The 225,101-nt window shown below is 59.3% G+C and carries 210 protein-coding genes, 6 tRNA genes and 11 pseudogenes (2 of these 227 only partly in view); 134 read left to right on the forward strand and 93 right to left on the reverse strand.

What is annotated here, in order from left to right; translation table 11 throughout:
* The 12 genes and pseudogenes from AYR47_RS15435 to AYR47_RS15485 form a co-directional block, all read left to right on the forward strand.
* On the forward strand, positions 1–467 hold the final stretch of the coding sequence (locus tag AYR47_RS15435; RefSeq protein ID WP_156487799.1) for a lipopolysaccharide biosynthesis protein. 823 nt of this gene lie to the left of the window's left edge; the window shows 467 of its 1,290 coding nt (coding positions 824–1,290); its start codon lies beyond the left edge, outside the window; its stop codon occupies positions 465–467.
* A gap of 17 nt (positions 468–484) precedes the next feature.
* Complete coding sequence (asnB, locus tag AYR47_RS15440; protein ID WP_061435779.1) at positions 485–2,371, forward strand: asparagine synthase (glutamine-hydrolyzing); 1,887 nt, start codon at positions 485–487, stop codon at positions 2,369–2,371.
* Between the two features lie 68 nt (positions 2,372–2,439).
* The gene (locus tag AYR47_RS15445) at positions 2,440–3,543 is read left to right on the forward strand and encodes a glycosyltransferase (RefSeq protein WP_082781502.1); all 1,104 of its coding nucleotides are present in this window, start codon (positions 2,440–2,442) and stop codon (positions 3,541–3,543) included.
* Positions 3,533–4,171 carry a PIG-L deacetylase family protein gene (locus AYR47_RS15450; RefSeq protein WP_061435782.1) on the forward strand — a complete coding sequence of 213 codons (639 nt, stop codon included), beginning with the start codon at positions 3,533–3,535 and terminating at the stop codon, positions 4,169–4,171. The genes AYR47_RS15445 and AYR47_RS15450 overlap by 11 nt, the downstream gene beginning before the upstream one ends.
* Entirely contained in the window at positions 4,156–5,028 is an 873-nt protein-coding gene (locus AYR47_RS32095; protein WP_082781503.1) for a UDP-3-O-(3-hydroxymyristoyl)glucosamine N-acyltransferase, read from the forward strand. The genes AYR47_RS15450 and AYR47_RS32095 overlap by 16 nt, the downstream gene beginning before the upstream one ends.
* 40 nt (positions 5,029–5,068) lie before the next feature.
* A complete protein-coding gene (locus tag AYR47_RS15460) occupies positions 5,069–5,875 on the forward strand; it encodes a glycosyltransferase family 2 protein (RefSeq protein WP_061435784.1) in 807 nt (268 codons plus the stop codon).
* A 45-nt stretch (positions 5,876–5,920) separates the two neighbouring features.
* Positions 5,921–6,325, forward strand: a complete 405-nt coding sequence (locus AYR47_RS15465) for a sugar 3,4-ketoisomerase (RefSeq protein WP_208603930.1) — start codon at positions 5,921–5,923, stop codon at positions 6,323–6,325.
* Positions 6,318–6,785, forward strand: a complete 468-nt coding sequence (locus AYR47_RS15470) for an acyltransferase (RefSeq protein ID WP_061435786.1) — start codon at positions 6,318–6,320, stop codon at positions 6,783–6,785. Before AYR47_RS15465 ends, AYR47_RS15470 begins: the two co-directional genes overlap by 8 nt.
* Positions 6,778–7,893 carry a DegT/DnrJ/EryC1/StrS family aminotransferase gene (locus AYR47_RS15475; protein ID WP_061435788.1) on the forward strand — a complete coding sequence of 372 codons (1,116 nt, stop codon included), beginning with the start codon at positions 6,778–6,780 and terminating at the stop codon, positions 7,891–7,893. The genes AYR47_RS15470 and AYR47_RS15475 overlap by 8 nt, the downstream gene beginning before the upstream one ends.
* Positions 7,894–7,907: 14 nt before the next feature.
* Positions 7,908–8,867, forward strand: coding sequence for an NAD-dependent epimerase/dehydratase family protein (locus AYR47_RS32100; RefSeq protein ID WP_082781504.1), 960 nt, complete (start codon positions 7,908–7,910; stop codon positions 8,865–8,867).
* Positions 8,868–8,923: 56 nt separating this feature from the next.
* Positions 8,924–9,940 carry an MraY family glycosyltransferase gene (locus tag AYR47_RS32105; RefSeq protein WP_082781505.1) on the forward strand — a complete coding sequence of 339 codons (1,017 nt, stop codon included), beginning with the start codon at positions 8,924–8,926 and terminating at the stop codon, positions 9,938–9,940.
* A gap of 86 nt (positions 9,941–10,026) precedes the next feature.
* Positions 10,027–12,034 (forward strand): annotated as a pseudogene (locus AYR47_RS15485) (polysaccharide biosynthesis protein).
* A gap of 401 nt (positions 12,035–12,435) precedes the next feature.
* Here AYR47_RS15485 and AYR47_RS32565 read toward each other — a convergent pair.
* The 7 genes from AYR47_RS32565 to AYR47_RS32570 form a co-directional block, all read right to left on the reverse strand.
* Entirely contained in the window at positions 12,436–12,738 is a 303-nt protein-coding gene (locus AYR47_RS32565) for a DMT family transporter (RefSeq protein WP_167351255.1), read from the reverse strand.
* A 68-nt stretch (positions 12,739–12,806) separates the two neighbouring features.
* Positions 12,807–13,550: a class I SAM-dependent methyltransferase gene (locus AYR47_RS15490; RefSeq protein WP_061435792.1), complete on the reverse strand. Its 744-nt coding sequence runs from the start codon at positions 13,548–13,550 to the stop codon at positions 12,807–12,809.
* A complete protein-coding gene (locus AYR47_RS15495) occupies positions 13,550–14,467 on the reverse strand; it encodes a class I SAM-dependent methyltransferase (RefSeq protein ID WP_061435794.1) in 918 nt (305 codons plus the stop codon). Before AYR47_RS15495 ends, AYR47_RS15490 begins: the two co-directional genes overlap by 1 nt.
* Positions 14,468–14,475: 8 nt before the next feature.
* Entirely contained in the window at positions 14,476–16,443 is a 1,968-nt protein-coding gene (locus AYR47_RS15500) for an NAD-dependent epimerase/dehydratase family protein (protein WP_061435797.1), read from the reverse strand.
* Positions 16,430–17,332 (reverse strand): transketolase family protein, encoded by a 903-nt coding sequence (locus AYR47_RS15505; RefSeq protein WP_061435799.1) that lies wholly within the window; start codon positions 17,330–17,332, stop codon positions 16,430–16,432. The genes AYR47_RS15500 and AYR47_RS15505 overlap by 14 nt, the downstream gene beginning before the upstream one ends.
* Positions 17,329–18,114, reverse strand: coding sequence for a transketolase (locus AYR47_RS32110; protein WP_082781506.1), 786 nt, complete (start codon positions 18,112–18,114; stop codon positions 17,329–17,331). Before AYR47_RS32110 ends, AYR47_RS15505 begins: the two co-directional genes overlap by 4 nt.
* A 76-nt stretch (positions 18,115–18,190) precedes the next feature.
* Positions 18,191–20,104 (reverse strand): hypothetical protein, encoded by a 1,914-nt coding sequence (locus AYR47_RS32570; protein WP_156487801.1) that lies wholly within the window; start codon positions 20,102–20,104, stop codon positions 18,191–18,193.
* A 292-nt stretch (positions 20,105–20,396) separates the two neighbouring features.
* On the opposite strand from AYR47_RS32570, the gene AYR47_RS15525 reads away from it, so the two are divergent.
* Positions 20,397–20,732: a ComEA family DNA-binding protein gene (locus tag AYR47_RS15525; RefSeq protein ID WP_061435807.1), complete on the forward strand. Its 336-nt coding sequence runs from the start codon at positions 20,397–20,399 to the stop codon at positions 20,730–20,732.
* 26 nt (positions 20,733–20,758) lie between these two features.
* Here the strand turns inward: AYR47_RS15525 and AYR47_RS15530 are convergent, their stop codons facing one another.
* Positions 20,759–21,340: a TetR/AcrR family transcriptional regulator gene (locus tag AYR47_RS15530; RefSeq protein ID WP_061435808.1), complete on the reverse strand. Its 582-nt coding sequence runs from the start codon at positions 21,338–21,340 to the stop codon at positions 20,759–20,761.
* Between the two features lie 120 nt (positions 21,341–21,460).
* Between AYR47_RS15530 and AYR47_RS15535 the strand changes: the two genes are divergently transcribed.
* Positions 21,461–22,105, forward strand: coding sequence for a GntR family transcriptional regulator (locus AYR47_RS15535; RefSeq protein ID WP_061435810.1), 645 nt, complete (start codon positions 21,461–21,463; stop codon positions 22,103–22,105).
* Positions 22,106–22,120: 15 nt separating this feature from the next.
* Entirely contained in the window at positions 22,121–22,969 is an 849-nt protein-coding gene (locus AYR47_RS15540; protein ID WP_061435811.1) for an urea carboxylase-associated family protein, read from the forward strand.
* Between the two features lie 8 nt (positions 22,970–22,977).
* On the opposite strand, the gene AYR47_RS32115 is transcribed toward AYR47_RS15540, so the two are convergent.
* Both AYR47_RS32115 and eat read right to left on the reverse strand, forming a co-directional pair.
* On the reverse strand, positions 22,978–23,145 hold the full coding sequence (locus AYR47_RS32115; protein ID WP_003172675.1) for a DUF2897 family protein: 168 nt from the start codon (positions 23,143–23,145) through the stop codon (positions 22,978–22,980).
* Between the two features lie 112 nt (positions 23,146–23,257).
* Positions 23,258–24,622, reverse strand: a complete 1,365-nt coding sequence (eat, locus tag AYR47_RS15545; protein ID WP_061435813.1) for an ethanolamine permease — start codon at positions 24,620–24,622, stop codon at positions 23,258–23,260.
* Positions 24,623–24,932: 310 nt separating this feature from the next.
* On the opposite strand from eat, the gene kdpF reads away from it, so the two are divergent.
* From kdpF to AYR47_RS15575, 6 genes are all read left to right on the forward strand, one after another.
* Positions 24,933–25,022: a K(+)-transporting ATPase subunit F gene (gene kdpF, locus AYR47_RS15550; protein ID WP_003218754.1), complete on the forward strand. Its 90-nt coding sequence runs from the start codon at positions 24,933–24,935 to the stop codon at positions 25,020–25,022.
* A 9-nt stretch (positions 25,023–25,031) separates the two neighbouring features.
* Complete coding sequence (kdpA, locus tag AYR47_RS15555; protein WP_061435815.1) at positions 25,032–26,726, forward strand: potassium-transporting ATPase subunit KdpA; 1,695 nt, start codon at positions 25,032–25,034, stop codon at positions 26,724–26,726.
* A 12-nt stretch (positions 26,727–26,738) separates the two neighbouring features.
* Complete coding sequence (kdpB, locus tag AYR47_RS15560; RefSeq protein ID WP_208603931.1) at positions 26,739–28,796, forward strand: potassium-transporting ATPase subunit KdpB; 2,058 nt, start codon at positions 26,739–26,741, stop codon at positions 28,794–28,796.
* Between the two features lie 64 nt (positions 28,797–28,860).
* A complete protein-coding gene (gene kdpC / locus AYR47_RS15565; protein WP_038844521.1) occupies positions 28,861–29,406 on the forward strand; it encodes a potassium-transporting ATPase subunit KdpC in 546 nt (181 codons plus the stop codon).
* Between the two features lie 30 nt (positions 29,407–29,436).
* Complete coding sequence (locus AYR47_RS15570) at positions 29,437–32,088, forward strand: sensor histidine kinase (protein WP_061435819.1); 2,652 nt, start codon at positions 29,437–29,439, stop codon at positions 32,086–32,088.
* Between the two features lie 37 nt (positions 32,089–32,125).
* Complete coding sequence (locus AYR47_RS15575) at positions 32,126–32,815, forward strand: response regulator (protein WP_010211910.1); 690 nt, start codon at positions 32,126–32,128, stop codon at positions 32,813–32,815.
* Between the two features lie 36 nt (positions 32,816–32,851).
* Here AYR47_RS15575 and AYR47_RS15580 read toward each other — a convergent pair whose 3' ends face one another.
* A complete protein-coding gene (locus tag AYR47_RS15580; protein ID WP_038844524.1) occupies positions 32,852–33,889 on the reverse strand; it encodes a patatin-like phospholipase family protein in 1,038 nt (345 codons plus the stop codon).
* 216 nt (positions 33,890–34,105) lie between these two features.
* Here AYR47_RS15580 and AYR47_RS15585 point away from each other — a divergent pair, with 216 nt between their 5' ends.
* The 3 genes from AYR47_RS15585 to AYR47_RS15595 all read left to right on the forward strand — a co-directional run bounded on the left by AYR47_RS15585 (position 34,106) and on the right by AYR47_RS15595 (position 36,078).
* The gene (locus tag AYR47_RS15585) at positions 34,106–34,384 is read left to right on the forward strand and encodes a hypothetical protein (RefSeq protein WP_003172685.1); all 279 of its coding nucleotides are present in this window, start codon (positions 34,106–34,108) and stop codon (positions 34,382–34,384) included.
* Between the two features lie 44 nt (positions 34,385–34,428).
* Positions 34,429–35,190, forward strand: a complete 762-nt coding sequence (locus AYR47_RS15590; RefSeq protein WP_061435820.1) for a CHAD domain-containing protein — start codon at positions 34,429–34,431, stop codon at positions 35,188–35,190.
* A 90-nt stretch (positions 35,191–35,280) separates the two neighbouring features.
* Positions 35,281–36,078, forward strand: a complete 798-nt coding sequence (locus tag AYR47_RS15595) for an acyl-CoA thioesterase (protein ID WP_061435822.1) — start codon at positions 35,281–35,283, stop codon at positions 36,076–36,078.
* Between the two features lie 2 nt (positions 36,079–36,080).
* Here AYR47_RS15595 and AYR47_RS15600 read toward each other — a convergent pair whose 3' ends face one another.
* From AYR47_RS15600 to AYR47_RS15620, 5 genes are all read right to left on the reverse strand, one after another.
* On the reverse strand, positions 36,081–36,443 hold the full coding sequence (locus AYR47_RS15600) for an Mpo1-like protein (protein WP_010211905.1): 363 nt from the start codon (positions 36,441–36,443) through the stop codon (positions 36,081–36,083).
* A 153-nt stretch (positions 36,444–36,596) separates the two neighbouring features.
* The gene (locus tag AYR47_RS15605) at positions 36,597–37,001 is read right to left on the reverse strand and encodes an Imm50 family immunity protein (protein ID WP_061435824.1); all 405 of its coding nucleotides are present in this window, start codon (positions 36,999–37,001) and stop codon (positions 36,597–36,599) included.
* The gene (locus AYR47_RS15610; protein ID WP_061435826.1) at positions 36,998–41,716 is read right to left on the reverse strand and encodes an RHS repeat-associated core domain-containing protein; all 4,719 of its coding nucleotides are present in this window, start codon (positions 41,714–41,716) and stop codon (positions 36,998–37,000) included. Before AYR47_RS15610 ends, AYR47_RS15605 begins: the two co-directional genes overlap by 4 nt.
* 195 nt (positions 41,717–41,911) lie before the next feature.
* The gene (locus AYR47_RS15615; protein ID WP_061435828.1) at positions 41,912–43,393 is read right to left on the reverse strand and encodes a methyl-accepting chemotaxis protein; all 1,482 of its coding nucleotides are present in this window, start codon (positions 43,391–43,393) and stop codon (positions 41,912–41,914) included.
* 96 nt (positions 43,394–43,489) lie between these two features.
* A complete protein-coding gene (locus AYR47_RS15620) occupies positions 43,490–44,296 on the reverse strand; it encodes a TatD family hydrolase (RefSeq protein ID WP_061435829.1) in 807 nt (268 codons plus the stop codon).
* Between the two features lie 237 nt (positions 44,297–44,533).
* On the opposite strand from AYR47_RS15620, the gene AYR47_RS15625 reads away from it, so the two are divergent.
* The 3 genes from AYR47_RS15625 (at position 44,534) to AYR47_RS15635 (ending at position 47,049) form a co-directional block, all read left to right on the forward strand.
* Positions 44,534–45,955 carry a transglycosylase SLT domain-containing protein gene (locus AYR47_RS15625; protein WP_061435830.1) on the forward strand — a complete coding sequence of 474 codons (1,422 nt, stop codon included), beginning with the start codon at positions 44,534–44,536 and terminating at the stop codon, positions 45,953–45,955.
* Between the two features lie 103 nt (positions 45,956–46,058).
* Positions 46,059–46,493, forward strand: a complete 435-nt coding sequence (locus tag AYR47_RS15630; protein ID WP_061435832.1) for a DoxX family protein — start codon at positions 46,059–46,061, stop codon at positions 46,491–46,493.
* Positions 46,494–46,740: 247 nt separating this feature from the next.
* On the forward strand, positions 46,741–47,049 hold the full coding sequence (locus tag AYR47_RS15635) for a hypothetical protein (protein WP_061435833.1): 309 nt from the start codon (positions 46,741–46,743) through the stop codon (positions 47,047–47,049).
* Positions 47,050–47,053: 4 nt separating this feature from the next.
* On the opposite strand, the gene AYR47_RS15640 is transcribed toward AYR47_RS15635, so the two are convergent.
* The 3 genes from AYR47_RS15640 to AYR47_RS15650 are packed head-to-tail and all read right to left on the reverse strand — an operon-like array spanning position 47,054 to position 50,448.
* Positions 47,054–48,784, reverse strand: a complete 1,731-nt coding sequence (locus tag AYR47_RS15640) for a Gldg family protein (RefSeq protein ID WP_061435835.1) — start codon at positions 48,782–48,784, stop codon at positions 47,054–47,056.
* 15 nt (positions 48,785–48,799) lie between these two features.
* Entirely contained in the window at positions 48,800–49,525 is a 726-nt protein-coding gene (locus AYR47_RS15645; protein WP_061435837.1) for an ABC transporter permease, read from the reverse strand.
* The gene (locus AYR47_RS15650; RefSeq protein ID WP_061435839.1) at positions 49,522–50,448 is read right to left on the reverse strand and encodes an ABC transporter ATP-binding protein; all 927 of its coding nucleotides are present in this window, start codon (positions 50,446–50,448) and stop codon (positions 49,522–49,524) included. The genes AYR47_RS15645 and AYR47_RS15650 overlap by 4 nt, the downstream gene beginning before the upstream one ends.
* Before the next feature lie 219 nt (positions 50,449–50,667).
* On the opposite strand from AYR47_RS15650, the gene AYR47_RS15655 reads away from it, so the two are divergent.
* Complete coding sequence (locus AYR47_RS15655) at positions 50,668–51,654, forward strand: hypothetical protein (protein WP_061435840.1); 987 nt, start codon at positions 50,668–50,670, stop codon at positions 51,652–51,654.
* Between the two features lie 113 nt (positions 51,655–51,767).
* Entirely contained in the window at positions 51,768–52,241 is a 474-nt protein-coding gene (greB, locus tag AYR47_RS15660) for a transcription elongation factor GreB (protein ID WP_061449429.1), read from the forward strand.
* A 45-nt stretch (positions 52,242–52,286) separates the two neighbouring features.
* Here the strand turns inward: greB and AYR47_RS15665 are convergent, their stop codons facing one another.
* Positions 52,287–54,797: an ABC transporter permease gene (locus AYR47_RS15665; protein WP_061435842.1), complete on the reverse strand. Its 2,511-nt coding sequence runs from the start codon at positions 54,795–54,797 to the stop codon at positions 52,287–52,289.
* Positions 54,797–55,480 (reverse strand): ABC transporter ATP-binding protein, encoded by a 684-nt coding sequence (locus AYR47_RS15670; RefSeq protein ID WP_061435844.1) that lies wholly within the window; start codon positions 55,478–55,480, stop codon positions 54,797–54,799. Before AYR47_RS15670 ends, AYR47_RS15665 begins: the two co-directional genes overlap by 1 nt.
* A 10-nt stretch (positions 55,481–55,490) precedes the next feature.
* On the opposite strand from AYR47_RS15670, the gene AYR47_RS15675 reads away from it, so the two are divergent.
* From AYR47_RS15675 to AYR47_RS15685, 3 genes are all read left to right on the forward strand, one after another.
* Entirely contained in the window at positions 55,491–56,096 is a 606-nt protein-coding gene (locus AYR47_RS15675) for an arylesterase (RefSeq protein ID WP_016975368.1), read from the forward strand.
* Between the two features lie 58 nt (positions 56,097–56,154).
* Positions 56,155–56,448 carry a hypothetical protein gene (locus tag AYR47_RS15680; RefSeq protein ID WP_010211879.1) on the forward strand — a complete coding sequence of 98 codons (294 nt, stop codon included), beginning with the start codon at positions 56,155–56,157 and terminating at the stop codon, positions 56,446–56,448.
* A gap of 73 nt (positions 56,449–56,521) precedes the next feature.
* Positions 56,522–57,490 carry a L,D-transpeptidase family protein gene (locus tag AYR47_RS15685; protein WP_033901459.1) on the forward strand — a complete coding sequence of 323 codons (969 nt, stop codon included), beginning with the start codon at positions 56,522–56,524 and terminating at the stop codon, positions 57,488–57,490.
* 122 nt (positions 57,491–57,612) lie between these two features.
* On the opposite strand, the gene oprI is transcribed toward AYR47_RS15685, so the two are convergent.
* Positions 57,613–57,864: an outer membrane lipoprotei OprI gene (gene oprI / locus AYR47_RS15690; RefSeq protein ID WP_003172710.1), complete on the reverse strand. Its 252-nt coding sequence runs from the start codon at positions 57,862–57,864 to the stop codon at positions 57,613–57,615.
* A gap of 613 nt (positions 57,865–58,477) precedes the next feature.
* Here oprI and AYR47_RS15695 point away from each other — a divergent pair.
* On the forward strand, positions 58,478–58,759 hold the full coding sequence (locus AYR47_RS15695) for a GNAT family N-acetyltransferase (protein ID WP_003189869.1): 282 nt from the start codon (positions 58,478–58,480) through the stop codon (positions 58,757–58,759).
* Positions 58,760–58,823: 64 nt separating this feature from the next.
* Here the strand turns inward: AYR47_RS15695 and AYR47_RS15700 are convergent, their stop codons facing one another.
* The gene (locus tag AYR47_RS15700) at positions 58,824–59,900 is read right to left on the reverse strand and encodes a 3-deoxy-7-phosphoheptulonate synthase (RefSeq protein ID WP_016975370.1); all 1,077 of its coding nucleotides are present in this window, start codon (positions 59,898–59,900) and stop codon (positions 58,824–58,826) included.
* 131 nt (positions 59,901–60,031) lie between these two features.
* The gene (locus AYR47_RS15705) at positions 60,032–60,466 is read right to left on the reverse strand and encodes a PilZ domain-containing protein (RefSeq protein WP_033901460.1); all 435 of its coding nucleotides are present in this window, start codon (positions 60,464–60,466) and stop codon (positions 60,032–60,034) included.
* On the opposite strand from AYR47_RS15705, the gene AYR47_RS15710 reads away from it, so the two are divergent.
* The 5 genes and pseudogenes from AYR47_RS15710 (at position 60,465) to cysB (ending at position 64,373) form a co-directional block, all read left to right on the forward strand.
* Positions 60,465–60,851, forward strand: a complete 387-nt coding sequence (locus AYR47_RS15710) for a thioredoxin (protein ID WP_033901461.1) — start codon at positions 60,465–60,467, stop codon at positions 60,849–60,851. The two genes, AYR47_RS15705 and AYR47_RS15710, sit on opposite strands and share 2 nt — an antisense overlap.
* Positions 60,848–61,802, forward strand: a pseudogene (locus tag AYR47_RS15715) (putative 2-dehydropantoate 2-reductase). Before AYR47_RS15710 ends, AYR47_RS15715 begins: the two are co-directional and overlap by 4 nt.
* A gap of 15 nt (positions 61,803–61,817) precedes the next feature.
* On the forward strand, positions 61,818–62,723 hold the full coding sequence (locus AYR47_RS15720) for a 5'-nucleotidase (protein WP_033901463.1): 906 nt from the start codon (positions 61,818–61,820) through the stop codon (positions 62,721–62,723).
* A gap of 71 nt (positions 62,724–62,794) precedes the next feature.
* Positions 62,795–63,295: a universal stress protein gene (locus tag AYR47_RS15725; RefSeq protein ID WP_033901464.1), complete on the forward strand. Its 501-nt coding sequence runs from the start codon at positions 62,795–62,797 to the stop codon at positions 63,293–63,295.
* Between the two features lie 103 nt (positions 63,296–63,398).
* Positions 63,399–64,373, forward strand: a complete 975-nt coding sequence (cysB, locus tag AYR47_RS15730) for an HTH-type transcriptional regulator CysB (protein WP_012722988.1) — start codon at positions 63,399–63,401, stop codon at positions 64,371–64,373.
* Between the two features lie 5 nt (positions 64,374–64,378).
* Here the strand turns inward: cysB and AYR47_RS15735 are convergent, their stop codons facing one another.
* Together AYR47_RS15735 and AYR47_RS15740 are read right to left on the reverse strand one after the other, a co-directional pair.
* On the reverse strand, positions 64,379–64,861 hold the full coding sequence (locus AYR47_RS15735) for a GreA/GreB family elongation factor (protein WP_033901465.1): 483 nt from the start codon (positions 64,859–64,861) through the stop codon (positions 64,379–64,381).
* A 6-nt stretch (positions 64,862–64,867) separates the two neighbouring features.
* Positions 64,868–65,236 carry a hypothetical protein gene (locus AYR47_RS15740; RefSeq protein WP_033901466.1) on the reverse strand — a complete coding sequence of 123 codons (369 nt, stop codon included), beginning with the start codon at positions 65,234–65,236 and terminating at the stop codon, positions 64,868–64,870.
* A gap of 132 nt (positions 65,237–65,368) precedes the next feature.
* Here AYR47_RS15740 and earP point away from each other — a divergent pair, with 132 nt between their 5' ends.
* Complete coding sequence (gene earP / locus AYR47_RS15745) at positions 65,369–66,502, forward strand: elongation factor P maturation arginine rhamnosyltransferase EarP (RefSeq protein WP_033901467.1); 1,134 nt, start codon at positions 65,369–65,371, stop codon at positions 66,500–66,502.
* A 49-nt stretch (positions 66,503–66,551) separates the two neighbouring features.
* The gene (locus AYR47_RS15750; protein WP_003172723.1) at positions 66,552–67,124 is read left to right on the forward strand and encodes an elongation factor P; all 573 of its coding nucleotides are present in this window, start codon (positions 66,552–66,554) and stop codon (positions 67,122–67,124) included.
* 64 nt (positions 67,125–67,188) lie between these two features.
* Here AYR47_RS15750 and AYR47_RS15755 read toward each other — a convergent pair whose 3' ends face one another.
* From AYR47_RS15755 to AYR47_RS15770, 4 genes are all read right to left on the reverse strand, one after another.
* Positions 67,189–68,205 carry an alpha/beta hydrolase gene (locus AYR47_RS15755; RefSeq protein WP_061435846.1) on the reverse strand — a complete coding sequence of 339 codons (1,017 nt, stop codon included), beginning with the start codon at positions 68,203–68,205 and terminating at the stop codon, positions 67,189–67,191.
* Positions 68,206–68,233: 28 nt separating this feature from the next.
* Positions 68,234–68,653 carry an organic hydroperoxide resistance protein gene (locus AYR47_RS15760; protein WP_010211852.1) on the reverse strand — a complete coding sequence of 140 codons (420 nt, stop codon included), beginning with the start codon at positions 68,651–68,653 and terminating at the stop codon, positions 68,234–68,236.
* Positions 68,654–68,826: 173 nt separating this feature from the next.
* The gene (locus AYR47_RS15765; protein ID WP_033901373.1) at positions 68,827–69,279 is read right to left on the reverse strand and encodes a MarR family winged helix-turn-helix transcriptional regulator; all 453 of its coding nucleotides are present in this window, start codon (positions 69,277–69,279) and stop codon (positions 68,827–68,829) included.
* 80 nt (positions 69,280–69,359) lie between these two features.
* Positions 69,360–70,310 (reverse strand): LysR family transcriptional regulator, encoded by a 951-nt coding sequence (locus tag AYR47_RS15770; RefSeq protein WP_033901374.1) that lies wholly within the window; start codon positions 70,308–70,310, stop codon positions 69,360–69,362.
* Between the two features lie 109 nt (positions 70,311–70,419).
* Here AYR47_RS15770 and AYR47_RS15775 point away from each other — a divergent pair, with 109 nt between their 5' ends.
* Positions 70,420–71,169: a sulfite exporter TauE/SafE family protein gene (locus AYR47_RS15775; protein ID WP_016975383.1), complete on the forward strand. Its 750-nt coding sequence runs from the start codon at positions 70,420–70,422 to the stop codon at positions 71,167–71,169.
* Here AYR47_RS15775 and AYR47_RS15780 read toward each other — a convergent pair.
* Positions 71,159–72,040 carry a LysR family transcriptional regulator gene (locus tag AYR47_RS15780; protein WP_033901375.1) on the reverse strand — a complete coding sequence of 294 codons (882 nt, stop codon included), beginning with the start codon at positions 72,038–72,040 and terminating at the stop codon, positions 71,159–71,161. The genes AYR47_RS15775 and AYR47_RS15780 overlap by 11 nt on opposite strands.
* 70 nt (positions 72,041–72,110) lie before the next feature.
* Here AYR47_RS15780 and AYR47_RS15785 point away from each other — a divergent pair, with 70 nt between their 5' ends.
* Both AYR47_RS15785 and AYR47_RS15790 read left to right on the forward strand, forming a co-directional pair.
* Positions 72,111–72,317, forward strand: coding sequence for a DUF1127 domain-containing protein (locus tag AYR47_RS15785; protein WP_033901376.1), 207 nt, complete (start codon positions 72,111–72,113; stop codon positions 72,315–72,317).
* Positions 72,318–72,362: 45 nt separating this feature from the next.
* Positions 72,363–73,583 carry a winged helix-turn-helix domain-containing protein gene (locus AYR47_RS15790; RefSeq protein WP_061435847.1) on the forward strand — a complete coding sequence of 407 codons (1,221 nt, stop codon included), beginning with the start codon at positions 72,363–72,365 and terminating at the stop codon, positions 73,581–73,583.
* Here AYR47_RS15790 and AYR47_RS15795 read toward each other — a convergent pair.
* On the reverse strand, positions 73,573–74,919 hold the full coding sequence (locus AYR47_RS15795; protein WP_016975387.1) for a class II 3-deoxy-7-phosphoheptulonate synthase: 1,347 nt from the start codon (positions 74,917–74,919) through the stop codon (positions 73,573–73,575). The genes AYR47_RS15790 and AYR47_RS15795 overlap by 11 nt on opposite strands.
* Positions 74,920–75,043: 124 nt before the next feature.
* Between AYR47_RS15795 and AYR47_RS15800 the strand changes: the two genes are divergently transcribed.
* Positions 75,044–75,799: a spermidine synthase gene (locus AYR47_RS15800; RefSeq protein ID WP_061435849.1), complete on the forward strand. Its 756-nt coding sequence runs from the start codon at positions 75,044–75,046 to the stop codon at positions 75,797–75,799.
* A gap of 1 nt (position 75,800) precedes the next feature.
* On the opposite strand, the gene AYR47_RS15805 is transcribed toward AYR47_RS15800, so the two are convergent.
* Positions 75,801–76,592: a crotonase/enoyl-CoA hydratase family protein gene (locus AYR47_RS15805; protein WP_061435850.1), complete on the reverse strand. Its 792-nt coding sequence runs from the start codon at positions 76,590–76,592 to the stop codon at positions 75,801–75,803.
* 423 nt (positions 76,593–77,015) lie between these two features.
* Here AYR47_RS15805 and AYR47_RS15810 point away from each other — a divergent pair, with 423 nt between their 5' ends.
* Positions 77,016–78,689: a DEAD/DEAH box helicase gene (locus AYR47_RS15810; protein ID WP_017734403.1), complete on the forward strand. Its 1,674-nt coding sequence runs from the start codon at positions 77,016–77,018 to the stop codon at positions 78,687–78,689.
* A 134-nt stretch (positions 78,690–78,823) separates the two neighbouring features.
* Here the strand turns inward: AYR47_RS15810 and AYR47_RS15815 are convergent, their stop codons facing one another.
* Complete coding sequence (locus AYR47_RS15815; RefSeq protein WP_061435852.1) at positions 78,824–79,591, reverse strand: DODA-type extradiol aromatic ring-opening family dioxygenase; 768 nt, start codon at positions 79,589–79,591, stop codon at positions 78,824–78,826.
* Positions 79,592–79,694: 103 nt separating this feature from the next.
* On the opposite strand from AYR47_RS15815, the gene AYR47_RS15820 reads away from it, so the two are divergent.
* The gene (locus tag AYR47_RS15820) at positions 79,695–80,351 is read left to right on the forward strand and encodes a thiopurine S-methyltransferase (protein WP_061435854.1); all 657 of its coding nucleotides are present in this window, start codon (positions 79,695–79,697) and stop codon (positions 80,349–80,351) included.
* Between the two features lie 56 nt (positions 80,352–80,407).
* Here the strand turns inward: AYR47_RS15820 and htpX are convergent, their stop codons facing one another.
* Both htpX and AYR47_RS15830 read right to left on the reverse strand, forming a co-directional pair.
* Entirely contained in the window at positions 80,408–81,295 is an 888-nt protein-coding gene (htpX, locus tag AYR47_RS15825; RefSeq protein ID WP_033901382.1) for a protease HtpX, read from the reverse strand.
* 303 nt (positions 81,296–81,598) lie between these two features.
* Complete coding sequence (locus AYR47_RS15830) at positions 81,599–82,810, reverse strand: pyridoxal phosphate-dependent aminotransferase (RefSeq protein WP_033901383.1); 1,212 nt, start codon at positions 82,808–82,810, stop codon at positions 81,599–81,601.
* Positions 82,811–83,012: 202 nt separating this feature from the next.
* Between AYR47_RS15830 and msrB the strand changes: the two genes are divergently transcribed.
* From msrB to AYR47_RS15845, 3 genes are all read left to right on the forward strand, one after another.
* Entirely contained in the window at positions 83,013–83,405 is a 393-nt protein-coding gene (gene msrB / locus AYR47_RS15835) for a peptide-methionine (R)-S-oxide reductase MsrB (protein ID WP_033901384.1), read from the forward strand.
* A gap of 128 nt (positions 83,406–83,533) precedes the next feature.
* Complete coding sequence (locus AYR47_RS15840) at positions 83,534–84,019, forward strand: glutathione peroxidase (RefSeq protein ID WP_033901385.1); 486 nt, start codon at positions 83,534–83,536, stop codon at positions 84,017–84,019.
* Entirely contained in the window at positions 84,016–84,495 is a 480-nt protein-coding gene (locus AYR47_RS15845) for a MarR family winged helix-turn-helix transcriptional regulator (protein WP_033901386.1), read from the forward strand. The genes AYR47_RS15840 and AYR47_RS15845 overlap by 4 nt, the downstream gene beginning before the upstream one ends.
* Here the strand turns inward: AYR47_RS15845 and AYR47_RS15850 are convergent.
* Complete coding sequence (locus AYR47_RS15850; RefSeq protein WP_061435856.1) at positions 84,449–86,758, reverse strand: hybrid sensor histidine kinase/response regulator; 2,310 nt, start codon at positions 86,756–86,758, stop codon at positions 84,449–84,451. The two genes, AYR47_RS15845 and AYR47_RS15850, sit on opposite strands and share 47 nt — an antisense overlap.
* A gap of 164 nt (positions 86,759–86,922) precedes the next feature.
* Here AYR47_RS15850 and AYR47_RS15855 point away from each other — a divergent pair, with 164 nt between their 5' ends.
* The gene (locus tag AYR47_RS15855) at positions 86,923–87,813 is read left to right on the forward strand and encodes an ATP-binding protein (protein ID WP_061435858.1); all 891 of its coding nucleotides are present in this window, start codon (positions 86,923–86,925) and stop codon (positions 87,811–87,813) included.
* Positions 87,810–88,292, forward strand: coding sequence for a GAF domain-containing protein (locus AYR47_RS15860; RefSeq protein ID WP_061435860.1), 483 nt, complete (start codon positions 87,810–87,812; stop codon positions 88,290–88,292). Before AYR47_RS15855 ends, AYR47_RS15860 begins: the two co-directional genes overlap by 4 nt.
* Positions 88,293–88,317: 25 nt before the next feature.
* On the opposite strand, the gene AYR47_RS15865 is transcribed toward AYR47_RS15860, so the two are convergent.
* From AYR47_RS15865 to AYR47_RS15900, 8 genes are all read right to left on the reverse strand, one after another.
* Entirely contained in the window at positions 88,318–91,953 is a 3,636-nt protein-coding gene (locus AYR47_RS15865; RefSeq protein ID WP_082781507.1) for a transporter substrate-binding domain-containing protein, read from the reverse strand.
* 8 nt (positions 91,954–91,961) lie between these two features.
* The gene (locus AYR47_RS15870) at positions 91,962–92,588 is read right to left on the reverse strand and encodes a response regulator transcription factor (protein WP_033901391.1); all 627 of its coding nucleotides are present in this window, start codon (positions 92,586–92,588) and stop codon (positions 91,962–91,964) included.
* Between the two features lie 248 nt (positions 92,589–92,836).
* Positions 92,837–93,238, reverse strand: coding sequence for a response regulator (locus AYR47_RS15875; protein WP_033901392.1), 402 nt, complete (start codon positions 93,236–93,238; stop codon positions 92,837–92,839).
* Positions 93,239–93,409: 171 nt separating this feature from the next.
* Positions 93,410–94,741, reverse strand: coding sequence for a deoxyguanosinetriphosphate triphosphohydrolase (locus AYR47_RS15880; RefSeq protein ID WP_033901394.1), 1,332 nt, complete (start codon positions 94,739–94,741; stop codon positions 93,410–93,412).
* 71 nt (positions 94,742–94,812) lie between these two features.
* On the reverse strand, positions 94,813–95,976 hold the full coding sequence (locus AYR47_RS15885) for an EAL domain-containing protein (RefSeq protein WP_033901395.1): 1,164 nt from the start codon (positions 95,974–95,976) through the stop codon (positions 94,813–94,815).
* A gap of 92 nt (positions 95,977–96,068) precedes the next feature.
* Entirely contained in the window at positions 96,069–96,410 is a 342-nt protein-coding gene (locus AYR47_RS15890; protein WP_033901396.1) for a hypothetical protein, read from the reverse strand.
* Positions 96,407–96,790, reverse strand: coding sequence for a phage holin family protein (locus AYR47_RS15895; protein ID WP_033901397.1), 384 nt, complete (start codon positions 96,788–96,790; stop codon positions 96,407–96,409). Before AYR47_RS15895 ends, AYR47_RS15890 begins: the two co-directional genes overlap by 4 nt.
* Before the next feature lie 2 nt (positions 96,791–96,792).
* Complete coding sequence (locus AYR47_RS15900) at positions 96,793–97,107, reverse strand: DUF883 family protein (protein WP_012723021.1); 315 nt, start codon at positions 97,105–97,107, stop codon at positions 96,793–96,795.
* Between the two features lie 341 nt (positions 97,108–97,448).
* On the opposite strand from AYR47_RS15900, the gene AYR47_RS15905 reads away from it, so the two are divergent.
* Positions 97,449–98,657, forward strand: coding sequence for an ammonium transporter (locus AYR47_RS15905; RefSeq protein WP_033901411.1), 1,209 nt, complete (start codon positions 97,449–97,451; stop codon positions 98,655–98,657).
* On the opposite strand, the gene AYR47_RS15910 is transcribed toward AYR47_RS15905, so the two are convergent.
* On the reverse strand, positions 98,644–100,368 hold the full coding sequence (locus AYR47_RS15910; protein WP_082781508.1) for a cation:proton antiporter: 1,725 nt from the start codon (positions 100,366–100,368) through the stop codon (positions 98,644–98,646). The two genes, AYR47_RS15905 and AYR47_RS15910, sit on opposite strands and share 14 nt — an antisense overlap.
* A gap of 147 nt (positions 100,369–100,515) precedes the next feature.
* On the opposite strand from AYR47_RS15910, the gene AYR47_RS15915 reads away from it, so the two are divergent.
* From AYR47_RS15915 to AYR47_RS15925, 3 genes are all read left to right on the forward strand, one after another.
* Positions 100,516–100,752, forward strand: a complete 237-nt coding sequence (locus tag AYR47_RS15915; protein WP_033901398.1) for a glutaredoxin family protein — start codon at positions 100,516–100,518, stop codon at positions 100,750–100,752.
* A 73-nt stretch (positions 100,753–100,825) separates the two neighbouring features.
* Entirely contained in the window at positions 100,826–101,161 is a 336-nt protein-coding gene (locus AYR47_RS15920; RefSeq protein ID WP_010565034.1) for a hypothetical protein, read from the forward strand.
* 73 nt (positions 101,162–101,234) lie between these two features.
* A complete protein-coding gene (locus AYR47_RS15925; protein ID WP_061449431.1) occupies positions 101,235–102,125 on the forward strand; it encodes a pseudouridine synthase in 891 nt (296 codons plus the stop codon).
* Positions 102,126–102,180: 55 nt separating this feature from the next.
* On the opposite strand, the gene AYR47_RS15930 is transcribed toward AYR47_RS15925, so the two are convergent.
* The gene (locus AYR47_RS15930; RefSeq protein ID WP_016978480.1) at positions 102,181–102,402 is read right to left on the reverse strand and encodes a YgdI/YgdR family lipoprotein; all 222 of its coding nucleotides are present in this window, start codon (positions 102,400–102,402) and stop codon (positions 102,181–102,183) included.
* A gap of 79 nt (positions 102,403–102,481) precedes the next feature.
* A complete protein-coding gene (gene mobA, locus AYR47_RS15935; RefSeq protein WP_061435863.1) occupies positions 102,482–103,084 on the reverse strand; it encodes a molybdenum cofactor guanylyltransferase MobA in 603 nt (200 codons plus the stop codon).
* 76 nt (positions 103,085–103,160) lie between these two features.
* Here mobA and moaB point away from each other — a divergent pair, with 76 nt between their 5' ends.
* The 3 genes from moaB (at position 103,161) to AYR47_RS15950 (ending at position 106,269) form a co-directional block, all read left to right on the forward strand.
* Positions 103,161–103,700 (forward strand): molybdenum cofactor biosynthesis protein B, encoded by a 540-nt coding sequence (gene moaB, locus AYR47_RS15940; protein WP_010211803.1) that lies wholly within the window; start codon positions 103,161–103,163, stop codon positions 103,698–103,700.
* Positions 103,684–104,910 (forward strand): molybdopterin molybdotransferase MoeA, encoded by a 1,227-nt coding sequence (locus AYR47_RS15945; RefSeq protein ID WP_061435865.1) that lies wholly within the window; start codon positions 103,684–103,686, stop codon positions 104,908–104,910. The genes moaB and AYR47_RS15945 overlap by 17 nt, the downstream gene beginning before the upstream one ends.
* A gap of 102 nt (positions 104,911–105,012) precedes the next feature.
* The gene (locus AYR47_RS15950) at positions 105,013–106,269 is read left to right on the forward strand and encodes a hypothetical protein (protein WP_156487802.1); all 1,257 of its coding nucleotides are present in this window, start codon (positions 105,013–105,015) and stop codon (positions 106,267–106,269) included.
* A 1-nt stretch (position 106,270) separates the two neighbouring features.
* On the opposite strand, the gene AYR47_RS15955 is transcribed toward AYR47_RS15950, so the two are convergent.
* A complete protein-coding gene (locus AYR47_RS15955; protein ID WP_033901402.1) occupies positions 106,271–106,600 on the reverse strand; it encodes an EscU/YscU/HrcU family type III secretion system export apparatus switch protein in 330 nt (109 codons plus the stop codon).
* A complete protein-coding gene (gene fliK, locus AYR47_RS15960; RefSeq protein WP_061435868.1) occupies positions 106,597–108,174 on the reverse strand; it encodes a flagellar hook-length control protein FliK in 1,578 nt (525 codons plus the stop codon). Before fliK ends, AYR47_RS15955 begins: the two co-directional genes overlap by 4 nt.
* 200 nt (positions 108,175–108,374) lie before the next feature.
* Between fliK and ccmA the strand changes: the two genes are divergently transcribed.
* From ccmA to AYR47_RS16010, 10 genes and pseudogenes are all read left to right on the forward strand, one after another.
* A complete protein-coding gene (ccmA, locus tag AYR47_RS15965; RefSeq protein WP_033901404.1) occupies positions 108,375–109,010 on the forward strand; it encodes a cytochrome c biogenesis heme-transporting ATPase CcmA in 636 nt (211 codons plus the stop codon).
* On the forward strand, positions 109,007–109,675 hold the full coding sequence (gene ccmB, locus AYR47_RS15970) for a heme exporter protein CcmB (protein ID WP_003189951.1): 669 nt from the start codon (positions 109,007–109,009) through the stop codon (positions 109,673–109,675). Before ccmA ends, ccmB begins: the two co-directional genes overlap by 4 nt.
* 83 nt (positions 109,676–109,758) lie before the next feature.
* Positions 109,759–110,514 carry a heme ABC transporter permease gene (locus AYR47_RS15975; protein WP_033901405.1) on the forward strand — a complete coding sequence of 252 codons (756 nt, stop codon included), beginning with the start codon at positions 109,759–109,761 and terminating at the stop codon, positions 110,512–110,514.
* Positions 110,511–110,687 (forward strand): heme exporter protein CcmD, encoded by a 177-nt coding sequence (gene ccmD / locus AYR47_RS15980; protein ID WP_061435869.1) that lies wholly within the window; start codon positions 110,511–110,513, stop codon positions 110,685–110,687. The genes AYR47_RS15975 and ccmD overlap by 4 nt, the downstream gene beginning before the upstream one ends.
* Positions 110,684–111,139 carry a cytochrome c maturation protein CcmE gene (ccmE, locus tag AYR47_RS15985; protein WP_028615684.1) on the forward strand — a complete coding sequence of 152 codons (456 nt, stop codon included), beginning with the start codon at positions 110,684–110,686 and terminating at the stop codon, positions 111,137–111,139. Before ccmD ends, ccmE begins: the two co-directional genes overlap by 4 nt.
* A gap of 3 nt (positions 111,140–111,142) precedes the next feature.
* Positions 111,143–113,125: pseudogene (locus AYR47_RS15990) on the forward strand (heme lyase CcmF/NrfE family subunit); the annotation flags it as partial.
* 3 nt (positions 113,126–113,128) lie between these two features.
* Entirely contained in the window at positions 113,129–113,665 is a 537-nt protein-coding gene (locus tag AYR47_RS33400) for a DsbE family thiol:disulfide interchange protein (protein ID WP_016978490.1), read from the forward strand.
* Positions 113,662–114,135 (forward strand): cytochrome c-type biogenesis protein, encoded by a 474-nt coding sequence (locus AYR47_RS16000; protein ID WP_017136200.1) that lies wholly within the window; start codon positions 113,662–113,664, stop codon positions 114,133–114,135. The genes AYR47_RS33400 and AYR47_RS16000 overlap by 4 nt, the downstream gene beginning before the upstream one ends.
* On the forward strand, positions 114,128–115,315 hold the full coding sequence (gene ccmI, locus AYR47_RS16005) for a c-type cytochrome biogenesis protein CcmI (RefSeq protein ID WP_061435871.1): 1,188 nt from the start codon (positions 114,128–114,130) through the stop codon (positions 115,313–115,315). The genes AYR47_RS16000 and ccmI overlap by 8 nt, the downstream gene beginning before the upstream one ends.
* Positions 115,316–115,330: 15 nt before the next feature.
* Positions 115,331–115,726: a hypothetical protein gene (locus tag AYR47_RS16010; protein WP_061435873.1), complete on the forward strand. Its 396-nt coding sequence runs from the start codon at positions 115,331–115,333 to the stop codon at positions 115,724–115,726.
* A 187-nt stretch (positions 115,727–115,913) separates the two neighbouring features.
* On the opposite strand, the gene AYR47_RS16015 is transcribed toward AYR47_RS16010, so the two are convergent.
* Positions 115,914–117,101 (reverse strand): MFS transporter, encoded by a 1,188-nt coding sequence (locus AYR47_RS16015; protein WP_061435875.1) that lies wholly within the window; start codon positions 117,099–117,101, stop codon positions 115,914–115,916.
* A gap of 127 nt (positions 117,102–117,228) precedes the next feature.
* Here AYR47_RS16015 and AYR47_RS16020 point away from each other — a divergent pair, with 127 nt between their 5' ends.
* Positions 117,229–118,113 (forward strand): LysR family transcriptional regulator, encoded by an 885-nt coding sequence (locus tag AYR47_RS16020; RefSeq protein WP_033901414.1) that lies wholly within the window; start codon positions 117,229–117,231, stop codon positions 118,111–118,113.
* Between the two features lie 32 nt (positions 118,114–118,145).
* Here AYR47_RS16020 and AYR47_RS16025 read toward each other — a convergent pair whose 3' ends face one another.
* The gene (locus tag AYR47_RS16025; protein ID WP_061435876.1) at positions 118,146–118,412 is read right to left on the reverse strand and encodes a DUF6124 family protein; all 267 of its coding nucleotides are present in this window, start codon (positions 118,410–118,412) and stop codon (positions 118,146–118,148) included.
* 348 nt (positions 118,413–118,760) lie between these two features.
* Here AYR47_RS16025 and AYR47_RS16030 point away from each other — a divergent pair, with 348 nt between their 5' ends.
* A complete protein-coding gene (locus tag AYR47_RS16030; RefSeq protein ID WP_061435878.1) occupies positions 118,761–119,342 on the forward strand; it encodes a histidine phosphatase family protein in 582 nt (193 codons plus the stop codon).
* Between the two features lie 151 nt (positions 119,343–119,493).
* On the opposite strand, the gene AYR47_RS16035 is transcribed toward AYR47_RS16030, so the two are convergent.
* A complete protein-coding gene (locus AYR47_RS16035) occupies positions 119,494–120,177 on the reverse strand; it encodes a DUF695 domain-containing protein (RefSeq protein ID WP_237142468.1) in 684 nt (227 codons plus the stop codon).
* Positions 120,178–120,421: 244 nt separating this feature from the next.
* On the opposite strand from AYR47_RS16035, the gene phnC reads away from it, so the two are divergent.
* The 13 genes from phnC to phnP all read left to right on the forward strand — a co-directional run bounded on the left by phnC (position 120,422) and on the right by phnP (position 130,887).
* The gene (gene phnC / locus AYR47_RS16040; protein WP_033897600.1) at positions 120,422–121,255 is read left to right on the forward strand and encodes a phosphonate ABC transporter ATP-binding protein; all 834 of its coding nucleotides are present in this window, start codon (positions 120,422–120,424) and stop codon (positions 121,253–121,255) included.
* Between the two features lie 32 nt (positions 121,256–121,287).
* Positions 121,288–122,289 (forward strand): phosphonate ABC transporter substrate-binding protein, encoded by a 1,002-nt coding sequence (gene phnD, locus AYR47_RS16045; RefSeq protein WP_033897601.1) that lies wholly within the window; start codon positions 121,288–121,290, stop codon positions 122,287–122,289.
* A gap of 161 nt (positions 122,290–122,450) precedes the next feature.
* Positions 122,451–123,233 (forward strand): phosphonate ABC transporter, permease protein PhnE, encoded by a 783-nt coding sequence (gene phnE / locus AYR47_RS16050; protein ID WP_033897602.1) that lies wholly within the window; start codon positions 122,451–122,453, stop codon positions 123,231–123,233.
* A gap of 36 nt (positions 123,234–123,269) precedes the next feature.
* Entirely contained in the window at positions 123,270–123,974 is a 705-nt protein-coding gene (gene phnF, locus AYR47_RS16055; RefSeq protein WP_167351257.1) for a phosphonate metabolism transcriptional regulator PhnF, read from the forward strand.
* Positions 123,975–123,985: 11 nt separating this feature from the next.
* Positions 123,986–124,423 (forward strand): phosphonate C-P lyase system protein PhnG, encoded by a 438-nt coding sequence (phnG, locus tag AYR47_RS16060; protein ID WP_061435880.1) that lies wholly within the window; start codon positions 123,986–123,988, stop codon positions 124,421–124,423.
* Complete coding sequence (gene phnH, locus AYR47_RS16065) at positions 124,423–125,013, forward strand: phosphonate C-P lyase system protein PhnH (protein WP_061435881.1); 591 nt, start codon at positions 124,423–124,425, stop codon at positions 125,011–125,013. Before phnG ends, phnH begins: the two co-directional genes overlap by 1 nt.
* On the forward strand, positions 125,013–126,089 hold the full coding sequence (locus AYR47_RS16070) for a carbon-phosphorus lyase complex subunit PhnI (protein ID WP_033897605.1): 1,077 nt from the start codon (positions 125,013–125,015) through the stop codon (positions 126,087–126,089). The genes phnH and AYR47_RS16070 overlap by 1 nt, the downstream gene beginning before the upstream one ends.
* The gene (locus tag AYR47_RS16075) at positions 126,082–126,924 is read left to right on the forward strand and encodes an alpha-D-ribose 1-methylphosphonate 5-phosphate C-P-lyase PhnJ (RefSeq protein WP_061435883.1); all 843 of its coding nucleotides are present in this window, start codon (positions 126,082–126,084) and stop codon (positions 126,922–126,924) included. Before AYR47_RS16070 ends, AYR47_RS16075 begins: the two co-directional genes overlap by 8 nt.
* Positions 126,921–127,721: a phosphonate C-P lyase system protein PhnK gene (phnK, locus tag AYR47_RS16080; protein ID WP_061435885.1), complete on the forward strand. Its 801-nt coding sequence runs from the start codon at positions 126,921–126,923 to the stop codon at positions 127,719–127,721. The genes AYR47_RS16075 and phnK overlap by 4 nt, the downstream gene beginning before the upstream one ends.
* Positions 127,718–128,440 carry a phosphonate C-P lyase system protein PhnL gene (gene phnL, locus AYR47_RS16085; RefSeq protein WP_061435886.1) on the forward strand — a complete coding sequence of 241 codons (723 nt, stop codon included), beginning with the start codon at positions 127,718–127,720 and terminating at the stop codon, positions 128,438–128,440. The genes phnK and phnL overlap by 4 nt, the downstream gene beginning before the upstream one ends.
* Complete coding sequence (locus tag AYR47_RS16090; RefSeq protein ID WP_061435888.1) at positions 128,430–129,575, forward strand: alpha-D-ribose 1-methylphosphonate 5-triphosphate diphosphatase; 1,146 nt, start codon at positions 128,430–128,432, stop codon at positions 129,573–129,575. Before phnL ends, AYR47_RS16090 begins: the two co-directional genes overlap by 11 nt.
* A complete protein-coding gene (gene phnN, locus AYR47_RS16095; protein WP_061435890.1) occupies positions 129,575–130,147 on the forward strand; it encodes a phosphonate metabolism protein/1,5-bisphosphokinase (PRPP-forming) PhnN in 573 nt (190 codons plus the stop codon). The genes AYR47_RS16090 and phnN overlap by 1 nt, the downstream gene beginning before the upstream one ends.
* Complete coding sequence (gene phnP, locus AYR47_RS16100; protein ID WP_033897611.1) at positions 130,138–130,887, forward strand: phosphonate metabolism protein PhnP; 750 nt, start codon at positions 130,138–130,140, stop codon at positions 130,885–130,887. The genes phnN and phnP overlap by 10 nt, the downstream gene beginning before the upstream one ends.
* Before the next feature lie 22 nt (positions 130,888–130,909).
* On the opposite strand, the gene AYR47_RS16105 is transcribed toward phnP, so the two are convergent.
* Positions 130,910–131,791 (reverse strand): LysR family transcriptional regulator, encoded by an 882-nt coding sequence (locus AYR47_RS16105; protein WP_061435892.1) that lies wholly within the window; start codon positions 131,789–131,791, stop codon positions 130,910–130,912.
* A 256-nt stretch (positions 131,792–132,047) separates the two neighbouring features.
* On the opposite strand from AYR47_RS16105, the gene AYR47_RS16110 reads away from it, so the two are divergent.
* Both AYR47_RS16110 and AYR47_RS16115 read left to right on the forward strand, forming a co-directional pair.
* Positions 132,048–132,452 carry a type II toxin-antitoxin system HicB family antitoxin gene (locus tag AYR47_RS16110; RefSeq protein WP_033897613.1) on the forward strand — a complete coding sequence of 135 codons (405 nt, stop codon included), beginning with the start codon at positions 132,048–132,050 and terminating at the stop codon, positions 132,450–132,452.
* A gap of 305 nt (positions 132,453–132,757) precedes the next feature.
* Positions 132,758–134,305: a M10 family metallopeptidase C-terminal domain-containing protein gene (locus AYR47_RS16115; RefSeq protein WP_061435894.1), complete on the forward strand. Its 1,548-nt coding sequence runs from the start codon at positions 132,758–132,760 to the stop codon at positions 134,303–134,305.
* 8 nt (positions 134,306–134,313) lie between these two features.
* Here the strand turns inward: AYR47_RS16115 and AYR47_RS16120 are convergent, their stop codons facing one another.
* The gene (locus AYR47_RS16120; protein ID WP_038845865.1) at positions 134,314–135,510 is read right to left on the reverse strand and encodes an MFS transporter; all 1,197 of its coding nucleotides are present in this window, start codon (positions 135,508–135,510) and stop codon (positions 134,314–134,316) included.
* Between the two features lie 171 nt (positions 135,511–135,681).
* Here AYR47_RS16120 and AYR47_RS16125 point away from each other — a divergent pair, with 171 nt between their 5' ends.
* Positions 135,682–136,296, forward strand: a complete 615-nt coding sequence (locus AYR47_RS16125) for a DUF5666 domain-containing protein (RefSeq protein ID WP_061435896.1) — start codon at positions 135,682–135,684, stop codon at positions 136,294–136,296.
* A gap of 129 nt (positions 136,297–136,425) precedes the next feature.
* On the opposite strand, the gene AYR47_RS16130 is transcribed toward AYR47_RS16125, so the two are convergent.
* The 8 genes and pseudogenes from AYR47_RS16130 to gcl all read right to left on the reverse strand — a co-directional run bounded on the left by AYR47_RS16130 (position 136,426) and on the right by gcl (position 145,749).
* Positions 136,426–137,430: a sulfate ABC transporter substrate-binding protein gene (locus AYR47_RS16130; RefSeq protein WP_033897617.1), complete on the reverse strand. Its 1,005-nt coding sequence runs from the start codon at positions 137,428–137,430 to the stop codon at positions 136,426–136,428.
* A 105-nt stretch (positions 137,431–137,535) separates the two neighbouring features.
* Positions 137,536–138,360 (reverse strand): ion transporter, encoded by an 825-nt coding sequence (locus tag AYR47_RS16135; RefSeq protein ID WP_061435897.1) that lies wholly within the window; start codon positions 138,358–138,360, stop codon positions 137,536–137,538.
* Positions 138,361–138,391: 31 nt separating this feature from the next.
* Positions 138,392–139,267 carry an urea transporter gene (locus AYR47_RS16140; protein ID WP_061435899.1) on the reverse strand — a complete coding sequence of 292 codons (876 nt, stop codon included), beginning with the start codon at positions 139,265–139,267 and terminating at the stop codon, positions 138,392–138,394.
* A 129-nt stretch (positions 139,268–139,396) separates the two neighbouring features.
* Positions 139,397–140,812, reverse strand: a complete 1,416-nt coding sequence (gene pyk / locus AYR47_RS16145; protein ID WP_038841586.1) for a pyruvate kinase — start codon at positions 140,810–140,812, stop codon at positions 139,397–139,399.
* Complete coding sequence (locus tag AYR47_RS16150) at positions 140,802–142,082, reverse strand: glycerate kinase type-2 family protein (protein ID WP_033897621.1); 1,281 nt, start codon at positions 142,080–142,082, stop codon at positions 140,802–140,804. The genes pyk and AYR47_RS16150 overlap by 11 nt, the downstream gene beginning before the upstream one ends.
* A 191-nt stretch (positions 142,083–142,273) precedes the next feature.
* On the reverse strand, positions 142,274–143,164 hold the full coding sequence (locus tag AYR47_RS16155) for a 2-hydroxy-3-oxopropionate reductase (RefSeq protein ID WP_033897622.1): 891 nt from the start codon (positions 143,162–143,164) through the stop codon (positions 142,274–142,276).
* A gap of 15 nt (positions 143,165–143,179) precedes the next feature.
* Positions 143,180–143,962, reverse strand: coding sequence for a hydroxypyruvate isomerase (gene hyi, locus AYR47_RS16160; protein WP_061435900.1), 783 nt, complete (start codon positions 143,960–143,962; stop codon positions 143,180–143,182).
* Positions 143,963–143,972: 10 nt separating this feature from the next.
* Positions 143,973–145,749: pseudogene (gcl, locus tag AYR47_RS16165) on the reverse strand (glyoxylate carboligase).
* Positions 145,750–146,005: 256 nt separating this feature from the next.
* Here gcl and AYR47_RS16170 point away from each other — a divergent pair.
* Positions 146,006–146,446, forward strand: a complete 441-nt coding sequence (locus tag AYR47_RS16170; RefSeq protein WP_033897625.1) for a GlcG/HbpS family heme-binding protein — start codon at positions 146,006–146,008, stop codon at positions 146,444–146,446.
* Positions 146,447–146,574: 128 nt separating this feature from the next.
* Here the strand turns inward: AYR47_RS16170 and AYR47_RS16175 are convergent, their stop codons facing one another.
* Positions 146,575–147,183 carry a TetR/AcrR family transcriptional regulator gene (locus AYR47_RS16175; RefSeq protein ID WP_061435902.1) on the reverse strand — a complete coding sequence of 203 codons (609 nt, stop codon included), beginning with the start codon at positions 147,181–147,183 and terminating at the stop codon, positions 146,575–146,577.
* 134 nt (positions 147,184–147,317) lie between these two features.
* Between AYR47_RS16175 and AYR47_RS16180 the strand changes: the two genes are divergently transcribed.
* Positions 147,318–148,232, forward strand: a complete 915-nt coding sequence (locus AYR47_RS16180; protein WP_033897627.1) for a DUF808 domain-containing protein — start codon at positions 147,318–147,320, stop codon at positions 148,230–148,232.
* A 44-nt stretch (positions 148,233–148,276) separates the two neighbouring features.
* On the opposite strand, the gene AYR47_RS16185 is transcribed toward AYR47_RS16180, so the two are convergent.
* The 3 genes and pseudogenes from AYR47_RS16185 to AYR47_RS16200 all read right to left on the reverse strand — a co-directional run bounded on the left by AYR47_RS16185 (position 148,277) and on the right by AYR47_RS16200 (position 151,681).
* A protein-coding gene (locus tag AYR47_RS16185) for an IS3 family transposase (RefSeq protein ID WP_167351249.1) occupies positions 148,277–149,499 on the reverse strand; the annotation gives its coding sequence in 2 pieces (ribosomal slippage) (positions 148,277–149,148 and positions 149,148–149,499; 1,224 coding nt in all).
* Positions 149,500–149,600: 101 nt separating this feature from the next.
* Positions 149,601–150,390: pseudogene (locus tag AYR47_RS16195) on the reverse strand (MlaA family lipoprotein).
* Positions 150,383–151,681 carry a serine/threonine protein kinase gene (locus AYR47_RS16200; RefSeq protein ID WP_033897629.1) on the reverse strand — a complete coding sequence of 433 codons (1,299 nt, stop codon included), beginning with the start codon at positions 151,679–151,681 and terminating at the stop codon, positions 150,383–150,385. The pseudogene AYR47_RS16195 and the gene AYR47_RS16200 overlap by 8 nt, the downstream one beginning before the upstream one ends.
* 236 nt (positions 151,682–151,917) lie before the next feature.
* Between AYR47_RS16200 and AYR47_RS16205 the strand changes: the two genes are divergently transcribed.
* The gene (locus AYR47_RS16205; protein ID WP_061435904.1) at positions 151,918–152,286 is read left to right on the forward strand and encodes a hypothetical protein; all 369 of its coding nucleotides are present in this window, start codon (positions 151,918–151,920) and stop codon (positions 152,284–152,286) included.
* A gap of 111 nt (positions 152,287–152,397) precedes the next feature.
* Here AYR47_RS16205 and AYR47_RS16210 read toward each other — a convergent pair whose 3' ends face one another.
* Positions 152,398–153,951, reverse strand: coding sequence for a glycoside hydrolase family 17 protein (locus AYR47_RS16210; RefSeq protein WP_061435905.1), 1,554 nt, complete (start codon positions 153,949–153,951; stop codon positions 152,398–152,400).
* A gap of 332 nt (positions 153,952–154,283) precedes the next feature.
* On the opposite strand from AYR47_RS16210, the gene AYR47_RS16215 reads away from it, so the two are divergent.
* The 3 genes from AYR47_RS16215 to AYR47_RS16225 all read left to right on the forward strand — a co-directional run bounded on the left by AYR47_RS16215 (position 154,284) and on the right by AYR47_RS16225 (position 157,319).
* A complete protein-coding gene (locus AYR47_RS16215; RefSeq protein ID WP_025857941.1) occupies positions 154,284–155,135 on the forward strand; it encodes a glycine betaine ABC transporter substrate-binding protein in 852 nt (283 codons plus the stop codon).
* A 217-nt stretch (positions 155,136–155,352) separates the two neighbouring features.
* Positions 155,353–155,664 carry a DUF485 domain-containing protein gene (locus AYR47_RS16220; protein ID WP_016972153.1) on the forward strand — a complete coding sequence of 104 codons (312 nt, stop codon included), beginning with the start codon at positions 155,353–155,355 and terminating at the stop codon, positions 155,662–155,664.
* On the forward strand, positions 155,661–157,319 hold the full coding sequence (locus AYR47_RS16225; protein WP_038850336.1) for a cation acetate symporter: 1,659 nt from the start codon (positions 155,661–155,663) through the stop codon (positions 157,317–157,319). The genes AYR47_RS16220 and AYR47_RS16225 overlap by 4 nt, the downstream gene beginning before the upstream one ends.
* 156 nt (positions 157,320–157,475) lie before the next feature.
* On the opposite strand, the gene gltA is transcribed toward AYR47_RS16225, so the two are convergent.
* On the reverse strand, positions 157,476–158,765 hold the full coding sequence (gltA, locus tag AYR47_RS16230) for a citrate synthase (RefSeq protein WP_003210575.1): 1,290 nt from the start codon (positions 158,763–158,765) through the stop codon (positions 157,476–157,478).
* Positions 158,766–159,128: 363 nt separating this feature from the next.
* Between gltA and sdhC the strand changes: the two genes are divergently transcribed.
* The 11 genes from sdhC to AYR47_RS16285 all read left to right on the forward strand — a co-directional run bounded on the left by sdhC (position 159,129) and on the right by AYR47_RS16285 (position 173,009).
* Positions 159,129–159,503 carry a succinate dehydrogenase, cytochrome b556 subunit gene (sdhC, locus tag AYR47_RS16235; RefSeq protein WP_016979564.1) on the forward strand — a complete coding sequence of 125 codons (375 nt, stop codon included), beginning with the start codon at positions 159,129–159,131 and terminating at the stop codon, positions 159,501–159,503.
* Positions 159,497–159,865: a succinate dehydrogenase, hydrophobic membrane anchor protein gene (sdhD, locus tag AYR47_RS16240; RefSeq protein WP_016974690.1), complete on the forward strand. Its 369-nt coding sequence runs from the start codon at positions 159,497–159,499 to the stop codon at positions 159,863–159,865. The genes sdhC and sdhD overlap by 7 nt, the downstream gene beginning before the upstream one ends.
* 3 nt (positions 159,866–159,868) lie before the next feature.
* Entirely contained in the window at positions 159,869–161,641 is a 1,773-nt protein-coding gene (sdhA, locus tag AYR47_RS16245; RefSeq protein WP_016979563.1) for a succinate dehydrogenase flavoprotein subunit, read from the forward strand.
* A gap of 11 nt (positions 161,642–161,652) precedes the next feature.
* Positions 161,653–162,357 carry a succinate dehydrogenase iron-sulfur subunit gene (locus AYR47_RS16250; RefSeq protein ID WP_003172807.1) on the forward strand — a complete coding sequence of 235 codons (705 nt, stop codon included), beginning with the start codon at positions 161,653–161,655 and terminating at the stop codon, positions 162,355–162,357.
* Positions 162,358–162,619: 262 nt separating this feature from the next.
* Positions 162,620–165,451: a 2-oxoglutarate dehydrogenase E1 component gene (locus AYR47_RS16255; RefSeq protein ID WP_016979562.1), complete on the forward strand. Its 2,832-nt coding sequence runs from the start codon at positions 162,620–162,622 to the stop codon at positions 165,449–165,451.
* Between the two features lie 44 nt (positions 165,452–165,495).
* A complete protein-coding gene (gene odhB, locus AYR47_RS16260; protein ID WP_016979561.1) occupies positions 165,496–166,716 on the forward strand; it encodes a 2-oxoglutarate dehydrogenase complex dihydrolipoyllysine-residue succinyltransferase in 1,221 nt (406 codons plus the stop codon).
* A 99-nt stretch (positions 166,717–166,815) separates the two neighbouring features.
* Complete coding sequence (gene lpdA / locus AYR47_RS16265; protein ID WP_033897632.1) at positions 166,816–168,252, forward strand: dihydrolipoyl dehydrogenase; 1,437 nt, start codon at positions 166,816–166,818, stop codon at positions 168,250–168,252.
* A 204-nt stretch (positions 168,253–168,456) separates the two neighbouring features.
* Positions 168,457–169,623, forward strand: a complete 1,167-nt coding sequence (sucC, locus tag AYR47_RS16270; protein WP_003210567.1) for an ADP-forming succinate--CoA ligase subunit beta — start codon at positions 168,457–168,459, stop codon at positions 169,621–169,623.
* On the forward strand, positions 169,623–170,504 hold the full coding sequence (sucD, locus tag AYR47_RS16275; protein ID WP_010166265.1) for a succinate--CoA ligase subunit alpha: 882 nt from the start codon (positions 169,623–169,625) through the stop codon (positions 170,502–170,504). Before sucC ends, sucD begins: the two co-directional genes overlap by 1 nt.
* 309 nt (positions 170,505–170,813) lie before the next feature.
* Positions 170,814–172,127, forward strand: a complete 1,314-nt coding sequence (brnQ, locus tag AYR47_RS16280) for a branched-chain amino acid transport system II carrier protein (protein ID WP_033897633.1) — start codon at positions 170,814–170,816, stop codon at positions 172,125–172,127.
* A gap of 144 nt (positions 172,128–172,271) precedes the next feature.
* Entirely contained in the window at positions 172,272–173,009 is a 738-nt protein-coding gene (locus tag AYR47_RS16285; RefSeq protein ID WP_033897634.1) for a DUF599 domain-containing protein, read from the forward strand.
* Between the two features lie 90 nt (positions 173,010–173,099).
* Here the strand turns inward: AYR47_RS16285 and AYR47_RS16290 are convergent, their stop codons facing one another.
* Positions 173,100–173,351: a hypothetical protein gene (locus AYR47_RS16290; RefSeq protein WP_010211724.1), complete on the reverse strand. Its 252-nt coding sequence runs from the start codon at positions 173,349–173,351 to the stop codon at positions 173,100–173,102.
* A 156-nt stretch (positions 173,352–173,507) separates the two neighbouring features.
* Between AYR47_RS16290 and AYR47_RS16295 the strand changes: the two genes are divergently transcribed.
* From AYR47_RS16295 to AYR47_RS16310, 4 genes and pseudogenes are all read left to right on the forward strand, one after another.
* A complete protein-coding gene (locus AYR47_RS16295; protein ID WP_033897635.1) occupies positions 173,508–173,984 on the forward strand; it encodes a PaaI family thioesterase in 477 nt (158 codons plus the stop codon).
* On the forward strand, positions 173,981–174,433 hold the full coding sequence (locus AYR47_RS16300) for a PaaI family thioesterase (protein WP_033897636.1): 453 nt from the start codon (positions 173,981–173,983) through the stop codon (positions 174,431–174,433). Before AYR47_RS16295 ends, AYR47_RS16300 begins: the two co-directional genes overlap by 4 nt.
* An 89-nt stretch (positions 174,434–174,522) precedes the next feature.
* Positions 174,523–176,428, forward strand: a pseudogene (gene htpG / locus AYR47_RS16305) (molecular chaperone HtpG).
* Positions 176,429–176,494: 66 nt separating this feature from the next.
* The gene (locus tag AYR47_RS16310) at positions 176,495–177,217 is read left to right on the forward strand and encodes a dienelactone hydrolase family protein (protein WP_061435907.1); all 723 of its coding nucleotides are present in this window, start codon (positions 176,495–176,497) and stop codon (positions 177,215–177,217) included.
* Between the two features lie 98 nt (positions 177,218–177,315).
* Here AYR47_RS16310 and AYR47_RS16315 read toward each other — a convergent pair whose 3' ends face one another.
* Positions 177,316–178,182 (reverse strand): pirin family protein, encoded by an 867-nt coding sequence (locus tag AYR47_RS16315; protein ID WP_061435909.1) that lies wholly within the window; start codon positions 178,180–178,182, stop codon positions 177,316–177,318.
* Positions 178,183–178,246: 64 nt separating this feature from the next.
* Complete coding sequence (locus AYR47_RS16320; RefSeq protein ID WP_033897639.1) at positions 178,247–178,663, reverse strand: OsmC family protein; 417 nt, start codon at positions 178,661–178,663, stop codon at positions 178,247–178,249.
* Between the two features lie 141 nt (positions 178,664–178,804).
* Here AYR47_RS16320 and AYR47_RS16325 point away from each other — a divergent pair, with 141 nt between their 5' ends.
* Positions 178,805–179,827 (forward strand): amidohydrolase family protein, encoded by a 1,023-nt coding sequence (locus AYR47_RS16325; protein WP_033897640.1) that lies wholly within the window; start codon positions 178,805–178,807, stop codon positions 179,825–179,827.
* Between the two features lie 95 nt (positions 179,828–179,922).
* A pseudogene (locus tag AYR47_RS33545) lies at positions 179,923–181,549 on the forward strand (methyl-accepting chemotaxis protein).
* 164 nt (positions 181,550–181,713) lie between these two features.
* Here the strand turns inward: AYR47_RS33545 and fabB are convergent.
* From fabB to AYR47_RS16355, 5 genes and pseudogenes are all read right to left on the reverse strand, one after another.
* Positions 181,714–182,935: pseudogene (gene fabB / locus AYR47_RS16335) on the reverse strand (beta-ketoacyl-ACP synthase I).
* An 11-nt stretch (positions 182,936–182,946) separates the two neighbouring features.
* Positions 182,947–183,462, reverse strand: coding sequence for a 3-hydroxyacyl-[acyl-carrier-protein] dehydratase FabA (gene fabA / locus AYR47_RS16340; RefSeq protein ID WP_010211704.1), 516 nt, complete (start codon positions 183,460–183,462; stop codon positions 182,947–182,949).
* A 249-nt stretch (positions 183,463–183,711) separates the two neighbouring features.
* Positions 183,712–185,614, reverse strand: a pseudogene (locus AYR47_RS16345) (ATP-binding protein).
* Positions 185,611–186,540, reverse strand: a complete 930-nt coding sequence (locus AYR47_RS16350) for an ABC transporter substrate-binding protein (protein ID WP_061435912.1) — start codon at positions 186,538–186,540, stop codon at positions 185,611–185,613. Before AYR47_RS16350 ends, AYR47_RS16345 begins: the two are co-directional and overlap by 4 nt.
* 1 nt (position 186,541) lies before the next feature.
* Complete coding sequence (locus AYR47_RS16355; protein ID WP_335340603.1) at positions 186,542–188,662, reverse strand: TonB-dependent receptor plug domain-containing protein; 2,121 nt, start codon at positions 188,660–188,662, stop codon at positions 186,542–186,544.
* A gap of 195 nt (positions 188,663–188,857) precedes the next feature.
* Between AYR47_RS16355 and AYR47_RS16360 the strand changes: the two genes are divergently transcribed.
* From AYR47_RS16360 to AYR47_RS16400, 9 genes are all read left to right on the forward strand, one after another.
* Positions 188,858–189,883: an NAD(P)H-dependent glycerol-3-phosphate dehydrogenase gene (locus AYR47_RS16360; protein WP_012723107.1), complete on the forward strand. Its 1,026-nt coding sequence runs from the start codon at positions 188,858–188,860 to the stop codon at positions 189,881–189,883.
* A gap of 10 nt (positions 189,884–189,893) precedes the next feature.
* Positions 189,894–190,241 carry a DUF4389 domain-containing protein gene (locus AYR47_RS16365; RefSeq protein ID WP_010211694.1) on the forward strand — a complete coding sequence of 116 codons (348 nt, stop codon included), beginning with the start codon at positions 189,894–189,896 and terminating at the stop codon, positions 190,239–190,241.
* The gene (gene sixA / locus AYR47_RS16370; RefSeq protein WP_033897647.1) at positions 190,238–190,687 is read left to right on the forward strand and encodes a phosphohistidine phosphatase SixA; all 450 of its coding nucleotides are present in this window, start codon (positions 190,238–190,240) and stop codon (positions 190,685–190,687) included. The genes AYR47_RS16365 and sixA overlap by 4 nt, the downstream gene beginning before the upstream one ends.
* Before the next feature lie 85 nt (positions 190,688–190,772).
* Positions 190,773–192,422 carry an AMP-binding protein gene (locus AYR47_RS16375; RefSeq protein WP_033897648.1) on the forward strand — a complete coding sequence of 550 codons (1,650 nt, stop codon included), beginning with the start codon at positions 190,773–190,775 and terminating at the stop codon, positions 192,420–192,422.
* A 31-nt stretch (positions 192,423–192,453) separates the two neighbouring features.
* A complete protein-coding gene (locus tag AYR47_RS16380; protein ID WP_033897649.1) occupies positions 192,454–192,897 on the forward strand; it encodes a hotdog fold thioesterase in 444 nt (147 codons plus the stop codon).
* A 97-nt stretch (positions 192,898–192,994) separates the two neighbouring features.
* On the forward strand, positions 192,995–193,798 hold the full coding sequence (locus AYR47_RS16385) for an alpha/beta fold hydrolase (protein WP_016979540.1): 804 nt from the start codon (positions 192,995–192,997) through the stop codon (positions 193,796–193,798).
* The gene (locus AYR47_RS16390; protein WP_061435913.1) at positions 193,795–194,649 is read left to right on the forward strand and encodes an alpha/beta hydrolase; all 855 of its coding nucleotides are present in this window, start codon (positions 193,795–193,797) and stop codon (positions 194,647–194,649) included. The genes AYR47_RS16385 and AYR47_RS16390 overlap by 4 nt, the downstream gene beginning before the upstream one ends.
* Positions 194,650–194,751: 102 nt before the next feature.
* Positions 194,752–195,570 carry a DUF4892 domain-containing protein gene (locus AYR47_RS16395; RefSeq protein ID WP_033897652.1) on the forward strand — a complete coding sequence of 273 codons (819 nt, stop codon included), beginning with the start codon at positions 194,752–194,754 and terminating at the stop codon, positions 195,568–195,570.
* 72 nt (positions 195,571–195,642) lie between these two features.
* Complete coding sequence (locus AYR47_RS16400) at positions 195,643–196,704, forward strand: AI-2E family transporter (RefSeq protein WP_033897653.1); 1,062 nt, start codon at positions 195,643–195,645, stop codon at positions 196,702–196,704.
* On the opposite strand, the gene AYR47_RS16405 is transcribed toward AYR47_RS16400, so the two are convergent.
* A complete protein-coding gene (locus tag AYR47_RS16405) occupies positions 196,701–197,735 on the reverse strand; it encodes a sensor histidine kinase (protein WP_033897654.1) in 1,035 nt (344 codons plus the stop codon). The two genes, AYR47_RS16400 and AYR47_RS16405, sit on opposite strands and share 4 nt — an antisense overlap.
* Positions 197,735–198,499 carry a response regulator gene (locus tag AYR47_RS16410; protein ID WP_033897703.1) on the reverse strand — a complete coding sequence of 255 codons (765 nt, stop codon included), beginning with the start codon at positions 198,497–198,499 and terminating at the stop codon, positions 197,735–197,737. The genes AYR47_RS16405 and AYR47_RS16410 overlap by 1 nt, the downstream gene beginning before the upstream one ends.
* A gap of 259 nt (positions 198,500–198,758) precedes the next feature.
* Between AYR47_RS16410 and pyrF the strand changes: the two genes are divergently transcribed.
* Positions 198,759–199,457 (forward strand): orotidine-5'-phosphate decarboxylase, encoded by a 699-nt coding sequence (gene pyrF / locus AYR47_RS16415; protein WP_010211681.1) that lies wholly within the window; start codon positions 198,759–198,761, stop codon positions 199,455–199,457.
* 69 nt (positions 199,458–199,526) lie between these two features.
* Here pyrF and AYR47_RS16420 read toward each other — a convergent pair whose 3' ends face one another.
* Complete coding sequence (locus tag AYR47_RS16420) at positions 199,527–200,534, reverse strand: NADP-dependent oxidoreductase (RefSeq protein ID WP_033897655.1); 1,008 nt, start codon at positions 200,532–200,534, stop codon at positions 199,527–199,529.
* A 229-nt stretch (positions 200,535–200,763) separates the two neighbouring features.
* Here AYR47_RS16420 and AYR47_RS16425 point away from each other — a divergent pair, with 229 nt between their 5' ends.
* From AYR47_RS16425 to AYR47_RS33420, 4 genes and pseudogenes are all read left to right on the forward strand, one after another.
* A complete protein-coding gene (locus AYR47_RS16425; protein ID WP_061435915.1) occupies positions 200,764–201,525 on the forward strand; it encodes an SDR family oxidoreductase in 762 nt (253 codons plus the stop codon).
* 204 nt (positions 201,526–201,729) lie between these two features.
* Positions 201,730–203,142, forward strand: a complete 1,413-nt coding sequence (locus AYR47_RS16430) for an aminotransferase-like domain-containing protein (protein WP_061435917.1) — start codon at positions 201,730–201,732, stop codon at positions 203,140–203,142.
* Positions 203,143–204,165: 1,023 nt separating this feature from the next.
* Positions 204,166–204,318: pseudogene (locus AYR47_RS33415) on the forward strand (HAMP domain-containing protein); the annotation flags it as partial.
* A gap of 201 nt (positions 204,319–204,519) precedes the next feature.
* On the forward strand, positions 204,520–205,224 hold the full coding sequence (locus AYR47_RS33420; RefSeq protein ID WP_420492066.1) for a methyl-accepting chemotaxis protein: 705 nt from the start codon (positions 204,520–204,522) through the stop codon (positions 205,222–205,224).
* 37 nt (positions 205,225–205,261) lie between these two features.
* Here the strand turns inward: AYR47_RS33420 and AYR47_RS16440 are convergent, their stop codons facing one another.
* Complete coding sequence (locus AYR47_RS16440) at positions 205,262–206,074, reverse strand: alpha/beta fold hydrolase (protein WP_033897659.1); 813 nt, start codon at positions 206,072–206,074, stop codon at positions 205,262–205,264.
* A 118-nt stretch (positions 206,075–206,192) separates the two neighbouring features.
* Positions 206,193–206,951 (reverse strand): hypothetical protein, encoded by a 759-nt coding sequence (locus AYR47_RS16445; protein ID WP_082461488.1) that lies wholly within the window; start codon positions 206,949–206,951, stop codon positions 206,193–206,195.
* A gap of 372 nt (positions 206,952–207,323) precedes the next feature.
* Between AYR47_RS16445 and AYR47_RS16450 the strand changes: the two genes are divergently transcribed.
* The 6 genes from AYR47_RS16450 to AYR47_RS16475 all read left to right on the forward strand — a co-directional run bounded on the left by AYR47_RS16450 (position 207,324) and on the right by AYR47_RS16475 (position 207,995).
* Positions 207,324–207,399 (forward strand) — tRNA-Glu (locus AYR47_RS16450).
* 3 nt (positions 207,400–207,402) lie between these two features.
* Positions 207,403–207,478: transfer RNA gene (locus tag AYR47_RS16455), tRNA-Gly, on the forward strand.
* 104 nt (positions 207,479–207,582) lie between these two features.
* Positions 207,583–207,658, forward strand: a tRNA-Glu gene (locus tag AYR47_RS16460).
* Positions 207,659–207,661: 3 nt separating this feature from the next.
* A tRNA-Gly gene (locus AYR47_RS16465) sits at positions 207,662–207,737 on the forward strand.
* A 103-nt stretch (positions 207,738–207,840) separates the two neighbouring features.
* Positions 207,841–207,916 (forward strand) — tRNA-Glu (locus tag AYR47_RS16470).
* Positions 207,917–207,919: 3 nt separating this feature from the next.
* Positions 207,920–207,995: transfer RNA gene (locus AYR47_RS16475), tRNA-Gly, on the forward strand.
* Between the two features lie 73 nt (positions 207,996–208,068).
* Here AYR47_RS16475 and AYR47_RS16480 read toward each other — a convergent pair.
* Positions 208,069–208,860 (reverse strand): response regulator transcription factor, encoded by a 792-nt coding sequence (locus tag AYR47_RS16480; protein WP_061435919.1) that lies wholly within the window; start codon positions 208,858–208,860, stop codon positions 208,069–208,071.
* 138 nt (positions 208,861–208,998) lie between these two features.
* Here AYR47_RS16480 and AYR47_RS16485 point away from each other — a divergent pair, with 138 nt between their 5' ends.
* Both AYR47_RS16485 and AYR47_RS16490 read left to right on the forward strand, forming a co-directional pair.
* Positions 208,999–210,102, forward strand: a complete 1,104-nt coding sequence (locus AYR47_RS16485) for a polyamine ABC transporter substrate-binding protein (protein WP_061435921.1) — start codon at positions 208,999–209,001, stop codon at positions 210,100–210,102.
* A 59-nt stretch (positions 210,103–210,161) separates the two neighbouring features.
* On the forward strand, positions 210,162–210,413 hold the full coding sequence (locus AYR47_RS16490; protein ID WP_016979527.1) for a hypothetical protein: 252 nt from the start codon (positions 210,162–210,164) through the stop codon (positions 210,411–210,413).
* Between the two features lie 11 nt (positions 210,414–210,424).
* Here AYR47_RS16490 and pdxR read toward each other — a convergent pair.
* Positions 210,425–211,931, reverse strand: a pseudogene (gene pdxR, locus AYR47_RS16495) (MocR-like pyridoxine biosynthesis transcription factor PdxR).
* Between the two features lie 77 nt (positions 211,932–212,008).
* Between pdxR and AYR47_RS16500 the strand changes: the two are divergent.
* Complete coding sequence (locus AYR47_RS16500; RefSeq protein WP_061435922.1) at positions 212,009–213,670, forward strand: M24 family metallopeptidase; 1,662 nt, start codon at positions 212,009–212,011, stop codon at positions 213,668–213,670.
* Between the two features lie 49 nt (positions 213,671–213,719).
* Here the strand turns inward: AYR47_RS16500 and AYR47_RS16505 are convergent, their stop codons facing one another.
* The 9 genes from AYR47_RS16505 to AYR47_RS16540 form a co-directional block, all read right to left on the reverse strand.
* Positions 213,720–214,724 carry an NAD(P)/FAD-dependent oxidoreductase gene (locus AYR47_RS16505; protein WP_061435925.1) on the reverse strand — a complete coding sequence of 335 codons (1,005 nt, stop codon included), beginning with the start codon at positions 214,722–214,724 and terminating at the stop codon, positions 213,720–213,722.
* Positions 214,711–214,944, reverse strand: a complete 234-nt coding sequence (locus AYR47_RS32975; protein WP_237142471.1) for a hypothetical protein — start codon at positions 214,942–214,944, stop codon at positions 214,711–214,713. Before AYR47_RS32975 ends, AYR47_RS16505 begins: the two co-directional genes overlap by 14 nt.
* Complete coding sequence (locus AYR47_RS16510) at positions 214,928–216,880, reverse strand: hypothetical protein (RefSeq protein WP_237142472.1); 1,953 nt, start codon at positions 216,878–216,880, stop codon at positions 214,928–214,930. The genes AYR47_RS32975 and AYR47_RS16510 overlap by 17 nt, the downstream gene beginning before the upstream one ends.
* Before the next feature lie 118 nt (positions 216,881–216,998).
* Positions 216,999–218,738 carry a dipeptidase gene (locus AYR47_RS16515; protein WP_061435927.1) on the reverse strand — a complete coding sequence of 580 codons (1,740 nt, stop codon included), beginning with the start codon at positions 218,736–218,738 and terminating at the stop codon, positions 216,999–217,001.
* 95 nt (positions 218,739–218,833) lie between these two features.
* A complete protein-coding gene (locus AYR47_RS16520) occupies positions 218,834–220,051 on the reverse strand; it encodes a phospholipase D-like domain-containing protein (RefSeq protein WP_061435929.1) in 1,218 nt (405 codons plus the stop codon).
* A 52-nt stretch (positions 220,052–220,103) separates the two neighbouring features.
* Positions 220,104–220,751 (reverse strand): MotA/TolQ/ExbB proton channel family protein, encoded by a 648-nt coding sequence (locus tag AYR47_RS16525; protein ID WP_028615752.1) that lies wholly within the window; start codon positions 220,749–220,751, stop codon positions 220,104–220,106.
* 17 nt (positions 220,752–220,768) lie between these two features.
* Positions 220,769–223,051: a TonB-dependent receptor gene (locus AYR47_RS16530; RefSeq protein WP_061435931.1), complete on the reverse strand. Its 2,283-nt coding sequence runs from the start codon at positions 223,049–223,051 to the stop codon at positions 220,769–220,771.
* Positions 223,052–223,075: 24 nt separating this feature from the next.
* Positions 223,076–223,804, reverse strand: a complete 729-nt coding sequence (locus tag AYR47_RS16535) for an energy transducer TonB family protein (protein WP_061435933.1) — start codon at positions 223,802–223,804, stop codon at positions 223,076–223,078.
* Between the two features lie 2 nt (positions 223,805–223,806).
* On the reverse strand, positions 223,807–224,214 hold the full coding sequence (locus AYR47_RS16540) for an ExbD/TolR family protein (protein WP_061435935.1): 408 nt from the start codon (positions 224,212–224,214) through the stop codon (positions 223,807–223,809).
* A gap of 190 nt (positions 224,215–224,404) precedes the next feature.
* Here AYR47_RS16540 and AYR47_RS16545 point away from each other — a divergent pair, with 190 nt between their 5' ends.
* Complete coding sequence (locus tag AYR47_RS16545; RefSeq protein WP_061435936.1) at positions 224,405–224,959, forward strand: GNAT family N-acetyltransferase; 555 nt, start codon at positions 224,405–224,407, stop codon at positions 224,957–224,959.
* Positions 224,956–225,101: the 5' end (the start) of an alkaline phosphatase D family protein gene (locus tag AYR47_RS16550; protein WP_061435938.1), read on the forward strand. Its footprint extends 1,429 nt past the window's final position; 146 of the gene's 1,575 nt are visible here — the first part of the coding sequence; the start codon lies at positions 224,956–224,958; its stop codon lies beyond the right edge, outside the window. Before AYR47_RS16545 ends, AYR47_RS16550 begins: the two co-directional genes overlap by 4 nt.

The following is a 225,101-nucleotide window of genomic DNA, read 5'->3' on the forward strand; positions in this document are numbered from 1 at the left end:
GCCAAGCGTTTGGACAAGTTCTGTTTGGAACGGTGAACGCCCAGAAAAGCGAGGGGAAATTTTATAGCACAACTCTCCGGGCCGTCATGCTTCTCGGTGGGCTGGCCGTTTTCCCTACCATCATATTTTTCTTTTATGCAAGTCCAATTTTCTCAGTAGTATTCGGAGATACCTGGACGCTCGCAGGCGATTACGCTAGCTGGATGATTGTGGGAGTGGCCTTTCAGTTTGTATACTCGCCACTCTCCATGACTTTACTTGCGACTGATGGTCAGAAAGTCAATTTGATGATTCACGTTGTGATGCTCACCTCCAAGATGGGGGTTTTAGCGGTCGGTAATAGTCTCGGCGACCCCTACATAACAATTGTCGGATTTTCGATTGTCAGTGCAGTGGGTTATTTCATTGCGATTTTTGTTGTCTTGAATCATGTGGCAAAAAATGCACATGTATTGAAGAGAAGCTAAATAATTTAGGGGCTGGTATGTGTGGTATCTCGGGTGGTTTTTGGAGGGTTGAAGGGGGCGATTTACGTCAAAGGTTAAACTTGTCTCTTTCGATGATGGCTCATAGAGGTCCTGATGATCACGGCGTCCAATTGCTGCATGGCGATAGTGGTGTTGTAGCCCTTGCGCATGCGCGCCTTTCGATTATCGATCTTTCTTCCGCTGGCCACCAGCCAATGACATCGAGCAACTCACGTTATTCCATGGTGTTCAACGGCGAGATATACAACTACCAGGAGTTGAGGAGAAACCTGGTCGACTGTGGATATGTATTTCATTCAGACTCAGATACTGAAGTGCTGCTGAACGCCTGGGCTGAATGGGGCGCTGCATGTTTACCCCGATTGGAAGGGATGTTTTCATTTGTAGTCTATGATAGTTTTCAACAGTGCGTGACGGCTGTTAGAGATGGGTTTGGAATAAAACCGCTTTTTTATGAGCTCAATGAAGGGCGATTTATCTTTGCGTCCGAGCAAGCAGCATTGTTAGCACTTAAATGTGAAAAAGCGAGACCCAATCTGCAACGTAGTTATGATTATCTTGTTCATGGTGATTATGACAGCAATGAACAAACATTTTTTGCGGGCATAAATCATCTTCTGCCGGGTCACATGCTTACGCTCTATACCGACCGGAGTGAGGTAGGCTCAGTAACTCGTTGGTGGGAGCCGTCCTTAATACAATCGTCAAGGCTGACATTTTCTCAAGCTGCGGAGGCACTTCGCGAACAGTTTTTGACAAATCTTCGTCTGCACCTCCGTAGTGATGTTGCAATTGGTGCTGCACTTTCTGGAGGTATCGATTCTTCTGCAGTCGTGTGCGGCATGCGTTATATCGAGCCGGATTTACCTATTAATACTTTTAGTTACATTGCAGAGGGTTCTGCAGTTTCAGAAGAATATTGGGTGGATAAGGTTAACGCATACGTGGGTGCCAAGGCTCATAAGATAACGGCTACTGGTGAGCAATTAATGGATGATCTGGACGCGATGATTCGTGTCCAAGGAGAGCCATTCGGTAGTACGAGCATTTATGCGCAGTATAGGGTTTTTCAACTTGCGAAGGCCTCTGGTGTCACTGTGACGTTGGACGGTCAAGGCGCGGACGAGTTACTTGCGGGCTATTCCGGGTATCCTGGTCACAGACTCATGAGTCTCTTGGAAGATAAAAAATATCTGCAGATGCACCAGTTCGCTAGAAATTGGTCAAAATGGCCCGGTAGAAGCTACTCACGGGCTTTGATGTACTTAGCTAAAGAACTCCTACCTGACAATGCATTCCGCACCGCACGAAAATTCCTGGGCAGAGATTTCGCACCCGATTGGTTGAACGCAGACATGCTGGCGTCAAGTGGTATTCATTTGAACGAGCAGAGAGCTGTTTTCAGTCCTGATTTTAAAGGTCGGCGTGTTATAGAGCAGTTAGGAAAATCACTTCAGAGCAGGGGATTACAAGAGCTTCTTCGTCATGGCGATAGAAACTCTATGAAGTTTTCGGTGGAGAGCCGAGTTCCTTTCCTTACGGTTCCGATGGCTAACTTGCTCTTGTCAGTGGACGAAAGTTACCTTATATCCGCCACGGGAGAAACAAAAAGTGTTTTTCGCGAAGCAATGCGTGGGATTGTTCCTGATGAGATTCTATCCCGTAGAGACAAGATAGGCTTTGCTACGCCTGAGAAAACGTGGCTTTTGGGAATGGCTCCCGTAATAAGAGAATGGCTGCAGGGCTCTGAGAAAATTCCATTTATAAATAGCAAGGAATTAATCTCTAGTTTTGATAATGTTGTCGCAGGTAGGGCTCCATTTAGTTGGCAAGTTTGGCGTTGGGTGAATTACGTGCGCTGGTATAATCAGAACAATTTATAACTGTTAGTTCGTTGTGACTGAGATCAAATTTTGAGTCGCATTTCGTAACCTAGACTAGGACCTTATGTATGTTCAAGGTGACACACCTAACGTCAGTTCATAATCGCTCTGATATAAGAATTTTTCACAAAGAGTGCATCTCTCTGAAGAGCGCCGGGTACGATGTCTCGTTGATCGTGGCCGATGGTCTGGGGTTTGCGACTGTCCATGGAGTCGAAATTCATGATGTCGGAGCTCCAGCTGGAAGAGTAGGACGAATGCTTAAGTCAACAAATTTGATTTACCAGAAAGCCGTTGCTCTGGATTCAGATTTGTACCACTTCCATGACCCAGAATTAATCCCGGTTGGCGTAAGGCTAAAGAAGCTTGGGAAAAAAGTAATATATGATATTCATGAAGATGTGCCCACACAGTTGCTTCATAAAAAATACATATATAAACCATTGCGTCCGATATTATCGGCATTATTTAAAACATATCAGCGCTTTGCATGCTCTCGGTTTGACGCGTTAATAGTTCCGCAGCCAACGATGGTTGTGAACTATGAAAAAATCGCTGGCACGGTATTGATTGAAAATTTCTCATTTGTAAACCTAGATCAGCCTGTCAAACTGAATCTTGACAATATTTGCATATTTCATGGTGGTGCGATCACTGTGGATCGTGGGCTGTTCAATATGCTGTCCCTTGCAGAGCAGCTTCGCAAAGACGACAAATTTTATCTGGCCGGAAAAATAGAACCTGGTCTTCTTGCTCAAGCCGAACAGCACCCGGGATGGGAAAAAATTACATACCTTGGTGTCATCCCTGTTGAGGAAGTTTCCAAGTATTATAGTATTTCTAATCTGGGGGTTATTCTGTATAACAACGTAGATCAGTATAATCTTTCTTACGCGATAAAGTTATTTGAGTATATGTCCTTTGGTATGCCTGTGTTGATGCCTGATTTTGGAGAGTGGGTTGGCTTCAATCAGGAGAATAATTGCGGTCTAAACGTCGAAGTAGATAATCAGCAATCAGTGGTCAAGGCATTGGATTTTATTCGAGATAATGCGTCCGTACATTTGGACATGGGACAGAACGGTTATGTGGCTGTTCGTGAAAAATATAATTGGGCTGTTGCGGAAGATAAGTTGATTAGTCTTTATAAGGAGCTACTGAGTGCTCAGTAAATTTAAAACAGTTTTCGTCTTAGCTCCCCATACCGATGATGGTGAATTGGGTGCGGGCGGCACAATAGCCAAACTAATTGAGCTTGGCGCAAATGTATATTATTTTGCGTTCTCTACTGCAGAAAAATCGGTGCCCTCGAATTTTCCATCAAATATATTAAAAACAGAAGTCATCCATGCGACGCGCAAACTAGGAATACCCGAAGCTAACGTGTTGATATATGACTATGAAGTAAGAAAACTGAACTATGCAAGGCAGGAGATTTTGGAGGACTTGATCGCCTTTAGACGAAACATTTTTCCGGATTTGGTATTGATGCCTTCGTTAAAGGATATTCACCAGGACCATTCAACCATCGCTCATGAGGGGCTGCGTGCTTTTAAAAACACTACGATTCTGGGGTATGAGCTAATCTGGAATAACTTGGAATTCAGCACTTCCAGTTTCGTAAAGCTAGAGTCGAGACACATTGCGGCGAAAGCAGAGGCATTGGCTGAATATAAGTCCCAAGCCGGCCGTGATTATGTGTCAAGAGACTTTATTTTTTCGTTGGCAAAAACACGTGGTGTTCAAATTGGCTCTGAGTACGCAGAGAGCTTTGAGGTGGTGAGATGGGTTATCAGTTAAATCATGCGGTTTCGTCGTACGAGCTTTCTAAGTACTTATCGCTTGAGATGGAGGGGCAGGACAGTGCAATTCTGAATATCGCTCCCTATTCGAGTCAAACAGAGGGCTCCCTGTCGTTCTCGAAAAACGCTCCTGAGGCGCAGGGACGAATAGTGATCGTTCCTGAGTCGGCCAAGGGCAAGGAAGGACCGACTGAGGGATGTTATCTCTATTCAAGCAATCCGCGTTTGGATTTTATACGAGCTTTGGATTACCTGGATCGTAACATAGGCTTCCAGACGTATTCGTTTGACTCGATTATCCACCCCTCTGCCTCTATAGGGCGCAATGTAGTCATTGACGAACAGGGCTGTATTATTGAGGAAGGAGTCGTCATTGAGCATAATGTAGTTATCGAGAAGGGATCGCGTATCGGTAAAAACTCTAGAATCCGAGTCGGCAGTTTGATAGGCGGTGACGGTTTTGGCTTTGAGAGGCTTGCGGACGGAACCCCCATTCGGTTTGTGCATTTGGGTGGAGTTGTCATCGGTGAGCATGTAGAAATTGGTGCCTTTAATGCGATTGTACGAGGCACATTAAGTGATACAACTATCGGAAATCATGTAAAAACAGATAACTTGGTGCACATCGCTCACAACTGCGAAATACGGGAAGGCGCGTTGATCATCGCGTGCGCTGAAATCAGTGGCGGTGTGACAGTTGGAAAAAATGCTTGGGTCGGCCCAAACGCCTCCATCATTCAGAAAGTTCAAATCGGAGAGGGCGCCTTAGTGGGGATCGGTGCAGTTGTAACAAAGGACGTAGATGCCGGCAGCGTTTATGCCGGTAACCCGGCGCGATTGCTAAGAAAAATTTGATTGTTTGTGGTTTTTATATTGTTGGAGAGGGTAGTTTAATATGTCAGGTGGTGTCTGCAAGGTGAGCGTGATAATTCCCAGCTATAATCATGGGTGTTATATCGGTGAAGCGCTGAGCAGCGTACTTGGCCAAGTGGGAAGTAACTATGACTTGGAAGTTATCGTCATTGATGATGGTTCAACGGATAACAGTGTTGATATTCTAAAGGCCCTGCACGGTTCGAGTGTCGTTCCGTTCGAACTCGTTCTAAAAAGCAACGAAGGCCTATGCAAAACATTGAATCGTGCCATCAATAACTACGCTACCGGTGAGTATATTGCTATTATTGCGTCCGATGATCTGTGGTGTGCAGATAAAATAACCAAACAGATCGAACACCTTGAAAACAATCCAGAATCCGAGCTCTGCTATAGCAATGCGAAAGTTTTCGGTGTTGACGTCAGAGAGAAGAAAGCTTCCAAATATTTGTTTTCTGGGCGTGTGAAAAATATACTTACGCTTTATAATTTTATTCCGGCAGGAACAATCATTTTTTCTAAAGGCTTGTATGACACCGTTGGTGGCTTTGATCAAAATGGTTTGTTGCTTGAAGACTGGGATTTTTTGTTGAGAGCGTCTTCAAAAACTAAATTCTGTTATTTGGACGATGAACTGCTTCTCTATCGTCAACACGGAGAAAGCGCCATCGCGAAAATGCGTAAAGGGGGATATCTTTATTCTGAGAAAATGAAGGTTTTGAAGAAGAACAGCTCTCTACTTAACCCCTGCTTAAAATTTTTTTCGAAGTGCCTTCATTTTATTTTGGACGTGCTTCTACGTCCGGTTATGAGTAAGTTAAAGAGTTGATAATGATTTAGGTTCATAAGAATTTGTATGGTGAGGGCACTTGAAATGAAACTGATAAAGCTGATTTCTTTTGAGTCAAACGGTGATGGGCGTGGACAGTTAGTCTCCCTTGAAGAACAGCGGGAAATTCCGTTTTCTATCAAAAGGGTTTATTATATGACCAATATGAAACCTTCGGTGCCAAGGGGGTTTCATGCGCATAAGAACTTGCGTCAGGTTGCGGTCTGTGTTTCCGGGCACTGCAGATTTATTTTAGATGATGGAAATACTCGTCAGGAAATTTGGCTAGACTCTCCATCCAAAGGACTATTGATTGAGCAAATGACTTGGCGTGAGATGCATGACTTCAGTCATGATTGTGTGTTATTAGTCATTGCCAGTGAGTATTATGACGAGTCAGATTATATTAGAGATTATGTCGAGTTTAAAAAGGTAGCTCAACATGCCTAAGGTACACCCACTGTCAGATGTCGCAAGCCATGACATAGGTGCTGATACTCGTATATGGCAGTACGTTGTAATTTTGGCGGGTGCTAAAATTGGCGCGAACTGTAACATATGTGCCCATGTTTTGATTGAGGGGGATGTACAGATTGGCAATAATGTCACTGTTAAGTCCGGTGTCTATCTTTGGGACGGATTACGCATTGAAGACGACGTCTTCATTGGTCCGAATGCAACGTTTACCAACGACTTGATGCCGCGGTCGAAGGTGTATCCCGCACAGTTTGACACGACGATAATTAGACGTGGCGCCAGCATTGGGGCTAACGCAACGATCCTGGCAGGCTTAGAAATTGGTGAATTTTCTATGGTTGGTGCCGGCGCTGTTGTCACTAAAGATGTTGAAGCTTATGCTGTTGTTGTCGGGAATCCGGCGAAGGTAATCAGGATGTTGGGCAATGATTAAGTTTATGGATTTAAAGCTTCTAAACCAAACGATGCGCGACGAGTTGGTAGCCGCATGCACTGCGGTGATAGATTCGGGTTGGTACATCTGTGGACAAGCCCTGAAAGCGTTCGAAAAAGAGTTTTCCGCTTACTGTGGCGTACCTTATTGTGTCGGTGTCGCGAATGGATTAGACGCTTTGGTATTAGTGCTTCGTGCCTGGAAGGAAATGGGGTTGATTTCCGATGGCGATGAAGTGATTGTTCCGGCCAATACGTATATAGCAAGCATTATGGCAATTACTGAGAACGGTCTTGTTCCTGTATTGGTCGAGCCTGATGAAGCTACATTTAATATTTCCCATACTAATTTGCAGCGAGCAGTTTCTCCCAAGACTAAAGTGATTTTGGCTGTTCACCTTTACGGCCGCTTAGCCGACATGTCCTCTATTCTTTCATTCGCTGAGGTTAATAATCTCTTGGTGCTAGAAGATGCGGCGCAAGCGCATGGTGCAAGCATCGGGGGGCGTAAAGCCGGGAGCTGGGGCAACGCCGCAGGCTTCAGTTTTTACCCTGGTAAAAATCTTGGGGCATTAGGGGATGCTGGCGCTATAACAACCTCGGATGAAGCGCTTTATACTATTCTTCTTGCGCTGCGAAATTACGGCTCTAAAGAAAAATATGTGCACGATTATAAGGGGGTCAATAGCCGACTTGATGAGATCCAGGCTGCTATTTTAAGTGTCAAACTGCGCTATCTGGATTCGCAGATATCAAGGCGTCGAGAAATTGCCGCAAGGTATATTTCTGAGATAACTAATCCGCTGATAAAACTGCCTGTGTCGACTTTGTCGGAGCAGCATGTATGGCACCTATTTGTTGTCCGTTGTGAAACGCGTGACACGTTGCAATTGTTTCTCTCTGAAAATGGAATTGAAACACTTATTCACTATCCAACACCACCGCATAAGCAATTGGCATATCCTGAACTTTCCTCATTGATTCTTCCATTGACGGAAAAAATACACAGAGAGGTCTTAAGCCTGCCAATAGATTCTACAATGAGTGATCAACAGGTTTCGACCGTTATTAGTATGTTGAACGCCTATGTTCCTCGTATAAAGCGCTGACAGGTTTATATTGAATGAACGTTCTCGTCACTGGCGGAAATGGGTATATCGGCATGGAACTGTGCCGGGTTTTAGTCGGTCTTGGACATCGCGTATGTGCACTGGTGCGGTCGGTCTCTAACCCTATTGATGGCATTCAGTACTTCGTTGGCGATCTTGCGGACGGGACATGTGTGGAGGCTGCTCTTAAAAATATTGAATGTGTCGTGCATCTGGCAGGGCGTGCACATGTACTCAGTGATGGGGCGACTAATCCTCTCGCGGAATACCGAAGCATAAATAGAGACCTTTCGCTGTCGCTCGCTGCCAGTGCGAAAGAGGCAGGTGTTGCTCGCTTTCTGTTCATTAGCTCGATAGGTGTAAATGGAGCGGTAACCAATGGCCATGGTTTTGATGAGAAAGCAAGCCCTGCACCTGCAACTGACTATGCTTTGTCTAAACTAGAAGCTGAAAACGGATTGAGGGAGTTACTTGAAAATTCCGAAACAGAGTTGGTAATTATTCGTCCGCCCCTTGTATATGGTATCAATGCTCCTGGAAATTTTGCGCGTCTGGTTAAGCTTGTTTCTGTTGTCCCAGTGCTCCCATTTGGAAGTATTACTAATGGTCGTAGCTTGATTTCGTTGCGCAATCTCGTAGATTTCATTGTGCTTTGCATTCACCACAAAAAAGCGGCTAATCACGTTTTTTTAGTTTGTGATGGTCATCCAATATCGACCCCGGATATAGTTCGTGCACTTGCAGAAGGTTTAGGCAAGCGTTGTTTTTTACTGAAAGTATCTCCGCGGCTCCTTAGATGGTTTGCTAGATTGGCTCGTAAGGAATCTATTTATAGCCAGCTTTGTGAGTCGATTGTTATCAATAACGGTAAGGCTTGCGCATTGCTAAGCTGGCGCCCGGACACAGATACTTATGAGGCATTGAAACGGTTGGCCCAATCTAAAAGAGACTCGCGTGAAGTGGTCAAGCTTTAGTATGCGGTTGGTTGTGCGGTGCGTTTGATATAAATATTCTGGTTAAACAGGTGGTCATGATTTATACAGGCTTGTTTGTCTTGATGCTGCTCTCGTTCGGATTGACCGCAGCGCTGCGACGTTATGCTTTGTCTCAAAGCATGCTCGATATCCCTAACGCTCGGAGTTCTCATCAACTCCCGACGCCTAGGGGAGGGGGTGTGGCGATTGTGCTATCGCTTATGCTTTTTATCCCTATGCTGTATTGGTTTGGTCTCACAGGATGGACCAGTGCCGTTGCGCTTGTCGGTTCAGGCGTATGCGTAGCGACTATTGGATTTATGGATGATCATGGGCATATCGCAGCACGATGGCGGCTATTGGGACATTTTGCTTCTGCATCTTGGGCGGTTTTTTGGCTTGGTGGCCTTCCAAGTATTCATGTTTTCAGCTATACCCTTGATCTTGGATTGTTTGGCGATGTATTAGCGATTGTTTATTTGGTTTGGTTGTTGAACCTCTACAATTTCATGGATGGTATAAACGGTATTGCCAGCACCGAGGCCATTTTTGTTTGCGTTGCAGGTACCGTACTATATTTAGTCACTCAGCATGAAGAAATGATTTGGGTGCCCTTGGCTGTATCTTTTGCAGTTGTCGGATTTTTGTTCTGGAATTTTCCTGTGGCCCGAATTTTTATGGGAGATGCGGGTAGCGGTTTTCTGGGTGTGATACTGGCAATTTTATCTATACAAGCTGCCTGGACGAGTCCTCAACTATTTTGGAGTTGGATTATTCTCTTGGGTGTTTTTATAGTCGACGCTACATTCACGTTACTCAGAAGGCTCTTAACTGGGCAAAAAGTTTATGAGGCTCATCGTACTCACGCCTATCAATATGCTTCCCGAATGTTCGGGAGTCACTCGTCGGTCACTCTTTCTGTGTTGTGTATTAATTTACTTTGGTTGTTTCCTATCGCTTGCTTCGTGGCATTACAGAAAATTGATGGTGTGTCAGCTATGTTAGTGGCTTATTTTCCTTTAACTCTGCTTGCCTTAAAATTTCGGGCTGGGAAGACAGAAAGTTTTGAATAGTATTCCCGCGTCTGTCCTTAGAGGATTAGATGTTTTATTTAAATGTAAGCTTCGCGATCTAGCTGATGGATGGGGTATAAAGTCATATGCATAAAATACGCGTCCGTTTGCTTGCGTTACCGCGTGGTCAGAAGCGCGTTTTACAGGTGATTGTTGACATCTGTTTAGTATGGTTCGCACTTTGGCTTGCCTTTGTTGTTAGGCTTGGTTTTAGCGAGCTTGATAATCCAATTCTTTTACACTCATGGTTATTCATAAGCGCGCCCTTCGTAGCAATCCCGCTGTTTATACATTTTGGCATGTATAGAGCGGTGATGCGCTATTTTGGAAATGATGCATTAATAGCTATTATAAAAGCGGTCAGCCTATCCGCTCTGCTTCTGGCATTAGTTGTCTATTTGTACAGTAATCACCAGACCGTAGTGCCCAGATCGATTGTTTTCAACTACTGGTGGCTTAGTTTGGTAATGATTGGCGGTCTGCGTCTCGGTATGCGTCAGTATTTTATGGGAGATTGGTTTACTGCTGCTCAATATGTGCCATTTGCCAATGTCGACGATGGCGTCCTGAAAGTTGCCATATACGGGGCGGGCTCCGCGGGAAATCAATTAGTTGCTGCGTTGAGAATGGGTAAGGTAATGCGCCCTGTTGCCTTTATTGATGATGATAGCAGTATTGCGGATCGTATCATCTCAGGGCTGCATGTATACAAGCCAAGGCATATTCATAAGATGATAGAGGACACGGGCGCGCAAGAGATTCTTTTGGCGATTCCGTCATCTACGCGCGGGCGTCGTAGGGAGATATTAGGATATCTTGAAGGCTACGCTTTGCACGTTCGCAGTATTCCTGGATTTATGGATTTAGCCAGTGGTAGAGTCAAAGTAGATGATATCCAGGAGGTGGATATTGCGGACCTGCTTGGACGTGACCCGGTTCCTGCACAGGACGCCTTGCTGGAGCGCTGCATCAAAGGGAAAGTAGTTTTGGTAACCGGTGCTGGCGGCTCTATCGGTTCTGAGCTTTGCCGTCAAATACTAAGTTCAGGACCTTCAGCTCTTCTACTGTTTGAGCATAGTGAGTTTAATTTATACAGCATTTTGTCCGAACTAGAGCAGCGTATCTCTAGAGATTCGTTGAAGGTCAAACTTTTACCTATTCTCGGCTCTGTAAGAAATGCTGGTAAATTACTTGACGTGATGTCAGCTTGGAAAGTGAATACTGTATACCACGCTGCGGCTTATAAGCATGTCCCTATGGTGGAGCACAATATTGCTGAAGGCGTGCTGAATAATGTTATTGGTACATTAAATGCTGCGCAAGCTGCGCTGCAGGCATCGGTAGAAAACTTTGTCTTGATTTCAACCGATAAAGCTGTGCGTCCTACCAATGTAATGGGCAGTACGAAGCGGCTTTCAGAGATGATATTGCAGGCGCTCAGCCGAGAGGCTTCTCCGGTTCTTTATGATAGCGCTTCGAGCGAACCCAAGCTCAATGCGACACGATTTACTATGGTGCGCTTCGGAAATGTCCTAGGCTCCTCCGGCTCAGTTATTCCTCTGTTTCATAAGCAGATAAAGGCGGGTGGACCTTTAACCGTAACCCATCCAAATATAACCCGTTACTTTATGACTATTCCCGAAGCTGCCCAACTCGTTATTCAGGCGGGGTCTATGGGGATGGGAGGGGATGTTTTTGTTTTGGATATGGGGGAACCCGTCAGGATCGTTGAGCTTGCCGAGAAAATGATTCATTTGTCTGGTCTGAGTATTCGATCGGATCGCAATCCTAATGGTGACATTGCTATCGACTTCACCGGCTTGCGGCCTGGTGAGAAGCTGTATGAAGAGCTCCTGATCGGGCCACAACGTAGTTGCCACTCAACACCCAATGATCATGAGGGCCAATGAAGACGCTTTGTCGTGGGATGTGCTGAAGTCAAATATCTCTGAGTTACTAGGCGCTATTCAGCATGATGACTACACATTAGTGAGAAAAGTGCTTCGTGATACAGTAGCAGGGTATACGCCAGGTGATGAAATAGTAGACTGGGTTCATCAGCAACAAATGCTTCAGCAGCGAGAAAAACCTTAGACGTGGCCATTTTACTTAGCGATAGCCAGGTCGATACATCGATCTGGCTTGTTTTTTTGCTTTGTAATAGGGAGGCATAGCCTTTGGTTTAAAGGTTCGCAATAACAACACCGACAGCTATCAATGAAGTACCCGCCCAGAAGCCAGTGCTAAGCCGTTCCTTAAAGAGTATAGAGCTGGTAAGGGGGACCAAAAAATAGGCTAGCGCTGCAAAGGGTATGATTTGAGAAAGTTGTAGTGTGCGAAGTGCTACAGTGGCCAATAATATAGCGGATAGTTGTAGGCTTGCGCCGATGAAAAGTATCGTCAATGCACGTGTAATGTCTTTTATAAATGAGGATGTTTTTATCAATATCTGGGACAGGCTGCTACACAAAACAGACGAGAGGCATAGCATTAACTCAGGGGTGGTCATTTTTAACGCCCCAGTTTGTCAACAAGACACCTAATACAATACAGCTTAAACCAATGAGTTGTTTTGTCATTAACAGATCGTTGAATAAAACCATACTTGCGATGGGTGTTAAAACGTAGATTAAGGCTGTCCAAGGGTAGGCTTTTGAAAGTGGTATGGTACGAAGTGCAATCACCCAGAATAGAAGCCCGCAACCGGAGAATAATAGACTCATCCATAGCCATGGATTAGTTATAAATTGTCCTGCAAAGCCTGAGCTTTTCAAGGATTCCTGGCCGGCAAGCTTCATAAAAACCTGTGCCGTCGCAGTGCACAACACCATTCCGAAAGTAAATAAAAGACCTACCCTTGATTTAATCATTTTTCCGCTACAATTACGATTTGTCCGCAAGCGAAGTTTCGAAGTGCTGGGAGTTTTTCGGCGATAGGTGTGCAACGCTCTAGCAGATTTGCCATCCAGTCAGGGCAAAACATTGGAACTAAATTCAAAAATTTGGTTGAGCGAACTTTGAAGTTTGCATCGACTAACCAGGATCTGATCAGCGATGGGAAAAATGATCGTTCTTCGTGATCGATGTGATACTTCGAGAACCGTTCAAGTAGTTTTAGTACTGGATTATTTCCATTTGGCTCAAGAATCACTATCGCGCCACTAAAATTAGAGAGTCCTGCAATGGCTTTGGCGGGATCTGGAAGATGGTGCAATACGCCACGAATCACGATGCAATCAAAATCATGCTGCTGTAAGAGCTCATCAAGTTCATAGATGTTGCCTGTTTCGAACTTTGCTTTGTTTTCAATGCCAAGCTTCGCTGCTTTTTCCTTCGCTGCATCTACCGCCGCACTTGCAGGATCGACGCCAATAATTTCTTTAACACCTAAGGATATGAATTCCACGGTATATGTTCCATCACCGCACCCTAGGTCTAGTACCTTTTTGCCCGAAAAGTTATAGGCTTCGTGTATCGATTTACTGATCCGTGCGTTTGCGTAACGAGAAGAGAGCACTTCGGCTGTGTAGGCATATGAACCGGTGTTTCGGACATCTTCTTCAAATTGGCTGACGTTCTTCTTTGTGGTTGAAACTTTTGTATCGGACATTATTTTTGCTCCTTAATTTTTACGCCAACGGCAATCATGTTTCCCACGCGAATCGGGATTTTCAAATCCGCAATTTTTATAAACTCAAGGGCGCGGGTGATAGTTTTCTTCAAACGCTGAGGGAGGGGGGTAAGTCTCAACCAGTAACGCAAGGGGTAGCTGTTGCTGATTGTGTTAACTTTTATTTTTTCAAACCCTGCTTTTGATAAGAGTACGCGGAGTGATTTTTCACTGAAAAGCTGTAAGTGCTCTACATCAATAATCGGCGAGCGCAGACCCAATGCACGATTTAACGGGGCTCGCCAGTTATGTACAACCACTGCCAACATTCCGTTTTTTTCGAGGACTTCAAATGCGGTATTGGCCAGTTCACTTGGATCTGATATGTGCTCTAAAGTCATAAAAGAGCATATTAAGGACGGCCTGATACCGGCGAGTAACTCCTGCGAAAACATACCCTCCCTTAACATCGCTTGTACGTTGGGAGGAGCTGCTTCAATCGCGGCACGCGAAGGCTCTATCCCCATAACGGGATGGAAACCCTGCTCTGATAGCCAGGGAAGTAATGGGCCGCTACCGGCTCCTACATCGACCGCAGCTTCGCGATTTGTTATTTGTCTAAGGTGTGGTTTGAGTGCTTTCGCATAGCTTATTGCGGCCGCTTTGGCCTCTGGGCCGGAATCATACGCAGCTTCTGAATAGGCATTTGAAAGAAACTCTTTCTCTGGTGGAGAGGGTGCGTAGATGACATCACAATTGAGGCACTGGACGAGTCTCAGGCACATAAATTCAGGTTGCTTTCGAGAGGCGTAGCTGAAATCGTTGAGCTTATCTTGCTCAATACGTTCATCAGCGAAAGGCTTGTGAGTGCGACTTGCACAAACCGGGCAACTACGTTCTATAGTTATGTTTTCCATATCACCTTTCACTGACGTCGTTTGTTGCGTTGCGCTTGCCTGATTTCACCACGTGTGATCAGCGAGTTTCTGATGAACGCGGGCCGAGCTTTTGTTTCTTCGAATATTTTACCAATGTATTCGCCAAGCAGTCCAATTCCCAGAATTGAGAATGAACCGAAAAACATCACCAGTAATGAAATAAAAGTCAAACCTTTGGGCACACTGTCAGGTACTATAAAACGCTCTAGAACGCTAACTGTAGCTAAGATAACAGTGCCTATACATGCTATGCCGCCGAGGGCAGTAAGCATGTGCAACGGTATTCGGGAAAATGAAAAAATTCCTTTTTTTGCCCATCCAATATTTTTGACCCAGTTGTTTGTGCTACGCCCAAACATTCTTTCAGGACGTGAGTAGTCGACACCGACCTGCTTAAAACCTACGTACGCACGTAGGCCTCGTAAAAAGGCATCCCTCTCTTGGCATTGAAGTAGCCAATACACGACATTGCTATCTATAAGTGAAAAGTCTCCGGCATTTTTCGGAATTGGAACTTCACTCATTGCGGAGAAGATTTTATAAAACGCGCGATAGCACGCCTCCAGCATGAATGGCATCTCACGTTTAACGCGTGTGCCATAGACTACATCAGCGCCAACTCGCCACTCACGGACAAAGTCCTCGATCAGGGCCGGAGGATCTTGTAGATCGCCATCCAAGAGAACGCATGCCTCTTTGCTGGCTAACTCCATTCCGCTTCGGAATGCCGATTGCGACCCAAAATTTCTCGAGTGTGTGATCCCCATGACATGAGGGTCGCGTGCGCTGATTTCTCTGATTACTTCCGCGCTATTATCGGGTGAGCAATCGTTTACGAAGATGATTTCGTAATCGAGTCCCAGGCGGTTAAATACGCTGACCAATTGTTCATGCATGATTGGAATTGCCTGTTCATCTTTGTAACAAGCAATGATGGCTGAAACTGAATTTTTTTCTTTTCGTGTGGTATTTTTTTTAGTTAGCTTTGAAAAGTCAAAAGATGCAAGCTGTTCTTTCCACCATCTTTGAGTTAATGCTAACCCATTCTCAAGGGATATCTGGGGAGACCAGTTCAGTACTTCTTTTGCCTTGTTAATATTTGCACACCAATGCTCGACGTCCCACGCTCTGCCCGCCTCTGGATTGAAATCTGGATCCACATTAATGTTGAATATTTTTCTGCTGATCCCGGCGAGTTCGACCAAAGATGTCTGAATGCCCGTACCTATATTGAACGACTCTCCTGCGACTCGTTCACTCATTTGTATAGCCGCTTCTACAAACGACGCGCATACGTCATCTACATGTATGAAGTCCCTTGTTACTTGGGCTCTGGCGAACGTCGGGAGTGTCCCTCTAAGGCTATGTTCGCACAGTACGGGGATTAGGCGGGAACTGTCTTCATACGGGCCATATACAGAATATAAACGTAGGTTTACTACAGGTATTTTTCTTACTTTCCCGTAATAAGCTATTGCGTGGCTTGTTGCGGCTTTGCTTACAGAGTAATGGCTGTTTGGAATCAGTGGTGTGCCCTCTGAGGGGGCGTCCGAGTTCAACCCGTATTCGGAGGAGCTACCGGCATGAATATAAGCAGCCAGATCGAGTTCACTGACTAGCTCCATCAATCGGATGAAGCTCACGTAATTTGTTGTGTGTATTCGTTCGTAATCGTCCTCAAACGAATAGGCGCCGAAGGACGAACAGTCAAAAACCGTCTTTGGTGTGAACCGATTAAACAGTGATTTTACACTTGTCTGATCTTCCAGGTTTAAGAAAGCTATATGGGGCGCTGCGATACCATCGAGTCGCCAAGAATCTCCTGAAAAAACTGTTCCGAGAACGTCGTCTCTCTTTTCAAGGCATGCGCGGAGGAGATTTGCACCAATAAATCCGCTTGCTCCAATAATAAGAATTGGACCTTCAAGATCTAATATATTCTTATTTTTGCTCATTGTTTGTCTCTTCAAGCATAGTTGTTATGCCGGCAGCATCAATTCCGCATTCACGGCGATGAAAGTCTTGGGAGCCAAAGCGACCGCTTGGATACCTAAGCGCGTATCGGTGAGTGAAATGTGCGGGGCTAACTCTTTTCTTTATCATCGCATAAGCCAACTCCGCTCCTAGTCCGCCTTCAGCGACGTGTTCCTCTATAACGAACATTCTATTATTTTCAACTTGGTTCCAAAATAAGTCTGGAATTTTATCGCTATTAAACTCTGTTACTGCCCACACTGCGGGCCTTTCATCCGCAGGAATATTCAGTAGTGCCCCCCACGCAACGCCTGCCAACGGGCCCAGTGCTGCAATTGCACCAGCTTTGCCATGCAAGACTTCACGCCACGGCGCGTATTTGGGTAGTGTCTGCTCGCTGGGACGTGCGTCGTATCCAAGGCGTAGATATGTCGGCGATTCAAGCACTTCAAGCATCGGTTCAATGTCTGCATCGAAAGCAGGAACAAGTACCCTGACTCCTAGCGCTTTCATCGCAGCACAATCCTCCAGTGCATGGTGTGTCGGCCCCATGTGTCCATATGCGTAACCACCACCATTGCCCACCAAGCAGACTGGTAGTTGTGACAAACACAGATCGTTTCTTATTTGCTCGAAGGGGCGGGCGTAACAAAAGGGCGCGATGCTGTAGACGATAACCTTGAATCCTTCACGGGCAAGGCCCCCGGCTACCCCTATCATGTTTTGTTCCGCTACACCGGCATTGATGAATCTCTCCGCCATTTTTTTTTCTACATCCTCCAGGGCCATGTAACCAAGATCCCCGGTCAAAAAAAAGTAGGAATCAAGATCCTTTTTTGACACTACGCTGGACGAAAAGGCTTTTCTCATAATGGCTTACGTCCCTTTATTTTCGAGCAGGCCAACAGGTATTGCTCTTCGGTAAGCGGCAAATAGTGTGATTCCATCTTTCCTTCATAATGAAGGTCGCGACCTTTTACTGTATTCAAGACGACAATGTTTGGTTGGTTTTGTGAGGCGGTTTTTAATGCGTTCTCAATTTCTTGGGTGTTATGGCCATTGACTGTTTGGACCTGTGCGCCAAATGCCAGCAGTCTGGAGGTTAGGTCATCATAACTTACGACGTCTTTCGTATACCCATAACCTTGCAATCCATTTTGATCGATAAGGATTGTTAAATTGTCGAGTCGATTATGAGTTGAAAAAGTAAGCGCTTCCCAGCAACTCCCTTCCTGCCACTCTCCGTCGGAACACAAGCAGAAAACACGTTGATCTGACTTTTTCTGTTTGAGGGCGACAGCAACACCTGCTGCCAGAGAGGGGCCATGTCCGAGTGACCCTGTTGAAAAAAGAAGGCCTGGGATACCTCTACCACTCGGATGGCCGGGGAGGAGGGAGTTGTCTTTGCTGAAAGTCGCCAAATCAGTGTCGCTCAGTTTTCCTTGGCTCCAAAGCGTTGCGTATAGGGCTCCTGCAGAATGCCCTTTTGATAATATAAAGCGATCATGTTCTGCCATGACTTTGTGATGCAATGTCATCAGGGCGTCGATACATGAAAAATTACCACCTAAATGCCCTGCGTTCGCTTCGCGATGCATTTTTAATAAGCGTAATTTCGTATTTGTCAGCAGCTCTTGAAAAGCAGTGTCCATGTGTTCCGCCATTCTCGGTCGATGCGTATCTATAAAGTGAATATATAATGTTACTTGCCCGCGTTAACACTTCACCTTATCGGAGGCCTACGGATCTTGCTTTTCCGCAGGCGTCAGAAGCTTCAATTATCGATCTTAAGGGTTTCCACAACATTTGCACACGGCTGGCAGCAACATAATTTTCGGAGTTCCATGTGGCCACGAGCTCATAGTCCCTGTCCAGGTCTCCACCGAGGCTCTCCAATAGTTCATCCGGGATCTGCGTGGGAGCTCCTGGCTCCGTCAGTATCCATGCCTGCGCGATGTCGGAACACGTGACAAGCCCTAATGCTTCCTTTGCAAGATTTAGGCTTCCTGGATAGCCGCCAACCGTCCAAGGCTGCCCAATTGATGTAGCACTCAAGGCGTAAAGCATGCCTGGAGAGTGTCCGCTCAGATCAATCATGGGTGTACCAGGTTGAAATTGAGCTTCAGTCGCAGCAGTTTTTGCATGCTTTATATAGGAGTGGTATTTTTCGGAAAGCAAAAGCCTGCCATGTTCCGTTCCTACAATTATTTCTGATTTATTTTCCCATAATGGCTCAGGTTGACGGTAAGGCGCTTGTTGCGACAAATGCATTAAAAGCGCTAGAAGTGCTTGCGCAGTCAACGACATGGGTAATATCAAAAATAACGGTTGCTTGGAAGGCCATGATTTCAGACTCCATGTGAGTCCGCTCAAGACCCAAAATAAGCTTGCTGAACTAGCAGCAATCCAATAGTTACCATCCGTGCCAAATGCGAATGCATATGGTAGTGCTGCTAGCAGTAATGCAAGTGGCCAGCGACTCTGTTCTCTATTTGTGCGCGGCTCTTGTCGCTGATGGTAAAGGCCCTGTAATACAGCTGCTAGAGGCACAGAGGTAATGAGCAATGCTTTGAAATCACCGAGCCCAATAGTCAGGCGCTGAGATGTTAGCGCAAGTGTGACGGCGAAGAGCGCGGGTAGAGCCAATAGTGTTGCGCTAACGAGTTTTTCTTTCAGGTGTGTCAGTTGCCTAGGGTGCGTGGCGTACAGCAGGTATATAGTAGTGCAAGCGTAAATGAGCATTTCTCGTTTGTTCAGAAGTAACCGGTCGACTCTGAATGCTTCCGATAGCGTATGCCCACCGCCGAGTTCAGCATAAAACGTCAGGGCGGTTTGGATGCGTTTTAAAAATAATGCTGGACTACCATCTATTGTTGCGGTGCTGATGATCAACAGTAATGCTGCAGTGCCGGACGATAGTAGAGCAAGCTTAATGTTGATTTTTTTTGATGCAATAAAATATAAGAGAGTGATTATGGAGAGTACCGCTGCTGAGCTTGGCTTGGCCATAAAAGTCAGCCATCCGCCTATGCCGATGACTACCCAGCCTATGATGCTTTTTGGGGTCGTTGTAGAACCAGCAAGGAGGATTCCGGTTCCGCAGATCAGCAAGGCTTGTAATGTAAGGCTATTGTAGTTTGGTGTTGGCAGCCATGTGAATAGAATTGATGATGATAGGGTAGCCAGCCCAGCAGATGTAACCAAACGTTCCCATCGTTTGATAGCGTGATTTTCAGTTGTGAGTCTTAAAAGCGTGTCGGTAAATATCCACGCCAAAACCAACGTAATCAATACGTTTGCTTGCCGCAGCATGGGAATGTCACCCTGTAGTAAAAGATAAAGCGGGTGATAGATGAATCCGAATTGGGTCAGTGACCATTTGTAGATGAACGGGTTTGAAATCCATGTAAGGTAAAAACCTTCGTCGGTAAAATCGAAGCCCCGAAAGCAATAATAAAATAGGTTTGCCAGTAGGCAGAAGGTACTCGTTCCTGATAGCAATAATAGCCAGGTTTTTATTGAGTCATTGCTGTTTTTTATTAAATCCTTGGCTTTCAACTTAAAGTTCCATTGGTGTTCTTTTTGATAAGGTTTGAGTTTGTTTGAGCTGCTGTTAGTCTGATCTAAGTGTGCTGTGTTCAAAACGCTTGTTGAGCTTTTTATACGACAGTCAAAGTTTTTGTGTTGTTGTTACGGCGTTGACCGGGTTTATTGTGCTTGAAATTTGATCCGTCCTATCAAATTTTTTCATGTTTTTACCGCAAAACCCATGTGGCCGTCAAATTGCATGGGCACGGCCTCTTCCCGTGGTTTCGGTTCAGGTCGCGTATACATAGCATGTAACTTCTTCCATTTTGACACTGAGTAGCTTTCATCTAGGTTTAGGTAGCAGCTTCGGAAAGCTGTTTTCCTTCGAATTTATGGAGAGTCATCTATGTATCGTAAAGCGTGTTTTTCTTCCTTGATTTTTGCTGTTCTTACCTGCCTTTCACTCTCAATTTCTGCCGCACCCTCTGCCAGGTCCGAGGTTACTCCGTCCACAGTCAGCACTTCCAAATTGGTTGAAGACACCGGTAAGGTGAATATAAATTCCGCTGATCTTGAGACTCTGCGTCGCGATCTTTTTGGCATTGGCGCAGCCAAAGCAAAGGCGATTGTTGCTTTTCGTGACAGCAACGGGCCTTTCACTGCCGTAGATCAACTGTTGGAGGTGAAGGGGATCGGCAAGGCGCTGCTGGAGAAAAATCGCGATAGATTGGTAACCGAATAGGTCTTCAAACTAGCCGCAGGGGCCGGTCATTGACTGGCCTTCTGTTTTTCCGCTACCTGTGTTTTCAACCGCTCTCGCGCTACATCCATGATCCTTGCTGCTAATGTCGAATCCTCCACACTCCGCGCCAGCACCAATGCGCCTACCAGTGTTGACATTATCACCAGGGCGTCGGCACCGCCTTTTCCACCATTCAACAGAGCCGCTTCAATCTGCTTGACCCGTGCACCAAGCACCACATCCGTCGTTGCACTGTGCTGGCCTCTAAGTCCCAGTTCAGAAGACATGGTTGGCAGCGGGCAGCCTTGATCGGGGGAGGTCAGATGCCACTCCGACAGGTAGCTGTCAATAAACGCTTCCAGTGGCCGCTCCTGGCTGAACAGCATCTCGCAATGAACATCCAGCTCTGCCGCAGCAGCCTGCAGCGCCTTCTCTACCAGTTCGTCCTTCGACTTGAAGTGCGCGTAAAACCCGCCATGCGTGAGGTTCAGCGCTTTCATCAATGGCTGTAGGCCCGTAGCGCCGATGCCATCGCGGCGAAAGCGTACAGAGGCTTCCTTGATGATGCGTTGGTGGGTCTGGGCTTTGTGGTCGGGTGAATAACGCATAGGACGGCCTCGGTTACAGGCTGGCATTTTAACCAACTTGAGCTTTTTTACACGCATGCACGTTGGCATGAAACGTGATTACCTCTAGGTGGAAGATTGTTCAACAATCATGAGGTGTTCATGACGCTCAGTTTGTCTTTAGCCGACCAGATCGCCCTTGAGCTTCGCGCCGATATCATCGGTGGGCGGCTGTTGCCTGGGATGCCGTTGGTCGAGGTAGAACTGGTGAAGGCTTACTGCGCCTCGCGCAATACCATCCGTGAAGCGTTGCATCGCCTGGGCCAGGAAGGGCTGACGCGCTATGTGCGCAACAAAGGCGTAATGGTCCGACGTCTGGAACGAAACGAGGTGCGTGATTTGTTTGTGGTCCGTCGCACCCTGGAACTGCAGGCCATCGCCCAAAGTGGTCCCCTGACAGAGGCTCAGTCCGAGCGTATGCAAAACGCTATCGACGCGACCACCCTGGCCCGTGAGCGCGAAGATTGGCGCGCTGTGGCCACCCATAGCCTGGTGTTTCACCAACAGATTGTCGCGCTGATGCGCAGCCCCTTATTCGACGGTTTTTTTGCCCAGGTCATCGCCCAGCTGCGTCTGGTGTTTTGCGCCGCGCCTGATGAGCAGCGTTTTCAATCGCCGTGGTTGGAGCGCGATCGTGAGATTTTCACCTTATTGGTCCAGCAGGACAGACCGGCAGCAGGGGAGGCGATGAGCTTGTACCTGGATGATTCGGAGCACCTGTCATTGGCCTTGTTTAACCACCCCTGATCGAGGATCTGCATCATGTACAAAGACTATCCGGCCGCTTACCAGGTCAGTAAAGGTTCGGCGTTGCAGGTCGACACGGCGTTTTACGAGCGCATTCGTGACCGAAAAGATCAGCGCAGGCTGGTTGAGCAGTTTGAGGTGCCGATTCGCACGGGCCGGGCGTGGAAGGTGCCGGCCGGGCATGTGTTCCGTGTGACCACGCCGGTCGGCCCGCAGGTTGGAGACTTCAACGTGTGGAACGCCAACGACCCTCGCGAGCGCTTGTGGGCGGCCCGTACGCGCCAGTTGCAGGGGGCGCATGTCAGTACTCATGACCGGTTATGGTCGAACCTCCCATTCCTACGGCCTCTGGTGACGATCACTGACGACAGTTTGGCCAGCTACGGTATAGACGAACATGGCGGGCGCTTGCACGACTTGCTGGGTACACGTTGCGATCCCTACGTGAACCGCATGCTCACTGGCGAAGACTTCCACCACCATTGCCATTCGAACTTGACCCGTGCGGTGTTGCCCCATGGTCTGACGGAATTCGACGTGCATGACGTGCTGAATATTTTCCAGTGCACCGGCCTCAATCATGACGACATGTATTTCATGAAGGCTTGCCCGGCGCAGAAGGGCGATTACCTGGAGTTTTTTGCCGAGATTGATTTGCTGTGCGCGCTGTCGACGTGCCCCGGTGGGGATTTGTCTTTGCCGATGTGGGGGCCAGAGGCACAGGACCCGCTGACGGTGTGTCGTCCGCTGGGAGTCGAGATCTACAAGCTGGAGGACGAATTGCTGAACGGCTGGAGCCAGCCGGAACGTGCTGCTTACAAGGGGCAGCACGGGTTGCATATTGCCAAGGCGGCTTGGGAGTAGCCCAAGTTTCAGCGATCCTGCGCATCCTTGGCATCCGCCTGGGCGTTGCGCTCGGCCACGCGCTTACGTTGTTCGTCGGTGAGTTCCACCTTGTTGGCGCTGTCACGCAGCATCATCAGCCCACCGACGATCGACCCGATCGCAACTACCATAATCAACCACGCATACCACGGCATAAGGCTCTCCTTGAGGCAGATTGCCGTGGGAGAACTTTCCCACGGGAATAACTGCTTTGAGTGACGGGCTTTCTTACTAGTTCAGTGTAGGCCCGTTCTGCCTCTCAGTAGATCAGAGCCCGGTCAACATCGCATCTGCCGGCGCATCGGCCCGGTCTTGCGCCGTCATCTGGAAGTAGGCAAACCCCACTGCCATGAAGCCCAGGAAGATCAGCCCGATCAGTGCGTTGAACCAGGCCATGGCCACCAGGCACACCACCGCCAGTACCAGCGCAATGCCTGGCACGACGGGGTAACCCGGTGCACGGAACGTGCGTTCCAGCAGCGGTTCGCTCTTACGCAGTTTGAACAGGCTGAGCATGCTCATGATGTACATCACGATGGCGCCAAAGACCGCGATGGTGATCATTGCGGCGGTCAGCGTCATGCCGCCCAGGTTGATCAGGCCGTCGCTATAGATTGCCGCGATGCCCACCACGCCCCCGGCAATAATTGCCCGGTGCGGTGTCTGAAACCGCGACAGTTTGGCGAGGAAAGACGGCAGGTAGCCGGCGCGGGCCAGGGCAAAGAACTGGCGCGAGTAGCCAAGAATAATGCCGTGGAAACTGGCTACCAGGCCAAACAGGCCGATCCACACCAGCATGTGCAGCCAGCCGGAGCTGTCACCCACCACGGTTTTCATGGCTTGTGGCAAGGGGTCGTTGATATTGGACAGAGTGCGCCAGTCGCCCACGCCGCCGGCAAAGAACATCACGCCCATGGCCAGGATCACCAGCGTCAGGATGCCGCTGATGTAGGCCTTTGGAATGGTGCGCTTCGGATCTTTCGCTTCTTCGGCAGCCATGGCCGCGCCTTCGATGGCGAGGAAGAACCAGATAGCGAAAGGAATCGCGGCAAACATGCCGGCAATCGCTGGCGCGCCAAAGGTGTCGGAACCGGCCCAGCCGTTCAGGGCAAAGTTGCTGAAGCTGAAGGCGGGCGCCACTACGCCCATGAACACCAAAAGCTCGGCGACGGCGAGCACACACACCACCAGTTCAAAGGTGGCGGCGAGTTTTACGCCGAGGATGTTCAGGCCCATGAACACGATATAGGCCCCGACGGCTGCGTGTTTTGGGTCCAGCGCGGGAAACTGCACATTCAGATAGGCGCCGATGGCCAATGCGATCGCAGGCGGTGCGAAGACAAATTCGATCAAGGTCGCGAGCCCGGCGATCAGCCCACCTTTCTCACCGAAGGCGCGACGGCTGTAGGCAAACGGCCCGCCCGCGTGTGGAATAGCCGTGGTCAGCTCGGTGAAACTGAAGATGAAACAGGTGTACATCGCGGCGACCATCAACGAGGTCACCAAGAAGCCCAGCGTCCCGGCCACACCCCAGCCATAGCTCCAGCCGAAGTATTCGCCGGAAATCACCAGCCCGACGGCGATGCCCCATAAGTGCAGGGTGCCCAAGGTGGGTTTAAGTTGTGTGTTCATTGTGTTGCTCTCCCTGAACCGGTTGGATTGATTCAAGGTGTTGCAGCGGCCATGCCAGGAGGGGAATCATTGTCGTAAAGCTGCGCAACTGTCGCCACGGGAACGGTTTGGCGTTTGAATCCGCATCACCCTGCACCAGATCAGGGCGAGTCCTACCGCAAGTGCGCATAAATCCCCCTGTAAACCCCGCATAAACCCACTCTTTACGCCGTCTTTACGCCCTGCCTGCTCCCTCGCTCTCGTTCCTTTACGCCACTCCTGTCGACAATTGCCCCACACGCGGCACTCGCCGCTAAACGGAGAGACTTCCATGAGCGTTCTGGACGGGGTGTCACTGCTATTGGCCGTGGCGCTGTTCATTTATCTGCTGGTTGCGCTGTTACGCGCGGATCGGAACTAGGAGCGGGCCATGCACAGTTATGACTATTGGCTGATCATTGCCTTCTTTGCGGTGGTGTTGGTGCCAGCCCCATTTCTGGGGCGGTTCTATTACAAGGTGATGGAAGGGCAGCGCACCTGGCTCACGCCGGTATTTGGCCCGGTAGAACGCGCCTGTTATCGCTTGTCGGGCGTGGACGAGCATCAAGAACAAAGCTGGCAGAAGTACATGCTGGCCTTGCTTGCGTTCAACCTCGCAGGCTTCGTGCTGTTGTTCGCGATCCTGCTGTTCCAGGACTACCTCCCACTGAACCCGCAGAAATTGCCGGGTCAGGAATGGACCCTGGCCTTCAACACCGCGGTCAGTTTCATGACCAACACCAACTGGCAGTCCTACAGCGGTGAGGCATCCCTGAGCTACCTCAGCCAGATGGCGGGCTTGACCGTGCAGAACTTCGTCAGTGCCGCCACCGGTCTGGCAGTACTGGTCGCGTTGTGCCGTGGGATCGGTCGCAAATCCACCAAGACCTTGGGCAACTTCTGGGTCGATATGACCCGCGCCACCCTCTACGGCCTGCTGCCGTTGTGCCTGGTGCTGGCGTTGTTCCTGGTGTGGCAGGGCGTGCCGCAAACCTTCGCTCACTATGTAGATGCCGTGACGATGCAGGGGGTGGATCAAGTAATTCCCCTGGGCCCGGCGGCCAGCCAGATTGCGATCAAGCAATTGGGTACCAACGGCGGTGGCTTCTTCGGCGTCAACTCGGCGCATCCGTTTGAAGACCCGACTGCCTGGGCCAACCTGTTTGAACTGGCGGCGATCATCCTGATTCCGGTGGCGTTGGTGTTCACCTTCGGCCACTACGTGAAGGACCTGCGCCAGAGCCGCGCGATCCTCGGCTGCATGCTGGCACTGTTCCTGATCGGCGGCGCGACCTCGCTGTGGGCCGAATACCAGCCCAACCCGACCCTGAACAACCCGGCCGTGGAACAAACCGCGCCGCTGGAAGGCAAGGAAGCGCGCTTTGGCACCACCGGTACGGTGTTGTGGTCGGTGACCACGACGGCGGCATCCAACGGTTCGGTCAACGGCATGCAGGACAGCCTCAACCCCCTCAGCGGCATGGTTGCGCTGGTCAACATGATGGTCGGCGAAGTGATCTTCGGCGGCGTCGGCGCCGGTATGTACGGCATGTTGCTCAACGTGTTGATCGCGGTGTTCCTCGCCGGCCTGATGATCGGCCGCACCCCTGAATACCTGGGCAAGAAGTTGCAGGCCAAGGAAGTGCAATTACTGGTGGTGACCTTGCTGGTGATGCCGGTTGGCGTGCTGGTCCTCGGTGCCATCGCCGCGAGCCTGCCTGGCCCGGCCGGTGCCATCAGCAATCCTGGCCCCCACGGTTTCAGCCAATTGCTCTATGCCTACACCTCGGCCAGTGCCAACAACGGCTCGGCGTTTGGCGGCTTCAGTGCCAACACGCCGTTCCACAACCTGATGCTGGGCCTGGGCATGTTGATCGGTCGCTTCGGCTACATCCTCCCGGTACTGGCCCTGGCCGGCAGCCTGGCGATGAAGAAGACCGCACCGATTGGCCAGAACAGCTTCCCGACCCACGGCCCGCTGTTCGTGACCCTGTTGACCGTGACCATTTTGCTAGTGGGCGGCCTGACTTTCCTGCCAACGCTGGCGTTAGGCCCCATTGCTGAACACTTGAGCATGGGCTTCTAAGGGGATATGAAAATGAATATGCCTGCAAAAAATGCGGCTCCGGTGCAAACCCAGGAGCCTGCCAAAACCGCCATCTCCGCCCTGTGGCGCCCGGCGCTGGTCCAGGCGTTCGTCAAGCTGGATCCGCGTCAACTGCAACGCTCGCCGGTGATGCTGGTGGTCGAATTGACCGCCATCCTTACCACCGTGCTGTGCTTCGTACCTGACACCGCGGTGCCCACCTATGTCGCGGTGCAAATTGCGGTCTGGCTGTGGTTCACCGTGTTGTTCGCCAACTTCGCAGAAGCCTTGGCCGAAGGGCGTGGCAAGGCGCGTGCCGACAGCCTCAAGGCCGGCAGCGAAGGCTTGAGCGCTCGTCGCAAGGAGGCCGATGGCAGCTTCAAGGTCGTGCCGGCCACCAGCTTGCGCAAAGGTGATGTGGTGCGCGTGGCCGCCGGGGAAATGATCCCCGGTGACGGCGAAGTCATCGAAGGGATCGCGGCGGTCAACGAAGCGGCGATCACCGGCGAATCCGCACCGGTCATCCGCGAGTCCGGCGGCGACCGTTCGGCCGTCACCGGCAACACCCGCCTGGTGTCGGACTGGCTGCTGATCCGCATCACTGCCAACCCCGGTGAGTCCACCCTCGACCGCATGATCGCGCTGGTCGAAGGCGCCAAACGCCAGAAAACCCCCAACGAAGTCGCGCTGGATATCCTGCTGATCGGCCTGACCCTGATCTTCCTGTTGGTGGTGGTGACCTTGCAACCGTTCGCGCACTTCGCCAATGGCAGCTTGCCCCTGGTGTTCCTGGTCGCACTGCTGGTGACACTGATTCCTACAACCATTGGTGGTTTGTTGTCGGCCATCGGCATCGCCGGCATGGACCGCCTGGTGCGCCTCAATGTGATCGCCAAGTCCGGCCGTGCCGTGGAAGCGGCGGGTGACGTGCACGTGTTGCTGCTGGACAAGACCGGCACCATCACCTTCGGTAACCGTCGGTGTGCGGCGGTGGTCGCGGCGCCTGGCGTCAGCGGCAAGGAAGTCGCCGAGGGCGCGTTGTTTGCCTCCCTGGCGGATGACACGGCGGAAGGTAAATCCATCGTTGAATACCTGCGCGCCTTGCACCCGCAGGCCGAGCCCTCTGCGGATGAGCTGACCGCCGTGCCGTTCAGTGCGGAAACGCGGTTGTCCGGTGTTGACTACCAGGACCGTGTGTTCCGCAAAGGCGCGGTGGATTCGCTGCTCGCTTTTATCGGCCAGCAACGTCGTGACTTGCAACCGGCATTGTCGCGGGAAATCGACAAGATCGCCCAAAGCGGCGGTACGCCGTTGCTGGTGTGTGCCGATGGCAAGTTGCTCGGTGCGATCCACCTGAAGGACGTGGTCAAGCCCGGCATCCGTGAGCGTTTCGCCGAGCTGCGCAAACTGGGCATTCGCACCGTGATGGTCACTGGCGACAACCCGCTGACCGCTGCAGCGATTGCTGCCGAAGCGGGCGTGGACGACGTGCTGGCCGAAGCCACGCCAGAGAAAAAACTTGCGCGCATTCGCCATGAACAGAACGACGGCCGCTTGGTGGCAATGTGTGGCGACGGCGCCAACGACGCCCCGGCGCTGGCCCAGGCTGACGTCGGTATGGCCATGAATGATGGCACCCAGGCCGCCCGCGAAGCCGCCAACATGGTCGACCTCGACAGCGACCCGACCAAGCTGCTGGACGTGGTGCAGATCGGCAAGGAATTGCTGGTCACCCGTGGCGCACTGACCACCTTCTCCATTGCCAACGACGTGGCCAAGTACTTCGCGATCCTGCCGGCACTGTTCGCCTCGATCTACCCGCAATTGGGCGTGCTTAACGTGATGCACTTGCAGAGTCCGCAGAGCGCGATTCTCTCGGCCATCGTGTTCAACGCGTTGATCATCGTGGTGCTGATTCCGCTGGCGCTGCGCGGTGTGCGCGTGCAAGCGGCGAGCGCGGCGGCGTTGCTGCGGCGCAACCTGCTGATCTACGGGCTGGGCGGGATCCTGGTGCCGTTCGTGGGCATCAAGGCGATCGACATGCTGCTGACTGCGTTGCACCTGGTTTGACCCGAATCCTGTGGGTGCCAGATGGGCGCCCACAGGTTGCAATGACCGAATTGAGGAATCCGAAATGTCCAACATGATTCGCCCGGCCCTTAGCCTGCTGGTGCTCATGACCCTGATCACCGGCGTCGCTTACCCACTGGTGGTAACCGGCGTCGCCCAAGTCGCCTTCCCGGACCAGGCCAATGGCAGCCTGGTGCGTGACGACAGCGGCAAGGTGCGTGGCTCCAGCCTGATCGCCCAGGACTTTACCGGTGACAGCTGGTTCCACCCACGCCCATCAGCGGGCGCTTTCGCGACGGTTTCCAGCAGTGCCAGCAACCTTGGCCCCAGTAACCCGGCGCTGGCGACGCGCATCTTCGATGACGCAAACAAGCAACTGGTACCCAGCCAGGGGCCCGTACCTTTGGCATCGCTGACTACCTCTGGCAGCGGTCTTGATCCACACTTGCCACCGCAGGCGATTGCCTATCAACTGGCGCGAGTGGCGGCGGCGCGGAATGTACCGGTATCGACCTTGCAGCGCTTGCTCGATGAGCACATTGAAAGCCCGCTGGTAGGGCCGCCGGTGGTGAATGTGCTGGCGCTGAACATGGCGCTGGAAAAGCTGTAACCCGATCAATACCTGAAGGACACTGCCCGCATGAGCGACTCCGGCCGCGCCGATGCCCTGTTAGCCGATCTGCCCCGGGACGGCCGTGGCCGGCTCAAAGTCTTCCTCGGTGCCGCGCCGGGTGTGGGCAAGACCTACGCCATGCTTCAGGCTGCGCACACTCAGTTGCGCCAAGGCGTGCGGCTGATTGCCGGTGTGGTCGAGACCCACGGCCGCGCCGAGACCGAAGCCTTGCTCAGTGGCCTGCCGCAACAGCCTTTGTTGCGCAGCGAATACCGCGGGGTGATGCTCGAAGAAATGGACCTCGATGGCCTGCTCGCCGCCAAGCCCAAGCTGGTGTTGGTGGACGAGCTCGCCCATAGCAACGCGCCCGGCAGTCGCCATGAAAAGCGCTGGCAAGACATCCAGGAATTGCTCGCCGCTGGCATCAACGTATTTACCACGGTCAACGTCCAGCACCTGGAAAGCCTCAACGACCAGGTGCGCGGTATCACCGGCGTGCAGGTGCGCGAAACCCTTCCCGATTGGGTGCTGCAAGAGGCCGACGAACTGCTGCTGATCGACCTGCCGTCCCGCGAGCTGCTGGAGCGCCTGCGTGACGGCAAGGTCTATGTGCCGGAGCAGGCCCGCGCGGCCATCGATGCGTTTTTCACCCAGACCAACCTCATGGCCTTGCGCGAGCTGGCGATGCAAACCGCCGCCGCCCACGTCGATGACGACTTGGCCCAGGGCTACCGCCAGCTTGGCCAGGCCGCGCCGGCGGTGCGCGGTCGCTTGCTGGTGGGCGTGGATGGCGATGCACAGGCCGAACGTCTGGTGCGCCATGCCAGTCGCGTTGCCCAGCGTCGGCATTTGCCGTGGAGCCTGGTGCATATCGATAACGGCCGTGCGCGGGATGAGCAGTCGCGACTGCGCTTGCAGAATGCTCAGCAATTGGCCGAGCGACTGGGCGGTGAGGTGGTGTTGCTGCGGGCGGGGGAGGTGGCCAAGACACTGATCCAGCATGCTGCTGAACGTCGCGCCAGCCTGTTGCTGGTGGGGCAGTCGCGGATGCGTTGGCGGCGTCGCTTGTTTGGCGGTGGCCTGGCCGCGCGGTTGTTGCGTAATGCGCGAGGCCTGGAAATCAACGTCCTCGACAGCGACGACATCCCAGCACCGCCGCGTTTGCCGGATGTGCGCGGGCTGGTGTGGTTCGACTATGCGCTGGCGGTGGTGGCGACGGTGGTGGCGGCTGCGGTGGCGTGGGCGGTGTCCAGCGTCTTGCCGCTGCCGAATATCTCGCTGGTGTTTCTCGCCGCCGTGCTGCTGGTGGCGGTGCGCAGCAGCCTGGGGCCATCGCTGGTGTGCGCGGCGTTGTCGTTCCTGACCTATGACTTTCTGTTTATCCCGCCGAATTTTTCCTTCGCCATCCAGCGCGAAGAAGATGTGCTGACCCTGTTGTTCTTCCTGTTGATGGCGGCGTTGACCGGCAACCTGGCCGCGCGTCAACGCCGGCAGTTGCAGGCATTGCGCGATACCCAGGAGGAAACCAGCGAACTGCTCGACTTGTCGCGCAAACTCACCGCCGCCACCGATCGCCAGGCCGTAGTCAGCGCCGCTGCACACCATTTGCAAGGCTGGAGCGACCTGGACCTGTGCCTGGTCAATCGCGATGGGCAGGGCGGTTGGACCATCGAGACCGGCGGCCCGCTGACACTGACCGAAGCCGAGCGCGCTGCGGCCGATTGGGCCTGGCAGCACGACCAGCCGGCGGGCATGGGCACCGGCACCTTGCCGTTCGGGCGTTGGTGGTGGTGGCCATTGTCAGGGGAGGAGGGCCCGCTGGGGTTGCTCGGCGTCAGTCCCAAGCCCGGCCTGGAGTTGAGCGGCCAACGCCGGCGTTTGCTCACAGCCCTTAGCCAACCCTTGGCCCAGGCGTTGGCACGGGCGCAACTGGCCCAGGAGCTGGAGTCCGCTCGATTGCACGGCGAAACCGAGCAGTTGCGCAGCGCGTTGCTGGCCTCGGTGTCCCACGATTTGCGCACGCCGCTGACGTCCATGCGCGGCAGCATCGACAGCCTGTTGGCGCTCGGTGAAGCCATCCCGCTGGAGGATCGCCGCGAGTTGCTGGAAGGCACCCGCGATGAAGCGGAGCGCCTGGACCGCTATATCCAGAACTTACTCGACATGACACGCCTCGGCCATGGCGCGTTGAAACTGGCGCGGGATTGGGTGTCGCCGGGCGATATTGTCGGCAGCGCCCTTGGCCGTCTGCGTGCAGTGCTGGCGCCGTTGCAGGTGAGCACCGATGTGCCGCCCGAGTTGCCGTTGTTGTATGTGCATGCCGCGTTGATCGAGCAAGCGTTGGTCAATGTGCTGGAAAACGCCGCACGTTTTTCACCGCCGCAAGGTCGTTTGCAGCTGAGCGCCGGCGTTGCGGACAACCAGCTGTTCTTCGCCGTGGCTGATGAGGGCCCGGGTATTCCGGAAGACGAGCGCGCCAAGATTTTCGACATGTTCTACACCGCCGCCCGAGGCGATCGCGGCGGGCAGGGCACGGGCCTGGGCCTGGCGATCTGCCAGGGGATGGTCGGGGCTCACGGCGGGCATATCAGTGTGGCCGACGGTATTGACGGGCGGGGCACCTGCATCACCTTGTTCCTGCCGTTGCCGACACAGCCTGGCCTGGAGCGCGAGGCATGAGCTACCCTGTTTTCTTCACGGATTTTGATGGAACACCATGAGCCAGACCGCGACGATTTTGGTCATTGATGACGAACCGCAGATCCGCAAATTCCTGCGCATCAGCCTGGCCTCCCAGGGTTACAAAGTGATCGAGGCCGGCACCGGCAACGAAGGCCTGGCCCAGGCGGCGTTGAGCAAGCCGGATTTGCTGGTACTCGACCTTGGCCTACCGGACATGGACGGCCAGCAGGTGCTGCGTGAGTTTCGTGAGTGGTCGACGGTGCCGGTGCTGGTGCTGTCGGTGCGGGCCAGCGAAGGGCAGAAAGTTGAAGCCCTCGACGGTGGCGCCAATGACTATGTGACCAAACCCTTCGGCATCCAGGAATTTCTCGCTCGGGTGCGCGCGTTGTTGCGCCAGGCGCCGGCGGGCGAAGCCCAGGAAGCGGCGTTGCGTTTTGGTCCGTTGACCGTGGACCTGGCCTATCGCCGGGTGCTCTTGGACGGTGCTGAAGTGGCGCTGACCCGCAAGGAATACGCGGTGTTGGCGCAACTGGCGCGGCATCCGGGGCGGGTGATTACCCAGCAGCAATTGCTCAAGGATATCTGGGGGCCGACTCATACGGAGGACAGCCACTACCTGCGCATTGTCGTGGGTCATTTGCGGCAGAAACTGGCGGATGATCCGACCCAGCCACGGTTCATTGTGACCGAGGCGGGGGTGGGGTATCGGTTGTTGAGTGCTTAGCGTGTAGGTGTCTGGCCATCAGCAACACCAGCTCTTTCAGCTCTGCTCGCTTTCATACCGGTCCAACGTATCACTGGCGATTTCCCGCCCAAGCGCGATCAGCTCCGGCGCCTTGTAGAACTCGAAAAACCGGCACACCCGCTTCGGTACGTTTATCAGCACATCCGGCGGGTAACCGGCAATCTTGTACTGCGCCAGCGAGGTCTGCATCACCTCGAAGCTCTGGTTGATCAAATCCAGCAGTGACGCCGGGCCGACGTTATCGATGATGAACGAGCCGGTCGCAGACTTCGGTGCCCCCGGCTTTTCGGGTGCGGCAGCAGGTTGTTGGGATTCGGGCTCGGCCGACTCCAGCCACGGGTTGATCTCCGCTGCCTGAGCCTCCAAGGCTTCCTGCTCCAACTTCATTAATTGTTCGGCTTGCTTGCGGCGAAACGGCAGATGCGAGCCAAGTGACTTGGCCAGGTTGTTGAACCGGCTCTTGAAGGCGGGCGGGCGCTGGATCACCGGCAACTGGTAGTGCTTCTGGTTAGTGGCGTTGAGGTTGACCGCGATGATCAAGTCGCAATGGCTCGACACCACCGGCACGATGGGCAGCGGGTTGAGCAGGCCGCCGTCGACCAGCATGCGGTTGCCTTGCATCACCGGGGTGAACAGGCTGGGAATCGCCGCCGAGGCGCGCATCGCCTGGTGCAGGCAGCCTTCCTGGAACCAGATTTCCTGCTGGTTGGTCAGGTCGGTGGCGACGGCGGTGTAGGGGATGCGCAATTCCTCGATATTGATCTCGCCGACGATCTTGCGGATCTGCCCGAAGACTTTCTCGCCGCGAATCGCCCCCAGGCGAAAACTCACGTCTACCAGGCGCAATACGTCGAGGTAATCGAGGCTTTCGATCCAGTTGCGGTAGTCATCCAGCTTGCCGGCGGCGTAGATCCCGCCTACCACGGCCCCCATGGAACACCCGGCGATACAGGCGATGTCATAACCGCGCCGTTCAATCTCTTCGATCACTCCGATGTGCGCATAACCCCGGGCCCCGCCGGAGCCCAGCACCAAGGCAACACGTTTTTTCATGGTCCATGTCCTTCCCAAGGCAGGGTCCCACAATGCACCCATTGAGGGGGCGGCTTCAATCTTCGCGGGCGGCCGGCGATATTTTTCCAGAATAGCCACGGTGCTCGGGTATGCTCTGGTCTGTAGGTACTATCGATTTCAGGCTAAGGACAGGCACTTTTCCATGTAGGCAACGTCTACAACGTACGACTGTTTTTTCTTTTTGAGGTGTCATCAATGAAAGCCTGGATGTGTGTACCTGTGATCATGCTGGCCTTGGCCGGTTGTGCCGGGAAGACCGCGTACCGCGACAGCTGCGGCAGCCAGTTGGACGCTGCCTGGAAAGAGCTGGATCTGGCCAAGGCTGAAGGCTTTGCTGGCACGGTGAGCTACTCTAAAGCGTTGTCGCTGCTGACGGGCGCCAAGACCCAGCAACAATTTGAAGCGTTTGAAGGCTGCTCCAACAAGGCCGAGAAAGCGCGGTTCTATATTCGTGAGTCTCGCGCCGGGCGTTGACCTGCAGCAGCGAGTAGGATTTCTCATCAGACAGTGAGGGCAGGATGTCAGCTTTGGTCGATCAGTTAGTCGCTCAGGTCATTGGCCTGGAAGTAGGGTTACTGAGCTGCCAGGCTCGCCTCGCCGCCGTCACCGACGATGAAGCCTTGCATGACCTGCGCACCACCGTGCGCCGTCTGCGCAGCCTGTTGCGCCCCTTGCGTGGATTGCCGGGAGTGGAACAGCTTGAATTGGCCGCCAGTACTGTCGGCCAACTGACGACGCCGCTACGCGACCGCGAGGTGCTGGCGGCGTATTTGCATCAGCATGGTTATCACGAAGCCGCCAACCGTCGCCTGCGTCTGCAACCTGAGGCCTATCGCCAGGTGGCGCAAAGCCCGGAGCTTGCGCATTTGCTGCTGATCCTGGATGCCTTTCCGCGTTTTATTCGTGCTTCTGAACATCAGAAATTGCTTAAAGGCTTGCGCCCACGCATTGAAAAACGTCTAGCCAAACAATGGCAGAAACTCGATGAAGCCTTGAAAGACCCTGACCATGATCGCCATCGCCTGCGGTTGTTGATCAAGCGGGTGCGCTATGCCGCCGAAGCCTATCCCGAACTGGATAAGCTGCCTGCCAACGCGATGTCGCGCCTGAAAAAAGCCCAAGGCGCGTTAGGCGATTGGCACGATTGCTGGCAATGGCTGGCCCAGGCCGAGCATCAGGCGGATCTGCAACCTTGTGTTGCGGTGTGGCATCGCACCATGGCCAAGGCTGAAGGGCGGGCGGATCGCGTGCTGGACAAACTCAGCACCGATTGTTTCTGAACCGGTCCGGCTTTTGGCCGGAATAGGCGCTGTACCTGGCGGGTCCGATGGTTAAGATCCCTCATCTGTTCCTTTTGATGTGAGACCGCCATGCGCTTTAGTGATTTGCTCGACGCCGCCCGCAGCAACCCGCTGGATGTCACCATCCCCGCCGAATGGGCCCAGGGCCGCGCAACCTTTGGTGGCCTGGTGGCTGCCTTGCAATACGAAGCCCTACGCGCCCAGGTGCCAACCGATCGCCCGCTGCGGTCGCTGGCCATCACCTTCGTCGGCCCTGTAGCGCCGGACGTTCCTGCCAGTTATCAAGTCGAAGTGTTGCGCGAAGGCAAGGCCGTCAGCCAATTGCTTGGGCGTGTGGTGCAGAACGGTGAAGTGGCGACACTGGTACAGGCCAGTTTCGGTGCGTCCCGTGAGTCGGAAATCGCGGTTGAAAGCGAAGCGCCGCCTGTGTTCAAACATTGGGATGAATGCCAGGAACTGCCCTATATCAAGGGCGTGACCCCCGAATTCATGCGCCACTTGGCGATGCGTTGGAGTGTCGGCGGCTTACCCTTCACCGGCAATAAATCTCGTGACATGGGCGGTTGGGTTCGCTTACGCGGAGATGTCAAAGAAGAGCCACTGACTGAAGCGCATATCCTCGCCCTGGTCGACGCCTGGCCTCCGGCCTTGCTGCCGCACCTGAAAAAACCAGCACCCGGCAGCACCCTGACCTGGACCATCGAATTCATCCAGCCTTTGCAGGATCTGACGACCCTCGACTGGTGCCAGTATTACGTCAACATCGAACACGCCCGCGACGGCTACGGCCATGCCGCTGCCGCCCTCTGGAGCCCGACCGGCGAGCTGATCGCCATCAGCCGCCAGACCGTGGTGGTCTTCGCCTGACCTCAATGCCGGTGGCGCTGCCGCCAGGCACGCCACCAGCCGCCGCTTAATACAAAACGCGGAAAAGTCACGAACTGCTCGACCACCAAGCGTTGCACCGCATCTTTACGGTCACTGAACGGCTCGCTGGCCTCGGCTTCCAGGCTATGGCCATGACGCTGCAACGCCAAGCCTGCCAGGATCCCGACCACACCCACGGCAAAACTGGCCAGGCTCAAGCTGAAAACCCCGGACACGATCAACAGAAACCCGATGATGAACAGCGGTACGGCAATCAGGTGCAACGCCAAGTTGGTCGGGTGTTGGTGGTTCTGCGGGTAGTTACGCCATTGCCAGGCGGGGAGATTGGGGTGACGTTTGCCCATGATGGTGAATCCTCTGTCCGTTGAAATAGCATGGAGAGAGTTTAGGTGGGGTTGGATGGTGGGGCGAATTGGGGCTGGCTATGGGGGTCATAGAGCCCGTGTCCCCGGTTCGATAAATGATCTTGCTATAACCGTTTAACAGCCTTGGCATGCTTAGCCACAAGCTGAATCTGGATCGTTGATGTATACGGCTGGACCGCAGAGAGAAATATATTTGGCTTTTAATTCGATTGCCGAAGATTTGGACTTGGCTTGTAATTCATAATAGTTTTCGTGTTTGGTTATCACGACCTTTAACGTTTCTCTAGTCGGAATGTTGTTGATTTTGACATCGCTCAAACCTCCACAATCCAAGCCTATTCTGCATGTGTTAAACCCCTCGTTAATCCACTTTTCCGGGGGGGCGTCAGGAATTTCAGAAATGTCGAAACCTAAACCGATATTGGGTCGATCATTGTCAATGGTCACAGAAAAAAGCGTTATTTCGCCTATTTCCACCGGGTAAGTGAATACCTTGTTGAAGAAAATCGTGTTTTCTAGCTCATTCCAATATTTCATTTTTTATCCTTAAAATAATAATGGTCTCTGGCGCCATCTAATTTCCCATTCCTCGGCCTGTTTTTCGGTCGGAGATTGAAATGCGCCGTTTGATCGCCCTTTCCGTCGGGTGCTGAAAACTTGTGACCAGCTCCATGATCTTGGATTAGAACCTTTGAGCCGTCCGCCCGCGTGAATTCGTACTCTCGAGTCATCACTGGCTTTCCTCGCGCATCCAGAATTTCGTTTTTCTGCTGATCTCTCATTGATACATGTGAATATTGCCTCATCGTCCCTAATCTGGGATCGAGCACGGCATCTGGGTGTTGTGCACGCGGTATGCCCGCATCCGCCTTCGCTTGTTTGAACGCTCCATTCCTTGATACTTCCGGCGCTGACGGCTCGTTAGGCGTGCCACATTCTGGGCTTTTCGTACCTTTAGGTGGGCAGTTGGCATTCAACCCGAGTGGGTCAATCCATCCCGTTGGATTAGGCACGTACTGGTACGCATTGATCCCGCCCGCCAATTTCACCGGGTCCGGCGTCAGGTAGCGACCAATATCCGGATTGTAGTAGCGATGACGGTTGTAGTGCAGCCCGCTTTCATCGTCGAAGTATTGGCCTTGGAAACGCAGCGGGTTGTCGATTTTTCCTATGTCGAGGCGGCTGATTTCGCCGTAGGCGCGGTAGTGGGCGGACCAGACGATTTGGCCATCGGAAGCGGTGAGTTCCTGTGGGGTGCCGAGGTGGTCTAATTGGTAATGGTAGGGCTTGATTTCTTTTGGGCCGAAGCCATCCAGCATCGCCAACGGCCGGAAGCTATCGGGTTCGTAGAGGTAGCTGCGGTGGTGCTCCGCGCGGTGTTCGGCGATGAGCTTGTCGCCCTGCCAGAAGAACTCGGTGGTCATGCCATCCACGGTTTTGCTGATGCGACGCCCAAACGGGTCGTAGCGATAGCTGGCAGTCTGGCCGTTGGGTTTTTTAATGCCGATCAGGCGGTGCTGGCAGTCGTAGCGGTATTCGGTGACGAGTTTGTGGTCTTTGCCGCGTCGTTCGCGGATGAGGTTGCCGAAGGCGTCGTAGTCGTAGTGGTGGTCGCCTTGGATCATCAGGCGATTGCCCGCCACGATGTCCGGACCGGGGCGGTCTTGCATGAGAACGTTGCCAGCCGGGTCGTGGCCGAAGCGTTCCTGCACGTCTTGGGAGTGGTCGGCGCGGGTCAGGCGGCCGAGTGGATCGTAGTGGTAGTGGTGTTCACCTTTGCGGGTGTCGAGCAGGCGGGTGAGGTTGCCGGATGTGTCGTAGTGGTACTGGCGCCGATAAATAGCCCCTTCGATATCGCACAGGCCGTGGTTGAACAGGCGTCCCTGGGCGTCGTACTGATAACTGCTGAGTAACTTTCCTTGGCCTCTTTGGTGTTCTCGACCTGCGTCAAATAGATGAGCGGTGAGCGCTTGGCCATTTACCTCGATCCTCTCGAGTTGGCCGCCTTTGATGTGGTTGAACGCAACCCGTTTGTTGTCCGGCAGGCGTAGGTTTTGAAGCTGGCCGCAGGCGTCGTAGGTGTAGCGCAAGGTGCCCCAGCCTTGGTGTTCGGCGGTGAGACGGTTTTGGCTGTCGTACTCGTAGGCCAGGGCCCAGTGGCCGTCTTCGACGCTTAAGAGATTGCCTTGGCGGTCGTAGGCGTAATCGACCAGGTTGCCGTCGGGTAGGGTTTTTCTTACGAGTCGACCGGCATAGTCGCGCTCGTAGCGGGTGACCAACTGACTACCGTCATCACCATGCTCGGTCTTTTCCTGCAGGTTGCCGTTGAGGTCGTAGACGTAAGCCGTGCGCTGACCGTCAAACCCGGTTTCCTGTTGGATCAGGCCATTGGCGTGATACTGGAGCCGGTAGGTTTCGCCCACCTCGTTTTCGATCTCGGTCAGCAGCAAACGAGTGTTGTCGTAACGGTATTTGACCTGCGTGCCATCAGCGTTGAGGCGGCGACTGATCAGGTGCAATCCGTCGGCGTATTCGTAGTGGGTGACGTGGCCGAGTTCATCCCGCTCGGAGGTGATTTTTCCGTAAGCGTTGTAGGTATATTTACGCGTATCACCGCTCGGCAAGACGATTTGGACTAATCGTCCTACGTGGTTCCATTCAAATTGCGTGAGCGCGCCGTGCTCATCTTCCTGGCTGATTTTTCGTCCGCGATCGTCATAGCGATAACGCTTGATTCCTCCAGTCGGCAACTGCTCCTCAAGCAACTGCCCACGCTCATTCCAAACCAGCCGATGACAGCTGTGATCCGGCAGCCAAACCTGCGTCAGTTGCCCGAATTTGTTGTAGCTGTACTCAGTCGAATTGCCGTCAGGATCGGTCTTACGCGTAACGTCACCCTGATCATTACGCTCATACTTCCAAACCGCCTGACCCCGCCTTACAACCCGTACGAATCCATTGTCATGCTCGTAGGATGTTGGCTCATCATCCCCCGGAAACAACGCCACCAAGCGTCCAGCTTCGTCGTACTGATACGCCGTAATCGCGCCCAGTGGATCCTGCTCAACCGTCAGCCGACCTTTCTCATCGTAGGATTTGAAGTGCTCAGCGCCGTCAGGATCCACTCGCTGCACCAGCCGCGCCCGCTGGTCATGCACATAGACTTCCTGACTGCCATCGGCGTTAAACACCGTGACCTGGCCGTTATCGTCCCAGGCATAGCGCGTGTCCATCTGCGAGAAACTGGCCCAATGCCGGACACATCGCGCCGCCTTACCAGACCTTTCCCACTCCCAGAAAAAACTCGCGCCACCGGCTAAGCCACGCTCAAGAATGACGTGCTGCTCGTCGTACCGATAAACCTCACTTTCGCCTACCGCATTGGTCGCGCAAACCAACCGACCCGTCGCGTCATAGGCGTAGGAAACAACGCTCTGCTCCGTCACCCAGACAAACGGACCGTCATCCACCGCCCGCTCAATCTGGTAGTCCACCGCCACAATGCGGCCCGACGCATAGCGCAAAAACAGCGAGCGCCCGACGCCGTTATCCAGCCGCTCAATCTGCCCCAGGTAATTACGGAAAATGCGCAATCGGTTGTCATACGCATCGCTGATCGCCGTCAGCACACCGTCGCGAAAGTGGTAGAAACGTGACCCTTGAGACAGGATCAGTTCATCGGGTAAAGCGCCCAGATAAATCGCAGCTTCGGCCAGGCTATTGGTAATCGCCGGCCGAGAAACCGTGGGCAAGGGCAGGGTAGTCGTGCGATTCTCATGATCGGTCCACACCACCGAATCCCCGGAAACACTCAGCCGATGCGCCAGCGAGTGACTCCAGCCAAACCCCAGCCCGCAGTCCACTTCCACCGCACTGGTGCGATACAGCCGCGTCCACTCAAACGGCAAGATCCCGTCCAGCGTGCCATCGGTGAGCGTCAGCAGCTCCTCGCCCGTGACCATCGACACCGGGCAGCCGTTGGTGACGGTCTTGTCCGAAGGCGCAGCCGCATCCCCAGCCGGGTTTCGAGCAGAAGCAGGCACATCGTCGACAGGCGCCTGGCGCACCAACACTGTCCGCTGTCCAACCTTGTCCCGAACCACCGGCACCGGGTTGGCAACCACCTGATCCCCAGCCTTCAACGGCACATCCGGAATCGTCCGAATCGGCGTCGCCGAGCTACCCAGCAACATGGGCTTGGCCGCGTCGACATGCGCGTCCAACCGAGGCCCGGCCAACTGATCGGCCAACATCTCAAGCCACTTACGCACCCGCCCCGACTTGATATGCCCCAACACCTGCATACCCATCCGAACCTGTACCCCCATGCCCCGGGTCGCCCAGATCAAAAACAGATTGATCAGCACCTCGCCGGTAATCTCGCCCACCAGTTCATACATGTCCGGCGGCGGCAGCATGCGTATCCAGGCGACCATTGCCGACAGATAGATGAACAACAGCGGCTCGTCGCTCAGTACCAGCAGGCCATGGGCGATGGCGTCCTTGCCCAGTTTCAGCAGATCGTCCAGCTCGGCCTGGGTGATGTACTTCAGTAACTTCTCGCTATTGGCCTTGAGGTCCGCCAACAGGTCGTACAGCTGTGTGAAATTGTCCCAGAGGTTGTAGAGCGCCTTGCCAATCCCACTCGCGAACGCCACGCCTTGCATCGCACTGCGCTCGAACGGCGTGGCGTTGGCGAAGTCTTTCCATCGCGGCTTGAAGGTCTTCGTCCATTCGTCACGCAGGCGTTCTTCCAGCCCGACGATCACCGACTGATAAGACGCATACAGCGCCTTGACGTGTGCCTTGGAAACGTTGGGGTAAAAAGTGATCTGGTAACGCTGGTCGCGGATGCAATCCTTGACTTCAAGAATGCCGCTGGCATCGATGGTTCGACGGATAGGGTCACCGAACGGCGTGCCGTCCGACCCGATGGCTTGCAGCATCACCGGCGTATTGCCGATGGGCACAAACCGCGTGCTTTCAAACATATGCAGCAGGGTCAACGAGCCCTGGGCCTTGCAAACAGCCACCGTGCGATTGGGCTGTTTGGAGGATGCGGGAGCGACGAGGGAAACTTCCTGGCCGACCTTGAACACCTGCTCCACGTCCAGAGCCGAGCCGCTCCAGAAGCTTTCGGCCCACTCGTCAAAGGCGTTCAGGCACGTGCGGAAATCACGCAGGACGCTTTCCACGTCCGGCTTTTCGGCATCCATAGGGGAGAGGACGAACTGCGCAATAACCGGAATCATGAAGCGGCCCCGTTGAGTGGGGCACAGGAAAGGTGCATCGGCGGTCCCTCGCGCTGAGTGGTCAGGCGAGAGACTTTGGCGAGGTTGGTAGGGAAAAGAAGTCGGCGTTATTCGCCGGAAGAGCTAGGAAGTTTCGCCAAAACCTCGGGCAAACCGAGGCTTTGTTGTAGGTGGGGGATTACAGGGTGAATAGTCCTACAGCTTCAACTGCCCGATCGCCTTGCTCAACTCCCCGGCCAGGGTGGCCAGTTCATTGCTGGTGGTGGCCGAGTCTACGGTCTGCTGCACGGTGTTCTCGGTCACGTCGCGAATGCTGACGACGGCGCGGTTCATTTCTTCGGCCACGTGGCTTTGCTGTTCGGCGGCGACGGCGATCTGGGTGTTGCTTTCGCGCATCTGCGCCACGGCGCCGGTGATTTCGGCGAGGGCGGCGCCGGCTTCCTGGGCTTGTTGCACGCAGTCGTCGGCCTTGAACGAGCTTTCCTGCATGAAGTCCACCGCGTCGCGGGTGCCGGCTTGCAGGGCCGAGACCATGCGGGTGATTTCGTCAGTGGAGCTTTGCACGCGCTTGGCCAGGTTGCGCACTTCGTCGGCGACCACGGCAAAGCCACGGCCCATTTCCCCGGCGCGGGCGGCTTCGATGGCGGCGTTGAGGGCGAGCAGGTTGGTCTGCTCGGCGATGCTGTGGATCACACTGACCACGCCGTTGATTTTCTGGCTATCCTCGGCGAGCTTCTGGATCATTTCGGCGGTTTGTTGCACGCCGGTGGACAGGCCGGCAATCGAGCGCTGTACGCGGCTGACCACTTCCTGGCCGCTGCCGGCAAGGGTATCGGCGGTCTGGGACAGATCCCTTGTGGCGCCTGCGTGCTGGGCGATGTGATAGACGGTGGCGGTCATCTCGTTGATGGCGGTGGCAGCCTGGTCGGTTTCGCTTTGCTGGCCGAGCATGCCGTGCTGCACCTCGTTCATGCTGCTGGCCAGCCGTGCGGCGCCATCATCCAGTTGCCGGGCGGTGCGTGCCACGGTGTTCACCACGCGCTGGTAACCGGCCTGCATCGCGTTGAACGCGCTGGCCATTTGGCCGACTTCGTCTTTGCACGCCAAGGGCACGCGGGCCGACAGGTCGCCGGTTTTCTCCACGTGCAGCATCACGTCCTTGAGGGTGTTGAGCTGGCTGAGCAGGAAGCGGATCAGCAACTGCGAGGCACCGAGCATTGCCAGCATCAGGATCAGGACCGCCACCGCATAGTTGGCGAAGCGCTCTTCGAACACCTGGCTCAGGCTGGGCGCATAGGCAAGGACGGCAACGTATTGACCCTCAGGACGGGCGACGACTTCAGCGCCCATCAACGGGTTCTCGCCGAACACAGGCATGTGGTTGAGTTCGACCCAACCCGTGGCGCTGCCCAAGGCTGACAGATCCTGGTCGGCCAGGTGTGGGACTTGGCCGCGCTTGAACGTCAGCCAATGGTCGCTCTCAGGCAGCGTCTCACCCGCTGGCCAGGCACTCAGCAGCCGCGCTTGTTCTTGCGCCGAGGCGAGGGACGCCGTGCTGCGCGCCTGTTGTTCAAGCTGTACGGCATACAGCACCAGCAGCAGGGTGGTGATGAAGGCGACCGCGTTGACGGCCCAGAATTTGTACTTCAGCGAGATATTGCTAAGCCAGGCACCCATGGAAGGTTTTCTCTGATAGCGGAAACAGCATTGGCAAGGTGCCATTATTGTGCCGCTATCCAGGGAAACGGTTTTGACGTGGGTCAATGCGCCGCATCAATCCACTTGGGGCAGTCCAAAAAAGCGACGGGCGCATGCCGTGCTGTTACGGGCCAGGTCTTCCAGGCTTTCGTTGCGGTGCAGAGCGACTTCGCGCAGGACTTCCGGCAGATACGCCGGCTCATTCCGGCCATTTTTCGGCTTTGGCCGTAGGGTGCGCGGCAGCAGATAAGGGGCGTCGCTTTCCAGCATCAGACGGTCACCGGGAATTTCCCTGACCAGTGGGTGCAGGTGTGTCCCACGGCGCTCGTCGCAGATCCAACCGGTGATGCCAATGTGCAAGTCGAGGTCGAGGTAGCTGAACAACGCTTGCTGTTCGCCCGTAAAGCAATGCACCACGGCGGCGGTAAGGTGGTCGCGGTAGTCCTTGAGGATATCCAGCAGGCGCTGATTGGCGTCACGTTCGTGGAGAAACACCGGCAACTTCAGCTCGACGGCCAGGGCTAGATGTTCTTCGAGAACTTTTTCCTGTTGTGGCCGCGGTGAAAAATCCCGGTTGAAATCCAGCCCGCATTCACCCACCGCACGCACACGGTTTTCGCTGAGCAAAGCGCGCAGACGCTGGGCGCTGTCGCCGTTCCAGTCGCTGGCGGAGTGGGGGTGGATGCCGGCGGTGCTGAACAGCCGCTGGCCGCTTTCATCGAGTTTTTCGCACAATTGCAGGGCCTGTTCGCTGCCCTCGATGCTGGTGCCGGTGAGCACCAATTGCTGTACGCCAGCGGCATAGGCGCGGTCGAGCACAGCTTGGTGCTTCTCGTCGAAACTGGGGTTGGTCAGGTTGACGCCGATATCAATGAGTTGCATGGTGCTATCTCCGCCTGCGGCCGGAAAGCATATCAGAGCTGTAGATTTATAAGAAAAACGAAGAACTACAACGAGTTATAGCTGTCTTTGAACGTCGCAAGCGACATTGTGGTTGGCCCGTCGCCCGCCATCATGCCGCCGTTGCGTACCTTGCCAGCGCATAAAGCGCTCTGTTTCTGACCCCCACCGCCCCGTTTTTCGCGAGGGCGTTGGCCAGTATTCTTTTCCGGAGAGCGGATGATCCGACCCTCGGCGTTGCTTATGTTGTGCCTGACGTTGCTGCTGCCCATGGCGGCGGTCGCGCGTCTGGACGGGCCGCTGGAAGTGACCAAGCCCGGCAAGGTGCGTGACCTGGCGGAGATTCGCTCCAGCCGCACCCTGCGTGTGTTGGTCAACCAGAGCCGTAACAGTTCCGGCGAGGTGCAGGGCCAGGCTATTGGCGTCGAATACCATCGCCTGCGCGCCTTCGAGCAATACCTCAATGGCCATGCCCGCGATGGTCAGGAGATCAACCTCAAGATCATTCCCAAGGCCAAGGACCAGTTGCTCGGCGCGTTGGCCCGTGGCGAAGGTGACCTGGTCGCTCCGGGTGAATTGCTGGATGTAAAGGCTGCACACAAGATCAGCACCAGCGACCCGATTGTCAGCGATGTACCGCTGTGGTTGGTGGGGGTGAAGGGCGAGCGGCGGTTCACCAAGTTGGAGCAACTGTCCGGCCGCACACTGGCGTTGACCACCGGCAGCGCGGCGGCGGATGCCATCAGCCAGGTCAACCAGAAGCTGGCGCTGCACAAGCAGCCGCCGGTGAAAGTGGAGTGGGTGGACCCGACCCTGGCCGTGGAGGATGTGCTGGAGATGGTCCAGGCCGGCATTTTTCACCTGACTGTTGTTGAAAAACCGATTGCCGAACGCTGGTCGAAGATCCTGCCCAAGTTGCGCTTCGATAAGCAGGTGGCGATCAGCGAGCCGGGCGACGAGTACTGGTTCGTACGCCAGGATGCTTCGATGCTGCGGGCCAGCATTGATCGCTTCCTAAAAACTTACCGGACGCCTTCCGACCAGGATGTGGCGTTCCAGCGTATCTACCGTCGTCTCTATCAAGTGCGCAATCCACTGGCTCGGGTCGACCGTCAACGCCTGGAAAAACTGCGCCCGGTGTTACAAAAGCATGCCCGCGAGCAGGGCATGGATTGGCTGAACCTGGCGGCACTGGCCTTCAAGGAGTCCGCTTTGGACCCTGGCGCGCGCAGCAGCGGCGGTCCCACCGGCTTGATGCAAATCACCCCTTCGGCAGCGCAGCGGGTAGGGGTCAACAACATTGAGAGTCTCGACAGTAATGTGCAAGCGGGCGCGCGCTACCTGGCGATGATCCGTCGCAAGTTCTTCGCCAGCCCCAAGCTCAATGAGCGTGAGCGCATGGCCTTTGTATTGGCGGCCTACAACATGGGGCCGGAGCGGGTGCAGGGCATGCGCACTGAAGCCAAGCGCCGGGGGCTTAACCCCAATCAGTGGTTCTTCCAGGTTGAACGCATCGCCATGGAGCAGGTAGGGATGGGCGGCGTCAGCTATGTTAATAGCGTCAACAAGTACTATTTGGCGTTTGACCGGGAGCGGGAGTCCCTGGAGCCGCCGGCGCCGAAAATCGCCTCACGGAAGTAATCGATTTTATCGATATTAATCAGGCATTTTTTCGGCTTTTATCATTGTTTAAACTGATTAATATAGCGGCCAACCAACCCCTATTTAGAAAAGGATTATCACCATGAGCCCACTGATCAACAGCATCCTGTCCACTCGCGCCGGTTACGGCCTGACCCTTCTGCGCATTGTTGTCGGCATCATCTTCGCCGCTCACGGTTCGCAGAAACTCTTTGGCTGGTTTGGCGGCTACGGCCTGGCGGGTACTGCGCAGTGGATGGAAAGCATCGGCCTGGCGCCGGGTACACTGATGGCGCTGTTGTCGGGCGGCACCGAGTTCTTCGCGGGTTTGGCCTTGATCATCGGCCTGCTGGTTCGTCCTGCGGCATTGGGCCTGACCATCCTCTCGCTGGTGGCGATCTTTTCGGTGCATATCCATAACGGTCTGTTTATGGCCAACAACGGTTATGAGTTCGCCCTGGCACTGCTCGGTGGCTCGCTGGCGGTGCTGCTGGAAGGCGCGGGCAAGCTGTCTGCGGATCGCGCCATCGCCAACTGATCTGCGTAGAACCCTTAAAAGGCCCGCCCTGTGCGGGCTTTTTGCTGATCGGGATTCTTGACACCGCCCCACCGGCTTCTCTAGGATGCCGCTCATGCGCCGATTTAAACAGCTAATTGCGGGGCGCCACGGGTGATCGTTATCGGTCCCGACAGAAGCATGTTCCATGCTTCGAAATTCCGCTAAAGCGCTGGTTCGGTGTTGCCTCTCACCTGCCCGCAGACTTTTGAGGCAGAGACACGACACGATGAATGCACTGCGCCCCCTGATACGCCTGGCCCCGATCACCGCGGACCTCACTCAACGCAATCCAAAAATTCTCCTGGGCGGCAAGCATCAGCCGACGCTTTTGCGTTACCTGGATGGCTGGCCGCGTCGCACGGGTCGACCTTCGGCGTTCCTGATCCAGTTTGTCGAAGACGGCGACTCCCTTGCACGTTTTGCCAGCAACAGTTTTGACCTCGCGGTTATCCAGGCGCCAACTGCCGACGACGCCGATGAGGTCATTCGCCAGTTGACCCGCATTGCCCGGCAAGGGCTGATCGCCCGTCGTTGAGCGTTCAGTGAATGACGCTGCCGGCCTTCAGCCGGCGACGGCGTTGGCCCAGAAAGACCAGCCAGGCGATCAGGCATAAGGTCACGGGTATCGCAAAGGTCACCGTCAGTTTTATAACCCACTCCAGTCGACGCACCTGGGCATAGGCTTCGTCCTCCAGGGCATGCAATTCCATAGGCAAGCGCAGACGTTCCTTGTTGAGTGCCTGCAGCCGAGTGGTGGTGTCCACGGGCTGGGTGCCAAGGGCGGTTGTCCACGGGCTAAGCCGCTGCCATTCCTGCTCCGTGCGCTGTAGGCGCCGTTCCAATTCGCTGGCTTTTACGCGATAGGCCTGTTTCGCGACGTTGCGCATGCTCTCCAACCTGTTCGGCGACGTTTCCTGCGGCACACGCGGGCGAATGGCGGCGAGTGTGTCGGGGGCGGACAGGTTGTCCAGCGTATTCAAGACAAACAGCGCGTTGCCGTCGGGTGCCGAGTCATTGACCTTATCCATGAGCATGTCCGTGTCAGCCACCACCACGACATGAATCTGCGCCGCTTTCTGCAAACCGGGCGGCTGCCCCTTGATGCCGTCGGGAAATACCGAATAGCTCGGCCCCTCGATGCGCGCGGCGATCACATGAGCTCGTTCCTGCTTTGACGCCCCTTCAATCAATGAGTCGATGCTAGCCGCGCTTGTGAGGCCGTTGGCGTCCAACAGGACAGACTGTTCGGAGCTTTGCAGGAGCGGGGTGAAGGTCGTGCGGCTCTTGCTCAGTGGAGAGAGGGCGCCACTGCTCGATACCGTCACCCTATTGAGGTTCCATGTACTCATGTCATGGATGTTCATCGCCTGTCGGGGTAGGTTCAATCGGACCTGATTGGGCGCGCCCGATGTCTCCCTTGGCGTGTAGACGTCGTCAACCACCAGCCTGTCCGCCGGCATTTGGACACCCCAGGCAGCCATCAACTCGCTCAGCCGAGTGTTGCCTGGGGGGAGGTTTGGGCGTTGCTCAGTCAAAGGGTCGATAAACATCATTAATCTGCCGCCCCTCAAGACAAATTGTTCAATGGCATACAAGGTTCGCTCAGACAATGCCTGAGGGTGCACGACCATCAGTGTTTTGATGGGCTGGGGAACGGATGCGGCAGTCGGCTCCAGATTGACCAGGTCGAATTCCTGCCTTAGCTCCTGCAGCAACCGGCCTGCGGATCCGTCCATCGCCAATCCCGCCAATAGGGCAATGACCGGGCGTTCGGGGTGCTGCAATTTATAGAGCAGATGGCCGATTTCATACTCAAGCAGTGGCTCCTGGTCGAGGCTGAAGGAACCAATACGTCTCACACCGTGACCTGCTCGGGAGCCGATAAGACCGAGAAACCCGGCATTATCGTCGAGCCCGGAAAGCCGGGCTTTGTAGGCGTCCTCCGAAAAAGGCGCCGGTTCAATCAGGTGCAGGTTGATCATGCCATTGGCTGTTTCCTCGTACTCCTTGAGCAGCTCTTCAATACGCTTGCTGTAGCGTTGCACCGCGTAGCTTCTTTTGGGGGCGTTGGCGGAGTTGAAGTAATACAAGTCGAGCGGGTCTTCCAGTGTGGTGAGCAGCTGTTTTACGGCAGGTGCCAAGGTGTGAACTTTTTGCTCAGAAAGGTCCCACCGTATATCAGGAAGTTTACCTATCCAAACCAGATTGAACGCCAGGAAAAGCAGGAAGGTGACGGTAAGTGTCATGCCGGTGCGCAGCGAGGACCGCATTGAGGATTTCCCTTCTCAGCTGTGTTTGTAGTTGAGTGTGACTATCGTCGCAGCGAGAAAGGCGAAGATCATGCTGATGAAGTAGAGCGTGTCACGAAGTGTGAGCTTCCCATCGTCGATATTGCTGAATCGCAAAGTAGGGCTGAGTGCGGCCAAGCTATCGATCAAGCCAATAGGGGCTTGGTGTTCAAGTGCATCCAGGATGGAAGAAAGTCCACTGGCTGTCAGAAGCAGGCCAAGGGTCAATATGAAAATGACAGTGCGCTGGCGTACAAATGCACAAATAAAGCAACCCACGGACAGGTAACTGCCTGCCAACAACCAACTCACAAAAAATTGCGAAGCAATAACGCTGTTATCGGCCCTGCCCAAGTAGTTGGCGATGATGACAAGAGGAGACATCAGAAACAGGGTTGCACCTGCTACGAACCAGGCGGCCAGGAATTTTCCGATCACCCATTCATAGGTTGTGATGGGCATGGTTTTCATTAGCCCGAGAAAGCCTGTACTGGACTCATCCGCCCATAGTTGCGTGGCCAAGGCGGGAATCAGTAGTAAATACAGCCAGGGGTGAAACTGGAAGAACACCTGCAAGTCACTGATGTTTTGTTCCGGCCACGGGCTTATGTACTTTCCCAATGCCACGGACAGTATGAGAAAGACGGCAATGTGCAGGTAAGTACTGGGTGTGCAGGCATAGCTGGCGAGCTGACGCTTGAAAATAATAGGTAATAATTTCAACGGGGCGCCTCCTGGCTCAGGTGGTGGACCACATCATTCAGGCGACCTGGTTCCAGGTTTAACGAGTTGATTTTCCAGCGGCGACTGGCAATCAGCGTATTGATATGGGGATAGATGGTGTGTCCCGGCATGGCGAGAACGGTCACCGTGCCGGGGGCATGTCGATGTTCTTCGATGCCGGCCACGCCGGGCAGGACGGCCAGGGCCAATAGGTCTAATGGTGTGTCCGCGGCCAGGGTGACGGCCTGGAAATGACGTGAGTCGCGTTGTAGATCGGGCAGCGGGTTATCGGCGACCAGGCGACTGCCTGCTATGACTAACGCTCGGGTACACACGTCAGATAATTCATCGCAGTGGCGAGAAGCGATGATGACTGTCATTTCTTGCGTTAAAGATTGGATGAGCGACCTGAACACATATTTTTGATCAGGTGCAAGTCCTTCGGTGGGGTCATCCAGCAGCAACAGGACAGGGCTATGCACGATGGCCTGCGCAAGGGCAACTTTACGTTTCCAGCCGATGGAGAGGGCATCGAGAGGCGCATCGAGCACGGGAAACAAATCCAGTCGTGCGATGACCTGTTCCAGCCGCGAGCGCTTTTCGGCGCCGTAGAAGCCGCGAACGGCAGCGATGAAGCCAAGGAACGCTTTGACGGACATCGTTGGATGGCCGAGGTCCGTGGACAGTTGATAACCAACGAGTTGCCTTGCCTTAAGTGCATGGGTTTGTATATCGAAACCCTGGACCTTTATATAACCGCTGGAGGGCTGTGTTGAACCGGCTATTAAATCGAACAGAGTTGTTTTGGTCGAATGATCTTGCCCGAATAATCCCACGCATTCTTGTGGATTGGCGATGAACGAAAAATCGCTGAGTACAGCTGTGTTACCCGTGTGTTTTGTCAGATTGCTTATTTCGATCATTTTTTTACCGAAAAAGTTTGGTATGACGTAGGGGGCATGAAAAAAGGGTACGGGTAACGCTCGCTTTTGGGAACGTCGATAATGCTTAATAAGAGAAGTCCTACGTGCGGGTTGGGCAGGCCGCTGAAGCAATGTGTTAGGTTTCGGAATGTCCAATTTTCGAATGTTTATTAGTTGTTTATATAAACTTTCTGCACTGCATAATGAGGCCTGAATACCATGATGCTGCTACGTACCCTTGTTCTTGAGCGTAATGGTCAAGATGCTCCGGTTAATGGTGCATTGCTCTGTGGATTTGCCGTAGGTCAGACGGCCTCCAACTTTCTTGTCTATAGCCTGGACGAGGAAGTAGAACCGGAAAGTTCCAGGGTCTATATCGCCGCGTTACGTAAGAAAGTTGATCGGTATTTCCTGGGCGGGGTTGAGTCCAGGGAGGATCTGCAGTTGGCATTACATGTGTTCAAGCAGATTCTGACGTTGGCCGCTTCGGGAATGAAGGCCGGCGGGGTGACGGAAACCCAGGTGCCCTATCATTTTGTCGATTTGAAAGGCTGCAAGCTGCCGCCTGCCAGGCCCGAGGACCATCATTCGGTGATCATCAAGAAGGCGCTGGTGATGAAGGTGATCACCCTGGGCATGTCTGCGCCGACGCTGCCGGCGATCGAAAGCGCTTCAGTGATCGTACCGTCCATTCGTTTTTCGTCGCAAATGAGCTCATCTCCCAAGGCGATGAATCCTTCCGAGCCTGTCCCTGCGCCTGTGCATGAGCATTCCGTTGAGGAGATTCAACAACCCCCTGCCGAGGTCCCGTTGATGATGGCGCAGGCCGCAACGCCCATCCAGCCGGAGCCCGATGTGCCGACACCTCTGAAACGCCCGGCGCCAGCCGACCACAGTACATTGTTCGAAGTGGACAGCACGTTGACCAACCTGGCCCGGGTTGCTCAAGAGCTGACCCAGCAAAAGCTGGCAGCCATCGAACAGGAGTCTGTACTTGAGCAATGGCAGGCACGCTTGCAGCAAGAGCAGAAACAGTTGGATGAGAAAGCTCGAGAACTGGAGCGGCGCACCACTCAACTGCACGATCATTCGCTTGCGGTCAGCCAGAGAACCGAGGCCCTGAAGGTGATGACGTCGCAGGTATCGGGTTTGCGGCAGAGCCTGCGGGGTGTGCTGCTTGAGCTGGACCAGGCGTTGGATGGCTAGACTGGCCTGGCTACTTTCCCGGGTTCATTTATCATCAACGCCAGCCAGCCGACGCCTGGGCTTTAAACTCAGGCGGATCGGCACCTATGGACATTGCCACGGGATGCAAGCGTTTGAGTACCAAGCTGATTACCAAAGAAGGCCATGAAGCGCTGAAGAAGGAGCTGGATTACCTGTGGCGCGAAAAACGCCCGGACACCACGCGCAAAGTGACCTGGGCGGCTTCGCTGGGAGATCGCAGCGAAAACGCCGATTACCAGTACAACAAGAAACTACTGCGTGAAATCGACCGTCGTGTGCGCTACCTGCGCAAGCGCCTGGAGGACATGCGCATTGTGGAATACATGCCTGAGCAAGAGGGCAAGGTGTTCTTCGGCGCCTGGGTAGACATCGAAAACGAGCAGGGTGAGACCAAGCGTTTTCGCATCGTTGGCTATGATGAGATTTATGATCGGATGGACTACATCTCCATCGACTCACCCATGGCCCGTGCGTTGTTGCGCAAGGAAGTGGACGATGAGGCCGTCGTGCAGACCCCGGGTGGAGACGTGTGCTGGTGGATCACCGGCATCGAATATGTGAAGTAAGTGAGGTCGGCCCGCGTTCAGTGATGAACGCGGGCCGACCAGGTTTCAACCTTCGCGTAGCACGGTCAACGGGCTGGCGTTGAGTGCGCGGCGAGTGCCGAATACACCGGCACCGCCGATCAATACGGCACCGATTACCGGCAGCAGTAACAGCCACGGATGAGGCTGCCAGGCCAGGTCGAACGCATAGCGATACAGCACAAAGGTCACCAACTCGGTCCCCAGCGCTGCGAGCAGACCACTCACTGCGCCCAGCAGCCCGAACTCGATACGCCTGGCCTTGACCAGCAGCTTGCGTTCGGCGCCCAGTGCACGTAGCAGCGCCCCCTGGCGGATGCGCTCATCCAGGGTGGCTTGCAGGCCGGAGAACAGCACCGCCATCCCTGCCGCCAGTACAAACAGCAGCACGTATTCCACCGCCAGGGTCACCTGGGCAAGGATACTGCGCAACTGCTCCAGCAGCGCTTCGACCTGCAGGATGGTTACCGCCGGGAACGCCCGAGACAGGTCGACGATCTGCTGGTCATGTCCAGGCGCCAGGTAAAAGCTGGTCAGGTAGGTGGCGGGCAGATCCTTCAAGGTACCCGGTTGGAAAATCATGAAGAAGTTGGGCTGGAAGTTATCCCAGTTTATGGTCCGCAGGCTGGTCACCCGTGCTTCACGGTTTTCCCCGCCCACGGTGAACACCAGGTGATCATCGAGCTTGAGCTTGAGGCTTTCCGCCACCTTGGCCTCGACCGATACGCCGGGGATTTCATCGGTAGGTTGCTGTGACCACCATGAACCGGCAGTCAGGGCATTCCCCGGTGGCAGGTCGGCGGCCCAGGTCAGGCTCAGGTCGCGTTGCACCGCGCGATCGCCGCTGGAGTCCTTGCTGACGATTTCCTGTACGGGCTCGCCATTGATACTGATCAGGCGACCTGGCACCACCGGATACAGCGGCGCGGACTGCGCTTGCAGTTCCAGCAGGCGGGCGCCAAACGCGTCCTTGTCAGCCGGCAGGATATTCAAGGCGAAATAGTTGGGGGCGTCCTTGGGCAGCTGGTTTTGCCAGGTGTCGAGCAACTCGCCACGCAGCAGGGCGATCAAACCCATGGAGAGCAGGATCAAACCGAACGCCAGGGATTGACCGGCCGCCGCCAGCGGGTGACGCAACAATTGCCCCAGGCCCAGTCGCCAGGGCAGCGAGGCGCGCGCCAGCAGACGGCGCAGGCTTTGCAACAGCAACAGGAGCAAGCCGCCGAGTACCAGTGCAGCCACCACGCCACCGCCGAGCAGGGCGAAGGTCAACACCAGGTCAAGGCTCAGGCGCCACATGATCAGGCCCAAGGCAAACAGTGCCGCGCCATAGACCATCCAGGTGCTGGAGGGGATCGGTAGCAGGTCGCGACGCAAGACGCGCAGCGGTGGCACGCGACCCAGTGCAGCCAGGGGCGGCAGGGCGAAACCGGCGAGGGCGACCAGCCCGGTGCCGATCCCGGCGATTGCCGGTAGCAGCCCGCCGGGTGGCACGTCCGATGGCAGCAAGTCATGGAGGAAATAGAACAGGCCAAACTGCGCCAACCAGCCGAGCAGGGCGCCGGTGAGGCTCGCCAACAGCCCCAGCACACTCAGTTGCAGGCTGAACAGCAACATGGCTTCGCGTCGCGACAGTCCCAGGCAACGCAGCAAGGCACTGGCGTCGAAGCGTCGGGTGGCGAAGCGATTGGCCGACAGTGCCACGGCCACACCGGCCAACAGCACGGCCACCAGGCTGGCCATGTTCAGGTAGCGCTCAGCCTTGCCCAGGGCGCCGCCGATCTGCTGGTTGCCATCCCGTGAATCCTGCAGGCGCTGGTTGGCGGCGAGCCCCGGCTTGACCAGGTCACGATAGGTTTGCAGCACGGTGCTGCCCTGCAGCCCGCGCCAGAGTTCGCGGTAACTCACGCGGCTGCCGGGCTGCACCACACCGGTGGCGTCCAGGTCTGCCAGGTTGATCATCACCCTGGGCGTGAGGCTGTAGAAGTTGCCGGCGCGGTCTGGCTCGTAGGTCAGCACGCGGGCCAGGCGCAGTGTCTTCATGCCCACATCGATGCTGTCGCCGACCTTGAGGTCCAGCGCCGTCAGCAGCCGCGCTTCCACCCAGGCTTCACCGGGTTTTGGTCCGCCGCCCGGGGTTTCATCGCCAAAGGGGGCAGCCGCGCTTTTCAGTTCACCGCGCAGTGGGTACTGCTCGTTGACGGCCTTGATGCTGGAGAGCTGGATGCCATTATCCGTGGCAATGACGCTGGAGAACTCCACCACGCGGGCGTGATCCAGGCCCAGCTCGGTGCCGGACTGGATTTGCTCGGGACGGGCAGGCGAGCTGCCTTCGAGCACTAGGTCGGCGCCGAGGAATTCGGTGGCGCGCAACAGCATCGCGCCGTTGAGGCGCGCGCCGAAGTAACCGATGGCGGTACTGGCGGCGACGGCCACCAGCAGGGCGAAGAACAACACGCGCAATTCACCGGCGCGGGCATCGCGCAGCAATTGGCGCATGGCAAGGCTGAACAGGCGCAACAGCGGCAAACGTGCCATCAAGGCTCCAGGGGCGCGACCATCAGGCCGGCTTCAAGGCGGATCAAGCGTCGGCAACGGTGGGCCAGGCGCTCGTCGTGGGTGACCAGCACCAGGGTCGTGCCGCTTTCTTGGTTGAGTTCGAACAGCAGGTCGCTGATGCGCTCGCCGGTGTGGCTGTCGAGGTTGCCGGTGGGTTCATCGGCAAACAGCACGTCCGGTTCTGCGGCAAAGGCGCGGGCGATCGCCACCCGTTGTTGCTCGCCACCGGAGAGTTGGCGTGGCGAGTGGGTCAGGCGTTGGCCCAGGCCGACGCGTTCCAGCAGGTGCCGGGCACGCTCGCGGGCGTCTTTGCGGCCATCCAGTTCCAGCGGCAGCATGACGTTTTCCAGCGCGTTGAGGCTGTCGAGCAATTGGAACGACTGAAATACGAAGCCCACGTGCTCGGCACGGATGCGCGCGCGCTGGTCTTCGTCGAGGGTACTCAGGGCTTGCCCGGCAAGGGTCACTTCGCCGCTGCTGGGCAGGTCGAGACCGGCGAGCAGGCCGAGGAGGGTGGATTTGCCGGAGCCGGAGCTGCCGACGATAGCCAGGCTATCGCCCTTGTTCAGTTCCAGGCTCAGTTCGTGCAGGATAGTCAGTTCACCTTCCGCGCTGGGAACCACTTTGCTAAGGTTCCGCGCGGTGAGAATGCTTGCGCCCATGGAGAATCCGATGCGAATGTGGTTTTTGAGTGCTGGCCTGGCCTTGATGTGCATGGCCCAGAACGCAGCGGCGGGTACAGTCCTGATCGTTGGCGATAGTATCAGTGCCGGTTTCGGCCTGGATACCAGCAAAGGGTGGGTTGCCCTGTTGCAGCAACGGCTCAAGCAGGAAGGTTTCGACGATAAAGTGGTGAATGCCTCCATCAGTGGCGACACCAGTGCCGGAGGCCTGGCGCGGCTGCCGGCGGCGCTTGCAGAGCATAAGCCGGACGTGGTGGTGATCGAGTTGGGTGGTAATGATGGCTTGCGTGGTCAGCCGCCCGCTCAATTGCAACAAAATCTTGCGTCGATGATTGACCAGTCCAAGGCCGGCGGCGCCAAGGTGTTGCTGTTGGGAATGCAGCTGCCACCCAATTATGGCCCGCGCTACACCACCGCGTTTGCCGAAGTCTATGGTGTGCTGGCCAAGGAAAAAAACGTCCCGCTGGTGCCGTTTTTCCTTGATGGCGTGGGCGGGCATCCGGAGCTGATGCAGGCCGATCAACTGCACCCGGCGGTCGGCGCTCAGGGCAAGTTGCTGGAAAATGTCTGGCCGACGCTAAAACCGCTGCTATGACGCTTTTCTACCGGCAGGCTTTCGGCTAAGGTGGCGCCCCCCCGATTTGGAGCCCCTGATGTCGCGTCCTGCCTGGTCCCTGTTTAACTACCAACTGATCGAGCCGGACGAGCAGCTGGATCTGTTCGCCTGCCAGGAAGTGCGGGTGCATCTGGTGGCGCGTCAACTGGAACTGGGCGGCTCCATTGATCGCACGCTGTGCGGCACACTGTTGCCTGCGCAACCGCGTTGGTCGCGGGTCGATCGTTCGATATTCCAGGACCAGCGGCTGTGCCCTTTATGCCGTGCGATTCTGGAATCCCAGAAGCGTGGTACGCCGCCGATCTGGCCGGAGCTGCGTTTCGAGTTGTAGGGGGCAGCTAGAAGCGCGCTTCACGTATACAATCGATGTTTACCTCCCCGTCGTTCTGCGAAGGATTTACCGGATGTTGTCGCGCCTTTCCGTCGTCACCTGCTGCCTGTCTCTCGCTGCCCTCTGTGCGGCCGGTTCGGCGTCAGCCCTGCAGTTGCCCTTGCCACCACCGGGTGAAGACATCGTCGGCCAGGTCCAGGTGATCAAGGCCAAGTACGAAGACACGTTTGCCGACCTGGGCACCACCTATGACCTGGGCTATTCGGAGATGGTGGCGGCCAACCCGGGCGTGGACGCCTGGTTGCCGGGGGCAGGCACCGAGATCGTGTTGCCGACGCGCTTCATCCTGCCGCCGGGCCCGCGCGAAGGTATTGTGATCAACCTGGCGGAATACCGACTCTATTACTTCCCCAAGGGCCAGAACGTGGTCTACACGTTCCCGTTGGGGATCGGCCGTGAAGGCTGGGGGTCGCCAATCGCCCACACCAGCATCATTGCCAAGACACCCAACCCGACCTGGACACCGCCCGCGTCGATCAAGGCCGAGCACGCCGCCAACGGCGACCCGCTGCCCAACGTGGTGCCGGCCGGTCCGGACAACCCGCTGGGGCCGTTCAAGTTCACCCTGGGCACGCCGGGTTACCTGATCCATGGTTCCAACATGAAATTTGGTATCGGCACGCGTACAAGTCACGGTTGTTTCCGCATGTTCAACAACAACGTGCTGGAGATGGCGGGCATGGTGCCGGTGGGGACGTCGGTGCGCATCATCAACGATGCCTACAAGTTTGGTCGCAGTGGTGGCAAGGTCTACCTTGAAGCGCATACGCCATTGAATGATGACGGGACGCCGTCGGTGGTCGACAAGCACACCGCCGTCATCAACGCCTTGCTCAAGCGTGAAGACTTGGCCAACCAATTGCGCGTGAACTGGGACCAGGTGCGTGATGTAGTGGCGGCGGAAGACGGCTTGCCGACGGAAATCGGCGTGCCTGGCGCAGCCTCGGTGGCCGCCAGTGTGCCGATCGATCTGCAGCAGTAACGTTGTGTGATCAACAGCCCGCTACGGCGGGCTTTTTATTGCCCGCGATTCAGGTGCAAACCCCAGGCAATAAAAAAGCCGACCCATAAATGGATCGGCTTGATAACAACCCCGAAGGATTATTACTTGCGGCTAGCTTTTTCAAGCATACGCAGTGCGCGCTCGTTAGCTTCGTCAGCAGTCTGTTGTGCTTTTTGAGCAGCAGCCAGAGCTTCATCAGCTTTACGGTAGGCTTCGTCTGCACGGGCCTGGGAGCGAGCTGCTGCGTCTTCAGTTGCAGTCAGACGAGCTTCGGTTTCTTTGGAGACGCTGCTGCAACCGGTAGCCAGAACTGCGGCCAGAGCCAGAGCAGAGAATTTCAGAACGTTGTTCATCGTGTTCCCCTTCAAGGACTTTCTATTAGATGGCTAGTTCGCCCAGAGTGAGCTAATAGCCGGCGTACATACTACCCATTACTTGTAGTAAGTAAACTGACGTAGCGCAAGAAGCAAAAAAAATTCTCGCGCCGAATCTATTTTGGCTAATCTTTTGGAGGTTTGTATAAAAACCGTCCAATTTTTTTCAAACAGGCGAAAATTGGATCCAGGCTGAAAGGGCCGGCCCGCATGTGTTAAGCCTTGTAAACAGATGAAAATTTATATATCCAAGCTGACACTTACGTTCAGCCTGGCTTTGCTTTGCCCGGCATCTTTTGCGCATGTAGAGGTGACTTTAAGAGCGCCTGTTCGTCTTAAGGTTCAACTGCCGGCAATGTTCAGGCTTTCGATCCCAGGTTGATCGGAGCCCTTTCTATATCCACCAGCGGCAGGGGATGACGAGCGCGCCTTGAGCAATTTCAGGATTGGTGCCTACTATTCCCTACGTGCTGGTTGTAAACGCTCAGGGTTTTCTCGTTGTCGAAACCGGCACGGGGTGGCGTAGATGTTCCTTCGCCGGACAAACATCGGTAAGGTAGGGGTCAGAAACCAAGACCCGCGAGGAGTAGTGATGAGCGAGGCGTTGTCCATCCACCATGACCAGGCTGGTCATCAGTTCGAGACCAATGTGGACGGTCATCGTGCCTATCTGACCTATATGGACCTCGGCAAACAGACCCTGGATATCTATCGGACCTTCGTGCCCAACGCACTGCGGGGCCGTGGGATTGCGGCGGCACTGACCGAGGAAGCCCTGAAGTTCGCCGAAGAGGCAGGCTATACGGTGATCCCGTCCTGCTCCTACGTAGAACGTTACATGGAGCGCCACCAGCGCCATGCCGCAAAGCTGTAAACCGTAAACAGCACCATGAAAAACGCCGGGCTTAGCCCGGCGTTTTTGTGTGCGCAGTTTAAAGTCAGGTGCGTTTGCGTTTAGGCAGAACGTCCTTGAGCTTGGCATGCATGCTGCGCAGGGTGTTTTCGGTAGCCGCCCAGTCGATGCAGGCATCGGTGATCGACACGCCGTACTGCAAGTCGGCCAGGTCTTTTGGAATCGCCTGGCAACCCCAATTCAGGTGGCTCTCGACCATCAGGCCGATGATCGACTGGTTGCCTTCCAGGATCTGGTTGGCGACGTTTTCCATCACCAGCGGCTGCAGGGCCGGGTCCTTGTTGGAGTTGGCGTGGCTGCAGTCGACCATGATGTTCGGCTTGATCTTGGCCTTGTTCAGTGCCTGTTCGCACAGCGCAACGCTGACCGAATCATAGTTGGGCTTGCCGTTGCCGCCACGCAGCACCACGTGACCGTAGGCGTTGCCCTTGGTGGTGACGATGGACACGCCACCTTCCTGGTTGATCCCCAGGAAACGGTGCGGGCTGGAGACCGATTGCAGCGCGTTGATCGCCACGGTCAGGCCGCCGTCGGTGCCGTTCTTGAAGCCCACGGCCGAGGACAGGCCGGACGCCATTTCACGGTGAGTCTGGGATTCAGTGGTGCGTGCGCCGATGGCCGACCAGCTGATCAGGTCCTGCAGGTACTGCGGGGAGATCGGGTCGAGGGCTTCGGTGGCGGTGGGCAGGCCCATCTCGGCCAGGTCCAGCAGCAACTGACGACCGATGTGCAGACCGTCCTGGATCTTGAATGAGTCGTCCAGGTACGGGTCGTTGATCAAGCCTTTCCAGCCCACAGTGGTACGCGGTTTTTCAAAATAGACGCGCATCACCAGGTACAGGGTGTCGGACACTTCCGCCGCCAGCACTTTGAGGCGCTCGGCGTACTCGTGGGCAGCCTTCAGGTCGTGGATCGAGCAAGGCCCGATGACGACGAACAGGCGGTGGTCGGTGCCGTCGAGAATGTCACGGATGACTTCGCGGCCCTTGGTGACGGTCTGCAGGGCAGCGTCGCTCAAAGGAATTTCGCGCTTGAGCTGATCGGGCGTGATCAGGGTCTCGTTGGATTCGACGTTTAGGTCATTGATCGGTAAATCAGCCATCGTGTTACTCGTCAGGGTCACGGGTGCCGGCCGCCAGCCATCCCCGTGCGGCGGAGCACAGCATGATTTGAATGCAGGGGGGAGGAACCTTAGCGCGTAACACGGGCCCGCGACAATGGGCAAAGCCCGCTTTAATCCAGCGCTGGCGCCACAAAGGCCTCATGGGAGAACTCGCTGGCATGGCGCGATACCCACTCACGGGCCAGGGCTTCGAGTTGCTGGGGTGTCGGTTCGGCGTCTTCGTGCTGGCGGCAGTAGCGCTCTATCCGGCATGCTTGCTCACCCATTCGTGCACCGAACAGTGCATGTTCATCGGTAAACGCGACACCGACGCGGTAACCGTTTTCCACCTTGCGGCACCACGCCACATAGCCTGGATAACGCGCGCTGGCGCCCAGGGAGGGAATAAGCAGATCAACCGCCGTGCCTTCGCGCCAGGCGCGTGGCCAATGGCAGGCGATGCCGCCCAGGCCGACAGTGTGCAGGCGTTGGCGGGGAATGGCAGGAGAGGGGCGTTGGATTAACTCGACAGCGACATCATCAGGGTGAGGTAAAAAACGACCCATGTACACGGACTCCGAGCACCGTCCAAATGACGGCGGTGGCAGCAGTATAGTGAAGGAACTGGAATTGACCGACCTGGATATTGACCAGCAATTGCTGGGATTGCCAGGTATTTCGCTGGTTGTGTTTACCAGCAGTGGGTGTTCCAGTTGCCGTTGGGCGCGCCAGCAGGTACCCGGCTGGTCGCTGCCGGTGGACCGCGTGTGCTGGGTGGATGCCGGGCACAACGGTGGCGCGGTCGAACGCTACCAGATCTTTCATTTGCCGGCGCTGTTCGTGGTGTGCGAGGGTCAATTCCTCGGGCAATTGCAGACGCGTCTTACACTTGCTGACCTGAACGACTCTATCCACCAAGCGCTTACCCGCATTCCAGAGGATCTGCCATGACCGCACAATCACCCCGCATTGGCATCATCGGCACCGGCGCCATCGGTGGCTTTTACGGTTTGATGCTGGCGCGCGCCGGTTTCGACGTGCGCTTCCTGCTGCGCAGTGAATACGCGGCGGTCAGCGAGCAGGGCCTGCACCTCAACAGTACGGTGCATGGCCCTTTGCACCTGCACCCGGTGCAGGCTTATGCCCGCGCCGCCGATATGCCGCCGTGCGACTGGCTGCTGGTGGGTACCAAGTCGACCGGCAACGTCGACCTGGCCCCGACCATTGCCCAAGTCGCCGCGCCGGACGCCAAGGTGGTGTTACTGCAAAACGGCCTCGATGTCGAAGACAGCCTGCGTGAATACTTGCCAGCGTCCCTGCACTTGCTTGGCGGCCTGTGTTACATCGGCGTGCACCGTTCTGCCCCCGGCGTGATCGAGCATCAGGCGCTGGGCCGGGTCAATCTGGGTTATCACAGCGGCACGGCGGCCAATGATGAGGATGCGCAAAAGGCGATTGTCGAAGCCGGGGCCGCGCTGTTTCACGCGGGCCGGCATCGAGTCCCAGGCCATGGCCAATGTGCATCAGGCCCGTTGGCACAAACTGGTGTGGAACGTGCCCTACAATGGCCTCTCCGTGTTGCTCGGTACCGGCACCACGGCGATGATGGCCGACGAATCCAGCCGCGAGCTGATCCAGGCGCTGATGGCTGAAGTGGTACAGGGGGCTCACGCCTGCGGCCATGAAATCCCCAAGAGTTACGCCGAGCAGATGTTCACCATGACCGAAACCATGGACGACTACCTGCCAAGCATGTACCACGACCATGTGCACAAGCGCCCGCTGGAACTGGCGGCGATCTACGCCCGGCCACTCGCTGCCGCCAAGGCTGCCGGTTGCGAGTTGCCGCGGATGCAGGCGCTTTACCAGGCCTTGAGTTTTATTGATCGGCATAACCGCTGAGTCGGGGAGCGTACTGTGGCAAAAGGATTGGGCGACAAACTGGTGTTGGCGATTTCCTCGCGGGCACTGTTCGACCTGAGCGAAAGCCATAAGGTCTACCTGGCCGAAGGGGTCGAGACCTATCGCCAGTATCAGATCGAACACGAGGAGGAAATCCTCGAGCCCGGTGACGCATTCCCGCTGGTGAAGAAGCTGCTGAGCTTGAACGCCAGCCTGGGCCGAGCTCGAGTCGAAGTGGTGCTGGTATCGCGCAACAGTGCCGACACAGGCCTACGCGTGTTCAATTCGATCCAGCATTACGGCCTGGATATTTCCCGCGCCGCATTCGTAGGCGGGCGTAGTCCTTATCCTTATTTGGCCGCGTTTGGTTGCCATCTGTTTCTCTCGACCCATGCTGAAGACGTGCGCAGTGCCCTCGATGCCGGGTTTGCGGCGGCGACGATTTTGTCTGGCGGCCCAAATCGTGCCTCCAGTGAAGAGCTGCGGATTGCCTTCGATGGCGACGCGGTGCTGTTCTCCGATGAGTCCGAGCGTGTTTACCAGGCCGGCGGCCTGGAAGCGTTCCAGGCCAATGAACGGGAGTCGGCCCGCCAGCCTTTGCACGGCGGTCCCTTCAAAGGTTTCCTGGCGGCGCTCAACTTGTTGCAGCGCGAGTTTCCAGACGAAGCCTGTCCGATCCGCACCGCCCTGGTCACCGCCCGTTCGGCGCCGTCCCATGAGCGGGTGATTCGCACCTTGCGCGAGTGGGATATCCGACTGGATGAGTCGCTGTTCCTGGGTGGCCTGGAAAAATCCGCATTCCTGGAAGCCTTCGCGGCTGATGTGTTTTTCGATGACCAGGCCGGGCATTGCGAAAAAGCCATGGAGTTCGTCGCTACCGGGCATGTGCCCCATGGCATCAGTAATGAGGTGAAGCGCTAAGTCAGTCGAAGTCAGCGAGGCACTGCTAAGCTGATTTCATCTCCGCCATCCTGGCAGTTCCAGGGGGTTCTATGATCCGTTCGATGCTGTACGCCACAGACCTCGGTCTGTACGCGCCTTATGTGATGCAACATGCGCTGGCGCTGGCCCGAACGTTCAAGGCGGACCTGTATGTGATTCATGTGGTCGAGCCTATCGGGCTGTTCGCCGAATCGGTGTTACAGAGCTACCTTGATGAAAAGGCCCTGAGTGAATGGCAGAGCCAGGGGTTGACCACGGTGATGGCGACTATCGAGCAACGGGTGCTGGACAGTTTTCGCGAAGAGTTGGGGGAAGGCGAGCTAGACCTGAAGTTGATTCGCTCGGTACGGGTGATCCAGGGGGACCCGTGCGAGGTGATTCTCGACCAACTGCGCAAACTGTCCGTGGATCTGCTGATCGTAGGCAGTCATAGCCATGCAACCGCGGCGGCCACTCCGTTGGGGCGCACCGCTGCACGGGTACTGCAGCTGTCTACGGTGCCGGTTTACCTGGTGCCTTCGTTGCAACGTCGACGCAGTGATGACGTGTGATGGATAAAAACGATAAAAAGTTCTAGATTTATCCGTCGAACCTTTAATATAGTTATATACCGTCGCTGATACCCGTGGCGTCTATCTGCTTTGAGGGACACATATGAAGCTTCAACAACTGCGCTACATCTGGGAAGTGGCGCACCACGACCTCAACGTTTCCGCTACCGCTCAAAGCCTCTACACCTCACAACCCGGTATCAGCAAGCAGATCCGCCTGCTCGAAGACGAGCTGGGCGTTGAAGTGTTCGCGCGCAGCGGCAAGCACCTGACCCGCGTGACCCCGGCCGGTGAGCGCATCATCACCACCGCCGGTGAGATCCTGCGCAAAGTCGAAAGCATCAAGCAGATCGCCCAGGAGTTTTCCAACGAGAAGAAGGGCACCCTGTCCATCGCCACCACCCACACCCAGGCGCGCTATGCATTGCCGCCGGTGATCCGCGATTTCATCAAGCAGTACCCCGACGTAGCGCTGCACATGCACCAAGGGTCGCCGATGCAGATTGCCGAAATGGCCGCTGATGGCACTGTCGATTTCGCCATCGCTACCGAAGCCCTGGAGCTGTTCGGCGACCTGGTGATGATGCCGTGCTACCGCTGGAACCGTTGCGTTGTCGTGCCCCAAGGCCACCCGTTGGCCAAGCTGCCGAAGCTGACCCTGGAAGCCCTGGCTGAATACCCGATCGTGACGTATGTGTTCGGTTTCACTGGCCGCTCCAAGCTCGACGAAGCCTTCAGCCATCGCGGCCTGACACCCAAAGTGGTGTTCACCGCAGCCGACGCCGACGTGATCAAGACTTACGTACGCCTCGGCCTGGGCGTGGGTATTGTCGCCAAGATGGCGGTCGACACGGCGCTCGACAAAGATTTGGTGGTGCTCGATGCCAGCGAGCTGTTCGAGTCCAGCGTGACCAAGATCGGTTTCCGCCGTGGCACCTTCCTGCGGGGCTTCATGTGCGACTTCATCGAGAAGTTTGCACCGCACCTGACCCGTGAAGTCATGGCCAAGGCGATCCAGTGCCACAACAAGCAGGAGCTGGAAGAGCTGTTCGACGGCGTAGAATTGCCGGTTCACTGAGTCGGCTATTTGGCCTCGGTAACCGTAAAATGTTGCCGAGCGCCTGCCACTAGAATCTCCACCTCATCGCCTTCGAACTTGCCCAGCAGGCTTTTGCCCAGCGGCGAGCGCGGGGTGATGACGGTCACCGGTTGCCCGACCACGTCCACTTTCAAGCCCGCCGCATCCGGCGCCAAAAACAGCCATTGCTGGCGACCGTTCTCGTCTTCCAGGCCCAGTAGTGCGCCAACCTCAATACCTCGTTGATCATCGTAAGCCCGCAGCGGCATGTTCTGGCACAGCAGCAACGCCTGCTTGATCTCCTCCACGCGTTTGGCTTGCCCCGCCGCCAGGTAGGAAGCCTCCAATCCCAGGGTGTCGTATTTGTTTTCCGCGATGTTTTCTTCGTGGGTCGCGGTTTCGTAAGCGGTCTGCGCTGCGCGTTGGGCAATATCGAGATCGAGGGTGAGCTTTTCTAATACAAGCTGGTGTACGGCATGTTTATTCATTGGTCATCAATCGCAGAATTGCAGGACATTGGCCCGGGTCTTGTCGTTGGGGGCGTTCTGGTCCTGTTGCAGCCAGAACTGGCATTTGGGGTTGGACAGGTTGCGCGCATTGTTGCGGGCCTGGTCCAGGGTCTGTTGCTGTTCCTGCTTTTGCAGGTTCTGCTGGTACTGCTCGAACATGCGGTTCGGCGGTTCAGGCGTCACCACCGCAGGCTTGCCCAATTGCTGCACGGCCTGGGCCACTGGCGCCAGGCTCTGCGGGAACAGGTAGCGCGAGGCCAGCCACGCTGTCAGCGCGAGGGCGATAAACCCCAGCCACACGCCAAACGCGATAGCAGCACTGAGCTTGAACAGCGACAACGGACGATCAGACATGGCGGCCTCCTGGCAGGCATAAACGGCGTGGCGGCGATTGTCGCACAGCCACTGTGCAGAATAATCGCGATCAAGCCTTCTGCATCCGCGCATTTATGCGGACAATCGAGCCTTTGAATGTTGGAGCCCGGAATGAAAGCCCGCTGGGATATTTTTTGTAGCGTCGTCGACAACTACGGCGACATCGGCGTGACCTGGCGCCTGGCCCGGCAATTGGTGTCGGAGCACGCTTGCGATGTGTGCTTGTGGGTCGATGACCTGCGGGCATTCGAGCGCATGTGCCCGCAAATCGATGTGCAGCAAGCGCTGCAATGGCAGGAAGGCGTCGAAGTGCGCCATTGGCCCACCGAGTGGGTGAAGGTGCCGGCAGCGGACGTAGTAATTGCCGCGTTCGCCTGTCAGTTACCGCCCGACTATATGGAGGCCATGGCTGAGCGCAAACGCGCGCCGTTATGGATGAACCTGGATTACCTGAGTGCCGAAGAGTGGGTGGTGGGCTGTCATCGGTTGCCGTCGGTCAAATTCAAGGGCGTGCAGAAGTACTTCTTCTTTCCTGGGTTCCGCGCCGGCACCGGCGGGTTGTTGCGTGAGGCAGGGTTGCTGGAGCGGCGTAAGGCGTTTCAGCAGGATGCCGGTGCACAGCGGGACTTCCTGCAAGCCTTGGGCATAGTTCCCGCAGCCGATGCGCGGCTTTTCTCACTGTTCGCCTACGAAAATGCCGGGCTGGCCAGCTGGCTGGACGTGTTATCGACGGACGGCCGTGCCACTCATCTGTTGGTTCCTGAGGGACGTATCCTGGGCGATGTGCAGCGCTGGCTCGGTGTGGACCCGCTGGTCGCAGGCGATATCCAGCAGCGCGGATCGCTGACGGTGCAAGTCATCGCCTTCGTGCGCCAGGAACAATACGACCACTTGCTGTGGTGCTGCGACTTCAATGCCGTGCGCGGCGAAGACTCGTTCGTGCGTGCCCAATGGGCCGGGCGTCCGCTGTTGTGGCACATCTACCGACAGGACGAAGACATCCATCTCGACAAGCTCGATGCCTTCCTGGCGCTGTACACCGCCAACTTATCACCGGCGGCCAGGGCGGCCGTTATCGGGCTCTGGCAAGCCTGGAACACCGAGGCCGACATGGCTCAACCGTGGAAAATGCTGCTGGACCACTGGCCGGAAGTGAATCTGCACGCCGAAACATGGTGTCTGGAACAAGGCTTGCAGGCCGATCTTGCGACGGCGCTGGTGCAGTTTTATGAAAGTTGGATATGATACGCCACCTTGAATTTTGTAAATCCCATCCAAATTTCGGATATATGCAATGAAAACTGGTAAAGAACTGAAACCCGGTACAGTGATCCGTCTCGAAAACGACCCTTGGCTGGTTCAGAAAGCTGAGTTCACCAAGTCTGGTCGTAACAGCGCAATCATGAAGACCAAGCTGAAGAACCTGCTGACCGGTTACAAGACCGAGATCGTCTACAGCGCCGATGACAAACTGGACGACGTGATCCTCGACCGCAAAGAAGCGACCCTGTCCTTCATCAGCGGCGACACCTACACGTTCATGGACACCACCGACTACACCATGTACGAGCTGAACGCTGAAGATATCGAAGCCGTTCTGCCGTTCATCGAAGAAGGCATGGAAGACGTCTGCGAAGCTATTTTCTTCGAAGAGCGCCTGGTTTCTGTAGAGCTGCCGACTACCATCGTGCGTAAAGTGGCCTACACCGAAGGTTCCGCTCGCGGTGACACTTCGGGCAAGGTGATGAAGCCTGCCAAGCTGAGCAACGGTACCGAACTGCAAGTGGCCGATTTCATCGAAATCGACGACCTGATCGAGATCGACACCCGCGAAGGCGGTTCGTACAAAGGTCGCGCCAAGAAGTAATTCTGGCCCTACCGATACGAAAAAAGCCCGACTTTGAGTCGGGCTTTTTTATGGGCGTTACTTTTTACTTGAGGTGTTGCTTCAGCTCATCCGAGGCCTGGAGCAATGCCGAGCGGACGGCCGGGACCTGGCTGACCACGTTGAGCAAACCGTAGTCGTGGATCATGCCGTTGTAGCGCACGGCGGTCACGGGTACACCGGCGGCGTCCAGCTTGCGGGCATAGGCTTCTCCTTCATCGCGCAGCACGTCGGCACCGGCGGTCTGGATCAGCGCGGGCGGCAAGCCCTTCAACTGATCAGTACTGGCCCGCAGTGGCGAGGCGTAGATCTCGGCGCGCTGCTTGGCGTCGGTGGTGTAGTTGTCCCAGAACCACTTCATCATGTTGCGGGTGAGGAAGTGCCCTTCGGCATATTGGTTGTAGGAACCGGTGTCGAAGTTGGCGTCGGTCACCGGCCACAACAGCACCTGGAACTTGATCGCCGGGGTGCCCTTATCTTTAGCCATCAGGCTGACGACCGCCGCCATATTGCCGCCGACACTGTTGCCCGCGACCGCCAGGCGCTTGCCATCGACGTTGATCTCTTGGCCATGTTCGGCCACCCATTTTGTAGCGCCGTAGGCCTGGTTGATCGCCACCGGGTAGTGCGCTTCCGGCGAAGGCGTGTAGTTGACGAACACCGCCACCGCCCCCGAACCCGCCACCAAGTCCCGCACCAGGCGTTCATGGGTCGGGTAATCCCCCAGCACCCAGCCGCCGCCGTGGAAGAACATGAACACCGGCAATGTTCCCTTGACCCCGGCCGGACGCACGATGGTCAGGTCCAGCGGCTTGCCATCGACCTGGATGGTCTTCTGGCTCACCTCTGCGGCCGGCAAGGTCAGCTTCACACCCGCCTGGGCGCCGGTCAGTACGGCACGGGCGTCCTTGGGCGTCAGTTGTTCCATCGGTTTGCCGGTGTCGGCGTTCAACACATCCAGAAAAGCCTGGGTGTTGTGTTCGACTTCACCGGTCGCAGCAAAGGCGTTAGTGATGGACAAGGCGAGCAGGGTGCCGGTGAGTGCTTTACCAATTGTGTTCATTGCGTTCTCCAGGGGCGGCCGAGGTCATTTAGACAGTCACGTGCAGGCGTACATCGACGTTGCCACGGGTGGCGTTGGAGTACGGGCAGACTTGGTGAGCGGCGTCGACCAGGCTTTGCGCGTCGTCCTGAGCCAGGCCGGGCAGGCTGATGTGCAGGTCGATATCCAGGCCGAAACCGCCGGGGATCTGGCCGATGCCGACGTGGGCGGTGATCGAGGCGTCATCCGGGATTTTGCGTTTGGTCTGGCTGGCGACGAATTTCAGGGCGCCGATGAAGCAGGCCGAGTAACCGGCAGCAAACAGTTGCTCAGGGTTGGTGGCCTGGCCACCGGCGCCGCCCAATTCTTTGGGGGTGGAGAGTTTGACGTCGAGGATGTTGTCGTTGGAAACAGCACGACCATCACGGCCGCCGGTGGCGGTAGCTACTGCGGTATAGAGCGTTTGCATGGGGTTTTCCTCTTGGTTATTAGCGCTAAATATTTGCGCGCTAAGTAGTTGGTGAGGCGAATGTATAGCGCTAATGTTTTGCGCGCAAGATAAATTTATAAAAATATTCTGAGGCGGGGACGAACGGTCATTTTCTGCGGGCGCCGCGGACGCGACGCCCTTGATGGGAGAGGTTAAAGGCTGCCTTGCAGGTTGGTGCGCAAGGCAATCAGGTCACCTTGCAACTTGCGCAATTGCTCCAGTTCCAGGCCGCTGGCACCGAGGATGCACTGGGGAATGCCCATTGCCTTGTCCTGCAGGGCGCGGCCGGCGTCGGTCAACTCCACGACCACCACGCGTTCATCTTCGCGGCTGCGAGTACGGCTGAGCAGGCCTTCAGCTTCCAGGCGCTTGAGCAGCGGTGTCAGCGAACCCGGATCGGTCAGCAGGCGACTGCTGATTTCGCCGACGGTCAAACCATCCTCTTCCCACAGCACCATCATGGCTAGGTACTGCGGGTAGGTCAGGCCCAGCGCTTGCAGCAGTGGCTTGTAGACCTTGGTCATCAGCAGCGAGGTAGAGTGCAGGGCGAAGCACAACTGGTTGTCCAGCATCAGGGATTCGCAAGGATCGGGGTTTTTGCTCATGACGGTGCCTCCGGAAAACGTATCTGGGCTGGAATCTAGCGGGCAAATCTTTAATGCGCCAGATAATTCTGTCCGAGCGGTCAGACCAAGCCACTTTGCAAGGCCAGGTCCCAGGGCGGCACCGGGCTGAAACGGGTTTTGAGGTATTCCAACAACAAGCGGCTGCGTGCATTGGGTTGCTGTTCCAGGCGCAGCGCATAGATCCCGGTGGTTTCCGGGCTGGGCAGGCCATTTTCGCAAAACAGCGGCAGCAGTTCGCCACGCACCAAGTATTCACTGGCCAGCCACGTGGGCAGGTGGGCAATGCCCAGTCCGGCCAGGGCACCGGACAGCAAGGCTTCGGCGTTATTCGCACTCATGCGGATGCGGCGCGGGCGGTAGGTGGCGCGGCGTCCATCCAGCTCGAAGCGCCAGGCGAATGTGGGCGCCAGGCCGTCCCAGTCCAACCCGTCGTGTTCGCTCAGCTCGCGAGGGTGGCTGGGCGTGCCTCGGCTTTTCAGGTAGGCCGGGCTGGCGCAGGCGACGCGCACGATGCTCGCCAGAGGCGTGGCGATCAAGCGTGTGTCGACGAGATGCCCCGCACGCAGCACCAGATCAACCTTGCCCAGGTGTGCGCCTTGCATGTCCACAAAGCTGTCGATCAGATGCAGGTGCACATCCAGCCCTGGGTAGACATTCAAGAAGTCGGCAATCACTGGCGCCAGGTGCCGTCGACCGAATGCTGCGGGCGCATCCACCCGAATCAGGCCCTCCGGGGCATGGCTCAAAGACACGGCTTCGGCCCGTGCCAACTGCAATTCGCTGACGATCCGCCGCGCCCGCTCGGCAAAGGCCAACCCCGCCGGGGTTGCCACCACCGCGTGGGTGCTGCGCTGGAACAAGCGGCTGCCCACCGAACTTTCCAGGCTGTCGATCCGCCGCGCCACCGCGGAGGGCGTCAGCGGATGCCGGCGTGCGGCGGCGGAAAAACTGCCGGTTTCCAAGACATCGAGAAACAGGCTCAGTTGATCGGTCAGGGTATTCGGGTTCATCGAATAGTCGCTTATGCGAGATTGGCATAGCCATTGTGCGTTGCTGTGCGTTTCCGCGCCAGAGCCGACTGCGTAGCATGCAAGGCCTGGGATTGCGGAGTAACAAGCGGTGTTGGATTTAGTGATGTACCTGGTATTGGGCGCGGCCCTCGGCACAGTGGGCGGCCTGTTTGGCATTGGCGGTGGGCTGATCGCGATCCCGGTGCTGGGCGTGTTGTTCGGCCTCGATCAACAGTTGGCCCAAGGCACGGCACTGGTCATGGTGGTGCCCAACGTGATGCTCGCGCTGTGGCGCTATCACCAGCGCAACCGTATCGAGCTGCGTCATGCGCTGCCGTTGGGCGTGATGGGGTTCAGTTTCGCCTGGCTCGGGTCGATCTGGGCGGTCGGCCTGGATGCGGGCGCAATGCGCATCGGCTTTATTGCCTTCCTGCTGACGCTTTCGGCCTACAACTTGGTCCGCATGTTCACCCGCAACGCACCGCCGACGGCGCAGATGCGTTACTCCTGGCCGTGGCTCGGGGTGCTCGGCGCAGCCTCTGGCTCCATGGGCGGCTTGTTCGGCGTCGGCGGCGCGGTGGTCGCGACGCCCGTGCTGACCAGCGTGTTCGGCACCACCCAAGTGGTTGCCCAAGGCCTGTCCCTGGCCCTGGCATTGCCGAGTACCGGCGTGACGCTGGTCACCTACGCCTGGCACCAAGAGGTGGACTGGATGATCGGCGTGCCCTTGGCCGTCGGTGGTCTGCTCAGTATCAGTTGGGGCGTGAAAGTCGCCCATGCGCTGCCGGAACGCGTACTGCGCGGCCTGTTCTGCGGCTTTCTGGTGGTGTGCGCAGTGATGCTGACCTTTAAAGTCTGAACCCTTCGATGATGTATTCCGCCAGGCAATCGGTGATGGGCGAGTTCATCCGCGTGTTACGCAGCAGATGCAGATTCATGGATGGCAGCGGCGGGAAACCCTCGTCGCGGCCAAGTATGCGCAGGTCTTCGGTTACCAGACTCTCCATGCTGACCATCACGGCGAGGCCCGCATTGACCACGGCCTGGATCGCCGACACGTTGGAGCTATGGTAGGCCAGGCGATAATCGCGTCCGGCCGCGTCCAGTGCCGAGCAGGCCCACTGGGTATACAGGCAGGCAGTACCGGACATCGCCAGCGGCAGAGCGTCGTGTTCTTCAGTGCAAAAACACGGCGCTGCCGCCCACACCATGCGCTCCGTGCGCAACAGTTCACCGATCTCATTGCCAGGCTCGCGGCTGACAACGGTCAGTGCCAAATCCCGCCGCTGCATCAGTACCGTGGACGCCTCGCAGTGCATCTCGATCTGGATCAGCGGGTAGGCCTTGGAAAACTGCTTGAGAATCCCTGGTAGGAACCGCATCACGTAGTCATCCGGCGTGCCGATGCGCACCAGGCCCACCATATGCGGCTCGCGCAGGGTGTTGAACACCTCACTGTGCAGCTTCAGGATACGCCGCGCATAACCCAGCAACACTTGGCCCTCAGGCGTCAGCCGCACCTGGCGGCCTTCGCGCTCGAACAGCTTGCGCTGCAACACGTCTTCTTCGAGGCGCTTCATCTGCATGCTCACCGCCGATTGCGTGCGGTTGACCAATTCACCCGCGCGGGTAAAACCGCCCTGGTCGGCGATGGCGACGAAGGTGCGCAGCACTTCGGTGTCGATGCTCGGGAAGCTGGACAATTGATCAATCTCTGAGATGTATTGCATAAGAAACATTCGTTGGATTGATCTTAAGCCCAGGCACACACTTGCGCCATCCCCACTGGAGGGCGAGAAGATGAAAGGTCAAAGAGGTTTTGTGTTGATGGCGAAACGTCCGTTTGCCGGGCTGTTTCACAAGATTGCCCGTTGGCAGGCGCTGCATGAGGAGCGCCAGATGCTGGCAACCTTGAGTGATGATGCGCTCAAAGATATCGGCATCAGCCGCGGTGACGTCGAGCATGAACGCCACCTGCATTTCTGGCAGGATCCGCTGCGAAAATGATCACGGATGCAGTAGGGTAGTCGGCGCGCCCACACGGAGAACCCCATGCCCGCCGAACTGTCATTCTCTCTCAAGCAAGCACGCCGCATGGCACTGGCGGCCCAGGGTTTTTCCGGGCGCCAGGCGCCTGCACTGATCAAGGCTGCGCACCTCAATCGCATGATCGAGCGTCTTGGCGTGTTGCAGATCGATTCGGTCAATGCCGTGGTACGTTCCCATTACTTGCCGCTGTTTTCCCGTCTGGGCAACTACTCCCCGTTAATCCTTGAACAGGCTGCCTGGAGCCAGGGTCGACGGCGTTCGTTGTTCGAGTATTGGGGGCATGAGGCCTCACTGCTGCCGATGGCACTATACCCGTTGATGCGTTGGCGTATGCAGCGGGCGCAGCAGGGGCAGGGCATTTATTCGCAGATGGCGCGTTTTGGCCGCGAGCAGCAAGCCACCATTCAGCGGGTGTTGCAGACTGTCGAGCAACAAGGCGCGTTGGGGGCTGGCAGTTTGTCGACCCGTGAGGAGCGCGCCGGCCCTTGGTGGGACTGGAGCGATGAAAAGCACGCACTGGAATGGCTGTTTGCCGCCGGACTGGTGACGGTTGCCGGTCGACGCGGTTTTGAGCGGCTCTACGACTTGCCGGAGCGGGTCATCCCCAGCGATATCCTTCAAATCGCTGTGACTGAAGCCGAAGCCCAACGTGGCTTGTTACTGCACAGCGCCACGGCATTAGGCGTGGGGACTGAAAAAGACCTGCGCGATTACTTTCGCCTCGATCCGGCCGACAGTCGTAACCGTCTCGCCGAACTGGTGGAAGACGGCCAACTGTGGGTTTGCCAAGTGCAAGGCTGGAAACAACCGGCGTACTGCCTGCCCGATCCGAAAGTGCCGCGCAAAGTGCCGGCCAGTGCGTTGCTCTCGCCGTTCGATTCGTTGGTCTGGGAGCGCAGCCGTACCGAGCGCCTGTTCGATTTCCGTTACCGCCTGGAGATCTACACCCCGCAAGACAAACGGGTGTATGGCTACTACGTGCTGCCGTTTCTGCACAACGAGCGGATTGCGGCGCGCATCGACCTGCGCGCCGAACGCGCCAACGGGCGCCTCGCGGTGCACGCCGTGCATGAGGAAGAGCCAGGCTTGGATGATGAGGGGATGGCGGCGCTGGCGTCGAACCTGCTGCAAATGGCCGACTGGCTCGGGCTGGAACAGGTCCAGCTCAATTGCCAGCGGCCCAGTGCCGACCGGTTGCGGGCAGCTCTGTTGTTCAGCGTTTGACCTGTTTCAACGTCTCGGCAATCAGAAACGCCAATTCCAGCGACTGATCGGCATTCATCCGTGGGTCGCAGTGGGTGTGATAACGGTCCGACAAGCCATCCTCGGTGATCGGCCGCGCGCCGCCGATGCATTCGGTGACGTTCTGCCCGGTCATCTCGATATGAATCCCACCGGCATATGTCCCCTCGGCCTGGTGCACTTGGAAGAAGTCCTTCACTTCACCCAGGATCTGCGCAAAGTCGCGGGTCTTGTAGCCACTGCTGGCCTTGATGGTGTTGCCATGCATCGGGTCGGAACTCCACAACACCTGCTTGCCTTCACGCTGCACGGCACGGATCAGGCCCGGCAAGTGATCACCAACCTTGCCCGCACCCATGCGCGCAATCAGGTTGAGGCGGCCGGGGTCGTTGTCCGGGTTGAGGATGTCGATCAGGCGGATCAGGTCATCCGGGTTCATGCTCGGGCCGACCTTGACCCCGATCGGGTTGTTCACACCACGCAGGAACTCGACATGGGCGCCGTCCAACTGGCGGGTGCGGTCGCCGATCCACAGCATGTGCGCCGAGCAGTCGTAGTAATCGTTGGTCAGGCTGTCGCGGCGCACGAAGGCTTGCTCGTAGTTGAGCAGCAGTGCTTCGTGAGCGGTGAAGAAACTGGTTTCGCGCAGTTGCGGCGAGCTGTCCATGCCGCAGGCGCGCATGAAGGCCAGGGTTTCGTCGATACGGTCGGCCAGTTGGCTGTACTTCTCGGCCAGCGCGGAGTTGGCGATGAAGTCCAGGTTCCACTTGTGCACCTGGTGCAGGTCGGCAAAACCGCCTTGGGCAAAGGCGCGCAGCAGGTTCAAGGTGGCGGTGGACTGGTGGTAGGACTGCAATAGGCGGTCCGGGTCCGGCACGCGGCTTTTTTCGTCGAAACCGATGCCGTTGACGATGTCGCCACGGTAGGCGGGCAGGGTGATGCCGTCGATGGTTTCATCGTTGGCCGAGCGCGGCTTGGCGAACTGGCCCGCCATGCGCCCGACTTTCACCACCGGGCAGCCGGCGGCGAAGGTCATCACGATGGCCATCTGCAGCAGCACCTTGAAGGTGTCGCGGATCTTCGCGGCAGAGAACTCGGCAAAACTCTCGGCGCAGTCACCGCCCTGCAACAGGAAGGCGCGACCCTGGGTCACTTCGGCAAACTGACGGCGCAACTCGCGAGCTTCCCCGGCAAACACCAGCGGCGGGTAGCTGGCCAGGTTCTGCTCCACTTGCAACAAGTGCGCAGCGTCCGGGTACTGGGGTTGTTGCTGGATCGGCAGGGCGCGCCAGCTGTCGGGGCTCCAGGGTTGGCTCATCATGAACTCGATTGGCTGATTGACGGTGGGGCGCCAATGTTATCAGCAATTAGTGCGTGACCTGTTGCCGCCGGTTGGCCGACAATCGCGCCTTTGCCGTGCGGTAAACCCTTTAGGAGTAGTGATGACCGAGGAGCGTGTCGAGCGCCTGCTGGCTGAAGTCCATGATGACTTCGGCATGATCCGTGTGCTCGAAGTGGCCGATTACCGTTTTCTCGAGTTCGGCGATGCCATCGAGCAAAGCTGTGTGTTCACCGCTGACCCGAGCTGGCTGGAGTACGACTACACCCGCGCGATGCTGATCGGCGCGTTGTGCCATGAACAGCCGGAAAGCGCGCTGTTCCTGGGCTTGGGTGCTGGCACGCTGACCCAGGCGTGCCTGAAGTTCCTGCCGCTGGAAGACGTGGAAGCCATCGAACTGCGCCCCGATGTGCCGCGCCTGGCCATCGAATACCTGGGGCTGGACGATGATCCGCGCCTGTACATCCGCATCGGCGATGCCCTGCAATTGCTGGAGACCGCTGAGCCGGCCGACTTGATCTTCGTCGACCTGTATACGGATGTCGGCCCTGGCGTCGGACACCTGGCCTGGACCTTCCTGGAAAATTGCCAGAAGAAACTCAACCCCGGCGGCTGGCTGGTGATCAACCAGTGGGCCACCGATGATGGCAAACCGCTGGGCGCTGCTTTGTTGCGTGGTTTGTATCACCGGCATTATTGGGAACTGCCGGTGAAGGAGGGCAATGTGATCTTGCTGGTGCCTTCGGAGCTGGATCAGGAACTGGACCTGCAGGCATTGTCCGCTCGCGCCGAAGCCCTGGCACCGCGATTGGGTTATTCGTTGCAGCCGTTGATCACGGCGATCCGCCCGGCGACCTGAGCTAGAAGCCTTTGAATACGCCGGGCCGCTTCTCGATCATCGCCCGTACACCTTCCTTGGCATCCTCGCTATTGAGCAGCTTATCCACCATCGGCGGCAACGCCGCTGCCGCAACGGTTTCGCCTTCCATCCGCGCCAACCGCGCCGACATCAGCGTGGCCTGCACACCCAGCGGCGACTGGCGGGCGATGCGGTTGGCCAGTTCGACGGCGCGAGGCAGCAGGTCTTCGCTGGCCATCACTTCCTGCACCAGGCCCAGGCGCAGGGCGTCATGGGCGTCGAATTCATCACCGGTGAGCAGCCAGCGCATTGCGTTGCCCCAGCCGGCAATCTGATGAAAGCGCAATGTCGCGCCGCCAAACGGAAAGATCCCACGCTGTACTTCCATCTGCGCGAAGCGCGTGTTGCTGGCGCAGAGATTGATATCGGCAGCCAGCATCAGCTCTATCCCGATGGTCAGGCAGTAACCCTGGGCCGCAACGATCACCGGTTTGCTCACGCGTGGGCCGGCAAATACGCCCCAGGGATCACAACCGCCCAGAGGCGGCTGCCAGCCGCCGGCCATCACGCTGCTGACGTTGGCCAGGTCCAGCCCGGCGGTGAAGTGATCGCCATGGGCAAACACCACGGCGACCCGCGCGTCGGTATTTCGATCAAATTCGCCATACGCCAGGCTCAGTTCATTGAGCAGGTCCAGGTCGAAGGCGTTGCGCTTGGCCACCCGATCCAGTCCTAAAAGCAAGACATGGCCCTGGAGTTCACGGCTGACGCGGCTGCTGCTGGCTTGATTCATCGGGTGTGCCCTCGGGCGCGGGGAAGGGTTTCGGACCAAAGGGTTCGAAAGGTCAGGTGAACCGTTTAAGCGTTATGACCAACAGGGCCGGGCCTTAGAAAAATAGACCTTGCCGGTGTTATCTGCAAAGACTGTGGCACAGCGCGGTTTATCGGTGCTTTCCGATAAAAAAAGCTCCCTTTTTCAGCTATTTCCGGTATAGTGCGCGCCGGCCTTTAACCGGGCCGCGTTTAGGTAGCGCAATTCCCCGAAGTCAGCTTCGGCTGCACGTCCGCACAGCGGACTCTCCCTTGACGAATCTTTTTCATTCATTCGTTTTCGCAAATCCCCGCCGACAAAGCAGCCAGGGCGACTCTTGAGTCTCAACACGGCATGCGCAGCTTTGGAGCATGGGTCTTTGCGGATGCACTTAGAGGCAGACCCATGACCCAGGAAACCGGCGGCTTCGCCGCTTTTAATCTTAACCCGAACATTCTCGCTGCCGTCATCGCGACCGGCTACGAAGAACCTTCGGCGATTCAGCAGCAATCGATCCCGATCATCATGGCCGGCAAGGACATGATTGGCCAGGCGCAAACCGGTACCGGTAAAACCGCCGCGTTCGCCCTGCCTATCCTGCACTGCATCGATCCTGCCAAGCGCGAACCGCAAGCCCTGATCCTGGCGCCAACCCGTGAGTTGGCGCTGCAAGTAGCAACCGCTTTCGAAACCTACGCCAAGCAAATGCCAGGCGTTACCGTTGTGGCCGTTTACGGCGGCGCGCCTATGGGCCCACAACTGAAAGCAATCCGTAATGGCGCACAGATCGTTGTCGCCACTCCGGGTCGTCTGTGCGACCACCTGCGTCGTGACGAAAAAGTACTGTCGACCGTGAACCACCTGGTTCTGGACGAAGCTGACGAAATGTTGAAGCTGGGCTTCATGGATGACCTGGAAGTCATCTTCAAGGCACTGCCACCGACCCGTCAGACCGTACTGTTCTCGGCCACCCTGCCACAGTCGATCCGTGCCATTGCCGAGCGTCACCTGCGTGACCCAGAGCACGTCAAGATCCAGACCAAGACTCAGACCGTTACCGCGATCGAGCAGGCTCACCTGTTGGTTCACGCTGACCAGAAGACCTCGGCTGTACTGAGCCTGCTGGAAGTCGAAGACTTCGACGCGCTGATCATGTTCGTGCGCACCAAGCAAGCCACCCTGGACCTGGCCAGTGCCCTGGAAGCCAAAGGCTACAAAGCCGCTGCGCTGAACGGTGACATCGCCCAGAACCAACGTGAGCGCGTGATCGACTCCCTCAAGGATGGCCGCCTGGACATCGTTGTGGCGACCGACGTAGCTGCTCGTGGCCTCGACGTTCCACGTATCACCCACGTGTTCAACGTTGACATGCCGTACGACCCAGAGTCCTACGTTCACCGTATCGGCCGTACCGGCCGTGCGGGTCGCGAAGGTCGTGCACTGCTGCTGGTGACTCCACGTGAGCGCCGCATGCTGCAAGTGATCGAACGTGTTACTGGTCAAAAAGTTGCCGAAGTCCGCCTGCCGGATGCCCAGGCCGTTCTGGATGCCCGCATCAAGAAACTGACCAACAGCCTGTCGCCGCTGGTGGCTGACGCTGAATCGACCCACGGCGACCTGTTGGACCGCCTGACCGCCGATATCGGTTGCACCCCGCGTGCCCTGGCTGCGGCCCTGCTGCGTAAAGCCACCAACGGTCAAGCCCTGACCCTGGCAGCCATCGAGAAAGAACGCCCACTGGTTCCGAACAACGCGCCACGCGGTGATCGTCCAGAGCGTACTGGCGACCGTCCAGACCGTGGTGATCGTGAGCGTCGCGCTCCGGTGCCATTGGCTGAAGGCCGTGCTCGTTGCCGTACCGCGCTGGGCGCGCGTGATGGTATCGCTGCCAAGAACCTGCTGGGCGCTATCCTCAACGAGGGTGGCCTGGCACGTGAAGCCATCGGTCGCATTCAGGTCCGTGACAGCTTCTCCCTGGTGGAACTGCCGGAAGACGGCCTGGAAAAACTGCTGGCCAAGCTGAAAGACACTCGCGTTGCCGGTAAGCAGTTGAAGCTGCGTCGCTACCGCGAAGATTGATCCGCCCCTAGGCTGATTGATCGCACATAAAAAATCCCCGACTGGTTCGGGGATTTTTTTTGCCTGCTCGATTTAGGATCAACCCCCAGTCAAATGTGGGAGCGGGCAAGCCCGCTCCCACATTTGGATCTCAGTCAGCCGAACCGATAGATGTCCATGCCGAGAGCGCCCATGGTGAAGCCTTGATGCGCGATGCTGAAATTACCTCCCGCACCACGCGCAAAGTACAGCGGCAGCAGGTGCTCATCACTGGGATGGCTGCGCACGGCATTCGGCGCCTGGCGGCGATAGTCGTGCAGCGCCTCTTCATCGCCGGCGGCCAGCTTGTCGACCACCCAGTCCCGGAAGTCTCGCGCCCAGGGTTCGATGCTCTCAGGCCCTGCGTGCCAGTCCAACTCGCCCAGGTTGTGGGTGATGCTGCCCGAGCCGATCAGAAGTACGCCCTGCTCGCGTAGGCTGGCCAGCGCATGCCCAACCCGGGTCTGCAGGGCAGGGCCCATGCCACTGGGCAGCGACACCTGCACCACCGGGATATCGGCCTCCGGGTACATCAACGACAGGGGCACCCAGGTGCCATGGTCGAATGGGCGGCGGTCGTCGGTGCGCGCATTCAGGCCGTCGGCCTTCAGCAGCTCGACAATTTCCCCGGCCAGTTGCGGGTTGCCCGGTGCCGGGTACTGCACGGCAAACAGTTCGCGGGGGAAACCGCCGAAATCATGCCAGGTTTCGGGCGCCGCATTGCCGCTGACGAGCAGTTCATGACTTTCCCAGTGCGCCGACACCACCACGATGGCTTTCGGGCGGGGCAGCTCGGCAGCGAGACGCTGAAGGGCCGGGCCACTGGCACCGGGTTGCAGGGCAAGCATGGGCGAACCGTGGGAGATAAACAGGCTGGGGAACATAAGTGGGGTCCTGAGCGTTAACATGGGCCCATCTTCAATCAGATCATTGATCTAAATCTAATATAAGTTTTAGCACCATTTGATCGAATTACTGGGAGGATCTATGGAGCCTACATTTTGGCAGGAGCGCTGGGCGCGCAATCAGATCGGCTTTCATTTGCCCGAGGTCAACCCTTACCTGCAACGACATTGGCCGCAGCTGGCGCTCGCCGAAGGCTCCAAGGTATTGGTGCCGCTGTGCGGCAAGAGCCTGGACTTGATGTGGCTGGCCAGCCATGGGTTGCGGGTGATGGGTGTGGAGCTGTCGGAACAGGCCGTCGAGGCGTTTTTCAGTGAGCAGAACCTTGTGCCACGCATCACTCGGCGCAATGCCTTTACGGTGTACCAGGCCGACCTGATCGAAGTATGGTGCGGCGACTTTTTTGCCCTGGACGCCGAAGCCCTGATCGGGTGCGCCGCATTATATGACCGCGCGGCCCTGATTGCCTTGCCACCGCTGATGCGTGCGCAGTACGCCGAGCAGCTGGGCCGCTTGCTGCCGTCGGGTTGCCAGGGGCTGCTGATCACACTCGATTACGATCAGACGCAAAAAGCCGGGCCGCCTTTTGCGGTGACGGATGAGGAGGTGAAGGTGCTGTTCGGGTCGGACTGGACCCTGAGAGTGCTGCAAGAGCAAGACGTTCTGCAGGAGAGCTGGAAGTTTGTGCAGGAGGGTGTCACGCAGCTTGATGAGCGGGTCTACCGGCTAACCAGGGCGTAGATCGCGGCCACAAAAAAGGGGCGATTCAATCACCCCTTTTTTTGCGTTGCGGATTATCAGCCCATGCGACGCAGTGCGTCGATACGCTCTTCCAGCGGCGGGTGGCTCATGAACAGGCGAGCCATACCCTGCTTGATGCCGCCGTTGATGCCGAAGGCGGTCAGGCTGTCCGGCATATGCACCGGCAGGCCTTGTTCAGAGCGCAGGTGTTGCAGAGCTGCAATCATCGCCCCGGTGCCGGCCAGGCGGGCACCAGCTTCGTCTGCGCGGAATTCCCGTTTACGCGAGAACCACATGGTGATCGCACTGGCCAGGAAGCCCAGCACCAATTCGGCGAAGATCGTCGCGACGAAGTAGGCAATGCCGCGGCCGCCTTCGTTCTTGAAGATCACCTTGTCGACAAAGTTGCCGATGATCCGCGCGAAGAACATCACGAAGGTGTTCACCACCCCTTGGACCAATGCCAGGGTGACCATGTCGCCGTTGGCTACGTGGCCGATCTCGTGGGCCAGCACGGCCTTCACTTCATCGTACGAGAAGCGTTCCAGCATGCCCTGGCTGACGGCAACGAGTGCGTCGTTCTTGTTCCAGCCGGTGGCAAAGGCGTTGGCTTCATAGGCCGGGAAGATCCCGACCTCGGGCATCTTGATACCGGCTTCGCGGGACAACTGCTCGACGGTCTGCAGCAACCATTGCTCATGCCGGGTACGTGGCTGGGTGATCACTTGGGTGCTGGTGCTCATCTTCGCCATCCACTTGGAGATGAACAGCGAAAACAGCGAGCCGGCAAAACCAAAGACCGCACAGAAAACCAGCAGCTGATTGAGGTTCAGGTCAACCCCGTTGGCCGCCATGAACCCATTGAAGCCGAAAAGGCTCAAGGTGATGCTGGCAATCAGCACGACCGCAAGGTTAGTGGCCAAGAACAGCAGGATGCGCATCATGGTTGTAGAGTTCTCCTCATGCTTAATATGTCGCGTACTGCGGGGTATATAAGGTGCGGCATGGGGTGATTCAACCGAGCGACTATTTCAAACTGTGTCCTACAGCCAGAATGTAGAGCCTTGAAGGGAATTTCCGATAGGGAAAAGGCCGCTAGATCGATTCACCGTTGGCCTGCCGCCCTGCAATTACAGGGGGGCGGTGGTTTTTAGAGGTTGACGCAGTGCTGAAGCGAGTGAGAGCCAGAGAAGTGTTGCCAGATACTCGCTGTACGACCGATTGTCGGCCGTACAGCGTCGTTGGCGTTACTGGCGATAGGACTTGAGGAAGTTGCCGATGCGACCAATGGCCATCTCCAAGTCATCCACACGCGGCAATGTCACCACGCGGAAGTGATCCGGCCACGGCCAGTTGAACGCGGTGCCTTGGACGACCAGCAGCTTTTCTGACAGCAGCAGGTCGAGCACGAACTTCTCGTCGTTGAAGATAGGGCATACCTTCGGGTCGATCCGCGGGAAGGCGTACAGCGCGCCCATGGGTTTCACGCAGCTCACGCCCGGAATCGCGTTGAGCAATTCCCAGGTGCGGTTGCGTTGCTCCAGCAGGCGGCCTTGGGGCAGGACCAGGTCATTGATGCTCTGGTAGCCGCCCAGGGCGGTCTGGATGGCGTGTTGGCTCGGCACGTTGGCGCACAGGCGCATGTTGGCCAGCATGTCGATGCCTTCGATGTAGCTCTGGGCGTTGTGCTTGGGGCCGGAGATGGCGATCCAGCCGGAGCGGAAGCCGGCCACGCGGTAGGACTTGGACAGGCCGTTGAAGGTCAGGCACAGCAGGTCCGGTGCCAGGGAGGCGGTGCATACGTGCACGGCGTCGTCGTAGAGGATCTTGTCGTAGATCTCGTCGGAGAACACCACCAGGTTGTGCTGGCGTGCCAGTTCGAGCATGCCCAGCAACACTTCCTTGGAATACACCGCGCCGGTCGGGTTGTTCGGGTTGATGATCACCAGGGCCTTGGTGTTCGGGGTGATCTTGGCCTTGATGTCGGCCAGGTCCGGGAACCAGTCGGCGCCTTCGTCGCACAGGTAGTGCACCGGATGGCCCCCCGCCAGGGTCACGGCGGCGGTCCACAGCGGATAGTCCGGCGCCGGTACCAGCACTTCGTCGCCATTGTTGAGCAGGGCCTGCATGGACATCACGATCAGCTCGGACACGCCATTGCCCAGGTAGATGTCTTCGATACCGACACCTTCGACCTGCTTTTGCTGGTAGTACTGCATGACCGCCTTACGTGCGCTGAACAGGCCTTTTGAGTCGCTGTAGCCCTGGGCGGTGGGCAGGTTGCGGATCACGTCCTGGAGGATTTCATCCGGCGCTTCGAAACCAAAGGGCGCCGGGTTGCCGATGTTCAGCTTGAGGATGCGATGGCCTTCCTCTTCCAGGCGTTTGGCGTGCTTGAGCACTGGGCCGCGAATGTCGTAGCAGACGTTGGCGAGCTTGTTCGATTTGCTGACCTGCATGGCGATGTGATCCTGAAAATGAACGATCCAGACGGTGGGGACACTACCGTACTGCGAATCCTGCGGGGCCCGCACCCATAAATACGTTTGAATGCCGGTAGCGCGGGTGCCAGACTGGCGTTTTGAAGAGGCGCAATCATACGTGCCGCCTGATCCATGGAAAAGACACAGATCAGGCTTTTTCAGTTGCCGAGGTGTACCGATGGAAAAGTTGCAGAAAACCGTTGAAGAATGGAAGGCGATGCTCGATCCGGAGCAATACAACGTGTGCCGTCTCAAGGGCACCGAGCGACCTTTCAGCGGCAAGTACAACGCCACCAAGACGGACGGTGTGTACCACTGCATTTGCTGCAACGAGCCGCTGTTCGACTCCACCACCAAGTTCGACTCCGGCTGCGGCTGGCCCAGCTTCTACGCGCCGATTGCCGACAGCGCGATGATCGAGATCCGTGACGTCAGCCACGGCATGATCCGCACCGAAGTCACCTGCGCCAAATGCGATGCCCACCTGGGGCACGTGTTCCCGGACGGCCCGCCGCCGACCGGCCTGCGTTACTGCATCAACTCGGTGTGCCTGGACCTGGTGCCGCGCTAGGTCTGCCAGCGCTCCTGCGGATAACGCGGGAGCGCCCTATAGCGGGCTATCATTCCGGTCAATTCAATTGCACACAATTTAATTGCCTACTATGTTTATCCTTCTTTCCACCAGACTGAGGCATTGCCATGAGCAACAACCTGCTGAGCATCCCTTGCACCACCATCAAGGGGGAGCAAAAGACTTTGGCCGATTTCGCCGGCAAGGCCATCCTGGTGGTCAATACCGCCAGCAAGTGCGGTTTCACCCCGCAATACAAGGGCCTGGAGCAGCTTTGGCAGCAATACAAGGATCAAGGGTTGGTGGTGTTGGGTTTCCCCTGCAATCAGTTCGGCAAGCAGGAACCGGGTAACGAAGGCGCGATTTCCGAATTCTGCGAGCTGAACTTCGGTGTCAGCTTCCCACTGTTCAAGAAGATCGACGTAAATGGCAGCGACGCCCACCCATTGTTCGTGCAACTGAAACAACAGGCGCCGGGTTTGCTCGGTTCCAAGGGCATCAAGTGGAACTTCACCAAGTTCCTCATCGGCCGCGATGGCCAGGTAGTCAAGCGCTTTGCGCCGACCACCAAGCCGCAGGACCTGACCCAAGAGATCGAAGCCCTGCTCAAATGACCGTCTCCCTGGCGCTCGACCATCAACTGTGTTTCAAGCTCTACGCCGCCTCCAGGGCGGTGACCCGCGCGTACAAGCCCATGCTTGATCAGTTGGGCCTGACCTACCCGCAATACCTGGTGATGTTGGTGTTGTGGGAGTGGCACGTCGCAACGCCGCTGCAACCCACGGTCAAGGCGTTGGGTGAGCGCTTGATGCTGGATTCCGGCACGCTGACGCCGCTGCTCAAGCGCCTTGAGCAACTCAGTCTGGTCAGGCGCCAGCGCAGCGCCAAGGATGAGCGGGAAGTGCACTTGAGCCTGAGCGAAACCGGTGTGCAGCTGCGTGACCAGACTCATGGCCTCAAGACGCGGCTGCTGTGCGACAGCGGTATCGACCTGAACCAGGCTGACGCGCTGCGCGAGGGCTTGGACCAGTTGCTTAGACAGATCAGAGACTTGTCGTCTTCGGCACCCACAGCTCCAGCAAGCCACTGAGTTCCTCACGCCGGAACGGCTTGGCCAGGTAGTCATTCATGCCCGCAGCCCGGCAACGCTCGCGCTCTTCGGACAGCGCGTTGGCGGTCAAGGCAACGATCGGCAGGTCTGGCCAGCGCCCGCTGCGACGGATCTGCCGACTGGCCTCATAGCCGTCCATCACCGGCATATTGCAGTCCATCAACACCAGGTCGAAGCGTTGTTCCTCAAGGAATTTGAGCGCCTCGCCACCATGGGCTGCGACGATCACTTCACACCCCAGTTTGCTGAGCATGCCTTTGGCCACTAGTTGGTTGACCGGGTTGTCCTCCACCAACAGGATGCGCGCGCGGTGTGCCAAGGGGGCAGCCTCCATCTGGATCGGGTCGAGGATCAGTTGTGCGTCGCTGCGCAAGTTACGTTGCAGGATCTGATACAGCGCATTGCGGCTCAGTGGGCGCGCCTGTTGTTGCAGCGGTGCGAGTGCCGCAACTTCTTCGCTGGGCATGAAATTGCCATAGGCGGTCACCAGCAGGATCGGCGCGTTGAGGGTGGGGCGCAGGCGAAACAGGCACTCGGGGCAGTCGGTGATCAGCAGGTCCGGGGTTTGCCCGCTCAAGTCATCATCTTGCGAGTAGCAGCGAGGTGTCAGGCCCCAGTGAGGCAGCAGGGTGGTCAGCAGTTCAGTGAGGCCGCTGCCGGCATGGGTAATGACGGTGACCTCACCCTTGAGCGGCAGTGGCTGGGCGGCGGGCAAATGGGTTGGCAGCGGCAGGTCGGCGCAAAACTGGCTACCGAAGCCCACTTCCGAACTGATGCTCAGTCGGCCTTTCATCGCTTCACACAGGTTGTGCGTCAGCGCCAGGCCCAGGCCGGTGCCGCCGAACTGGCGAGTGATGCCGGCGCCCGCCTGGGTGAAGGGCTGGAAGATCTTCACCTGGGCTTCCTGCGCAATGCCGATGCCGGTATCGCAGACCTCGATGCGTACCTGGCCCTCCCGCGCGCTGAGGCGAACATCTACCCGTCCGAAGCGCGTGAATTTAAGGCCGTTGGACAGCAGGTTGCTGACGATCTGCCGCACGCGGGTCGGGTCGCCCAGGACCTGCGCCGGAAACTGCGGGTCGATCAGGCACGTCAGTTCGACGCTGGGCGCGGCGTTCTGTGACAACAGGTTGGCGGTGTCTTCCACCAACGAACCCAGGTCGAACGGGATACGCTCCAACTCCAACTGGCCAGCGTCGAACTTGGACAGGTCGAGGATATCGTTGAGCAACTCCACCAGCACTTTGCCTGAGTCATGGGCGATGGACAGTTGCTGACGCTGTTCGGCGTTGAGCGGGCTGTCGAGTGACAGCGCGATCATCCCCAGCAGGCCGTTGAGCGGTGTGCGGATTTCGTGGCTCATGTTGGCGAGGAACGCCGCCCGTGCCTGGGCCATGCCCAGCGCGTGCATCTTTGCCGCTTCCAACTCATCGTTGGATTGGCTCAACCGCTGGTTGCTGGCCTTGAGCTCCAGGGTGCGGGCGGACACGATGTCTTCCAGTTGTCCCAGGTATTCGGTCAACCGATCTTCGGCGTGGCGGCGTTGCTGGATCTCCGTCTCCATGTTTTCGAACTGCTGGTTGGCCACGTTCACCAGCACGCCGATCTCATCGTGCTCGTGGCCGGGCGGGCAATCCAGGCGTGCCTGCCGGCGGTTGCTCAGCTCGCGGATGATGCGCACCAGCGGCTGGGTCAGCATCACGTAGAACAAGCCCAACAGGATGCCGGTCAGCAACAGGCTGCGGACAAAGCCGTTGAGCAGGGTAATCTCGGCACGGCGCAGGAAACGGCTGCCAAAGGCATAGGTGTCGACGTCCAGGCGCAGCACCCCGAGGGACTCGTTGGGCATGTGACTAAGGAACAGCCGGTCTTCGAACTGGCGGTTGGCGCCGAACAGGAAATCGCTGACGGGGCGGTAGGTGCTCTCTTTACGTGGGCGGTCGACATCCGCCAGCACCACGCCATTGTTGTCGATCAACTGGGCATGAATGATGGCGGGGGAGTGCAGCAGGCCCAGGGCCAGTTCCTGGGCCAGTTCGGCGTCGATGTTGTAGGCGATGCGTGAGGCGGGGTTGTGGCTGATTTCGATCAGCGAGCGAATTTCACGGTTGATGGATGCGTCTTCGCTGGCATAATCAATGCCGATTTGGATCAGGCTGAGCAAGGTTCCCAAGACGAAACCGACCAGCACAGTCAATCTGGCTTGTTTATAAGACAAGCGGTGGGCGAACTTGATATCCATCGAGTGTTGAACCACTTCACGTTTCCCTTCGCCCGGCAAGCATAGCTGAACATCCACAGGTTCTGGCTTACCCGGCATGAATCGTTTTTTTACGCAGCCTCGTGCGGTCTGCCGCAGGGTTGCCAATACGCCATCTTTTGCAAGAACTTGCCAGAGGAATAATCGTGGATGCTCGATTGAATGCGTTTCTTGAACGGGCCGATGCAGTGCTCGCCCGCCTGGAACCCTTGTTACCCGCGCCCCGCCAAACCATCGATTGGAACCACTGCCTGGCTGCCCGCTGGCAGCGTGAAGGCCGCACGGGTTTCCTGTTGCCGTTGGATGTAAGCCTGGAGATGCGCCTGTCCGACCTGATCGGTGTGGACAAGCAACGTGAAACACTGGCGCGCAATACCCAGCAATTCATCGACGGCCTGCCTGCCAACCATGCACTGCTGTGGGGTTCGCGTGGCACCGGCAAATCCTCCATGGTGCGTGCCTTGCTGGCCCAGCATGCCAAGGCCGGCTTGCGCCTGATCGAAATCGAGCGCGACCATTTGGCCGACCTGCCACGCGTGGTTGAACAACTGGTCAAGCTGCCGCAGCGGTTTATCCTGTTCTGTGACGACCTGTCGTTCGAGGCCGGTGAAGGCGATTACCGCGTGCTTAAAAGCGTGCTTGACGGCTCCCTGGAGCAGGCCCCGGAAAACGTGCTGTTGTATGCCACCTCCAACCGCCGTCACCTGGTGCCGGAAAACCAGAGCGACAACGACAACTGGAAACGCGTGGACGGCGAGTTGCACCCGAGCGAAGCGGTGGAAGACAAGATTGCCTTGTCCGACCGCTTTGGCTTGTGGTTGTCGTTCTACCCCTTCACACAAGAACATTTCCTGGATGTGGTGGAGCACTGGATCGGCGAGCTGGCCAGCAAGGCCGGTTTGCAGTGGCAGCGCGATGAAGCCCTCGACATCCTGGCCGTGCGCTGGGCGACCGGACGCGGCAACCGCAACGGTCGTTGCGCTTATCAATTCGCCCGTTACTGGGTAGGCCTCAAATTGCTGGAGCTGCAACCATGATCGATCTACAAAGCGCTGGCACTGGCCTTGATGGCTACGCCATGCTCTATGCGCAACTGGAGTCGCTGCTGGCCGATGAGCGGGATTTCATTGCCAACAGTGCGCAGTTTTCTGCGTTCCTGTTCAACCAGTTGGACGACTTGAACTGGGCTGGCTTCTACCTCAACCGTAACGAAGAGCTGGTGCTGGGCCCGTTCCAGGGCCAGATCGCCTGCGTGCGCATTCCGTTTGGCCGTGGCGTGTGCGGCGCAGCGGCCGCCTCGCGGCAGACCCAGCGCGTGGAGGATGTGCATGCGTTCCCAGGGCATATCGCCTGTGACAGCGCGTCCAACAGCGAGCTGGTGGTGCCGCTGGTCAAGGACGGCCAACTGATTGGCGTCCTTGACCTCGACAGCCCGTCGGTGGCGCGTTTCACCGTCCAGGACCAGGCGGGTATCGAACAGCTGGCGGCGATCTTCCTGCGCTTGACCGACTGCTGATCACGGGAGGGGCGGCCTGCGCCCCTTACTGTCCCTCCAGGCCGTGAAGCTGCCCTTGCAGCAACCTCTCCAGTTCCAGCATGAGTTTTTCCAGGGCTTTTGCCCCGGCTTCGATCACTGCCCAGTCATCCTCACGGGCGCACGCCTGTTCAAGGGTTTCACACTGCCCAGCCAGTGGGGTCGCCTGAACAATGCGCGCAGCGCCCTTGATTTTGTGGGCCTGCTCGGTGATCTCCTGGAGCGGGGCGTGTGCACTGATCAGCGCCGCCAGTTCCTGGCGATCATGCCGACTGCTGCTCAGCAGTTCTTCCAGCAAACGCCAGCTCAACTGTGGATCGCCACCGGTAAGGGCCTCGAAGTTGCCGAGGTCCAGGTGCAGGTCAGTGGTTTGCGGGGCGATCTTTGCCAGTTGCCGTTCCAGTGCCGTGAGGCTGATCGGTTTGAACAGGCAGTCGTTCATGCCCGCGTCGGCACAACGTTGCTTCTCTTCGGGCTGGGCATTGGCGGTAAACCCCAGCACCACGCAGGGCGCCAGCTGCTCGCGCTGTTCGTACTCGCGGATCGAGCGACTCAGTTCATAGCCGTTCATGATGGGCATGTTGCAGTCGGCGATCACTAAGTCGAAACGCTCCTGGCGCCAGGCCTGGAAACCGGCGGCGCCATTCTGGGCGGCGCTGAACTGATGCCCCAGGTAGCCCAGTTGCTGGCACATCAGCAAGCGGTTTGCGGGATGGTCGTCCACGACCAGCACGTTCAGCACTGGCGCGCTTGCAGGTGCCTCAGGCTTGTATTCAAGCACCGGCTGTTCCGGCTGAAGACGGGTCATGTTCAGGCTGATATGCACCTGGGTGCCCACCATCGGCACGCTGCTGAGGCTCAATTGCCCACCCATCATCGCGCACAGGCTGCGGCAGATCACCAACCCAAGGCCGGCGCCGCTCCTGGCAAGCTGCCCGGAATTGTCGGCCTGGGCAAAGGGCTCGAACAGGCGCAACTGATCATCCCGACTGATCCCTATGCCGGTGTCCTCGACCACCAGTTTCATCTCGACCTGCTGCGCCAGCTCGGTGGGCAGCACCTCGACCTTGACTTTCACCTGGCCACGCTCGGTGAACTTGATCGCGTTGCTGACCAGGTTCGACAGCACCTGCTTGAAGCGCAGCGGGTCGATCAGGACTTCGGTGTCATCCAGGTTGGGGTTGAACTCAAGGGACAGGCTGAGGGTTTTCTGGCGTGCCAGGCCGTCGAACACGCGCACCACCGACTCGATCACCTCCCGCAGGTTGACACGCTCCGGCGCGAGGCTCAGGCGGCCGGATTCGATGCGCGCGATGTCGAGGATATCGCCGATCAGTTCGAGCAGGTCCTTGGCTGAGTTGTACGCCACTTCGATGGCCGGGCGATCGAGATGACCCTGGTCGGCGCGCTTGAGGGTGAGTTCGAGCATGCCGATCACCGCGTTCATCGGCGTGCGGATTTCATGGCTCATGGTGGCGAGGAACGTGCTCTTGGCCCGGTTGGCTTCGTCGGCGCGTTCTTTGGCTGCGCGGATTTCATCGAACAGCTGGCGTCGTTCGCTGATGTCGATCCAGCCGCCAATAATGCCTTGCACCTCTCCAGTCGAGTCACGGTAGGGCAGGATCCAGTGATAGATCGTCAGTTTCTTCCCGTGGATATGCAGCGTGCGGTCCAGGATCAGCGGGTTACCTTCGGCCATCACGCGCTGGTAGTCGGCATGGTATTGCGTCGCATCGGTTTCAAGGGCGGCGCTCATCTGGATGGCGCTTTTGCCGATCACGTCTTCGCGTTTGACGTTGAACACCTGCAAGTAGCTGTCGTTGCAGGTCTGCAGCAAGCCTTTACGGTCACGTACGTAGATGGGGTGCGGGGTTTCGTTGACCAAGGCCCGCATGAACTCGAATTGATCATTGAGGGCGCGCTCGGCCATTTTGCGATGCTTGATCTGACGGCGCATATAGGCGTTCCAGCTCAGGGAGATCAGCAGCAAAAGCCCGGTGCCGATGATGATGCGCGCGATCAGTTGGTGATAGTTGCGCCAGTAGCTGTCGGAGGCGGCGGTGTAACCGCGCCAGCGACTGTTGATGACCCCCAGCTCATCCGGTGCGATGCTCAGCATGGCCTTGTCGAGAATCGAGCTGAGTTCGGTGGCGTTGCGTGAGGTGGCCAGCGAAAATTTAGCGGGCGTGGTGCCAATACTGAAACTGATCTGGACCTTGTCCTGAAACATGGAGGACGAGAGGTAATAGTTGGCGATGACCAAGCTGTTCACGGCACCGTCGACGTGCCCTTGCACCAGCAGCTCGGCGGCTTTGAAGTTATCACCCGTTGCGACCAATTGAATGGTTGGGAAGTGCTCGCGCAGAAACGCTGCCATTGGGCTGCCTTCAGTGACGGCCACGCGCTTGCCTTCCATTTCTTCCAGGCTGGTCGCCGCCTGGTTTTCCTTGCGTGTCAACATTACGTAGGAGTTTTCCAGGTAGGGACGGCTGAAGTTCAACCGGGCTTCCCGTTCCGTGCTGGGAACGATGGCGCCAATGATGTCGGCCTTCCCTGCGTCGACCTGTTCGATCATTGACTGAACGACACGCTCACGTTGGATATCAAAACGCAGCCCTGTGCGCAGGCGAACCAGTTCCAGCAGGTCGGCGGTGATGCCGCGGAAGTTGCCATCGGCGTCGAAGAACGACAGCGGGGCAAAGGTCTCGTTCACGATCACCTTGACCACTGGATGCTCCTGTAGCCAGCGTTCTTCGCGTTGTGTCAGTTGCAGTTTCTGGTCGGTCAGCAAGATATCGCTGCCGGCGCTCCAGCGTTTGGCGATCGCTTCCCGTTCATTGGTGGGCACGGCCGTCAATACGGCGTCGACAATGCTCAATAGCGTCTGCTGGTGTTGGGGCATGGCGAAGCTGAACCCGTAGGCTTCGTGTTTGCCGAAGTTGGCCATGCGGATGTTCTTCAGGTAGCCCTTGTTGATCATGTAGTGAGTAGAGATGGTATCGCCAAGGAATACATCCGCCTGGTCGAACGCCACCGCATTCAAGGCATTTTGATAAGAGGGATAAGCGCGTAGGGTCGCCTTGGGGTACAGCTTTTCCACCTCGCTCAACGGCAGGTAGTGGTACACCAGCGCCAGGCGCATGCCGGCCAGGCCATTGGTCAGGCTGCGGGTTTCTCCTTCGCGGGTGACGAGGACCGGCTGGTCCACCGCGTAGGGCTCTGACAGCGTGAGGTTTGGGTTGGCCGCCTCAAAACCGTTGGAAGATCCCAGCAAATCGATAGCCCCCGTTTCAAGCGCGCGGATCGCGGCCTCGCGAGAGGGGTAGCGCAATACTTTCACCGGCAGGGCCAGCGCCTTGGCCAGCAGGCCGGCGTAATCAGCGGTGAGACCCTCGTAGTCACGTCCGCTGGACGTGAGGTCGAAAGGTGGGTAATCAGGCGCCGCAGTACCCAGCACCAACTCGCGCTTGTTTTGCAGCCATTGGCGTTGAGCCTTGTTCAGGTGGGTTTCCAGTTGAACCGAGCCTGCACGACTCAACAAGGCGAAATGTTCCGGGCCCGTTGGCGGGTTCGCAAGTACCACGGTGCTGAAGCACAAACCGGCACTCAATATAATCAGATAGTCCTTTATACGCCTGGGCATCCGCTTTCTCACACTAGCGCGTTTCGTTTTGCCATCTCGATAAGTTCTACCAAGGACTTGGCTTGAAGTTTCTGCATCAGCCTCTTTTTATAAGTGCTTACTGTTTTGTTACTCAGAAACATGCCCTTGGCAATTTCCTTGTTGGTTCGTCCTTGTGCAAAAAGTTGCAATACCATCAGTTCCCGGTCATTGACGGTCTTGAATAGTTCAAGCTCCTGGGATTCGATGCTATCGACACCATTGGTATTCAGTGCCTGGCTGGGGAAGTAGTTGTAACCGGATAACACTGCACGGATGGCGCTCAGCAACTCGCTCAGGTCGCCTTCCTTGCACACGTAGCCATCCGCGCCCGAACGCATGCAGCGTGTGGCGAACAGGGTGGGCGATTGGGCGGTCAGTATCAGGGTTTTCATCGGGGTGTTCATGGCGTTGAAGCGGCAGAGCACTTCGAGGCCATCCAGCTTGGGAATGCTGATATCCAGGATAATCAGGTCAGGCAGGCATTCGCGTACCATTTGTATGGCGTCGCACCCGTTATCGGTTTCGCCCACGACTTTATAGCCCTCGTGTTCCAACAACATACGGATGGCGAGCCGTATAACCGGGTGGTCATCGATAATAAAAACTGAGTTCATGATCACATTCCGTACAAGTGCAAATAAAGCGGGCACATTAGCTCAGAAGAGGAGGGAGGAGCATGAGTCGAGGGGGAGTAGATATAAAACAGGAAAAGTCCTACATTAAAAAAGGTAGCAGCCTACCAGTTGCTGAGGCTTGGTGAGGCGCTACGTCGATGCTTTGAACGTGAATAGGCTAACGGTTGCTGCCATGGATTTAACTGATGCTGTGCCGTCGTCTTTCGTCGGCTCATGATGTTTAATTCCTACATTTTTAACTTGAGTAATGGGCAGAGCAAGTGTGCAAGTTCATCCTTGTTCAGCGGCTTCGATAGATAGCCAAGCAGTGGCAGGCCACGGTCCATGGCTTGGCTTATCAGGCTGGCGAGTTCCGCCACCGGTAAACCGCTCAACAGGATGGCGGTCGTGGTAAAGCGTCGGCGACTGGCAATTTCAATCAGTTCGAGTCCCGGTAAGTCGGGTAGGCATTGGTCACACAAGATGATGTCGAAAGGCACCTCGGCCTGCGACATCAAGCAGATCGCCTGCTCGGCGCTTTCGGCCGGCGTCAGTCTTGCGAAGCCGAAGCTTCTGAGCAGGCATTGGGTGGCGAGGAGTTGGAACGGGTGATCCTCCACCAGCAGGATACGGAGCGAGTAACTGGGCATTGGGGCCACACGTTGAGTCAAGCATCGAGGGAGGGCGCGTAGGACCAGGTCGCCAGGGTCGCCCGGAGCGTGCATGATTATTCATCGAGTGGTTGTGCGAATTCGATCAGGCCGCTCTGTTCCCGTCGTAGGTCGATTCCTTTCAAGAAACAGGCGGCATGATCGTGGTCGTTACTGAGGGCTGGAACGTCCGGTCATTTCCCGGGCCATCTCGGTGGCATAGCTGTCGGTCATCCCCGCAATAAAGTCAATCATGCGCAGGAACGACGCGTGCAGCGGCCATTCAGGGTTTGGCGCATTGTTGCCCAGCAGATCGAGAATGCGCCGGTTCTTGAACGACGGCGTACGCCCGCCATGCTGCTCCAGTGCCGCACCGCAGAACGCATTCAAGAGAATTTCCAGGGTGGTGTAGGCGCCGATCTCATGCAGGGTCTTGCGCTTGTCCTGGAAGATCTTCTTGCGCGCCATGTCCTTGGCATCCAGCACGCAACGCTTGGCCGGGCCGTGCATGTGTTCCACCAAGTCGCCGGGAAGGGTGCCGGCGAGCAGGGCGTCCTGTTGCTCGACGAAGGCCTGTGCCGCTGCGTTGGTCAGATGCTCGATGGCCTTGCCGCGCAGGATCGCCAGCTTGCGTCGGCGCGAGTCCTGGGCGCCCAGTTGGCGATAGGTCTGGGGCAGGTCATCGCCCACCAGGTTGAGCAGCAGCGACTCGACTTCGGCGTATTCGAGCAACTCCATTTCCAGGCCATCTTCCAGGTCGATCAGGGCGTAGCAAATGTCATCCGCCGCCTCCATCAGGTACACCAGCGGGTGCCGGGCCCAGCGCTGTTCTTCGAGTTGTGGCAGGCCGAGCCTGTGGGCGATCTGTTCGAGGATCGGCAGTTCGCTCTGGTAGCAGCCGAACTTGTGTTTCTTGTAGCCCAGGGAGTCGGCGTGGCGGGCAGTCCAGGGGTATTTCAGGTAGGTGCCCAGGGTGGCGTAGGTCAGCCGGGTGCCACCGTCGAACTGGTGGTACTCAAGCTGGGTCAGCACCCGAAAGCCTTGGGCGTTGCCTTCGAAATTCAGGAAGTCATTGCGCTCGGCGCTGCTCATGTCGTCCAGCCAGCCACGTCCTGCGGCTTGTTGGAACCAGTGGCGGATGGCGTCTTCGCCGGAGTGCCCGAACGGTGGGTTGCCGATGTCATGGGCCAGGCAGGCCGACTGCACCACCATGCCCAGGTCGCTTGGGTCGCACCAGTCGGGCAGGGCGCTGCGCAAGGTTTCGCCGACGCGCATGCCGAGGGAGCGACCCACGCAGCTCACTTCCAGGGAATGGGTCAGACGCGTGTGAATATGGTCGTTGCTCGAGACCGGGTGCACTTGGGTCTTGCGGCCCAGGCGACGAAATGCGCCGGAGAAGATAATACGGTCATGGTCTTTGTGAAACGGGCTACGCCCCAGTTCTTCCGGGCTGTGCAGCGGTTTGCCAAGACGTTCGCGGGTCAACAGGGTGGGCCAATCCAAGGCGGGTACTCTCCGTGCGGTGAATGACCCTCCCAGCTTCCCGGTTCAGCGCGGCCTGGGCAAGCGAAAATCTACAGCCCGGCCGCGTCGATATCGATTAACAGCAAGCGCTGACCGTTATCGAAGAATTGTCCGGCCGTGAGGCAATACTGATTGGTGGTGGCGTCGCGGTAGGTCGAGGACAGTGTCAGGCGCCGCTCCTCCCAGCCCTCGGCCAACAGGTGATAGAAGTACGGGCGCCATGACCAGTTGTGGCCCAGGTAACGGCTGTCGGACTGCCAGGCATCCTGGCGCCACTCAAAGTTCGGTGTGAGTTGGGTGCCGTGCCGGTCGCACTGGTAGAAGCGCAGCAGCCAGGGAAACGCCGGCAGTTGCGGCAGTTTGCTCAACGGTGCCTGGGCCTGGGCCCAGGTTTGCAGGATCTTCATCAATTCGGCCAACTGCTGGCGCAGTTGCATGACGCGGCCGCGTTCTGCCAGCTTTTGCTGGACGTACACCGTGCGCAACTGGGCGAAACGCGGCACGAAGGCGTCGGCGGCGAACCAGTCCAACTGCGCCTGGGCAAACAGATAGCCCTGCACATAGCGCGAGCCGCACTCCAGGGCGAAGCTCAACTGCGCCTCGGTTTCCACGCCTTCGGCAATGATCCAGCAGCCGGTCTTCTCGGCCATCTGCGCCAGGGCCCGCACCACTTCGCTGCTCGGTCCACCACGGGCGGCCTCCTGGAACAGGCGCATGTCCAGCTTGAGGATATCCGGTTGCAACGCCAGCACTCGGTCGAGCTGGGAGTAACCGGCGCCAAAGTCGTCGATGGCAATGCGCGCACCGGCTTCGCGATAGCGCGCCACCACGTCGGCCAGGCGTCGGATATCGCCACCCAGTTCGGTGATCTCGAACACGATGCGCTGAGGGTCGACGCCATGGTGGTGGATCTGTTTCAGGCTCGGCAGGGCCTGGCCCGGTCGCAGGCGATTGATCCAGCGTGGCGAGATGTTCAGGCTCAGGAACCAGTCTTCGGGCGCTTCGTGCAAGCGGCTCAGCGCGTTGTCGCGAATCTGCCGGTCGAGTCGGCGCAAGGTCACGCCCGGCGTGCGCGGGTCAGCGAACAGCGGGCCCACGGACTGCAAGCGGCCGTCAGCCTGGCGCAGGCGGCCCAGGGCCTCGACGCCGGCAATGCGGCCGGTGGCGGTATCGATAAACGGCTGGAAGCAGGCGAGCGGTTGCCCGTCGATCACGGGGCCTCCTTAGAAACATTGGCGAAAAAAGGCCCGGCCCTCGAAAACGAGGGCCGGGCCGATTCTGTTAGCAAGAATGCAGCCAGCCAGGCTCAACTTTTACGCGAAGAGCCCTGCATGGCCAGTTTGATCAACGGGATCAAGCCGGCACCGAGGCGCACCAGGCGCGTCAAGCTGCCAATGCCGCCGCCCTTGGCACCTTTGCCGGTAAAGAAACCCATCAGCGTCACCGCGGCCACGCCCCACAGCGGCGCGTGCTTGATGCCCAGGCTGTCCTGCCAGTTGCTGCCCATATTGCGCACCTTGTTCAGGGGCAACATTAGTTGCTGGGACTCGTGGCGGATCTCCTGACGGTGCATTTCCATGCGCAGGCGGATCAACGCCTTGCGCATTTCCCGGCGGGAGGTGGTTTGCGGGATTTCAGTGATGCTCATGGCAGCAGGCGCTCCCGGTCATTGGCCAGCTCTTCAAGGGTGGCGTGGAAGGGCGTGGACTCATCGAACACCGCCGCCTTCAAGCGTACCCCGCAAAACGCGGCGGCCAGGGTATAGAACACACAGAGGCAGATGATCCCGGTCAGGCGGTAGCCGGTGTCCCACACCAGGATCATCACCAGGGTCGACAACCCCACCAGCAACAGCAGCGCGAACACCAGCGCCAGGCCGGCAAACAGCAGCAGGCTGACGGTGCGGGCCTTCTGTTCCTGCAACTCGATGCCAAACAATTCGACGTGGCTGTGCAGCAAGCCCAGCACGGCCGCGCCCAGACGTCTTGAGGTGGTGCCCGTGGACGAGCCCGTTTCGCCGATAGACATGGTTAGCGCCTTGTGGCCAGCAGGCCGATCAGAAAGCCCACGCCGGCGGCAATGCCCACCGACTGCCAAGGATTGGCCTGCACATAGTCTTCGGTCGCAGTGACCGCCGCCTGGCCGCGTTCGCGCAGGGAATCTTCGGTCTGCTTCAAGGTTTCACGGGCCTGCAACAGCGTGTCGTGAATTTTTGCGCGCAGCTCATCAGCCTGGTCGCCCGCCAGCACTTTGGTGTCGTCCAGCAACCGTTCGGTGTCAGTCACCAGGGTTTGAAAATCCGCCATCAGTATTTCTTGAGCAGTCTTTGCAGTTCTTCTGGCCATGGTTATCTCCGTGATTGGCTGATCTGTACGTTTCGAGTCACCGGCTTCGGTGAAGGTTCAGTGCAATTGTGTGGTACAGCTTTTGCTTTGCCTTGGTGCGCAGTCCCCAGGGCTTGCGCTGAATCTGGGCGGTCGGGCAGGAAGCCCTGAAAAACCTTACCCTAAATAACTGAAATTCGCGGAAAAACCCTGTCGGCATCGGCTTGTTGTGTTGAACGCTGCGCTAAAGCGGTTCACGCCCTCTGAAGAGGGGTGGGACCGGTGGTGCCAATTTAGTGCGCTCAACCCTGGCTTGAACCGCTTTGGTGCTTTTTGCCTTTATTGCAGGCCTGCCAACCTCCATGGAAAATTTGCAAAGTGCAGTGGACACGCTCGTCCACAGCTCCAATACCCTGTTTATCCTGATCGGCGCGGTCATGGTCCTGGCCATGCACGCCGGCTTCGCGTTCCTCGAAGTCGGTACGGTGCGCCAGAAGAACCAGGTCAACGCCTTGTCGAAGATCCTCAGCGACTTCGCCATCTCCACCCTGGCCTATTTCTTTATAGGCTATTGGATCTCCTACGGTGTGAGCTTCATGCAACCGGCAGCGGTACTCAGTGCCGATCACGGCTATGGCCTGGTGAAGTTTTTCTTCCTGCTGACCTTTGCGGCGGCGATTCCGGCGATCATTTCCGGGGGCATTGCCGAGCGTGCAAGGTTTGCTCCACAGCTCTGCGCGACTGCGTTGATCGTGGCGTTTATCTACCCGTTTTTCGAAGGCATGGTGTGGAACGGCAATTTCGGCCTGCAAGCCTGGTTGCTCGCGACCTTTGGCGCCAGCTTCCATGACTTCGCCGGTTCCGTGGTGGTGCACGCCATGGGCGGCTGGCTGGCGCTGGCGGCGGTGTTGCTGCTGGGCCCGCGCAATGGGCGCTACCGCGAAGGGCGCCTGGTGGCGTTTGCGCCGTCGAGCATTCCGTTCCTGGCGCTGGGCTCGTGGATTCTGATCGTCGGCTGGTTCGGCTTCAACGTGATGAGCGCGCAAACCCTGAACGGCGTCAGCGGTTTGGTCGCCGTCAACTCGCTGATGGCCATGGTCGGCGGCACGGTGGCGGCCCTGATCATCGGTCGCAACGACCCAGGCTTCCTGCATAACGGTCCGTTGGCCGGGTTGGTGGCGATCTGCGCCGGCTCCGACCTGATGCACCCGGTGGGCGCGCTGGTCACAGGTGTCGTCGCCGGCGGTTTGTTTGTGTGGTTCTTTATTGCGGCCCAGGATCGCTGGAAGATCGACGATGTACTGGGTGTGTGGCCCCTGCACGGTCTGTGCGGCGTGTGGGGCGGCATCGCCTGCGGCATCTTCGGCCAGACCGCGCTCGGCGGGCTGGGCGGTGTCAGCCTGATCAGCCAGTTGATCGGCACCGCCCTCGGCGTGCTGGTGGCGCTGGCGGGCGGCCTGTTGGTGTATGGCGTGATCAAGCGCGTCACCGGGCTGCGCTTGAGCCAGGAACAGGAGTATTACGGCGCGGACTTGTCGATTCACAAGATCGGCGCGGTCAGTCAGGATTGATCGGCTCGTCTGCCGGCCGATAAAAACCGTGTAGCAGGCGATAGCGGGTCTGGCGCACTTCATCGACCCGCGCCTGAACCTGTTGGTCCGGCAGGCCCAGCAGGATCAAGGCATGGGAGGCGAGCATCAGGCTCGACTCCAGCAACTCGGGCACCACTTCACTGGCGCCTGCGGCTTTCAGTTCTGCCAGCTGGCTGTCGTCGCGGGTACGCACCAGGATTGGCACGTCGGCGTTGATCCGACGCGCTTCCTTGAGCACCACCAGCGCCACGTCGGTGTTGTCCACGGCAATCACCACCAATCGCGCACGCTCCAGGCCGACTGCGCTGAGCAACGCGCCACGCCGGCAATCGCCGTAATGCACGCTACTGTCTTCAGTGGCGGCTTCCTGCACCCGTTCCGGGTCGTCATCCAGGGCGATGAAGGTTTGTTGTTCGTTGCGCAGAAAACGCCCGATGGACTGGCCGACGCGTCCATAGCCACAGATCACCGCGTGCCCGCGCAGCTCGGCGTTGAGCGCGGTGATTGCTTCCAGCTGCACCTGCTGGTTGGGCTTGCGGTGCAGGCGCAGGGCGATGGCGGGGGCGGCGCGCAACAACAGCGGCGTGAGCAACATCGAGCAAAAGGTGGCCGCGAGCAGCAAACCGTTGAACTCATCCGGGATCAGCCGGCTCTGCTGCATCTGTGCCATCAACGCAAAGCAGAACTCGCCACCTTGGGCCAGGGCCAGGCCGCTGCGCCAGGCGGTTTCACTGTCGCTGCCGCGCAGTTTGACCAGCACCGCGACCACACAGCCTTTGACCAGCATCAGCGTAAGCGTCAGCCCGAGGATCAGCAGACTATGGCTGACGAACAATTGCAGATCGATCAGCATGCCGATGCTGACGAAAAACAGCCCCAGCAGGATGTCGCGAAACGGCCGAATATCCGCCTCGATCTGATGGCGGTAATGGCTTTCGCCCAGCAGCATGCCGGCCAGGAAGGCCCCGAGCGCAGGGGAGAGCCCGAGCAGATGGGTGAGCCAGGCCGTCAGCAACACAATCACCAGCGCCAGCAGCACAAACAGCTCCGCTGAATGGGAGGCGGCCACTTCATGAAACAGGCGCGGCAGCAACCAGCGGCTGGCCAATAGCAGGCCGACAAACAGCACCACGGTCTTGCCCAAGGTCAGGGGCAGCGCCCAATACCAGGCTTGCTCGCCAGTGCCAGCAAACACTGGCACCAGGGTCAGCAGCAACACCGCGACCACATCCTGGAACAGCAACACGCCAATCGCGTTCTGGCCGTGACTGCTGAAGATTTCCCCGAGGCTGGTCAGCTCCTTGCTGACGATGGCTGTGGACGACAGTGCCAGTCCTGCCCCCAACAACAGGGCGATACCCGGCGCCACACCCAGGATCATCAACAAAAGTCCCAACAGCACCCCGCACCCCAACACTTGCAAGCTGCCCAGGCCAAATACAACTCGATGCAGGGCGAGCATCTTGGTCAGGGAAAACTCCAAGCCCAGGGAAAACAGCAGGAACACCACGCCCAGTTCGGCCAGGTCGGGCAGTTCTTCGCTGTCATTCACCCAATCCAGCGCGGTGGGGCCCACGGCGAGGCCGACGCACAGGTAGCCCAGCACGGGGGGCAATTGCAGGCGACGAAACAGCGCAATCACCACCAGGGATGAGGCCAGGATAATCAGCAGGTTGGCAAACACACGCATCTCCGTTGCAGGGGGGCAGGCAAAAAGCCGCGAGAATCGCTGAAACAGTTATAGGCCATGGTGACCTGGGTCAGGGTTTATAGAGTGGGCTTCAGGCGGTCACCGGGCTTAGAATGTCTGCCTGTTTTCTGATCAGGTCCCTTCGCCATGCTTCCTGAATGCCAGCTGTTCGGCACCCTGGGTTGTCACCTGTGTGAGATTGCCGAAGCCGAAATCATGCCGCTCGTCGAACACGGGTTGCTGGTGGAATTGGTGGACATCACCGACCCCGACGACCTGACCGAAGCCTACGGCCTTCGGATTCCGGTGCTTCGCCGGGTAGACACCGGGGCGGAACTGGATTGGCCATTCGACACACAACAGGTTGTTGCCTTCCTTCGTTAGGTTTATGCGATGGCAGGTTTCCAAATATTAAGTTACTGTATGTTTGTACAGCGATTGAATTGAGGGAACGCCCGTGGTGAATGTCGAACAACTGAAAAGCAGCGTCAATCGCATGTCCGCCGACGTCGTGCGCGACGCGGTGAACGAGCTGCGCCTCGATGGGCTGGTCACGGAAGGCAAGACGCCCTTTAACAAAGTGCATTTCAATACCTGTTTTGCCGAGATCGAGGCGCTGTTCCAGCGCGCCGGCTACCACAAGCAGCTGGATGTGGTGGGTTACCAGGGCTTGTTGTACGCGTTGTACGATCCGGGCCGCTGGGAGGCAGTGGACGTGCTGCGCTGGCTCAAGGAGTTCACCGAAGCCGCCAGTGCTTCGCCGATCCTGCGGGCGGAGTTGGCCAAGGCTTGAGATCCGCCCTAGGCTCAATCCCGCGCAATGCGGGATAATGCCCGCCGGTTTTGTCACAGGCTTTGAGCATTTCATGTCCACCTCCGCTTTTTCCGCGTCCCAGCACCAAGCCAGCACTTTGTATCTGCCACCCGGTTCATGGGTAACAGTGCTGGACTGCCTGTGCGAGCACTTCCCGGCGATCAGCCGCGAACACTGGCTGGACCGCATTGCGCGAGGCCGGGTGCTGGATATCAACGGTACTCCGATCACCGTCGACCTGGGCTACAAGGAAGGCTTGTGCATCTACTACTTCCGCGAAGTGCCTAACGAGAAAGTCATCCCGGTGCAGGAAACCATCCTGTATGCCGACGAGCATCTGGTGGTCGCCGACAAGCCGCACTTCCTGCCTGTGACGCCGGCCGGTGAATACGTCGAGCAAACCCTGCTGCGCCGCCTGATTCGCCGACTGGATAATCCCTCACTGGTACCGTTGCACCGCATCGACCGGCACACGGCGGGGCTGGTGCTGTTTTCGGCCAATCCGGCCAGTCGATCGGCTTATCAGCAACTGTTTCCCACACGCCGGATCGATAAATTCTACGAAGCCATCGCACCCGCTCTACCGAACCTTACGTTCCCCAGGGTGCATAAAAGCCGACTCGTCGATGGCGAGCCGTTCTTTCGCATGCACGAAGGTGATGGCGTCCCCAACACCGAAACGGCGGTGGAGGTGCGCGAGAAAAACGGCGATCTGTGGCGCTACGGCCTGTTCCCGGTGACCGGCAAGAAGCACCAGCTGCGCGTGCACATGAGCGCCCTCGGCGCGAGTATCTGCAACGATCCCTTCTACCCGGACGTGATCAAGGACGCGGTAGACGATTACGCCAACCCCCTCAAACTGCTGGCCCAGGGCGTGCGTTTTATTGACCCGGTCACGGGGGAGGAACGCAGTTTCCGCAGCCGGATCACCCTCGACTGGTAACCCCCGGAAACGACAAGGCCCGCGCGAGGCGGGCCTTGATGGCAAACGCTAAGAGTTACAGGTCTTTGACGGTGCGAACCTGGTCTTTGTTGATGCGGGTCTGCTTGCCGTCCAACTGTTCGAACTCGTAGAAGCCCGAGTCCTTGTCGAATTTAGGGGTGTCGACGGCCTGGATTTCGCGACCGTCATTCAGGGTGATCACTGTCGGCGAGGCGCAACCGGCGAGGGTGGCGAGGCCCAGTGCAAGCATGAGAGCGGCGATGGTCCGTTGAGTCATGAGTCTGTCTCCGAGAGAGTACTTTTAAATGGCTGACCTTGTGACGCATGCAGCGTCGACAAAGTTCCGGGTGCGAGGTTCATTCTGACACGCCCGACGGCGTCTGTAACAGCTCCGGCGTATTAAGGTTGGCCAGGCGCGGGTCATCTGCCGGGCATTCCAGGCCCACGCCGCCCAGCTGTAGGAAGAGCTTGCGCGGGCTGCGCTCACCGGCGTGCCAGGCCCTGTCCACCGCATCGCGCAGGCCGGTGGGAACGATGCAGATCAACGGTTCCCAGAACTCACCATGGCGCACCATCACCGGCAGCAGCGGGTTGTGTTGCGCGGTCTCACGCAGCGCCTGGATCAGCCCTGCGTCGATATGCGGCACATCGCACGGCAAAATCAGCAGGTGCGCATGACGGGCGGCGGCGAGTCCCGCACGGATACCGGCGAGGGGGCCGGGAAAGTCCGGGCTGTCGTCGGTCACCAGTTGGTCGGCATAGCTGGCGTAATGCTGCGGGTTGCGATTGCACGAGATGATCAGGTCGTCCGTGAGCGGTCGCACCAAGTTCTGCAAATGCGCAATCAACGGCTGGCCACGCCACTCCAGCAAGCCTTTGTCCTGGCCGCCCATGCGCTGGCCGCGCCCACCAGACAGCAGCAAAACCGAACAGGGCAGTGGGGACGAATCGATAGGCATGGCAGTTCCGCAGCGGCAGCAAAAGGGGGGCCTGTGATATAACATCGGGCTGTTCCTTCGACAACCGGACCGTGCCATGAAAGCCAAGGCAGATGCGCCCTTCGTACCTCTGAATATTGCTGTATTGACCGTCAGCGACACTCGCACCCTCGACACCGATACCTCCGGCCAAGTCTTCGTCGATCGCCTGACGGCCGCCGGCCACCACCTGGCCGAGCGCGTGCTGCTCAAGGACGACCTCTACAAGATCCGCGCCCAGGTCGCCCACTGGATCGCCGAAGACGTGGTGCAAGTCGTGCTGATCACCGGCGGCACCGGCTTCACCGGTCGTGACAGCACCCCCGAAGCGGTGAGCTGCCTGCTGGACAAACAGGTGGACGGCTTTGGCGAACTGTTCCGCCAGATTTCCGTAGCCGACATCGGCACCTCCACCGTGCAGTCCCGCGCCTTGGCGGGTTTGGCCAATGGCACGCTGGTGTGCTGCCTACCGGGCTCCACCAATGCGGTGCGTACCGGCTGGGACGGCATCCTTGCCGAGCAATTGGACAACCGTCACCGCCCGTGCAACTTCGTCCCGCACCTGAAACAGGCCGAGCCTTGTGAATCCCGTGGGTAAGCCCGGCAAGACCGGCGCGCTGCTGCCGGTGGAAGACGCTTTGGCTCAACTGCTGGCGATGGCCGAAGCCGCACCGATCCGTGAGCAGGAAAGCCTGTTGCTGGCGGATTGCGATGGTCGTGTACTGGCGCAAGACCTGATCTCCACCCTCGACCTGCCGCCGTGGCCGAACAGCGCCATGGATGGTTATGCCGTGCGGTTGGCGGACTGGACCGGCGAACCCCTGGTGGTCAGCCAACGCATTTTCGCAGGCCAGGCGCCACACCCCCTGGCCGCCGGTACCTGCGCCCGTATCTTCACCGGCGCCCCAGTACCGGAAGGGGCCGACTGCGTGGAAATGCAGGAGAATACCGTGGTCCACGCCGATGGGCGCGTGAGCTTCACCGAGCCCCTGCACCTCGACCAGAACATCCGCCCCCAGGGCCAGGAAACCACCGTAGGCGAGCTTGTTTTAACGGCGGGTACGCGCCTGGGCCCGATTGAACTGGGGCTGGCGGCGTCCCTCGGCCATGATCGCCTGGCAGTGATCCGCCGCCCACGCGTGGCAGTTCTGTCCACCGGCGATGAGTTGATCGAACCGGGCTTGCCGCTCGGGCCGGGGCAGATCTACAACAGCAACCGGCGCGTGCTGTGCTCATGGCTTACGCGCATGGGCTGTGAAGTGATCGACGCCGGCATCCTGCCCGACGACCTTGAGCAAACCCGCGCGCGCCTGGGCGGCTTGGGCAGTGTCGACTTGATCCTGTCCACGGGCGGTGTGTCGGTTGGCGAAGCGGATTTCCTTGGGATCGCCCTGCGTGAAGAGGGTGAGCTGGCGTTGTGGAAATTGGCGATCAAACCGGGCAAGCCGCTGACCTTCGGCCACTTCCGTGGCGTACCGGTGATCGGTCTGCCCGGTAATCCGGCGTCGACGTTGGTCACGTTCGCGCTGCTGGCACGCCCTTATCTGCTGCGCCGCCAAGGTGTGCAGGACGTCGAGCCACTGCGTTTCGACGTGCCGGTGGGGTTCGAGTGGCCCAAACCGGGCAACCGCCGCGAATACCTGCGCGGTCGCATCGAGCAAGGCAAAGCGATCATCTACCGCAACCAGAGCTCCGGCGTGCTGCGCAGTGCGGCGTGGGCGGAAGGGTTTGTTGAGGTGTTGGAAGGCACGACGCTGGCTATCGGCGACCGGGTCAACTTCATTCCCTTGAGTGAGGTATTTGGCTGACACACAATTCACCGACGGCGGGCGCACAGTCAAGATAAGTCCTATGAGCCAAGCAGGGCGGGCAGGCTAATTTTTCGAGTCCCGGTTACTGGAGGACTGAAGATGACTATCCAACCTGCTGCATCCGTTCATGGCGTGGCGGCATCCGTGCATGTCGAGCCTGGCTTGCCCACGGCAGCGTCAATCAATTCAAGCACTGCGCGTAGCGTTTTGAGTCAATTGATCGGCAGGCCGCTTTCCGAGAACACTTATCGGGAGCGGCTTGCCTGCATGATCGCCGATCCGAGCATCACTTCCTGGCAGGCGCTGACGCGTAACCCTGGCGAGTTGCAACGGCTGCAGGATAATGAGCGCCTGAGTTGGTCCGACCCGGCCGCAGCTGACAAAAACATGCCGACGTTGGCTCAGGCCCTGGGCAAGAAAAATGTCTGGCTGCCGGAGGTGGAAAGCCTCAATGCCAACATCCTGAAGAACCTGACGGTACAAGTGGCAGAAAAATACCTGGCGCAATTCCAGTCCATACTTCAAGACCCGGCACCTGCCTTGTCGCAGGATGTCTCGATAGTCCGCGGTGCGCCCTCAGCGGGTAAAACCACCTTTCTCACCGGCCAGTTCGCGCTCAATACCGATGTTGTCAAAAACATGATCCAGAACCGTATGCCCGGCACGAGCATGTTGCAGGTGCATGACCAAGGCGCAGGGTTGGTTCAGCAGTTCATGGGCCCCATGGAAAAGCGCCTGGGGCAGCCACTGACGCGAGATGCGTTGTACCTGTGGCCAAACGATTTCAACCAGAAAATCGCCGATATCGCACGCTTGTGCCAGGCGCCCAAGCTGCACTTTCATGATATCCAGGTGGACCTCGCGACCTTGTGCTGTCGGATTCTCAAGCGCGGCACCGATGAGGCGGTGATGGACTTCAATGTGTTGAGCCAGTTTTTCAGTGCGGGTCTGGAGCATCGTGGGCCGAGTATCGAATCGGTCAAGAACAGTCAGAACAGGCTTAAGGAGTATTCACTCTCGGCCTGGAACGGTCAGCAGAATGTGCTCGTTGCTCAACGCGCACCCGGTGCCAACGATTTTGTGATCAAGGATCAAGCCTTATTCGATAAGGTCACTGCCCGGGATAGCCGTTCCGTACAGGCAGAGGTAGAGAGTGTTCGCAGCACCGTGATTGACGCGCCGTTCATCGAGGCCTTCACGGCTCCACTTCCGCCCGTGCAGGCGAGTGCGTTTGGTGCGGCATTGCGGCGGTATGAGGGGCAGACGTTCGAGCAGGCGTTGAAACAGCACGCCCAGCGCATGTCGGTTGCTACCTCGGTAGCGGCCCGCGTGTTGGCCGGTGTGAGGCCCGGCTGATTCAGTAGTCATCCCCACGTTCGGTCACGTCGCGCTCTACCGGCGCGGCGTGCGGGTCATACCCCACCGGGAACTTGCCCTTCAGCGTCCAGGCAAACGCAATGATCTCGGCAATCGTGCGGTACAACTCCTCTGGAATACTGTCACCCAGTTCCATCCGCGCCAGCAGTTTGACCAGCTCGGCGTTTTCATAGATCGGCACTTCGTTTTCGCGCGCCAGCTTCAGGATGGCTTCCGCCAGGGCATCGTCGCCCTTGGCGGTCAGCGTGGGTGCCTGCTGGCCGTCGTACTTGAGGGCAATCGCCTGGCGCGGTGGTGTTGGGTTTTTCATGCGGTTTCATCCACCCAGCGTTGCTCCAGTCCGGTTTTCGGCCCGCGCGGTGGGGTGCCGAGGTGGCAATCGAGGTCGCCGACATTGATGCCAGACGTCACCAGGCGCTCTCGCAAGCTGCCCAAGTGGCTTTCGATCAGGCTGGCGGTGAATGGTCGCGAGGCCCACAACTGGCTGGACAGTTTGCCCTGGCTCAATTGCGCCTGCACCTGCAGCGGCCCCAGCGGCTCCATGTCGAAGGCCAGTTCGACGCGCCAGAGCATCTGCTTGGCGTCCTTTTTCTCTTTGCGTTCGGGCTGGTCCTTGTCCGGCGCCGGTTCTTCGCGCTGGAACTTGACCTGCAATGGCACGATGTCTTGCAACGTGCGCATGGGGATTTCCAGCTGCCAGGTGGTTTGCAGACGGCCGTCGGCGGTGGTGCCGGTCTGTTCCAGGCTCGACAACTGATGGCTCTGCAACCGCGAGATCGCCCCGGCGGCCAGGCGCAGCAGGTTTTCCAGGTCGCCTTCGCCTTCCAGTTTCGCCATCAGCCGTTCGGGCAAGGGGAAGCCGGCGGGTATCTGGCGGGCGCTGACCTGGCCGAGGGTGTTCAAAGGGCTGCGCACGAAGTTGGGCAGCACCTGGGCCAGGGTGTTGGCGGCGAGGATGGCAGTCATATTGGTGCTGGCGGGCAGGGCCGGCAGCAAGTCGGCGACCAGGCGCAGCAAGGCACCTTTCATGTCCAGCGGTGGGACCTGCGGGTTTTGCCCGGCGAGCAGCTTGGCTTCCAGAAAGGCACCGCTGTTCTGGATGACTTGCGCCAGTACCTTGGGGTTGCTGACCTGCGCCAGGTCGGGCAGGGCGGCGAGTAAACGCTCGGCAGCGCCGCGCAGCTCGGCGGAGGTGCTGTCGCCGCGTGGCAGGTTCTGCAGCGCCGTGAAGACGGCATCCAGCGAGCCTTGGCGACTTTGCTGGGTCGACAGTTGTTGGGTGACGGCCAACTGATCCTTGAGCCCGCTCAGCGGCACAAAGCTCAAGGTCTGCGCGTTCTGTACCACGGCACTGAGCAGGCTGCCGACGCGCAACGGCTGCGGGCTTTCCACGGTCAGGGTCGCGCCAGTCAGTGCGCTGTTGAGCACGGTGACCAGCGAGCGATAGATCGCCGGTTGCGCCGTGCCCTGGGGCAACATCTGGGTGGTCAGCACCTTGGCCTGAAGCAGCGAGCCCACCGGCATCTGGTTCGTGTCGATGCGGGTGAGGGCGGCGACATTGGCGCTCAAGGCCTGTTGCAGGCTGAGGGTCAGGTTGCCGGTGGGCGTCTGGCTCACCGCCACATTGCTGCCCAGCGGCAGTGGCTGCGGGCTGCTGGCCTGCACCAGCGTCTGACGGCCGCCTTCAAGGGTCAGCTTGAGCAGCAACTGAAAGGCTTCACCGCCTTGTTTCAGGGCGATGACTTCGGCGTTCGCGGTTTTCCCAGGGTCGATCAGGCCGATCTGCGGCTCCAGCAGTTTCAGCAACTCGCCGGCCGCAGGCGCAGGGCCGGGCCCGGCTGCCGGGGCGGGTGGAAGCGTAGGAAGGTTGATCTCACCGGTCATCGCGCGCGTCGTCTCTGGGGAAATTGCCCTCTTTAGAGTAGGGCATCACATGTATAATGCCGCCCGTCTGCAAAGAGAGCGGTAAAAACCTCACAACTATTTGATCCAGCTCTCTAAAATCGGTCGCCAAAGCCGTTATTGTGCATTTCTCTTTAACGGCCGCTGCACCGCCGACTTGAACCGTAAAGGCCCGCGATCTTTTGACCAGCCCTCTTCTTGAAGCCGTAGCGCTCTCCTGTGAACGCGACCTGCGCCTGCTGTTCGAGCACCTCGAGCTGCGGCTGACGGGCGGCGACATGGTGCAGGTCAGCGGCCCCAACGGCAGCGGCAAGACCAGTTTGCTGCGCCTGTTGGCCGGGTTGATGCAGCCGACGGCGGGCGAAGTCCGGCTCAACGGCAAGCCCCTCAACGAACAACGTACCGAACTGGCGCGCAACCTGATCTGGATCGGCCACGCCGCCGGCATCAAGGACGTGCTCACCGCCGAAGAGAACCTCAGTTGGCTCAGCGCCTTGCATCATCCCGCGTCCCGTGATGCGATCTGGCAGGCCCTGGCCGCCGTCGGCCTCAAGGGCTTTGAAGACGTTCCCTGCCACACCTTGTCCGCCGGCCAGCAGCGCCGCGTGGCCTTGGCGCGTTTGTATCTGCCGGGCCCGCCGCTGTGGATTCTCGACGAGCCCTTCACCGCCCTCGACAAACAAGGCGTCGCCCAGTTGGAAGAACACCTGGCCCAGCATTGTGAGCAGGGCGGTCTGGTCATCCTCACGACCCACCACACGCTGACGCGCATGCCTGCTGGCTATCGCGATCTTGATCTAGGGCGGTGGTCGGCATGAGCGTATTCGCCCTGTTGGTCGCCCGTGAAGCGCGCTTGCTCTGCCGTCGCCCGGCGGAACTGGCCAACCCGCTGGTGTTCTTCGCGATTGTCATCGCGTTGTTCCCGTTGGCAGTCGGCCCCGAGACTAAACTGTTGCAAACCTTGTCCCCAGGACTGGTGTGGGTGGCCGCGCTTTTATCGGTCCTGCTCTCGCTGGATGGGCTGTTTCGCAGTGATTTCGAAGACGGCTCCCTGGAACAGTGGGTCCTTTCGTCGCACCCCCTGCCACTTCTGGTACTGGCCAAGGTACTGGCACACTGGGCTTTTTCCGGCTTGGCGCTAGTCTTGCTCTCTCCGCTGCTGGCGATGATGCTGGGCTTGCCCGTCGAATGCCTGCCGGTGTTGCTCCTGTCCTTGTTGCTCGGTACGCCGGTGCTCAGCCTGTTGGGGGCGGTGGGCGCAGCGTTGACCGTGGGTTTGAAGCGGGGCGGCCTGTTACTGGCCCTGTTGATTCTGCCTTTGTATATCCCAGTGTTGATCCTGGGCAGCGGTGCTTTACAGGCCGCGCTCATGGGCATGCCGGCGACCGGTTACCTCCTGTGGCTTGGTAGCCTGACCGCCCTGGCGGTAACCCTGACACCCTTTGCTATAGCGGCCGGCCTGAAGATCAGCGTCGGCGAATAATGAGGTCTGGTTAAGCGTTGTCTTAACCAGTAAAGACCCTAAGCTTTTCGCAACGACGAAAAGCTACCGTGATGGAAACAGCAATGAACTGGACCTGGTTTCACAAGCTCGGCTCGCCCAAATGGTTCTATGGCATCAGCGGCAAGCTGCTGCCGTGGTTGAGCATCGCTGCCGTATTGCTGATCGGCATCGGCCTGGTCTGGGGCCTGGCCTTTGCGCCGCCGGACTACCAGCAAGGCAACAGCTTTCGCATCATCTATATCCACGTACCTGCCGCGATGCTGGCCCAGTCCTGCTACGTGATGCTGGCCGTGTGCGGCATCGTCGGCCTGGTGTGGAAAATGAAACTCGCGGACGTGGCCCTGCAATGCGCCGCGCCCGTTGGCGCGTGGATGACTGCCGTGGCGCTGGTCACCGGCGCAATCTGGGGCAAACCCACCTGGGGTTCGTGGTGGGTGTGGGATGCGCGACTAACGTCCATGCTGATCCTGCTGTTCCTGTACTTCGGTCTGATTGCCCTGGGCAACGCGATCAGCAATCGTGACAGCGCCGCCAAGGCCTGCGCGGTGCTGGCGATTGTCGGCGTGATCAACATCCCGATCATCAAATACTCGGTGGAGTGGTGGAACACCCTGCACCAGGGCGCCACCTTCACCCTCACCGAAAAACCGGCAATGCCCGTGGAAATGTGGGCACCGCTGCTGCTGATGGTGCTGGGCTTCTACTGCTTCTTCGGCGCTGTGCTGCTGATGCGCATGCGCCTCGAAGTGCTCAAGCGTGAAGCCCGCGCCAGCTGGGTCAAGGCCGAAGTGCAAAGCAGCCTGGGAGCGCGCGCATGAGTTTTGCTTCTTTCAGCGAGTTTCTCGCCATGGGCCATCACGGCCTGTATGTCTGGACGGCCTATGGCATCTGCCTGGCGGTGCTGGCCCTCAACGTCGCCGCGCCGATCCTGGCCCGCAAGCGTTACCTGCAACAAGAGGCGCGTCGTCTGCGCCGGGAGACCGAAAAGTGAATCCGCTGCGTAGAAAGCGTCTGTTGATCATCCTTGCCATCCTGGCCGGCGTCGGCATTGCCGTGGCCCTGGCCTTGAGTGCCCTGCAGCAGAACATCAACCTGTTCTACACCCCGACCCAGATCGCCAATGGCGAAGCCCCTGTCGATACGCGGATTCGCGCCGGCGGCATGGTGGAGCAGGGCTCGCTGAAGCGTTCCGGTGATTCCCTGGACGTGACGTTCGTGGTCACCGACTTCAACAAAGCCGTGACCATCACCTACCGCGGCATCCTCCCGGACCTGTTCCGCGAAGGCCAGGGCATCGTCGCCCTGGGCAAGCTCAACGCCGACGGCGTGGTGGTGGCCGATGAAGTGCTGGCCAAGCACGATGAAAAATACATGCCGCCGGAAGTCACCAAGGCCCTGAAAGACAGCGGCCAATCCGCGCCAACGCCTGCCAAGGAGGGCTAAGCCATGACGTCCGCACTGTTTATTCCAGAGCTGGGCCAGTTGGCGATGATCCTCGCCCTGTGTTTTGCCGTCGTCCAGGCCGTGGTGCCGTTGCTCGGCGCCTGGCGTGGCGACCGCCTGTGGATGAGCCTGGCGCAGCCGGCGGCCTGGGGCCAGTTTGCCTTTTTGCTGTTCGCCTTTGGTTGCCTGACCTATGCCTTCATGACCGACGACTTTTCCGTCGCCTACGTCGCGAATAACTCCAACACCGCTTTGCCCTGGTACTACAAATTCAGCGCCGTGTGGGGCGCCCACGAAGGTTCGCTGCTGCTGTGGGCGCTGATTCTCGGCGGCTGGACCTTCGCCGTGTCGGTGTTCTCGCGCCAACTGCCGCAAGTCATGCTGGCGCGGGTGCTGGCGGTGATGGGCATGATCAGTATCGGTTTCCTGCTGTTCCTGATCATGACCTCCAACCCGTTCAGCCGCATCCTGCCGCAGATTCCTACAAACGGGCATGACCTCAACCCATTGCTGCAAGACATCGGCCTGATCGTGCACCCGCCGATGCTCTACATGGGTTACGTAGGTTTCTCCGTGGCCTTTGCTTTCGCCATCGCCGCCTTGCTCGGTGGGCGCCTAGATGCGGCCTGGGCACGCTGGTCGCGGCCGTGGACCATCGTCGCCTGGGCTTTCCTCGGGATTGGTATCACCTTGGGGTCGTGGTGGGCGTATTACGAACTCGGCTGGGGCGGCTGGTGGTTCTGGGACCCGGTGGAAAACGCCTCCTTCATGCCTTGGCTGGTGGGCACGGCGCTGATTCACTCGCTGGCCGTCACCGAAAAACGCGGCGTGTTCAAAAGCTGGACGGTGTTGCTGGCCATCGCGGCATTTTCTCTAAGCCTGCTCGGCACTTTCCTGGTGCGTTCCGGCGTGTTGACCTCCGTGCATGCGTTCGCCTCCGACCCGGAGCGCGGCGTGTTCATCCTGATCTTCCTGCTGTTTGTGGTCGGCGGGTCCCTGACGTTGTTCGCCCTGCGCGCGCCAGTGGTCAAGAGCCAGGTCGGCTTCAACCTGTGGTCGCGGGAAACCCTGTTGCTGGGGAATAACCTGGTGCTGGTAGTGGCCGCGTCAATGATCCTGCTCGGCACCCTGTACCCATTGGTGCTGGATGCCCTGAGCGGCGCCAAGCTGTCCGTCGGCCCGCCGTACTTCAACGCGTTGTTCATTCCATTGATGGGCTTGTTGATGGTGGTGATGGCGGTCGGCGTGCTGGTGCGCTGGAAAGACACCCCGGTTAAATGGCTGGCGGGCATGCTGATGCCGGTGCTGTTGGGCAGCGTGGCCTTGGCGGTGATCGCCGGGTTTGCCTACGGCGATTTCAACTGGGCGGTGCTCGCGACCTTCCTGCTCGCCGCCTGGGTATTGCTGGCCGGCGTGCGTGACATCGTCGACAAGACCCGCCACAAAGGCCTGATCAAAGGCCTGCCCAGCCTGACCCGCAGCTATTGGGGCATGCAGATCGCCCACATTGGCATCGCCGTGTGCGCCCTGGGCGTGGTGTTGTCCAGCCAGAACAGCGCCGAGCGCGACCTGCGCCTGGCGCCGGGTGAGTCCATGGACCTGGCCGGTTACCACTTCATCTTCGAGGGTGCCAAGCACTTCGAAGGTCCGAACTTCACGTCAGACAAAGGCACCGTTCGTGTCGTGCGCAACGGCAGGGAAATCGCCGTGCTGCACCCGGAAAAACGCCTGTACACCGTGCAGAGTTCGATGATGACCGAAGCCGGCATCGACGCCGGTTTCACCCGCGACCTGTATGTGGCGTTGGGCGAACCCTTGGGCGACGGCGCCTGGGCCGTGCGCGTGCACGTCAAACCGTTCGTACGCTGGATCTGGTTCGGCGGCTTGCTCACCGGTTTCGGTGGTTTGCTGGCCGCGCTGGACCGGCGTTATCGGGTCAAGGTCAAGAGTCGGGTGCGTGAAGCACTGGGCCCTGCAAGGAGCGGCGGCATGAAGCGTTGGTTGATGGTTGTACCGCTGGCGATGTTTCTGGTGGTTGCGGTGTTCTTGTATCGCGGGTTGTACCTGGACCCGGCCGAGCTGCCCTCGGCGATGATCGGCAAGCCGTTCCCGGCGTTTTCGCTGCCGACTGTGCAGGGCGACAAAACCCTGACCCAGGCCGACCTGCTGGGCAAACCGGCGCTGGTCAACGTGTGGGGCACCTGGTGCATCTCCTGCCGCGTTGAACACCCGGTGCTGAACAAGCTGGCCGAGAAAGGCGTGGTGATCTACGGCATCAACTACAAGGACGACAATGCGGCGGCCTTGAAGTGGCTGGCCGAGTTCCACAACCCGTACCAGCTGGATATCCGCGATGAAGACGGCAACCTCGGCCTGAACCTCGGCGTCTATGGCGCCCCGGAAACCTTCTTCATCGACGCCAAGGGCGTGATCCGCGACAAGTACGTCGGCGTGATCGACGAAGTGGTCTGGCGCGAGCAACTGGCCGCCAAGTACCAGGCCCTGGTCGATGAGGCCAAGCCATGAAGCGCCTGTTAGCCGCTGCGGTCCTGGCGCTTGGACTAGTCGGCGTGGCCCATGCCGCCATCGACACCTACGAATTCGCCAAGGACGGTGACCGCGAACGCTTTCGCGAACTGACCAAGGAACTGCGCTGCCCCAAGTGCCAGAACCAGGACATTGCCGACTCCAACGCACCCATTGCTGCCGACCTGCGCAAAGAGATCTTCCGCATGCTGGGGGAGGGCAAGGACAACCAGCAGATCATCGACTTCATGGTCGACCGCTACGGTGATTTCGTGCGTTACAAACCGGCCCTCACCGGCAAGACCGCGCTGCTCTGGTTCGGCCCTGCCGGGTTATTGTTGGCTGGCGTCGTCGTGATGGCCGTGATCGTGCGCCGCCGTCGCGCCGCACCGACTGACGGCTCCGACGCGCTGTCCCCTGATGAGCGTAAACGCCTCGACCAATTGCTGGACACCAAGACTGATGATTGATTTCTGGCTCGCAGCCGGCTTGCTGCTTCTGATTGCCCTGAGTTTCCTGCTGATCCCTGTACTGCGCGGCCGCCGCGCCCAGCGTGAAGAGGATCGCACCGCGCTGAACGTGGCGCTCTACCAGGAACGTGTGGCCGAGCTGCAAGTGCAGCAGGACGAAGGTGTGCTCAACGCCGCCCAACTCGACACCGGCCGTGCCGAAGCTGCGCGCGAATTGCTGGCCGACACCGAAGGCGTGGAAAAGCCCCGCGAGTCGCGCCTGGGCAAGCCATTGCCATTTCTAGCGGCGTTTCTGGTGCCTGTCCTGGGCGTTGCGCTGTACCTGCATTACGGGGCCAGCGACAAGGTTGAACTGACCCGCGAATTCTCCCAGCCGCCGGTGTCCATGGAAGACATGACCCAGCGCCTGGAGCGTGCCGCCGCCGCCCAACCGGATTCGCCGGAAGGCCTGTATTTCCTGGGGCGTGCCTACATGGCCCAGGACCGTTCCGCCGATGCCGCAAAGGTCTTCGAGCGCACCGTGGCCCTGGCCGGGCGCCAGCCGGAACTGCTCGGCCAGTGGGCCCAGGCGCAGTACTTTGCCGACAATAAACAGTGGTCGCCCAAGGTTCAGGCGCTGACCGATGAAGCCTTGAAGCTGGATCCGAAGGAAGTCACCAGCCTTGGCCTGTTGGGTATCGCGGCCTTTGAAGGTCAGCGTTATCAGGAGGCGATTGACTACTGGAACCGTCTGCTGGCTCAACTGCCGCCGGAAGACAACTCCCGTGCGGCGTTGCAAGGTGGCATAGATCGCGCTGCTGAGAAGCTGAAAGAAAGCGGCGGCACCGTCGCCCCTCAAAAAGCCGCGATGAAGGTTCGGGTAGATCTGAGCGCCGACGTGAAGGCCAAAGCCCTGCCGACTGACAGCGTATTCATCTTTGCCCGTGCGGTCTCCGGCCCACCGGCGCCATTGGCGGCCAAACGCGTCACGGTTGCCGAACTGCCGATCACCGTCGAACTGGGCGATGCCGACGCGATGATGCCGCAGTTGAAACTGTCGAACTTCCCCGAAGTCCAACTGGTTGCGCGCATATCCCGGGCTGGTGTTCCGACAGCTGGCGAGTGGATCGGCCGCAGCCAACCTTTGGCCAGCAGCACGACTGCCTTGCAGCAGCTGACCATCGACAGTCCGGACAAGTAAATCGAGGAAACGCCCATGACCGCACTTGCACGCATCACCCTGCTCAGCCTGGTACTCGGCCTGAGCGCTTGTGCGGTCCACCGCCCACCTCCCGCGCCGACCGGCCCGACCATCCCACCGTCGGGCCCGTCGACCCAGCCAACCACCAAACCCTCGGGCCCAGTGACCCCAGCGCCGAAGCCAGTGCCCACCAAATCCGCGACCTTCGCCCCACCCCCGGGCGCCGTGAGCCACTGGGACGGCAAGATGCAGGTGTATGTGCTGGACGAACAGCCCGACACCTTCTACCGCCAGCGCACGTATTACCGCTGGAGCAACGGCTGGAGCCGCTCCATCAGCCCGAACGGGCCGTGGGAAGAGACGGATGTGCAGGGCGTGCCGCCGGGGTTGAGCAAGCAGTACGCGCAATGACAAAAGGCGACCTTTACAGGTCGCCTTTTTCATACCCATGAATTGCATTTTTGCATCCACTGGAGCCCAAATGTGGGAGCGGGCTTGCTCGCGAAAGCGGTGGTTCAGTTAGCTAATACAGTGACTGACACTGCGTCTTCGCGAGCAAGCCCGCTCCCACAGTTTTGATCTCCAATTGATCTGGTATTTATGCAAGCTCTTGAATGGGGCGCGGCGCACCCAGCCAATGAATCACCCCAGCCGCCACCCCCAACACCACCCCAAACTCCACAATTCCCACCCAGCCAAACTGCGCCATCAACCACCCACTCACCGTCGCCCCAATCGCCCCGCCCACAAAGGTCGCGGTCATGTACAAACTGTTGATCCGACCCTGCGCCTTCGGGTCCACCGCAAACGCGCGGGTCTGGTTCGCGACCAGCCCTGCCTGCACCCCGATATCCAGCACGATCACTCCCAAAACCAGCAAGATCAGCGAGGTCTGCGCCCCGGCCAGTAACAGAAACGCCAAGGTCACAATCCCGACACTGGCCCCGATCACCTTGCGGCAACCCACCTTGTCCGCCGCGCGCCCACCGTACGACGCCGCGAGCGCGCCCACCGCACCGATAATCCCGAAGCCGCCGGCCCAGGCACTGCCCAGTTGCCATGGCCCATTGGCGAGCAACCCGGCCAGATTCACCCAAAACGCGTTGAAGCATGCCCACAACAACGCCTGCACCATCATCGATTGACGGATCGGGCTGTTATCGCGCATCAACGGCCACAGTGAAGCCAGCAGGCGAGGGTAGGACAACGTGCTGCTCGGCACCCCAGGCGGCAACAGCTTGGCCGCGATAAACCACACCGGAATCATGAAGGCTGCTTCCATGCCGTACACCGCGCGCCAGCCATACGCCTCACCGACCACGCCGCTGATGGTGCGCCCGAGCAAGATCCCCAGCATGATCCCGCTGACCACCGTGCCCACATTGCGCCCGCGCTCATGGGGCTGGGACATCACCGCTGCAAACGGCACCAGTTGTTGCGGCACGCAACACACGATACCCAAGCCGAATGACGCGCCGATCAGCGCCCAGATGCTCGGTGCAAACGCCGCCGCCAAGGCAAAACAGAACGCCAACGCGATCTGGCCCAGCACCAGTTTGCGCCGGTCAAAACGGTCGCCCATCGGCAGCAACAGGGACAGGCCGGTGGCAAACCCTAACAGTGCCGCGCCCGCCACCAGGTTGACCGTCGACACCGCCACGCCCATGTCCGAAGCAATTAGCGGCAGCACCGGCTGGGTGCAATAGATGTTGGTGACCACCGCCCCGGCGATCACCGCCATCATGATGATCTTGCCTCGCGGTGGGTGACTCTCGGCTGTGCTCATGGCGCGCTCCTTAGGGGGCAGGGGAAGAGTGGCCAACCTTACGCAGTCGCCTTTATGTCGATAATCCCCTAGGATCGGGAATCATCCTTCCAGAATTTGATAGGGCGCTATGAACCGTCTTGAGTCGATGTCAGTATTCGTTACGGTTGTGGACGCGGGCAGCCTGTCGGCGGCGGCGCGCGCGCTGGACATGCCGCTTGCCACCGTCAGCCGCAAAGTGACAGAGCTGGAAACCCACCTGAACACGCGCCTGCTGCACCGCACCACGCGGCAGCTGTCGCTCACGGACGTGGGCGTTTCCTACCTGGCGGCATGCCGGCGGATTCTGGAAGAGATTGGCGAGGCGGAGCGTGCGGCAACCGGCGAATATACCGTGCCCAAAGGCGAGCTGACGGTGACCGCGCCCATCGTATTCGGGCGTTTGCACATCGTGCCGGTGGTGGCGCAGTTTCTGGCGCAATACCCCGAGATCAGCGTCAACCTGATGCTCACCGACCGCGTGGTGCATCTGATGGAAGAGCAATGTGATGTCGCCGTACGCATCGGTGACCTGCCCGACAGTTCACTCAAGGCTGTCAACGTGGGCAATGTACGGCGAGTGGTGTGTGCCAGCCCCGGCTACCTGCAAACCCACGGCGAACCTGCCACGCCGCAGGATTTGGCGGCCCACGACTGCATCACCTTCGACGTGCTGGCCTCGGTGGGTGCCTGGGTGTTTGGACGTGGCAAATCGCAACAGACCGTGCCGGTGCATTCACGGCTGTCGGTGAACACCGCGGAAGCTGCGATTACCGCGTCGACGCTGGGCGTTGGCGTGATTCGCGTGTTGTCGTATCAAGTGGCGGATGCGCTGCAAAAAGGCGATTTACAGGTGGTGCTGCAGCCCTACGAATCAGCCGCCTTGCCCATCAGCCTGGTGCACAAAGGGCAGGCGCCGCTGCCGTTGAAAGTGCGCGCATTCCTGGACTTCGTCGCGGTGCGACTGCGTCAGCGGCAAACGAACATGCGCTGATGTACTCGGACCCCATGTGGGAGCGGTAGCCATCAGGCCACGGGACACTCCCGGTTCAGCGCTTCATTCACCAACAACTGCGCAATTTCAATCATCTGCACTACCGCCAGCACTTGCTTGCGGCCCGAGCCACCCAGATGTTCAGCGCAGTCGTACGCACAGACAGTTGCCGACTTAAGCATCTCGCTGGCGTTGCTCAAGGCAACTTCAGTACTGAGGCCGGGACGGACGGTGAAAATTACGTCGGGTGGGGTTTGACCCGTGGTGGATGACGGAGGGTTTGGCGTGACTTTTTTCATACGGTAGCTCCTGGAGTAAAGGGAGCCGCCACAATCACTTCCACATGATGGGTGGCGACTTTACGCAGGTGTGGAAGACCGGACTCCAGGACCCCGGCGCACTCGAAAGTGCCCCGCGCACAGCCGCCACAAAGAAGCCTGAAAAAAGGTGAGCCGTACGCAGGTTGGTCGACCGGGGAATGGAAACCCGACAGGGACAAGCCCTCCTGCGTGCGGCTCGGGCGACATAGTGAACATTGGATAAAGAATGAGGTGTAGGGAAAGTCTGGCATCGGGACGCGTCAAGTCGAGGCTGGCGATGCACGACAGTTGCTACTATCCCTTTCCCCCTTCAATGAGAGCACCCTCATGAACCTCTACGTTGTTCGCCACGGCGAAACCTGGGCAAACGCTGAGCACCGCTACCTCGGCGCGCTCGACCCGGAACTGACCGAGCGGGGTAGGGAACAGGCTGCGTCTCTCAGCAAGAAACTGCCCAGCGGCATTGAGGTGTTAATTGTCTCTCCGCGCGTGAGAGCCCAGCAAACCGCGCAAATTCTTAACGGTGAGTTGAATCTTGAGCTATTAACAATGGGCGAATTTCGCGAGCGTGACGTCGGTGTGTTCGAAGGGCTGACACAGGCTGAGGCAAAGGCAATGCACCCGCAGCTCTGGGCGCAGAACATAACGCGCCAATGGGCGGTTGGGCCAACGGGCGGTGAGTCGATTGCAGATGTGGTTGCCCGTGTACATCAAGGTTTGGTGGAACTGGCAGCGCTTTATCCTGAGCGTGTTGTACTGCTGGTCGCGCATGGATTTGTGGCGAAGGTGATTCGTGCTCTAGCCAGAGGAGACTTTTCGGACTTCTTTAACTGGCAGCTTTCGAATGGAGAGATGCTGGTTTTGGACGATTTCAACGTCATGGCGTTTCCAGTGACTGCCCCAATTTAATTGCTACGTACAACTCTGTGGCGAGCGGGCTTGCCCGCGTTGGGCTGCGCAGCGGCCCCAAAACCTGCCCACGCGTTCTGTCTGACTTATCGCGGCCGCCTTGTTGAGGCTGCTGCACAACCCAACGCAGGGCAAGCCTGCTCGCCACCCGTCATTCCATACAGGTTTTGGGCGTGATGCGGACCGTTTCAGCCCCGCCCATTTCACCACTCAGCGCAGGTTCTTTATGGGTCGTGAACGCCAGCGGGTAGGGGCCGCTTTTGGCCAGCGCGGCATTCACCTGGGCCCTGAAGCTTTCCTCGCTTTTGGCATAGAAAATCCACTGCACCTGCTGCCCACCCGTCACCGTGCACAGCCACTTCGCCAGCCCTTGTTCCTGCACGGACGGCACGATCAGGCTGCGCATCTGTTCCATCCGGGAGAGGTCTCGGGGCGCTGGCCTGAGGGTTTTGGAGGTGTACTTCCAGGTGATTCTGATCTTGTAGGGCAGTGCCCGGCGTTCAGCTGCCGTGACAGAGTCTGTACCCTGGTAAAGCATGGGGTTGGGTGTGTCTGGAAAGTCGGCGTCTTGGTAGTCGTCAGGGCCAGGCTCGGCCAATGCTTGCTGGCGAGGGTTGGGGTTGGCATCGTCCAGCAGGAGCCTGAGGGCTTCCGCTCGGTCCGCCGCTCGATCATCCACACACTGGTCAAACGCTACGCTGTGCACCGGGCCTTCATCCAGGCAAGGGTTGCGCTCGACCACGGGTGCAGCAGGGTGCCCTGCGCAGCCTGCGGTCAGTACGCTTGCCAGTACCAGCCATGTGAGCGAGTGCTTGTTACTTTGCTTGTCTTTCAATGTTCATCCCTAAACGCTTGAGCCTGCCCTGTGACGGCGGATGCTGGCTAATTAATGGCGCCGATTGTGCCAGACGTCTTCGCCGCAGACCACTGCCTACCCACCTTCAACCTTTCACAAAACCTTCATCCAACCGACCCCCTCCAGTCATGTGCAAGTAATAGCACTGACACCTCCCGCGCCTACTGTCGTTTGAACTCAACCGCAGCCATCCCCTGGCTGTTCAAACAAGACAGAGAAGCCCATGAATCACGCTATCCATGTCGATCACTTGAACAAGACCTTTGCGAAGAAATCCGCGTTGGTCGACCTCGAACTCACCATTGCCCCAGGTGAGATGGTCGCGCTGATTGGCGCTTCCGGTTCTGGCAAGTCCACCTTGTTGCGCCACTTGGCGGGCCTGGCCTGTTGCGACAAGAGCAATGGCGGCAGCGTCAAGGTGCTGGGCCGGGAAGTGCAGGCCAGTGGGCGCTTGAATGGCAAGGTGCGACGGCTGCGCGCAGACATCGGCTACATCTTCCAGCAGTTCAACCTGGTCAACCGTCTGAGCGTGCTCGACAACGTGCTGCTCGGTTGCCTGGGCCGCATGCCGCGCTGGCGCGGCAACCTCGGCTTGTTCAATGCTGAAGAGAAGGCGTTTGCCCTGGAGTCCCTGGCGCGCGTTGGCCTGGCTGACTTGGCCGCGCAGCGGGCTTCGACCTTGTCCGGCGGCCAGCAGCAGCGTGTGGCGATCGCCCGTGCGCTGACCCAGCGCGCCGAGGTGATCCTGGCCGATGAGCCTATCGCTTCGCTTGACCCGGAGTCGGCACGCAAGGTCATGGAGATCCTCGCCGACATCAACCGCCGCGACGGCAAGACCGTGGTGGTGACCCTGCATCAAGTCGATTACGCCATGCGTTATTGCCCGCGTGCCGTGGCCCTCAAAGGTGGCCGTATTCATTTCGACGGCCAGGGCAGCGAGATGAGCAGCCACTTCCTCAATGATTTGTACGGTGCCGACGTCGACACCAGCCTGATGTTTTCCGACCAGTCCCGCCAAACCTCCGTCACCCCTCGGCTGGCCCTGGCGCGCGCTTGAAACCTTACTCACGACCCACAGGAATCCTTTCCATGTTGAACCGTATCGGTCACGTCTTTCTGTCTGCGGTGTTGCTGGCCAGTGTGGCGTTGGGCAATGCCCATGCCGCCGACAAGGCGATCAACTTCGGCATCATGTCCACCGAGTCTTCGCAGAACCTCAAGAGCATCTGGCAGCCGTTCCTGGATGACATGCACAAGAAGACCGGCCTGACCATCAACGCCACCTTCGCCTCCGACTACGCCGGGCTGATCCAGGGCATGCGCTTCAACAAGGTCGACGTGGCCTGGCTCGGCAACAAGGCCGCGATGGAAGCGGTGGACCGCTCCAACGGCGAGATCTTCGCCCAGACCGCCGCCGCCAACGGTGCCGCCGGTTACTGGAGCGTGCTGATCGTGCGCAAGGACAGCCCGATCAACAACGTTGAAGACATGCTCAAGAACGCCAAGAACCTGACCTTTGGCAACGGTGACCCGAACTCCACCTCGGGCTACCTGGTGCCGGGTTACTACGTGTTTGCCAAGAACAATGTGGATGCCGCCACGGCGTTCAAGCGCACGCTCAACTCCAGCCATGAAGTGAACGCCTTGAGCGTCGCCAAAGGGCAGTTGGACGTCGCCACTTTCAACACCGAAAGCTGGGAGCGCCTGGAAGTCACCCAGCCGGACAAGGCCGCCATGCTCAAGGTGATCTGGAAATCACCGCTGATCCCGGCCGACCCGATGGTGTGGAGCAAGGCCTTGAGCGACAGCGAGAAAACCAAGATCCGCGACTTCTTCGCCCACTACGGTGACACCGATGAAGAGAAGGCCGTGCTGAAGAACATGCAACTGGGCAAGTTCCTTGCCTCCAGCGACGACCAACTGTTGCCGATCCGTCAGCTGGAGCTGTTCAAGCAGCGCACCACGATCAGTGCTGACGACAAGCTGGAAGCGGCTGATAAGGCCAAGAAGCTCGCTGATATCGATGCTGACCTGGCCAAGTTGCAGCAGCGCATCACCGAACTCGACAAGAAAACCGCAGCCAACGGCTAACCCCCTGTAGGAACCGGGCTTATGTGGGAGCAGGCTTGCTCGCGAAAGCGGTGAATCAGTCGCCGGATGCATTGAATGACACACCGCATTCGCGAGCAAGTCGAATCGTCGCACCGCCGCTCCCACAGAGATCCAGTTCCCACCGCTATTGAGAGTGACCCATGACAACCTTGCACGCTGAAGCCGTCGGCAAACGCACCTGGCCGCAATACCTCGGCTGGGGCCTGTTCCTGGTCCTGCTGGCCTGGGCCTGGCACGGCGCCGAGATGAACCCGCTGGCGCTGTACCGCGACTCCGGAAACATGGCGACCTTCGCCGCCGACTTCTTCCCGCCGGACTTCCACGAGTGGCGCTCCTACCTCAAGGAGATGATCGTCACCGTGCAAATCGCCCTCTGGGGCACGGTGTTGGCCATCGTCTGCTCGGTGCCGCTGGGCATTCTCTGCGCCGACAACATCACCCCCTGGTGGATCCACCAACCGCTGCGCCGGGTGATGGACGCCTTCCGTTCCATCAATGAAATGGTGTTCGCGATGTTGTTCGTGGTCGCCGTCGGCCTCGGTCCCTTCGCTGGCGTTTTGGCCCTGTGGATCAGCACCACCGGCGTCCTCGCCAAGCTGTTTGCCGAGGCCGTCGAAGCCATCGACCCAGGCCCGGTGGAAGGCGTGCGTGCCACTGGCGCGAGTGCCTTGCAGGAAGTGATCTACGGCGTGATCCCCCAGGTGATGCCGCTGTGGGTGAGCTACGCGCTGTACCGCTTCGAAGCCAATGTGCGCTCGGCCACGGTGGTCGGCATGGTCGGCGCGGGCGGGATCGGCGTGATCCTTTGGGAAAACATCCGCGCCTTTCAGTTTGTACAAACCTGCGCGGTGCTGCTGGTGATCATCGTGGTGGTGAGCTGTATCGATGTGTTGTCCCAACGCCTGCGCAAGCAGTTCATCTGACGTCGGAGGGGTGCCCGCGCGGCGCTTTTTTTAAGCATGCAGTTGTCTAGACAAGATGAGCCGGTGTACCGCGAACTCGCGGATATCCTGCGCCGTGAATTGAGCAGCTACAGCGCCGGCGACTTCCTGCCTGGCGAGGTGCACATGGCCGAGCGTTTTGGCGTCAACCGCCACACGCTGCGCCGCGCCATCGACGAACTGGTGTTCGAAGGCAGCCTGTTGCGCCGCCAGGGCAAGGGCACCCAGGTACTTGATCGCCCCTTGATCTACCCGATGGGCGCCGAGACCTCCTACAGCCAGTCGCTGTCGGCCCAAGGCGTGGGCGTGGAAGCGGTGCTGCTCAAGCGCCGTTACTGCTACGCCAGTCGCGATGAGGCGCAGCACTTGGGCATTGCCGAAATGGCGCCGATGATCGAGTTGCAGACCCTGCGCAAACTCGACCACCAACCCGTCAGCCTGATTCGCCATCGCTACTGCGCCAGCCGGGCGCCGTTGCTGGCCGACTACACCGGCGGTTCGCTGCGCCAGTACCTGCGCGAACGCGACCTGCCGCTGACGCGCACCCAAAGCCTGATCGGTGCGCGCTTGCCCAACCGTGATGAAGCCGCGCTGCTGATGATGCCTCGGCACTTGCCAGCCCTCACCGTATTCACCCTTTCCCGCGATCGCGACGGCCGCCCGGTGGAGCTGGCACAGTCCACCAGCCGTTCGGATCGCTTCCAGTACCAAGTGGTGACCTGATGGAGACCCTGATGAATCTGTCCCCGCGTCAGCATTGGATTGGTGTGCTCGCCCGCGCCCAACTCAGTGAACTGCAACCTCACGAAGCCGCGTTGAAAGACGCGGAATACCAACTGATCCGCGCCCCGGAAATCGGCATGACCCTGGTGCGCGGCCGCATGGGCGGCAGTGGCGCGCCGTTCAACGTCGGCGAAATGAGCGTGACCCGCTGCGTGGTGCGCCTGGCCGATGGTCGCACCGGCTACAGCTACCTGGCCGGGCGCGATAAGGCCCATGCCGAGTTAGCGGCCCTGGCCGATGCCCATCTGCAAGGCACGCAGCCAAGTCTTTGGCTCAGCGATTTGATCACCGCGCTGGCCAATACACAGGCCGCTCGACGCGCGAAAAAAGAAGCCGACACCGCCGCCACCAAGGTCGAGTTCTTCACGTTGGTTCGAGGAGAAAACTGATGAATGCGCAACTGTTGCAACCGGCCTTTGTCGACCCGGTCCTGGACGCCCAGCGCGGTTTTCGTGCCGCCCTCAAAGCCTTGGCCGAACCCGGTTTGATCCAGCACCTGCCCTGCGCGCCGCGCCTCGATGGCCTGGCGCCCGCCACCTATGCCCTGTGCCTGGCGATGCTGGATGGGGACACGCCGCTGTGGCTGGCGCCGAGCTTCGACACGCCGCTGATCCGCGCCAACCTGGCGTTCCACTGTGGTTGCCCGTTGACGGCGAACCGTGAAGACGCGGTGTTCGCCTTGCTCGGTGAGCAAGACCTGCTCGACCTCAGTGGTTTCAACCACGGCAATGATCGCTATCCCGACCAGTCCTGCACCCTGCTTGTACAGCTCACCGACCTGGAATCCGGTCGCGGCCTGCTCTGGCGCGGCCCCGGCATCAAGGCCCAGCGCCAGGTTCAGGTGCCCGTGCCGCAAGCCTTCTGGCTGGAGCGCCAGCGTCGCGAAGCCTTCCCCCGTGGCCTGGATGTATTGTTTGCCGCCGGCCACCACCTGATCGGCCTGCCGCGCAGCAGCCGTGTCGCAGAGGAGCGTGCCTGATGTACGTAGCCGTCAAAGGTGGCGAACAGGCCATCGACAATGCCCACCGCCTGCTGGCGAAAAAACGCCGGGGCGATACCGCGATTCCTGAACTGAGCGTGAGGCAAATCCGCGAGCAACTGCCCCTGGCTGTGGCACGGGTGATGACCGAAGGTTCGCTGTTCGACGAAGAACTCGCCGCGCTGGCGATCAAGCAAGCGGCGGGGGACCTGGTGGAAGCGATCTTCCTGCTGCGCGCCTACCGCACCACGCTGCCGCGCTTCAGCCCGAGCTTGCCGATCGACACTGCGCAGATGTCGTTGAGCCGGCGCCTGTCCGCCACGTTCAAGGACGTGCCCGGCGGCCAGTTGCTTGGCCCGACTTTCGATTACACCCACCGGCTGCTGGATTTTTCGCTGCTGGCCGAAGGTGAATACCCCGGCCCGCAGACTACGCCGGATGCGCGCATCGAAGCCTGCCCACGGGTGCTCGGCCTGCTCGCCAAAGAAGGCCTGATCAAGACCGAAACCGACGACAACGCCAGCGTCGCCGATATCACCCGCGACCCGCTGGAATACCCGGCCAGCCGCGCCGAACGCCTGCAAGCCCTGGCCCGTGGCGATGAAGGTTTCCTGTTGGCGCTGGGCTACTCGACCCAGCGTGGCTACGGCCGCAACCACCCGTTTGCCGGCGAGATTCGCATCGGCGACGTCGAGGTGTGGATCGACCCGCCAGAGCTGGGCTTTCCCATCTGCCTGGGCAGCATCGAAGTGACCGAGTGCGAGATGGTCAACCAGTTCGTCGGCTCAGCCACTGAACTGGCGCAGTTCACGCGCGGCTACGGGTTGGCCTTCGGGCATGCCGAGCGCAAGGCCATGGGCATGGCGCTGGTGGACCGTTCGCTGCGCGCGGGGGAATACAACGAAGAGATCGTCTCGCCGGCCCAGCGTGAAGAATTCGTACTGGCCCACTGCGACAACGTCGAGGCGGCCGGTTTTGTCTCGCACCTCAAATTACCGCACTACGTGGACTTCCAGTCCGAACTGGAACTGATCCGCAAACTGCGCCAACCGGCCGAGGGCCCGAGCCATGAATGACGCCGCCTACAACTTCGCTTACCTCGACGAACAGACCAAACGCATGATCCGCCGCGCCTTGCTCAAGGCCGTGGCGATCCCCGGTTACCAAGTGCCGTTCGGTGGCCGCGAAATGCCGTTGCCTTACGGCTGGGGCACCGGCGGCATGCAATTGACCGCCGCGATCCTCGGCGCGGAGGACGTGCTCAAAGTCATCGACCAGGGCGCCGACGACACCACCAACGCCGTGTCGATCCGCCGCTTTTTTGCGCGCACCGCAGGCGTCGCCACCACCGAAGCCACGCCGGACGCGACGGTGATCCAGACCCGCCACCGCATCCCGGAAACCCCGCTGCAGGCCGATCAGATCATGGTCTACCAGGTGCCGATTCCCGAGCCGCTGCGCTTTATCGAACCGTCCGAAACCGAGACCCGCACCATGCACGCCCTGAATGATTACGGGGTGATGCACGTGAAGCTTTACGAAGACATCGCCACCTTCGGCCATATCGCCACCAGCTACGCCTACCCGGTGATGGTCGACGAGCGCTACGTGATGGATCCGTCGCCGATCCCCAAATTCGACAACCCGAAACTCGACATGAGCCCGGCGCTGATGCTGTTCGGCGCCGGTCGCGAGAAGCGCCTGTACGCGGTGCCGCCCTACACCCAGGTCACCAGCCTGGACTTTGAAGACCACCCCTTCGAAGTACAGAAGTGGGAACACAACTGCGCCATCTGCGGCAGCCATGAATCGTTCCTCGATGAGCTGATTCTGGACGATGCGGGCACCCAGAGTTTCGTGTGTTCCGACACCTGGTATTGCGCCCAGCGGGTTCTGGAGAACAACCAATGAACCAGGTTCTTTTGAAGCAAAAAGCCGGCGCACCGCTACTGCAAGTGCGTGACCTCTCCCTGTTGTACGGCCCGGAGAAGGGCTGCCAAGGCGTGAGTTTCGATCTTTACCCCGGTGAAGTGCTGGGCATCGTTGGTGAGTCCGGCTCGGGTAAATCCACCTTGCTCTCGCTGTTGAGCGGGCGCCTGCCGCCGCAAGCGGGCAGCATCGGGTATCGCAGCAAGGACGGCGAATGGCTGGATTTGTACAGCGCCAGCGAAGCCGAGCGTCGCACCTTGCTGCGTACCGAGTGGGGCTTTGTCGAGCAAAACCCCCGTGATGGCCTGCGCATGGGCGTGTCGGCCGGTGCCAATATCGGCGAGCGCCTGATGGCCCAGGGTGTGCGCAATTACGAGCAACTGCGCGGTGCCGGTCTCGATTGGTTGAGCCAGGTGGAAATCGACCCGCAACGTATCGATGACTTGCCGCGCACCTTCTCCGGCGGCATGCAGCAGCGCCTGCAAATCGCCCGCAACCTCGTCTCCAGCCCACGGCTTGTGTTCATGGACGAACCCACCGGCGGCCTCGATGTGTCGGTGCAAGCGCGCCTGCTCGACCTGCTGCGCGGCTTGGTGCGTGAGCTGGATCTGGCGGTGGTGATCGTCACCCACGACCTGGCCGTCGCGCGCCTGTTGGCCGACCGCCTGATGGTGATGCGTCGCTCCCGTGTGGTGGAAACCGGGCTCACCGACCAGATCCTCGACGATCCACAGCACCCTTACTCTCAACTGCTGGTGTCTTCGGTATTGCAGCCATGACAAATGCCTTGATCGAGGTCCGTGACCTCTCGAAAACCTTCACCCTGCATCAGCAACACGGCGTGGTGCTCAACGTGCTGCGTGGCGTCGAGTTCAGTGTGCAGGGCGGTGAATGCCTGGTGCTGCACGGCCAGTCCGGCGCCGGTAAAAGCACCTTGTTGCGCACCTTGTACGGTAACTATTTGCCGGCGGGTGGCAGCATTCGTGTGCAGCATGCGGGCGCGTGGCTGGAGTTGGTCGGCGCCGAGCCGCGTGACATCTTGCAGGTGCGTCAGCAAACCCTCGGGTACGTCAGCCAATTCCTGCGGGTAATCCCCCGCGTGGCATGCCTGGACGTGGTGATGGAGCCGGCGTTGGCCCGTGGCTGGTCCAAGGCCAATGCGCAGTCGCGTGCCGAACACCTGCTGACCCGCTTGAATATCCCGCAACGCCTGTGGCAGTTGGCGCCCGGCACCTTCTCCGGCGGTGAGCAACAGCGCGTCAACATCGCCCGCGGCTTCATGGTGGACTGGCCGGTGATGCTGCTGGATGAGCCCACCGCGTCCCTGGACGACAACAACCGCCAGGTGGTGCTGGAGCTGATGAACGAAGCCAAGGCCGCCGGCGCGGCGCTGATCGGCATCTTCCACGACCGCGCCGCTCGTGAAGCGGTTGCCGACCGCCATTTCGACATGACCCCCACGCCTGTTGCCCAAGAGGAATACGCAAATGCCCGCTGAACAGATCCTCAGTAATGCCCAGATTGTCACGGCTGATCGCATGTTCCTGGGCTCGGTGGTGCTGCGCGACGGCAAGATCGTCGACCTTGCCGAAGGGCGCAGCCAGTTGCCCCAGGCTCAGGACCTGGGCGGCGATTTCCTGTTGCCGGGCCTGGTGGAATTGCACACCGACAACCTGGAAAAACACATGACCCCGCGCCCCGGTGTGGACTGGCCGTCGACTTCGGCCGTGCTCAGCCACGACGCGCAGATCATCGCGGCGGGCATCACCACGGTGTTCGACGCGGTGTCCATCGGCGACGTGAACCCCAAGGGCAACCGCATGAAAAAGCTGCCGGCGATGCTCGATGCCATCGCCCAGGCGGAAGGCGCCGGCCTGACCCGCGCCGAGCACCACCTGCACCTGCGCTGCGAGCTGTGCCACCCGGACACCCTCAGCGTATTTCGCGACCTGGTGGAAAACCCGTTGGTGCAACTGGTGTCGGTGATGGACCATTCGCCGGGCCAGCGCCAGTTCGTGCTCGAATCCAAGTACCGTGAGTACTACATGGGCAAGTACCACCTGAACGACGAAACCATGGACGCGTTCATCGTGCTGCAAAAGGCCAATTCCCTGGCGTACAGCGACCGTTATCGCGCCGCCATCGTCGAGCATTGCCTGGCGCGCGGCCTGTCCGTCGCCAGCCACGACGATGCGACGTTGGCCCACGTGCAAGAGTCGGCGCGCTACGGCATGACCATCGCCGAATTTCCCACCACGCTGGAAGCGGCGAAGGGCTGCCAGGCGCTGGACATGAAAGTGTTGATGGGCGCGCCGAACGTGGTGCGCGGTGGGTCGCACTCGGGTAATGTGGCCGCCGCCGGCCTGGCGGCCGAGGGATTGCTGGATATACTTTCCAGCGACTATTACCCGGCCAGCCTGTTGCAGGCGGCCTTTGTGCTGGCCGACCAGCAGGACGGCGGCGACCTGTCGCGAGCGGTCAAGATGATCAGCCTGGCGCCGGCAAAAGCCGCGGGCCTCAGCGATCGCGGCGAAATCGCCATTGGCCTGCGCGCGGACCTGGTCCAGGCCCGCAGCCGCGAAGGGCTGCCGGTGGTGCAACAAGTATGGCGACAAGCGAAGAGGGTGTTTTGATGGCAGGCAGGTTGATCTATCTCATCGGGCCGTCCGGCTCGGGCAAGGACAGCCTGCTGGATGCCGCACGCCCACGGTTGGTCGAGCGCGGTTGCCGCATCGTGCGCCGCGTTATCACCCGCTCGGCGGAAGCAGTGGGCGAGGCCGCGCAAGGGGTCAGCCCGGAGCAGTTCGCCGCGCTGCAGGCGGAGGGCGCCTTTGCCCTCAGCTGGCAGGCGAATGGCTTGTCCTATGGCATTCCCAAGGAGATCGACGCGTGGCTGGCGGCGGGTGACGACGTGCTGGTCAACGGCTCCCGCGCGCACTTGGCACAGACCCGCGCGCGTTATCCGACGTCGCTGGTGTTGCTGTTGACGGTGGACCAGGCGGTGTTGCGCCAGCGTTTGATCGCACGCGGGCGTGAGGCCTTGGCGGATATCGAGGAGCGCCTGGCACGCAATACGCGGTTCACCGCTGAGTTGATCGCGGGGCATGGGGCGGGGTTGTTCGTGCTGGACAACTCCGGGCCGCTGGAACATACGGTCGAGCGCCTGCTTTGCTGCCTCGACCACGGGCACTCGGCATGCGCCTGACGCTGCTCGGCACCGGTGACGCGCGGCAAGTCCCGGTGTACGGCTGCGAATGCCCCGCGTGCGGTCTGGCGCGCAGCGACGCAAGCCTGCGCCGCCGCCCGTGCAGCGCGCTGATCGAATGCGGCGACCAACGCTGGCTGATCGACAGCGGTTTGCCCGACCTCACCGAGCGCTTCCCGCCGCGCAGCTTCAACGGGATTTTCCAGACCCACTATCACGCTGATCATGCCCAGGGTTTGCTGCACCTGCGCTGGGGGCAGGGGCTGGTGATTCCGGTGCACGGCCCGGCGGATCCGGAGGGCTTGTCCGATCTGTACAAGCATCCGGGCATTCTCGATTTCAGCCAGCCTTTTGCCGAGTTTGAAACACGCCAATTTGGCGAGTTGAGCGTCACGGCGTTGCCGTTGCAGCATTCCAAACTGACCCTGGGTTACCTGCTGGAAGGCGAAGGACGGCGCATTGCCTACCTCACCGACACGGTCGGCCTGCCGCCTGCGACCCTGGCTTGGCTGCAACGTGAACCCCTGGACGTGCTGGTACTGGATTGCTCCATGCCGCCGCAGCCGCAAGCACCGCGCAATCACAATGACCTGACGTTGGCGTTGCAGAGTATCGAGGAAACTGGCGCGCAACTGGGGGTGTTGACCCATGTGGGGCATACGTTGGATGCGTGGTTGCTGGAGCATCGGCGTGAGTTGCCACGGCATGTCACGGTCGGCTGGGATGGCCGGATTATCTGAACGCCTACGGTTGCACAGAACGCTACTTCCTCAATAACCCTTCAACGTATTCGATAAATGCCTTGGCCTTGGCACTCGGCATTCGCCCCGTCGGCAATATCGCCCACAGGTCCTTTGGAGGAAGTTCCCAATCGGTCAATACGGGCTTCACCTCACCCCTGGCCAATTCCGGCGAGAACATCCATTCGGACGTCATCGCCAGGCCGTGGTGGGCGAGCACACCTGCGCGCAAACCTTCGGAAGAGGTGACGCGCAAGCGTCCTTGAGCGGCGATGGTGTGTTCGTGACGGCCTTGTTTGAAGGGCCAGAGCGGGCTTTCCCCGAGGCTGTAGATCACGGCCTGGTGGTTGAGGATATCCGCCGGGCTCTGTGGCTCGCCGAAACGTTCGAAGTAGGCCGGCGTACCGAATACCCTGCACGGACTTTGGCCAAGCCGGCGAGCAGTGAGGCCAGAATCACTCAGGTTGCCGATACGCAGGGCGACGTCGATGCCGTCTTCAACCAGGTTCAGGAGTCGGTCGTCGAGCAACACGTCGATGTTCAGGCCTGGATGTTGGTCCAGGAAGGGGCCCAGGTTAGGAATGATCCGCATGCGGGAGAACGTCACGCCGGCGCTGACCCGCAGGTTGCCCGTCAATCCGGCGCTTGCGCCACGGGCGGCCTCGTCGGCTGCATTGGCTTCATCGATAGCCCGCTTGGCCCGTTCGAAGTACACCAGGCCCGCCTCGGTGGGGGTCAGGCCCCGTGTGGAGCGCATCACCAGCCGCACGGCAAGGCGCGCCTCCAGTTGCGCAATGCTCTTGGACACGGCGGGCTGGCCGATGCCCAGGCGTTTGGCGGCTGCGGAGAACGAGCCAGTTTCGACGACGTGGACGAAGGTTTCCATGGCGGTGAGGCGGTCCATCGGTGGCTCCTGTCGGGCTTGGCGGCGTTCAAGCCTAAGGCGATGACCCGGATGTGTCATGCGTTTCCAGTGTCGAGCGGGTGGGGTTTCAATATCCAGTAAAACAGCCGTCAGTCAGACCTGCGTATTTTGTGTTTGAGTAAAGGTAACTCTAGGGTTATTTTTATTCAGGCCAAGCCAAGAAGGATTTGCCGCTGGGCACCGTCAGAAGCATCAGGAAACGCGCCGGCTTGTTTCAGTTTTAAGGAGAACATTCATGCAATACCCAATCTGTATCGAATGGGGCGATGACTTCACCGCCACCGGTATTCAGATCCCCGATATCCCAGGTGCGGTCACCGCCGGGGACAGTTTTGAAGAGGCCTACAACGCCGCAGTGGAAATTGCGCACATCATGCTGCAAGAGATTGCCGCAGAAGGCGGCCCGATTCCGATGCCGACGTCGGTAGCCAACCATCACGCGCACGAAGACTACGCCGGCATGGGTTGGGGGATGTTGGAGCTGGACATCACGCCCTACCTGGGCAAGACCGAGAAGGTCAACGTGACCTTGCCTGGTTACGTCATCCAGCGCATCGACCGGTATGTGCGTGAACACAAGGTCAAGAGCCGCTCTTCCTTTCTGGCGGACGCTGCGCTGGAGAAGCTGGTGCGGTCCTGAGGAAGGGTTAAGGGGTGTGTCCTAGTCGGTGGGAAAACAGCGTACTTGAGCGGGCAGTTTTTTTTTAGATTCTGTTTTTCTGTTGTCAAAACAACGCGATGCCGCCCGGGCCTTTGTGTTGTCGAGTGTTTAAATTGCAAAGGAATTCTTGGCTGTATCGCCCAGTGTTTCAGGGCGTTCGGGTGTTTCGGCTGGTATTAACTTTACGGTGGTGTCGGATTTTTCAGCATGCGAGTTTCCCTCTGGACCCGTTGGCTAACGATCAGTTGGCCGACTCTCTTTATTGAAACCAAAGGCGTCGCACAATGAATACTTATGACCTTCGCAGTAGGAGTCCTCTGAATAACCTGCCGGTATCGGACCCCGGCCCATTTGGCGTGGGGGCTGGCAACAAGCCCTCTTACACGACGGACCAGGCAGCCAGCCAACTCACGCGAGAAAACCTGCGCTTTCATGACCGCAACGGCGATTCGAAAGTCGATGTGAATTACACGGTGGATGGCAGTTTCACCCAGCAGCAGCAACGACGTGTTCGCCAGGCTGTGCAGTCCTGGCAGGATGTGGCCAATATCAACTTTCGCGAGCAGGCGGGCGGGGCGGACGGCACACTCAACATTCGCAACAACCCAGGCAGTGACCGTGGGGTGGCCACCTTCCCTGGCCGTTTCACTACCCAGACAACGGCCACGATTGGCACCCGAGGAGAAAGTGGGGCACCGGCATTGGGCAGTCACTTTTCGGTGACGGCTATCCATGAGGTCGGCCACGCCATCGGCCTGCATCATCCGGGGAACTACAACGGGCTTGGTTTTGATTACCAGAACGGCGCGGTCTACGCCGAAGACACCAAAGCGCGTACGGTGATGAGTTATTGGTCGGAGCAGAATCAGAAGGGGCATGACTTCAAGGGGCAGAATCCCTCCGCGCCGATGATGGACGATATCGCGGCAGCTCAACGCCTCTACGGCGCCAATCATGAGACCCGCAAAACCGATACCACCTATGGCTTCAACTCCAATACCGAGCGCGAGGCGATGAGCCTCAAAAGCGCTGCGGACAAACCTGTCTTCTGTGTCTGGGACGGTGGTGGTGTCGACACGATGGATTTCTCCGGGTTTTCCCAGGACCAGAACATCAACCTGAACGCCGAGTCGTTTTCTGATGTGGGCGAGTTGAAGGGCAATGTGTCCATTGCCAATGGTTGCACGATTGAAAATGCGATTGGCGGCTCGGGGCGAGACAACATCTCGGGAAATGAGGCGGCAAACCGGATCAAGGGCGGCGGGAAGGGCGACTCCCTGAGAGGCGGTGGCGGCGCCGACACCTTTGTCTACGACAAGGCCAGCGATTCCACGCCGACCGACCCGGACATGATCGAGGACTTCACCAGCGGTACGGATAAGGTCGACGTGTCGGGCGCCTTGAAGGAGGCGGGTGTGCGAGCATTGGTGTTCACCGATCGGTTCAGTGGTCGCGCCGGGGAGGCGGTGATCAAGCATGATCCGAGTACGGGCCTCTCAAGCCTGGCGATTGACCTGAAGGGAACGGGTAAGCCGGACCTGTTGCTCAAGAGCAAGGGCGAAATCAAGCCAACGGATGTGCTGTGGGAGGGGCAAGCGCCGGAGGTTCAGCCTGCACCTGTCCCTAAACCTACACCAGCACCTGCTCCCACTCCGGCGCCGCGTCCTCCGGTCCCGACACCCGCTCCCGCGCCTTTGACGGATAAGACACAGGAGCAAGCTGCCGGCTTGATTCAGATGTTCGCAATCACCCTGCTGGCCTTTTTCTCACAATTGCTGAGCCTGCTGACATCGCCTGCCGGCCAAGCATCCGCGGAGAAAAAACAGTCTTGAACCTCTCCTCAAGCAGTGGCGACCGTAGCCGGGCGTGAAGCACTCAGGAAACGCAGCAGCGCGATCAAGGGGAACGCGCTGCCCACCAGCATCACACCCAGCCAGCCGCCGTGCTCATACACGCTGCTGGCAATCGCCGAACCGAAGGCACCGCCGATGAAGATGCTGGTCATGTACAGCGCGTTCAGGCGGCTGCGGCTGTTGGCGTCGAGGGCGTAGATGGCGCGTTGGCCCAGCACCATGTTCATCTGCACGCAAAAGTCCAGGACCACGCCGGTCACCGCCAGGCCGATCACGCTGTACAACGGGTGTACAAAGGCCGGCAGGAAGCTCAACGCAGCAAACAGCATGGCCAGCAACGATGCGCGGTGGGTATGGCCGGCATCGGCCAGGCGGCCGGCGATGGGCGCGGCAATGGCGCCCAGCGCACCGACCAGAGCGAACAGCGCGATCTCGCTTTGGCTCAAGCCGTGGTTACGCGCCAGCTCCAGTGGTGCGGCGGTCCAGAACAAGCTGAAGGTAGCGAACATGCAACCCTGATAAAACGCCCGCTGGCGCAGCACCGGCTGCTCACGCAACAAGGTGCCGAGGGAGCGCAGCAGCTGACCATAGGTGGCACTGTGATCAGGCTGGCGCTTGGGGATGGTGATCAGCAACACCACACTGATAAACGCCATCAACGCCGCTGCGGCCATGAACATCGCGCGCCAGCCGAAATGGTCCGCCACCACGCTCGACACGGGCCGTGCCAACAGGATGCCGAGCAACAGGCCGCCCATGATGCTGCCGACCACGCGGCCACGGGACTCGGCGGGTGCCAGGTGCGCGGCCAATGGGATCAGGATCTGCACCGACACCGAACTGAAACCGATCAGCAGCGATACCAACAGAAACAGATTCGGCTGCTCGGTAAACGCCGCACCCAACAGACTGGCGATGGCCAGTACGGTGGTGGCGATCATCAGCTTGCGGTTTTCCAGCAGGTCACCCAGCGGCACCAGGAAAAACAGGCCCAGGGCGTAGCCGATCTGCGTCAAGGAGACGATCAGGCTGGCCATGGCGGGCGTGAGGCCGATATCCGGCGCGATCAGCTCGATGATCGGTTGGGCATAGTAGATGTTGGCAACGATGGCGCCGCAGCAAAACGCAAACAGCATCACCATGCTCCGGGTCATGGTGGTTGTAGCGTGGGACGTAGCGTTCATGGTGTTCTCATAAATGCGAAGGAAAGTGGGGCGAGCCTAAAGACAACACCGTAGCCCGGGTAGGCCGCTGGCAGTGATAACACTCATGCCCGGTAATGATGAGTGAATCGTTAACTTTCTGCGCGAAGGGTAATGATACATTCAGAAACAACTGCCGAAACAGGAAATCCCATGAAGATCACGTTGAACAAGATGCTCCTGGCTTCCACCCTGGCCGCCGCGATGGCCGTAGGCCTGGCCCAGGCTGCCGAAGCGCCGCGGGTGGGCGTGCGCGGGGCCATTACCGCGATGGAAGGCGATGCGATGCACGTCAAGGTCAACAGCGGCGAAGACGTCATCGTGCACCTGACCCCAAGCACTCAGGTGCGCGCGGTCACTCTGGCCAAGATCGATGAGATCAAGCCGGGCAGCTACATTGGCTCCGCCGCCATGCCCAACGCCGATGGCACCTTGACCGCACTGGAAGTGCACGTCTTCCCACCGGCCATGGCCGGCACGGGCGACGGGCATCGCGCGTTTGACTTAAAAGAAGGCAGCAGCATGACCAATGGCACCGTCGGTGACTTGGTCGTCAGCAACGGGCGCACCTTGACCGTGAAGTACAAAGGTGGCGAGCAGAAGATCGTGGTGCCGGAGGATGTGCCGATCGTCAACCTGGAGCCGGGGGATCGCAGTTTGCTCAAGGCGGGGGTGAAGGTGGTGCTGTTTGCAGCGCAGGCGGCGGATGGAACAATTACGGCCCAGGCCATCTCAGCCGGCAAAGATGGCGTGACACCGCCGATGTAACTGCCAGACACAAAGCCCAATGTGGGAGCAGGCTTGTTGTGGTGAGCGGGCTTGCCCCGCGCTGGGCTGCGAAGCAGCCCCACTCACTGCAACCAACCCGCTCACACATTTGTTACTGCGTTTCGCCGGTTATTGGCCGGAGTAAATCTGGTCAAACACCCCACCATCATTGAAGTGAGTCTTCTGCACGGTGCGCCAGTCACCAAAGGTCTTCTCTACCGACAGGAAGTCGACTTTCGGGAAGCGGTCGGTGTACTTGGCCAGCACTTTCGGGTCACGTGGACGCAGGTAGTTGTTGGCCGCGATTTCCTGACCTTCCGGCGACCACAGGTACTTCAGGTAGTCTTCGGCGGCTACACGGGTGCCTTTCTTCTCGACCACTTTGTCGACCACTGATACCGGCGGCTCGGCTTCGGCGGAAACGCTTGGGTAGATCACTTCGAACTGATCACGGCCGAATTCACGGGCGATCATTTCCGCCTCGTTCTCGAAGGTCACCAGCACGTCGCCGATCTGGTTGGTCATGAAGGTGGTGGTCGCCGCACGGCCGCCGGTATCCAGCACCGGCGCCTGCTTGAACAGTTTGCCGACAAAGGCCTTGGCCTTGTTTTCGTCGCCGCCGTTCTTCAGCACATAACCCCAGGCCGACAGGTAGGTGTAGCGGCCGTTACCCGAGGTTTTCGGGTTGGGCACGATCACTTGCACGCCGTCTTTCAACAGGTCCGGCCAGTCCTTCAGGGCTTTCGGGTTGCCTTTTCGCACGATGAATACGGTGGCGGAGGTGAACGGCGCGCTGTTGTTCGGCAGGCGGGTGACCCAGTTGTCCGGCACCAGTTTGCCGTTGTCGACCAAGGCGTTGATGTCGGTGGCCATGTTCATGGTGATCACGTCAGCCGGCAGACCGTCGATCACCGAGCGCGCTTGTTTGCTGGAACCGCCGAAGGACATCTGCAGGGTCAGCTTGTCGTTCGGGTGCTCGGCTTCCCAGTGCTTCTGGAAGGCGGCGTTGTAGTCCTTGTAGAAATCGCGCATCACGTCGTAGGAGACGTTGAGCAGTGTGACGGGGGCAGCCTGGACGGCGCCCGCCAGGGCAAGGCCGGCGGCCAGGAGAGAGGCGCTAACGAGTTTTTTCACTGCTCATTCCTTGTTGTTCGAGAAGGTAGTCGATTGAGTAGGGGCAATATGCCAGCGACTATAGCTGCCGGCGCATAGACGTTTAAAGATTAAAACGTACTTTGCTTATTCCACTTTACGGAAAAGGTTACTCCCGCACCGCGAGCAGAAGGCGGCATTCGGTTCATGGCTATTCTTCTTGCAGACCGGGCAGTCGGTTTGCAGCTGTTCACCGCGCATGGCACTCGCCAGTTCAGCGGTGAAAATTCCGGTGGGCACGGCAATGATCGAATAACCGGTGATCATCACTAAAGACGAAATCACCTGGCCCAGCGGCGTCTTCGGCACGATGTCGCCAAAGCCCACGGTAGTCAGGGTCACGATGGCCCAGTAGATGCCTTTCGGAATGCTGGTAAAGCCGTGCTCCGGGCCTTCGATCACGTACATCAAGGTGCCGAACACCGTGACCAGCGTGCACACGCTGACCAGGAACACCACGATCTTCTGCTTGCTGCCCCGCAACGCCGCCATCAGGTAGTTGGCCTGCTTGAGGTACGGGCTGAGCTTGAGCACGCGGAAGATCCGCAACATCCGAATGATGCGGATGATCAACAGGTACTGCGCGTCGCTGTAATACAACGCGAGGATGCCGGGCACGATGGCCAGCAAGTCCACCAACCCATAAAAACTGAAGGCGTAGCGCAACGGCTTGGGCGAGCAATACAGCCGCAACCCGTACTCGATCAGGAAGACGAGGGTGAAGCCCCACTCGATATAGGCGAGCACATCGGCATAGTTCTGGTGAATCTGGTCGATGCTGTCGAGCATCACGATCACCAGGCTGGCCAGGATGATCAGCAGCAGGATGCCGTCAAAGCGCCGTCCTGCGGTGGTGTCACTCTGGAAAATCATGACGTAGAGCCGCTGGCGCCAGTCGTTGTTGCTGTCCATAAATCCCGCCTGAAACTGATATCGAGCAAGCCTAGGGGGATTCGAAGGGGCTGTCCATGCAGGGTTTGCGCAGCACTCGAACACCCGCACGCACCAGCCAACAGGCGAGGATGAACGGCGCGGTCAGCGCAGGCAGGTGCAGGGCGGCAAAGCCGGGCGTGAGGACGACTGCCAGCAGGATGCCGAGCAGCGGCAGCCAGGGCTGGCGACGTACCTTGCTCAACGCCACGGCAGCCAGCGCCGGGTTGTAGCTGTGCAGGCCGAGGAGGGCGCTGGCGGGTTCGTCCAGCCACAGCGCAATCAGCACGCCGACACTGGCGCCGATCAAGGCCCAAGTGGCGGCGCGACGGTTGGCGAGCCACAGGCCCAGCGCAATCAGCGCGCCTGATACGGGCTGATCCAGCAACATGATTTGCGCGAGGCCGGTAAAAGGCGCAGTGAGGATAGCCAACGTGTCGGGTTCGCTCAGGGCAAAGGTACTCTCTGGCACGGTGCCCAGCAGCAACCAACCCAGCCCGACAAAAGGCGCGGTGTAGGCCGGCAGGTCATTGGGCTGGCTGGCGTGTTTCAACCATTGCCGCGTCAGGATCGCACTCAAGCCGCCGCACGCCAGGATCAGCGGCGGCAGCAAGGCCGACCAGGCGAAGTGCTGGCTGATCAACAAACCCAACAACACGCCGTTATAGCTATACAGCCCGGCCTGGCGCTCGGTCTTGGGATAACCGCGACGCTGGGCTGTGAGCAATCCCGCCACGCCGCCCAACAGCGCGCCGCCGAGCAAGGTCGGCGCGCCGATCAGGATCGCCAGCAGGCACAGCAGGCCGCACAGCGGTTGGCGTTGCAGGAAGATCTGACTGAAGCCGTTGAGCAGGGCTTCAGCCCAGTCGGGGCAGGTGGGGTTGTGCATGGATTGACTATCTAAGGATGGACATAAAACCTGTGGCGAGGGAGCTTGCTCCCGTTGGGCCGCGCAGCGGCCCTAAGAGATGGGACTGCTGCGCAGTCCAGCGGGAGCAAGCTCCCTCGCCACAGAGGATTAGAGTAGGGTTTCGATCCGCAGTGAATTGGTCGATCCCGGCTGCCCGAACGGCACCCCCGCCGTAATCACCAACGTATCCCCACGCTCCGCCATGCCCTGTGCCTGGGCAATCTCCAGCGCCGTGGAACAGACCTCATCCACCTGGCGCAGCCGATCATTGACCACCGAGTGCACGCCCCACGCCACGCTCAACCTCCGTGCCGTGGACAGGTTGGGCGTAAGGTTGAGGATCGGCGCCACCGGCCGTTCCCGCGCCGCGCGCAGGCTGGAGCTGCCCGACTCGCTGTAGTTCACCAGCACCGCCACCGGCAGGATGCTGCTGATACGGCGGATCGCGCAGCTGATGGCGTCCGACACCGTGGCATCCGCCTTCGGTCGGCTGACATCCAGTTGCGCCTGGTAATCCGGGCCGTTTTCCACCTGGCGGATGATCTTGCTCATCATCTGCACGGCTTCCAGCGGGTATTCGCCGGACGCGGTTTCCGCCGACAGCATCACCGCGTCCGCGCCTTCGGCCACGGCATTGGCGACATCGGTGACTTCGGCGCGGGTCGGCGCCGGTGAGAAGCGCATCGACTCCAGCATCTGCGTCGCCACCACCACCGGTTTACCCAACTGGCGACAGGTGCTGATGATGTCCTTCTGGATCTGCGGCACGCTCTCGGCCGGCACTTCCACGCCCAGGTCGCCTCTTGCAACCATGATCGCGTCGCTCAGTTCGGCGATTTCCTGCAGGCGCTGCACGGCCGAGGGTTTCTCGATCTTGGCCATCAGGAACGCCTTGTCGCCGATCAGCTCGCGGGCTTCGCGAATGTCTTCCGGGCGTTGCACGAACGACAGCGCCACCCAATCCACGCCCAGCTCCAGGCCGAAGCTCAAATCGCGCCGATCCTTGGCGGTCAGTGGGCTGAGTTCCAACAGGGCTTGTGGGACGTTCACGCCTTTGCGATCAGACAATTCACCGCCATTGAGCACGGTGGTGTCGATGGCGTCGGCATGTTTGGTGATCACCCGCAGGCGCAGCTTGCCATCGTCCAGCAGCAGATCCATGCCGGGTTCCAGCGCCGCGATGATTTCCGGGTGGGGCAGGTTGACCCGGCGCTGGTCGCCCGGTGTTTCGTCCAGGTCCAGGCGCAACGCCTGGCCGCGTACCAGTTGCACCTTGCCCTCGGCAAAACGTCCAACCCGCAGCTTTGGCCCTTGCAGGTCCATGAGGATGCCCAGCGGGTAATTGAGCTGGCGCTCGACCTGGCGAATCCATTGGTAGCGTTGGGCATGGTCGGCGTGGTCGCCGTGGCTGAAATTGAGCCGGAAGATGTTCACCCCGGCTTCTACCAGTTCGCGGATGTCGTCGATACCGTCGGTGGCCGGGCCCAGGGTGGCGAGGATTTTGACCTTCTTGTCAGGCGTCATGTTTGGCAGTCTCAAGGATCAGGATGGCGCGGAAGTCGTTGACGTTGGTGCGCGTGGGCTCAGTGATGATCAAACCGTCGAGGGCAGCGAAATAGCCGTAGCCGTTGTTGTTATCCAGCTCATCGCTGGCCGACAGCCCGAGGGCTTCGGCGCGCGAATAACTGCACGGCGTCATGATCGCGCCGGCGTTGTCTTCCGAGCCGTCGATACCGTCGGTGTCACCGGCCAGGGCGTACACGCCGGGCAGGCCCTTGAGGCTGTCGGTGAGGCTCAACAGGAATTCCGCATTGCGCCCGCCACGGCCATTGCCGCGCACGGTCACGGTGGTTTCGCCGCCGGAGAGGATCACGCACGGCGCCGCCAAGGGCTGGCCGTGTTGCACGATCTGCCGGGCGATACCGGCGTGTACCTTGGCCACGTCCCGTGCTTCGCCTTCGAGGTCGCCGAGGATCAACGGGCTGAAACCGGCCTGGCGGACTTTTACCGCCACCGCTTCCAGGGATTGCTGGGGGCGGGCGATCAATTGGAAGTGGCTGCGGGCGAGTACCGGGTCGCCGGGCTTGACGGTTTCCGAGGCCGGGTTCTGCAACCAGCTGCGTACCGAGGCGGGGGCGTCGATGTTGTAACGCTTGAGAATCGCCAGCGCCTGTTGCGACGTGCTCGGGTCTCCGACCGTGGGGCCGGAGGCAATCACCGTGGCCTGGTCGCCGGGCACATCGGAAATCGCGTAGGTGTAGACGGTGGCGGGCCATGCGGCTTTCGCCAGTCGGCCGCCCTTGATGGCCGAGAGGTGCTTGCGCACGCAATTCATCTCGCCAATGGTCGCGCCGGACTTGAGCAGGGCTTTGTTGATGGCCTGTTTATCGGCCAGGGTGATGCCTTCTGCGGGCAACGCCAGCAGCGCAGAGCCACCGCCGGACAGCAGGAAGATCACGCGGTCGTCTTCCGTCAGGTTGCTGATCAGTGCCAATACGCGCTCGGCCACGGCCAGGCCGGCAGCGTCGGGCACCGGGTGTGCGGCCTCGACCACTTCGATTTTCTTGCAGGGCGCGCCGTGGCCGTAACGGGTGACGACCAGGCCGGTGACTTCGCCCTGCCAGACGTTTTCCACGACCAGCGCCATGGCGGCGGCGGCCTTGCCGGCGCCGATCACGATCACACGGCCGCTGCGGTCGGCGGGCAGGTAGGGTTCAAGGACTTGCCGGGGGTGGGCAGCGTCGATGGCTGTGGCAAACAGCTCGCGAAGCAGATGTTGCGGATCGACCGACATAAGCGGGCTCCCGGGGATTTTTTGTTGTTAGAGGTGCTTCAATTTCAGGAACTGGAATGCGATCAAATGTGGGAGCGGGCTTGCTCGCGAATGCGGACTGACATCCAACATCCATGTTGACGGATACACCGCTTTCGCGAGCAAGCCCGCTCCCACATTCGACCGCATTTCAAAGGTAGGAGCGGCGTGTATTACTTCTCGCGAATCGAGAAATTCGCCATATGTTCCAGGCCCTTGATCAGCGCCGAGTGGTCCCAATTGCCGCCGCCAATCGCCGTGCAGGTGCTGAACACCTGCTGCGTACCGGCGGTGTTCGGCAGGTTGATCCCCAGTTCCTTGGCACCGGCCAACGCCAGGTTGAGGTCCTTCTGGTGCAGGTTGATGCGGAAGCCCGGATCAAAAGTGCCCTTGATCATGCGCTCGCCATGCACTTCGAGGATTTTCGACGAAGCAAATCCGCCCATCAGCGCTTCCCGCACCTTGGCCGGGTCGGCGCCGTTCTTGGAGGCGAACAGCAGCGCTTCCGCGACCGCTTGGATGTTCAGCGCGACGATGATCTGGTTGGCCACCTTGGCGGTCTGACCATCACCATTGCCGCCCACCAACGTGATGTTCTTGCCCATGGCCTGGAACAACGGCAGCGCGCGTTCGAAGGTCTGCGGCTCGCCACCGATCATGATGCTCAGGGTGCCGGCCTTGGCGCCGACTTCACCTCCGGACACCGGGGCATCCAGGTACTGCGCGCCGGTCTCGTTGATCTTGGCGGCGAACGCCTTGGTGGCGGTGGGGGAGATCGAGCTCATGTCGATCACCACTTTGTTCGGCGACAGGCCGGCGGCGACGCCGTCTTTGCGGAACAGTACGTCGTCGACCTGCGGGGTGTCCGGGACCATCACGATGATGAACTCAGCTTCCTGCGCAACCTGCTGCGGGTTGGCCAGGGCCACCGCGCCAGCGTCGATCAGCGCTTGCGGCGCCTTGCCGTGGTGCTCGGAGAGGAACAGTTGGTGACCTGCTTTCTGCAGGTTGGCGGCCATGGGTTGACCCATGATGCCGGTGCCGATAAATCCGATTTTAGCCATGAAGAAATCCTCTGTTTAGATGGCGTTGTGGGTCTTCAACCAACCCAAACCCGCTTCGGTGGTGGTCAACGGCTTGTACTCACAGCCGACCCAACCCGTGTAGCCGATGCGGTCCAAATGTTCGAACAGGAAGCGGTAGTTGATCTCACCGGTGCCCGGCTCGTTGCGCCCAGGGTTGTCCGCCAACTGGATGTGGTTGATCTCACCCAGGTGCGCGGCCATGGTGCGGGCCAGGTCGCCTTCCATGATTTGCATGTGATAGATGTCGTACTGCAAGAACAGGTTGGCGCTGCCGACCTGTTCGCGAATCGACAGGGCTTGCGCCGTGTTGTTCAGGTAGAAGCCTGGGATGTCGCGGGTGTTGATCGCTTCCATGACCAGCTTGATGCCCACGGCTTGCAGTTTTTCAGCGGCGTACTTGAGATTGGCGACGAAGGTTTTTTCCAGGGTTTCGTCGTCAACGCCTTGTGGCCGGATGCCCGCCAGGCAGTTGATCTGGGTATTGCCCAACACTTGGGCGTAGGCGATGGCCAGCTTGACCCCGGCACGGAATTCCTCGACCCGGTCCGGGTGGCAGGCCAGGCCGCGTTCGCCCTTGGCCCAGTCACCGGCCGGCAGGTTGAACAGCACCTGGGTCAAGCCGTTGGCGTCGAGTTGCGCCTTGATTTCGGCAGAGCTGAATTCATAGGGGAACAGGTACTCGACGCCTTGGAAGCCGGCGTCGGCGGCCGCTTTGAAACGGGCAAGAAAGTCCTGTTCGGTAAACAGCATGGACAGGTTGGCGGCGAAACGCGGCATAAGGTTCTCCTTAATCGAGTAGGGAAATGGCGGTCGGCGCATCGTTGCCGACCAGTGCCAGATCTTCGAATTCGTTGACGGCGTTGATCTCGGTGCCCATGGAAATATTGGTCACGCGCTCCAGAATAATCTCAACGATCACCGGCACCTTGAATTCTTCGATCATTTCCTCGGCGCGGCGCAGGGCCGGCGAGATCTGGCTTGGCTCGAATACGCGCAGGGCCTTGCAACCCAGGCCTTCGGCGACGGCCACGTGGTCTACGCCATAGCCATTGAGTTCCGGCGCATTGAGGTTGTCGAAGGACAGCTGCACGCAGTAGTCCATTTCAAACCCGCGCTGGGCCTGGCGGATCAGGCCGAGGTAGGAGTTGTTCACCACCACGTGGATGTACGGCAGCTTGAACTGTGCGCCCACCGCCAATTCTTCGATCATGAACTGGAAGTCGTAGTCGCCGGACAGCGCCACCACTTTGCGGCTCGGGTCCGCCTTGACCACGCCGAGGGCGGCGGGGATGGTCCAACCCAATGGGGCCAGCCTGGCCGCAGTTGATCCAGTGGCGTGGCTTGTACACGTGCAGGAACTGCGCGCCGGCAATCTGCGACAGGCCGATGGTGCTGACGTAGCAGGTGTCTTTGCCGAACACCTGGTTCATTTCTTCATACACGCGCTGTGGCTTGACCGGCACGTTGTCGAAGTGAGTCTTACGGTGCAGGGTGGCTTTGCGTTGCTGGCAGTCATTGAGCCAGGCGCTGCGGTCCTTGAGCTTGCCGGCGGCTTTCCACTCGCGGGCCACTTCAATGAACATGGTCAGGGCTGAACCGGCGTCGGACACGATACCCAGGTCCGGGGTGAAGACGCGGCCAATCTGGGTCGGCTCGATGTCGACGTGGATGAATTTGCGGCCTTCGGTGTACACCTCGACCGAACCGGTGTGGCGGTTGGCCCAACGGTTACCGATGCCCAGCACCACGTCCGACTTGAGCATCGTCGCGTTGCCATAACGGTGGGACGTCTGCAGACCGACCATGCCGACCATCTGTGGGTGATCGTCCGGAATGGTGCCCCAGCCCATCAGGGTCGGGATCACCGGAATGCCAGTCAGTTCAGCAAATTCCACCAGCAACTCGCTGGCGTCGGCATTGATCACGCCGCCGCCGCTCACCAACAGTGGGCGTTCGGCCTGGTCCAGCAGCGCCAGGGCTTTTTCCACCTGCACGCGGGTGGCCAGGGGCTTGGCCAGGGGCAGCGGCTGGTAGGCGTCGATGTCGAATTCGATCTCGGCCATCTGCACGTCGAACGGCAGGTCGATCAGTACCGGGCCAGGGCGGCCGGAGCGCATTTCGTAAAAGGCTTTCTGGAAGGCGTACGGCACTTGGCCCGGTTCCAGGACGGTGGTCGCCCACTTGGTCACCGGCTTGACGATGCTGGTGATGTCCACGGCCTGGAAGTCTTCCTTGTGCATCCGGGCGCGGGGCGCTTGACCGGTGATGCACAGGATCGGGATCGAGTCGGCCGAGGCGCTGTACAGGCCGGTGACCATGTCAGTGCCCGCCGGGCCCGAGGTGCCGATGCACACGCCGATATTGCCGGCCTTGGTGCGGGTGTAGCCCTCGGCCATGTGGGAGGCGCCTTCAACGTGGCGAGCAAGGACGTGATCGATGCCACCCACTTTCTGCAAGGCCGAATACAGCGGGTTGATTGCGGCGCCTGGGATACCGAAGGCGGTGTCCACACCTTCGCGACGCATCACCAGGACAGCGGCTTCGATTGCTCTCATTTTGCTCATGATATTGGTGCCTCTTGCGTTTTGTAATTGTATACAAGTGGTGTCTGGTCAAAGTGTATTCATGGCGAGCGGCGTAGGTCAATGCATTTTATAAACTGGCCTTTGCGTTCGTCGGAACCGCTTTTTTCGACGTATGGAGCCTTTGTGCGAAAATATTGTATACAAAATTAAAAGTCATTGTGTTCTATTTGTTTGATCGAGCATCTGATCATTCAGACCTCCATCGCTTTCCCAATAACAAAAGAAGGACGGCAGCATGAGCGCTTTAACCTTGAAACTCGCCACCCAACTGGCCAGCCAGGCCCTCAGTGCAGGGCGCACCATTTCTGCTGCACCGCTGACCATCGCCGTGCTCGACAGCGGCGGCCACTTGATCACCCTGCAGCGGGAAGACGGTGCCAGCCTGCTGCGCCCGCAAATCGCCATCGGCAAGGCTTGGGGCGCGATCGCCCTGGGCAAGGGTTCACGCCTGCTGGCGCTGGACGCGCAGCAGCGACCGGCGTTTATCGCGGCGTTGAACAGTTTGGGGCAGGGCAGCGTGGTGCCTGCGCCGGGTGGGGTATTGATTCGGAGTCAGGAGGGCGTGGTGCTGGGGGCGATCGGCATCAGCGGGGATACGTCGGATATTGATGAGCAGTGTGCGATTACGGCGATCGAGGGGGTGGGGTTGATGGCGGATGCGGGGGTGTCGGCTTGACCTGATAGAGCGCTTGTGGCGAGGGAGCTTGCTCCCGTTCGACAGCGCAGTTGGAGCCGGCTTTTGGGCCCGCTTCGCAGCCCAGCGGGAGCAAGCTCCCTCGCCACAGCAAGCTCCCTCACCACAGGTTACTTATCCGGCTCGCAGCCTTTGAGCACCAACCGAATAATGGTCTGCGCCGCCGCTTCATAATCCGCCTCATCCAACTTGGCCTTCCCGGTCACCGCCGAGATCTGCCAGTCAAAATCCGCATAGGTCTGCGTAGCCGCCCAGATACTGAACATCAAGTGGTTGGGGTCAATCGGCGCGATCAGGCCGCGATCTACCCAGTTCTGGATGCAGGCGATATTGTGCTTGGCCTGGGCGTTGAGCTGTTCGACCTGGTCCGCGCTAAGGTGCGGGGCGCCGTGCATGATTTCGCTGGCGAAGACTTTGGACGCAAACGGCAGGTCGCGGGAGATGCGGATTTTCGAGCGAACGTAGTTGCTCAGTACCACCGAGGGTTCGCCATCCGGATTGAACGGCGTGGAAGCCGCCAGGATCGGCTCGATAATGCTTTCGAGCACCTCGCGGTAGAGGTTGTCCTTGGACTTGAAGTAGTAATAGACGTTGGGCTTGGGCAGCCCCGCCTTGGCGGCGATGTCGCTGGTTTTGGTCGCGGCGAAGCCCTTGTCGGCAAACTCCTCGCTGGCCGCCCGCAGGATCTTTTCTTTGTTGCGCTCGCGAATGGTGCTCATAAACCTGGAGTTTCCTTGCCAAGACTGGCGGTTGCGCATGGTAGCACCGGCCATCCGCGAGCCTCAACAATCTGCCCGCAGGGCCTTGCGCCGCGCTATGCTCGCGCCATCCCACTCTTACGGAAGCCCGATTCATGGCAGGAAGCAGCTTGTTGGTGTTGATCGACGATATCGCCGCGGTACTCGATGACGTTGCCCTGATGACCAAAATGGCGGCAAAGAAGACCGCCGGCGTGCTGGGTGATGACCTGGCGCTCAATGCCCAGCAGGTTTCCGGTGTGCGTGCGGAGCGGGAAATTCCCGTGGTGTGGGCGGTGGCCAAGGGGTCGTTCGTCAACAAGTTGATCCTGGTGCCGGCCGCCTTGTTGATCAGTGCGTTTGCGCCCTGGGCGGTGACGCCGTTGTTGATGCTCGGCGGTGCCTACCTGTGTTTCGAAGGGTTCGAGAAGCTGGCGCATAAATTCCTGCACAACAAAGACGAAGACCAGGCGCAACATGCGCAGTTGGTCGAAGCGGTTGCGGACCCGGCAACCGACCTGGTGGCCTTCGAAAAGGACAAGATCAAAGGCGCTATCCGTACCGACTTCATCCTCTCCGCCGAAATCATCGCCATCACCCTCGGCACCGTGGCCGATGCGCCCTTGATGCAGCAGGTGATCGTGCTCTCCGGCATCGCGATTGTCATGACCGTGGGCGTGTATGGCTTGGTGGCCGGTATCGTCAAGCTGGATGACCTGGGCCTGTGGCTCACCCAGAAGCCTGGCCAGGCGGCGCGCAGCATCGGCGGCGCCATCCTGCGGGCGGCGCCGTACATGATGAAAAGCCTTTCGGTGATCGGGACCGCGGCGATGTTCCTGGTGGGCGGCGGGATTCTCACCCATGGCGTGCCGGTGGTGCATCACTGGATCGAGACCGTGAGCCAGAGCGCAGGCGCGTTGGCCTGGTTGGTGCCGGTGCTGCTCAATGGTGTGGCGGGGATCATTGCCGGGGCCGCGGTGCTGGCGCTGGTCAGCGGGGTGGGCAAGCTCTGGAAGACCGCGAAGGCCTGATCGCGCGTGTCTAGTCCTGAAATAGGTTTACACCTGTTTCAGTCTCAAAACGCCCGATGCACCGCATCGGGCGTTTTGTATTTCAGGGACAGGTGTGGCCGTTCCCCGTTGTAGATCAGCACCGACTCATCCACCATTTTCACTGCGTCCGCCAGATTTTTAGGGCGATACAGCAGGAACTCGGTCTTCAAAATGCCGTTTATCCTCTCCGCCAGAGCATTCTGGTAGCAGTCATAGCCGTCGGTCATTGAGCACCTGACGCCATGACTAGCGTGCAAGCGTTGATAAAGCTCAGAGCAGTATTGGGCTCCACGGTCTGAGTGATGGATCAGTGGCAGCGTGCTTCGGCGCTCACCAACTGCCTTTTCCATCGCCTTGATTACCGACTCGGTATGCAAGCTCTCATGCACATGATGGCCTACGATCTTGCGCGAGTAGGCGTCTGTCACCAGGCTCACATAAGCCACGCTTTCCTGTGTCGGCAGGTAGGTGATGTCTGCAACCCAGACCTGCTCTGGCCTATTGGCCACTATCTGCTCATGACCTGCTTTGAGCAGGTTAGGGTGTCGGCGAAAACGGTGATGGCTGTCCGTCGTTTTGTGGTATGCCCGTTTGCGTACAACCAGTTCTCGAGCGTTGCGCAGGATGCTAAACAGGCGGTCTCTGCCGACCCGAACTGATGCACCAACTTCAACGCTCATCAGGTAATGCAGCTTGCGCGTGCCTATCCGTGGCTGACGGCGGCGCTTTTCAAGAACAAAGTCCATGACCTCTTGATCTTGACGAGCCCTCTCGTCGAAAACCCGATTGCGTTGGTAATACGCTTGGCGCGAAATGCTCATAAACAGGCAAGCCCTCGTGATGCTCAGGCCTTGGATTTGCCCTTGCGAGAGGACTTGCCGGGTCGCTTTTTTACGACGGAAACACCGTAGTCATTTTTCAGAACATTCACGACGGCTTCGAAGAATTGCGCTTTCTGATTGCTTAGCGCCAGCTGTTCTTCGAGCTCTTTGATCCGCTGCTCGGGGGTCAGCGGGAGGGTTGGCTCGGTCATGGACCTGCTCCTCGGCTCTCGAATTGACGCGCCTTGGCTCCAGTCCTGCCGGCCGTGCTTGCGTAGCCAGACCAGTACTGTGGACCGGCCCTGAATGCCGTAGCGCCGTTGAGCCTCTTTATAACTCAACTCGCCCTTTTCGACCTGGTCTACGACCGATAATTTAAAGGCTAGCGTGTAGTCACGCTGGCTCCGCCTTTTGCCCGAATCCATTGACTCCTCCTGAAGATAGGTCAGAAGGCGTAAACCTTATTCAGGACGGGACAGCGGCAATAAAAAAGGCCATTCAATCGAATGGCCTTTTTTGTGGGCGTTTACTCGGCGATCTGCAACTTGCGCGATTCCGTGTAGATGTAGCGCACCTTTTCGTACTCAAATGGCGAGTTCATCTGACCATAGCGGAAGCTGGTCTGGTAGCGCTTGTCCACCGCACGCAACGCCCAGATTTCCGGGTGGTTGGAGCTGACTTCGGCGACGTTGAGGAAGTTGATCTGGGTCTCGGCACCGTAGTCGACGATCAGGCCGGTGGTGTCGCGCAGGTTCGATGGGCCGAAGATCGGCAGCACCAGGTACGCGCCGCCGGGCACGCCGTAGAAGCCCAGGGTCTGGCCAAAGTCTTCGCTCTGGCGCGGCAGGGCCCATGGCGGTTGCCGGGTCCCACAGGCCGGCGATGCCGATAGTGGTGTTGACCAGCAGGCGGCCAGTGGTTTCCAGGGAACGATGGCCCTTGAGTTGCAGCAGGCTGTTCAACAGGTTGGGCACATCGCCCAGGTTGTTGAAGAAGTTGCTCACGCCGGTGCGCAGGAAACTCGGGGTGACGTAACGGTAGCCGTCGACCACCGGCAGGAACACCCATTGGTCGAAGCGGTAGTTGAAGTGGTACACGCGACGGTTCCACGACTCAAGTGGGTCATACACGTTGAGCGCGGTGAGCGACGACCGCTCGAACTCGCGCTGGTCCAGGCCCGGGTTGAACTTGAGCTTGGTCAGCGGTTCCTTGAATCCATCGGAGTCGACCTTGACGGGTTCATGGGCCTTGCTGTTGTCGGCATTGGCCACGCCTGCGCACATCAAGGCGGCAAGCAGCAGAAGATATTTAGCCACGGAAGAACTCCAGCATGGCGTCGGCGTTGACGCGGTAATTGAGGTTGCCGCAGTGGCCGCCCAGCGGGTAGACGGTCAAGCGATCGCCGAAGGTTTTACGCAGGAAGCCGAGGTCGCCAGGGCCGAGGATCACGTCGTCGGCGTTGTGCATCACGGCGATTTTCGGGCTGGCGTGCAGGTAGTCCTTGAGGGCGTACAAGCTGACCTGGTCGACCAGTTGCAACAGGCTGCCGCCGTCGGAGCGGGCGCGCCACATCGGGATAACCTGCTCGGTGAGGTAGCAGTCGAAGTCGCACTGCAGCGCACGCTTGAGGAACGGCGTCAGGCTGGTGCTTTCGGTGATCGGGTACTTCGGCGGGATGATCAAGCCGCGGCGGTTGATCAGGTCCGAGGTGAAGGCGATGTCAGCTGCCGAGAAACGGAACGAAGTGCCGATCAGCATGGCCATCTGTTCGTTGGTCAGGTGCTGCTTGGATTGCTGGAAGTCGTAGAGCAGGGCGTCGTTCAGGTCGATATAGCCCTTTTGCTGGAAGTAGCGGGTCAGTTTGTTCAGCACCAACTCATAGAAGGTGGTGGTGTTGTTGATGCCTTTCACCTCGGTCTGCACCAGCTTGTCGAGGTTGGTGATCGAGGTGTAGAGGTTGACTGGCGGGTTCAGCAGCAAGACTTTCTTGAAGTTGAAGCTGCGGCGCGTCTCGTCGAGCTTGCTGACGAACGCCGCATCCAAGGCGCCGAGGCTGTAGCCGGTGAGGTAGAAGTCGGTCACCGGCAACGAAGCGTTCTGCGCGCGCACGGCTTGCATCACGCGGTACATGTCTTCGGCGTCTTCCTGGGTGATCCCCGGCGTGGCGAAGCGCGAGGCGGCGCTGATGAAGTCGAAGCTGGTGGGCGACGACAGTTGCACCACGTGGTAGCCGGCCTGGTAGTACAGCTTTTTCAGGTATTCGTTGATGCTGCTGTCGAAGCGCGCACCGGTGCCCGCGATCAGGAAGATCAGCGGCGCGGCACGATCTTGCTTGGCGATGCGGTAGGTGAGTTTCTTCACCGCCCAGAAGTTGTCCGGCAGGCTGAATTCGCGCTCGGGGCGCATGTTCAGGGTGTAATCGGACTGGTTGATCTCGTCATCGCTTGGCAATTTGGGCCGAAGGTCAGGCGGGGTGGTGGCGATGGTGGCTTCAAACGGGTTGGTCAAAGGGTAGCCATAGCTGGCTTGGTCAATGTCGACGGCCAGTGCTGACGCACTCAGAAAAAGGCTGCCCAGCAGGGCAGCACAGCGCAAGGAACGGAGCATGACTTAATCCCTAGGAGGAAACGTGCTTGATGAAGTTCGCAGGCTATGACCGCCGTCCTATCGCCGAAGTGCCATCACGCGGCACGAAATGTCGGAAAATAACGTCGGAATCGGGGTAATAGTAGCCAGACGATACACTTTGACACGTGTAGGTAAACATTAATTGTGTGTATGCACCTTGCTAACGCCCACTGGCGCATTAAGCTGAGCGCCGTTTTTGCCTATCGGAGTGCCTCATGTCCCGTCGTTTGCCGTTGATTCTGCTGTTTATTGCCCTGCCGCTGTGGCTGGCCGCCAGTTATGGCGCGCGCTATGGCTTTATGGAAGATGGCCAGTGGGTGGGCATCTGCGCGGATGAGGCCAGCCGCTGGGAATGCCAGTTACGCTCGAACCTGGGGTTGATGATCCACTTCAAGGTGCTGGGCTGGGCGGCGTTGATCACGTCGGTGCTGGGGTTTTTCGTGCCGGGTCGCGCGGGGTGGGGGTTGGCCGTGCTGGGGATGGTGTTCGGGTTGCCGGCGCTGGCGTTGTACAACACCACGTTTGCGGTGTTTGCGGTGGTGATTGCGGGGTTGCGGTTGGTCAGGAAGCCTCGCGGCGTCTGATTAGCTATGTGTGGCGAGGGAGCTTGCTCCCGCTGGAGTGCGAAGCGCTCCCAAGATTTTGGGGCCGCTGCGCAGCCCAGCGGGAGCAAGCTCCCTCGCCACAGGTTAGGTTTAAGCCTTACGCACCCGCAAGCACCGCCACAAAGCCACAACCATCAGCAGGCTAACCACCGCCCAACCCCACGCCTGCTGATTCAACAGGCCTTCACGGTACAACTGCGGCGCAATACCCGCACCGATGATAAAGGCCAGCAGCGCAATCTCCCGGCGCGGTCCTGTCACTGGACGCACCAGGTAAACCAACGCCGGCAACACCAGCGCCGCGCTCGGGAAGCTGCGATAGCGCGGGTCGAACACCAACGCCAGCATCATCACCGCGCCCGCGAACCCAGCGATCGCCACCAACCAGCCTGCGCGTTGCTCCAGCCAGTTGAACGCCCGCTCACGCCAACCTTCCTGCGCGTTCAAGGCCAAGGCCGCATGGGCCAGCACCAGCAGGTTCAACACCAGCAGCAAACCTGCCCACACCCATTCATCATTGAAACGTGCCGTCACGCGGGTCAGCTCGGCCCAGGTGCCAATGGAGCAGGCTGCAACGGCGCCCAACAACGGCAGGGCAAGCGCGGCACGCGTGCTGCGTACGCGACCCCCCAATGCCAGGGTGCCCAGCAAGATCATCCCGCCGACGGCCAGCCACAGCGGCCAGTACGGCACATTGGTCACCGGCCCGGCGAGGATGCCCTTGTCCTGGCGATCCGCATCGAACAGGCCCCAGTAACCGCCCACGGCGCCTTCGCTCGCACGTTTCCACGGCTGGTCAAAGGCTTCGATCAGGTTGTAGTGCCAGCCATTGGCCTCGGCCATGGCGACAAAACCACGCATGAATTTCGCTTCATTGACCCGGCTCGGCACGGCGGTTTCACGCTGGCGGCCTTCGCTTGGCCAGCCGGTTTCACCGATCAGGATGTCCTTGGGGGCAAACTTGTTGCCGAAGGTCTGGCGCACATCGCCCACGTGCTTGAGGGCCTGGTCGATGCCGGACGGGTCATCTTCCCAGTACGGCAACAAGTGGATGGTGAGGAAATCCACGGCCGGGGCGATTTCCGGGTGTTGCAGCCAGAACTCCCACACGTCCGCGTAGGTCACCGGTTGCTTGATCTGGCTTTTGACGGTCTGGATCAGCTTCACCAGCTGTGCGGCGGTGACTTCCTTGCGCAGCAGCGCTTCGTTGCCGACGATCACTGAGGTCACCACGTCCGGATGGGCGTTGGCCGAGGCGATCAGTTCGTCGATTTCCTTTTGGGTTGCGACCGGGTCACTGCTGACCCAGGCGCCGGCCATCACTTTCAGCCCGTGCTTGCGCGCCATGTCCGGCAAAGCTTCCAGGCCGGTCATGGAATAGGTGCGGATGCACTCGAAGCGGGTCGCCAGCAGGGCGAGGTCAGCGTCCATGCGCTCCGGACGCAGCGTGAATGGCTGGTCGAACGGCGATTGGTCTTTATCGAAAGGGGTATAGGACGCGCACTGCATCTTGTGCGTGGCACTGGCGACGTCGGGCAATACCACCGGCCGGCCGAGGCCATACCAGTAACCGATCAGGGCCAGCAGGCCGAGGATCAAGGCGAAAAAATAGGGCAGGGCGGGGAAGCGGGCAGTCGCGGGCATGGTCGGCTTAACTGTAGGAGCAAAGGCGCGCATCTTACCCGGATTTGCCCCGTCCCAGTGGGGCTGCATAATTTTGACATGCAAAGTTCGGGCGGGATTTTGACGTCAAGTCCTACAAAGCGTCCTACTGGCTATGTGATGTCGTTTCCTGCTTGTATGAGGTCGCTGACAGAGCAGGTCGAAGGCCCCGGCAGGTTGATGATCGAAGTGTCAGCACTCCACTGATGTCACTGCAACCGGATCGATGCGCGTGAAGGGGGCGCGGTGCACCACATAACAACAGGTTGACGTCGCTCGGCATCCGCCGGGCGCAGCACTTTCGGGGAAGTACTATGAAGATGCGACGACTCTTGGGCGCAGCTGCCACTCTGGTAGTTGCGATGAGCTCCACACTGGCCAGCGCCGACAGCAAGACCCTGAGCATCGGCTATGTGGACGGCTGGTCCGACAGCGTGGCCACCACCCACGTGGCGGCAGAAGTGATCAAGGCCAAGCTCGGTTATGACGTGAAACTGCAAGCCGTTGCCACCGGGATCATGTGGCAGGGCGTGGCCACCGGCAAGCTTGACGCCATGCTCTCCGCCTGGCTGCCGGTCACCCACGGTGAATACTGGGCCAAGAACAAGGACAAGGTGGTCGACTACGGCCCCAACTTCAAGGATGCGAAGATCGGCCTGATCGTGCCGGAATATGTCAAAGCCAAGTCCATCGAAGACCTCAAGACCGACACCACCTTCAAGAACAAGATCGTCGGCATCGACGCAGGTTCTGGCGTGATGCTCAAGACCGACGAAGCCATCAAGCAATACGGCCTCGATTACAAGCTGCAAGCCAGTTCGGGCGCGGCGATGATCGCCGAGTTGACCCGTGCCGAAGACAAACAGGAATCCATTGCGGTCACCGGTTGGGTGCCACACTGGATGTTCGCCAAGTGGAAACTGCGTTTCCTGGACGATCCAAAAGGGATTTATGGTGCTGCTGAAACCGTCAACAGCATCGGCAGCAAGGGCCTGGAGAAGAAAGCGCCGGAAGTCGCAGCCTTCCTGAAGAAATTCCAGTGGGCCTCCAAGGACGAAATCGGCGAAGTCATGCTGGCGATTCAAGAAGGCGCCAAGCCTGATGCCGCCGCCAAGGATTGGGTCGCCAAGCACCCTGAGCGTGTCGCCGAGTGGACCGGTAAATAACCCCCGAAGCGTCTAAATAGTACCTTGCAAGCCCGCCTGGCGTTTTCGCCAGGCGGGCTTTGTCGTTTCTGGGTCAGAGGCTGTCAATTCAATCACTGCAAAACTGGCGGCAACCCCGATGTCGTTCTAATACTAAGGTCGTCTGGAACCTCTACGGCAGCCGCATACAGTGGATACGTTCCAATAATAAAAAAGCTGTGCTGCGAGGATAAAAACAATGAACGACAGCATTTACCTCTCGATTCAAAACAGCCCGCGTTTCAAGGAGCTGGTGAGAAAAAGGGAAAGGTTCGCCTGGATTCTCTCGGCGATCATGCTAGGGCTTTACTCCGCTTTCATCCTGTTGATCGCCTACGGGCCACAAGTACTGGGGGCCAAGCTCAGCCCCGGTTCGTCGATTACCTGGGGCATTCCCCTGGGCGTCGGGCTGATTGTGTCTGCCTTCATCCTGACCGGCATCTACGTGCGCCGGGCCAATGGCGAGTTTGACGACCTGAACAATGCGATTCTCAAGGAGGCTGCGCAATGATCGGTCGTCTACTGACACTACTCGGCGCTTCGTTCTTTGCTCCGGCCCTTTGGGCTGCGGACGCATTGACCGGCGAAGTGCACAAGCAACCCCTGAACGTTTCGGCCATCGTGATGTTTGTCGCGTTTGTCGGCGCCACCCTGTGCATCACCTACTGGGCTTCCAAGCGTAACAAATCGGCGGCCGACTACTATGCGGCCGGCGGCAAGATCACCGGTTTCCAGAACGGCCTGGCGATTGCCGGTGACTACATGTCGGCGGCGTCCTTCCTGGGGATTTCCGCGCTGGTCTACACCTCCGGTTATGACGGCCTGATCTACTCGATCGGCTTCCTGGTGGGCTGGCCGATCATTCTGTTCCTGATCGCCGAGCGCCTGCGTAACCTGGGCAAGTACACCTTTGCCGACGTGGCGTCCTATCGCCTGGGCCAGACTCAGATCCGCAGCCTCTCGGCCTGTGGTTCGCTGGTGGTGGTGGCGTTCTACCTGATCGCGCAGATGGTGGGTGCGGGCAAGCTGATTCAGCTGCTGTTTGGCCTGGACTATCACGTTGCGGTGATCCTGGTCGGCATCTTGATGGTGATGTATGTCCTGTTCGGCGGCATGCTGGCGACCACCTGGGTACAGATCATCAAGGCGGTGCTGTTGCTGTCCGGTGCCTCGTTCATGGCACTGATGGTGATGAAGCACGTCAACTTCGACTTCAATGCCCTGTTCTCCGAGGCGATCAAGGTTCACCCTAAAGGTGAGGCGATCATGAGCCCCGGCGGCTTGGTGAAAGACCCGATTTCAGCCTTCTCCCTCGGGCTTGCGCTGATGTTCGGTACCGCTGGCCTGCCACACATCCTGATGCGCTTCTTCACCGTCAGCGACGCGAAAGAAGCCCGCAAGAGCGTGTTCTACGCCACCGGTTTCATTGGTTACTTCTACATCCTGACCTTTATCATCGGCTTTGGCGCGATTCTGCTGGTCAGCACCAACCCGGCGTTCAAGGATGCCGCAGGCGCCTTGCTGGGCGGTAACAACATGGCGGCGGTGCACCTGGCCAACGCGGTGGGTGGCAGTATTTTCCTGGGCTTCATCTCGGCCGTGGCCTTCGCCACCATCCTTGCGGTGGTTGCCGGCTTGACCCTGGCCGGTGCGTCGGCGGTGTCCCATGACCTGTACGCCAGCGTGATCAAGAAAGGCAAGGCCAACGACAAGGATGAGATTCGCGTCTCGAAGATCACCACTGTCGCCTTGGGCGTGCTGGCTATCGGCCTGGGTATCCTGTTCGAAAGCCAGAACATTGCGTTCATGGTTGGCCTGGCGTTCTCCATTGCCGCCAGCTGTAACTTCCCGGTGCTGCTGCTTTCCATGTACTGGAAAAACCTCACCACCCGTGGCGCGATGATTGGCGGCTGGCTGGGCTTGATCAGTGCCGTTGGCCTGATGGTGCTGGGCCCGACCATCTGGGTGTCGATCCTGCACCATGAAAAAGCCATCTTCCCTTATGAGTACCCGGCGCTGTTCTCGATGATCATTGCGTTCGTCGGCATCTGGTTCTTCTCCATCACCGACAAGTCGGCGGCGGCAGAGAAAGAGCGTGCGCTGTACTTCCCACAGTTTGTGCGTTCGCAGACTGGTCTGGGATCGAGTGGGGCGGTGTCTCACTAAGGTAATAGCTGGATAGGAAAATACCCCGGTCGAAAGGCCGGGGTATTTTTTTGTCTATAAATTAGAGATTGATCTGACAAAACTGTTTCTCAAATCCTGCACAAATAAAAACGGCCTCCACTAAGGGAGGCCGTTTTCAGTGCAACTAAGCGAGGCTTACTTGCGATCTTCCAGCTTGGTGATGTCACGCGACTCGTAGCCGGTGTACAGCTGGCGCGGGCGGCCAATCTTGTACGGGCTGGAGAGCATTTCTTTCCAGTGGGAGATCCAGCCCACGGTCCGCGCCAGGGCGAAGATCACGGTGAACATGCTGGTTGGAATGCCGATCGCCTTGAGGATGATCCCCGAGTAGAAGTCGACGTTCGGGTACAGCGAGCGTTCGATGAAATACGGGTCGGTCAGGGCGATCTCTTCCAGGCGCATGGCCAGTTCGAGTTGCGGATCGTTCTTGATGCCCAGTTCCTTCAACACTTCGTCGCAGGTCTTTTTCATCACGGTGGCGCGCGGGTCGCGGTTCTTGTAGACCCGGTGACCGAAGCCCATCAACTTGAACGGATCGTTCTTGTCCTTGGCCTTGGCGATGAACTTGTCGATGTTGGACACATCGCCGATTTCATCGAGCATGGTCAATACGGCTTCGTTCGCACCGCCGTGGGCAGGGCCCCACAGTGCGGCGATACCGGCGGCGATACAGGCGAACGGGTTGGCACCCGAAGAACCCGCCAGGCGCACTGTAGAGGTCGATGCGTTCTGCTCGTGGTCGGCGTGGAGGATGAAGATCTTGTCCATCGCGGCAGCGAGCACCGGGCTGATCGGTTTGATCTCGCACGGGGTGTTGAACATCATGTGCAGGAAGTTTTCCGCGTACGTCAGGTCGTTGCGCGGGTACATCATGGGCTGGCCCATGGAGTACTTGTAAACCATTGCGGCCAGGGTCGGCATCTTTGCAACCAGGCGGATCGCGGAAATTTCGCGATGCTGCGGGTTATTGATGTCGAGGGAGTCGTGATAGAAGGCCGACAGGGCGCCGACCACACCGCACATGACGGCCATCGGGTGGGCGTCGCGACGGAAGCCGTTGAAAAAGGTCTTCAGCTGCTCGTGAACCATGGTGTGGTTCTTCACGGTGCTGACGAACTGGGCTTTCTGCTCGGCTGTTGGCAATTCGCCATTTAGCAGCAGGTAGCAGGTTTCCAGATAGTCCGACTGTTCAGCAAGCTGCTCGATCGGGTAGCCGCGATGCAGCAAAATGCCATTATCACCGTCGATATAGGTGATCTTCGACTCGCAAGAGGCGGTCGACATGAAGCCTGGGTCGAATGTGAAACGGCCCGTGGCCGTCAGGCCCCGTACGTCGATAACATCGGGACCAACGGTGCCGGTTAAAATGGGCAGCTCGACGGGGGCTGCGCCCTCGATGATCAACTGCGCTTTTTTGTCAGCCATGTGGCCTCCTATTTATGCTTCAAATCATCAGACAGACCCCCACGCAGGGCCCGCACCACTATATTGATATAAATCCAGATGTCAATTTGCCTAAAGTCTTGCACCAGAAGGCTTTAACCGTACTTTTTCCTCGAAATTGACTGCCATTTACGCCTTTTATCCCGTCAGCGCAATCCGCTATTAGGGTGAGGTGAGCGCGTTGTCATTAGTAACCTAACTGTCTATACTCGGCCACCGACCGCCAAGGGCTTTTGGGCTTGCTTTCATTGGGGGTCGCACTCCCTGGGTGGTGCTTACCTGACCAGTGCACTCCCCAACAACTTTGCCCTGATTGTTAGGGGCTCTTCAGTGTGAAAAAAAGCCGTGAATAGCCAACGACCTGTAAACCTAGACCTAAGGACCATCAAACTCCCCATCACCGGCGTTACGTCGTTCCTGCACCGTGTTTCCGGCATCATCCTGTTCCTGGGCTTGGGCATCATGCTTTATGCATTGAGCAAATCCCTGGGTTCCGAGGAAGGTTACGCCGAGGTGAAGGCATGCTTGACCAGCCCGCTGGCCAAGTTCGTAGCATGGGGCCTCCTGTCCGCTCTGCTGTATCACCTGGTAGCCGGTGTGCGCCACTTGATCATGGATGCGGGTATCGGTGAGACGCTGGAAGGCGGCCGCCTGGGCTCGAAAATCATCATCGCCATTTCCGTGGTGCTGATCGTTCTGGCAGGAGTTTGGATATGGTAACCAGCGTTACGAACCTTTCGCGTTCGGGCCTCTATGACTGGATGGCACAACGTGTGTCTGCGGTCGTTCTCGCGGCTTATTTCATTTTCCTGATCGGATACCTCGTCGCAAATCCAGGCATCAGCTATGAGCAATGGCATGGCCTGTTTTCCCACAATGCGATGCGAATCTTCAGTCTGCTGGCCCTTGTAGCCCTGGGCGCACACGCCTGGGTCGGCATGTGGACCATCGCGACCGACTACCTGACGCCGATGGCGCTGGGCAAGTCCGCGACTGCAGTACGTTTTCTCTTCCAGGCAGTCTGCGGCGTCGCGATGTTCGCTTACTTCGTCTGGGGTGTGCAGATTCTTTGGGGTATCTGATTCATGGCTAACATTCCAACTATTTCATTCGACGCCATCATCATTGGTGGCGGCGGTGCTGGCATGCGCGCTGCGCTGCAGCTGGCCCAGGGCGGTCACAAGACTGCCGTGATCACCAAAGTGTTCCCGACCCGTTCCCATACCGTGTCGGCCCAGGGTGGCATCACCTGCGCCATCGCTTCTGCCGATCCGAACGATGACTGGCGCTGGCACATGTACGATACCGTCAAGGGTTCCGACTATATCGGTGACCAGGACGCTATCGAATACATGTGTCAGGAAGGCCCGGCCGCGGTGTTCGAGCTGGATCACATGGGTCTGCCGTTCTCCCGTACCGAGCAAGGCCGCATCTACCAGCGTCCATTCGGCGGTCAGTCGAAGGATTACGGTAAAGGCGGGCAGGCTGCCCGTACCTGCGCCGCTTCCGACCGTACCGGTCACGCGCTGTTGCACACCCTTTATCAGGGCAACCTGAAAGCCGGTACCACGTTCCTGAACGAGTACTACGCTGTCGACCTGGTGAAAAACGCCCAGGGCGAATTTGTCGGTGTAATCGCTATCTGCATCGAAACCGGTGAAACCACCTACATCCGCGCCAAGGCTACCGTGCTGGCGACGGGCGGTGCAGGCCGTATCTACGCTTCTACCACCAATGCCCTGATCAACACCGGTGACGGCGTCGGCATGGCACTGCGTGCTGGCGTACCGGTACAAGACATCGAAATGTGGCAGTTCCACCCGACCGGTATTGCCGGCGCTGGTGTACTGGTTACAGAAGGTTGCCGTGGTGAAGGTGGTTACCTGATCAACAAGCACGGCGAGCGTTTCATGGAGCGTTATGCTCCGAACGCGAAAGACCTTGCCGGTCGTGACGTTGTGGCCCGTTCGATGGTTAAAGAGATCATCGCCGGCAACGGCTGTGGCCCGAATGGCGACCACGTACTGCTCAAGCTCGATCACCTGGGCGAAGAAGTGCTGCACAGCCGTCTGCCAGGTATCTGCGAGCTGTCCAAGACCTTTGCTCACGTTGACCCGGTGGTTGCTCCGGTGCCGGTTGTTCCGACTTGCCACTATATGATGGGCGGCGTGCCGACCAACATCCACGGCCAGGCGATCACCCAGAACGCCGAAGGCCAGGACGAAATCATCCACGGTCTGTTCGCCGTAGGCGAAGTGGCTTGCGTATCGGTACACGGTGCCAACCGCCTGGGCGGCAACTCGCTGCTCGACCTGGTGGTATTCGGCCGTGCTGCTGGCCTGCACCTGGAAAAAGCGCTGACCGACGGCATCGAATACGATGACGCCACCGACGCCAACATCGAAGCTGCCCTGGCTCGCCTGAACGCTCTGAACGAGCGCACCGACGGCGAAGACGTGGCTACTCTGCGTCGCGAGCTGCAAAGCTGCATGCAGAACTACTTCGGTGTGTTCCGTACCGGCGAATACATGCAGAAGGGCATCGCCCAGCTGGCTGATCTGCGCAAGCGTATCGCCAACGTCAAGATCAACGATAAGAGCCAGGCGTTCAACACCGCTCGTATCGAAGCCCTTGAACTGCAAAACCTGCTGGAAGTGGCCGAAGCGACCGCAATCGCTGCCGAGGTTCGTAAAGAATCCCGTGGTGCCCACGCCCGTGAAGACTTTGAAGACCGCGACGACGAAAACTGGTTGTGCCACACCCTGTACTTCCCGGGTGACAAGCGCGTAACCAAGCGTGCCGTGAACTTCTCGCCGAAGACGGTTCCGACGTTTGAACCGAAGATTCGGACTTACTAAGGGTGGCTGCCATGTTGAAAGTCAGTGTTTATCGCTACAACCCTGATCAGGACGCTGCGCCGTTCATGCAGGAATTCCAGGTCGATACCGGTGGTAAAGACCTGATGGTGCTGGATGTATTGGCACTGATCAAAGAGCAGGACGAAGGTTTCTCCTATCGTCGCTCTTGCCGTGAAGGTGTGTGCGGTTCCGACGGCATGAACATCAACGGCAAAAACGGCCTGGCGTGCATCACGCCGCTGTCCGCCGTGGTCAAAGGCAACAAGCTGATCGTTCGTCCTCTGCCAGGTTTGCCGGTTATCCGTGACCTGGTCGTCGATATGAGCATCTTCTACAAGCAATACGAGAAAGTTAAGCCGTTCCTGCAGAACGACACGCCGGCTCCGGCCATCGAGCGTCTGCAGTCCCCGGAAGAGCGCGAGAAGCTCGACGGTCTGTACGAGTGCATCCTGTGCGCTTGCTGCTCGACCTCTTGCCCGTCCTTCTGGTGGAACCCGGACAAGTTCCTGGGTCCAGCTGCCCTGCTGCAAGCGTACCGCTTCCTGGCAGACAGCCGTGATACCAAGACGTCCGAGCGTCTGGCTTCGCTGGATGACCCGTTCAGCGTATTCCGCTGCCGCGGGATCATGAACTGCGTCAACGTATGTCCCAAAGGCCTGAACCCGACTAAGGCCATTGGTCACATCCGTAACATGCTGCTGCAGAGCGGCGTGTAACTGACGTTGTAGTAAAAGCAGGACCGTTGTGCCCGTAAATGCTACGGCGCAGGCTTCAACCGGCGCCGTAGTTTTAACTTGAGCAGCGACTTACAAAGCCGCGGCTCTTATTTTGAAGAAATGAGACAAGCAGGGGCATTCGGGTTGGTACCCGAACTATCAGCGTGATCCTAAGTGGCTTGTTTTGGTCGCTGCACTTGGCCTTTTGCAAGCAAACTCGGTGTTTTCGCCGGTGGTGTCCCCAAATCGAGGGTGACCAAGCATGCAAGAAAGCGTGATGCAGCGCATGTGGAACAGCGGCTATCTTTCAGGTGGTAACGCTGCCTATGTGGAAGAGCTTTATGAGCTCTACCTGCACGACCCTAACGCTGTGCCAGAAGAATGGCGCACCAAATTTCAGACGTTGTCTTCAGACGGCAACGCTGCCACCGATGTATCGCACGCCACAATTCGCGATCAGTTTGTGCTGCTGGCAAAGAACCAGCGCCGCGCCCAACCGGTTTCCGCCGGCAGCGTGAGCAGTGAGCACGAGAAGAAGCAAGTTGAAGTACTGCGACTGATCCAGGCCTACCGGATGCGCGGCCACCAGGCGGCCCAGCTTGACCCGCTGGGGCTCTGGAAGCGTCCTGCACCTGCTGACCTGTCGATCAATCATTACGGCTTGACCAATGCCGATCTTGATACGACCTTCCGTGCCGGCGACCTGTTCATCGGCAAAGAGGAAGCGAGCCTACGCGAAATTCACGAAGCGTTGCAGCAGACATATTGCCGCACCATCGGCGCTGAGTTCACGCACATCACCGATTCCGAGCAACGCCACTGGTTCCAGCATCGCCTGGAAGGTGTGCGCGGTCGTCCGGTTTTGTCCGCAGACGTACGCAGCCACTTGCTTGAGCGCGTAACCGCTGCCGAAGGCCTGGAAAAATACCTGGGTACCAAATACCCGGGCACCAAGCGTTTCGGTCTGGAAGGCGGCGAAAGCCTGATCCCGATGCTCGACGAGCTGATCCAGCGTTCCGGTTCCTACGGCACCAAGGAAATCGTGATCGGCATGGCCCACCGTGGTCGCCTGAACGTGTTGGTCAACACCTTCGGCAAGAACCCGCGTGAGCTGTTCGACGAGTTCGAAGGCAAGAAGAAGGTCGAGCTGGGTTCCGGTGACGTTAAATACCACCAGGGTTTCTCGTCCAACGTGATGACCACCGGCGGTGAAGTTCACCTGGCCATGGCCTTCAACCCATCCCACCTGGAAATCGTTTCTCCAGTGGTCGAGGGTTCGGTCCGTGCTCGCCAGGATCGTCGTAACGACACCACCGGTGAAAAGGTCCTGCCGATTTCCATCCACGGTGACGCGGCATTCGCCGGTCAAGGCGTGGTCCTGGAAACGTTCCAGATGTCGCAGACCCGCGGCTTCAAGACTGGCGGTACCGTTCACATCGTCATCAACAACCAGGTTGGCTTCACCATCAGCAACCCGCTGGACGCGCGCTCCACCGAGTACGCGACCGACGTTGCCAAGATGATCCAGGCGCCGATCCTCCATGTGAATGGTGATGATCCGGAAGCCGTGTTGTTCGTGACCCAGTTGGCCATTGACTACCGCATGCAGTTCAAGCGTGACGTGGTGATCGACCTGGTCTGCTACCGCCGTCGCGGTCACAACGAAGCCGACGAACCAAGCGGCACCCAGCCGTTGATGTACCAGCAGATCACCAAGCAGCGCACCACCCGTGAGCTGTACGCCGAAAGCCTGACCAAGGCCGGCGTGGTTGACGATGCGCGTGTTCAGGCCAAGGTCGATGAATACCGCAACGCGCTGGACAATGGTCTGCATGTTGTAAAAAGCCTGGTCAAAGAGCCGAACAAAGAACTGTTCGTCGACTGGCGTCCGTACCTGGGCCACGCCTGGACTGCGCGTCACGATACGTCGTTCGATCTGAAAACCTTGCAGGAATTGTCCGCCAAGCTGCTGGAAATTCCTGAAGGCTTCGTGGTTCAGCGCCAAGTGGCGAAGATCTACGAAGACCGTCAGAAGATGCAAGCCGGCGGCCTGCCGATCAACTGGGGTTACGCCGAAACCATGGCGTACGCGACCCTGGCGTTCGAAGGTCACCCGATCCGCATGACCGGCCAGGACATCGGCCGTGGTACGTTCTCGCACCGTCACGCGGTATTGCACAACCAGAAAGACGCGGGCACCTACATCCCGTTGCAGAACCTGTACGAAGGCCAGCCACGTTTCGACCTGTACGATTCGTTCCTGTCCGAAGAAGCGGTTCTGGCGTTCGAATACGGTTACTCGACCACCACGCCAAACGCGCTGGTGATCTGGGAAGCCCAGTTCGGCGACTTCGCCAACGGCGCCCAGGTGGTGATCGACCAGTTCATCACCAGCGGCGAGCACAAGTGGGGTCGCCTGTGCGGTCTGACCATGCTGCTGCCACACGGTTATGAAGGTCAGGGTCCTGAGCACTCCTCGGCCCGTCTGGAGCGTTACCTGCAGCTGTGCGCCGAGCACAACATCCAGGTGTGCGTGCCGACTACCCCGGCCCAGATCTACCACTTGCTGCGTCGCCAGGTAATCCGCCCGCTGCGCAAGCCGCTGGTAGTGCTGACGCCGAAGTCGCTGTTGCGTCATAAATTGGCCATCTCGACCCTGGAAGATCTGGCGGATGGTTCGTTCCAGACCGTGATTCCAGAAATCGACACGCTGGACGCGGCAAAAGTGACTCGCCTGGTCCTGTGCAGCGGCAAGGTCTATTACGACTTGCTGGAAAAACGCCGTGCCGAAGGCCGCGAAGACATCGCCATCGTGCGTATCGAGCAGCTTTACCCGTTCCCGGAAGACGACCTGATGGAGGCCATCGCGCCTTACACCAACCTCACCAACGTGGTGTGGTGCCAGGAAGAACCGATGAACCAGGGCGCGTGGTACAGCAGCCAGCATCATTTGCGTCGCAGCATGGGTAACCACAACAAGGCGCTGAACCTGGAGTACGCCGGTCGTGATGCTTCTGCAGCACCTGCGTGTGGTTATGCGTCGATGCACGCCGAGCAGCAGGAAAAACTGCTGCAAGATGCTTTCACTGTTTAACGCCTTCGCGCTGACTGAAACCGAATTTTAAGGACCCACAGATAATGGCTATCGAAATCAAAGCCCCGTCATTCCCGGAATCGGTTGCCGATGGCACCGTTGCCACCTGGCACAAGAAACCAGGCGACGCTGTAAAGCGTGACGACCTGATCGTCGACATCGAGACCGACAAAGTCGTGCTGGAAGTGTTGGCCGAAGCTGACGGCGTGCTGGGCGCAATCGTTGCTGAAGAAGGCGCTACCGTTCTGTCGAACCAGGTACTGGGCTCGATCGAAGAGGGCAGCGCTGCTGCCGCTGCTCCTGCTGCAGCACCGGCAGCCGCCGCTGCCCCTGCCGCCGCTCCGGCTGCTGGCGCTGAAGACCCGATCGCTGCACCGGCTGCCCGTCAGCTGGCTGAAGAGAACGGCATCAACCTGGCGTCCGTCAAAGGCACCGGCAAAGACGGTCGCATCACCAAGGAAGACGTGGTTGCTGCTGTTGAAGCCAAGAAAAACGCTCCAGCTGCCGCACCTGCCAAGGCTGCTGCCCCGGCTGCCGCTGCTCCAGTGTTCGCCGCTGGCGACCGCACCGAGAAGCGTGTACCGATGACTCGCGTACGTGCCACCGTGGCCAAGCGTCTGGTTGAAGCACAGTCGAACATGGCGATGCTGACCACCTTCAACGAAGTCGACATGACCGAAGTCATGGCCCTGCGTTCGAAGTACAAGGATCTGTTCGAGAAGTCCCACAACGGCGTACGCCTGGGCTTCATGTCCTTCTTCGTGAAAGCGGCCACCGAAGCGCTGAAACGCTTCCCGGCTGTCAACGCTTCCATCGACGGCGGCGACATCGTTTACCATGGCTACGCAGACGTCGGCGTAGCCGTATCCAGCGACCGTGGCCTGGTGGTGCCGGTACTGCGTAACGCCGAGCTGATGAGCCTGGCTGAAATCGAAGGCGGCATCGCCGGCTTCGGCAAGAAAGCCCGTGACGGCAAGCTGACCATCGACGAGATGACCGGCGGTACCTTCACCATCACCAACGGTGGTACCTTCGGTTCGATGATGTCGACGCCGATCGTCAACCCGCCACAAGCCGCAATCCTGGGCATGCACAACATCATCCAGCGTCCGATGGCCATCAACGGCCAAGTCGTGATCCGCCCAATGATGTACCTGGCGCTGTCGTACGATCACCGCCTGATCGATGGTAAAGAAGCCGTGACTTTCCTGGTGACCATCAAGAACCTGCTGGAAGACCCGGCTCGTCTGCTGCTGGACATCTAAAGACGCAGCTGCACGTTGCGAGCTACAGGCTGTAGGAAAAAGCAGCTTGGCTTGCAACGTGTCGCTTGAAGCTTGTCGCTGAATAGAGGAACTATTTTCATGACGCAGAAATTTGACGTTGTAGTGATTGGTGCAGGTCCTGGCGGCTACGTTGCTGCCATCAAGGCCGCACAACTGGGCCTCTCGACTGCTTGCATCGAAAAATACACCGACAAGGAAGGCAAACTGGCGCTGGGCGGTACTTGCCTGAACGTCGGTTGCATTCCTTCCAAGGCGCTGCTGGACAGCTCCTGGAAATTCCACGAAGCCCAAGACGGCTTCGCGATCCACGGCATCAACCATGCTGGCGTGACCATGGACGTACCAGCAATGGTCGGCCGTAAAGCCAACATCGTTAAAGGCCTGACTTCCGGCGTTGCCACCTTGTTCAAGGCCAACGGCGTGACTTCCCTGCAAGGCCACGGCAAGCTGCTGGCTGGCAAGAAAGTTGAAATCACCAAGCCAGACGGCTCGACCGAAATCATCGAAGCCGAGAACGTGATCCTGGCCCCAGGTTCGCGTCCAATCGACATCCCGCCTGCTCCCGTTGACCAGAACGTGATTGTTGATTCGACCGGCGCCCTGGAATTCCAGGCTGTGCCTAAGCGCCTGGGCGTGATCGGCGCTGGCGTGATCGGCCTGGAACTGGGTTCGGTATGGTCCCGCCTGGGTTCCGAAGTGACTGTGCTGGAAGCCCTGGACACGTTCCTGCTGGCTGCCGACACCGCTGTCTCCAAAGAAGCGCTGAAAACCCTGACCAAACAAGGTCTGGACATCAAGCTGGGCGCTCGCGTGACCGGTTCGAAAGTCAACGGTGAAGAAGTTGTCGTCAACTACACCGACAAGGATGGCGAAAAAACCATCACTTTCGACAAGTTGATCGTAGCCGTGGGTCGCCGTCCAGTGACCACCGACCTGCTGGCTTCCGACAGCGGCGTGACCCTCGACGAGCGCGGCTACGTGCACGTTGACGATCACTGCGCAACCACTGTGCCTGGCGTCTACGCCATCGGCGACGTGGTTCGCGGCATGATGCTGGCGCACAAGGCTTCCGAAGAAGGCATCATGGTTGTCGAGCGCATCAAGGGCCACAAGACCCAGATGAACTACGACCTGATCCCATCGGTTATCTACACCCACCCGGAAATTGCATGGGTCGGCAAGAACGAACAGCAGTTGAAAGCTGAAGGCGTTGAAGTTAACGTCGGCACCTTCCCGTTTGCCGCTTCTGGCCGTGCCATGGCAGCCAACGACACCGGTGGTTTTGTCAAAGTCATCGCTGATGCCAAGACTGACCGCGTATTGGGCGTCCACGTGATTGGCCCGAGCGCTGCAGAACTGGTTCAGCAAGGCGCGATCGGTATGGAATTCGGCACCAGTGCCGAGGACCTGGGCATGATGGTCTTCTCCCATCCGACCCTGTCCGAAGCGTTGCACGAAGCAGCGTTGGCAGTGAATGGCGGCGCCATCCACATCGCCAACCGCAAGAAGCGCTAAGCGAGATAATAAGAAACCACGGCGGAGTTGCCCGTCGTGAGCCTTGCGCGCAAGACTCACCGCGGAATATCCGCTGGACGCAGCCTTGCGCAGCTTTACGGGGCTTGAGCCCCGCAAGTTGCGCAAGCAGCAGTCACAGGTGGCGCGGCACTCATAATGAGCGCAGCGCCGAATGCGCAGTACCTAACGAAGACGGTAAAAAGCATGAATCTTCACGAGTATCAGGGTAAGCAGCTGTTCGCTGAATACGGCCTGCCAGTTTCCAAGGGCTACGCAGTAGACACCCCGGAAGCAGCAGCAGAAGCTTGCGACAAAATCGGCGGCACTGAGTGGGTTGTCAAAGCCCAGGTCCACGCTGGTGGTCGCGGTAAAGCGGGCGGCGTTAAGCTGGTTCGCAGCAAAGAAGACGCCAAGGCCTTCGCACAGCAGTGGCTGGGCAAGCGTCTGGTGACTTACCAGACTGATGCCAATGGCCAGCCAGTCACCAAGATCCTGGTTGAATCGTGCACTGATATCGCTAAAGAGCTGTACCTGGGCGCTGTCGTTGACCGTTCGAGCCGTCGCATCGTGTTCATGGCTTCCACCGAAGGTGGCGTGGACATTGAGAAGATCGCCGAAGAAACCCCAGAAAAAATTCTGAAAGCCACTATCGATCCACTGGTTGGCGCTCAGCCATTCCAGGGTCGCGAGCTGGCTTTCCAGTTGGGCCTGGAAGGCAAGCAAGTTGCCCAGTTCGCCAAGATCTTCGTGGGTCTGGCCAAACTGTTCCAGGATCACGATCTGGCCCTGCTGGAAGTGAACCCGCTGGTGATCAAGGCTGACGGCGATCTGCACTGCCTGGACGCCAAGATCAACATCGACGCCAACGCCATGTACCGTCAGCCTAAGCTGAAGACTTTCCACGATCCGTCGCAAGACGATCCGCGCGAAGCGCACGCTGCCAAGTTCGAACTGAACTACGTAGCCCTGGAAGGTAACATCGGTTGCATGGTCAACGGTGCTGGCCTGGCCATGGGTACCATGGACATCGTCAACCTGCATGGCGGCAAACCAGCCAACTTCCTCGACGTGGGCGGTGGTGCTACCAAAGAACGCGTTACCGAAGCCTTCAAGATCATCCTGTCCGACTCCAACGTCGCTGCAGTACTGGTCAACATCTTCGGCGGCATCGTTCGTTGCGACATGATTGCCGAAGGCATCATCGGTGCAGTGAAAGAAGTCGGCGTTAAAATCCCGGTTGTTGTCCGCCTTGAAGGTAACAACGCTGAACTGGGCGCTAAAGTACTGGCAGAAAGCGGTTTGAACATCATCGCGGCTACCAGCCTGACCGACGCTGCTCAACAAGTTGTCAAAGCTGCGGAGGGCAAGTAATGAGCGTCCTGATCAATAAAGACACCAAAGTTATCTGCCAGGGTATTACCGGTTCGCAAGGTAGTTTCCACACCCAGCAAGCCATCGAATACGGCACCAAGATGGTTGGCGGCGTAACTCCGGGCAAAGGCGGCACCGAACACCTGGGCCTGCCAGTGTTCAACACCGTGAAAGATGCTGTAGCTGCCACTGGCGCCACCGCCAGCGTGATCTACGTTCCAGCTCCTTTCTGCAAGGACTCGATCCTGGAAGCGGCATTCGGCGGCATCAAGCTGATCGTCTGCATCACCGAAGGCATTCCTACCCTGGACATGCTGGACGCTAAAGTTAAGTGCGACGAGCTGGGTGTTACCCTGATCGGCCCTAACTGCCCAGGCGTGATCACTCCAGGCGAATGCAAGATCGGCATCATGCCAGGTCACATTCACTTGCCAGGTAAAGTCGGTATCGTTTCCCGTTCCGGCACCCTGACCTACGAAGCTGTGAAGCAGACCACTGACGCCGGTTTCGGTCAGTCGACTTGCGTCGGCATCGGCGGTGACCCGATCCCAGGTTCGAACTTCATCGACATCCTGAAACTGTTCCAGGAAGACCCGAAGACCGAAGCGATCGTCATGATCGGTGAGATCGGCGGTTCGGCTGAAGAAGAAGCGGCTGCCTACATCAAGGCACACGTGACCAAGCCGGTTGTTTCCTACATCGCTGGTGTGACTGCCCCTGCTGGCAAGCGCATGGGCCATGCTGGCGCAATCATCTCTGGCGGCAAGGGCACTGCAGACGAGAAGTTTGCTGCCCTGGAAGACGCAGGCGTTAAAACCGTGCGTTCGCTGGCAGACATCGGCAAGGCTTTGTCCGAGCTGACCGGTTGGGCTGTCAAGTAAGCCACGCGCTTAGCTGACGCTTCATCCACACAAAGGCCACCTTCGGGTGGCCTTTGTGCTTTCTGCGGTTTGCTGATCCATCATTTAAGTATGAAAACGCGACATTAAGATGTCGCTTATCGGACAGTCCGCCCCGCAACAGTGCGTTTGTCAGCCCGATTCTGTAACCTACCCGCCTCTTTATGCGTGCGCATCCCAAAAGGAAGCCCCGCGCTAGACCGGTCGGCTCCCATAAGGGCCGGCAGTATTTCCCTCATCCATAGGGAATCCCTCTCTAAATTCCGATTCAGTAGTGTGGTATTTCCCGAAATGAAAGTGTTGAAAAGCCAGGATGTCCTGGCGTTGGGCTTTATGACGTTTGCCCTGTTCGTGGGCGCCGGCAACATCATCTTCCCGCCTATCGTTGGTTTGCAGTCCGGACCTCATGTCTGGATGGCAGCGTTGGGCTTTCTGATCACCGCAGTGGGTTTGCCGGTGGTCACCGTGATCGCCCTGGCCAAGGTCGGTGGCGGTATGGATGCGTTGAGCAGCCCGATCGGCAAGATCGCCGGTGGCCTGCTGGCGGCGGCGGCGTATCTGGCGGTAGGGCCGCTGTTCGCCACCCCGCGTACCGCGACCGTGTCCTTTGAAGTGGGCCTGGCGCCGCTGACCGGCGAAAGCCCGCTGGCGCTGTTCCTCTACAGCTCGGTGTATTTCCTGGTGGTGTTCTTCGTTTCCCTGTACCCAGGGCGTTTGCTGGACACCGTCGGTCGCTTCCTCGCACCGCTGAAGATCATCGCGCTGGCCGTCCTCGGTATCGCCGCCTTTGCCTTGCCGGCCGGTGAAGTGGGCGTCGCCACCCCGGAATACGTGGCTGCACCGTTCTCCCAAGGCTTCATCAATGGTTACCTGACCATGGATACCCTGGGCGCCCTGGTGTTTGGCATCGTGATCGTCAACGCCATTCGCTCCCGTGGCGTCGAGTCGCCGAAGCTGATCACCCGCTACGCGATCATCGCGGGCCTGATCGCCGGTGTGGGCCTGGCGCTGGTGTATGTCAGCCTGTTCCGCCTGGGTTCGGGCAGCCATGCGGTTGCCGCGGGCGCGAGCAACGGCGCTGCGGTGCTGCATGCTTACGTACAACACACCTTCGGCTCCTTGGGCAGCGGCTTCCTGGCCGTGCTGATCTCCCTGGCATGCCTGGTCACTGCCGTGGGCCTGACTTGCGCGTGCGCCGAGTACTTCAGCCGTATCCTGCCGCTGTCCTACAAGACGCTGGTGGTGATCCTGGCGCTGTTCTCGCTGTTCGTGTCCAACCTGGGCCTGACCAAGCTGATCGCGTTCTCGATTCCGGTGCTCACAGCGATCTACCCGCCGTGCATCGTGTTGGTGGCCTTGAGCTTCTGCAAAGACTTCTGGCAGGAGCAGGGCCGCATTGTCGGTCCGGTGATGCTGGTGTCGTTCATCTTTGGTTGCATCGACGCACTCAAGGGCGCCGGTTTCGCAGACTGGTTGCCGGCGCAACTGACCAACCTGCCGCTGAGCGAGCAAGGCCTGGCCTGGCTGGTGCCGTCGGTGATGGTTTTGGTGGTGGCCGTTGTGATTGATCGGATGCTTGGCAAGCGCAGCGAAGCGATCGCTTGATCCGCTGAAGGCTCTGCCGAAATGCCCCGTATCAATCGATACGGGGCATTTTTTTTGGGCGTCAGGCAGTGTCTTTTAGCTTGGGCTAACGTCGAAGGGGTTAGGAAAACTTCAAGTTGAAACGCGCTCGTCATAAGGACCCGCATGTCGTTTATCGAAACCAATCAGATCCATCTGCTTGCCGCGCTCTGGTTCGTCCTGTGCTGGGGTGGCTACACCCGTTATGCCACCTGGAAAGCCCGCGACACGGCCTGCCTGGCCAGTGTGCTGCACCTGTATCGCGAAGACTGGATGCGCCGCATGCTGCTGCGCGACAACCGCATCGCCGACGCCAGTGTGATCGGCAACCTGGAACGCAATGCCTCGTTCTTCGCCTCCAGCACCTTGATCATCCTCGCTGGCATTCTCACCGTGCTCGGCGCCTCAGAGCGCGCGGTGTCGTTGCTGGCGGATATCCCCATGGTGCAGCAGGCGTCCCAGGGCATGTCGGAGATCAAGCTGTTGTGCCTGGCGCTGGTGTTTGTCTATGCGTTCTTCACGTTCAGTTGGTGCATGCGCCAGTACAACTTCGCGGCGGTGCTGGTGGGCTCGGCGCCGATGATCGGTGAGCGGCATGTGTCGGAGCAGGAGCGCAATGCGTTTGCCCTGCGCGCGGCGCGTGTGATTTCCATGGCGGCCAACCAGTTCAACTTCGGCCTGCGTTCTTATTACTTCGGCATGACCATGCTGGCGTGGTTTGTCAGTCCTTGGTTGTTCATGTTGATGAGCAGTGGGGTGGTGTTGGTGCTGTACCGTCGGGAGTTTCATTCCGACGTGCTGCAAGTGATGGTGTATACGCAGACGGACACGCCGCCGCCGGAGCCGGCTAAAGAAGTGGGCTAACTAAGGCCTTTAAATAAAAACGCCAGACAAAAAAAGCCCGCTATCTAAGCGGGCTTTCTTTTTGCAGCCAAGCTATTTCAAGCCGCGGTCTCAAGAACCGGTGGCAGGGGTAGCAGGTGCTGCTTCTTTTGCGGCGGCTTCGTTCGATTCAGCCTGAGCTTTGGCAGCATCGGCGTTTTCTTTCGCAGCGTCGTTCACTTTATCCTGAGCCTTCGCCATATCTTTCTGAGCTTGCTCAGAGTGCGCGGCGGCGTCTTGGGCTTTGTCTTCGGATTTTTTGTCGCAGGCAGCGAGACCGAGGGCAGCGGCGAGCATCATGGAAATAGCTAAAGTCTTGCGCATGGGTGTTTCTCCTTATTGAAGATATCTACTGGCCTTTCGAGCATGGCGGTTCGGCATTAGTTCCTTTTATTCCATAGATATATAAATCCCTGACTAACCGGAACTTTTGCCCGCCCACCCCTTCCGCGAATCAACACTAATAAGAGTCTGGAACGAATGACCGAAAATCCCCTGTTAGAGCGCGCGACGCGCTTTGTTTCAGCCTTGCGCCATTGTCAGGTGCTGGGCATTACCGCTCATCAGGCCAGCGAGGAGGGCATCACCTTGATCATGCCCTACGCGGCGCATTTGGTCGGTGATCCCCAGTCGGGCGTGATCCATGGCGGCGCGCTGACCTCCCTGATGGACACCGCCTGCGGCATGGCCACCCTGTGTGTGCTGCCGGAATTCGAAGTGTGTCCGACCCTCGACCTGCGCGTTGACTACATGCATCCCGCGGCACCCCACAAACCCGTGTATGGGTTCGCTCAATGCTACCGGGTGACCACCGACGTGATCTTCACCCGTGGCTTCGCCTATCAGGACGACCCCCAGCAACCCATTGCCCATGTGGTGGGCACGTTCATGCGCATGGGCAAGCGCCTCAAGGGCACCCAAGGATTGGGCAGTACGGTCAAGGGAGAGCAGGTATGACGCACCGATTCAAGACCCGCCTGGAGCAGGCCCATGAGCGTGGCGATTACGAGGCGCTGCTCGATCTGATTCCCTACGCCAAGCTCATCGGCATTGAGTGCACGCGGCTGGGGGATGAGCTGCTGTTCCGCCTGCCGGCCAACAAGGACAATATTGGTAACCCCATATTGCCGGCGCTGCACGGCGGCGTGATCGCAGGCTTTATGGAGCTGTCGGCGGCGCTGCACCTGCTGGTGTTCACGGGCGCGCCGGGCATCCCGAAAATCATCGATTTTTCCCTGGATTACCTGCGCGCCGGGCAGTTTCGCGACACCTACGCCAAATGCCAGGTGTGGCGCCAGGGCCGACGGGTGGCGAACGTGGCGATCACCGCCTGGCAAAGCACGGCGGCCGAGCCGATCGCCACTGCTCGGGCGCATTTCAAGATCGAGGAACAGGGCCGCCCTTGAAATCCTGGTCTTAGCCCCCAACTTTGATGACAACCCGCCGCCAACCCTCAAGGGCGCGGCCACTGCCATCCAATTGGAGTTTGATGACCATGAGTGTGGAAACTCAAAAGGAAACCCTGGGCTTCCAGACCGAGGTGAAGCAACTGCTGCACCTCATGATCCATTCGCTGTATTCCAACAAGGAAATTTTCCTTCGCGAATTGATCTCGAACGCCTCTGACGCTGTCGACAAATTACGTTTCGAAGCCCTGTCCAAGCCTGAGTTGCTGGAAGGTGGCGCCGAACTGAAAATCCGTGTGAGCTTTGATAAGGACGCCAAGACCGTCACGATCGAAGACAACGGCATCGGCATGAACCGCGAAGACGCGATTACCCATTTGGGCACCATCGCCAAATCCGGTACGGCCGACTTCATGAAGAACCTGTCGGGTGATCAGAAGAAAGATTCGCACCTGATCGGCCAGTTCGGCGTGGGCTTCTATTCTGCCTTCATCGTGGCTGACCAAGTGGAAGTGTTCAGCCGTCGTGCCGGCCTCGACGCCAGCGAAGGCGTGCACTGGTCGTCTAAAGGCGAGGGCGAATTCGAAATCGCCACTGTCGACAAGGCAGACCGTGGTACCCGCATCGTCCTGCACCTCAAATCCGGCGAAGACGAATTCGCCGATGGCTGGCGCCTGCGCAACATCGTCAAGAAGTACTCCGATCACATCGCCCTGCCAATCGAGTTGCCGAAAGAACAAGCGGCTGCCGAAGGCGAAGAGGCTCCTGCCCAGGAATGGGAAGTGGTCAACCGCGCCAGCGCGCTGTGGACCCGTCCGCGTACCGAGATCAAGGACGAGGAATACCAGGAGTTCTACAAGCACATCGGTCACGACTACGAAAACCCGCTGAGCTGGAGCCACAACAAGGTCGAGGGCAAGCTGGAATACAGCTCGCTGCTCTACGTACCGGCCCGTGCTCCGTTCGACCTGTACCAGCGTGAAGCGCCGAAAGGCCTGAAGCTCTATGTGCAGCGCGTGTTCGTGATGGACCAGGCGGAATCCTTCCTGCCGCTGTACCTGCGCTTTATCAAAGGTGTGGTCGACTCCAACGATTTGTCGCTGAACGTGTCGCGGGAAATCCTGCAGAAAGACCCGATCATCGACTCCATGAAGTCGGCGCTGACCAAGCGTGTCCTCGACATGCTGGAAAAACTGGCGAAGAACGAGCCTGAGCAATACAAAGGCTTCTGGAAAAACTTCGGCCAGGTCATGAAAGAAGGCCCGGCGGAAGATTTTGCCAACAAAGAAAAAATCGCTGGCTTGCTGCGTTTTGCTTCGACTCACGAAGAAGGCGGCGAGCAAGTGGTGTCCCTGGCCCGAATACCTGGCACGCGCCAAGGAAGGTCAGGACAAGATCTACTACCTGACCGGCGAAACCTACGCCCAGGTCAAGAACAGCCCGCACCTGGAAGTCTTCCGCAAGAAAGGCATCGAAGTGCTGCTGCTGACCGACCGTATCGATGAGTGGCTGATGAGCTACCTCAACGAGTTCGACGGCAAGTCCTTCGTCGACGTGGCCCGTGGTGACCTGGACCTGGGTAACCTGGACTCCGAAGAAGAGAAGAAAGAAGCCGAAGAAGTCGCCAAGTCCAAAGAAGGCCTGGTTGAGCGGATCAAGGCGTCCCTGGGCGAGGCGGTCAGCGAAGTGCGGGTTTCCCACCGTCTGACCGACTCCCCGGCGATCCTGGCTATCGGTGAAGCGGACCTGGGCATGCAGATGCGCCAGATCCTCGAAGCCAGCGGCCAGAAGGTGCCGGATTCCAAGCCGATCTTCGAATTCAACCCGGCTCACCCGTTGATCGAGAAACTCGACGGCGAGCAAAGCGAAGAGCTGTTTGGCGACCTGTCGCACATCCTCTTCGACCAAGCGGCCCTGGCCGCTGGCGACAGCTTGAAAGACCCGGCCGCCTATGTGCGCCGCCTGAACAAGCTGTTGGTTGAACTGTCGGTTTGACCCTGATGTAGAAAAACCCGCTTCGGCGGGTTTTTTCGTTCTAGTGCACCTCAACTGGAGTAAATGATGAGCCAAGTCACTGTACGTTCCGTGGTCTATCAGATTGATGGCCAGTCTTATGAAAGCCGCCTCGCGTTCGATGCCAGCCACAAGGGCCCGCTGCCGGGCCTGCTGATGGCGCCGAACTGGATGGGGGTGAGTGCGGGTGCCGAAGAGATCGCCAAGAGCGTCGCCAGCAAGGGCTACGTGGTGCTGATCGCCGACCTGTACGGGCAGACCGTGCGTCCGTCGAATGGCGATGAAGCTGGCGCGGCGATGATGCCGTTGAAGAATGACAACCCTAAGCTGCTCAAGCTCATGCAAGCAGCGCTTGATCAACTGCAGGGCCAGGCCGAGGTTGATACTTCGAAGCTGGCGACCTTCGGTTTCTGCTTTGGCGGTTTCTGCTCGCTGGAGCTGGCGCGGACCGGTGCGCCCTTGAAGGCTGCGGTCTCGTTCCACGGCACCATCGACACCCAGAACCCGGCCGGTGCCAAGCACGTCAAGGGTTCAGTGCTGGTGCTGCATGGTGCGTCCGACCCATTGGTGCCGAAAGCGCAACTGCCGGCGTTCGAAGATGAAATGAACGCGGCCGGTGTGGATTGGCAATTGCTGAGCTATGGCGGCGCGGTGCATTCCTTCACCGATCCCCATGCCAATGTGCCGGGCAAGATGATGTATGACGCGAAGACGGCCAAGCGGGCGTTCAAGTCGATGCGTGATTTGTTGGATGAAGTGTTCCAGGGCTGATTGTTCAGCGCCTGTGCTGGCCTCTTCGCGAGCAAGCCCGCTCCCACATTTGAGGGTGTTCACAGATCAAAATGTGGGAGCGGGCTTGCTCGCGAATGCTATCTCACCGGCAACTCAATTCTTTCAGACTCACCCGGCACCGTCGGCCAATCCCCAGCCGCCCAGCGCTGCCTGGCCTGTTCGATCACCGCCGGATCACTCGCGACAAAATTCCAATTGATCCGCCGTGGCCCATCCAACGGCGCGCCGCCAAATACCACCAAGTGGCAATCGCTCTCGGCGAACAGCGTCATCTCCTGACCGGCGGGCAAGACCACCAGGCTATGCACCTCAAGCAGTTCACCGTCCAACTGTGCTTCACCTTCCAGCACGTACACCGCTCGTTCCTCATGCTCATCCGGAACCAGCAGCGTCGTGGCCGTCTGCATCTGCACCTCGGCGTACAGTGTGGGTGACAGCACCGGCACCGGCGACTTGAGGCAGAACCCATCGCCCGCGATCATGCGGACCTGCACGCCCAGGTTGTCACTCACCGGCAGGCTCGCTGCCGGGTGGTGGCTGTAATGCCCCGGTCCCGTCTCATGGTCCTTGGGCGAGGCCAGCCACACTTGTAGCCCGTGCAGGCTGAAACCGCTGGCCTTGAGCGGCTCGGGGGTGCGTTCGACATGGGCAATCGCGCTGCCGGCGGTCATCCAGCTCACATCACCGGCCTGCACCACCTGGTCCGAACCCAGGCTGTCCTTGTGCTGCAAAGCGCCTTCAAACAGATAGGTGAGGGTCGACAGCCCGATATGCGGATGCTGGCGGATATTCATGCCATCGCCCGGTGCATAGCGGGTGAGCAGCATATGGTCGAAAAACACAAAGGGCCCGACGCTGCGGCATTCCCGCGACGGCAGCGGGCGCAGGATCGGTTGGCCTTCGACGTCTTCGAGGCGAGGGCGGATCACGGTGAGGGGGGTCATGGCACGTCCCAGTCTGAGCGGGTTAGATGAAGCTGAGCATAACCCGCTCGGTAGGATGTTGCTGCTATTGGCTGAAGGCGCCTTCCGACAGCTTTGTCTCGATAGTGACTTCGGCGGTGGTCATCAGCTTGTGCACCGGGCAGCGATCCGCCACACGGTGCAGTTCGTCGCGTTGCTCGTCGGTGAGCACGCCCTTGAGCGTCAGCTTGACGTTGAGCTTGTATTTGCCCTTTTGCTCTTCGGTGGCGTCGTGGGTGACTTCCACGGTCACGCCGGTCAGCGGGATGTCTTTCTTCTGTGCGTAGAGCTTGACGGTCAGGGCTTTGCACGACGCCAGCGCGGCATCGAAGTAGTCGTGGGGGGAGGGCGCCGAATCGTCGCCGCCCAGGCTTTTGGGCAGGTCGGTAAACAACTCGTGGTTATTGATGTTGACGCTATGACGGAAGTTGTCCTGATTCAGGGTATTCACGGTAACAGGCATGGTAAACCTCACAGGGTGGCAGGATGAAGGTCATGCAGTTATAGAGCATGCTGGCACTTCGGTGTTCCGCGTTTTTTTGCCGGATGAACCCTGGCAGCGTGAGCAAGGTCTACCCGTATCAGCCCTTATCGAGGTTTTATCGTGCCCTGGACCCGCCTGACGCTGGCCCTGTTGTTCGCCGCCAGCAGCTTTGCTGCGCAGGCTCGCGACTACGCCTATAGCGATGCGCACCTGCATTACGTGGATTTCTTCCAGGAAACCGCGGGCATGGACAAGTTGCTCAAGGCCATGGCCGACAGCCGTATCGAGCATGTGATGATTTCCGGCATACCCGTTGCGAAAAAATGGCACGAAGACGAACCCAAGCGGCCGCGTTACTACGCCGGTGATGACGCCGATGCCTACTGGTACAGCGCCACCGACGTGATCGTCGCCGCAGCGCTCAACAAGCTGACCCCCGAGCAACGCCGCCACTTCCATCCGTTCCTGTCCGGCTTCAACCCTAACGACAAGAACTCGGCCGCCCATATCCAGCGCATGCTCGACCTCAACCCAGGGCTGTGGCAGGGCATTGGCGAAGTCTTCACCCGTCATGACGACCTCACGGCCATCACCGCAGGCGACACCCCGCGCGCCAATAACGAAGCCATGACCCGCATCTATCACTTGGCGGCAGAAAACGACCTGCCGGTGATGCTGCACTCCAACATCACCTCCAAGCGCGAGCGCAACCCGCTGTACCTGGCCGAAGTGGAAGAGCCGCTGCGCAACCATCCGCACACGCGCTTTATCTGGGCCCATGCCGGTACCAGCAAGGAAATCCATCGTCATCAGGTGCAGATGGACTTTTTGCTGCCGACCTTGAGTCGCCTGCTGGAGGCCTATCCCAACCTGTACATCGACCTGTCCTGGAGCATGCTCACGCCGTATCTGCTGGATGATACCGGCCAGCCTCGCCCCGAGTGGGTAGCGCTGGTGGAACGCTTCCCTGAGCGGTTTATGTTGGGTTCGGACGTAGTAGGGCGTTTCAACAAGTTGGGTAAGAAAATACGAAGCTTCGATCCCTTTTTGGATGCCTTGCCGGAGGCCGTCGCCCATAAAGTGGCGCGGGACAACTTCCTGGCCATCCTGCCTAAAGCTACCCGCGATGGAGTGGCGCGTTGATATCGCGTTTTCGTCTTACGCAAAGGCGCTCATAGGCCGATACCTTTCAAGAGCCAGCTGCAAATGGATGCAGCGCATTTGGAAGGAGCCAAGGCATGAGTATCAGAAGTCTGAATATCGCCCCGCGCGCAGGCCTGGGATTTGGCCTGTTGGCGTTGATGGTATTTGCCCTGGGCGGTTTCGCCTTGTTGCAGATGGCCAATATGCGCCAACAGTCGGATCAGGTGGAAAACAACTGGCTGCCCAGCGTGATGGCCGTGGGGGAGATGAGCCAGGACCTGTTGCGCATCCGGGCGCTGACCTTGCGCCTGCTGGTCAACCGCGATCCCCAGGCGCTGGCGCAGAACGAGCAAAAACTCAGCGACCTCAAAAACGGCCTTCACCATGCGCAAACGCTTTATGAAGCGCTGATCGTGTTGCCCGAGGAGCGTACGCTGTTTGATCGCTTCAAGGCCCAGGAGCAGCAGTACCTGCAACGCCAGGAGCAGGTCGTGGGGTTTTCCAAGGCCAATCAGCTGGAAGACGCGATCAGGGTGGTCAACGGTGAGATGAACCAACTCGCTGATGAAATGGCCGCGACCCTGCACGATCTGGTTAACCTCAACAAAGCCAATGCCAATCAGGCTGCCAGCCTGGCACAAAGTGTGTTCAGCCAGTCGCGCAGTTGGGTGATCGGCATGATCGTGCTCACCGCACTGATCACCATCGGCCTGGCCGTGTGGCTGACGCGCAGCATCGTGTTGCCCCTGGCCCCAGTCGCTGAAAGTCGCCCAGGGCGTGGCCAGTGGCGATCTGACCGGCGAGATCCATGTGAGTGGCAACGATGAGCCCGCGCGCCTGCAGCAGGCGCTCAAGGGCATGCAGGACAACCTGCGCGACACCATCCGGCGTATTGCCGAATCGTCGAACCAGCTGGCGTCCGCCTCGGAGGAGCTCAGTTGCGTGACTGAAGATGCCACTCGCGGCCTGCACCAGCAGAACCAGGAAATCGAGCAGGCCGCCACGGCGGTGAACCAGATGACGGCGGCGGTGGAGGAGGTGGCAAGCAACGCGGTGGCCACGTCCCAGGCTTCACGCGAGTCCGACCGCATTGCCCAGCATGGGCGTGAGCAGGTGCATCAGACCGTGGTGTCAATCGAGGCGCTGGCCACCGATGTCACCGACAACGTGACCCAGGTCGAGGACCTGGCGCAAAAGGTGTATGGCATCAGTAAGGTGCTGGACGTGATTCGCTCGATTGCCGAGCAGACCAACCTGCTGGCGTTGAACGCGGCGATTGAAGCGGCGCGCGCCGGGGATGCCGGACGTGGGTTTGCGGTAGTAGCCGACGAAGTGCGGGCTTTGGCTCATCGCACCCAGCAGTCGACCCAGGAAATCGAGCAGATGATCAGCGGGATCCAGCAGGGTACCGATCAGGCGGTCAGCTCGATGCAGCAAAGCAATAGCCGAGCGCGTTCTACGCTGGACATCGCCAAATCGGCGGGTACGGCACTGGAGGAAATCGCCTCGGCGTTCACCTTGATCAACGAGCGCAACCTGGTGATCGCCAGCGCGTCGGAGCAGCAGGCAGCGGTGGCGCGGGAGGTAGATCGCAATTTGATGAACATCCGCGACCTGGCGCATCAGACGTCCACGGGGGCGAACCAGACCAGTGCGGCGAGCCAGGAGTTGTCGCGGTTGGCGGTGGACTTGAACACCATGGTGGCGCGGTTTTCGGTGTAACCGCTTTGTGTGGCGAGGGAGCTTGCTCCCGTTCGACTGCGCAGCAGTCGCTTGGGCCGCTTCGCAGCCCAACGGGAGCAAGCTCCCTCGCCACAGGGTTGGCAATTGCCCACAAAAAAGCCCCGAACCAGTCGGGGCTTTTTCATGCAATCAAGCTACAGGTCTTACTGACCCTGCCAGCGTTTCAGCACCAGGGTAGCGTTAGTGCCACCAAAGCCGAAGCTGTTGCTCATCACGGTGTCGATTTTTGCATTCTCAACGGTCTTGGTCAGGATCGGCATGTCAGCCACCACCGGATCAATCTCGTCGATGTTCGCCGAGCCGGCCATGAAGTTGCCTTCCATCATCAGCAGGCAGTAGATCGCTTCGTGAACGCCAGCGGCGCCCAGGGAGTGACCGGACAGGCTCTTGGTAGAGCTGATGGCCGGAGCCTTGTCGCCGAATACCGCACGCACGCCTTCCATTTCCTTGGCGTCGCCGACCGGAGTCGAGGTGCCGTGGGTGTTCAGGTAGTCGATTGGGGTATCTACAGTGGACATAGCCATCTGCATGCAACGGATGGCGCCTTCACCGCTAGGGGCAACCATATCGTAGCCGTCGGAAGTGGCGCCGTAGCCGACGATTTCCGCGTAGATCTTGGCACCACGGGCCAGAGCGTGTTCCAGCTCCTCGACCACCACCATGCCGCCACCCCCGGCGATGACGAAACCGTCACGCTTGGCGTCGTAGGCGCGGGAGGCCTTTTCCGGGGTTTCGTTGTACTGGGTGGACAGTGCGCCCATGGCGTCGAACAGGAACGATTGGCTCCAATGCTCTTCTTCACCGCCGCCGGCGAACACGATGTCCTGCTTGCCCAGCTGGATCTGCTCAACCGCAGTACCGATGCAATGTGCACTGGTGGCGCAGGCAGAGGAGATCGAGTAGTTCACGCCCTTGATCTGGAACGGCGTGGCCAGGCAGGCGGAAACGGTGCTGCCCATGGTCCGCGTGACACGGTACGGGCCAACGCGCTTCACGCCTTTTTCGCGCAGGATGTCCAGCGCTTCCATCTGGTTCAGGGTCGATGCGCCGCCCGAACCGGCGATCAGGCCGGTGCGTACGTTCGAGACCTGGTCTTCGCTCAGGGCCGGAGTCGGCGATTGCGTCTTTCATGGCCAGGTAGGCGTAAGCGGCAGCGTGGCCGACGAAGCGATAGATCTTGCGATCGATCAGTTCTTCGAGGGGCAGGTCGATGGAGCCGGAAACCTGGCTACGCAGACCCATTTCGGCATATTCCGGGTTGAAGCGGATGCCAGGGCGACTTGCACGCAGGTTAGCGGTGACGGTCTCTTTGTCATTGCCCAGGCAAGAAACAATGCCCAGACCAGTGATAACGACGCGGCGCATGCGGATAACCCTTAAAAGTTGTCAGTGGATGTGAATACGCCGACCCGAAGGCCTTCGGCAGTATAGATCTCGCGACCGTCGACGCTCACCGAACCATCGGCGATGGCCAGGTTCAGCTTGCCCTTGAGGACGCGCTTGATTTGAATGTTGTAGGTGACTTTCTTGGCGGTCGGCAGGACCTGGCCAAAGAACTTCACTTCGCCCGAACCCAGGGCGCGACCGCGGCCCGGCAAGCCTTGCCAGCCGAGGAAGAAACCGACCAACTGCCACATGGCGTCAAGGCCCAGGCAGCCTGGCATGACAGGATCGCCTTCGAAATGGCAGGCGAAGAACCACAGGTCCGGGGTGATATCCAGCTCGGCGACCAATTCACCTTTGCCGTACTTGCCACCCTCTTCGCTGATATGGGTGATGCGATCCACCATCAGCATGTTCGGGGCGGGCAGTTGCGCGTTACCTGGGCCGAACAGCTCACCGCGACTGCAGCGCAGCAGGTCTTCCCGAGTAAAGGCGTTTTGTTTGGTCATGCGAGCTCCTCAATAATCCCATGCGGCAGGGTAGGGTAAATCTTCCCGAACCGAATGAAGCGTTCATGCCTCATGTCGGCAGCCTACACATAGACTATTGCGTTGTAGTGAAAGTCACAGCGGTAAGGTACTGAATGTACACTTGTTCACTGAAATTTTAAACCGGGCCTGTTTATCGGCCCGTTCGGGTGCCTAAGACTGCCGCACTTTCGTCTTTCACGCCAGTCAGACTTGGCTGATGGCGCGGCGCTATTGCACCCAGCGCTGTAGGATTTGCTGCAAATCCGTGCGTTTGAACGGCTTGGCCAGGTAATCGTTCATTCCCGCTGCCAGGCAGGCTTCACGGTCGCCCTGCAAGGCGTTGGCGGTCAGCGCGATGATCGGCAAGTCGGCACAGCCCGGCAACTGACGAATCTGCCGGGTGGCTTCGTAGCCGTCGATCAACGGCAGCCGGCAATCCATCAGGATTGCCGTGAAAATAAGGCTCTCGGCGCTGCGGATCGCTTCGGCACCGTCGGTGGCCAGGCTCACTTCAAACCCCAGGCTGCGCAGCATGGCTTCGACCACGGTGCGGTTGACCGGGTTGTCTTCCACCAGCAGCACATGGCGACCATCGCCCGCGCTGGCTTTGCCGTCGGCGTCGCTGGCAATCGCCGGCACGCTGTGCTGGTCGATGGCCAGGGGAATTTCCAGGGTGAACACCGAACCGCGGCCTTCCTCGCTCTGGGCGCGCAGGGTGCCGCCCATGCGTTCGGCCAGGGTACGGGCGATGGGCAGGCCCAGGCCCGGTGCCGCCGTAACGTCTTGAAATGGAACTGTCGGCCTGTTGGAACGCGTCGAACATCGCCTCCAGGCGTTCGGCAGAAATGCCGATGCCACTGTCGCGCACGGTGCAGGTGAACCACACCAGTTCATGGTCGAGGGTCTGCCAATGGGGCTCGACGCTGACGCTGCCGTGCTCGGTGAACTTCAAGGCGTTGCCGATCAGGTTCACCAGGATCTGGCGGATCCGCGTCGGGTCACCCTGCACGTGCAAGGCGTCCATCCCCAGCGGGATCGCCAGTTGCAGCGCCAGCCCACGTTGCTGGGCGCTGTGCTGGAAGGCCTGGGCGCAGCTGTTGATCAGGTCCGCCAGGTTGAACGGAATATGCTCCAGCTCCAGGGCGGCGCGTTCGATCCGTGAGAAGTCGAGGATATCGTTGATGACCTTGAGCAAATGCTCGGTGGACTCCGACGCCAGCGCCGCGTATTCAGTCTGCTCCTCGGTCATCTCGGTGGTTTCCAGCAACTGCAACATACCCAGCACGCCGTTCATGGGGGTACGCAGTTCATGGCTCATCATGGCCAGGAAGTCTGACTTGGCGTTGTTGGCGCGCTCGGCCTCTTCGCGGGTCTGGATCAACTGGGCCATGGCCTGTTGCTGTTCGCGACTGGCCTGGTTGAGGCCCTCGGCAAGGTTGTTGATATGCCGCGACAGGTCGCCCAGCTCCGAGTCATCCACAATCGGCAGCGGCGTCTGGTAGTCGCCTTGCTGGATCGCCTTCACCGCATGGCCCATGGCGCTGATCGGCTGCGACAGGCTGGCGGCCAGGCGCCGTGCGAGCAGGAAGGTAAACAGCAGGGCGAACAGCGCGAGGATACCGGCCTTGAACAGGATCTCCTGCTGGCGCTGGCTGAACGCATCGTTGGACATGCCGACGATCACCCGGCCCAGGTAGTCCGCGCGCGGGGCCTTGGGTTCGTTGAGGTTGTCCTGGAAAAAATCATTGCCCAGCTGGATATGTTGCAGGCGGATCGGCGCCTGGAACACTTTCACCGACAGCGAACGGTCGTGCTTCTCCGACGGTTGCTCGACATACACCAGAATGTTCTCGCTGCTGTCCTGGATCTCCAGGAAACGCACATGGGGTGTGGCCAGCGTGGCGCGCAACAGGCTGTCGAGCACGTCATTGTTGCCGGATATCACCCCGTACTCAGTGGCGGGCGCCAGTTGGTTGGCGATCAGTTGGCCGGTGTGGTCCAGTTCCTGGCGCAAATCCTGGATACGCACGAAGGTGAAGAAGCTGATCAACAGCAACGTCAGCAACAGCGCCGGGCCCAGGGTGATGAGCTGGGTTCGCGTGTTGATGTCCCAACGACGACGCAAGGTCATGGGCGTTTTTCTCCTTCGGCCAATCGGGCGCCGACACTGGCTTCATCCACCTGTTCGATCCCCAGTGAGCGCGCGACTTGCGGGTTGCCCACGACTTTGAAGCGTTCCGGGTACAGCGAGCGCGGCCAGTTGGCCGGCGAGTGGTCGAGCAGGCGGTCGAGCACGGCCAACCAGTCGGCCTGGTCGCTGTAGGTGCTGGCCAGGCTGCCGGCCCGCACGAAGCCCGCGTTCGGGCCTATCAGCGGCAATTGCTGGGCGTAACTGCTCAGCAACAGGTTCTTCGCGGTTTTCGGGTTGTACAGCTGCGGGTCGTCGAGGCCGAGCAGCACGTCACTGTTGCGGAACAGGGTCTGCAGCGGCCGACTGTCATTAATGTTGTCCCACAGCTGCGGCATGATCTCCAGGCCCAGCGGCGCGGCATGCTGGCGCAGTTCGGGCAGCAGGAACTCACTGTCGGCGCCATAGAGCACGCCGATGCGTCGCGCCTGCGGCAGGATGCCCGCGATCAGGCGCAGTTGGCGATCCAGCGGCGGGTCGCTCCACAGCAGGCTGATGCGGGGGTGCGGCATGCTGCCCAGGCGCTGATGGGCTTGCAGGCGGCTGATGCGCAGCACCAGGGTCGGTGGGCCCTGAGGCTCTTGCAGGCGCCAGTCGAGGCCTGGCAGGTCCAGCAAAATCAGACGGGTGTTGGCCGGCAGTCGACCGGGTGCCGGCAAGTCTTTGAGGGCGGTGAAGGTGACACGGTCTTCAGGGCGTTGCTGGGCCAGGGCCTGGGCAAAGGCTTGCACACCGGCGCCGTCTTCGGCGGCGGTCAGCAGGATGTCGGCGCTCCACGCCGGCGCCGCCAACAGCAGGCACGCGAGCAGCACGGCACGCCGCCAGAGCCGAGTGATCAACACGCCAGTCATCCTTGACGAGTCGCCCATGTCAGAACTCTAACTCGGCGCTGAAGTAGAGCACGTGGCGATGGTCGTAATTGTTGTCGGCCCAGGTGGTGGGCTGGTTGTCGAGGCGTTCTTGCAACATGCCGGCCAGCTCCACGTTGGCTTTGCCCAGGGCAATGCGCTTGGCCACCCGCAGGTCGACCCGTTCGAAGCGATATTGGTTGAGTGCGTCATCGCCATAGTAGAACAGCGCGCTGGACCAACCCTGGCCCCACTCACGCAACCAGCCGGCGGAGCCACTGTTGCGCGCGGTCTGTGCTTTGTCCAGCGGGTTGCTGCTGCTGGCATCGACGTAAGCATAGGTGAGCCGCAGACGATCGGCGTTGCTCACGCGCCAGTCGAACTGCGACTCGGCGCCGGTGAACCGTGAGCTGTTGGCGTTGCTGGCAATGTACTGGTTATTGCGCAGCGGCGAGCTGATCATGTCGGTGATCTCGTCGTAGAACAGTTTCACGTCCATGTTCAGCCCGATGTCGGCAAAGAAGCCGTTGTACCCCAGTTCCCGTGACTTCATCATCTCTTTATCGAGGTTACCCGGCCCCCGGGTTTTTACGAAGTATTGCCCGGTGGTCTGTCCGTAGGCCGGGGAGCTGAGGTTGGTGACGCGATAACTCCAGTTGACGTTGTTCTCGAACATGTCCGGCGAGCGGATCGCTTCGGAGTACACCGCACGCAGGCCGTGGCGCGGGTTGATCAGGTAGTTGACCGCCACCCGTGGCGTCAGCGAGTTGCCGCTCAGGTGAGTGTCTTCATACATGGCGCCGCCTTGCAGCAGCCAATGCTCGCTGGCGCGCCATTCCAACTGGCCGAACAGGCGCCAGGTGGTGTCGTCCAGGGTGCCGTTGAAGTAGGTGTCGGAGTCGGCGCGGTCATAGCGGTAGTTCATGCCGCTGACCAGGCGCAGGCTGTCGGACAGGCTGAGGGTGTCTTGAATCTCCAGGTCGTAGCGGCTTTCGCGGGTGCTCTGGTCGATGTCGCCGCAGACGCTTTGGCTGGCACCGTCGCGCCATTGTTGCAGCACCTGGTTGGCCAACGCCTGTTCGGCGGCGCTGCCCGGTGGTGCGCTGCCTTGGCTGTAGGTGTCCATGTGCCGGGCCAGCAGTTCGGCGTAGTTGGGGTTCATCTGCCACAACTGGGTCAGCTCGGGGCTGAACGAGACCTTGGCGTCACAGGCTTTCCAGACTTGCTGGCGGTCCCACTGCTGGGCCGAGCCCTGGATATACAGGCTGTGCTCAGGGTTGAAGTCGAAATTCCAGCGCAGGGAGCCGGCGTAATCCTTGGCGGTGACGTCGGAGTTGTTACCGCCTTCTGTAATTCCGGCAAAGACAGGGCTGTAGGTATACGGCCGCTGGTTGGTGCCTTCCTTTGCGTCCAGTTGTACGTCGATGCTTTGCTGCGTGTTCAGCGTCTGGCTGATCGCCAGGCTGAAGCGGCTGAGGCGGCGACTGTCGCGGCGGTCGGCGCCAGACGCATCGCTGTCGAAGCCGTCGTCTTGCTGCCCGGACAGGGACAGGCGCAAGTCGCCGGTTTCCCAGCCCGCGCCCTGGCTGGCATAAAAGTCGTTGATACCGCGTTCGCCACGCACCACTTTTACCCGCGTACCGTGGCTGTTGGCCGGCGAGCGCGTAAGAATGTTCACCACCGCCATCAAGGCATTGGCGCCGTAGCTGACGGTATTGGGGCCACGGAACACTTCAATGCGCTCGATATCCTCCATTGCCACCGGAATGTCGCTCCAGTCCACGGTGGCCAGGCCCGCGCGGTAGACCGAGCGGCCGTCGATCAACACCTGCATGCGCCGCGCGTCGCTGGCGCTGGTACCGTGGTAGTTCACCGCCGCCTGGTTGCCGGTGGTGTAACCGACCATCATCCCCGGCACCAGGCGCAGCAACTCACTGATGTCCCGCGCGCCGCTGGCCTTGATCAACTCGCTGTCGATCACGGTCATGCTGCCCGGTACAGCGGCGGCCGACTGCTTGAGGCGCGTGGCCGTCAATACCTGGGGCAGCGGCTGGCTGTCGAGGAACAGGTCGTCGGCCAGCGTCGGTGCGCTGCACAACAACATCAACCAGAGGGATGAGCGAGGAGGAGGGCCCAAATACACGGCACGGCCTTGATAATTGCGGATAGCCGCCCATGTTAACTGAGGTGGGGCCTTTTGCCAGTCGTCGGACTTGCAATTGCTTCATGAAAATGTGGCATTTTCCGACAAACGCACGAATTGATGCGGGGGCTGGCCGCCAGCGGGTCGGCCCGTATAATGCCGCCATCGCCACTGGTATGGATTAACGGATTGCATATGACTGAACAGCGCCCTATTGCGGTCCTGGGAGGCGGAAGTTTTGGTACCGCCGTGGCAAACCTGCTGGCCGAGAACGGCCACGCTGTGCGCCAGTGGATGCGCGATCCCGAACAGGCCGAGGCCATTCGGGTGCACCGGGAAAATCCGCGTTACCTCAAAGGCATCAAGATTCATCCGGCGGTCGAGCCGGTCACCGACCTGCTGGAAACCCTCACAGCGTGCGACCTGTGCTTCGTCGCGCTACCCTCCAGCGCCTTGCGCTCGGTGCTGGCGCCCCACGCTGAGCGTCTGGCCGGCAAGCTGCTGGTCAGCCTGACCAAGGGCATCGAGGCGCAGACCTTCAAGCTGATGAGCGAAATCCTCGAAGAAATCGCTCCCCAGGCGCGCATTGGCGTGCTGTCCGGGCCGAACCTGGCACGGGAAGTGGCCGAACACGCGCTGACCGCCACGGTGGTCGCCAGTGAAGATGAGGAACTCTGCGAACGTGTCCAGGCCGTATTGCATGGCCGCACGTTCCGCGTCTATGCCAGCAGCGACCGTTTTGGCGTCGAGCTCGGCGGTGCGCTGAAAAACGTCTACGCGATCATCGCTGGCATGGCCGTCGCGCTGGGCATGGGCGAAAACACCAAGAGCATGCTGATCACCCGCGCCCTGGCCGAGATGACCCGCTTTGCGGTGAACCAGGGCGCCAACCCGATGACCTTCCTGGGGCTGGCGGGCGTGGGCGACTTGATCGTCACCTGCTCCTCGCCGAAAAGCCGCAATTACCAGGTCGGGTTTGCCCTCGGCCAGGGCCTGAGCCTGGAAGACGCAGTGACCCGCCTGGGCGAAGTGGCCGAAGGGGTCAATACCCTCAAGGTGCTCAAGGCCAAGGCCCAGGAAGTCGGCGTGTATATGCCGCTGGTCGCCGGGTTGCACGCGATCCTGTTTGAAGGGCGCACCTTGAACCAGGTCATCGAGTTGCTGATGCGTGCCGAGCCCAAGACCGATGTCGACTTTATTTCCACCAGTGGTTTCAACTGAGGAACGCGTCATGAACGATCCGAAAGCAGCCCCCAAGTACGAATCCATTGCCCTGCGCATCCTGTGGATGCTGGTGTTTGCCCTGGTGTGGCAAGTGGCGCAGTTCCTGCTCGGCGCGCTGGTGGTGGTGCAGCTGATCTACCGTCTGGTCTACAGCGCCCCGAACCTGGGCCTGATGAACTTTGGTGACAGCCTCAGCCAGTTCCTGGCGCAGATCGGCCGCTTCGGCAGCTTCCACACTGAGCAGAAACCGTGGCCGTTCGCCGACTGGCCGACTCCGCGCGCACCCGAGGGCGAAGCCGCCCACAGCGTGCCGCCAGCGCCGCACCCGGTGCGTGATGAAGAGCCGAAACTGTGAAGCTGTGGATCCTGCGCCACGGGGAGGCCGAAGGGCACGCGCGCACCGATGCCGAACGCAACCTCACCGAGCATGGCCGTGGCGAGGTGTTGCGCAGTGCTGCGCACCTGATCGGTCAGCCCCTCAGCGCGATCATCGCCAGCCCCTATGTGCGGGCGCAGCAGACCGCACACCTGGTGCGTGAAGCGCTGGGCTTCGAGCCGGAGATCCGCACCGTGCCGTGGCTGACCCCCGAGGGCAACCCGTTGCAGGTGCTGGAACAGCTCGACACCGATGACAATGTGTTGCTGGTCAGCCACCAGCCGTTGGTGGGCAGCCTGATCAGCTTTCTGCAGCACGGTCACCAGCGCCAGCCGGAGCCGATGCACACCGCCAGCCTGGCGGAACTGGAAGGGGATTTCCCGCTGGCGGGGCTGATGAGCCTGGTCAGCGTGAAGAATCCGTAGGCTTTATCGCGGCTTTGTGTGTGCTATATAGTCAACCAAGCAAGTGCTTGGTTGGCTATCGTCGGACCACAAAGGAGCGCGTCCCATGCCCGTCGCTTTTCGTTTGCCGTTGCAGGTCTTCTTCGAACGTGAAGCGCGACATCCGCGCCAAACCTTTCTGGTGCAGCCGGTGGGGGGTGGCCAGGTGCAAAGCCTCACCTGGGGTGATGTCGGTCACCAGGCGCGCTGTGCCGCGCATTGGTTGCGCGCCCGGGAGCTGCCCCAGGGCTCGCACATCGCGCTGATTTCGAAAAATTGTGCGCACTGGATCATCGCCGACCTGGCGATCTGGATGGCCGGGCATGTCTCGGTGCCGCTGTACCCCAACCTTACCGCCGACTCTGTCGCCCATGTGCTCACTCATTCCGAGGCTGCGCTGGTGTTTATCGGCAAGCTTGACGACTGGCCGGCCATGGCGCCCGGCGTGCCTGCGGATGTGCCGACCATCAGCCTGCCATTGTGCCCAGCGAGCGAGTTCGATTTCAGTTGGGCCGACCTGCAAGCCTGTGCACCGATCCAGGATGACCCGGCGCCGGTCGCCTCGGACCTGGCGACCATCATTTATACCTCCGGCACTACCGGCCTGCCCAAGGGCGTGATGCACAGCTTCGGCGCGCTGGGGTTCGCCGCCACCCGTGGTACGGAGTTATTTGGCTTGGGCGAGGGCGACCGATTGCTGTCTTACCTGCCGCTGTGCCATGTGGCGGAACGGATGTTTGTGGAAATGGCCTCGATCTACACCGGGCAAACGGTATTTTTCGCCGAAAGCCTGGAAACCTTTCTGACAGACCTGCGTAGGGCGCGTCCGACCGCACTGTTTGGCGTGCCGCGCATCTGGACCAAGTTCCAGCTGGGCGTCTACGCCAAAATCCCCGCGAAACGCCTGGACACCTTGCTGTGCCTGCCCTTCATCGGCAAACGCGTGGGCCACAAGGTGCTCGCCGGGCTGGGGCTTGACGCGTTGCGTATCGCGCTTTCGGGAGCGGCGCCTGTGCCTGAGGCGTTGCTGCGCTGGTATCAACGCCTGGGCCTGGATGTGCTTGAGGTGTATGGCATGACCGAAAGTTGCGGCTACTCCCATGTCTGCCGCCCCGACCAGCAGACCCTCGGCTGGATCGGCTTGCCGTGCCCCGGTGTGGAAGTGCACATCGACCCAGCGGGGGAAGTGCAGGTGCGCAGCGGCGCGACCATGCTCGGCTACTTCAAGGACCCGCAGAAAACTGCCGAAACCATCACCGCCGACGGCTTCCTGCGCACGGGCGACAAAGGCGAGCAGGACGCCGAGGGGCGGCTGCGCCTGACCGGGCGACTCAAGGAAATCTTCAAGACCAGCAAAGGCAAATACGTGGCGCCGGCGCCGATTGAAAACCGCCTGGCCGAGCATGCGCGTATCGAGCAGGTGTGCGTGGTGGGCGAGGGACTGATCGCGCCGATAGGCTTGTGCGTGTTATCGGCGGGTGGGGACGGCTTGCCAGCCCTGCGTGCCAGCCTGGAGCGCTGGTTGGAACAGGTCAACCAAGCGCTGGATAAGCATGAACACCTGCGCCAATTGGTGGTGGTCAAAGACAGTTGGGCGGTGGAAAACGGCTTTCTGACGCCGACCTTGAAGATCAAGCGCAACGTGATCGAATCGGTTTACGGCGAATATTTCCAGACATGGAGCGAGCGTTCCGAAACCGTTCTGTGGCAGGATTAGGGCCGTAATAAAACCAATAAGGACAATCCCCATGAGCCTGTGGCGCACCCAACCGAATATCGACCAACTCAACGCGATCCAGAAAAACACCATCGGTGAACTGCTGGACATCCGTTTTGAACGCTTCGACGACGATTCCCTGACCGCGAGCATGGTGGTCGATCATCGCACCCATCAGCCCTACGGTTTGCTGCATGGCGGCGCCTCGGTGGTGTTGGCCGAGAGCGTAGGCTCCATGGCGGCCTATCTGTGTATCGACCCGAGCAAGTTTTATTGCGTGGGCCTGGAGGTCAACGCCAACCATCTGCGCGGTGTGCGCAGCGGGCGCGTGACGGCGGTGGCCAAGGCGATCCATATTGGCCGCACGACCCAGGTCTGGGACATCCGCCTGACCAGCGATGAGGGCAAGGCCAGTTGCGTGTCGCGCCTGACCATGGCCGTGGTGCCGCTGGGCGAGAACCCACCGGCGCGATAGGCGTGGCGTGAGTGTCATCATTCCTGGCAGTTACAGTCATTGCTGTGCCGGCCGGGCATGGTGACAATCAATCTCTGTTTTTGTAGATGGATCCGGTATGTCGCAGCACGTGTTTTTTGCCCACGCCAATGGCTTCCCCTCGGCCACCTACGGCAAGTTGTTCGCCGCCCTGGCCCCGGAATATGCGGTGGCTCACCTGCCGCAGCACGGTCACGACCCCAGGTTTCCGGTGGACGACAACTGGCAGAACCTGGTGGACGAACTGATCCACCACCTGGAACAGCAACCGGAACCGGTGTGGGGCGTGGGCCATTCCCTCGGCGGCGTGTTGCACCTGCACGCGGCCATGCGTTGCCCGCAGTTGTATCGCGGCGTCGTCATGCTGGATTCGCCGGTGCTGACCCGCGCCGACCGTTGGGTGATCCGCGCGGCCAAGCGTTTCGGGTTTATCGACCGCCTGACCCCGGCCGGGCGCACCCTGGGCCGTCGAGAAGAGTTCAGCGACCTGGACGCCGCGCGCAGCTATTTCGCCGGCAAGACCCTGTTCCGTGGCTTTGACCCCGAATGCTTCGACGCTTACCTGCAACACGGCCTGCTGCAAGTGGGTGATCGCCTGCGCCTGCGTTTCGATCCGGCCACCGAAATCAGCATCTACCGTGGCGTGCCCCACACCAGCCCCGGCCAAGTGCGCCAGTTGAAGGTGCCACTGGCGGTGGTGCGCGGCCGGCAGAGCCGGGTGGTGATGCGTCACCACGCCAGCGGCGTCGGGCGTCTGCCCATGGGCGAAATGCTCACCATGCCCGGCGGCCATATGTTCCCCCTTGAGCGCCCGCAGGACACCGCGACCTTGATCAAGAACCTGTTCTCCCGCTGGGAAGCCCGTGAGCGCAATTGCGCATGAGTGCACCGGTCGAAGAAGTGCGCCTGAGCCTGCCCCATATTGAACTGGCGGCCCATCTGTTCGGCCCCGAAGACGGTTTGCCGGTGATCGCCCTGCATGGCTGGCTGGACAACGCCAACAGCTTTGCGCGGCTGGCGCCAAAACTTCAGGGCCTGCGCATCGTTGCGCTGGATATGGCTGGGCACGGGCATTCGGCGCATCGTCCTACGGGTGCCGGTTATGCCTTGTGGGATTACGTCTTTGACGTGCTGCAAGTCGCTGAACAATTGGGCTGGAAACGTTTTGCATTACTTGGCCATTCCCTCGGCGCCATCGTGTCCCTGGTGCTGGCCGGTGCGTTGCCGGAGCGCGTGACACACCTGGGATTGATCGACGGTGTGATCCCGCCCACCGCCAGCGGCGAGAACGCCGCCGAGCGACTGGGCATGGCCTTGCAGGCGCAGTTGAACCTGCAAGACAAGCGCAAGCCGGTCTACAACACCCTGGATCGAGCGGTCGAGGCTCGTATGAAAGGCGTGGTGGCGGTCAGTCGCGAAGCCGCCGAACTGCTGGCCCAGCGCGGTTTGATGCCGGTGCCGGGCGGTTACACCTGGCGTAGCGACAGCCGTTTGACCCTGGCCTCGCCGGTTCGCCTGACTGAGGAACAGGCGATGGCTTTCGTGCGACGCGTTAGTTGTCCTACCCAGTTGGTGGTCGCTGCCGACGGCATGTTGGCGAAACATTCCGAATTGCTTTCCCAGCTGCCCTTTACGGTCACCACGCTGCCAGGCGGCCATCATTTACACCTGAATGATGAGTCCGGCGCGGTCCTTGTTGCAGACTGTTTCAATCGGTTCTTCTCCGCGCCTTGACTTGGGGCGGTCAACTGCCGAGGCTGGGCGGATTGAAAGGGAGTCAACCATGAACAAACTCAACACCGCTGCGACCTCCGATGGCCAGGGCTCGTTGATCTTATGAGCGTGCGTAACGGATGTATCCGTATCCTGGGCTTGAGCCTTTTGAGCCCACTGGTATTCGCCGCCGACGTACCGGGCAGCCAGGACCTGCCCACCGTGGCCCGCCAGGTCGACTCGCAAATCGTCGACTACCGTCCCGCCGAAGAAAAAGAACGCATCTACCCCATGGGCGCGATCCGCAAGATCAGCGGCCAGTTGCGTTATGAAGGCCAGGCCACCGCCCGTGGCCAAACCACCGCCATCACCTATGAGCTGCCCGCCGAGCACAGCTCCAGCGCCGCGTTCAAGGCGACGCGTGAAGCCTTGCAGGAGAAGGGCGCGCAGTTGTTGTTCTGGTGCCAGGCCCGCGATTGCGGTGAAAGCAGCCTGTGGGCCAATGAAGTGTTCGGCAACGCCAAGCTGGTCGGTGCCGACGGGCAGCAGGAATACCTGCTGCTGCGCCTCGCCGCTCCCCAGGAAAACTCCCTGGTGGCGCTGTACGGCATCACCCGTGGCAACCGCCGCGCTTACCTGCACGTAGAACAGTTGGACGCCAACGCGCCGCTGGCCGACCTGCTACCCACCTCAGCGACCCTGCTGCGGGAATTGAAAAGCACCGGCGAGCTGGATTTTCCCGCATTGGGCGCAGAACCTGACGACACCTGGCTGACCCTGATTTCCCGTGGGCTGAACCTGGATGCCACGTTGCGCGTCAGCCTGACCGGCCCAACCGCCGAAGCCTGGCGCCAGGCGTTGGTCGACAAGGGCGTGCGCGCTGCACGCATGGAAACCGGCACAGGTGACGCCAAAGGCCTGCACCTGCATCTGATACGCTAGGCGTAACAGGGCGAACGGACCCGCGCCGTTCGCCTAAGCTGTCTTCCTACAGTCTTCCTTTCGAGATCCTACATGCTCAATAACGATCGCCTACTGGTGCAAATCCTGCTGCTGGTGCTGTTCGGTGCCAGCTTCTGGGTGATGGCGCCGTTCTGGTCGGCGCTGTTCTGGGGCGCGGTGCTGGCGTTTGCCAGTTGGCCGGTGATGCGCCTGCTGACCCGTTGGCTGGGCGGCCGGGAATCCCTGGCAGCGGGCATTCTGACGCTAGGCTGGATGTTGCTGGTGGCAGTGCCGCTGGTGTGGCTGGGCTTCAACCTGGCGGACCATGTGCGGGATGCCGTGGGCTTGATCAAGGATATTCAGGTCGACGGTTTGCCCGAGGCGCCGACGTGGCTCGGTTCGATCCCGTTCGTGGGCGAACGCCTGGTGGCGATGTGGGACAGCATCGACCAACAGGGCGCAGCCTTGATGGTCAGCATCAAGCCCTATCTGGGGCAGGTGGGTAATTGGTTGCTGGCACGCAGCGCGCAGATCGGCGGCGGCATCCTTGAGCTGACGTTGAGCCTGGTGTTCGTGTTCTTCTTCTACCGGGATGGGCCGCGCCTGGCGGTCTTCGTACACCGCCTGCTGGAACGCTTGATCGGCGATCGCGCCGGCTATTACATCGAACTGGTGGCCGGCACCGTGCAACGGGTGGTCAACGGCGTGATCGGCACCGCCGCTGCCCAAGCGCTGTTGGCGTTGATCGGCTTCTGGATCGCCGGCGTGCCGGGGGCATTGGTGCTGGGTATCGTCACCTTCCTGCTCAGCCTGATTCCCATGGGCCCACCGCTGGTGTGGATCCCGGCCACGGCCTGGCTGGCGTGGAAGGGTGATTACACCTACGCGGTGTTCCTCGGCGTGTGGGGCACCTTCATCATCAGCGGCGTGGACAACGTGCTCAAGCCCTACCTGATCAGCCGTGGCGGCAACCTGCCGCTGGTGATCGTGTTGCTCGGCGTGTTCGGCGGTTTGATTGCGTTTGGGTTCATCGGCCTGTTTATCGGCCCGACCCTGCTGGCGGTGGCCTACAGCCTGCTGATGGATTGGAGTGCGACCCAGGCCCAAGGCCGTCGGGAAGACAAACCGCTTTAAGCCCTGGGCAACCACATCACGGCGGTCAAGCCACCGCCGGGGGTTTCCTCCAGGTGCAGCCGACCGCCGAGGCGTTCGGCGGCTTCCTTGGAAATCGTCATGCCCAGGCCGACCCCGCCGGAGTTGCGATTGCGTGAACCTTCCAGCCGATAGAACGGCTCGAACACCGCCTCGCGCTTGTCGGCGGCAATGCCAGGGCCGTGATCGATCACGCGGATCACCAGGGCCTCGCGGCTGTCTGCCAACTCAATGCGTGCCGTACCGGCATAGCGCAGGGCATTGTCGATCAGGTTGTTGAGACACGAACGCAAGGCCATTGGCTGCACCTGCAGCGGCGCGCAGGTACCGGCGAATTGTACGTCGGAGCCTTGGTCCTGGGCGTTTTCGCTCATGGACTCGACCAACGCCTGCACGTCGAGCCAGTGCCGGGTTTCGCTGGTGCGTTGTTCATGCAGGTAGCTCAGGGTGGCGTCGAGCATGCCGATCATATCGTCCAGGTCCTGGCGCATCTGGCCTTGCAGCTTGGTGTCTTCGATCTGTTCCAGGCGCAGCTTGAGGCGCGAGAGCGGCGTGCGCAGGTCATGGGAGACCGCGCCGAGCATGCGCGCGCGTTGGCTGACCTGTTCGCGAATGCGCCGTTGCATCAGGTTGAAGGTCGACGCGGCCTGCCGTGCCTCACGCGGTCCCGACTCGTCGAGGGGTGGGCTGTCGAGGTCCAGGCTCAGGCGCTCGGCGGCTTCGCTCAGGCGCTGGATCGGCCGGCTCAGCAGCTTGGCGCCGTACCAGGCGGCAATGATCAACGAGATGAACTGGAACGTCAGCGGCACCACCGGGCCGCCAAACCACGGACGTTTGTGCTTGGGCAGGAGCTTCATCGTGCCGTCGGGCTGTTCGACAAAGGTTTCCTGGGGCGGCGGCGGGGGCGGGCCGTAATAACGAAACCAGGAGATCGCCAGCACGTGGGCCAGCACGATCGCCACCAGCAACACGCCAAACAGTCGACCGAACAGCGTGTTGAAGGTGTTGCGCATCAACCGATATCCCGCGCATCGAACAGGTAGCCTTCGCCGCGCACGGTCTTGATCAGTTGCGGGGCCTTGGGATCGTCCCCGAGTTTTTGCCGCAGGCGCGACACCAGCAAGTCGATGCTGCGATCAAAGGCTTCAATGGAGCGGCCACGGGCGGCATCCAGCAATTGTTCGCGGCTCAACACCCGGCGCGGACGCTCGATGAACACCCACAGCAGGCGGAATTCCGCGTTGGACAGCGGCACCACCAGGCCATCGTCGGCCACCAACTGGCGTAACACACTGTTGAGGCGCCAGGTGTCGAAGCGGATGTTGGCGCGCTGTTCGGTGCGGTCATCGCGTACACGGCGCAGGATGGTCTGGATCCGCGCTACCAGCTCACGCGGCTCGAACGGCTTGGACATATAGTCGTCAGCGCCCAGCTCCAGGCCGATGATGCGGTCCGTCGGCTCGCAGCGGGCGGTGAGCATCAGGATCGGAATGTCCGACTCTGCGCGCAGCCAGCGGCACAGCGACAGGCCGTCTTCACCGGGCAACATCAGGTCGAGCACCACCACATCGAAGGTTTCAGCCTGCATGGCCTGGCGCATGGCGGTGCCGTCGGTGACGCCAGTGGCCAGGATGCCGAAGCGGGCGAGGTAGTCGATCAGCAGTTCGCGGATCGGCACATCGTCGTCAACGATCAGCGCGCGGGTGTTCCAGCGCTTGTCATCGGCGATCACCGCGCCTTTTTGCTCGTCGTTCAAAGAGACGGAAGGGGTCTGCATAATGCGATCATCTGCCTGGTCGTTGCGGTCAGCATAGGCGTCCAGCCCCATGGCTGGAAGTGCTGGTCGTTGGGTCGTGCGAGCGAGGCTAGCCGTGGGGCGTGTTGGGGGCATGTCGTGAATGTATCAGCTTTGAAATAATTTGAGAAAATGCCCGCCCGATGGCGCTTGGTCAGTATTTACCGATCATCGGATCCCGCAACGGCGCCGCTTGCGCTACAATCCGCGCCGATTTCGACTTGCCTGAGAGCCCATTCCAATGTCCGTCTGCCAGACTCCTATCATCGTCGCCCTGGATTACCCCACTCGTGACGCCGCACTGAAGCTGGCTGACCAGTTGGACCCGAAGCTTTGCCGGGTCAAGGTCGGCAAGGAATTGTTCACCAGTTGCGCGGCGGAAATCGTCGGCACCTTGCGTGATAAAGGCTTCGAGGTGTTCCTCGACCTGAAATTCCACGATATCCCCAACACCACCGCCATGGCGGTCAAGGCCGCCGCCGAAATGGGCGTGTGGATGGTCAACGTGCACTGCTCCGGCGGCCTGCGCATGATGAGTGCTTGCCGTGAGGTGCTTGAACAGCGCAGCGGTCCCAAGCCTTTGTTGATCGGCGTGACCGTGCTTACCAGCATGGAACGTGAAGACTTGGCCGGCATCGGTCTGGATATCGAGCCTCAAGAGCAGGTGCTGCGCCTGGCTGCCCTGGCGCAGAAAGCCGGTCTCGATGGCCTGGTGTGTTCGGCGCTGGAAGCCCAGGCGCTGAAGACTGCGCACCCTTCGTTGCAGTTGGTGACGCCTGGGATTCGTCCGGCGGGCAGCGCACAGGATGACCAGCGGCGTATTCTGACGCCGCGTCAGGCACTGGATGCGGGTTCTGATTACCTGGTGATCGGGCGGCCGATCAGCCAGGCGGCGGATCCGGCCAAGGCGCTTGCGGCAGTGGTTGCCGAGATCGCCTGATTTCAGGTCGAACCTGGTAACAAATGTGGGAGCGGGCAAGCCCGCTCCCACAATTTGATCCACAGTGCGTCAGTTGACCTTCAGCACCAGCTTCCCAAAGTTCTCGCCGTTGAACAGCTTCATCAGCGTCTCCGGGAACGTCTCCAGCCCCTCCACAATATCTTCCTTGCTCTTTAGCTTGCCCTGGGCCATCCAGCCGGCCATTTCCTGGCCAGCAGCGGCAAAGCCTGCGGCGTGATCCATGACTACAAAGCCCTCCATGCGCGCGCGATTGACCAGCAGTGACAAGTAGTTGGCCGGGCCTTTCACGGCTTCCTTGTTGTTGTATTGGCTGATGGCGCCGCAGATGACCACGCGGGCTTTCAGTGCCAGGCGGCTGAGGACGGCGTCGAGAATATCGCCGCCGACGTTATCGAAATACACGTCGACGCCTTTGGGGCACTCGCGCTTGAGGGCAGCGGGCACGTCTTCACTTTTGTAGTCGATGGCGGCGTCGAAGCCCAATTCGTCCACCAGGAACTTGCACTTGTCGGCGCCGCCGGCAATGCCCACCACGCGGCAACCTTTGAGCTTGGCGATCTGCCCGGCAATGCTGCCCACGGCACCGGCTGCGCCGGAGATCACCACGGTTTCGCCGGCCTTGGGCGCACCCGTTTCCAGCAGCGCAAAGTAGGCGGTCATGCCGGTCATGCCCAGGGCGGACAGGTAGCGCGGCAACGGCGCGAGTTTCGGATCGATCTTGTAGAAACCACGCGGTTCGCCCAGGAAATAATCCTGCACGCCCAGGGCGCCATTGACGTAGTCGCCGACGGCGAACTTCGGGTTGTTCGACGCAATTACTTTGCCCACACCCAGCGCGCGCATGACTTCGCCGATGCCGACCGGCGGAATGTAGGACTTGCCTTCATTCATCCAGCCGCGCATGGCTGGGTCGAGGGACAGGTATTCGTTGCGCACCAGCACCTGGCCATCCTGGGGCGTGCCCACCGGCACTTCCTGATAAGTGAAGGTGTCCCGGGTGGCTGCGCCGACCGGGCGCTTGGCGAGCAGGAATTGGCGGTTGGTCTGGGCGGTCATGGCAGCGACTCTTCTGGAAATGAACCTGAAGTGATAGACCTTGAACGCGCCGGGGGCAAGGTTTACCGAGGGCGCGAATGGCGGTCGATAGGCGTTGCTGATAGTCGCCCTGTGCCTGTTATCACTGCGATCCATGCAGCGCCAACCGGCGGTTTGATAGTGCTGACGCGTGCGACGCGGCGTTGGCTAGACTCGACCCACGGCTATTTTCTCCCACAGGACATCTTCTATGAGCATGACGTTTTCCGGCCAGGTCGCCCTGTTGACTGGCGCCGCTGCCGGTATTGGCCGCGCCACCGCGCTGGCGTTCGCCGCCGAAGGCTTGAAGGTCGTGGTTGCCGACCTGGACGTGGCGGGCGGCGAGGGCACTGTCGCCCTGATCCACCAGGCTGGCGGTGAAGCGCTGTTCGTGCGCTGCAACGTTACGCTGGAGGCGGATGTGCAGCAATTGATGGCCCAGACCATTGCTGCCTACGGTCGCCTGGACTACGCCTTCAATAACGCCGGGATCGAGATCGAAAAGGGCAAGCTGGCCGACGGCAGCCTGGATGAGTTCGACGCGATCATGGGCGTCAACGTCAAGGGCGTGTGGTTGTGCATGAAGCACCAGTTGCCGCTGTTGCTGGCCCAGGGCGGCGGCGCCATTGTTAACACCGCCTCGGTGGCGGGCCTGGGAGCGGCGCCGAAGATGAGCATTTATGCGGCCTCCAAACATGCGGTGATCGGCCTGACCAAATCGGCGGCCATCGAGTATGCGAAGAAGAAAATCCGCGTCAACGCAGTCTGCCCAGCGGTGATCGATACTGATATGTTCCGGCGCGCCTATGAAGCCGACCCACGCAAGGCTGAATTTGCCGCCGCCATGCACCCGGTCGGGCGCATCGGCAAGGTTGAGGAAATCGCCAGTGCGGTGCTTTATCTGTGCAGCGACGGCGCGGCCTTTACCACGGGTCAAGCCTTGGCGGTGGACGGTGGTGCGACCGCTATCTAGGACCTCACGCCGCCCTTCATTCGAAAAGGTTTGGGGGGGCTGTGGGGCGTTTCCATAGCTGGCACCGTGCCTTGTGAGAATGTGTATCAGCAGGTAAATAACTCAATAAAATCAATAATTTAATAAAACTTGGCGAGCGGCCGAAATGTGCTTCTGTGCTTAACTGTTCTGGGTTGAATAACAGACAGTTGAAGTGAGTGGCGCATGGATTTAGGGATCGATCGACAAGCCCTTGTACCGGTGGTGCAGCAAATCATCAGCGCAGTGGCGCAATGGATTCGCACAAGTGGGGTGAGCCCTGGCACACGCTTACCGTCCATTCGACAGGTGGCCCTCGATAACCTGCTCAGCCAATCCAGCGTGATCGAGGCGTTCGAGCGGATGGTCGCCCAGGGTGTGCTGGTTTCCAAGCCGGGCTCGGGTTTCAGCGTGGCTCAGCCACCGGCCTTGCATGAGGGCCAGTGGTACGAAGGCGCCGAGCGGGAATGGGGGGACTTTGTCGATAGTCCACTGGGAGAGCTGAAGCTGGGCTGCGGCCGGTTGCCCGATGCCTGGCGTGAAAGCGATGACATCAGTTATGCGATTCGTGAAGTCACCCGTACCGACACCGCCGGCCTGTTCAACTACAGCACGCCACTGGGGTTGCCGGCGCTGCGCGAGCAACTGCTCAAGCGGCTGAGCCGAATCCACATTGCGGCCCACCAGGACCGTATCCTTACCACGGCGGGTGCGAGCCATGCCCAGGACTTGCTGATACGCACCTTGCTCAAGGCCGGCGACTGCGTGGTGGTCGAGACGCCAGGGTACGGCAACCTCTATAGGCAACTGGCGTTCCACGGTGTGCAACTGCTGCACGTGCCGCGAACCCCCACGGGCCCGGACATTCCGGCGCTGGAAGCACTGCTGCAACGGCACCGGCCCAAGTGCCTGTTCATTAATAGCCTGTATCACAACCCCACCGGCTCCAGCCTGAGCCGCACGGTGGCCGAGCGCTTGCTGGCGCTGGCGCGACGCGACAATTTCCTGATCGTCGAAGAGGATGTCTTCGGTGACTTGCAACATGCCAGTTGCACGCGTCTATCGGCGTTGCCCCATGATGACCGGGTGATCTACGTCGCAAGCTTTTCCAAGACCTTGAGCAGTGCCTTGCGCGTGGGTTACCTGAGTGCCAGCGCCACGATCATCACGCAGTTGGCCAGCCTCAAGACCCTGACCGGTTTCGGCACCTCACGCTTTGCCGAAGCGGTGGTGGCCACGCTGCTGGCGAATGGCACTTATCGCAAATGGGTACAGCGCTTGCGCAAGCGGTTGAATACGCAAATGACGGCTACGCTGCAGGTGCTGGAGGACGAGGAGTGGGAGGTGTTCACCGCGCCTGCCGGCGGCATGTTCGTGTGGGCGCGACCAGGGGCACGGGATTCATCGCGGTTACAGGTATGTGCCCGGCGGCTCGGGGTTTTGTTGTCGCCGGGAGCGCTGTTCAGCCCAGCCAGCGAGCCCAGTGAGTGGCTGCGCATCAATGTGGCCTATGCCGATGATCAACGGGCCTTGGCGTTGTTCCGCGCCATGGGGCCCGCCAGATCGACCTCGACCATTCTGAAAACGACGAACGTGTAGCTTTTTGCCATTATTGTGGCGCCAACGACTTGTGTTCAGTGCCTTGTGGTTGCCAATCTCGCCTATGTAAACCGGGCTCGATGGCAACCGCCATTGCAAGAGGATTCAAGTGCAATGATTTCGGCCGTGCAACGACAATTCGCCAACCTTGGTATGGCAAAAAAGCTGGGCTTGGGTTTCACCCTGGTATTGCTGTTGACGGCCTTGGTCGCGGCGATCGGGGTGTGGTCCCTGCAAACCGTTGGCCAGCGTTTCGAAGGCCTCAAGGCCATGTCGTCGCTTAACAGCGGCTTGCTCAAGGTGCGCCTGATCGAGCAGGACTACGCGCTGCACGCCGACCCCAAAGCCGTCGATGCCCTGCATGAAAGCGTTGATGCCTTGGCGGCGCTTGCGGCCAGTCTCAAGGCCCAGTCGGCGGCCAACGTGCCGGTCATGACCGATGTCGAACAGGCCTTGGCCGCCTACCGCAAGGCGTTCGATGAGTTTGTCGAACTGACCCAGACCAAAGACCTGGCGTTGGAAATGGCCAGTTGGTCGGTGTCCAGCGTGGCCAACAACCTTGACGTGTTGCAGGCCGGGCTGGCGGATGACGGTGCCTATGGCTTGAAGGAAAGCCAGGGCAAGGAAGGCGCTGAGTTTATCGAGCAGGCGGGGCAGGTCAGCCAGGTGTCGCGCCTGATGCTGCAGGCCATGAATGAAGCCCATGTACGCCTGAACCAGAGCCGAAAAGTCGATGAGGACAACGGTGAGCAGGGCAAGATCGAGCAAGCCGACCAGGCCCTCGCCCAGGTCGAGCAACTGAAAACTGCGGTCAAGGATTCCGGCTACCAGACCGTGCTCAACGAAGTGGCCGGGCATATCGCCGCATTCAGTGAAAAGCTCGGCGAGTACACCGGCCTGCTAGCCCAGGAAAAGGTGGTCTACAAGCAGCTGCATGATCGGGCGGGTGAGGTCGTCAGTCGGGTCAACCAGGCCTACGACGCCGAAGACCAGTCGATGCAGGCGCAGTTGAAGAAAAGCGCGATGCTGATCATCGGCTCTTCGGCTTTGGCGTTGTTGGTGGGGTTGATTGCGGCGTGGGTGATCACCCGTTTGATCGTCGCGCCGCTGCGCAGTGTGATTGCGGTGGCCCAGCAGATTGCCGCCGGCGATTTGAGTGGGCGCATGGAGGTCAGCCGTCGTGATGAAATAGGCCAGTTGATGCAGGCGATGCAACAGATGGGTAATGGGCTTAGCCAGATGGTCAGCGGCCTGCAAGCCGGTATCGAGCAACTGGCCAGTTCGGCGCATTCATTGTCCAGCGTCACCGAGCAGACCAACGTCGAGGTCAGCAGCCAGAAAGAAGAAACCGAACAGGTTGCCACGGCGATGAACCAGATGACCGCCACCGTGCACGATGTGGCGCGCAACGCCGAAGAGGCGGCGCAAGCCGCACAGACCGCCGATGACAAAGTCGACAGCGGCCAGCAGGTGGTGCGCCAGAGTTTGCAGCGCATTGAATTGCTGGCTGCTTCCAGCACCTCTGCCAGCGCCAGCATCGAGAGCTTGAGCGCGGAAATTCAGCACATCGGCAGCGTGTTGAGTGTGATCAAGAGCGTGGCCGAACAGACCAACCTGCTGGCCCTCAACGCCGCCATCGAGGCCGCCCGTGCCGGCGAGCAGGGCCGTGGTTTTGCGGTGGTGGCCGATGAAGTACGGGCCCTGGCCAAGCGTACCCAGCAATCCACCGAGGAGATCGAGCGACTGGTCAGTACCTTGCGCAGCGCGGCCCAGTCCTCGGTGCAGCAGATCCAGCAAAGCGGCGAGTTGGTGAAGCTGGCAGTGAGCGATGCGCTGGAAACCGAAAGTGCCTTGGGCAGCATTGCGGTGGCGGTGTCGCTGATCCAACAGATGAACCAGCAGATTGCCGCGGCGGCCGAGGAGCAAAGCTCGGTGGCTGAAGAGATCAACCGCAGCGTCACCAGCATTCGCGCCAGTGCCGATCAGTCGGCGCTGAGCATGCAGGGCAACGCCGCGTCGAGTATTCAACTGGCGCAGTTGGGCGCGGAACTCAAGGGCATGGTGGGGCACTTCCGCCTGTGATCGCCGCGTGAGTGAGACGACCACAGGGGAGGGCGGGTCAGGCGTTGTTGGCGAGGAAGGTCAGCAGGGCTTCGTTGACGAAGTCCGGGTTTTCCCTGGCGCTGATATGGCCGGCTTCCGGAATCAGGATCAGGCTGCAGCCGATCAGGCCCGCCATTTCCTCGGACTCGGCGGGAGGGCGCGGTTTGTCCTGCTCGCCGCACATCACCAAGGTGGTGTCGGCGTCCAGGCGCGGCAGTTGCTCCAGCACGTCTTCGCGACTGAAGATCAGCCGGCCCAGAGGCACGATGCTCTGCAACAGGCGCTCCTTGGAGTAACTCTGCAATTGTCGGCGGAAATCCTGGTATAGCGCTGATTCGCGGTCGATACCCGGGCGAAAGAAGATCGGCGCGACCACATCCAGCAGCGGCTCGGGGATGGCGCCGGCGTCTTCGATCATCTTGAACAACGAAAAGTAGTACTGGCGCGTGGCCTCGGGCTCGGCGCCCAAGTAGGTGTCCATCAGCACCAGGCTGTTGATTCGCTCGGGGGCCAGCAGCGCCAGGCGTGCGCCCCACATACCGCCGACCGAGAGCCCCACCAGGTTGATCTGGGGGATGTCCAACTGGTCGAGCAGGGCCAGGGCCTGGCGCGCGAGGTCGTCCAGGGAATGGGTTTGCGCGGGCAACGCACCGGATTCACCATGACCCCACAGTTCCGGCACGATGACACGGTATTGTTGCGACAGCGCTTCGATCTGCGGCGCCCACATATCGGCGTCCCACAGGTAGCTTGAACCCAGCAGGACGACCGGGCCGGTGCCTTGGTCAATGTAGTGCAGCGGTTGTCCATCAATGACGGCGACAGGCATAGCGGGCCTCTGACTTCACGGAGTAAGGGGCACTTTTTTACGCTAGTCGGGGGCGGGGGGATAGATGCAAAGTGATGGCATGTGGCGAACCGGGTTCGCCACAGGGGGGGAGGGCCAATCAATCGTAGATGACTTTCTTCTTCCACTCGGCGTCGGTGTCCACCACTTTGAGGCCTTCGGTCAGTTCGTTGACCTCGTCTTCGGCCGGCTTGCTGTTGGTCAGCACCGTGGAGTTGGCACGGGCCAGTTGGGCTTCCAGCTGTTGCAGTTGTGCGCTGTAGATCACCGGTTCCGGCTGTTTGCGCAGGTACTGCACGCCGCGCTCGAACGCCAGGCGTGCCTGGCCCGGCTGGCCTTGTTGCAGGGCGTGCTGGCCGAGGTTGTTGAAGAACTCGATGTGCAGCAACACCAGGATATGGCGGATTTCACGGATCCAGTGCTTGGCCTCGTTGGCCGGCAGGAAACCGTCCTGGGCGGCGCGGGTGACCTGGCCGTGCAGGGCTTCGAGCAGGAAGCGTACGTCCTTGGCCTTGGCTTCGGTCTGGATCGGCGCGGGCGGGTTGTTCACCGGGATCGATTCGCCCTGGGCCACCAGCGTATTCAGCTCGGCGATGCGGGCCTTCAGCGGTGCGCTGCCTTTGTTGAGGTTCAACAGGCGCTGGTTGACGTTGAGTTCCAGGCGAGTCATCAACAGTTTGAGCGCCGGGGTCATCAACTGGCCGGGGAAGGTCTCGGTGATTTCACCGCAGCGACGCAGGCGATCATTAAGCTCGATCTCGGTGCGCTTCTTTTCCAGCTTGTTGTTTTCCACCACGTGGTTCATGTAGCCAATGGCGATCAGTATTACGATCCCGGCTATTACCAGCAGGGTGATCATGAGTGGTGTCACCGGTGTGACCTCTTTATAGGGTTTACAGTGGAGTGTAGTGACTGGGCCATCCGGCGGATAGGACTGATCGACCAGTTGCCCAGGTAGTTTGCTTCTATATAGATAGGCGCTCCCTGCATGGATGCACATTGCCATCATTTGCCGGAGCGAACTATAGCGCCTTGTCGGGCGCCATAATATAGGCGTCAAAGCCCGGACGCGCACAATTCGCCCGCAGGCCCTGAAAGCAGGTCGAAGTCATTGATTTTAATAAATTTATCCTTGGGGGTTGACGACCTTTCAATCCATCCATAGAATGCGCGCCACTTAACGCGTAAAGCACACAGCGAAACGCGGTTAGGTAGTGAATGTTGTACGTGTGTCCCCTTCGTCTAGTGGCCTAGGACACCGCCCTTTCACGGCGGTAACAGGGGTTCGAGTCCCCTAGGGGACGCCATTTGCGGGAATAGCTCAGTTGGTAGAGCACGACCTTGCCAAGGTCGGGGTCGCGAGTTCGAGTCTCGTTTCCCGCTCCAAGTTTAAGCAGTGTGGCTCTCGGGCGGCACTGAGTGAAACCAGGGCATGATCTTCGGATCTAACCTCTGGGCACTGAAATACACACCATGTGTTTCAGTTGTGTGTCCCCTTCGTCTAGTGGCCTAGGACACCGCCCTTTCACGGCGGTAACAGGGGTTCGAGTCCCCTAGGGGACGCCATTTGCGGGAATAGCTCAGTTGGTAGAGCACGACCTTGCCAAGGTCGGGGTCGCGAGTTCGAGTCTCGTTTCCCGCTCCAATTTAAGCAGTGTGGCCTTCGGGCGGCACTGAGTGAAACCAGGGCATGATCTTCGGATCTAACCTCTGGGCACTGAGATACACACTCTGTGTCTCAGTAGCGTGTCCCCTTCGTCTAGTGGCCTAGGACACCGCCCTTTCACGGCGGTAACAGGGGTTCGAGTCCCCTAGGGGACGCCATTTGCGGGAATAGCTCAGTTGGTAGAGCACGACCTTGCCAAGGTCGGGGTCGCGAGTTCGAGTCTCGTTTCCCGCTCCATATTCAACAAAAACGCCGATCAGCAATGATCGGCGTTTTTGTTCGTGCGTGATTTGTGAGAGGACGCTGGCGTTCAATGCGCAGGCGACGTTTCCTGCCCTGGCATGAAAAACCGTGCAAACAACTCGGACTGAGACTTGATGCTCAGCTTGTTGTAAAGGTTGCGACGATGAACTTTGATGGTCTCTGTGGACAGGTTCAGCTTGCCGGCGATCTCTTTGTTGGAAAAACCGCTCAACAGTAACCGCAGCACATCTTTTTCGCGCGCAGTGATTTGTGCGCCAAGTTGCATGATTGCCTCAGACCATGGCGGCGGCTCGGCCTGGCTTTTTTCCGCATCATTCTCAAAGCACATGCGTTGATGCATCAATGCCATCACCCACGGTTTGATCATGTCCAGCGTGGTGATCTGCTGCGGGCTGTAACGCACGTTGCTGCCAAATGAAATGCACAGCGTTCGGTCGACGTCGAGCTGCACGTTGTACTGCACCTCGTCCACGCTGACGTACTGGGCGAAGTACTGGTGGTAATACTCGGTGGTCAGGAAATGCTCCGGCGCGATGTCGGACAGATGGAAAAAACCACTCTGCGGGTTTTCCCGGTTGGCGATGTAAAAGGGGTCCAGCAGGTACAGCCCTTTTACATAGCGCTGGGTCAGGGCGTCCACTTCGTCCGCATCGGCGACTTCGGTCAGGCTGATGACCCGCACCTGTTGGTCGCTGAAGATCAGTACAACCCAATTGTCGATCTGGACATATTCCTTTAACACGCGAACCAGCGAGCTCCAGAACGCCGGGCGGTTCAGCTGCATGATCAGCGTTCCGGCGGACCGATGCCAGGCCAGGTTGTGAAGGTCGAGCGACATTTACTACCCCTTTAGGGTTAGGCATTCATGGGGCTGGGCTAAGTACTTCTGGGTATTTACTAATCGGACGTGCCGCGTATATTCACCCACCAGTGGATGCAGGCCATGATGGCCTGTCGTTTTGACAAGGATAGCGAGATGAGTCAACCCTATTTGCGCGCCATTTTTATGGCTGCGCTGGTCTCTGTGTGTACCAGTGCGCCGGTCTCGGCGACCGAGCCACGGGTCAACCTGTATAACTGGTTCGGGCTGATCGCGCCGGAAACCCCCAAGGAATTTGAGCAGAAAACCGGTACCCGGATGCATCTGGATGCCTTCGACAGTGCCGAGATCATGCAGAGCAAGGTCATGGCCGGGCGCACCGGGTATGACGTTGTCGTCGCCACCTCGAATGTCTTGCCCAGCCTGATCCAGGCCGGTGTGCTGGCACCGCTGGACCGCTCCCAACTGAGTAATTTCTCGCACATCGATCCGGAAATGCTGACGCTGCTGTCCGCCAACGATCCGGGTAACCGCTATGCCGTGCCGTATTTGTGGGGCACCACCGGCATTGGTTACGATGTGGATAAGGTCAAGGCCGCCCTGGGTGACGATGCCCCGGTGGACAGTTGGGACCTGATCTTCAAGGAAGAGAACATCAGCAAGCTCAAGTCGTGTGGCGTGGCAATGCTCGACTCGCCGAGCGAAATCATCTCGATTGCCTTGCATTACCTCGGCCTGCCAAGCAACAGCCAGAACCCTGAGGATTACCAGAAAGCCCAGGCGCTGCTGCTGAAGATCCGCCCTTACGTCCTCTACTTCGACTCTTCCAGGACCGACGCCGACTTTGCCGACGGCAATATTTGTGTGGTGGTCGGCTGGGCGAGCGGGGCGCTGACGGCGCAGGCTATCAATGAGAAAAACAACACCGGCCGCAAGATTGCCTACAGCCTGCCGCGTGAGGGCGGGTTGGTGTGGTCGGAAAACTTTGTGCTGCTCAAGGATGCGCCGCATGCCAAGCAGGGTCTGGCGTTCATCAACTACATGCTCGACCCGCAAGTGATCGCCAAGAGTTCCAACCACACGCTGTACCCCAACGCCAACAAGGACGCCACCGTGTTGGTCGAGCAGAAGTTGCGCGACAACCCCTGGATTTACCCGTCCAAAGAGACGATCGCCACCTTGGTTCCCCTGGAGCCGCTGCCCTTGAAATTGGAGCGAATCCGCACGCGGGTGTGGACCAAGGTGAAGAGCGGCACCTGATCGGGTGAATGAATAGGCGGGTCGGGCTGCTGCAGACGTGCCAGTGAAGGAGAACAATCATGGGCCAAGCCGAATATCAGCGCGACGTGAAGTCGGACGATGACAAGGCGTACAAGGACATCGAGGAACAGATCGGCCACTGTACGCCCGAACAAGCCTGGGCCATGTATTACGTCTCGACGGGCATGGTGCGTGAGTACATTACGCGGGCGGTGATGGAGCATATTGGCCGGGGCAACCGGGCGCTGCTGCTGGAGTTCCCGGAGCTTGCCCGGACCGAGGAGCGATCACGCTTCCTGCTGCCGCTCTAACCGAATGCCGATCAGTGATGATCGGCATTTTTATGTGCGCGCCGGTTCGCCGCTTTGGCCAAGCGCAACGTAGCCTCGCGGATCTCTTCCTGATTCAGCGAGGCGAAGCCCAGGCGCAGCGCATTTTCTGCCTGGTCCATCGGCGAGAACTGCCGGCCACTGCGTACGACCAGCCCGTGATCAAGGGCTGCGTTCACCGTCTGGTCGACGTCGATTGCATCGTCGAAACGCACCCACAGCGCCAGGGCCGCCTTCGGGCTCGCGCACCTGGATCCGCTCACCGAACGCCGCATGCAGGCAGCCTTGCAAGGTTTCACGGCGGGCGCGGTATTCCTTCGACACGCGGCGCAGGTGCTTCCTGAGTTCGCCGTCGTTGATCAGGTTGGCAAGCATCTTCTGCGCGACCGCGTCGGCATCGCCCAGCATCAGTGCGGCGTTGCTATGCAGGGCTTCGACCACCTGCGCAGGAGCCACCACATAACTGCAGCGGAACGTCGAGCCGAGAGCCTTGGATAATGAGCCAACATAAATCACATGCCGCTGCGCACGATCACTGGCCAGGGGCAGGTAGGGGCGCCCGCTGAAGTGAAATTCGTGGTCGTAATCTTCTTCGATGATGCAGAAATCATGCAGCGCCGCCAATGCCAGCAACTGCTGCCGCCGCGCCGCGTGCAGGCTCACGGTGGTGGGGAACTGGTGGTGTGGCGTGAGATAGATCATCCGCACCTTGTGTTCGCGGCACAGGCGATCGATCTGGTCCGTGCGACAGCCTTCGTCGTCGATGTCCACCGTAACCAGTTGCGCCCCCAACCTGCGGAAAATCTCCCACGCCGGCGGGTAGCTCAGGCGCTCCACCAGCACCACGTCGCCGGGTTTGAGCAACAGGCTGGCGGTCAGGTACAGCGACATCTGGGTGCCTTGGGTCAGGCAGATGTTTTCGGCGCCGACCGTCAACCCACGGTTGTTACGCAGCATCTCGGCCAGCGCGCAGCGCAGATGATAGCCGGTGCCCTCGCTGCCGTAGCGCAGGGTGTTGGACGCAAAGCTGCTGCGCAGGGCATTGCGGTAGTAGCGGTGCAGCACGGCTTGGGGCAGCAGGCGGTGGTCGCTGGTGCCGTTGTCGAAAAACAGCGCGTCATGCCGATGGTTCAGCGCCGTCACCTGCGCATTCTGGGCGAAATAGGGCGCGGCTGTCTGCGCCAGGATGGGCGGCGCGAAGGGCGACTGCGCGCGGCTCGGCAGTTGCTTGGCCGTCAACTGCGCATTGACGAAGGTCCCGCGTCGCGGCTCGCTGACCAGCCAGCCTTTGGTCATGGCCTCTTCGTAGGCCAGGATCACCGTCTTGCGGTTAACGTCGAGCAACTGCGCCATCTCCCGCGTGCCCGGCAACAGTGTGCCTGGCAGCAATCGCCCTTCAACGATCGCGGTCACCAGGCCTTCGGCAATCTTGCGATAGGACGCCTGGCTTGCACTGTCGTTGAGCTTGAGCAGCGGTCGCCATTTTCGCATCTGGACCATCTGAAGTATCCAAAACTGGAGGTTTTAATGGGCCTAGTCTAGCGCAACAATCACGGCTCACTCACCCCGAGGTTGTTATGAATACACGTCATGTCATCGAACTCTCCCCCTCGGGGAAAACCTTTGAGGCTGGTGACGAGTTGTTGCTCGACGCGATGCTCGCCCATGGCTTGTCCGTGCCGTTTTCCTGCCGACGCGGTGCCTGTGGCTCCTGCAAGGTGGTGGTCGCGGAAGGGGCGTACCGGGCCAAACAGCTGGCGCCGGACGCACCCGCGCCGTGCTATCCGTTGGCCGCCAATGAAATGCTGTTGTGCCAGAGCCACGCCTGCGGCGACATGCGCCTGGAAATCCCCGGCTGGTCGTTGGACACACCCGCGCTGGTGGTCGAGGCGCAGGTCGTGAGCAAACGCGCACTGAGCCCCGACATCATTGAGCTGGTGCTGATGCCGGACAGGCCGCTGGCAGTGCGGGCGGGCCGGTACCTCAAGTTCCGCCTGGTCGACGGTGACTCGCGGTGTTTCTCGATCGCCAACCTGCCGGCCGACGACGATGGGCGGCTGGTTTTTCAGATTCGCCAGGTGAGTGGCGGGCTGTTTTCCGAAACGTTGCTGGCCGATCTGGAGGCTGGCGATCTGTTGCAACTGGAAGGACCGTTTGGTGCCTGTACCTGGCAGGACAATGACAATGCGCCCGTCGTCCTGTTCGCCACGGGCACCGGCTATGCGGGTATCAAGCCCATCCTGCTGACCGCCCTGACGCGTGATGTTGACGTGACCTTGTACTGGGGCGGCGGGCAACCGGCAGATTTCTATGACCGCATGTTCCTGGACCAGTCGGTCATCGATCACCCACGCTTTCACTGGCACCCTGTGTTGGTTTCCCAGGGGCGAGTGCAGGAAGTTGCCTTGAGCCATGGGCATGACTGGGAAGCCGCCCAGGTGTATGCCTGCGGTAATGGCGCCATGATCAGTCAGGTGCGCACGGCGTGTCTGGACGCCGGCTTGCCCGGTCATCGATTCGTCGCGGAAGCCTTTGTGCCCAGTGGCCGGTCGAGTGCCGGCACGGCGCCCAAGGCGTTGCACCCGGTCTGGGAGAAAGTCGGCCCACGTTATTCTCTGGACGGCATGTTGGCCGCGCGCGATCAGTCCATCCGTGCCCTGGCGGCAATTGCCAGCCGACTACAAGTGGGCATGACCACCGGCGAAGCCCTCGACATGGCCGCCGACCAACTGCAAGCCATGGGCGCTTCCCACACCTGGCACCCGACCTACATCCGTTTTGGCGACGACACGGTCCGCCCGCCCCGCGAAGGCATTGACCGCCAGCGCAGGCTGCGCGCCTGCGACATTGTCGTGGTCGATCTGGGCCCCGTGTGGGACGGTTACGAGGGCGACTATGGTGACACTTTTGTGTTCGGTGACGCGCCGCTGCACCTGGCGTGCAGGACCGCACTGCATGAGGTGTTCGACGAAACCCGCGACGCCTGGCTACAGGGCCTCACTGGCCGCGAACTCTATGACTTCGCCGAGCAGAGCGCCGTGGCAAAAGGCTGGAGGCTGGCGCGTAACCTCGCAGGGCACCGCCTTGCGGATTTCCCCCACGCGTTGTTCGAGAATAAGGTGCTGGCGGACCTGGAAATCCCACCGAGTGAAATGGCTTGGGTCCTGGAAATCCAGCTGTGCCATCCGATCGAACCAATCGGTGGATTCTTCGAGGATATCCTGATGCTTGATGCTTGATGCCTGAAGGCATGAGCGGATGATTGCGGCAGACTGCAAATCCCGCAACTTACAGCCAATCCGGTGGATAAGGGTGGCGTCGATAGAAACCGCGCAAGGCCTGCACATCGCGTTCGAAGCCTTGCTGTACCCAGGCCTGGTAGGCCGCTTGCACGGTTTTTTCGCCGGAGGGCCAGGACAGGCAGTCGATAATTGCCGAGGCGGCCTGCATGCCCGAGATCAAAGCCTTGATCACACCATGGGAGGCGCAGGGGTCCAGTGTAGCGGCTGCATCGCCCACCAGAAAATACCCGGGGCCTGCTGTCGTGCGGCAGTGTCGCCATGACACATCCGCGCCACGCGCCCTGGCGATCACCGGGTACTGCTCAAGCCCTTCGGGCGCCTGGCGGCACGCACCCGCCTCAGTAAACGCCAAGTGGGTCCAGTGCAAGCAGTGCTCGCTCAGCCGTGCAATCCAGTGCCAGCCGTGGGGGTGGGCAAACAGCCCGAGTTTTTCGTCGGGAAGACGGCTCTCCTTGCAGTAGCCATATCGTGCGATCAAGCGTGGTGAAAAATGCCGCCAGGGTATCTGCAGTTGGCGTTGCAGCCAGCCGTGATGGCCTGTGGCGTCAACGACATAGCGGGCGACCCATTGCCTTGAGCCTGACTGGACGCCCTGAACGCGACCGCGTTGGTGCATGACGTGGCTGACACGCGTGGGGTGTGTGATGTGCACGCTCAGGATGCGCGCCTGCTCTAGCAGTTGTTGGTCGAGCAGCGCGCGTGGCATCTGGAAACCCAGCCACGCTCCTCCATGTCCCGCGCCGAACGCATTGAAGCGCGGCGGTCCCTCCCAGTGCACCCAATGGCCTGGGTGCCGCCGGCAATCCAGGGCGACAATGCCCAGTTGCCGTAGTAGTGGTTCGACACCAGGATGGAGTGTTTCCCCTGGCTTGTCCCTGGGGAACGCAGCCTTCTCAAGCAGTGCCACCCGCAGCCCTTTTTGCGCACAGGTGATTGCTGTCGCACACCCTGCCGGGCCAGCGCCTACGACAACGACGTCAAAGCGATTCATCGTGACGCTGCCATGGCGCTCCATTCAGGCGGATAAGCACCGCGTCCGGGCTCATGTACAGTTCCACCTGTTGTTCTATTTCCACATGACGAAGCTTGAAATTGTCCGCGGGCGTGCTGATCGTACCGTGCTTGAACAATCTGTAGAACTGCACATCGCCCTCCAGCCGAAAGTCGGCTTCTTGTTGCGCCGCCTCGAAGCCTTCATCCGGCAGCTGCACCAGAAAAAACGACAGCAAAGGCCATTGTTTTCGCTGCTCTTTGTCTGATCCGGCGCCGACGGCCTGGTACGCGCGCCGCATCCCCAACACACGTTGATGGTACTGCTCGGTGCTGGTGTGTCCGGTGATTGCCAGCGACAACTGACCGGGCCAGCGCGGCTTGCGTGTAATCGCTGTACTCATAGGCGTCGTACTGGATCACGGTGCGACCGTCGACCTCAACCGACGTAGGCCCGCGACGGCCATCCCAGCCCGGACTGCCCGGCGATCCGATTTCGTTGTCCGTCAGCGGGATGGTCGTGGCTGACACACTGCGCGGTTCGAATGTGCGGGTCGAGTCCGGCGCTACGCCAGGCCAGTAGGAACCCAGCGCAGCACAGATACGTGCATCCTCGGTAAACGGGCTGGCCAATTGATATCCGCACAACACATTGGCGAAGGGCGCATCCACCAGGCCTCGACCAATTTCCCAGCCTGGACCGAATACGCCGCTGGCGAAATCCGGCAGCCAGGATTGTCGCTGGGCACGCGCCACCTGTGGGCTTGTGCGGGGTGTCGTGAAGGAATGGGGATGGGAGACGATTGCTGTGACGCCCCGGTCCTCCTGATCGAAGTAATGACCCTCAAGGGACTGATTGATATAGAAGCGCACGTCGGAAAGCGGATTGACCCGTGTGTGCCACACCTCCGGGCAGGGCGGCGTCGGACAGGGGAATACTTCGGGGTCACTGGACCACTCCTTGAGTTCCAGTTGTCCGCACAGCGGGAAAAAATCCGGCGCACCGATGATGGAATAAGCGGCGATGCTGTCCAGCATCAACTGCGGGCAATACGCGCGCACCCAGCCATCCGCCATGGCGTCCTGATAGTGCAGGGCACGATAGCCGCCAGCCTTGACCATCGCGTCGACATTTTCCAGATCATTGAGGTCTTCGATCGAGCCGTCATCGCGTACACGGTGACGCCCGTGGATCAGGCCACCCGAGTTCGGCGGCATCATGAACGACAGCGGTTGCCCTTTGTAGTAAGCCGGTTCGACGAGGGTCTGCTTGGCATCAGGCATCAGCAACCCCGGCGCGAATGCTTCGGTATCCGCCCAATGGCTCAGACCTTGGGTAATCACGAAAGGCGCATTCAGAATGTCAGGCTCTTGCCAGCCGGTGCCGCGAAAGCGCCTGTGGATCTGTCCGATCTTTTCATTGATCTGGTGGTTTTCCAGCAGCACCCTCAAGTCCAGTTCCGCGAGGCATTCATCGCCATCAAACAGCTTGTGCAACGGCACCCAGAACTCCAAGTCCTGGTCGATGGGCTGGGCGTTCATCGGACCGAATCGCTCGGGCTGGCCAACGTGTTTTGCGGTAATAAAAGCGCCATAGCGCGCCGGGATAACGCGCATTTGATTGGGCTGGCCCTCAACGAAGGGCAAGAACCCCCGTCGTTGCGGATCGTAAAGCGCAGCCGCTGTTCCAACCCTGGCGACGCCTGCGCGTGAAAAGCACAAGTCAGCGTGGCGACGGTGCACGGTTTCAGGTTGTGGCCTGTATTCGTAGGCGAACACGGCGATTGCCAGTATCTGATCACCGAACGCCTCCAGGGTCGGTGGAACGGCGCCGTAAACGTAATTGAGCACCTGTTCGATTTCCGCAGCAGTCGGGAAAACGGTCAGTGTTTCGCCCCTGGCTCCGGTGCTTACATTGGGCGACGCGAGTGCATGAAACAGCAGGCTGTCAGCCGGTCGCCCAGGCGCTATGCCGTGCATTGCGCTGACGGAGAAATCCTCGAAACCCGACAGCGTGCGATTGATCTGCAAAGGTTTGGCGAGTTCTTCACGTAACGTGGCTGACGTGATGTCCAGGCCGTGTTGCAGCAACAGGTCGCGCCACCCGAAGGGCGCCAGACGGGCACATGCACGTTCGACAGCGTTGAGTAACGACATACGCATTCCTCCGACAGAGTCAGAGGGTAGGGTACGCAAGGATATTCAGCGTGGTAACTGACCGAACGGATAGGTACGCGTCAGAAAGGACCCGCCAGGTTGGCGGGTCCGGCGAGGGTCAGAGCTTGGGCAGTTGGCCGATGCGGCCCATCATTTCGGTGACGATCTGCAGGTCCAGCAGGAACTGGTCGACGGTCTTGAACTCGTTGTCGGTGTGCCCGGTGTACTTCACTTCCGGACGTGCCAGGCCGAATTGCACGCCGTTGGGCAGTTCATGCACGGAGGTCGCGCCCGCGGAGGTGCCGAATTTATGTTCCATGCCCAGGTTTTCGCTGGCCACGGCCAGCAGGGCCTTGACCCACTCACCTTCAGGGTTGCGGTACATCGGCTCGGCCACAGAGTAGGTAAATCCTACCTTGACCTTGGTTTTCTTGTCCCAGGCGCTCAGCTTGTCGGCGATCTCGGCTTTGAGTTTTTCCGGTGACTTGCCCTTTGGCACGCGCAGGTTCACGGCCAGCTTGAAGGCCTTGTCATCCAGGCCGACAAAGGTCAGAGAAGTGGTCAGCGGCCCCATGAACTCATCAGAGAAGCCCACGCCCAACTTGCCGCCCAGGTAATCCAGGCCCCAGTTGTCAGACGCATAACGTGCAGCATCGGTGATGTGGTTGTGCTTGAGGGCGATCTTGCCATCGACGCTGTGGATCAACTCCAGCATGCGCGCCACCGGGTTGACCCCGGATTCCGGCTCGGACGAGTGCGCGGATACGCCGGTGACGGTCAGCTTGACGTTTTTGCCGTCGACCTTGGCGGCCACTTCAAAATCGCCACCGTTGTTCTTGGCGTATTCAGTACCGGCCTTTTGCAGGCTGGCCGCCAACTCGGCAGGTTTGTCGCTGACAAAAGTCGCCACTGACGCCGAGGGAATCTGGTTGGTCGCCATGCCGCCGGTCATCGAGATGATTTCCGCGCCTTTGCCTTCACCCTTGCGACGCGGGAAGGTGGCCATCACCGTGCCGTAGCCTTTCTCGGCAATCACCACCGGGTAACCGCCATCCAGCGCCAGGTTGTACTGCGGTGTCGGGTTCTTTTCGAAGTAGTAGGGAATCGCGTCGCCGGAGGTTTCTTCGGTGGTGTCCACCAGCAGTTTGAAATTGCGTGCCAGCGGCAGCTTCTCTTCCTTGATCACCTTCATGGCATACATCGCCACGACGATGCCGTTTTTGTCATCCTCGGTGCCACGCCCGTACATGCGGTCGCCGATCAGCGTGACTTTGAACGGGTCGAGCTTGGTGCCGTCTTTCAACACCCAGTTTTCCGGTGTCACGGGCACCACGTCGGCGTGGGCGTGGATACCGACCACTTCATCACCGCTGCCTTCCAGGGAAATTTCGTACACACGGTTGTCGATATTGCGGAACGTCAGGTTAAAGGCCTTGGCCAGTGCCTCGATCTTGCCGGCAATCTTGATGAACTCCGGGTTCTTGTACTGCGGCAAACCGTCCACATTGAACGTCGGGATTTCTACCAGCTCACGCAGGGTTTCGGTGGCGGCCTTGCCGTACTTCACTCGCGTGTAGATACCGAGCAGGCGATTGATCTCGTTCTGCTGGTCCGCGCTCAAGGTTTTGTTATCAAGAAACGCACTGATCGCCGGGCCCACATCACTGGTCTTGCCCAGGTCGCCCTTGGCCAGGGCGCCGAGGAAACCACGGAAGTCGGTGACGGACGTTTCGTTGAAATGCTTCAGAATTGCCGTGCTTTGGTCCGGGGTGATGTTGGCGAAAGCGGGGCTGGTGATGGCCGAAAGGCTCGCCGCGAACAGGGTGGCAGCCGCCAATTGCTTGAGTGGAAAGTGCATGGAGAAAGGCATTCCTTTGCAGGTAATAAGTGGGAAGTTTCTGATCGAACTGTCAGAAACATTTCCACACACTACCACTACTCAGGTGCCTCTGGTCAATGCTGGCCAGGGTGGGGCTCAGGGTACTCCTCGGTCACGTTCAAGGCTCTAGCATAAGGCCCATCCCACAATTGCTCATGCAACTCCCCGACCCGCTTGGCCATCGCTTCACTGCGCATCACCACTTCCAGGTTGCGCGAGTTATCCAGGTACCCGCCCAGCCAGTTGCTGGTGCCGATCCAAGCAACCTGGCCGTCGATTTCCATGGTCTTGCTGTGGATCACCCGCGCATACGGGATAAAGCCTTGCTTGGCCTCGGGCAGGGTGACGATCTTGATGTGCACGTTGGGCAGCACGGCCAGGCTTTTGAGGTAGGGCAACTCCAGCGTGTCGGTGTTCCAGTTGGACACCATCAGCTTGATCGACACGCCACGCGCCGCTGCCGCACGCACGGCATTGTCGATCACTGCGTAGTACGGACGGGTCTTGTCCGGTCCGTAGGACAGTGGCGCATAGTCCAGCAGTTGCACGCGCACTTCGTGTTTCGCTTCGCTGAGTAAACGCGGCAGTTCCAGCTGTGAATCGCCCACACCTGGCGGGTTGTAGCGTTGCGGGCTGGCGACCAGGTAGTTGCCGGTGCGTGGCGGCTCTTTGCTGGAGGCAGGCAGCGGAACGGGTTGGTTGTTGGCCACGGCCTGCTGGGCTTTCCAGTCTTGCTCGAAGATCGCCTGCACTTGGCTCACCACGGTCGGGTCGGTGATACGCAGCCCGGTTTCGTGGATATGTTCCAGCGAACGCCAATCAAAATTCTGGCTGCCGACAAATGCCTGCTTGCCATCCACCACCAGGTATTTGGCGTGGATGATTCCGCCGCTTACCCGCGCGTAGGGCAGCACGCGAAAGGTCAGGTTGGGGATTTTCCGCAGGCGTTCCAGAGTGGACGCTTCCGACAACCGGATGCCTTTTTCTTCCAGCAGAAAACGAATCTCCACACCGCGTTTACCGGCGGCTTCCAGGCGTTCGATCACGCGGTCCATCACCGAGCCTGGGTGATCGGCGGCGTAGAACTGGCCAATGTCGATGCTGTTTTTTGCGCCATCAAACAGCTCGCTCCACACCGGGCCGGGCTGGCGCAAGTCGTCGGTGCCGAGGGCGGTGTCCACCGGCACGGTGTGCACCAATTCAAACCCCGGAATCGAAAAGTCCGCCTGGGCCAGCGGACTCATGAGCAAACCTGCCAGGCCTGCGATGCGCAATTTCAAGGAAATGGACATAGGAATTCCCATCACAAAAGAAAGCGGGCGCATTGCGCGCCCGCTGTTGCGTTTACGCCGTGCGGCTGTGCAGCGGCGTTGGCACCAGGTGTGGCACTTCACTCTGTACGCGGGCGCCGGTGGCCGCGCGGATCAGCAGGATTTTCAACTGGTCGTTGATGCGCTCCAGGCTGTCCTGGAAGAAGTTGTGGAACACCACGCAGAACAGCGCGATGGCGATCCCCAGGCCGGTGGCGAACAAGGCCGTGCCGATGCCACCGGAAATCTGCCCTGGGTCGGACACACCCGCCGTGGCCAGCGCCTTGAAGGTGTCGATGATGCCGAGGATGGTGCCCAGCAAACCCAACAGCGGCGCGGCGGTGGTGATGGTTTCGATAATCCACAGGCTGCGGGCCAGGGGGGCGCGGGTGGTCAGGTACTGGGTTTCGATCACGTCATCCAGGTCCTTGCGCGAACCTTGTGAGGCTTTCTGTGCCAGCACTGGCAACACCATGCTCAGCGGCAGGCTGTCACGGCGGGTCAGGCTTTCCGGCAGGTCGCGTTCGCTGTGTACATTGGCGCCGAGCACCTCGGTCAGCGCGCGGGCTTGGCGGCGTACGTAGGCGAAGTAAATCCCGCGCTCGATGGTGATAAAGATCGCGATAGCCATCGCGGCATACATCACATAAAAGGTGATGTCGTGGAGCAGGTTCATGTCCATGTTCATTTACCTCGCAATTAGAAGTTGGCTTCCAGGGAGACCGTCACGGTACGTTCCAGGCCTACGATGTAGGCCGGGTCGCCGTCGCGGAAACCGCTGTAGCTGGCCGCGTTGGTCTTGGTGGTGTACACGCCGTCCAGGTATTTCTTGTCGAACAGGTTGTCGACGTTCAGGCGCAGGGTCGCGTCCTTGACCACCTTCTTGTCCACCGGCAGGTAGATACCCGCGCCGGCGTTGAACACGGTGCGGCCGGAGATGGCTTCGTCATTGGTCAGGTCGCCGTAGAGCTTGCTGGTGTACTTGCCGCCGAAGGTGCCGTAGAAGCGGCCGTCGTCGTAGCCGATGTTGGCGGCCAGCATGTTTTTCGGCACGTTGGCGAACTGCTTGCCGCTGGTCGGCAACAGGATGGCTTTGCCGGCGTTGTACACGGTCAGGTCGTCTTGCTGCTCGGCCTTGGTGTAGGTGTAGGAGGTGTAGTAGTTGAAGTGATTGGGCAGCAGGCCGCTCCACTCCAGCTCCAGGCCGCTGTTGTTGACGGAGCCGGCGTTGATGTCGGCGAAGTCGCCGTTGATGTCGCGCGACGACACCTGGCGATCCTTGAACTGCATGTAGAACAAGGTGGCGGCGACGGTCATGTCTTCATCGGTGTAGCGCCAGCCCAACTCGTGGTTCCAACTGGTTTCCGGCTTGGAATCGATGGAGCCGACGCCCTTGTCGTACAGCACATAGTTCTGCGGGATGCGCATGTTGCGCGACAGGCTGTAGAACAACTGATCGCGTTCATCCAACTGGTATTTCAGGCCGGCGTTGGGCAGCAGTTTGTTGTAGGTCTGGTTACGTTTTTCCGGCTGCTCGGTGAGGCTGCCGTGGTTGGTGCCGTCACGCTTGACGTTCATGTAGGCCAGGCCGGCGATCAGGGTCCAGTCCGAGTTGATGTACCAGGTGTCCTGGGCCCAGACCTTTTGCGCCGGGGTGATGGTGAAGCGGTCGCGACCCTGGATGGTGTTGCCATTGGCATCAACCACCGCGTCGTTGGAGTCCGGCCAGGTGTCGACCGGCTTGCCACTGGCCTTGAGCGGAATGAACGGCTGGGTCTGGCTTTGACGTGCGCGCTCGTACCAGTAGCCGACTTGCAGGCTGTGATCGCCCAGGTCCCAGTTGAGTTTGGTGGTGATGCCCGGACGCCAGGTCTGGGTGCGCGAAGGGCGGTAGTACACACCGTTGTTCGGGGTGCCGTCGGCGTTGTATTGGGCACCGGTCGGCAGGTTGCCCAGGTCGAACACGCCGCCTTGGTTGGAGCCGCGGTTCAGCGCATAGCTGGACGAGCCCACGCCGCTGCCGTTACCCCAGTAGTAATACGGGATCACCGACAGCGCGAGGTTGTCCGCCAGTTTGAACTGGGTGTTGAGCACGGCGGTGAATGTCTGGAACGGGTTCTGCGCCAGGGCGTAGTAGCTGTTGTACTTGCCGTTGCTGCCCACGGTCGGCGTGGCCGGGTAGGGGTCGTACTTGCGACCGTTCTGCTGGTACTGGGCCTTGGTCAGCTGGCTGTAGCTATTGTTGTCCTGCTCGTGGTACTTGAGGATTAGGTTGGCGGTGTTGCCATCGCCGGCGTCGAAGAAGCTGTTCCATTCGACCTTGTCCGCGCGCACGGCGCCCGAACCGCGCCACATCTGGCCTTCGGTGTGGGAGGCCGACAACCAGTTGCTCAGGCCATTGATCTCGCCGGTGTTGAGGCGAGCAAAGGTCTTGCGCGTGGCGTTGCTGCCCATCACCTGTTTGACGAACGCCCCGGTTTCCTTGGTCGGGCGAATGGTCACGATGCCGATGTTGCCGCCGCTGGAGCCGATGTGCGGGCCGTCGGCCTCCGACGAGCCCTGGGTGACGAAGATCTGCTCGATGTTTTCCGGGTCGCCCAGTAGGTTGGAGTACAGCGCGTAGTTGCCGGAGTCGTTGATCGGCATGCCGTCCACCGACATGCCCACCTGGTCGGAGTTGAGCCCGCGCATGGTGAAGCGAAAGCCGGACAGGCCGGTGTTGTCTTCGCTGGAAATGTTCAAGCCTGGTGTGTACTTGAGCTTGTCCACGGCGTTGCCGGTGGCGGTCTGTTTATCCAGCGCTTCCTTGGTCACGGTGGAGCGGCCCTTGATGCTTTCTTCCTGCACCATGTAGCCGCCACCTGCCGTGGCCTTGCCCTGAACCCCAATCGTCCCGACGTCGCTGTTGCTGGTGTCGGCCATGACCATTCCATGGCCCATGCTTGCGGCAACGAGTGCCAGATGAATCCGTGTGAACCTCATCTCTGTCGTCCTGGTGTCGGGTGCTTATTGCACGCTGTAGTTGAAGGTGGCGGTGAAGCGCTGCTCATTGCGGCCCCCGAAGGCTTGCTCGGGGAACGGCTTGACTTGCTTGATACGACGCAAGCTGTTGGTGGCGGCCCGGTTGAGCAACATGCTCGAGGCCTGGGTCTGCAAACCGGAGTCGAGAACCCGACCCTGGCGATCGACCAGCAACCAGACCACCACTTCGCCGGTGGGGCGTTCGAGAGAGGCCTGGCGTCCGGTGGGGTACTGCTTGTAGGTATCCAGCTCGTTGCGCAAACCCTTGAGGTAACCGCCTTCCAGCGCTTGGCCGTCGACCTTGGGGGGCGCGGGCGGCGCGGGTGTCGGCGCGGCCTGGGCCACGGGCGCCGGTGCCGGTTTGGCGGCGACCGGTGGGGGTGTCGGGGTGGGCGTTGGCTTGGCGATCACGGGCTTGGGCACAGGTTTTGGCTTGGGCTCAGGCTTGGGTTTTGGCAGCGGTTTTGGCGGCGGCGGTGGCGGGGCGGGTTCGGCCTCTTCATCCTCGATCACCGGCGGTGGCGGCTCTTGTTCCACCACCGGCTCGGGGATCACTTCTGGCTCCGGCTCGACCAACGCCAACTCGACCGCCGACTCGTCGTACACCGGCTCGACCTTCAAGGTCTGGGACTGGATACCCAGTGCAATCAGCACCAGGGCGATCAGGGCCGGGACACTGCCCAGCAGCTGACGCGCACGAAACAATACGTACATGATCAGGACTTACGCGTGGCAATGGACACGGAGGTAAAGCCACCCAGACGCAGGGTGTCCATCACCTCCACCAGGCGCGAAACTTCTACGCCTTTGTCGCTGTTGACGATGATGGTCGACTTGGTGTCAGGCTTTTGCGCCGCTTTCAGCGCCGGCACCAACGCGTCGACCGTGAGGTCCTTGCCATCCAGTTGCAGCTGGCCTTCCAGGCCCAGTGTCAGGATGAATTTGTTCTGTGGTTTGAGCTGCTGCGAACTGCTGGCGCTGGGCAGTTGCGTCTTCATGCCGAGGGCCGGAATCACGTTCAGGCTCACGAGTACGAAAAACACCAGGAGGAACATCATCACGTCGATCATCGGAATCAGTTCGATGTGCGCCTTGCGTTTTTTCGGTTCGTCCCAGGTTCTCATTCCGCTACCCCGTTATTGAATTAGGGGCGACACGCTAACAACCAAAAATGACCGATTGGTTAACTTTAATTGACGTTTTGAGGGCTCTAGGACAAGTCTTTCAGACAATTCTCAAGACATTTTTGTGACGTAACAGAATTGACATGCACCAGGGGCATTCTCAAAAACTTTACATCGAGGGCCCCTGGAAATGAGCCGTGAACTGCCACAGATATCCACGCCGCGACTGTTAATGCGCGCACTGGAAAACCACCAGGCCGAGACGTTGTGCACCCTCGCCAACGGCCCGAAAATCGCTGACAACACAGCGAGTATTCCTTCGCCTTACACCCTCGAAGTCGCGCAGGATTTCATCGCTGGCATGCCGGAGAAATTTCGCTCGGCCCACCTGTTGAGCCTGGGCATGCATCGGCGTGACAGCGGCGAGTTGATCGGCATCGTCAGCCTGCGCATCAAACCGGATCACCTCTACGGACACTTGGGCGGCTGGGTGGCGGCGGACGCGCGCAACCAGGGCTACGCGGCAGAAGCGGCGCGTGCACTGATGGACTACGGCTTTGCCGAACTCGGCCTGCATCGCGTGGGCAGCCAGTGTTTCAGTCGCAACAAAGAGTCGGCACGGGTCATGGAGAAAATCGGTCTGCAGTACGAAGGCTGCCTGCGCGGGGCGTTCTTCAAGAACGGCGTGCATGAAGACATGCTGGTGTTCGCCACGCTGCGAGAGGATTGGGAGTTTCGGCTGTGAGTGGCGAGGTTGATCATGGCCGACGCCGGGTGCTTGCCGGGCTGGCGGTTGCCACCACGTTTTCGATCCTCAGTCCGTTTGCGCGCAGTGCCGGCGTGGATTATCCGTTCACCCTCGGCGTGGCTTCCGGGGACCCGTTGCC

Origin of the sequence: Pseudomonas azotoformans (assembly GCF_001579805.1) — a bacterium.
GTDB classification, from domain to species: domain Bacteria; phylum Pseudomonadota; class Gammaproteobacteria; order Pseudomonadales; family Pseudomonadaceae; genus Aquipseudomonas; species Aquipseudomonas azotoformans_A.

Excerpts from the sequence above, each read along its gene's own strand:
- asnB (WP_061435779.1), top strand. The coding sequence starts at position 485 with ATGTGTGGTATCTCGGGTGGTTTTTGGAGGGTTGAAGGGGGCGATTTA.
- AYR47_RS15445 (WP_082781502.1), top strand. The coding sequence starts at position 2,440 with ATGTTCAAGGTGACACACCTAACGTCAGTTCATAATCGCTCTGATATA.
- AYR47_RS32095 (WP_082781503.1), top strand. The coding sequence starts at position 4,156 with ATGGGTTATCAGTTAAATCATGCGGTTTCGTCGTACGAGCTTTCTAAG.
- AYR47_RS15460 (WP_061435784.1), top strand. The coding sequence starts at position 5,069 with ATGTCAGGTGGTGTCTGCAAGGTGAGCGTGATAATTCCCAGCTATAAT.
- AYR47_RS15465 (WP_208603930.1), top strand. The coding sequence starts at position 5,921 with ATGAAACTGATAAAGCTGATTTCTTTTGAGTCAAACGGTGATGGGCGT.
- AYR47_RS15470 (WP_061435786.1), top strand. The coding sequence starts at position 6,318 with ATGCCTAAGGTACACCCACTGTCAGATGTCGCAAGCCATGACATAGGT.
- AYR47_RS15475 (WP_061435788.1), top strand. The coding sequence starts at position 6,778 with ATGATTAAGTTTATGGATTTAAAGCTTCTAAACCAAACGATGCGCGAC.
- AYR47_RS32100 (WP_082781504.1), top strand. The coding sequence starts at position 7,908 with ATGAACGTTCTCGTCACTGGCGGAAATGGGTATATCGGCATGGAACTG.
- AYR47_RS32105 (WP_082781505.1), top strand. The coding sequence starts at position 8,924 with ATGATTTATACAGGCTTGTTTGTCTTGATGCTGCTCTCGTTCGGATTG.
- AYR47_RS32565 (WP_167351255.1), bottom strand. The coding sequence starts at position 12,738 with ATGAAGCTTGCCGGCCAGGAATCCTTGAAAAGCTCAGGCTTTGCAGGA.
- AYR47_RS15490 (WP_061435792.1), bottom strand. The coding sequence starts at position 13,550 with ATGTCCGATACAAAAGTTTCAACCACAAAGAAGAACGTCAGCCAATTT.
- AYR47_RS15495 (WP_061435794.1), bottom strand. The coding sequence starts at position 14,467 with ATGGAAAACATAACTATAGAACGTAGTTGCCCGGTTTGTGCAAGTCGC.
- AYR47_RS15500 (WP_061435797.1), bottom strand. The coding sequence starts at position 16,443 with ATGAGCAAAAATAAGAATATATTAGATCTTGAAGGTCCAATTCTTATT.
- AYR47_RS15505 (WP_061435799.1), bottom strand. The coding sequence starts at position 17,332 with ATGAGAAAAGCCTTTTCGTCCAGCGTAGTGTCAAAAAAGGATCTTGAT.
- AYR47_RS32110 (WP_082781506.1), bottom strand. The coding sequence starts at position 18,114 with ATGGACACTGCTTTTCAAGAGCTGCTGACAAATACGAAATTACGCTTA.
- AYR47_RS15525 (WP_061435807.1), top strand. The coding sequence starts at position 20,397 with ATGTATCGTAAAGCGTGTTTTTCTTCCTTGATTTTTGCTGTTCTTACC.
- AYR47_RS15530 (WP_061435808.1), bottom strand. The coding sequence starts at position 21,340 with ATGCGTTATTCACCCGACCACAAAGCCCAGACCCACCAACGCATCATC.
- AYR47_RS15535 (WP_061435810.1), top strand. The coding sequence starts at position 21,461 with ATGACGCTCAGTTTGTCTTTAGCCGACCAGATCGCCCTTGAGCTTCGC.
- AYR47_RS15540 (WP_061435811.1), top strand. The coding sequence starts at position 22,121 with ATGTACAAAGACTATCCGGCCGCTTACCAGGTCAGTAAAGGTTCGGCG.
- AYR47_RS32115 (WP_003172675.1), bottom strand. The coding sequence starts at position 23,145 with ATGCCGTGGTATGCGTGGTTGATTATGGTAGTTGCGATCGGGTCGATC.
- eat (WP_061435813.1), bottom strand. The coding sequence starts at position 24,622 with ATGAACACACAACTTAAACCCACCTTGGGCACCCTGCACTTATGGGGC.
- kdpF (WP_003218754.1), top strand. The coding sequence starts at position 24,933 with ATGAGCGTTCTGGACGGGGTGTCACTGCTATTGGCCGTGGCGCTGTTC.
- kdpA (WP_061435815.1), top strand. The coding sequence starts at position 25,032 with ATGCACAGTTATGACTATTGGCTGATCATTGCCTTCTTTGCGGTGGTG.
- kdpB (WP_208603931.1), top strand. The coding sequence starts at position 26,739 with ATGAATATGCCTGCAAAAAATGCGGCTCCGGTGCAAACCCAGGAGCCT.
- kdpC (WP_038844521.1), top strand. The coding sequence starts at position 28,861 with ATGTCCAACATGATTCGCCCGGCCCTTAGCCTGCTGGTGCTCATGACC.
- AYR47_RS15570 (WP_061435819.1), top strand. The coding sequence starts at position 29,437 with ATGAGCGACTCCGGCCGCGCCGATGCCCTGTTAGCCGATCTGCCCCGG.
- AYR47_RS15575 (WP_010211910.1), top strand. The coding sequence starts at position 32,126 with ATGAGCCAGACCGCGACGATTTTGGTCATTGATGACGAACCGCAGATC.
- AYR47_RS15580 (WP_038844524.1), bottom strand. The coding sequence starts at position 33,889 with ATGAAAAAACGTGTTGCCTTGGTGCTGGGCTCCGGCGGGGCCCGGGGT.
- AYR47_RS15585 (WP_003172685.1), top strand. The coding sequence starts at position 34,106 with ATGAAAGCCTGGATGTGTGTACCTGTGATCATGCTGGCCTTGGCCGGT.
- AYR47_RS15590 (WP_061435820.1), top strand. The coding sequence starts at position 34,429 with ATGTCAGCTTTGGTCGATCAGTTAGTCGCTCAGGTCATTGGCCTGGAA.
- AYR47_RS15595 (WP_061435822.1), top strand. The coding sequence starts at position 35,281 with ATGCGCTTTAGTGATTTGCTCGACGCCGCCCGCAGCAACCCGCTGGAT.
- AYR47_RS15600 (WP_010211905.1), bottom strand. The coding sequence starts at position 36,443 with ATGGGCAAACGTCACCCCAATCTCCCCGCCTGGCAATGGCGTAACTAC.
- AYR47_RS15605 (WP_061435824.1), bottom strand. The coding sequence starts at position 37,001 with ATGAAATATTGGAATGAGCTAGAAAACACGATTTTCTTCAACAAGGTA.
- AYR47_RS15610 (WP_061435826.1), bottom strand. The coding sequence starts at position 41,716 with ATGATTCCGGTTATTGCGCAGTTCGTCCTCTCCCCTATGGATGCCGAA.
- AYR47_RS15615 (WP_061435828.1), bottom strand. The coding sequence starts at position 43,393 with ATGGGTGCCTGGCTTAGCAATATCTCGCTGAAGTACAAATTCTGGGCC.
- AYR47_RS15620 (WP_061435829.1), bottom strand. The coding sequence starts at position 44,296 with ATGCAACTCATTGATATCGGCGTCAACCTGACCAACCCCAGTTTCGAC.
- AYR47_RS15625 (WP_061435830.1), top strand. The coding sequence starts at position 44,534 with ATGATCCGACCCTCGGCGTTGCTTATGTTGTGCCTGACGTTGCTGCTG.
- AYR47_RS15630 (WP_061435832.1), top strand. The coding sequence starts at position 46,059 with ATGAGCCCACTGATCAACAGCATCCTGTCCACTCGCGCCGGTTACGGC.
- AYR47_RS15635 (WP_061435833.1), top strand. The coding sequence starts at position 46,741 with ATGAATGCACTGCGCCCCCTGATACGCCTGGCCCCGATCACCGCGGAC.
- AYR47_RS15640 (WP_061435835.1), bottom strand. The coding sequence starts at position 48,784 with ATGCGGTCCTCGCTGCGCACCGGCATGACACTTACCGTCACCTTCCTG.
- AYR47_RS15650 (WP_061435839.1), bottom strand. The coding sequence starts at position 50,448 with ATGATCGAAATAAGCAATCTGACAAAACACACGGGTAACACAGCTGTA.
- AYR47_RS15655 (WP_061435840.1), top strand. The coding sequence starts at position 50,668 with ATGATGCTGCTACGTACCCTTGTTCTTGAGCGTAATGGTCAAGATGCT.
- AYR47_RS15665 (WP_061435842.1), bottom strand. The coding sequence starts at position 54,797 with ATGGCACGTTTGCCGCTGTTGCGCCTGTTCAGCCTTGCCATGCGCCAA.
- AYR47_RS15670 (WP_061435844.1), bottom strand. The coding sequence starts at position 55,480 with ATGGGCGCAAGCATTCTCACCGCGCGGAACCTTAGCAAAGTGGTTCCC.
- AYR47_RS15675 (WP_016975368.1), top strand. The coding sequence starts at position 55,491 with ATGCGAATGTGGTTTTTGAGTGCTGGCCTGGCCTTGATGTGCATGGCC.
- AYR47_RS15680 (WP_010211879.1), top strand. The coding sequence starts at position 56,155 with ATGTCGCGTCCTGCCTGGTCCCTGTTTAACTACCAACTGATCGAGCCG.
- AYR47_RS15685 (WP_033901459.1), top strand. The coding sequence starts at position 56,522 with ATGTTGTCGCGCCTTTCCGTCGTCACCTGCTGCCTGTCTCTCGCTGCC.
- oprI (WP_003172710.1), bottom strand. The coding sequence starts at position 57,864 with ATGAACAACGTTCTGAAATTCTCTGCTCTGGCTCTGGCCGCAGTTCTG.
- AYR47_RS15695 (WP_003189869.1), top strand. The coding sequence starts at position 58,478 with ATGAGCGAGGCGTTGTCCATCCACCATGACCAGGCTGGTCATCAGTTC.
- AYR47_RS15700 (WP_016975370.1), bottom strand. The coding sequence starts at position 59,900 with ATGGCTGATTTACCGATCAATGACCTAAACGTCGAATCCAACGAGACC.
- AYR47_RS15710 (WP_033901461.1), top strand. The coding sequence starts at position 60,465 with ATGTACACGGACTCCGAGCACCGTCCAAATGACGGCGGTGGCAGCAGT.
- AYR47_RS15705 (WP_033901460.1), bottom strand. The coding sequence starts at position 60,466 with ATGGGTCGTTTTTTACCTCACCCTGATGATGTCGCTGTCGAGTTAATC.
- AYR47_RS15725 (WP_033901464.1), top strand. The coding sequence starts at position 62,795 with ATGATCCGTTCGATGCTGTACGCCACAGACCTCGGTCTGTACGCGCCT.
- cysB (WP_012722988.1), top strand. The coding sequence starts at position 63,399 with ATGAAGCTTCAACAACTGCGCTACATCTGGGAAGTGGCGCACCACGAC.
- AYR47_RS15735 (WP_033901465.1), bottom strand. The coding sequence starts at position 64,861 with ATGAATAAACATGCCGTACACCAGCTTGTATTAGAAAAGCTCACCCTC.
- AYR47_RS15740 (WP_033901466.1), bottom strand. The coding sequence starts at position 65,236 with ATGTCTGATCGTCCGTTGTCGCTGTTCAAGCTCAGTGCTGCTATCGCG.
- earP (WP_033901467.1), top strand. The coding sequence starts at position 65,369 with ATGAAAGCCCGCTGGGATATTTTTTGTAGCGTCGTCGACAACTACGGC.
- AYR47_RS15750 (WP_003172723.1), top strand. The coding sequence starts at position 66,552 with ATGAAAACTGGTAAAGAACTGAAACCCGGTACAGTGATCCGTCTCGAA.
- AYR47_RS15755 (WP_061435846.1), bottom strand. The coding sequence starts at position 68,205 with ATGAACACAATTGGTAAAGCACTCACCGGCACCCTGCTCGCCTTGTCC.
- AYR47_RS15760 (WP_010211852.1), bottom strand. The coding sequence starts at position 68,653 with ATGCAAACGCTCTATACCGCAGTAGCTACCGCCACCGGCGGCCGTGAT.
- AYR47_RS15765 (WP_033901373.1), bottom strand. The coding sequence starts at position 69,279 with ATGAGCAAAAACCCCGATCCTTGCGAATCCCTGATGCTGGACAACCAG.
- AYR47_RS15770 (WP_033901374.1), bottom strand. The coding sequence starts at position 70,310 with ATGAACCCGAATACCCTGACCGATCAACTGAGCCTGTTTCTCGATGTC.
- AYR47_RS15780 (WP_033901375.1), bottom strand. The coding sequence starts at position 72,040 with ATGCAATACATCTCAGAGATTGATCAATTGTCCAGCTTCCCGAGCATC.
- AYR47_RS15785 (WP_033901376.1), top strand. The coding sequence starts at position 72,111 with ATGAAAGGTCAAAGAGGTTTTGTGTTGATGGCGAAACGTCCGTTTGCC.
- AYR47_RS15790 (WP_061435847.1), top strand. The coding sequence starts at position 72,363 with ATGCCCGCCGAACTGTCATTCTCTCTCAAGCAAGCACGCCGCATGGCA.
- AYR47_RS15795 (WP_016975387.1), bottom strand. The coding sequence starts at position 74,919 with ATGAGCCAACCCTGGAGCCCCGACAGCTGGCGCGCCCTGCCGATCCAG.
- AYR47_RS15800 (WP_061435849.1), top strand. The coding sequence starts at position 75,044 with ATGACCGAGGAGCGTGTCGAGCGCCTGCTGGCTGAAGTCCATGATGAC.
- AYR47_RS15805 (WP_061435850.1), bottom strand. The coding sequence starts at position 76,592 with ATGAATCAAGCCAGCAGCAGCCGCGTCAGCCGTGAACTCCAGGGCCAT.
- AYR47_RS15810 (WP_017734403.1), top strand. The coding sequence starts at position 77,016 with ATGACCCAGGAAACCGGCGGCTTCGCCGCTTTTAATCTTAACCCGAAC.
- AYR47_RS15815 (WP_061435852.1), bottom strand. The coding sequence starts at position 79,591 with ATGTTCCCCAGCCTGTTTATCTCCCACGGTTCGCCCATGCTTGCCCTG.
- AYR47_RS15820 (WP_061435854.1), top strand. The coding sequence starts at position 79,695 with ATGGAGCCTACATTTTGGCAGGAGCGCTGGGCGCGCAATCAGATCGGC.
- htpX (WP_033901382.1), bottom strand. The coding sequence starts at position 81,295 with ATGATGCGCATCCTGCTGTTCTTGGCCACTAACCTTGCGGTCGTGCTG.
- AYR47_RS15830 (WP_033901383.1), bottom strand. The coding sequence starts at position 82,810 with ATGCAGGTCAGCAAATCGAACAAGCTCGCCAACGTCTGCTACGACATT.
- msrB (WP_033901384.1), top strand. The coding sequence starts at position 83,013 with ATGGAAAAGTTGCAGAAAACCGTTGAAGAATGGAAGGCGATGCTCGAT.
- AYR47_RS15840 (WP_033901385.1), top strand. The coding sequence starts at position 83,534 with ATGAGCAACAACCTGCTGAGCATCCCTTGCACCACCATCAAGGGGGAG.
- AYR47_RS15845 (WP_033901386.1), top strand. The coding sequence starts at position 84,016 with ATGACCGTCTCCCTGGCGCTCGACCATCAACTGTGTTTCAAGCTCTAC.
- AYR47_RS15850 (WP_061435856.1), bottom strand. The coding sequence starts at position 86,758 with ATGGATATCAAGTTCGCCCACCGCTTGTCTTATAAACAAGCCAGATTG.
- AYR47_RS15860 (WP_061435860.1), top strand. The coding sequence starts at position 87,810 with ATGATCGATCTACAAAGCGCTGGCACTGGCCTTGATGGCTACGCCATG.
- AYR47_RS15865 (WP_082781507.1), bottom strand. The coding sequence starts at position 91,953 with ATGCCCAGGCGTATAAAGGACTATCTGATTATATTGAGTGCCGGTTTG.
- AYR47_RS15870 (WP_033901391.1), bottom strand. The coding sequence starts at position 92,588 with ATGAACTCAGTTTTTATTATCGATGACCACCCGGTTATACGGCTCGCC.
- AYR47_RS15875 (WP_033901392.1), bottom strand. The coding sequence starts at position 93,238 with ATGCCCAGTTACTCGCTCCGTATCCTGCTGGTGGAGGATCACCCGTTC.
- AYR47_RS15890 (WP_033901396.1), bottom strand. The coding sequence starts at position 96,410 with ATGAGCATCACTGAAATCCCGCAAACCACCTCCCGCCGGGAAATGCGC.
- AYR47_RS15895 (WP_033901397.1), bottom strand. The coding sequence starts at position 96,790 with ATGTCTATCGGCGAAACGGGCTCGTCCACGGGCACCACCTCAAGACGT.
- AYR47_RS15900 (WP_012723021.1), bottom strand. The coding sequence starts at position 97,107 with ATGGCCAGAAGAACTGCAAAGACTGCTCAAGAAATACTGATGGCGGAT.
- AYR47_RS15905 (WP_033901411.1), top strand. The coding sequence starts at position 97,449 with ATGGAAAATTTGCAAAGTGCAGTGGACACGCTCGTCCACAGCTCCAAT.
- AYR47_RS15910 (WP_082781508.1), bottom strand. The coding sequence starts at position 100,368 with ATGCGTGTGTTTGCCAACCTGCTGATTATCCTGGCCTCATCCCTGGTG.
- AYR47_RS15915 (WP_033901398.1), top strand. The coding sequence starts at position 100,516 with ATGCTTCCTGAATGCCAGCTGTTCGGCACCCTGGGTTGTCACCTGTGT.
- AYR47_RS15925 (WP_061449431.1), top strand. The coding sequence starts at position 101,235 with ATGTCCACCTCCGCTTTTTCCGCGTCCCAGCACCAAGCCAGCACTTTG.
- AYR47_RS15930 (WP_016978480.1), bottom strand. The coding sequence starts at position 102,402 with ATGACTCAACGGACCATCGCCGCTCTCATGCTTGCACTGGGCCTCGCC.
- mobA (WP_061435863.1), bottom strand. The coding sequence starts at position 103,084 with ATGCCTATCGATTCGTCCCCACTGCCCTGTTCGGTTTTGCTGCTGTCT.
- moaB (WP_010211803.1), top strand. The coding sequence starts at position 103,161 with ATGAAAGCCAAGGCAGATGCGCCCTTCGTACCTCTGAATATTGCTGTA.
- AYR47_RS15950 (WP_156487802.1), top strand. The coding sequence starts at position 105,013 with ATGACTATCCAACCTGCTGCATCCGTTCATGGCGTGGCGGCATCCGTG.
- AYR47_RS15955 (WP_033901402.1), bottom strand. The coding sequence starts at position 106,600 with ATGAAAAACCCAACACCACCGCGCCAGGCGATTGCCCTCAAGTACGAC.
- fliK (WP_061435868.1), bottom strand. The coding sequence starts at position 108,174 with ATGACCGGTGAGATCAACCTTCCTACGCTTCCACCCGCCCCGGCAGCC.
- ccmB (WP_003189951.1), top strand. The coding sequence starts at position 109,007 with ATGAGCGTATTCGCCCTGTTGGTCGCCCGTGAAGCGCGCTTGCTCTGC.
- AYR47_RS15975 (WP_033901405.1), top strand. The coding sequence starts at position 109,759 with ATGAACTGGACCTGGTTTCACAAGCTCGGCTCGCCCAAATGGTTCTAT.
- ccmD (WP_061435869.1), top strand. The coding sequence starts at position 110,511 with ATGAGTTTTGCTTCTTTCAGCGAGTTTCTCGCCATGGGCCATCACGGC.
- AYR47_RS33400 (WP_016978490.1), top strand. The coding sequence starts at position 113,129 with ATGAAGCGTTGGTTGATGGTTGTACCGCTGGCGATGTTTCTGGTGGTT.
- AYR47_RS16000 (WP_017136200.1), top strand. The coding sequence starts at position 113,662 with ATGAAGCGCCTGTTAGCCGCTGCGGTCCTGGCGCTTGGACTAGTCGGC.
- ccmI (WP_061435871.1), top strand. The coding sequence starts at position 114,128 with ATGATTGATTTCTGGCTCGCAGCCGGCTTGCTGCTTCTGATTGCCCTG.
- AYR47_RS16010 (WP_061435873.1), top strand. The coding sequence starts at position 115,331 with ATGACCGCACTTGCACGCATCACCCTGCTCAGCCTGGTACTCGGCCTG.
- AYR47_RS16015 (WP_061435875.1), bottom strand. The coding sequence starts at position 117,101 with ATGAGCACAGCCGAGAGTCACCCACCGCGAGGCAAGATCATCATGATG.
- AYR47_RS16020 (WP_033901414.1), top strand. The coding sequence starts at position 117,229 with ATGTCAGTATTCGTTACGGTTGTGGACGCGGGCAGCCTGTCGGCGGCG.
- AYR47_RS16025 (WP_061435876.1), bottom strand. The coding sequence starts at position 118,412 with ATGAAAAAAGTCACGCCAAACCCTCCGTCATCCACCACGGGTCAAACC.
- AYR47_RS16030 (WP_061435878.1), top strand. The coding sequence starts at position 118,761 with ATGAACCTCTACGTTGTTCGCCACGGCGAAACCTGGGCAAACGCTGAG.
- phnC (WP_033897600.1), top strand. The coding sequence starts at position 120,422 with ATGAATCACGCTATCCATGTCGATCACTTGAACAAGACCTTTGCGAAG.
- phnD (WP_033897601.1), top strand. The coding sequence starts at position 121,288 with ATGTTGAACCGTATCGGTCACGTCTTTCTGTCTGCGGTGTTGCTGGCC.
- phnE (WP_033897602.1), top strand. The coding sequence starts at position 122,451 with ATGACAACCTTGCACGCTGAAGCCGTCGGCAAACGCACCTGGCCGCAA.
- phnF (WP_167351257.1), top strand. The coding sequence starts at position 123,270 with ATGCAGTTGTCTAGACAAGATGAGCCGGTGTACCGCGAACTCGCGGAT.
- phnG (WP_061435880.1), top strand. The coding sequence starts at position 123,986 with ATGAATCTGTCCCCGCGTCAGCATTGGATTGGTGTGCTCGCCCGCGCC.
- phnH (WP_061435881.1), top strand. The coding sequence starts at position 124,423 with ATGAATGCGCAACTGTTGCAACCGGCCTTTGTCGACCCGGTCCTGGAC.
- AYR47_RS16070 (WP_033897605.1), top strand. The coding sequence starts at position 125,013 with ATGTACGTAGCCGTCAAAGGTGGCGAACAGGCCATCGACAATGCCCAC.
- AYR47_RS16075 (WP_061435883.1), top strand. The coding sequence starts at position 126,082 with ATGAATGACGCCGCCTACAACTTCGCTTACCTCGACGAACAGACCAAA.
- phnK (WP_061435885.1), top strand. The coding sequence starts at position 126,921 with ATGAACCAGGTTCTTTTGAAGCAAAAAGCCGGCGCACCGCTACTGCAA.
- phnL (WP_061435886.1), top strand. The coding sequence starts at position 127,718 with ATGACAAATGCCTTGATCGAGGTCCGTGACCTCTCGAAAACCTTCACC.
- AYR47_RS16090 (WP_061435888.1), top strand. The coding sequence starts at position 128,430 with ATGCCCGCTGAACAGATCCTCAGTAATGCCCAGATTGTCACGGCTGAT.
- phnN (WP_061435890.1), top strand. The coding sequence starts at position 129,575 with ATGGCAGGCAGGTTGATCTATCTCATCGGGCCGTCCGGCTCGGGCAAG.
- phnP (WP_033897611.1), top strand. The coding sequence starts at position 130,138 with ATGCGCCTGACGCTGCTCGGCACCGGTGACGCGCGGCAAGTCCCGGTG.
- AYR47_RS16105 (WP_061435892.1), bottom strand. The coding sequence starts at position 131,791 with ATGGACCGCCTCACCGCCATGGAAACCTTCGTCCACGTCGTCGAAACT.
- AYR47_RS16110 (WP_033897613.1), top strand. The coding sequence starts at position 132,048 with ATGCAATACCCAATCTGTATCGAATGGGGCGATGACTTCACCGCCACC.
- AYR47_RS16115 (WP_061435894.1), top strand. The coding sequence starts at position 132,758 with ATGAATACTTATGACCTTCGCAGTAGGAGTCCTCTGAATAACCTGCCG.
- AYR47_RS16120 (WP_038845865.1), bottom strand. The coding sequence starts at position 135,510 with ATGAACGCTACGTCCCACGCTACAACCACCATGACCCGGAGCATGGTG.
- AYR47_RS16125 (WP_061435896.1), top strand. The coding sequence starts at position 135,682 with ATGAAGATCACGTTGAACAAGATGCTCCTGGCTTCCACCCTGGCCGCC.
- AYR47_RS16135 (WP_061435897.1), bottom strand. The coding sequence starts at position 138,360 with ATGGACAGCAACAACGACTGGCGCCAGCGGCTCTACGTCATGATTTTC.
- AYR47_RS16140 (WP_061435899.1), bottom strand. The coding sequence starts at position 139,267 with ATGCACAACCCCACCTGCCCCGACTGGGCTGAAGCCCTGCTCAACGGC.
- pyk (WP_038841586.1), bottom strand. The coding sequence starts at position 140,812 with ATGACGCCTGACAAGAAGGTCAAAATCCTCGCCACCCTGGGCCCGGCC.
- AYR47_RS16150 (WP_033897621.1), bottom strand. The coding sequence starts at position 142,082 with ATGTCGGTCGATCCGCAACATCTGCTTCGCGAGCTGTTTGCCACAGCC.
- AYR47_RS16155 (WP_033897622.1), bottom strand. The coding sequence starts at position 143,164 with ATGGCTAAAATCGGATTTATCGGCACCGGCATCATGGGTCAACCCATG.
- hyi (WP_061435900.1), bottom strand. The coding sequence starts at position 143,962 with ATGCCGCGTTTCGCCGCCAACCTGTCCATGCTGTTTACCGAACAGGAC.
- AYR47_RS16170 (WP_033897625.1), top strand. The coding sequence starts at position 146,006 with ATGAGCGCTTTAACCTTGAAACTCGCCACCCAACTGGCCAGCCAGGCC.
- AYR47_RS16175 (WP_061435902.1), bottom strand. The coding sequence starts at position 147,183 with ATGAGCACCATTCGCGAGCGCAACAAAGAAAAGATCCTGCGGGCGGCC.
- AYR47_RS16180 (WP_033897627.1), top strand. The coding sequence starts at position 147,318 with ATGGCAGGAAGCAGCTTGTTGGTGTTGATCGACGATATCGCCGCGGTA.
- AYR47_RS16200 (WP_033897629.1), bottom strand. The coding sequence starts at position 151,681 with ATGCTCCGTTCCTTGCGCTGTGCTGCCCTGCTGGGCAGCCTTTTTCTG.
- AYR47_RS16205 (WP_061435904.1), top strand. The coding sequence starts at position 151,918 with ATGTCCCGTCGTTTGCCGTTGATTCTGCTGTTTATTGCCCTGCCGCTG.
- AYR47_RS16210 (WP_061435905.1), bottom strand. The coding sequence starts at position 153,951 with ATGCCCGCGACTGCCCGCTTCCCCGCCCTGCCCTATTTTTTCGCCTTG.
- AYR47_RS16215 (WP_025857941.1), top strand. The coding sequence starts at position 154,284 with ATGAAGATGCGACGACTCTTGGGCGCAGCTGCCACTCTGGTAGTTGCG.
- AYR47_RS16220 (WP_016972153.1), top strand. The coding sequence starts at position 155,353 with ATGAACGACAGCATTTACCTCTCGATTCAAAACAGCCCGCGTTTCAAG.
- AYR47_RS16225 (WP_038850336.1), top strand. The coding sequence starts at position 155,661 with ATGATCGGTCGTCTACTGACACTACTCGGCGCTTCGTTCTTTGCTCCG.
- gltA (WP_003210575.1), bottom strand. The coding sequence starts at position 158,765 with ATGGCTGACAAAAAAGCGCAGTTGATCATCGAGGGCGCAGCCCCCGTC.
- sdhD (WP_016974690.1), top strand. The coding sequence starts at position 159,497 with ATGGTAACCAGCGTTACGAACCTTTCGCGTTCGGGCCTCTATGACTGG.
- sdhA (WP_016979563.1), top strand. The coding sequence starts at position 159,869 with ATGGCTAACATTCCAACTATTTCATTCGACGCCATCATCATTGGTGGC.
- AYR47_RS16250 (WP_003172807.1), top strand. The coding sequence starts at position 161,653 with ATGTTGAAAGTCAGTGTTTATCGCTACAACCCTGATCAGGACGCTGCG.
- AYR47_RS16255 (WP_016979562.1), top strand. The coding sequence starts at position 162,620 with ATGCAAGAAAGCGTGATGCAGCGCATGTGGAACAGCGGCTATCTTTCA.
- odhB (WP_016979561.1), top strand. The coding sequence starts at position 165,496 with ATGGCTATCGAAATCAAAGCCCCGTCATTCCCGGAATCGGTTGCCGAT.
- lpdA (WP_033897632.1), top strand. The coding sequence starts at position 166,816 with ATGACGCAGAAATTTGACGTTGTAGTGATTGGTGCAGGTCCTGGCGGC.
- sucC (WP_003210567.1), top strand. The coding sequence starts at position 168,457 with ATGAATCTTCACGAGTATCAGGGTAAGCAGCTGTTCGCTGAATACGGC.
- sucD (WP_010166265.1), top strand. The coding sequence starts at position 169,623 with ATGAGCGTCCTGATCAATAAAGACACCAAAGTTATCTGCCAGGGTATT.
- brnQ (WP_033897633.1), top strand. The coding sequence starts at position 170,814 with ATGAAAGTGTTGAAAAGCCAGGATGTCCTGGCGTTGGGCTTTATGACG.
- AYR47_RS16285 (WP_033897634.1), top strand. The coding sequence starts at position 172,272 with ATGTCGTTTATCGAAACCAATCAGATCCATCTGCTTGCCGCGCTCTGG.
- AYR47_RS16290 (WP_010211724.1), bottom strand. The coding sequence starts at position 173,351 with ATGCGCAAGACTTTAGCTATTTCCATGATGCTCGCCGCTGCCCTCGGT.
- AYR47_RS16295 (WP_033897635.1), top strand. The coding sequence starts at position 173,508 with ATGACCGAAAATCCCCTGTTAGAGCGCGCGACGCGCTTTGTTTCAGCC.
- AYR47_RS16300 (WP_033897636.1), top strand. The coding sequence starts at position 173,981 with ATGACGCACCGATTCAAGACCCGCCTGGAGCAGGCCCATGAGCGTGGC.
- AYR47_RS16310 (WP_061435907.1), top strand. The coding sequence starts at position 176,495 with ATGAGCCAAGTCACTGTACGTTCCGTGGTCTATCAGATTGATGGCCAG.
- AYR47_RS16315 (WP_061435909.1), bottom strand. The coding sequence starts at position 178,182 with ATGACCCCCCTCACCGTGATCCGCCCTCGCCTCGAAGACGTCGAAGGC.
- AYR47_RS16320 (WP_033897639.1), bottom strand. The coding sequence starts at position 178,663 with ATGCCTGTTACCGTGAATACCCTGAATCAGGACAACTTCCGTCATAGC.
- fabA (WP_010211704.1), bottom strand. The coding sequence starts at position 183,462 with ATGACCAAACAAAACGCCTTTACTCGGGAAGACCTGCTGCGCTGCAGT.
- AYR47_RS16350 (WP_061435912.1), bottom strand. The coding sequence starts at position 186,540 with ATGGGCGACTCGTCAAGGATGACTGGCGTGTTGATCACTCGGCTCTGG.
- AYR47_RS16360 (WP_012723107.1), top strand. The coding sequence starts at position 188,858 with ATGACTGAACAGCGCCCTATTGCGGTCCTGGGAGGCGGAAGTTTTGGT.
- AYR47_RS16365 (WP_010211694.1), top strand. The coding sequence starts at position 189,894 with ATGAACGATCCGAAAGCAGCCCCCAAGTACGAATCCATTGCCCTGCGC.
- AYR47_RS16375 (WP_033897648.1), top strand. The coding sequence starts at position 190,773 with ATGCCCGTCGCTTTTCGTTTGCCGTTGCAGGTCTTCTTCGAACGTGAA.
- AYR47_RS16380 (WP_033897649.1), top strand. The coding sequence starts at position 192,454 with ATGAGCCTGTGGCGCACCCAACCGAATATCGACCAACTCAACGCGATC.
- AYR47_RS16385 (WP_016979540.1), top strand. The coding sequence starts at position 192,995 with ATGTCGCAGCACGTGTTTTTTGCCCACGCCAATGGCTTCCCCTCGGCC.
- AYR47_RS16390 (WP_061435913.1), top strand. The coding sequence starts at position 193,795 with ATGAGTGCACCGGTCGAAGAAGTGCGCCTGAGCCTGCCCCATATTGAA.
- AYR47_RS16395 (WP_033897652.1), top strand. The coding sequence starts at position 194,752 with ATGAGCGTGCGTAACGGATGTATCCGTATCCTGGGCTTGAGCCTTTTG.
- AYR47_RS16400 (WP_033897653.1), top strand. The coding sequence starts at position 195,643 with ATGCTCAATAACGATCGCCTACTGGTGCAAATCCTGCTGCTGGTGCTG.
- AYR47_RS16405 (WP_033897654.1), bottom strand. The coding sequence starts at position 197,735 with ATGCGCAACACCTTCAACACGCTGTTCGGTCGACTGTTTGGCGTGTTG.
- AYR47_RS16410 (WP_033897703.1), bottom strand. The coding sequence starts at position 198,499 with ATGCAGACCCCTTCCGTCTCTTTGAACGACGAGCAAAAAGGCGCGGTG.
- pyrF (WP_010211681.1), top strand. The coding sequence starts at position 198,759 with ATGTCCGTCTGCCAGACTCCTATCATCGTCGCCCTGGATTACCCCACT.
- AYR47_RS16420 (WP_033897655.1), bottom strand. The coding sequence starts at position 200,534 with ATGACCGCCCAGACCAACCGCCAATTCCTGCTCGCCAAGCGCCCGGTC.
- AYR47_RS16425 (WP_061435915.1), top strand. The coding sequence starts at position 200,764 with ATGAGCATGACGTTTTCCGGCCAGGTCGCCCTGTTGACTGGCGCCGCT.
- AYR47_RS16430 (WP_061435917.1), top strand. The coding sequence starts at position 201,730 with ATGGATTTAGGGATCGATCGACAAGCCCTTGTACCGGTGGTGCAGCAA.
- AYR47_RS33420 (WP_420492066.1), top strand. The coding sequence starts at position 204,520 with ATGACCGCCACCGTGCACGATGTGGCGCGCAACGCCGAAGAGGCGGCG.
- AYR47_RS16440 (WP_033897659.1), bottom strand. The coding sequence starts at position 206,074 with ATGCCTGTCGCCGTCATTGATGGACAACCGCTGCACTACATTGACCAA.
- AYR47_RS16445 (WP_082461488.1), bottom strand. The coding sequence starts at position 206,951 with ATGATCACCCTGCTGGTAATAGCCGGGATCGTAATACTGATCGCCATT.
- AYR47_RS16480 (WP_061435919.1), bottom strand. The coding sequence starts at position 208,860 with ATGTCGCTCGACCTTCACAACCTGGCCTGGCATCGGTCCGCCGGAACG.
- AYR47_RS16485 (WP_061435921.1), top strand. The coding sequence starts at position 208,999 with ATGAGTCAACCCTATTTGCGCGCCATTTTTATGGCTGCGCTGGTCTCT.
- AYR47_RS16490 (WP_016979527.1), top strand. The coding sequence starts at position 210,162 with ATGGGCCAAGCCGAATATCAGCGCGACGTGAAGTCGGACGATGACAAG.
- AYR47_RS16500 (WP_061435922.1), top strand. The coding sequence starts at position 212,009 with ATGAATACACGTCATGTCATCGAACTCTCCCCCTCGGGGAAAACCTTT.
- AYR47_RS16505 (WP_061435925.1), bottom strand. The coding sequence starts at position 214,724 with ATGAATCGCTTTGACGTCGTTGTCGTAGGCGCTGGCCCGGCAGGGTGT.
- AYR47_RS16510 (WP_237142472.1), bottom strand. The coding sequence starts at position 216,880 with ATGTCGTTACTCAACGCTGTCGAACGTGCATGTGCCCGTCTGGCGCCC.
- AYR47_RS16515 (WP_061435927.1), bottom strand. The coding sequence starts at position 218,738 with ATGCACTTTCCACTCAAGCAATTGGCGGCTGCCACCCTGTTCGCGGCG.
- AYR47_RS16520 (WP_061435929.1), bottom strand. The coding sequence starts at position 220,051 with ATGTCCATTTCCTTGAAATTGCGCATCGCAGGCCTGGCAGGTTTGCTC.
- AYR47_RS16525 (WP_028615752.1), bottom strand. The coding sequence starts at position 220,751 with ATGGACATGAACCTGCTCCACGACATCACCTTTTATGTGATGTATGCC.
- AYR47_RS16530 (WP_061435931.1), bottom strand. The coding sequence starts at position 223,051 with ATGAGGTTCACACGGATTCATCTGGCACTCGTTGCCGCAAGCATGGGC.
- AYR47_RS16535 (WP_061435933.1), bottom strand. The coding sequence starts at position 223,804 with ATGTACGTATTGTTTCGTGCGCGTCAGCTGCTGGGCAGTGTCCCGGCC.
- AYR47_RS16540 (WP_061435935.1), bottom strand. The coding sequence starts at position 224,214 with ATGAGAACCTGGGACGAACCGAAAAAACGCAAGGCGCACATCGAACTG.
- AYR47_RS16545 (WP_061435936.1), top strand. The coding sequence starts at position 224,405 with ATGAGCCGTGAACTGCCACAGATATCCACGCCGCGACTGTTAATGCGC.